This is a genomic window from Haladaptatus sp. AB618 (assembly GCF_024136965.1).
Lineage (GTDB): Archaea > Halobacteriota > Halobacteria > Halobacteriales > Haladaptataceae > Haladaptatus.
In genome coordinates this window covers 501,935-677,063 of sequence record NZ_JAMYJX010000002.1, presented here as the reverse complement: position 1 = coordinate 677,063, position 175,129 = coordinate 501,935, and the positions used below count along the sequence as shown (strand labels likewise).

Sequence of the window (175,129 nt, the reverse complement as noted above, 5' to 3'; positions counted from 1 at the left end):
GTTATCTCCCCGGCGCGAGCGCGTTGGAGTTGTGTTTTCGGCATCGATTACTAGGCCTCGGGTTCGGGTTCGGGTTCGACGGTCTCCGGCTCTTCCTCGGGTTCGGGTTCGGGTTCGGACTCCGATTCGTCCGCCGTTTCTTCGACTGTTTCGTCAAGTTCTGGTTCTTCAACCGTTTCCGGTTCTTCGTCAGCTTCCGATTCTTCGTCCGCTTCCGGTTCACCGACTTCCTCCTCGTCCGAAACAGCGTCGGGCTCCGGTTCCGGTTCGGTTGCTTCGGTCTGTGCCGGTTGCCCAGCTTCGGCGGACGGTCCGGTCGCCTCCGCCGGTTCCGCGGCCGTGTCTGGTTCCGCAGTCGTCTCGGATTCAGCGGTTGTGTCTGGTTCAGTGGCTGTGTCTGGCTCTGCCTCCTCGATATGGTCGGTCGGTTCCCCCGTATCGACCGGCTCCTCGGTCGAAACGGTCGTGTCTTCCGCGGGGGACTCCTCGGACATTTTCACTGCTTTCTCTGATTCCACGTCGGGCTGTGCTCTCGTCTCGGTCGGTTCACGCTCGATTGTCACACCGTTGTCACGGTTGCGCGTTTTCGACCGCTCATCGCCAAGACCGAGCAGCGATTTCAGCCGTGTGATAAGCCCCATTACAGGACTGTACAAAGTCCCTTCACTTAAAGCCGTCTTCGCAGGGCGGCGTCCATCCGCTCGACCGGTGCATCTCGACCGGTCCATAGTTCAAATGCGACGACCCCTTGAAACAGAAGCATCCACGCGCCGTCGATGGTCGTCGCCCCCCGCGCGGACGCCTCGCGGAGCAGGCGCGTTTCGAGCGGGCTGTACACGGCGTCCATTACCGCGAGGTCGGCGTGGAGCGCGTCGGCGGGAACGGGCGTCTCGTCCGAGTCCATCCCGACGCTCGTCGCGTTGACCAGCACGTCCGCGTCCGCAACGAGTTCCGGGAGTTCGTCCAACCCGTGTGCCGTCGCGGTTTCCTCGCCACCGACGCCGTTCACCGCATCGGCCAACGACGTCGCGCGCGCTACGGTCCGATTGGCGATAGCGACGGTCGAACCCTCGTCGGCGAGCATGAACGCGACCGCTCGCGCCGCGCCACCCGCACCGACGAGGACCGCGGATTTCCCGTCGAGTGAAACGTCGTGCCGTTCGAACGCTCGCCGCGCACCCGCCGCGTCCGTGTTGTGACCCGTCGGTGGGGATGTTGAGAAATCGATGGTGTTCACCGCGCCGATGCGTCCGGCGAGCGAATCGGGGTCGACGTGCGCGAGGACGTCCTCTTTGAACGGGATCGTGACGTTCAGTCCGCGAATTCCGAGCGCCTTCGCGCCCTCGATTGCCGGGGCGATAGCGTCCGGTTCGAAGGTGACGTAGCGGGCGTCCATGTCGAGTTCGTCGTACGCGGCCTCGTGCATCGGCGGGGAACGGGAGTGACCCACCGGGTTGCCGAGCAGTCCGTAAACGTTCATGGCGGCAAAAGGAAGGGGAGGGACTTAATCGGACGGTCGAATGGACAAGAGGTGTACGAATCGGGGGACGGTTACGCCCCGAGCATGACGAAGTAGACCGCCAGTGCGAGGAAGACGACGTAGAAGGCGCCGCTTCCGAGGAACGGCGTCGGGTTGAAGTCTCCCTCGCCGACGCGCCGTGCACGGAAGAGGACGATGCATCCGGCGGCGATGGCGAACAGCACGGAAATCGCGTTCAGGAACCCCGGCGTCCCCCACGTGAGGTTCAGGTTCCACGGGGTGAACAGGATACCGAGAGTGACGGGCAAGGTCCCCTGAAACGCCATCGCGCCGGTGATGTTGTTGAGCGCGAGGGTGTCCTTGTCACGTGCCAACCAGAGGACGCTGTTGAACGCTTCCGGAAGTTCCGTCGCGATGGGTGCGATGATGAGCGCGACGATGGCGTACGGGATTCCGATGGAACTCGATACCCACTCCACTTGATCGACGAACAACCGAGCACCGATCACGATGAAGGTGAGCGCGATGAGCGTTTGAAGCGCCGTGAGGACGAAGTGCGGATCGGAACTGTGGTCCTTGTCGGGTCCGCTGCCGAACCGTTCGAGGATTCCTTCGACGGCCAATCCGACGTGGAGGTCGTCCATGTCGTCGTCGTCCGCGAGTTCGCCTGCCCGAAGAGAGAGATAGAGGTAGCCGAGATACAGCAGAACGAGGAAGATGGCGATGAAGTCGCGGATCGGAATCGTGGCGATTTCGGTGCTTTTGGGGATGAGCGCGGCGATGAACGCCAGCGAGTAGCCGATGAGGAAGAACGTCAAATCGCGCTTCGTCGACCCCTGGTTGAACTGAAGGTCGGTGTCGTTGGAGCGGCGGTCGGCGAAGTAGTAGACGCTGGCCCCGACGAGGAACATGGCGATGGTGGCGAGCATGAACGGCGCGCCGAGGATGGCACCGACCCCCACGTCGGAAGCCCCTTCTCCACCCTTCAGAATCGCGATGACTGGAATCGTCGTCTCAGGGAGCGCGGTTCCCATCGCGGCGAGGATGCTCCCCGTCGCGCTCTCGGAGATTCCGAGGCGATAGCCGAGCCATTCGACGCCGTTCGTGAACACCTCCGCACCCAGTAGAAGAAGACCGAAGGACGCGAGCAGTAACAGTCCTTTCGTCCACGACTCCGAAAGCGCGAGCGGCGGCATATAGCCTGTGACTGGAAGAGACATTATGGATTGTAGTTCCGATGGGGGTCAATTAAGCTATTCCATCTGACCAGACTGGTCAGTGACCTGCGATACCGCCGACGTCGAGGACCACGACGTGGTAGACGACGATGGCGATGAACAGCAGGTAGAACAACCCGCCGACGAGGAACGGTCGCGCCGTCATCTTCTTCCCGTTGATTCGGCGTGCCCGGAGGTACAGCAGGCCGCCGCTGACGATCGCCAGGATCGCGGAGAGTCCGTTCAGGAATCCCGATGTTCCCCACGAAAGACTGAGGTCCCACGAAGTGAAGAGGATGCCGAACGTGACGGGAAGCGTCCCCTGGAACGCCATCGCACCGGAGATGTTCCCGAGCGCGAGGGTGTCCTTGTCGCGGGATATCCAGATGATGCTGTTGAACTTCTCGGGGAGTTCGGTCGCCAGCGGCGCGATGAGGAGCGCGACGATGGCCGTCGGAATGCCGAGCACCTCCTCGGAGACCCACTGCGTCTGGGAGACGAACACCTGCGCGCCGCCGATGATGAGGCCGAGCGCGATGAGCGTCTGCACCGCGACCAGGATCGAGTGAGGGTTGCCGGAGTGATTTCTATCCGTGTTCCGTCCGGGGAAACGGTCGATGACTCCCTCGATCATCAATCCGAGATGCAGGTCCTCCAAGTCCTCTCCCTCGACCAGTTCGCCGCTCTTGAGCGAACGGTAGAGGTAGAACAGGTAGAGGAGGACGAGCACCGCGCCGATGCCGTGGGAAATCGTGTCGTTCGGAATCAACGCGGCGAGAAACGCGAGCGTGTAGCCGACGAGGAAAAAGGAGAGGTCTCGGCGGGTGGACTTCTCGTTGAAATGCATCTCCTGACCGTGTGTCCGGCGCGTCCCGAAGTAGAGAACGCTGCCCCCGACGAGGAACATGGCGATGGTGGCGAGCATGAACGGCGCGCCGAGGATGGCACCGACGCCGACTTCCTCGGCGGCCTTCGTCCCGCCGCCACTCCCGAAGACGGCGATGATCGGGATCATCGTCTCGGGGAGCGCGGTACCCACGGCCGCGAGGATGCTCCCCGTCGCGCTTTCGCTCACGCCGAGTCGGCGGCCGAGCCACTCGACCGCGTTGGTGAACACCTCCGCGCCGAGGAGGAGTAGGAGAAACGATGCGAGAAGCAGGAGGGAATTTTCCCACACTGGTGGTAGAATTGCCATCGAAACTGTGGATAGCGGGGTCATCGTGGTGGTATTTTCAAAATGGCTCTAATTAAGTGGTTCCCTCTGCGCCGGATGTGATTTTTTGGCCGAATTCGTCCGACGAAAGAACCACAGATAACGACATCAGGGAACGGTCGTCACGGGAATGTCACACGATTCGAGGACGGTCTTCGCGGCGCTTCCGAGGAGGAACGCCCCGATGCGTCCGGTGCCGTGGTGGCCCATGACGACGTGGTCGTAGTCGTCATCCTCGACCACGGCGATGATGTCCTTTCCGATCCGGTCCGACACCTTCAGGCTCGCGAGGTGGACGTCCACCGACACGGACGTGTCGCTCTCGACCCCGGAGTCGGCCAGTTTCTCGTCGATCCGCGTTTGCAACCGGTCGGTATCCTCCCCGCGAACGTCCGTGAAGTGGACGACGCTCAGGTCGGCATCGTATCGTCGTGCGAACTCGATGGCGAAGTCGAGCGCGCGCATGCTACATTCGGAGCCATCGACTGGAGCGAGAATCTTCATGGTCGAACACACTTTCCCCCCGGGCTTAACGCTTTCCGGGTTCGACGGACTTTTTCGCCGTGCGTTCGGAGGGTCGTTCGTGATTGCCGTCGTCGTCAGCAGGGCCGATTACGCCTCCGAACACATCGGCGAGTTCCTGCTCTCCGAAACTGAGTGGAACGTGCACGAAGACGAATCCCGCCCCGACGCCGAGGGTGGTGGCACCTACTACCGAACTGACGGGTTCGAACTGCGGGAATTCGACGCGCTCCACCTCGACATCGAGGACGCCGCCGAACCGTTTTCGGACCCTGAGATGCTCGTGTTCGCCTCGCGCCATTCGGGGGACACCGGCCCGCTGCTGACGGGCCACTTCACGGGCAACTTCGGCCCGGCGGAGTTCGGTGGAACCGACAGAACGGTGGCCGAGGCCTGTCCGAACGCCCACGCACGACTGCTCGAAGCGTTCGACGAGCACGCGCCCGAGGGGTACGACGTCGGAATGGAGTGCACCCACCACGGGCCGAGCGAAGTCGGCGTTCCCTCGATGTTCGTCGAACTGGGAAGCGACGACGAACAGTGGGGCGACCCCGATGCGGCCCGCGCCGTCGCCCGCGCCATCCTCGACCTGCGCGGTGTCGCCCCCCACCGGGAGCGCCAACTGGTCGGTTTCGGCGGGGGCCACTACGCCCCGCGATTCGAGCGAATACTCAGGGAAACGGACTGGGCGGTCGGACACATCGCGTCCGACTGGAACCTCGAAACGTTGGGATTGCCGGAGGCACATCCGAAAACGATCCGACAGGTGTTCGAGCGAAGCGGTGCGGAGTACGCCGTCTGCGAAGGGAAAACGGACGACATCGCCGAGGTCGTCGCCGACCTTGGCTACCGCGTGGTGAGCGAGACGTGGGTCCGGGAAGTGTCGGGCGTTCCGCTCGCGCTCGTCGAGGAACTGGAGTCGGAACTGTCGTCGGTGGAGTCGGGGCTACGGTTCGGCGAGAAAGCGCGTGAGATGCCCGCAACGGAGCCGTTCGAAATCGTTTCGCTCCCCGGGAAACTGCTCGACGCCGTTACGGGAATCGACAGGGACGCCGTCTCGGAACTCGTCGCGGCGCGGACGGTCGCGTTCGAAACCGACGAGGGAGGAACGCAGGTCGCCGGGCGTGCGGCGGTTCTCGATACGGCGGACTTCGAGGCCGTCATCGACGGACTGGTCGAACTGCTCGACGGAAAGTACGACGATGTGAGCCGGAACGGGGACGAAATCGTCGTGCGTGACGTGGGGTTCGATCCCGAGAAGGCTCGCAAATTGGGCGTTCCGGAGGGTCCGGCGTTCGGAAAGCTCTCGTCCGGGGTCGCGGTGGAGGTGAACGGGACGACGATTCCACCCGGCGAGGTGCAAACCGAACGGACACGCGTCTTCCCCGTTCGGTGAATCCCGGGAATGAATCAGTGCTTATAGCTTTTTTTCACGGTGGAGTGATATGAGTCAGACAACCGTCGCCCAGAGGGGAAAGATAATTAATGTGCGTTCGTAAAAGAAGCTTCAAGGATGGATTCAATCGTTGAAGACGCCATTGAGGAGGCGGAAGGGCAACAACAGGATGCCCCCCAATCGCAGGTCGGTGGTGTCTCGCAGGACACTAGTCTCTCCGGGACAATGACCGACGAGGAACTACAGGACGTACTCAAGGAACTCCAAACCAACATCACCGTCGTCGGGTGCGGCGGCGGTGGCGGGAACACGGTCAACCGAATGGCCGAAGAGGGGATTCACGGGGCGTCACTCGTCGCCGCGAACACCGACGTTCAGCATCTCGTCGAAATCGAGGCGGACACCAAGATTCTGATGGGCGAACAGAAGACGAGCGGGCGCGGTGCCGGGTCGCTCCCGCAGGTCGGCGAGGAGGCCGCCCTCGAAAGTCAGGACGAAATCTACGACTCGATTCAAGGCTCGGACATGGTGTTCGTCACCGCCGGTCTCGGCGGCGGCACCGGCACGGGGAGCGCCCCGGTCGTCGCCAAAGCCGCGCGCGAGGCTGGCGCGCTCACCATCGCCATCGTCACGACGCCGTTCACGGCGGAGGGCGAGGTCCGACGCACCAACGCGGAGGCCGGTCTGGAGCGTCTGCGCGACGTGAGCGACACCGTCATCGTCGTCCCGAACGACCGCCTGCTCGACTCGGTGGGCAAACTGCCCGTCAAACAGGCGTTCAAGGTCGCCGACGAAGTGCTCATGCGCTCGGTGAAAGGCATCACGGAGCTCATCACGAAGCCCGGCCTCGTCAACCTCGACTTCGCCGACGTTCGCACCGTCATGGAGAAAGGCGGCGTGGCGATGATCGGTCTCGGCGAGAGCGACTCCGACCAGAAGGCACAGGATTCGGTCAAGAGCGCCCTGCGCTCGCCGCTCCTCGACGTGGACATCAGCGGCGCGAAATCCGCGCTCGTCAACGTCACCGGTGGCAACGACATGTCCATCGAGGAGGCCGAAGGCGTGGTCGAGCAGATCTACGACCGCATCGACCCCGACGCCCGCATCATCTGGGGGACCTCCATCGACGAGGACCTCGACGGCACCATGCGCACCATGATCGTCGTCACCGGCGTCGAATCACCACAGATCTACGGCCGCAACGAAGCCGAACGGGCACAGGCGAAGGCCCAACAGCAGGCCGAAGACATCGACTACGTCGAATAATCTCTTCTTCGTTTTTCGGATTTGTGGCGGAGAGCCGTGGGTTTTCACAAAAATCGAGACGAGTTCGGTACGAGCTTCGATGCCGTTTCGACCGATCCCCCCTCGAACGTGTCCCAACCACGTTTCGCTCTCATCCCTCTGTAGTAAGATAGAAAAAGCCCGATGGCCAAGCACAACCAACAATGGACGTTAAGCTTGACCTCGCGTCGTACCTGCGGGTGCTCAAATTGGCGAGCACGCCGTCGTGGAACGAGTTCTCGAAGATCGCTCAGATTGCCGGTGCCGGTATTCTGCTCGTTGGACTGCTCGGGTTCGTGATCTTCGCCATCATGAGCTTCATCAACGCCGCCCCCGTATAGGAGAACAAATGCCTATCTACGCAGTAAAGACCACGGCAAGTCAGGAACGTACAGTCGCGGACATGATCATCAACCGCGAGGAGCCGGAGATTCACGCGGTCCTCGCGCCCGACGCGCTCACCAGCTACGTCATGGTCGAGGCCGACGACCACCGCGTCATCGACCGCGTGCTGGAGGAAATCCCCCACGCGCGGAGCATGGTCCCCGGCGAGAGCAACATCTCCGAAGTGGAGCACTTCCTCTCCCCGACGCCCGACGTGGAGGGTATCGCGGAAGGGGACATCGTGGAACTCATCGCCGGACCGTTCAAGGGTGAGAAGGCCCAGGTCCAGCGTATCGACGAGGGCAAGGACCAGGTAACGGTCGAGCTGTACGAGGCCACCGTCCCGATTCCCGTCACCGTGCGCGGTGACCAGATCCGCGTGCTGGACAGCGAAGAACGGTAGCGCTTCTGGCTCTCGTTCGCTCCTCCGTCGCTCACGAGAACAGCGAGGAACGGTAGTTCCTCTGGCACCCGTTCGCTACGCTCACGAGAACAGCGAAGAGCGGTAAGCACAGCGCACCGCTCCGTGACACGGAAGCGAGCTTCCCGATTCTCTCGGCTCCTCCGACCTCCTACGAGCGTGCAGTATCCGTGTTCGCCGACTATCTCGACGAATCGTCGCGGGCGTGAACCGCGAACTCCAGCGCGTTGACGAGATAGTGGGCGACCACGACCACAACCATGCTTCCCGTCAGGACGAACGCGCTGGCGAGCGCCGCACCCAGCGTTCCCGTGACGAGCACACCGGCCGGACCCTGCGCGCCGTGGCCGACAGCGAACGCGACTGACGAGGCGACGACGAGGAACCACGGCGAGATGCCGTAGCCGACGGCGAATACGCCCACGAGGGACGACCGGAACAGGAGTTCCTCGAACCCCGCGATGATCGGGAGGACGAGAACGAGCAAAACGATCCACCCGCGCACCGAATCGGGGGTGAGCATCTCCCGAAGGCTGTCCTCGTACTCGATTCCGGCCGCGTCGACCACTCGCTGGCCGAATTCGTTGGCGACGTAGAGCGCCACCCCGAGAAGTGCCCCGACGCCGAACTGGGTCGCCGTCACGCTCCCCACGCCGAGCGCGTCGGCGGGAATCGCGGTCAGCACGGCGGCGACGACGAGTATCACGCCGAACAGTCCCTGACTCAGCGCGACGTTGACCAGCAGCGTCCCCGGCGTGAAATCCTCCACTGGAGTCGGAGACTCGACGGCCGGGAACGGTTCGTCGGGAATCGGCGACGAAACGTCGGTCGGTCGGCGGCCCTGGTTCTCGAAAGTGGAAACGTTCGATTCGTTGGCATCCTGGTCGTCGTCGTCCCGTTCGTCGTCGTTCCTGCTCCGTTCGTCCTCACCCCATTCGTCCCCGCCGTTCCGTACGCGTCGGTCGGGCGTTTCGACGCTCGCCTCGGATTCCTCCCATCCGTCTTCGTCCTCCCCGACGAACATGGCCTGCGAGGCGCGAGCCAGCGCGATGAGGACGACGAGGACAATGAGGGTGACGCCTGCGAACGCGTTCCAGTTCGGCGTGACCATTCACGTTCGTGTTCGTACGCTGACGGTGAAAAACTATCTACTACGGCGACGCGGTCGCTGCTCGTGTCGGAGAACGGAAAAAACGAATTCTCGTTCGCCCGCTACTGCGGACTCGGGTTGCTACCGGGCTTGGTGCCGCCGACCTTGCGGTCGAGGGCGTGGCCGGTGATGTCCTTCAGCCGGTTGATGAGGCTGTCCTTCTCGGACTCGCCCGTGAGCGCGACTTCGAGGACTTCGCTGATGTGCGAGACGGGGACGATTTCGATCATCTCCTTGTACTCGTCCTCGATCATCACGTCCTGCTCGTTGGCCTTCGGGATGATGACCGTCTGGACGCCCGCTTTCGCGGCCGCCTCGATTTTGTGCGTGACGCCACCGACAGGGAGCACGTCGCCGCGCACCGACAGTGATCCGGTCATGGCGATGCTCTGGTCGATGGGGATGTTCTCCAGCGCGCTGATGACCGCCGTGGCCATCGTCACCGACGCGGAGTCACCCTGGACGCCTTCGTAGGATTGGACGTACTGGATGTGGATGTCCTTCTCCGAGATGTCCTCGTCACTGAACTTCTTGATGATGGCGCTGACGTTCTGCACCGCCTCCTCGGCGATGTCCTGCAGTTTCCCGGTGGCGATCACCTTGCCGGGACCCTGCGACGGCGCGACTTCGGCCATGACGGGCATGACGATACCGCTGTCCTCGCCCATGACCGCCAGACCGTTCACGCGGCCGACCACGTCGCCCGCCGAAACGGTGAGTTCGTAGTCCTTCCGGCGTTCGATGTAGTCGTCGGCGATCTGTTGCTCGATGGAGCGCGAGCGCTGTTTCGCTTGCAGCACGTGGTCGCGCGTGGTGTTCTCGGCGTCCTCCGCGCGAGCGATGTCACCGGCAACACGCACCAGTCCACCGAGGTCACGCAGTTTGAGCGTGAGGTGGTCCTTCCGCATCGCACGGCGCTGGGCTTCGAGGATGATTTCCTCGACTGCCGTGTCCGTGAAGTGCGGGAGCCGACCGTCCTTTTCGACTTCCTGTGCGACGAAGCGCGCGTATTTCCGGCGCATCTCCGGCGTGTCGTCGATGGTGTCGTCCATGTACACCTCGTATCCGTACCCCTTGATACGCGAGCGGAGTGCCGGGTGCATGTTCTCCATCGCGTCGAGGTTCCCCGCCGCGACCATCACGAAGTCGGTCGGGACGGGTTCGGTGTGAACCATCGCACCGGACGAGCGTTCGGACTGTCCGGTGATGGAGAACTCGCCCTCCTGAATCGCGGTCATCAGCTTCTGCTGTGAGCGGATGTCGAGGGTGTTGATCTCGTCCACGAACAGGACACCTTTGTTGGCCTTGTGGATGGCTCCGGGTTCCACGCGGTCGTGGCTCGGCGTTTCCATTCCGCCGGACTGGAACGGGTCGTGGCGCACGTCGCCCAGCAGCGCACCCGCGTGGGCACCCGTCGCGTCCTCGAACGGCGCGCTGGTGACGTCGCTGTTGTTGACCAGCAGGTTCGGAATCATCGCGTCGGTGCCACGCGACCCGTAGCGGAACGCGAGGTAGATGACACCCGCAGCGAGGATTCCGAGGAGCGGCTTGCCCGCGATGAGGAGCGCGTAGCCGACCACGATGGCGATGATGACCCACATCAAGAACGAGCGCATCTGGTTGCGCTTGCGGGCCTCCTCCTTGTGCGCCTCAATGATTTGTTCGCCCTTTCCGGCGGGAACGGTCCGAACCTTCGGTTCGTTCCCGTCGTCGGGGTTGTGATAGACGAGGACGTCTTGCAGATCCTCCTTGGGGAGGAGCTGACTCATCGCCTTCGCCAACATCGATTTCCCGGTCCCCGGCGACCCGATCATCATCACGTGGCGGCGCTGTTTCGCCGCCTTCAGGATGATATCTCGGGCGTGATCCTGCCCGATGACCTGGTCGACCAGTCGATCCGGAATCTCGACCTCTTCCGTACTTTCTATCTCCAACCCACCCAGCAGATCGTCCTCTGCAATATCGTCGGCGACCTGGGCGTCCACCTCACTCCCAAGGCGGTCGACTTCTTGCTCGGCTTCTTGCTCCGGTGGTGAAGCATCGGTGTCGTTACTCATAGAATTCGTTTTGTGTAGTTGAAAACATGGCTGGAGAACTGATATACTTTCTCCCTCCCTGTGTTCCGTCCCACTCCATTTCAGCCCGTCAAACGTACGAATAGAAGGAATCGGGGAAGATAAATCTCCTTCAAACCATCCGCGCCGTTAATCGAGAACGCGAACGCACGAACGAAACGAAGGGTGGTAGAACACGAACTCACGAAACGCCGCCCCACGAGCGACTCGTCACTCTTATAAAAACGCTACACGACAAATCTATCATGACTCGCGGGTTCTACATCGGGCGCTTCCAACCCTACCACAACGGCCACCACAACGTGGTCGAGACCATCGCCGAGGAAGTAGACGAACTCGTCCTCGGCATCGGGAGCGCGGGCGACTCACACAGCCGTCACGACCCATTCACGGCGGGCGAACGCATCATGATGATAACCAAATCCCTCGTGGATTCCGACCTCGTGACGTACGCCGTTCCCATCGAGGACTTGGACAGGAACTCCGTTTGGGTCAGTCATGTCCAGAGCATGAGCCCGGATTTCGACGTGGCCTACTCGAACAACCCACTCGTCATCCGCCTGTTCGAGGAAGCAGGCGTGGAGGTGCGCCAATCGCCCATGTTCAACCGCGAAGTGCTGGAGGGAACCGAGGTACGCGATCGGATGGTCGAAGGCGGCGATTGGCAGCGACTCGTTCCCGACCCCGTCGTCGAAATCGTCGAGGAAATCGGCGGCATCGACCGTATCCAACAGGTCAGCGACTCGGATTCGAACGGGATATGATAACCCTCTCGTCCGATTTCGGCACGCCGTACCCGGCGGCGATGAAGGGCGTTTTGCTCCAGCACAGCGATGCGCGTCTCGTGGACGTCGCCCACGATTTCCCGCGACAGGACGTTCGGACGACCGCGTTCTGGCTTCGGGAAGTCATTCCCTATTTTCCGCCCGCCGTCCACCTCGTCGTCGTCGACCCCGGCGTCGGTACCGACCGCGCGGCGCTCGCAGTTCGAGCAGGGGGCCACGCCCTCGTCGGCCCGGACAACGGCGTTCTGCTCCCGGTCGCCCGCGAACTCGCCGAGTCGGAACAGTCCGACGCCGACGGGTTCGAAGTCTTCCGCGTTTCCTACGGGGACGCGGACAGCGCGACCTTCCACGGACGGGACGTGTTCGCGCCCGCCGCCGCGAGGATTCACGAGGCGGGAATCGAGGACTTCGAAACCCTCGACGATATCGAACCCGCGGAAGCGTTCGAGGACCTCCGGTTCCCGGAGCCAACCGTGGAGGACGACTCGGCGGTCGGCGAACTACTCGTCGTGGACGACTTCGGAAACGCCATCACGAACGTTCCGGGCGACTTTCTCGACGGCGTTGACGAACTCTCGGTCAACGGCCAGTCCGCGCCGGTCGAACCCGCCTACGCCCACGTCGAACCCGGCGAGCGACTCGTGACCGTCGGCAGCCACGGAAACGTCGAACTCGCGGTCAACGAGGGACGCGGCGACGACGTGTTCAACATCGGAATCGGGGACGAGATTCGGTTGGAGAAATGATCGCCATCATCACACGACCGTAACGGTGAACCGACCCCGGAATTCCTTTTGCGTATGGAGACGACGCGCCACTTCACCGCGACCACGTACGTCGTGAACGACGGCGAGTGCTTGCTTCACGACCACGAACGGCTCGGGATGCTTCTCCCGCCCGGCGGTCACCTCGACCGCGACGAACTGCCGCGCGATGCGGCCCTGCGCGAAACTCGCGAGGAAACCGGCTTGGAGGTGACACTGCTCGAACCCGAAACGAGCGTGACGGCCGACTTCGGTCGGGAACTCGCGCCCGCGGAACACATCATGCTCTACGACGTGGACCAGTTCGACGGGGAAGTCGCCCACCAACACATCGACTTCGTCTACTACGGCGAGGCGGTAAACCGAGACCTTGCTCCCGACGACGACGAACGAAGGGCCGATTGCTGGCGATGGTTCTCGCCGGACGACCTGCGGACGCACGAGGCGGTGACCGAGGAGGTCGTCACGCTCGGCATCGAGGCCATCGAGCGCGTCGAATTCCAGCAGTAGAACCGATTAGGTGGTGTATAATAAGGTCTATACGGTGAATTCCACAGTTCATGAGTATCATTGATCGTCTGCTCGGCACCGACAAGGACGGCGACGACGACCCGCGACCGACGTACGTCTGTACCGGCTGTGGCAAAGCGTTCGACGGTGACCGGAAACTCTGTCCCGACTGCGGAAGCGAACAAGTGGTTTCACCCCGACACTGAGGGGAAACAAACCTGTTCGATACGCGCCATTGACATTTCCTTTGAATGAGTGGAAGTAAGGGATCTTATCCCACGAGAAACGGTGTTTCGGCGACATTATTCGCCGGATAATAATGACACTGCTAGTTGTCGAACAAATCGAGAATGGGATTTGTCAGCCGGGTCAGTCTGAAATTTGGGAGCGGTGATTCGACGCGGTTCGAATGCAAGTCGTGCGGGAAATCGTACGAACTCGACCGGCAGATGTGCCCCGATTGCGGCGGTCACTGCATCGGCTACCGTGAATCGTGGCTCCAGCAGAAACTCGGTCCGCAGTCGCGCAAGCGCTTTTACTGATCGGCCGATTCGAGACGGGAGCGGACGTACTTCGTCACGTGATCGTCCATTCGTCGTTTGTAGCCTGCCTGCCGCGCGAGGCGGTCGAGTTCACGTGCGACCAGGCTGCCGTACTGCACCGCCTTCTTGTCCCGCGTTGCGATTTCGTCCGGAACGAACGCCCGAGCGGACCGTCTGAACGTCCACTTTCGGACGTCGTCCGAAACGAGCATCGACCCAGGTAGCCGAAGCGCTTCCCGGACGACATGGTCGTCGAGAAGCGGTGCGACGGGTTCCACGCCAGCGGCACGGAGCGTGAGGATGTCCCGCGGCAACTGTTCGGCGAGCGTTCGGATCGTCTCGCGGGCCGCACCGCGTACCGTCTCCGCCTCGACGCGGTGGTCCGCACGGGCGACTTTCTCGTATCCGCCGAACAGTTCGTCCGCGCCCTGTCCCACCGCAAGTCGGTCGTAGCCGTCCGCCCGCGCTCGCTCGGCGGTCAGATAGAGGGGTAACGCGATCTGCACGTCCATCGCGTTGGTCCGCCCGATGGCGCGAGCGACTTCGGGAACCGCACGCTCGATGTCCTCGTGTGAGACCTCGACGATCCGTAGATCACGGTCCATCAGGTCGGCCGCGGTGCGCGCGGCTTCCACGTCGTGACTGTCGCGAAAGCCAGCGACGTACAGCGGGCAGTCGAACGCGCTGGCGACGACGGCGGAATCGACCCCGCCCGAGAACGCGACTGCGAGACCGTCGCCGGACACGTCGCCGAGACTTCCCTCGATGGCCTCCCGAATCGCAGAAACGGCATCCGCCTCGCCCTCGAACGGTTCCGGACTGGGGAGGTCCCACAGTCGCTCGTCGTCGTTCCCGTCGTCACCGATTTCGTCGGTTATCGTCCGGGCACAACCCGCCGGAACCGGGTTCGGCGACTCGAGGTCGGTCGGGTCGTGACTCCACGTCGTCGGGTCATCCTCCTCGGAGAACAGTGGATAGCGACCCAGCACGTCGCGGACGAGACGCCCGTCCACCTCGCCTGCAAACCCGTTACCGCCCGGAAGCGCGTCGGCCGTGTCGATAGCTCGACGAACGACGTCGGTCGATGCCCCCTGCATCAGAGATAGTGCCCGACGCGGTTGATAATCCGCCGTTTCACGCCGCCTGCGGCCTGTCGAAAGCTGATCCGCCACGGCGTTCGTTTCCCGTCGACCTCCGTCCGGCCATCGACGATGGCACCGAGGATGGCCCGCCTGTCGCGCGTGTTCACGTCGATTTCCGTCACCGCCTGCCCGACCATCTCGCTGATGTGGGCGTCGCTTCCGGCCGTCATCGGGACGCCGTGGTCGCTGGCGAACGACCGCGCTCGCCGGTTGCCACGTCCCGTCAACAGGCGCGAGTTGTACACCTCGATAGCGTCGGCCTCCGCGAGTTTCTTCCCCGTGATGTTCGCGGCGACGCCGCTCCGGGATTTCTGAAACGGGTGAGGAACGATGGCGACGCCACCCTGCTCTCGAATTCTGTCGAGCGTCTCGCCGAACGAGAGACCCGGCGGAACGAGTTCTTCGATACCTAACCCCAAGACGTGGCCCGCGCGTGACGTAATCTCCATACCGGGGATGCCGACCAGTCCGTATTCGGGTGCGAGTTTCGCGGCTTCGAGGCTCGCCTCGATTTCGTCGTGGTCGGTCACGGCGATGGCGTCCAAATCGACTGCCTTGGCTTGTTCCAAGAGCAGTTCGACCGGATCACGACCATCGTGGGAAAGTGCGGAATGACAATGCAACTCGACCGATAGCACGAGGGAACGTTCGCAGTACGTCGGGAAAAGCAACTCGGTCCGTCGTCGATGGTCGTCGATCTACGAAAAACGCCGTAGCTCCATCGTGAACTCAGTTTCTTCTAGAGAGGAATCATGAATTAACTACTCTGGCGCATGAGAGAGGGGCGATGGAGGCAGCATCGCCCATCGAGTGGTGGGTGAAAACGGTCACTCGCGCTTCATGCAATCATAGGCATCGATGTTTGTCGGCGGTACGGGTCCTATTCATCCCCTCCTTCTCCGATCGTCATTGCAGTAGATACAACGCCCCACACCATATTTAGGTATTGTGGTGAAATAGGGCTGTCGAGAGAACATCGTACTTGCAAAATGGAATACTTCCACAAGAGTTGTCCAAAATACGGGCAAAAATAAATCAATCGTCCATAATCAGTTTGTAGCCGTTGTGATCGCTCGCCGAATACGTTCCGCGTGCCCTTGTTCGCCCAGCGGCGACCGAGTTCGCGCGGAATGACATTGTAACACAAAGTATTTGCCGGGAGATTTTCTGCTCACTAGTATGATGGCAGATACACGAACGGGTCTCGAGAACCTAACGTTGAAAGCGGTGACGTACGCGACAACACCGGCCGTCGTCCTTTTCATCGGCCTGGTGATGGCCAGTCAAGGACGGGTGCGGGAAGGGTTCCAGTACGTCGGTGGCGACTGGCGTCAACCGGTCTGACTTACGCGACAACGACGCTCCGTCGTGCGTTTCAGGAGGTCAGTATCGAACACGCGGACGTGACGGTCGTATCGACGTGTATTCGTGTATGAGGACACGTCGTACTGTCGTCCCCCACGGTACGAACGTCCAACTTTTGCTCGTCGTCTTCCCCTGATTCCGAATTAGCAAGCCATCTCCTTAACCAGGAGCGTGACCAATATACATCGTTGGGGGTGGTACCGTAGGTCGAAGTACACGAATCTATCACGTCACTGTCGGGAATCGGACGGTTCCCGCTCGAACAGCAATTTCTCCCGAAGCGTGGGGTGTTGTGCTCATTCATCCCCACGTTTCCTCGAATCGTAACGCGAACCCCTGAACGTATGCCTCGTTTATGAGTAGTTCCACTGTAAGGAGCGTTGTCCACCTCCCGCTACCGCGAGCGAACGTGTGTGACAGACGCAAACTCGGTTTTGATTATACATATTTCCGGCCAAAAGAACAATGGAAGTTACGAAGGAAGAACGGTTCGTCGGGGTGCCCATGGTTATGATTGCCAAAGCCTCCCCCCGACGATCGTGAGGACGTTCACGACGACTTCACCCACCTATCCTCACGTTCGATGTAGAAGACGCTCCTGTCATTCGTCACGGCCATCCGAATCCACACACGTTCGTGCACATGGAAAGGCATTAATCCGCCCTGTTTGTACAAACCAGTGAATGAGTTTGGACGACTCCGACCGAGAGTTGGTCGTCGCGGAACTCGGCCGCGACCCGACATCGGCCGAGGAAGCGCTGTTCGAGAACCTCTGGAGTGAACACTGTGCGTATCGGTCGTCGCGGCCCCTGCTGTCGGCGTTCGAGTCCGAGAGCGACGACGTTGTCATCGGGCCGGGTGACGACGCCGCCGTGGTCGAACTTCCGTCGGCCGACGCCGACTCCACTTACATCACGATGGGTATCGAGAGCCACAACCACCCGTCCTACGTGGATCCGTACGACGGCGCGGCGACGGGCGTTGGCGGCATCGTCCGCGACACGCTGTCGATGGGTGCGTACCCCATCGCGCTCGCGGACAGCCTCTACTTCGGCGGCTTCGACCGCGAGCACTCGCGTTACCTGCTGGAGGGCGTCGTGGAGGGTATCGCCGACTACGGCAACTCCATCGGCGTGCCGACGGTGACGGGGAGCACGCAGTTCCACGAGGACTACGAGGGGAACCCGCTCGTCAACGTGGCCTGCGTCGGACTGCTTCCCGCGGAGCGTCTCATCACGGCCGAAGCGCAGGAACCGGGCAACAAACTCCTGCTCGTCGGCAACTCGACGGGGCGTGACGGACTCGGCGGCGCGAGTTTCGCCAGCGAGGACCTCGGCGAGGACGCGGAGACGGAGGACCGCCCGGCGGTGCAGGTCGGCGACCCGTACACTGAAAAACTGCTCATCGAGGCGAACGAGGAACTCGTTGACGGGAGCCTCGTCGAATCCGCACGCGACCTCGGCGCGGCGGGACTCGGTGGCGCGTCGAGCGAACTGGTGGCGAAGGGCGAACTCGGGGCCGACATCGAACTCGGCCGCGTCCACCAGCGCGAACCGAACATGAACGCGATGGAAATCCTGCTGGCCGAATCACAGGAGCGCATGGTGTACGAAGTGCGTCCCGAGAACGTCGATGCGGTCTCCGAAATCGCCGACAAGTACGACCTCGGTTGCACCGTCATCGGCGACGTGACCGACGGCAACTACGTCTGCGAGTTCGAGGGCGAGACGGTCGTGGACGTGCCCGCCGAGTTCCTCGGTGACGGCGCGCCGATGAACGACCTCCCGTCGGAAGCGCCGACGCAACCGAACCGCGACCTGCCGGACGCCGACGTGCGCGAAGCGTTCGAATCGGTCGTCGGGTCGCCCAACTGTGCGAACAAGTCGTGGGTGTACCGCCAGTACGACCACGAAGTCCAGACGCGGACCTCGGTGCTTCCGGGCGACGATTCGGCCGTCCTCGCGATTCGCCGCGCCGAACTCGGTCTCGCGTTCTCATCCGGCGCGAACCCCAACTGGACGACGACGGCACCCTACGACGGTTCCCGTGCGGTCGCGCTCGAAAACGCAACCAACCTCGCGGCCAAAGGCGCGACGCCGCTCGCCGCGGTCGATTGCCTGAACGGTGGCAATCCCGAGAAACCGGACGTGTACGGCGGATTCAAGGGCATCGTGGACGGTCTCGCCGACATGTGTTCCGAACTCGACGTGCCGGTCGTCGGCGGGAACGTCTCGCTGTACAACGACTCGCCGAGCGGCCCGATTCCGCCGACGCCAACCCTGGCGATGACGGGGACGACGGAGGGGTACGACGCACCACCGACGGAACTCGCAGGCGAGGGAACCCTGTTGCTCGTCGGCGAACCCGCCGCCGAACTCGGCGGATCCGAATACCTCGCACAGGTCGGCGGGAGCGACCGCTTCCCGACGCTTCCGGAGAACGCGAGCGAACGCCTCGCCACCCTCCGCGATGTCGTGACAGGAGACGCCACCCTCGCCGTCCACGACGTGAGCGACGGCGGTCTCGCGGTAACGCTCGCCGAGATGGTGTCGGACGACGCCGGGGCGACGGTTTCGCTCGATGACGTCGACGCCCACGAGTCGCTGTTCAGCGAACTCCCCGGTCGTGCCGTGGTCGAGACGACCGATCCGGACGCCGTCGTCGAAGCATTCGACGGGGTCGCCCCGGTCACCGAACTCGGAGAGGCGAACGACTCGGGAACCCTCCAAATCGACGCCGATGTCGAGGGTCTCCGCTACACGGCGGACGAAATCGCTGAGCTACGGAACGTCCTCGTTCGGGAACTGGAGTAAGCCCGTCTCAGCCGTAAGGAAGATCGCCACACAGAATTCTTTTCACGGATCTCTCATCGGAACTGTCGACGGGAAGCGGACAGAAACGAGTTTAGATCAAGAGCGGAACGCCGAACACGAGGATTGCGCCGATGACGAAGACGACGAGTCCGGTCGTCACCTGTCCCATCGTGAACTCCTGCATCGGGGAGGTCAATCGCGTCATTCCGTCCGAGTGCTGTACCGGGTCCGTGTCTTCCGTGCTCATGAATGAGTTTCAGTCCGTGCGGTACTTCGATGTATCGGTGTTTCAGCGCCGTCGTGCGGGACGGGTTTCAGAACAGGAACAGAAAGTTGTGAACCCCGAGGAAAGAGTACCAAGCGCCTGCTGAGAGATAGATCGTGGTTCTGAAGGCGGCCGGGTAGCCGGTCGGTACCCACGAACTCGGAAATACACGCTCGAAAAGGAGGCCGCTCTCGGCGAGGAGGGTGACGCCGATGACGGCGAACAAGAGGGTGAGGAGCGACCCGGCAACCATACCGAAATGATCCATGAGCGTCCGGGTGAGCCACACCGATTCGAAGACGTCCGTTCGGAGTTTGAGGACGGTGATGGTGCTCACGGCGTCGAGCGTCTTCCCCCCGACGAGTGCCGCCAACAACCACGCCCGATTCGGAGCGAGCGCCGGCCACACGTGGCGCGTCTCGAATCCGTCCACGGAGCGGTTTGACATACACACAGGGACACCGTTTCGACTCTTTGTTATGGCACGATTAAGTTCGAATTAGGATAGCTCTGTCAGCAAATTTTTCGATTAATAGCCCGTTAGTGGAACCGTAACTGACGGGTGGAAAGCTATTTTAGACACATCGGAGACATGTATCCCATGACTGATTTCATCCTGCCGCCCGCACTCGAATCGGGCGACGACGTGGCCATCGTCGCTCCCGGAACGAGCCTCGCAACGGTGTTCCCGGACGTCTACGAATTGGGACTGGAGCGCCTCGAATCGGTATTCGGCCTGAACCCAGTCGAATTCCCGACGGCGACGAAATCCCCCGAGTGGTTGTACGACCACCCTGAAGCGCGGGCGAAGGACGTGATGGACGCCTTCGCGGACACCGACATCGCAGGCGTCATCGCGGTCATCGGCGGGGCCGACCAAGTTCGAATCCTGCCACACCTCGACACGGATGTGCTCCACGAGAACCCGACGCGGTTCTACGGCATCAGCGACAACACGAACCTCCAGATGGCGCTTTGGAACGAGGGAATCGTCTCGTTTTACGGCGGTTGTCTCTTCGCCGAGTTCGCCATGCAGGGGTCGATGCACGAGTACACCGTGGAGTATCTGAAGCGGGCGATGTTCGAAGATTCGTTCGGCGAACTCCGCCCGTCCGAGCGATTCACCGACGAGGACCTGGACTGGGACGATCCCGAAAATCTCCACGAACGTCGAGAAATGGAACCGAATCCAGGATGGGAGTGGCGCGGCGGCGGCAGCACTGTCGATGCGGACGAAACCGTCACGGGCAGAACGTGGGGTGGCTGTCTCGCCGTCGTCGACCAGCAGTTATCCGTCAATCGCTATCTCCCCCCTGTCGGGGAACTCGACGGTGCGGTTCTCCTGCTCGAAACGTCCGAGGAACTGCCGAGCGAGTTCGACGTTCGCTGGACGCTGATGGGAATGGGCGAACGCGGACTGCTCTCGCGGTTTTCGGCCGTGCTCGTCGGACGGGCGAAAGCGCGGGCCGTCGAGGACCAGCGACCACCCGAAGAACGCGCGGCCTACCGCGAACGCCAACGTGACGCCATCACCGACCTCGTCGGCGAGTACAACCCGGATGCGCCGGTCGTTTTCGACCTCGACTTCGGTCACACCGCGCCGGTCGCCCCGATTCCAGTCGGCGGCAAAGCGACGGTCGATCCGACGGAAGAACGGATCACGTTCGAGTACTGATAATAAGATTCTAATAGCGATCCGGTGCTGAGTTAATACATGACCGTCGTGAGCGTCTCCATGCCCGACGAACTGCTCTCTAGAATCGACCAATTCGCCGACGAGCACGGCTACACCGGACGGAGCGAGGTCGTCCGCGAAGCCAGTCGAAACCTCCTCGGCGAGTTCGAGGACCGCAGGCTCGAAGACCGTGAACTGATGGGCATCGTCACGGTGATGTTCGATTACGAGACGACGAACGTCGAGGAGCGGATGATGCACTTGCGTCACGAACACGAAGGACTCGTTGCCTCGAACTTCCACAGCCACATCGGTGACCACCACTGTATGGAACTGTTCGTCCTCGAAGGCACGCTCGAAGAGATTTCGACCTTCGTCGGCAAGATTCGCGCCACGAAGGACACGCTGACCGTCGATTATTCGGTGACACCCGTGGACGGCTTCTCGCCGCTCCAGGACATCGAGTAGAGTTATTCGATCAACCGAACCGAATCGCCGACCGACACGTCGGCGGCACTACCCGCTGGCAGTTCGAATAACGTGTCCGCCTCGGCTTTTCCCAGTCCGGTCCACGCGGAGAGTCGTTTGACGTGCTGGACTTCCCCCTCCGTCGCCCACACGGCGTCGAGTGCGAACGGAACGAACACCATGTGCACGTCCCGGGCATCGACGTCGCCGAACCGGAACGCCAGCGCGTAGTCGTCCGGAATCGACCGCCGGAACATCAACCCCTTCGCCTGCGAGAGAAACGAATCCGCCGTCTCGACATCGTTCGCTAGCGTCTCCGACCGTCCGTCCGATTCGTGTACGACGCGCACGTCGCCAACTCCTCAGGCGGGAGACAAAACTTTTGTGCGAGAGCGCCGCCACCCACGACCATGGAGAAAACCCCGTCGGGGACCGCCGTCGGCGTGGACGACCCCTACGAACACGCCGGACTCTGTGATCACCTGACCGACGAGGGAAACTGCCGCTACGCGTTCGAGCATCCGGAACACGACCCCGAGTTCGCCCGCGAACGTCGAGAGGAGGAGTTTCGCTGTCCTGTCGCGGACCCGGACGGCGATTGGGAGTGGAGCGACTGTCCGCACTATCGCTGTCGCAACCGCGACCGCGAATGCATCCGCTGCGGTCTCGAAGAGCGGCGGATGGCCCACTCCGACGAACGCCCGCTGCTGGAAGAACACCACCTCTCGTACGCCGGAGGCGGCGAGACGCTTTCTCACGAAATCACGGTGTACCTCTGTCGGTGGTGTCACGCGAAGGTCCACAAATCGTGGGCGCGTATCGACGACGACGTGAATCCCGACCCGGAAGCCATCGCCGAGGCCGAAGGACGACGAAGTAAGGAACAGGTCGAAACGGCGTTCGAGACGGCGGCCGAGCGGTACGACCGCGAGAAGTAGCGGACCGATTAACTGCTCGAATCCGACGAATCGCTCGAATCCGATGAGCTATCCGATCCGGACGAACCATCCGAGTTCGTCGAACTATCCGAATCCGATTCGCTCGATCCGGACGAACCGTCCGAACTCGACCCCGAGGAACTACTTGACCCGGACGAATCGCTCGAATCAGACGTGCCAGCCGACCCAGACGAGTTGCCCGAATCCGCCCCGTTCGACCCCGACGAACTATCCGCATCCGACGAACCGCCCGCCGTTCCCGACCCCTTCTCCTTGCTTTTCTTCGCCTCGGCGCGTTCGACCGCCCGCTTCAGTAGCGACGGGGTCAACAGGACGGAGATAACGAAGACGACCAGATAGGCGACGAAGATCTGGTTGCCGACGATGTGTTGGGCCACGCCGAGCGAGACGATGGCGATGCCGGATTCGGAGCGGGGCAGCAGCGCGAATCCCAGGATGAGCGAGTGTTCTCGCTGCCCGCCCGCGATGATGTTGCCGACGTAACCCGCGATGAAGTTCGACAGGAGACCGAACACCGCGAAGACGACAATAAAGGTGTTGACGGTTAGCGCACCGAGATCCATTCGTGCGCCGATGGCGACGAAGTAGAGCGGGATGAACACCCCGTATGCGATACCGTACACGTCCGACTGGAGGCTCTTGCCTTCCAGTCGCTTGTTCGTGGAGACCACCAATCCGATGGTGAGCGCGCCGATGAAGTACGAGAGGTCCACCGCGTCGGAGGCGTAGCCGAAAATGAAGAGAAGGCCGAGGATTCCGATGAAGTCCGACATGCCGACTTCGGATTTCGACAGCAGGTCGGAGACGGGGTCGAGTAGGAAACGGTAGAAAATCGCCGCGGCGACGAAGAACAGCGCGGCCAACCCGAGCGCGGAGATGGTTCCCATGGCCCCCCCGGCGACGAAGAACAGGGGCAAGATGGAGATACCCAGCAGGCCGACCACGTCGTCCACGACCGACGCGCCGAGGATCCAGCGACCGTACTGCGTGTCGAGTTTGTTCAGCGACAGCAGGGTTCGGACGACGATGGAGACCGATGTCACCGAGAGGATGAGGCCGAGGTAGAGGCTCGATTCCAACCCTTGGCCGAAGTAGCTCCCGATGATGTAGCCGACGATGAACGGGAGAAAGACGCCCGACAATCCGATTATCAGCACGGGACGAAACGCGGCCAGCAGGTCGCTCAGGTCGATCTGCTGATAGCCGACGTCGAAAAAGAGCAACAGGCCGCCGATGGTTGCGATGAGGATGAACGGGCTGTTCTCGGCCGTGCTGCTGATGAGCATGGCGACTGACGGTCCGAGAATGACGCCCGCGAGAATTTCACCGAGAAATCCCGGTTCGCCGAGTCGTTCGATGGCCTCGCTGAGAACGAGCGAGAGCAACAGACTCACCCCGATGACGAGGAAGATTTCGAGCGACGCCATTATCGACTCCTCCCGCCCCCCGAACGATTCATGTGAGAATACTGGTCGGTTGGGATTCGCATAAGTATGGGGCGCGTATGGACGGAAACGGACGATTGTTCGACGGTACCATCATCGAAATGGAACTAGACCACCCTTTCTTCCCAGTACCATCGGCTTGCGTGGGCCGCCACAGCGTACATGCCCATGGACGATGTCGCGTCATCCATGGAGAGTCTCAATCCCGCAACGGGCGAGGTAGTGGGGACGTACGACGACGACGACGGGAGTTCGGTGGACGAGAAACTGCAGCGCGCAACCGAAACCTACGACGAGTGGCGACACACGCCGATAGAGGAACGCCAGCGACTCATCGGGGAGGCGGGGGACGTCCTCCGCGACAACAAGGAGGAGTACGGCGAGTTGATGACGAAGGAGATGGGAAAACCCCTCGACGCCGCGATTTCGGAGGTCGAGAAATGCGCGTGGGTGTGTGACTACTACGCCGAGCACGCCGCGGAGTTCCTGCAGGACGAACACATCGGCACGGAGGCCGAGGTGGAATCGTACGTCTCGTACGAACCGCTCGGGCCGGTGCTCGCCGTGATGCCGTGGAACTTCCCGTTCTGGCAGGTGTTCCGGTTCATCGGACCGAACATCACGGCGGGGAACGTCGGCCTGCTCAAACACGCCTCGAACGTTCCGGGGTGTGCCATGGCGATTCAGGAAGTGTTGGAGGAAGCCGGTTTCCCGGAGGGCGTGTTCACTACCCTGCTCGTCGGGTCTGACACGGTCGAGAGCATCATCGAGGACGAACGACTCGAAGCCGTGACGCTGACGGGGAGCGAAGGGGCCGGACGCGCCGTCGCCGAAACGGCCGGGAAGAACCTCAAGAAGACAGTCCTCGAACTCGGCGGGAGCGACCCGTTCGTCGTCCTCCCCGACGCCGACGTCGAGGACGCGGCCACGACGGGCGCGCAGGCCCGCTGTATCAACAACGGCCAGTCCTGTATCGCCGCGAAGCGGTTCGTCGTCCACGAGGACGTGTACGACGAGTTCCTCGAAACGTTCACGGACGAGATGGAGTCGCTGACCATCGGCGACCCGATGGACGACGACACCGACATCGGCCCGCAGGCCCGCGAGGACCTGATGGAGGACCTCCACGAACAGGTCGAGGTGAGCGCGGACGCGGGCGCGACCGTCGAACTCGGCGGCGAACCGCTCGACAGGGACGGGCCGTACTACCCGCCGACAGTGCTCACCGACATTCCAGAGGGCAGTCCCGCCGCGGACGAGGAACTGTTCGGTCCCGTAGCCTCGGTTTTCAACGTTTCCAGCACCGAGGAAGCGATTCGACGCGCCAATGACACCACCTACGGACTCGGCGCGAGCGTCTGGACGCAGGACAAACGGCAGGCGAAGGAGGTCGCCAGCGAAATCGAGTCGGGCATGGTGTTCGTCAACGAACTCGTCAAATCCGACCCCCGTCTGCCGTTCGGCGGCGTGAAGGATTCGGGCTACGGCCGCGAACTCTCGAAACACGGCATCCACGAGTTCGTCAACAAGAAGACGATGTGGCTGTCGGACGTGTCCCACTCCGAGGGCGGCGTGGAGTAGAGAATCGGACGATTTTCGCTATCGGTAGGGGTAGCTAGTTTTTACTCGTCAACAAATATATGCACGCATGAATGTATAGCATACAAACAAACCCATGATTAGAGATCTGCGTGAATTCGTGACGGCTCATCCGTGGGCGTACGCGCTGCCCGCGGGAGTCATTTCGGCCGCTTACGTCCTAATCAACGCACCATACCCCGGAACGCTCGACTTCGGCATCGTATTCTGGACGGGACTGCTCGGCGGAGTAGTAACCCTCGGCGGAAAGAAAGAAGCGCAGGGAATCGGGTTTCGAACCGGATTGGTCGGGTCACTTCCGATCTTGTGGGATATGGTCCCCACGGTCGGTGAGATTTTACAGTTCGACCAGCCCGTATTTTTCGGAGCCTTGGAGGTACTCATCGTATTGGTACTGATCGCGTTCGTTGCCGTGATGGTCGGTGTGTCCGGGGCAATCGCCGCGATGATCGGGAGATGGCTGTCACGTAAATTCGGTTCGGAGAAACCCGAACCAGTCAGTAGCTAAAACCCAGTTTCACCGTCCCGATTCCGCCGGGTCGACGACCGTACCGTTTTCCACGTCCACCCCGACCTGCTCGCACAGATCCGCCATCGGGCATTCCTCCTCGCCGTCCAGACACGAGGGCTTCCGGGCGGAGCAGTACTCACGCCCGAACTGAATGCTCGCCGTGTGTCCGAACCCGCATTTCTCGGCCGGAACCTCGTCCTCCAGCACCTCTCGAACTTCCTCGTGGTCGGCGTCCGGCGGCGCGATGCCCATCCTGCGATAGATCCGGTGGACGTGCGTGTCCACGGGGAACACGCTCGATTGCCCGCCGGAAAAGAGAAGCACGCAGTCGGCCGTCTTCGGCCCGACGCCGTTCATCTCCAGTAGGGCGTTTCGAACCTCGCTCGGTTCCTCCTCCCTGACGAACTCGTCGAACGCCGCCGCGCTCCCGTACTCCGCGAGGACGTTCTCGGCCGATTCGATGATCACGTCCGCCTTCTGGTTGTACAGTCCGGCGGAGTGAATCGTGTCCGCGAGTTCGCCGTGCTCGGCCTTGGCGAGGTTTTCGGCGAGGTCGTCGCCGCCGTACTCGACCACGAGGTCGTCGTGGGCCGGTTGGCTGGCCACGTCGCTGGTGTTCTGGCTGAGGATGGTGCGGACGAGGCAGGTGAAGGCGTCCTGCCCGCCATACGATTTCTGCCAGTACAGTTCGCCGAGTCGGTCCACGACCTCCTCGGCGCGGGTCTCGGCGTCCGCGGGTGTGAACTCGGCGGCCATACCGCCGCCGTCCTCCCCGCCGCTGATGTTCTCGGCGGGTTCCGGGTCGTCGCTCATACACCACTCTCGGGTCGCTATCGGATAAAAACCATCGGGCGGTGGACCGTCGCGTTCGGTCGGTTTCGGACTACTCCACTTCGACGGTGACGACGGTTTCCAATCCGTTCTCCAGCGCGGTCACGAGGTCCCGGTTGAACCCCTCGGCGGCGAACTCACAGCAGAGGACGAACGTTCGCTCGTCCACGTAGTCGCTGGTGCGGCCGACCATGCTTCGGTCGCTGTCGAATTCGAGGTCGGGATGGCCGTGGCCGGTGACGGTCTCGGAGTGGTCGCCCGCCTCGACGGTCACGGTTATCGTGGCGTCCTCGTCCCGGCAGGCCTCCACGAAGTCGGGGTCGAAGTCGGCGGGTGCGCGGTCGGCCTCGATGGCGAGGATGCAGTCACCCGCGGGCGTGAGAAAGTCATCGGTCGTGATTTCGAACGTGCTCGCGTGGCGAGCGGATACGTTCTCGTGGCCGCGTGCGTGGATCGTTTCCTTCATGCGTCGGCTTTCCACGGGGGCCACTTCAGCGTCGTCATTTCCGGTTCGTGTTTGGGTGTCGCGGTTGGGGTTCGCGTTCCCGGTCAGCGTGTGACCGTCACCGTAACTGCGCCACAATCACACTCGTATGCGCGGCGCGTACCCGCGCTGGTCTGCATCGACAACATCAGATGTCGCTCGGCCAGTTCGCGGTCGCAATCCGTCGCTTCACACGTACATCGGAGCGCTTCTATCATACCTCGATTTCCGTCCGCCACCCACGTTAAATCGACCCGTATCCGGAGTGAAAGTGAAAATCCGACGTAGCGTGCCTCTCTCGGGCATTTTCCCCAAATAGGAACGATGTTGCTTCAATTCGTCCGCCTCTACCGCTTGCATGTGCCAACCATTCTTTATAAACTCCATTGGAGGTGTGTGTCAACCGTTTCCACGGGGTACGGAGCGTGTGCTAGGCGTTTCCACATAATTTGAGGGCACAACTTTTAAATAGCTATGCCGAATACTTCGTAATACCTGAACGCTTCCGGCGTCACGGTAGCACCGCGCGTCAACCAATGATATGGGAATATTGTCATCGGATGGTTGGAACTCGTAGAAGAGTAGCGATGCTATCATTTGCCGGAGTGGAAGGAACCGAGGTTTAACTAAGAATGGTAAGCGTAACAGAAGAGGATCTTCAGAACAAGTCGAAAGGTGAACTCATTAAACTCGCAGGACAGCTCCGAGACCGACGAAACGAGCTGAATCAGCAGGCGAGCAAACGCGCGTCCAAGCGTGATGACTTGAACGCGAGCACACGGGAAAAGGTGGATGAGGCCCAAGAACACCGAGAAAAGCGTGACGAACTGAACGAGCAAGTTCAGGAACACAAAAAGAAGCGCAACGAACTCAACGCCGAGGCGAACAAACTGTTCGACCGCGTTGAGGACCGCAAATCCGACCTCGAACTCGACGAGGGAAAGGATTTGGAGCAACTCAAGAAGGAAATCGAAGAGCTTGAGTTCAAACAGCAGACGGAAGTCCTCTCCACCGAGGACGAGCGCGAACTCATCGAGAAAATCGAGGCCAAGCGCGACGAGTACACGAGCCGCAAGGAAAAGCTCGATCAGAGCGACGACCTCGAAGAACTCGTCGAAGAGGCAGAGGAGGTTCGTGCCGAAGCGAGCACGCACCACGAGAAAGTGACGGAACTCGCGGACCAGGCCCAGCAGCATCACAACAAGATGATCGAGGCCTACCGCGAAGCCGACGACATCCGTGACGACGCCGACGCGATGCACGAGAACTTCGTGGAAGCCCAGGAAGCCGCCGACCAGCACCACGAGGACTTCGTCCGCGTCCAGAAGCGCCTGCGCGAACTCGACAAGAAAGAGGAAAAGGAGCGCAAATCCGAGAAGGCCAAGGAGCGCGAAGAGGCCAAGGCCGAGGCCGAGGAAATCTACCAGCAGTTCAAGGAAGGGGAGACCCTCGACACCGAGGACCTCATGAAGCTCCAGAAGACCGGTCTGCTATAATCTGCTGACCCTTTGCTAGCGAACTTTTAACGCCGTCGCCCACCCATCTATCGATATGGCAAGCGGACGCTCGTCGAACGGGGGTGGTCGTGGGCAACGGCTCGCGATCGTTTTTGGCGGAACAGTGCTGACAGTTGTCGTCGCGTGGTGGCTGTTTCTCGATTATGCCTACGACCTCGCGGACGTGGTAGGAATCGTGTTCGTACTGCTCGCGGGAGTCATGGGAGCGCGAGCAGCCGCCCGGTTCGCGGCCCAGCGGTTTCCGTCGTACGACGTGGCAGAAGTCGCCGTGGAAGGGCCGATACGTCGGGACGGTGGCGGTGGCGGGCTCCCCTCCAGAGGTGGAACGCCAGCCGACGACATCGTGGAACAAATCGACCGGGCGAACGACGACACGAACGCGAACGGACTGTTGTTGCGGTTGAACACGCCCGGCGGCGAGGTCGTCCCCAGCGAGGATATCCGCCTCGCGGCCGAGCGATTCGACGGCCCCACGATAGCGTACGCGACGGACGTGTGTGCCAGCGGCGGCTACTGGATTGCAAGCGGGTGTGACGAACTGTTCGCCCGCGACGCCAGCATCGTCGGCAGCATCGGCGTCATCGGGTCGCGGGTAAACGCGTCCGAACTGGCCGACAAGGTCGGCCTCTCGTACGAACGACTGGCGGCGGGCAAGTACAAGGACGCTGGTGTCCCCCTGAAGGAGTTGGACGGGGACGAACGCAACTACTTGCAGGGAATCATCGACGGCCTGTACGACGACTTCGTGGAGCGCGTGGTCGCCGGACGCGACCTCGATCCCGAGACGGTTCGGGAGACTGAAGCCCGCGTATACCTCGGCGAGGAAGCGCGCGAACTGGGTCTCGTGGACGAGATCGGGACGCGGGAGGACGTCGAAGCACGACTGGCCGAGCAACTCGACGTGAGCGAGGTGTCGGTGCAGGAGTTCGAACCGACGCCGCCGCTCCGACGTCGGTTGAACCTCGGCGCGCGGGACATCGCCTACTCGTTCGGCGCAGGCGTAGCGAGCGTGCTTGGCGGCGAAACGGGGGACGCGAACGGATTCGAGTTCCGCGTTCGATAACGGGATTCACTCGACGAGCGCGTCGAGCACGGCTTCCTCTTTCTCGCGATCCGGTCCGACATCCTCGCCGATCCGTCCGGATTCGAGGTGTTCCTCGACGGTTCGAGCGATGGTTTCGGAAAGCGGCGTGGACTCCCATCCGAGGGACCCGAGTTTTTCGGTCGATGCCAGAAACGGCGTCGGCGTGTACAGCGGGAAGTCGGCGGACGAGAGGCCGTGTGTTTCCAATTCCCGCTCGCTGGCGTGGACGAGTTCGACCGCCGTGTCCATGGCGTCGGCCGCGAGTTCCAGCGAGCCATCGAGCGACATCGTCTCGCGGTCGGCGAGGTTGTACGCTTCACCGGGCGTTCCGCGCTCGGCGACGATTCGCAGGGCGCGAGCACCGTCGATGGCGTAGGCCCGGTGAAGCAGGCTCCCGCCGTCGCCCGGTACGAGAACGCGGTCGAACGTCGAGACGCGATGGAGCCAGTAGTCGAATCGCTCCGTGTAGTCGTACGGACCGTAGATGAGCATGGGTCGGACGACCATCGCGTTCACGTCCGCCTCGGCGGCGGCGAAACAGACGCGGTCACACTCGGCCTTTCGCGGGCCGTAGCTCTCCATCGACTCGTCGTCGGCCTGTTCGTCGGTGCAGTCGTGCAGCGTAGCGTCCTCCCGGATGGGTATCGGATACTCCGCGTACGCGCTTCCGCTGGAGACGTAGACGTACGCGTCCACGTCGGCGAACAGGTCGGTTGCCGTCTCGATTTGCCGGGGATGCATCACGCAAAAATCGATGACGATGTCGGGGTCGACGTCGTCCCGTGCGACTTCGAGCGCCTCGCGGTCGTTTCGATCCCCACGGATGTGTGAGACGTCCGCTCGGTCAGCGAACGGGTTGCCGGATTCGCCGCGTGTGAACGTCGTCACCTCGTACTCGTGATCGAGCAGTTCCTCGACCGTGTGTCGTCCCATGAACCGTGTGCCGCCGACGAGCAGTGCGCGAGCCATACGACTGGTGCGAGTGACTGGCCGATAAACCTACAGGAACCAGCGAATTCGACAGTCTCGGGGACGACACGTCGGACGACGTATCGCCACGCGAGCACCGCACGTGACGAGCGCTTCGGAGAGAATAATATATTTACAATACTTTCCACTTGCTACCACAATCAGGACACAATCGAACCGAGTAGACCTCGGATGGATCGTTTCTTGTTTTCAAGGATTCTCGGCAGTCCGAGCACGAGAGTCTCCCGTACGTGTCTTTCTCGACCTCGCCCTTCCGTAGACCACTTCGAACCGATTGCATTGAACCGTCATACATCAGCTGTTGACATATAGGCATCGACGGAACTGGTTTTCAGTTTACACGCTCGGCTCGGTGACGAACGACGACGTTCAGGTGTGTCGAGTGGGAACGAACACCGCGGTCAAACGTATTCTCTTGCCCGTTTCGGAAGGTTTGACTACCCCCTCTCGAAATCCACGCCCGTGTCTCGGGGTCGTCTGTTCGCGTCGCTTAGCTCGATGGTCTTCCTGGTCAATTTCGCCCGCGTCGTGTTCGCGCCGTTGCTCGAACCGCTCAAGGCCCACTTCGTGGTTAGCGACACGACCATCGGACTCATCGCCACGCTCGTCTGGCTCGGAAGTGCTCTCCCGCGCATTCCGACGGGCTATCTCCTCACCCGCGTCGCACGTCATCGCGTCGTGCTCGGTGCGGGTATCGTCCTGACCGTTTCCACTGGACTCACCGCGTACGCGTCATCGATCACCACGCTGGCCATCGGCGCGTTCGCCATGGGGATGGCGAGCGCGATCTACTTCATCGCCGCGAACCCTCTCGTGAGCGAACTGTACCCCGACCGGGTGGGGCGAGCCATCGGCATCCACGGGATGGCCAGCCAACTCGCCGCCGCCATCGCACCGATCCTCGTCGGCCTGCTGTTGACGATGGTCGGGTGGCGCGACGTGCTGAAACTGTTCATGATCGTCGCCGCCGCCGTCACCGTCGTGTACTTCGTGGTCGTCGGGAGAACCGAACTCCCCGACGCGGGGGCCACCGATAGAGATCTGTTGACGGCGTTCCTCCGCCAGTGGCCCATCATCCTCAGCGGCGTCGCCATCATCGGCGCGACGGGATTCGTCTGGAACGGGCTGTTCAACTGGTTTCCGAGCTACATCCACCAGACGAAGGGGCTTTCACTGACGACCGGACGGACGCTCCTGACGGTCGTCTTCGCTGCGGGCGTTCCGGCGTTCTTCCTCACCGGGCGACTGGCGGACCGGGTCCCACACGTCCCGCTCATGCTGTCCATCCTCGGCGGGTTCATCGTCTGTCTGCTCGCGTTGACGGCGGCACAGGGACTCGCCGCCATCATCGGGGTCTCGCTCGTCCTCGGCTACGTCATCCACAGCCTGTTTCCGGCGCTCGACACCTACCTGCTCGACTCCTTGCCGGACGAGAACAGGGCCAGCGCGTACGCGGTGTACAGCGGCCTCGCCATGATCGGACAGGCGGCAGGCAGTTCGATAGTCGGCGCGCTGTTGGACGCCGGATTCCTGTTCGATACCGTGTTCCGGACGTTTTCCATCGGCTTGATCGCCATCCTGTTCGTCCTCGTCGCGCTCCACCGCGCCGACCGACTGCCGACGGCGGCCGCGACCAGCTAATTCGAACTTCGAAGACCCCGGTAACCGAGACGGTTCTGCCGACTCCACGCCCTTTTTCATCCTCCTGACCGAAGCCATCTCCAATGGAGTACGTGCAGGAGCGGGTGACGACGCTCCACGACCTGAGCGGGCGGGTTCCCGACGCGCCGACCGACCGGACGTCGGTCGTCGTCCCACTGACCGACCGGGAGTACGGGTCCCGGACGGCCGAACGCGTCTTCGCGGCGCTCGAAACGGTCGCCCCGAATCGCGTCGTCGTTCCGCTTCGCGCCCCCGCTGATTCCGTCGGCCGAATTCACGACTGGCTCTCGTCGTTCGACCTGTCGCTCACGCTGCTCTGGTGTTCCAATCCACGGGTCGAGACGTTGTTGGACGAGCACGGGCTTGCAGGCTCCGCCGGAAAAGGCCGGGACGTCTGGTTGGCGCTCGGCGTCGCGGCGGCCGATTCCGCGTTCGTCGTCTGCCACGACGCGGACACCGAAACGTACGACCCGTCCATCGTCCCCCGTCTGCTCGCCCCGCTCGATACCGGATTCTCGTTCACGAAGGGCTACTACGCTCGCGTCGAGGAGAACCGCCTCTACGGTCGGTTGTTCCGACTGTTCTACGCGCCGCTCGTTCGTACGCTACTGGGAGCGAACGACGGAGAGATTCTCGACTACCTCGGCGCGTTCCGCTACGCGCTGGCCGGGGAGTTCGGCATGACCGCCGACCTCGCCACCGGAATGCGCGTCGAGCGCGACTGGGGACTGGAGGTCGGCACCCTCGGGAGCGCCTTCGAGCACGCCGGATTCGAGGGAAGCGCACAGGTGGACTTGGGTCGCTACGAACACGCCCATCGCGGCGTGGCCGGCCCGGGCGGCCTCTCCACCATGAGCGAGGGCGTCGGAAACGCCCTCTTCCGGGTCTGTGAGAACCACGGCGTCGCCCCCGAGTACGACACGCTCCCCGCCCGCTACCGCGAAACCGGCCGCGAGTTCGTCCGGCAGTACGCCGCCGACGCCGCGTTCAACGGACTGGAGTACGACCCGGTGGCCGAGCGCGAACAGGTCGAAACCTACGCCGACGCCATCCGGCCGCCGGAACGTTCCGGTGGAAGTGGGGTCCTTCCGGCCTGGGACGATGTTGCGATTTCCCCTGCGGACGTTCTGGACGCCGCGCGTGCGGAACTTTCGGGCCAGCGCCACTGAGGAATAGATGCGTTTGATTCCGGTTTTGCGAATACAGCGACTACGAGAAAGACCTCGAAGTTCGTCGTTCGCTACGAAAAAAGGTGTATGATGGGGTTGTGATTACAGTAACTGAGAAGATCACCTCGAAAGCCCCCGTCCGTTCGCGGTCCTCCGGAAGACGTTCCGGCTCACATTCGTTCGCGGGCTGCGACTTCCGTGGCCACCCTCACTACGTTCGCGTGACGCTCGAACGACATCTCACTTCGACTCGCTCCGCTCGTCTTCAGCGAGAGGGGTCGGCGAGACGACCACGCTGTACGCGAACGGGCGGCCCCTTTCATCCCCACCCGACCGCCTCCGCACCGCACCACGAGCCTCCCCAGCCGATTCGCTTCACTCCCTACGGTCGTTCCGCTCATCCCTCGCGCGATAGCCAGTCAGGTCCTCGGACGAACTGTCCTTGGACCTGCTGGCCCGCGCGCCACCCAGCTGGACGGGGTGGCCGATACTCGTCAACCGCACGTCGCGCGAGGTTTTCGTGAGTGACGCAGGAGCGAGCGAACAGCTCGTCAGAGCTGTGCTCACATCTGTTCGTAGCGGACGGTAGCTCTCCAAACGAAAAACCCCAGCCGAATCCGTCACTCGAAGCCGAGCGAGCGGTTCGAGGAGAGGTCGTGCGTGATCGAGGAGCCCTGTTCGACGAACTCGTAATCGTCGTCGGTCAGGTAGACATCCCCGTCCTCGACGGTGATCTCGACTTCGTCCAGCACGGCGTCTTCGCAGGGGCCGTAGGTGCAGACCCCGGTGTCGGCTTCGAACAGCGCGCCGTGTTTGCCGCAGACGAGTTCGCCGTCGCGCATGCTCGCGCCGTCGCCCTTGTCGAGGCGCACGTCGGTCCAGTGCTGACAGTAGTTTCGCCACGCTCGGACGTCGCCGTCGTCGTCGGCGACCAGGATGGCTTCCTCCTCGTCGAAGCCCTCCCGAATCGTGAACAGGAAGGTGGTGTCGTCCGGGAGCTCCTCGACAGCGGCGATTCGGCTGTGCTCGTCCATCGACCGGGATTTGCGACCGAGGGAGTTTGAGCCTTTTCAAACGGGCGCTCTACGCGTCCGGATCGTAGTGGCGCGCTTCGACCAGCGCGTCGAACGCGGCGGCGAGTTCGTCGGTCACGGGTCCGCCGCCGATTTCGACACCGTCGAGGGAAGCGAGCGAGCGGAGTTCCCACGTCGTGTTCGTCAGGAACGCCTCGTCGGCCCGTCGAACCGCCGCGGGGTCGTAGCGCCCCGTCTCGCTCGGGATTCCGGCGTCGTCGGCGAGCGAGCGGACGACGTCTCGCGTGATTCCGGGGAGCACGGGACTCGAGAGCGACGGCGTGTAGAGAACCCCGTCGCGGACGAAGAACAGGTTGCTCGTCGCGCCTTCCGTCACCGCGCCCGTCGAATCGAGCATGACGGCTTCGTCCGTGTCCGCATCGAGTTCCAGACGGGCGAGAATCCCGTTCAGGTAGTTGTGCGTCTTCGCGTGGGCGGGGAGCGCCGCGTCGGGCACACGCTGCGTCTTCACGACTTCGGCGGTCGCCGGGGCGTCCCAAACCGGGGTCCCCTCGCTTCCGCCGCGGGGGAGTTCCGAGACCATCACGACGACCGTCGGATTTTCCGTCGGGCCGGGCGAGAGTTTGCCGGGTTGAGGGCCTCGGGAGACGGAGAGTTTGACGTAGGCGTCACGGAGGTCGTTCGCGTCGAGCGTGTCGCGGATACGTTCCAGAAAGTCCTCGTCGGAAATCCCGTGGTCGAGCGCGAGCACATCGCAGGTCGCTTCCAGACGCTCGGCGTGTGCCTCCCATTCGAACACGGTTCCGCCATAAGCGCGCAGGGTTTCGAAGGCCGCATCACCGTACATGAAGCCGCGGTCGCGGACGCTCACGGTCGCCTCGTCGGCCGGAACGATGTCGCCGTTCACGTGGTAGTACATGGTCCTCCCGATTCACGCTCCCGTTCGTCTTCGCACAGTTCACAGAAGTTCCGCACGAGGCGTTTCCCCTCGTCGGTGAGGATGCTCTCGGGATGGAACTGCACGCCGACGTGCGGGAGGGTCGCGTGCCGAACCCCCATCACGATGCCGCGCTCGTCCGTCGTCCGCGCCGTCTCGACGAGCACGTCCGGAATGTCACCGTGTTCGACCGCCAACGAGTGGTATCGTCCGACGTCGAACTCCGTGGGCAACCCGTCGAAGATTCCCTCGCCGTCGTGTGTCACCGTCGATGGCTTCCCGTGGACGACGTCCGGCGCGTGGCCGACCCGCGCGCCGTGGGCCGCACAGAGCGCCTGATGGCCCAGACAGACGCCGAGCGCGGGATAGGTGGTTTCGGAAAAGACGGCCATCGAAACCCCCGCGTCGTCCGGGGTTCCGGGACCCGGCGAGACGACGATTCCGTCGGGGTCGAGGGCGCGGATACCGGCCACGTCGATGGCGTCGTTCCGCCGGACGACGACCTCGTCGGCGAACTCGCCGAGATACTGGACGAGGTTGTAGGCGAACGAGTCGTAGTTGTCGATGACGAGAATCATTGTGGGATGGGCGACGGTGATGGTCTCTATGTCGTCGGTTGGCGGACCGGCACGTAAAAGCTGACCTTTCGGGGGCGATTCGAAATTGAACGATGACCGCCCGAACTCAATCGTCGCCGTTCTCGAACCGCACCACGTCGATGTCGGTGCCGGTGTCGGGGTCGCGTTGGGCGACGATGGAGAGCGTCTCGCGGGCGAGGGCTTCCACGTCGTCCAACCCGCGGTCCGTGTCGACCTGTTCGAGGGGGCCGAAGGCGACGGACGCGCCGCTGCCGAGCGCGGTCACGTCGGACGCGAGCACGAGGCCGTCGCTCCCGACTTCGCGGAGGCCGACGTCGCCGTTCGAATCCAGCCCTACGACCAACCCGTCGAGACCGAGTTCACCCGTCAACTCGCTCGCAACCTGCGCGATTCGGTCGATGTGGACGTCGTCGCTCTCCTCCCGACTACGGTCGAGTTCGATTCCGAATCGGCGGTCGAACTCCTCGATAGCCCCGACGTCACCGACGACGGCGGCACCGGCGTCGTCGTACTCGAACACTCGCCGTACCCCGTCCGAAGTGACGGCGTCGTCGCTCGTGACTCGGCGGTCGCCGGCGAGAACGGTACCTTCGGCACACCGAATTCCGATAACGGTCGCCATGAATGGTGGTCGGGACGGAGCCAAAAGAGGATTGTTGCCGCCGGGTCGCCGTGGTACCGCGCGCCTCGACGAACCTACGCCTCGGCGACGGGCCGACGGCGGGTTCGGTAGACGCTCATCGAGGCTATCGAGAGCGCGATGACGAGCGCGACGACGGCGCTGCCGACGAAGAGCGGATAGTAGCCCGTAATCTCGGCGAGCCCGGCGAACAGGATCGGCCCCGCGGCGCGCCCGAGAAACGTCGTGCTGTTGCGCAGGCTCAGCGCCCCGCCGCGCAGTCCCGCGGAGACGAGGTCGCTGATGGCGGCGTCCACGGCGGGCATGGAGAGGCCGAGACCCGCACCGAGGACGAGCATCGTCACGCCGATGAAAACCGGCGAGGGTGCCAACCACGCGCCGAACAGGCCGACGGAATAGCAGGCGAACCCGGCGGCGATGAGGCCGTAGTTCGACGTGTACCGCGCGAACCAGCCGTTCTTCGCGGAGACGATGACCGACGAGAGTTCCGCGACCGAGAGCAGGAGTCCGATGGCCAACGCCGACATGCCGAAGTCCCCGGCCAGCAGGAACGGCAGAATCGTGAGCACCGTGCCGAACAACAGCAGTTCGGTCATGCACGCCGCGCCGTAGCAGACGAGCGCGTCGGGTCCGCTGAGGACGCTGGCGGCGCGGCGCAGATAGGCGAGCCCCTTCGAGTCGCGTTCGTGAGCGGGTTCCTCCAGATGCCGAACCGCGTACAGCGCGAGCGGCAGGCCGAGCAGGTAGGCGAGGTACGGCACGTTCCACGCGACGGTGGCGAGCGCGCCGCCGACGATGGGGAAGAGCGCGGCCCCCGCGGACAGCACCGCGTTGTTCATCCCGAGTACGGAGTTCCGTTGGGTGCCCTCGAACGAATCCCCGATGAGCGTGACGGTGGTGATGAAGATACCGGCGGCGGCGGTCCCGCCGATGGTTCGCAACAACAGGATGGCCTCGTAACTCGGCGCGACGGCGATCGCACCGCCCGAGATGCTGAACGCGATCAGCCCCCAGATGAGGACGGCCCGCCTGCCGATTCGGTCGGCGAGCATGCCGATGAACGGCGACAGGACGATTCCGGTCAGGAAGTAGGTGCTGATGAGCAGGCTCGCCTGTGCGTCGGTGATGCCGAACGCGTCCCGAAATACGGGTAGCGTCGGACTGATGAGCGGGACGCCGAGCGGCGCGAGGAGCGTCGCCGCGAGGACGATCTGGACCGTGGACGACCGCCACGGGGACGTCTCCTCGTCGGTATTCGTGTTGCTATCCCCGGAAGCGGACGGCTGTGGCGGCGTCATGGTTCCCCCCGTTCTCCGGCAATCCGTGCCTGCTAGAACTGACGCTGGGGAGGTAATTAATCTCAGCCCTACCGGCGCGTCGTAACCGTCCCGAAACGGAATTTTCGCCGATCAGTTGACGTACGCGCCGACCAACCTCGACTCGATTCGCTGGAGTCGCTCGCTGACGGTCCCCGTCGAGAGGCCGAGTTCCTCGGCGAGTTCCCGGTGGGTCGTCTCCCGGGGAACCTCGTAGTAGCCCTCGCGGACGGCGAGGTCGAAGAGCGTCTCCTGCCGCTCGGTGAGTATCGACGAGAGCTTTCCCATGTCGGGTTCGTACTCGCCCATCCGTTCGAGTTTCAGGGAGATACCGTTGGGAACGTCACCCGCGGCCTGTCGAATCGCATCGCTGGTTCCGATCACGGTGAGTTGCAGGCCGTGTTCGCTCCCCGTGTCGATGTACCCAATCGGCCAGTCGAGGACGATTTCGTGTTCGCGCAGGATGGTGAGCAGGTCATCGACCAGACCGCCGGTTCGACACTGCAAGTAGAGGACGCCGTAGCCGTCCTCACCGACGATGTCGTATTCGATGGTTTCGGGCGAACCGGCCAACAGTTCCCGTGCGACGTCGAGGTCACCGCGGAGTTCCACGAGTTCCACGTATCGCCCCTCGTACACCGGTCCGACGTACCGAATCGTCTCGACCGTCACGTCGTCGGTCTCGGAGAGCAGGTCGTCGATGGGATGAACGGCCGTGTCGTCCTCCCACGTCATGACTATCGTCGCGTACCGCATGGGGAACGATACCGCACGAGAGTATTTAAACACACCTAGGATGCTCGGATATAGAGATAGACCGCCGGGGGCAGTACTAGGTAGCAACCATGAGTAGCGACACACCCCCCACGGGGGACACGCCACCGGGACCGGATGGCCTCCCTATCGTCGGAACGCGATGGGATTTCATCCGCGACCCGTTCGGCTTCATGACGGAAAACGCCCGCGAGTACGGGGACATCGTTCACTGGGAAGAACTGTCGGGACCGATGTATCAGCTCAACCACCCCGACTACATCGAGCAGGTGCTCGTCCAGAACAATCAGAACTACATCAAGGGCGAGGGGTTCCAGAACATCCTCGGGCCGGTGCTGGGGAAGGGTATCCTGAACAGCGAAGGCGCGGTCTGGCGGCGCAACCGCCACCTCATCCAACCCGCCTTCCACCCCCAGGAAATCCAGCGATACTCCACCATGATGACGGAGTTCACCGAGGAGGAACTCGCCACGTGGGAGGACGGCGAGACGCGACTCGTCCACGAGGACATGATGGAGGTGACGCTCAAAATCGTCGCACGGGCGCTGTTCGGCGTCGATATCGACGACGAGGTCCACACCGTCGGGTCGGCGCTGGAGGAGTTCATGCTCGGTACCGAAAGCCTGGCCAACTTCATCCTCCCGCCGGGGATTCCGACGCCGTCGAGGATGCAGATCAAGGACGCGCGGAAGCAACTCGACGACGTCGTCTACCAACTGATCCGGGAGCGGCGCGAGGACCCGACCGGCGAGGGCGTCATCTCGACGCTCCTCGACGCGACGGACGAGCACGGCAACCACATGAGCGACGAGCAGATACGGGACGAAGTCGTCACGCTCCTGCTCGCCGGGCACGAGACGACGGCGCTCTCGCTGACGCTCACAATGTACGCCCTCGCGCAGTATCCCGAGGTGGAGGAGAAACTCGTCGCCGAACTTGACGAGGTGCTCGACGGCGAGACGCCGACGATGGCCGACCTGGACGACTTGACGTACACCGAAAAAGTCGTCAAGGAATCGATGCGACTCTACCCGCCCGTGCCGGGCATCGTCCGCGAGGCGACCAAACCGGACATCATCGGCGGCTACGAGATTCCGGCGGGTGCGACGGTGCAGATGAACCAGTGGGTCGTCCACCGCGACCCGCGCTGGTACGACGACCCGCTCGCGTTCCGACCCGAGCGCTGGACCAAGGAGTTCGAGAAGTCGCTCCCGAAACTCGCGTACTTCCCGTTCGCGGCCGGACCACGGCGCTGTATCGGCGACCGCTTCGCCATGTTGGAGGCGCGTCTCCTGCTCGCCACCATCTACCAGCAGTTCCACATCGAACTCACGCCCGAGGCCGAACTGGACCTGATGGCGACGATTACGGCCCGCCCGAAGAAGGAAATCCCGATGACCGTCCACCGGCGCTCCGACTGAGCGAATTTCGCGGACGACCCCGGTTACGACTCGAATTTTCGTCATCGTCGAAAAATTTCATCATCGCTGAGAACATACGCCATCGTATGGAGTGGAAACCGGATCGAGGGTTGCAGGTTCGGATGGTCGCCACGTTGTGTCTCGTCGTCCTCTTCGCGATTGCGATTCCGGCGACGCTCTGGCTTATCGTTACGGCGGGAGCACGTCTCGTCGCGCTCTTTACTGGAACGACGATGACCGCCGTCCTCATCATGGCGGGGTTGGCTGGCGGATCGAGCGTACTCGGCTTCTACGTCATCGAACGCTACGCGGGGAGTGATTTGACGGGGTTCCCGAAGGACGGAGACGACGAACCCGTCGTCGTCGAAGTCCCCCCGGAAGTCGAGGCGCGCGCGACGAAAATCGCCAGCCATCTGTCGGTCCCTCGACCGGACATCGAGTGTCGGACCTCGAACGTTCCGACGGCGTTCACGACCGGGTATTCGCCCGAGAGCGCGACCATCGTCGTGACGACGGCGCTCGTGGAGACGCTCTCGGCCGACGAACTCGAAGCCGTGCTCGCACACGAGTTCACCCACGTTCGCCACCGGGATTTCCTCGTCGTCACCCTCGCGTCGCTTCCCCTCCGTCTCGCCTTACGGGTTCGAAAGTACGCGGACAGACATTGGGCGTTGGACGCCGAGCGAGGTGCCCATCCGCTCGTCGGCCTGTTCTTCGCCTTCTCGTATGCGCTCTCGGCCGTCTTCAGTTTCGTCGGACGAGTCCTGCTCGCGCTCCTCTCGCGCTATCGGGAACTCGCCGCCGACCGCGGCGCGGTGCGAATCACCGGGAACGCGGGCGAACTCGCCTCGGCGCTCCGGAAACTGTACGACGCGACGGCGACGCGCCCGCCGGCGGACATGCGGGACGCCTACGAAATCCCGCCGGAACGCGCCATCGTCCCGCTCTCGATGGCGACGGACGTGGACGGAACGGATTCGGCGGACGCGGACACGCCGTGGCTCGAAACCCACCCGTCGCTCGAAACGCGGCTGGAACGACTCCGCGAGGCCGAAGAGCAGTTCGAACGGGCATCGTGATCCGTCGGTAGCCCGGAGAACTGATGTACCGAGCGGTACGACAGGTACTGACGATGGACGACGCGACGCCACGGGCGACGTTCGACGCACAACTCGTCTCCGGCGATGTCACGTTCGACGCACGGGACGTGCAATTGCTTCGGGCGATAGACGAACACGGCTCGCTCAACGCGGCGGCGACCGCCCTCGGACGGTCGTACGCCCACGCACAGCGCCGAGTCGTGACGCTGGAGGACGGCTTCGGACCGCTCGTCCGCCGCGAACGCGGCGGGACGAGCGGCGGGGGGAGCACGTTGACCGACGAGGCGCGGCGACTCATCCAGCGATTCCGCCGACTCACGGCGGAATCGTCCGGGCTCGCCGACGTGGACGAGACGGTTCTCGTCGGCACCGTCGCCGAACTCGACGGCGAGTTCGGTCTCGTCGAGACGGACGTCGGCGTCGTTCGCGCGCTCGTCCCGGCCGACGCCGACGCCGTGGAGGTGCCCATCCGCTCCGACGTGATCACCCTCTACAGTCCCGACGCCGCGCCGCAGGGGGACGACACGAGCGCCAGAAACCAGTTTTCCGGAACGGTTGCGGCTGTCGAGGAGGGAGAACGAATCGCCCGTATCACCGTCAATGTCGGGGGCGAAACGCCGCTTCTCGCGCTCGTCACGATGAACAGCGTCGAGCGATTGGGCCTGGAACCCGGTCGACCGGTCGTCGCCTCGTTCAAGGCGACGACGACGCGGGCGGTTCCGGTGGAGTTGGGGTCCGAATAATCGGTCCGCATCGAGAACATCGCGGTCGGTTCGTTCGAAAATTTCCCGGTCAATCCGCGTTGAGAACTTCGCGGTCGGTTCGTTCGAGGGTATTTCTGTCGGTTCGTCCGAGGATTTCGGCACACACGTCCACGAGACGCTTCGCCGACTGGTTCCACGAGTAGCGTTCCGCGACGGCCCGTCCTTGCTCCGAGAGTCGCGCCCGTAGCTCCGGCGACGAGACCGCCGTCGCTATCGCCGTCGCCAACTCCTCGGGGTTTTCCGGCGGGACGAGCAACGCGGTCTCGCGGTCGATGGCGTACTCCGTGACGCCGTCGACCGACGTGGTGACGACGGGGGTGCCACAGGCCAGCGCCTCCATGTTGACCATGCCGAAACTCTCGTAGTGGGACGGCAGACAGGCCACGTCCGCGGCGGTGTAGTAGCCCGGGAGTTCGTCGTGTGGAACCGCTCCGAGGACGGACACTGACGACGCCAGTTCGTGCTCCTCGATTCGCCGCTCCACTGCGTCTTCGTCCCCGCGACCGACGATAGAGAGGTGAACGTCGGTTCCGGCGTCGCGGGCCGCCGCGACCGCATCGATGAGGTCGAAGACGCCTTTCGATTCCACGAACCGACCGACGAACAGCACCGTCGGTTCCTCGCGCTCGAAGGCGGGCGGCGCGTCGGGGTGAAACAGGTCGGTATCGACGCCCGGGTAGACGATACCGTCGGGTTCGTGGCCGTGTTGCTCGACGAACTCCGCGTTCGTCTGCACCGAGTTGACGACAGAGTGGCTGTCCGACAGCATCCCGTGGGCCGTCGTCCCGAGTCCCGTCCGCTCGAAGCCGTGGTACACGCGAATTACGGGGATGTCGAGGAGGTTCGAGAGGACGATGTCCTCCAAGTAGTGGTGTGTCACGAGCACGTCGAGGGTTTCGTTCATCCGCGCAATCGTCCCGTCGCGCATCGCGCCGAGCAGGGGAACGAGTTTCTCCGAGATGCCGGGAAACACGCGAGTTGCGGCGTCGAACGCGGGGTCGGACAGTTGGACGATTTCCGCGTCCGTCGTGCGCATCTTCGGCGTCAGTTCTCCGGATTCCGTGTAGAGGTAGGCCGACTGGTGTTCCGACAGCGCGTCGAGGAGTTCCTGCACGTACATCACGACACCGCCCGCGTCCCGCGTTCCCGCCTTCCGATAGTACATACCGATGGTCAACTCCGCCGCTCGCGCATCGCCCCGACGACGCGCGTCGCCGTGTTCCGCCGTCGTCCCCGTACTCCCGACGACACGCTGGGACGGTCGATTACCACTGCTCATTTCCCGATACCACAAGGGTATTACACTTTGTTATGCGTCGTCGGAACCAATCGGGCGACGCCGTTCACGCAATCAATTGAAACCACAAAATCGAGACGGCGACCGCTACGGCTTCGACAGGACCGTCGTGTAACCGTGGTACGGAATCCCTACCGGAAAAATACGTGTTCGACTTCGTTTTCAGTATCCACCCAGCAACGTCCGAAGCTGACCGAAATCGACGCAGTAGCGTTTGCCGTTGTAGGTGAAACAGAAGTCACGCGAACCGGAGGCGGCCGCGTTCTTCGTCCCCTTCTTCATCGCCGGATCGGTCGGTTTTTTCGCCTTCTTGCTCTTTTTCGCTTTCTTGGCCTTCTTGCTCTTCTTGCTCTTCTTTTTCGACTTCTTTGCCTTCTTACTCTTTTTCGCTTTCTTGGCCTTCTTCTTTGACTTGCCGCCGGTCTTCGAACTTCCGCCGGACGACGTCGAACCGGTTGCGGCCTGCTTCGCGGTCGTGGGTGCGGCCTTCGGCGCTTCGTGCGACGGGTTGCTGCCGACATTCGTCGTCTCGACGTTGCCGATGAGACCGCCTTTGATCTGCGAGTCTGTGACCTTGAACGTCGTGTGCGCCGCGACGAGCGCGGAGGCCCCGCCGTTGGTGTCCGCGTCGGTGCAGTCGATGTCGCAGTTCTCGAACGTGACGACGTCGCTCGTCGTCCCGTAGCCGTCGTAGACGCCGCGGGAGTTCACGACGCCGCCGTTGATCGGGTGGAGCGGAACGTCGTTCGTGTTGTAGATGACGGTGTTCTTCACCGTCGTGCCGTCCGTCGCCACGCGGAGGTGGCTGATGTTGTTGTTCTTCAGGAGACAGCCGTCGAACGCCAGTGTCCCGCCGCCGCCGCTGGATTTGGCCGCGCCGCCCGCGTAAATCGCGTTGCCCGTCCAACCGTTCATCGTGACGCCGGTGAGGTCGATGTGACCCGCGAAGGACGCCGGAATTCCGATCGCGCCCTTGCGAATCATGTCACCGGAGACGCCGTCACCCATGTAGACGTGCTCGATGGTCCCGGTTCCCGACGCCGTGATGAGGTTCGGGTAGCCACCGAGGTTCTTTCCCGGCGGGTGGGGACCGCTCACGTCGGACGCGCCGCTGAAACCGACGTTGCGGATCGTCCAGTCGGATCCGCTCGCGATGATGCGAACGTCAGCGCCCGACGCGCTGATGTCGATGAGTTTGTTTTCGAACGTCTCGCCGCTCCCGACGGTGAACTGCTTCGCCGTGTTCGCGGGAATCGTGATCGTCTCGTACTCCTTCGCCGCGCCGAGACCGGTCGCAGCGCCAGCACCGGCGGCCGCAACCGCGGCCGTGCCGGTCAGTTTCAGATACGAACGGCGGTCGAACGAACTGCCGTCCGCTCCGCTATCGTTTTTTGTCGTACTGCAATCGCGTGCCATGCGGTCTTCAATGCAAAGAGGTCGATTAATATTCTTTCGGTGTCGTTCTACACATATCAACCAATCTGAAGGTCACAACGAAACCGATGACCTACTGAAAATATCATGATTGTTGTTCACATGGCTCTGTCGGTGTGGGAGCGGGTGAGGCGGATGAGAGCGATTACTCCGCCGTACGGCGTCCATAACAAAGCCACTCGGCCGGTTTGATTGTCCCACCGTGAATCCGAGAACGCAACGAGGCCACGAGCACCACGCTTATCCACGGAACTTCCGGAATGGCGACGAGTGAGAACCACCTCTCGAAACTGCTGTCGAGTTCGGTCCTCATCGTCGTCGGCGTCATCGTCGCGTCCGTCGGTCGACTGATCGAGCGCATCATCGTTGCCCATTGGTTCTCGCCGCAACTCTACGGCGAGATGACCATCGCACTCGCCATCATGACCATCGGGGCAACGGTCTCGCTCGTCGGATTGAACGACGGGATTCCGCGATTCGTCTCCCGCTACGACGACGACCGGGACGTGCGCGGTGTGTGGCTGTTCGGACTGGGCTTCTCGCTCTCCGTTAGCATCCTCGTCTCGCTCGTCCTGTACCTGAACATCGGCCGTATCACGGCCGCGCTGTTCGAGACGAGCGCCGCGACCGACCTGCTCCGCCTGTTCATCTGCACGATTCCGATCACGACGGGGCTAACCGTCGGCGTGAGCGCGCTCCGCGGCATGGAAAACACGCGCTACAAACTGTACACGAAGGACTTTCTCTACCCTTGTCTCCGCATCCTCCTGCTCGTCGCGCTCGTCGCGGGTGGGTTGGACCTCGCGTCCATCGGCTACGCCTACCTCGTCGCCACGCTCTGCACGGTGGTCGTGGTCTACTTCCTCTCGAACCGCCTCGTCCGCCTCGTCGGCCCCGTGCGAACGCACACCCGCGAACTGCTGGCGTATTCGGCCCCGCTCATCGTGACGATGGTGCTCTCGATCCTGCTCACGCGGATGGACACCATCATGCTCGCCCAGTTTCGCACCTCGAACGAAGTCGGGATATACAACGCCGCCTACCCGCTGGCGAACAGCCTCCTCATGGTCATCTCCTCGTTCGGGTATCTCTACCTGCCGCTCACGTCCAGACTCGACGCCGACGGCGAGCGCGACGAGGTGACGAGCATCTACCGCATCACGACGAAGTGGATTTACGTCCTCACCTTCCCCGCGTTTCTAGTGTTCACCGTCTTCCCGGACGACACCCTCTCGATCTTCTTCGGGTCGGGGTACACGGGCGGCGGTATCGCGCTCGCAATCCTCTCGATCGGGTTTTTCACCAGCGCGGCGGCGGGACGAAACCGGACGACGCTCGCCGCGCTCGGCCACACGAAAGCGATTCTGGGGGTCGATATTCTGACGCTCGCGCTCAACTTCGTCGCCAACCTCCTCCTCATTCCGACGTACGGCATCGTCGGTGCCGCCGTCGCCTCGTCCGGAGCGTACGTCGTCCGAAACCTCGCACTCAATCTCGTACTCTGGTCGAAATGCGACATCACGCCGTTCGCCTCGTCCACGAACCGGACGTACGTCGCCCTCCCGCTCGTCCTCTTCCCGGTCGCCCTCGGCGCGTCCCACTGGCTGACGTTGACGCTCGTGACACTGCCCGTCTTTCTGGTCTGCACCGGCCTCCTCGGACTCGTCGCCGTCGTCCTCGCCGGGGGACTCCAACCGGAGGATGGCGCACTCATCGAGTTCGTCGAGGGAGCGCTCGGCATCGAGATGCCTACCATCGAACGCTACGTTCCCTGACTCGAATCGTTGCCGTTGCCGACAGCCTTTTTATCCCCGTGACGTTACGGAGACCATGGTCGCACAGACGATTGATCGCGTTCCGCGAGAACAGTAGCCAACTCGTTCTGATTACCGGAGGTATCGATGCTAACCAGTAGCCACGCCCTCGCCCGCACGGGACTCGACGCCGCCGCACTGAAACCCGCAGAGTGTGACGTGCGGCGAGCGCACGACTTGCCGTTCGAGACGATCACCATCGACTACGAAGGGCGCGAGCATCTCCCCGACGAGGCGGTGCTCCGCGAACTGGCGGCGGCGAAGAACGTCCTGATGACGGTGCCGATCCGGGCCGACGGGTTCGACCCCCTCGGCGACGATTCGCTGTTCGACCGACTCCCGGAGGCGGTTGGAACGGTGTTCGTCGCTGGACATTCGGCGTATCTCGACGACGAGGAGAAACGACGTGCGGTCGCGCCGCGCCTCGGCGCGGCGCTGGAGCGCTCGCCCGACGCGTGGGTCGGCACCGAAGGGATCGAGCGAATCGCCACCGCCACGGGCGCGACGCAGTTCGAACTGCTGTCGCGCTCGACCGACCGGGACGTCCGAGCGCTTCGCTCGGCCGGATTCGAGGGAACGGTCGCGGTGTACGCCCCAACCGTCCTCACGGACGACGAGGACACGATTCTCGATTCGGTCGGGGCGTACGTCTCCCGACGACGGCCCGTGGCACGGGCGCTCCCGGACGATGCACCGACGGATGCCAGCGCCGACGGCCGCGCACGGCGCGTCCTGTCGGCGGCGAGCCGTGATTTCGCGCTCGTCGGAACCGAACGGGAAATCGGCGAACGGGTCGAGGAACTGAAGACGGCCGGGGCCGACCTCGTGGTCGGCTATCCCGCCCGCGGACTCGACTCGTTCCTCGGTTGATAACGGCCGAACTCGTCCCGTACGTCCGTTTTTTCGCCCATCGCCGCGACACCCAGTTTCAAATACCACGGCTGCAATACAAACCGTCATGAGCCGACTTGCAGAACACACGACGACCACCGCGGACGACGCGCTCGCCGACGTGGACGTCGCATTACTCCCGACGGGAAGCGTCGAACAACACGGGCCAGCCCTCCCATTAGGAACCGATTTCATGGCGGCACAGGCGGTCGCGGGGGAACTCGCCGAACGCGACGACGTCGTCGTCCTCCCGACGATTCCGGTCGGGGTCAGCGAACACCACCGCCAGTTCGACGGGACCCTGTGGACCGACCCGACGACGTTCGAGAACTACATCTCGGACATCGTCTCCAGCATCGCCAGCCACGGCGTTCGGAAGGTCGTCATCGTGAACGGGCACGGAGGCAACGACGGCGCGCTCCGCCGGGTCGCGCGCCGCGTCCGACGCGAGGAGGTCGCCTACGCCGTCCCGTGGAACTGGTGGAGCGGTATCGGCGACGTGCTCGAAGACGAGTTCGGGATGGGGATTACGCACGCCGACGAGATCGAGACGAGCATGCTCCTCGAAGTCGCCGAGGAACTCGTCCGCGAGGCCGCACTCGAAGCGGCAGAGGCGGGCGCGAACGACGCGTGGGGCGAGGACGTTCACGGAGCCAACGTCGGGTTCGACACGGCCGACTTCTCCGAAAGCGGCGTCGTCGGGCACCCGACGCGCGGATCGCGCGAGGCGGGCGAACGGTTGCTCTCGACGTCCAGCGACGAACTCGCCGCGCTGGTCGAGTGGCTCGCCGAACGGGATATCGCGGATCTGTGGCCACAGGAGCACCGATGAAGGTCGGCATCGTCGGCGGCGGCGCTGTGGGCCTGACGGCCGCTCACGACCTCGCAGCACGCGGTGCCGACGTGACGCTGTTCGAGGCGGGCGAGATCCCGAACGAAGGTGAAAGCACCTCGCGAGCGGCGGGCGTGCTCTACGACGCCTTCGCCGCGCCGGAGGACGCCCGGATCGGGAGCCGGGCGATAGAGCGCTTCCGTGAGTTTTCCGGAACGGGAGGGTTCGAGTTCGTGGAGACGCCGTACGTCTGGTTCGCCCGCACCGGCGACGAGAAGCCCGCCGCCGCGATTCGCGAGCAGGTGCCTCGAATGCGCGAACAGGGGCGAGACGTCGCGTTCATCCACGCATCGGAACTAAAAGAGCGGTTTCCGACGGTGAACGTCGAGGACGTCGGCGTCGCCGCAATCGCCCGCAACACAGGCTGTACCGACCCCGGAAGCTACGCCGGGATGATGGCGGCGGAAGCGGAGACGGAGGGCGCTGAGATTCGAACCGAGACGCCGGTTCGTGTTCGACTGGGGGACGAGGGGTCGGACGACCCTCGAATCGTTCCGCTGGTCGACGGCGACGCTTCCGGCGAATCGTTCGACGCCATCGTCGTCGCGGCCGGGTCGCATACGAAACGCGTGTTCGCGGAGGTGGGAATCCCCGTCGCGCTCAAACCGTACCGCGTGCAGGCGCTCACCTGCGAGTTCGACGCCGACACGCCGATGCTGTACGACGCCACCGAAGGCTACTACCTCCGGCCACACCCCGAGGGACTTCTGGCCGGGGACGGCACCGAGGATGTCGAGAGCGACCCCACCGATTGGAAACACGAAAGCGACGACGCGTTCGTCGCCGCCATGGAGGAACGGCTCTCCCACCGGCTCGATTTCGGATCGGATACGGAACTCGAATCGGCGTCGGAACCGACCGTCGAACGCGCGTGGGCGGGGCTCTGCACCGCGACGCCGGACTACGACCCGTTGCTCGGCGAATTCAGACCGAACTGCTACGTCGCCGCTGGCTGGCAGGGCCACGGGTTCATGCGCTCCCCGGCGCTCGGCGAAGCCATCGCGAAGGACGTGCTCGGCGAGGGCGGCATCCCGGAGTTCGACCCGACACGCTTCGCTGGCGACGAGGAGTTCGAAATCGTGGAAGGAATGGCCGTCGAGTAGGTTATTCGGACTTCGGAACGGTCACGCGGAGCGTCCCCGAGTCGGTCAGCGTCGCCGTCGCTTCGTTCGCATCGACCTTCGCATCGGACGGGAGTTCGACCTCCCCGTCGAGCGACATTCCGCGACCGGGGAACACCATGTCGAACCCCTCGTGGAAGTCGCGGAAGCGGTCGATCCGAACGAGGACGGAGTCCTCGACGAATCGGACTTGCACGTCGCTACCGGTCGCACCCGCCGCATCGAACACGACGAGGTAGGCGTCCTCGCTTTCGAGCAGGTCGGCCGGGATGGGACGTGATTCCTGTACCTTGCTCGCGGCACGGCCGACCTTGGATGCGACGGCCGTTACGGTCGAGCGCCCGAGGTCGCGGAGCGTCATAGCTCGATGGCTTCGAGGCAATCGGTTTCGCCGCAGTACGGGCACTGGAAGTCGTCCACACCCACATCGTCCGGCATATCGTAGGTGTAGTGCAGTTCGAACATGTCCATCTCGCAGTCGTCGTCCGTACACTTGACCTCAAGCGTCGCAGGCATACGCATGGATACGTACCGAACGAAAATAAACGCGTGGACTTCGGCTAGGATTGGTGGTTCGGGGAGTACGAGTTGTGGTTGGTTTTGATTGTGTGATTGGAGTTACTGAGAGGCAGTCCTCGAAAGCCCCACCCCGTCCAGCCGAGTGGCGCACGCTGACGAGACGGCGAAGATAGTGGTCATCCTCGCCGTCTCGTCAGAATCGTGCGAGGGATGAGTGAGCGAGTGTAACGAGCGAAGGAATCGGGTGGTGCGGAGAGGCCAGAATATCCTGCACAGCGACCGCGAGCGGGCGGGGGCTTTCTGGGCCTTTTTTGTCACTCTTGAGTTCGCATCAGAGTTGGAGCCATTTCCTAGCGAACGACTTCCACACTTGCGTGTTCCCCGTCGTCGTCGCGTTCGACGTAGTCACCGTTTTATCCGCCCAGTCACAAAGGCGGGTAATGACTGACCCCGCGACTCTCGACGTGACGCTCGTGGACGGCTACGTCGACGAACCGGCTCACTTCGGCGTGCCGCCGTACATCTCGACGTACCCGCGCTACACTGCCGGGGCGCTGGTGGACGCGGGGGTTCCCGAGGAACGGATCACCTACCACACCATCGACGAACTGCGGGACGATACTTCGAAGTGGGCCGACGTGGCCGACGCCGACCTGTTCGTCTACATCGGCGGGATGACGGTGCCCGGCAAGTACGTCGGCGGGACGCCCGCCGAACCGGACGAGGTGCGGAAGATGGCGTGGACGGCCGACGGCACGAGCCTGATGGGCGGCCCCGTCAAGTTCGGCGTCGGAGACGAAAACGCGGGCGGAACCCAAACCGAGCGCGACGACCTCGACTTCGACTTCGTGGCGAAGGGCGACGTGGAAGCCGCCGCCGCGGACCTCGTGGAAAGCGGTCTGGAGGGTTTCAACAACCGGATGCGCGACAACGAGGAGATAGACCGCTGGGCGGCGGCGGGCGCGTTCGTCGTCGAACAGCATCCGAACCATCCGGAGTACCTCATCTGCGAGATGGAGACCTCGCGGGGCTGTCCCTACAGATGCTCGTTCTGCACGGAACCGCTGTACGGCAACCCGGCGTTCCGCGAACCCGAGTCCGTGATCGCGGAGGTGGACGGCCTCTCGAACCGCGGCGTCCGCCACTTCCGACTGGGCCGACAGGCCGACATCCTCGCCTACGGCGGCAACGGCGAGAAACCGAACCCGGACGCGCTCCGGGAGTTGTACGGCGGGATTCGGGAAGCCGTCCCCGACCTCGGCACGCTCCACCTCGACAACATGAACCCCATCACCATCGTGGAGTGGCCCGAACTGTCCCGCGAGGGCATTCGGGTCATCGCCGAGCACAACACGCCGGGCGACACCGCCGCGTTCGGATTGGAATCGGCCGACCCCGTGGTGCAGGAGCAGAACAACCTGAACGTCTCCGCCGAGGAGTGTTTCCAGGCGGTGGAAATCGTCAACGAGGAGGCGGGATGGCGACCCGGCGAGAGTTCGGAAGCGGCCCCGACGCACGGTCCCGACGCGACGAACCGCCTTCCGAAGCTCCTGCCGGGAATCAACCTGCTCCACGGGTTGAAAGGCGAGCGGAAGGAGACGTTCGACCACAACCGCGAGTTCCTCCAGCGGGTGTACGACGAGGGGCTGATGCTCCGCCGGGTGAACATCCGGCAGGTGATGGCGTTCTCGGGGACCGAGATGAACTCCGTGGGGACACAAATCGCGGACGATCACAAGCGACTGTTCAAGCAGTACAAGAGCGAGGTCAGGGAGGAGATAGACAATCCGATGCTCCAGCGGGTCACCCCGCCGGGAACAGTCCTGCCCAACGTCCACCTCGAATACCATCAGGACGGTCGGACCTTCGGGCGACAACTCGGCACCTACCCGCTCCTCGTCGGGATTCCGGGGGAACGCGAACTCGGACGGACGATGGATGTCGCCGTCGTGGACCACGGCTATCGCTCCGTCACGGGCGTTCCGTATCCGCTCGACGTGAACAGCGCGTCGATGGACGAACTCACCGCGATTCCCGGCCTCGGAAAACAGCGCGCCGGAAACGTCATCGTCAACCGCCCGTACGAGACGCCGGACGACCTCGCCGAGACGGTGGACGTGGACTTGAGCAAGTTCGCCGGGGGACCGGTCTCCAGAAACGCGGACTGAAAAAGGATTTTTCAGCGACGACGATTTTTCGGCGAGTGAGCGGCGCTCGCGCCGCTCACGAGCGAGAGGGCGGAAACAGGACCGCCAGAAGAAACATCGAACTAACCCCCGCTCACTGGCAACGCTGCCGGAAAATCGAAGATTTTCCGGGCCGACGACTGAACGAGAGCATGGAAGACGCTTCGCGTCTTCCAAAGCGAAGTGAAGAAGGAGTGCTTTTGGTCGAGCTTTTACAGGGAGACGGTTCGTCGCGGGTCGATTCGACCCGCGACGAACTCACGACCGTCGTAAAAGGTCGTTTTAGAACTCTTCCTCGATGATTTCGCCGACGGCGAAGTTCGATTTCACTTCCGTGATTTCGACCTTCACGCGTTCGCCGATCTCCGCACCGGGAACGATAATGACGTAACCGCGTTCGACGCGGGCAATGCCATCTCCCTGTTTGCCGATGTCTTCGACCTCGACGTAGCGGATTTCACCGGCTTCGACGGGTGGCTGTGGTTCCGACGAGACGGAACTGCCCGTACTCGGTTGCGTCGAAGTCGCGGTCGTTTCTTGTTCTTCGTCCGATTCCTCTTCCGTTTCTCGCGAGATTAGCGCGACACGGTAGGTTTCTCCCGGTTCGACCGAACCCGTATCGATTTCACGGCGTGGTATCGAGACAACGTATTCGTCGCCGTTGAGAGTAACATCACCGCTGAACAGACACAGGAGTTTATCAGAGATTTCCAAGGCTCGTAGACCTCCACGTGAAACCAAGTAGTCAACCATTAAAGAATTATCGAACGCCACCGTTTGCTGCCGTTAGAAGCCGAAATCCACACGATTGGCGCGGGTTTGGGCCTACTTTCGTGAAAACGTCCGAACCAGTAGCTTGCATCATCTCCCTTCCGAAAAACCGGAGGTCCTTCGATAGAAGCGCCAGGGACAGGTAATCGTCCGGTTCGTTGATTTCGGCGGCCGTGTCACCGACCTCTCGCTCGTGGGCGGCGCTCGCGCCGTCCACTCGCCGTGAGAAGATCACTTGCCGTACGTCGTCCCGTCGGGGTTTTTCGCGCCTTCGGAGTCGTGGACAACGATCTCTCCGGGGGCGGGGTCCGCGGGTTCGTAGTTGTCGCGCACACCGATTGCCTCTTCGAGTTCGCGGATGGCACGGGTTTTGAGCGCCGCCGCGAGTTCCTCCGCGTGTTCCCTGTCGATGTCCCGGCCGAGACCTTCGCATTCGTGGGCGCGAACCATTCCCGATTCGTCCACGGGGTCGCCCATCGGTTGGCTCGTTCCGCCGAGCGCCACGCTGAAGGGGTACGTTTGACAGATGAGCGGGCGGTCGGGATGCACCGAACACGCGCCGATACCGTCCTCGTAGAATTGGCAGTCGCCGCAGTCATCGGTTTGAAGCGCCCATTCGAACGTCTCGCCGTCGCCGTCCGCCGTCAGCCCGAACGGCATGGGCCGGGCCACGTCCCGGAAGTCGTACTCCGTCGCCGCCTGTAGCTCGCGCACTTCGTCGGGGAAGACGGTGGCGGTGTGGGGGTCGTCCGCTTCGCTCGTACAGCAGGCACCACAGCGCGTACACTCGAATCCGATGTCCTCGATTGCATCGGCGAGGTCGGCCGTGTCGAGCGAGTTCGCTCGTTCCAATTCGGCTTCGAGAGTTTCCACGGGGAACGGTTCGTTTGTGGAATGAAAATCGTTGTGGGTGTCGGCCGACTCAGTTCGGCACCGCGCGTTCGCCATCCCACGCCACTTTCCCCTCGACCGCCAGCTTTTCCAGATGGGCGGCCACGGTTCGCTCCGCGAACTCCCGGACGCCGGAGATGTCCTTGTCGTAGGCCGCGTCCGTGACCTCCGAGAGCGTTCGGGCACCGCCACGGACCGCGTCGAGAACGCGTCCTTCACGGTGCAGTCGGTGGTCGATGAGTCGCCAAATCGTCGCTCGTGGTTCCTCGATGACCGGCCCGTGGCCCGGATACAGCGCCGCCGGATTCTTTGCGTACAGTCTCCGGAGCGACGTGAGGTAGGCACGAAGGTCTCCTTCCCCGGCCGCGACGACGACGCTTCCCTCCGCGACGGCGAGATCGCCCGAAATGATCCCCTCGTCGGTGGCGAACGCGACGTGGTCCGGGGCGTGACCCGGCGTTTCGATGACGGTCAGCGGGCCGACTTTCGTTCCTTCCCGAAACGTCCGGTCGGGGTCGGTTCCAGTCGCGTCAGCGAACTGTTCTTCATGTCCGTACCGTGCCCATACCGTCGCGTCACAAACTTCGGCGTAGTGGGCGACCCCACCGACGTGGTCGGGGTGGGTGTGGGTGAGAACGATATCGGTGATATTCGTCCCGTTCACGGCCCGGTCGAGTTCCTCGGTTCGCCCTGCCGGGTCGATGAGGACGCCACCGACGACGTATGCGTTCGTCGCCCCATGAGGTGCCAGCGTCTCGGTCGGCACGGGAATCGGGTTCATGCGAGGGAGGTAGGACGCGACCGGGAAAGGCTTCCCGTTCGTGGGCGTCGCTCGTCAGGAAGAAGAGGGCCGAATATCGGCGAGAAAACCCAGGGAAGCGTAGTTTTAGTTGTTGAGGAGGTAGACCTGCTTTCGCGCGTCGCGGAAACTGTGGCGCGAGACGATGAGATCCTGCTCTTCGAGACGGGTCAGGGCGTAGCGGACGGTTCGGTCCGGAAGCAGCGATTCCTCCGCGAGTTCGCCCTGCGTCAGCGGTTCTTCGGTTTCCAGTACCTTGGCGACGAGTTTGGCGCTGGGGGGTAGTTCACGGAGTCGTTCACGAAATTCACCTGCTGGTTCTGGTACAGTCGTGCTCATATATAGCATGCGACCGGGGCAAGATGGTAAACGTTGGCTATAGGTGTGTACATACAATATCGACACCTTAAACGTCATTATATCACATTTAAATGCCATGATAGGTTGGGGGGAAACTACACCGTTCTTCACGGCGTGAGATAGGTATGGAATCGATACCCGAGGAGTTTCGAGACCTGTTCGAGAGGAAAGCGTTCGCCAACTTCGCCACCGTCATGCCGGACGGAACGCCGCAGGTGACGCCCGTTTGGGTGGGATACGACGGCGATTACCTCCTCGTGAACACCGCGGAAGGCCGACAGAAGGAACGAAACGTCAGGCGGAATCCGAAGGTCGGACTCTCCATCCTCGATCCGGACGACCCGTACCGATTCGTTTCGGTTCGCGGCGAAGTCGAGGCGGTCACGGAGGACGGCGCGGTCGAACACGCCAACGAACTCACCAAGCGGTACATGGGCCAAGACGAGTATCCGAACCTCGGTCAGGAGGAGGGTGCCCGCGTCATCATCCGGATTCGTCCCGATCGAGTCGTAACCGGCGGATGATCGGCCCACCCACTCTACCTACCGCTGGCGGTCGGTCTTCGGCGGTCCGCTGTGACGGTTGTACTGGCCGAGGACACAGCCACAGTCCGGACAGTGGACGATGATCATGGTTTCGTATTCGTGGCGCACGAGGTCCGCCGCGGTGAAGTCGCCACCACAGTGATTACAGGTCGTCATCGGAAACCCCGAAGGAGGTACGCGACCGACGTCTAAAATCGTTCCTCTACGGGTGTTGTCAGGTCGTCCGCCACGGGAAACGGATCCCGTGAGTGTGAACCCCGCCCCGCTATCTACATCCAGTACCGTTTTATCCCTCGGGTGAGGTTGTTCGGACGAAGAAAGTGTGAAGGGACAGGAGTGGTATCAGGCTACGGAGGTGGCCGAGGAATACGAAGAGAAGCGATTCTCCCGTGGCGGCCGACTCATCGACCGCCGCGAGAAGCAAGCAGTTCTCGACGCTATCGGCCCGGTCGAGGGGAAGCGCGTCCTCGAAATAGCCTGCGGTACCGGCCGGTTTACCGTCATGCTCGCCGAACGGGGCGCGGACATCGTCGGACTCGACATCTCGGCGGCGATGCTCCAACAGGGGCGTCACAAAGCGCGGAACACGGGGGTCGCCGATCACCTGGAGTTCATGCGCGGCGACGCCGCCCGGCTCCCGTTCCCGGACGACCACTTCGACACCGTGTTCGCCATGCGGTTTTTCCATCTCGCGAACACGCCAGCCTCGTTCCTGAGCGAGATGTGCCGTGTCTCGAAGGATCAGGTCTTTTTCGACACGTTCGCCGGACCGAGCACCCGAAGTCTCTACAACTGGCTGTTGCCGATGGGTTCGCGGTTGTACTCGCTGGACGACGTGCAGAAACTCCTCGGGGAGACCGGCCTCTCGTTGGTCGACTCCGAGCACGATTGGATCCTGCCCTACGGTTTCTACCGTAAGATTCCCGACGCCATCGCGACGCGCATTCGGGACATGGACACCACAATCGGGGAAACGGCTATCGGGGACCACCTCGCGTCCGTTTCCTACTGGAACACGAGCGTCGAGTAGTCGGAAACTGGTCCGTTTTTCCCGCGAGAGTTGACAACGACGTGCCGAATTGCTTTTACGTACTCGGTATCTGAAAAGCGGATATGGACTTGTCCGTGGTCGTTCCGACGCTCAACGGTCGTGAACCGCTGAGCGACGCCCTCGACGCGGTCGCCCGATACGTCCCCGACGCCGAGGTCGTCGTGGTAAACGGTCCCTCCACGGACGGAACCACGGGAATGGTGTGCGAGCGCGACGACGTGAGCGCGCTCGTCGAGATTTCCGACCGAAACCTGAACGTCGCGCGCAACGCGGGCCTCGCCGAAGCCACCGGCGAAGTTATCGCGTTCCTCGGCCAGGAGGTCGCCGTCGAGGAGTCGTGGTACGACGGCATCCGGAACGCCCTCGCGGACGGCGCGGACGTGGTCACGGGTCCCGTCCATCGGATGGTTCGGGCGGGGATGACGACCGAGACGATCGAAACGCGAACGATAGCGGGCCGGGACGTGACCTACTTTTCGAGCGTTAACGTCGCGTTTACCCGTGACGGCATCGAGGCCGTGGATGGCTTCGACGAAACGCTCGAAACCGGCGGCGCGCGCGACTGTGCCCATCGCCTCGCGGGACTGGAACGCTCCATCACGTGGGCTCCGGAAGTGGCCGTGCGCCGCGAGGATTCCGACGAGAAGGGTGTCGAACGCGATTGGGCGACGAAATACCGCTCGCTCTCCTACCGCATGGTCAAAAACTACGGGCCACGACTGACCGTGTTCAGACGGACCATCCACGACGCCGTCCGCGACGCGCGAACGGCCGGAGGGAACGTCGCCTCCGGCGATACCCGTCCGTCCCTCTGGGCCAGTTGCGGCAAGGAAGTCGCCAAGGGAATCGCCAAGGGTTCCAAAGACGGCCTCGTCGCACGCTTCCGGGACCGAGACGATACGCGAAACCCGAACGGACTGTCCGACCGCGCCGACCGCGCCGTCGAACGCTACGATTGGCGCGAGGTTGAACCCGAGATGGAATAGCAGTTCGACGACGAGAAAGAACGAACGTCGGGACCTATTTTACCCCGTCGCCGAACGATCATTCGTCCGGCGCGAGCGCCTCGACGACGCGACAGGGATTGTTGGTGAACACTTTTCGCATGGCATCTTCGGGCACGTCGAGGGTGAGTATCTCCATGACGGCGACGTTCGGATGGGCGTGGGGGGCACCGCTGCCGAAGAGGACGCGGTCGGGGTGCTCCATGACGGCGCGTTCCATCTGCTCGCGGTAGCGGACGAAACTCGTGTCCAGATAACAGTCGTCGTGCGAGTCGAGCAGGTCGATGGCGTCCTCCATCAGATCACGGTTCAGCGGAAAGCCGCCGAAGTGCGAGAGAACCACGGGGAACGAGCGGTCGAGGAGTGTCGTTGCGGCGGTTTCCGGGGAGAATCCGTCGCCCGCGGTGACGAGGACTGGAAGGTTCACGTCTTCGAGTCGGTCGAGAACCTCGTCGTCCGGAAGGCCGTCGTGGGTCGGGTCGAGTTTGAACCCGTGGAACCGGTCGTCGTAGGCGTACTGCTCGACGTCTTCGGGGGAGGTGTGCCAGTCCTTCCGGTGCGTGCGGAAGTTTCGGAAGCGCGCCGTGGCGCTCCCGTCGGGGTCGCGGGGACCGTTGATCCTGGCGAACGCAAAAAACGGGCGTTCAACGCTTCGCCGAGCGACGGCGTTGTTCGCTCGGAGATAGCTCGAACCCTCCTGGACGGGACCGGGGAAGACGATGGCGTTCACGACACCCGCCTGGTGGAACTCGCGCTCCAACTTGTCGGGCGAGATGGCCCGACCGCGCGCCGTAACCGACTCCTCGACGGGGAGTCGGGCGTGAACGTCCACCACACGAAACCGGTGCTCCAGTTCTAGCATCTGAAAATTCCTCGATGGCAATCGGGTTTGTATCTATCGGTCGATGCGTGTAACCTGCTCTCGTTCGGCAAACCGAGTAAAAAGATTTATATAGAACATCAATCATTCGTTATACGTATGTCAGAATCAGGATTCGGACAGCGACGCATGGGCGGACGACCGATGTTCATCCTCAGCGAGGGCACGGAACGGACACAAGGTCGGGACGCTCAATCCTCCAACATCACGGCCGGGAAAGCGGTCAGCGAGGCCGTACGCACCACGCTCGGCCCGCGCGGAATGGACAAAATGCTCGTCTCCGACGACGGCGACGTCGTCATCACGAACGACGGGGTCACGATTCTCGACTCGATGGACATCGAGCACCCCGCCGCACAGATGATCGTCGAAGTCTCCCAGACACAGGAGGACGAAGTCGGCGACGGGACGACCACGGCGGCGGTCCTCGCCGGGGAACTCCTCGCGAAGGCCGAGAACCTCCTCGAACAGGACGTCCACGCCACGACCATCGTGGAGGGCTACGCCCGCGCTCGTGACATCGCCATCGAGGCCGTCGAGGACCTCTCGCTCGACGTCGACATCGACGACGACCTCCTGAAGCAGGTCGCCGAATCCAGCATGACCGGCAAGGGCACCGGTGACATCACGACCCAGCGACTCGCCGATGTCGTCGTGAACGCGGTCCGCGGCGTCGAAACCGACGACGGACTCGACCGCGACGAGATCCGCGTTCTGACGCAGGTCGGCGGCAGTTCCAGCGGGACGGAACTCGTCGAGGGAATCGTCGCCGACGCCGAACCCGCACACAAGAACATGCCGCGCTCGGTCGAGGACGCGACCATCCTCGCCACCGACGGCACCTTCGGCGTTCGCGAGACGGAACTCGACGCCGAGTACTCCGTCGACAACGTCGAGCAGCTCACCGCCGCGATGGACGCCGAGGACAACCAGCTCCGCGACCTCGCCGATTCCATCGCCGACGCCGGAGTCGACGTCGTCTTCTCGCACTCCTCCATCGACGACCGCACGGCCTCGTACCTCGCCGAGCACGGCATCCTCGCCTTCGAGGACGTCGACGACGACATGACGAGCGCCATCGCCCAGTCCACGGGCGGCAAGCGCACGGGTAAACCGGACGACATCGACGACGACGACCTCGGCCACGCCGACTCCATCCGCGTCGAGAAGTACGGCGACGAGGACCTCGTCTTCGTCGAAGGTGCCGACGAGGCACAGTCCGTCACCGTCTTCGTCCGCGGCGGAACGGAACACGTCGTCGACGAAGTCGAGCGCGCCATCGAGGACGCCCTCGACGTCGTCGCCAACGCCGTCGAAACCGAGAGCGTCGTCCCCGGTGCCGGTGCGACCGAGATCAACATCGCGGGCCGCGTCCGCGACGACGCCGCGGGGATCGAAGGCCGCCAGCAGCTCGCCGTCGAGGCGTTCGCCGACGCCATCGAAATGCTCCCGCGAACCCTCGCGGAGAACACCGGCATGGATCCCATCGACGCCCTCGTCGACCTCCGTGCGGCGAACGACGCCGAGGAAGGCCGCGCAGGCATCATCTCCTCCGGCGAGACCGGCGAAATCGCCGACCCCGTCGAGAAGGGCGTCATCGACCCCGCCGCCGTCAAGAGCGAAGCCGTCGAGAGCGCCACCGAATCCGCGACGATGATCGTCCGCATCGACGACGTCATCGCCGCCGAGTAAGCGATCATCGAATAAGCGACAGCTGACCCCTCGACTTTTCGTCTCCGTGAACGGATGAGAGTGCCCACAACCGCGCTTCGAACGGTTGTGGAAGCGCTTGACCGTTCGAAGTAGCAAGCCCTAACCCGACTGGGTGTCAATCTCCGTCGATGAGCGAGCGTACCCTTTCGAGCCGTCGCATCTTTCTCGTCACTGCCGTAACGATCGTTCTCGTCTCGGGTGGTATCGGACTCACGGTCGGCGCGACCGGTCAAAACCGACACAAGATACTGCGGTTGTTCGGCGTCTCGCTGTTCGAGATGAGTCCCACCTCGATGGCGCTGTTCGGCATGGCACTCACGGCGACGGTTCTCATCGTACTGTTCGCGCTGGTCTCGTACGTCTCGCAGTACGACACCGACCGCGTAACGTGAGAGGAAAAAGATTATTCCAGTCGGCCGACTTGCACCCGATATGGCAACCGAAACACGTTCGCGCTCGTCCTCAGACGGGGCGACCGGCGAACTGCTGGCCGTTGCGGCAACGATTCTGCTGGCGAGCGCTCCAGCCCTCTTCGCGCTCTACGTCATCTTCGACACGTTTTCACCGACGGGTCAGACGGCGTCGCTCTTCGACTACGCCACGACGACGATGAGCGGTGCTATCATCTTCGCCGTCCTCTGGTTCGGACTCGTCCTCTTCGCCTACTGGCCGTCGCTGGCCGAAGCGTGGAACGACCGATAATAACGTAGTCGGTAGCTGCGAATAACGTAGTCGGTAGCCGCGGTCGGCGGTCAGCCAAAAGTCGTCCTTTTTCGCCCGTTCAGGGTGCGATCGTTCCTTCCTCGGCGTCGAGTAGTTCGTGGTAGCGGTTTCGGATGGTGACTTCGCTGATGTTCGCGACGTCGCTGACCTCGCTCTGTGTCACCTTCTCGTTCGTCAAGAGTGCGGCGGCGTACACGGCGGCGGCCGCGAGGCCGACGGGTGATTTCCCGCTGTGGAGACCCTTCTTCGTCGCCGTGTCGAGCAACGAGCGGGCACGTCGTTCGGTCTCGTCCGAGAGATCGAGTTCGGACGCGAACCGTGGGACGTAGCTCTTCGGGTCGGCGGGTTCGATTTCGAGGCCGAGTTCGCGGGCGATATAGCGATACGTTCGGGCGATTTCGTCCTTCTCGACGCGTGAGACGGCCGTCAACTCGTCCAAACTGCGCGGGGTACGCGCCTGTCGAGCGGCGGCGTACAACGCGCCGGTCGCGACGCCTTCGATGGAACGGCCCGGCAGGAGGTCTTCGTCCAGCGCACGGCGGTAGATGACGCTCGCGGTCTCCCGAACGGTGTCCGGGAGGCCGAGCGAACTCGCCATCCGGTCGATTTCGCCGAGCGCTTGCTTGAGGTTGCGTTCCTTGCTGTCGCGGGTGCGGAAGCGCTCGTTCCACTTGCGGAGGCGCTGCATCTTCTCGCGCTGGCGGGAACCGAGCGAGTTGCCGTAGGCGTCCCGGTCGCGCCAGTCGATGTTGGTCGAGAGTCCCTTGTCGTGCATCATGTTCGTCGTCGGTGCGCCGACGCGGGATTTCTGCTCGCGCTCGCTCGCGTCGAAGGCGCGCCACTCCGGCCCGCGGTCCACGGCGTCTTCCTCGACGACGAGACCGCAATCGTCACACACCCGCTCACCGCGCTCCTCGTCGGTGACGAGCGGGCCACCACACTCGGGACATCGTTGTTGCTCGTCGGCTCGCGTTTTGGTTTGCTCACCGGTGGTTTCGGTTTCGTCGGTCGGTCGGGTACGTGTATCAGTCATGGCGTACTATCAGGAGAGGGAGAGGGTCGATGGTGCACTACGAGAGTGAGAGAATCGATAGACATATCTTATAGGACCTACACCGTCTTAACTCCAGTGGCAAAAACACCCATTTTCCCGGTGCGTAAACTGGTGTTTTATCGGATATGGCACGGGAAGAATGCAGTATTCGATTTTCTCGCACGACTCCGCTGATGGCCTTCTTTATCAGCCATTCGGCAGTGAGTATCGAAACCCTTACCGCTCGTCCGAGGGTTCATGAACACATGAGCGACACGCCTCCCGGACCGGACGAGGTTCGGTACGTCGCACGGTTGGCCCGCGTCGGGGTTTCCGACGAGGAAGCCGAGCGATTTGCCGAACAGTTCGCGGATATTCTGGGTTACTTCGAAACGCTGGACGAGGTACCCGAGGTCGAACGCGAGGACGACCTCGTCAACGTCATGCGCGAGGACGAGGTACGGACCAGCCTCGACCAGGCCGATGCGCTGGAAAACGCACCGGAGACCGAAGACGGCTACTTCAAAGGACCCAACGTCTCATGAGCGATATATTCATCACCGAGGAAACTATCGACGGTGCGGACGACGGCCCGCTCGCCGGAAAAACCGTCGCCGTCAAGGACAACATAAGTACGAAAGGAATCCGGACGACCTGCGGGTCGGCCATGCTGGAGGAGTACGTCCCGCCCTACGACGCGACCGTCGTCACGCGGTTGAAGGACGCCGGGGCTACCATCGTCGGCAAGGCCAACATGGACGAGTTCGGGATGGGAACCACGACCGAAACGTCGGCCTTCGGCCCGACGGAAAACCCGGTCGCGGAGGGTCACGTCGCAGGTGGTTCCTCCGGTGGAAGCGCGGCCGCCGTCGCGGCCGGTGAGGCCGACCTCTCGCTCGGGACGGACACGGGTGGCTCGATCCGTTGTCCCGCCGCGTTCTGTGGCGTGGTCGGCATCAAACCCACCTACGGACTCGTCTCGCGGTACGGACTCGTCGCCTACGCGAATAGCTTGGAGCAGGTCGGTCCAATCGCACCGACGGTCGAGGAGGCCGCTTCCCTGCTCGACGTCATCGCCGGGCCGGACGACCACGACGCGACGACCCGCGAGGAAGGCGCGGACGCCGACTACGCGAGCGCCGCGGACGGCGACGTGGACGGCCTCGACATCGGCGTCCCGACCGAACTCGTGGAGGGTGCGGACGAGGGCGTCGTTTCCCGCTTCTGGGACGCCATGGACGAACTCGAATCGCAGGGCGCGACGGTCCACGAAGTGTCCCTCCCGTCGATCGAACACGCCGTCGAAGCCTACTACGTCATCGCCATGTCCGAAGCCTCCTCGAACCTCGCCCGGTACGACGGGGTTCGGTACGGCGAGTCCGGCGGCTACGACGGCAACTGGAACGAAACCTTCGCCGAGACGCGCGAGGAGTCGTTCGGCGACGAGGTGAAACGACGCATCCTGCTCGGCACCTACGCCCTCTCGGCCGGGTATCACGACAAGTACTACAAGAAGGCACAGGACGCCCGCTCGTGGCTCAAGGGTGATTTCGACGACGCCTTCGAGGACGTGGACGTGCTCGCCAGTCCGACGATGCCGACGCCGCCGTTCGAACTCGGCGAGAGTCTGGACGACCCGCTCCAGATGTACCTCGCGGACGCGAACACCGTCCCCGTCAACCTCGCCAACCTTCCCGCGATCTCCGTCCCGGCGGGCGAAACCGACGGGCTTCCCGTCGGCGTACAGTTCATCGGGCCGAAGTTCGGCGAGAAGCGCGTCGTCCGGGTCGGAAGCGCGCTGGAGTAAACGAACCGTTTCGGGTTTTTTCGGGGGACAGTCACGCCGGTTCGGAAGACGATAATCGAGGAGAGATTTCGTTTATAAATCGGTTGATACGTGTCCAGTTTTACCGGGCCATCAGTTGTACCGCTATCGAACCACACTGTTTGACGGTAGAATAAAACGGATGATAAACTAGGAATCATATTATATTATAAACGACATATTATTCGATGCGATTCCGATGATAGTCAAAGCAGAAGACGCGGATACGAACGAATTTCAGGGCGTGCAGTTCGACGTGCTCGCGGTCGGCGACGAATCGATGGTGACGAAGATGCACTTCGAAGAGGGCAACGACGTTCCGCCGCACAGCCACGAAAGCGAACAGAGCGGATACGTGATGTCGGGGACGTATCGGCTCCACATCGGAGACGACGAGGAAACGATAGAGAGCGGAGACAGTTATTCGATACCGGGTGGCGTCGAGCACAGCTACGAGATAATCGATTCCGGGGAAATCATCGACGTCTTCTCGCCACCGCGAGAGAAGTATCTGTGAGGATGTAACGACAGTAGTCGAGGGTGGAACGGACGACGTGAAACCTCTGCCAACGCTTATTTCTTTCCGGCAGTTCGATTGTCCGTATGGTAGGTACCGTCGTCGAAGTCGAGATTCCAGCCGACGAATTTGCGCTCTGGGAAACGTTGATGGAGCACGAAAACATCGAATTCGAGATCGAGCGCGTCGTTGCACACGAGAGCAAAAGGGTGATGCCGTTCGTCTGGGCGAGCGGCGGGGAGGGAGACATGGAATCGATCTTGGAGGAGGACACGAGCGTCGAGAACCTGCAGTTGCTCGCGGACCTGGACGAAGAACAGTTGTACCAGATGGAGTGGACCGACCGCATCCAGACGCTCATTCACATCCTCGTGGACGAGGAGGCAACCGTCCTCTCCGCGTCCGGGAACAGCAACCACTGGCATCTCCGTATTCTCTTTCCGGACCGGGACGCGTTGTCGGACACCTACGACTACTGCCGTGAAAACGACCTCACGCTCGACATTCGGAACATCTACGAGTTAGAACAGGGTCGGAAGGGACGGTTCGGCCTCACCGACGAACAACAGGACACGCTCACGCTCGCGTTCGAACGTGGCTACTACGACATTCCACGGGAGGCGTCGGCCGAAAACCTCGCCGGCGACCTCGACGTGTCACACCAAGCCATCTCCGAGCGACTGCGGCGTGGTCACCGCAGCCTCGTGAAAAACACGCTCATAATCGGACGAAACGCCGACGAACCGCAGTAGAATCGATTATTCCTCGTACGCGAGGTTCATGATCCACTGCGAGAAGGCGTCACTCTCGGGATCGATCTCTTCCTCCCCGATGAACGGCGAGAGCATGTCGCCCGCCATCAACAGCGAGAAATCGAGGTCCTTCGCGGCGGGCGTGATGAAGTAGGTGTTGTGCCCTTCGTAGACGGTCTCCTGTCGCTGAACGAACCCCTGTCGCTCCAACGACTCCACGATTCGACTACCCTTGCGCGACGAGACATCGAGGTTTTTCCAGAAGTCGCTCTGATGGATGCCGCCCGTCTCGCGGACGAGTTCGAGGCCGTTGTACTCGTCCTCGGTGAGGTCCTCCTCGGACGTTGCCGTGCTCATGTTCAATACAGGGAGGGGCGGGCGTTTAAATGTGACCTTCCACGTTATCGTAGGGGGTTTCACAAGGGGGGCCGTCGGCGAACTCGTAACTCCCGGTACCGTCCTCGAACACGGTCACGATGGACGACGAGCGGGTTCCGTATCCGTCGCCGTGGACACAGACGCCGATGTCGTGATTTCGGAGGATGTCCTTCGCCGATGCTCGCCATTCGGGGAGCGACGGCGGGTCGTCCACGGTCACGTCGACGTGCGGCAGAATCCGTTCGGATTTCGAGGCGTTCGCGTCGAAGCCACGGTTGACGACGACGTGGACGCCGGGATCGAATCGCGTCGTTTCGAGCGTGCCGTCCCACTCCAGGAGGGTCGCCTCGTTAGCGTCCGCGAGCAGGAGGTTGAATCCGGCGTATCGGTGTTCGTCGAGTTCACCGGTGACGAACTCGCGGGCGGATGCGGCCGACTCGTGGGCCAGCGCGTCGCGTACCAGCAGGCCACGGGAGCGCTCGCCCTCCAGTTCGACCCAGCGGTTCGTCACGCCGACGAACAACCCCGAATCGTTGTACCCGATCCACGTGCCGCCCGCCTCCTCGTCCTGCGGGGCGACGACCGTCGGATCCCGGTCGAGCACCCTTGGCAGGCGGGAAGGCCGACCGAACGCTTCGTCACGGTTCGCGGCCGCGACGACGGGTGCGTCCTCGAAAACCTGCCACGCGACGATGAGTGTACACACGTGGAGAGGTTAGTCTCGATTCGATAAAAGGCTTCGTCGGCCCCGCCGTTTATGCGAATCCTCGTCGTGACTACCCTGGGGAGTTTCGAACATGACACACAGACGCGATGTACTGAAGACCGGCGCGACGCTGGGGGTCGGGATGGGAGCGCTCGGAACCGGCGTCGGGTCCGCACAGATGAGCGGCAGTCCGTCGTTCAGCACGGGCGAGATAACGGGCGAAAATCAACCGAAGAACGTCAAAACGGACGCCAACGGGGTAGCAATGTTCACCCAGGCCGGGGAGAACGTCCGGTACGTCCTGCTCGTCTCCAAACTGGAGGACGTCACGGAAGCACACATCCACATGGGCCGGAAGGGACAGAGCGGGGCCGTCGTCGTCTGGCTGTATCCGAGTCCGAAAGCGACCAACGGACAGCAGTTCTCCGGCGAGTTCAACGGCGTGCTCGCGTCGGGAACGTTCGATTCGAGCGACCTCGTTGGGCCACTGAAGAACGAACCGCTAACACAGCTAGCGAGCGTCATCGAGACCGGGGAGGCGTACGTCAACGTCCACACGAAGCAGTATCCCGAGGGGGAAATTCGGGGTCAGATTTCGCCAGTTTCGAACGCCGAAGCGAAATTCAAGGAAAACCTCGACGTGAGCACGGGCAACGGGTTGGGAATCCAGCGCTCCGTGAGTCTGCAGATACAACAATCGTAAAATCGCCGATCACCGGAACCGCTCGCGAACCGCCTCGCGGTCGATGGTTCCGGAGGTCGTCCTGGGGAGTTCGACGGCGGTGTCGAGAAGCCGCGGGTGTTTGTACCCGGCGAGGCGACCATCGCAGAACTCGCGCACCGAGTCCAGCGTCACGGACGTCTCGGCGGCGGGCACGACCAGCGCCGCGATTCGCTCGCCCCACTCGTCATCCTCGACGCCGACGACCGCGACTTCCGACACGTCGGGGTGGTCGCGGAGTACGTCCACGACTTCGCCGGGATGGACGTTCTCGCCGCCGGTGACGATGCGGTCGGCGCGGCGGTTCAACACCCAGAGACGGCCACCCTCGTCGCGGTAGCCGACATCACCCGTCCGAAGGCCGTGCTCGCCGAACGCCTCGTCAGTCGCGTCGGGATTGCCGTAGTAGCCAGCCATCACGGTCGGTCCGGAGACGACGAGTTCGCCGGGTTCCCCGGTCGGTGCGAGCGTCCCGTCGTCGCGGACGACGGAGACGTCCGTGAACACGAGTGGTCGACCGACCGTTCCGAGGTGTGAAACCGCTTCGTCGGGGGTCGCGGTGGCGATCTGTGAGGCGGTTTCGGTCATGCCGTAGGTCGGACAGACCGGCACGTCGCGCTCCGAACACTCCGCGATGAGGTCGTCGCGGGCGGGTGCCCCGCCGAGGAGGACGAAACGAAGCGAGTCCGAGAGGTTTCCCTCGTCCAGCAACCGCCGGAGCATCGTCGGAACGAGCGAAACCCCGGTCGCCCTGTACGTCCGGAGGAACGAACGGGTGTCCTCGGCGTCGAAGCCTTCCTGCACGACGACCGTCGTTCCGTACAGCGCGGAGCGCAGGAGCGGTGCGAGGCCGCCCATGTGGTACGTCGAGAGACAGAGGTGCCAGCGGTCGCCCGGGAGGACGCCGAGGCGGAACGCCGAGGCGGTCGCGCTGGCGTACAGGTTACCCATCGTGAGCGTGACGGCTTCCGGGTTGCCGGTGGTCCCCGACGTGAACAGGAGGACCTGCGGGTCCGCACGCGACCACTCCGCACGTTCGAACTCCGCCCCCTCACACGCCGAAAGCGTGGTGTCCGTCGATACATCGACGGACACCACGGGGACGTTTCGAGTGTTTTCACCATCCATCCCCTCCGCAGCGATTTCGTGAGCCACCGTTTCGGTGTCGGCCTCGCAGACGAGGACTGATAGATCCGTCACCGCGACCTGTCGGCGGAGTTCCGGGGTGGCCAGACGGACGTTCAGTCCGACGAGCACACAGCCCAACCGCATCGCGGCGTGGACGAGCAGCACGCCCTCCATCCGGGTCTCCATCAGCATGCCGAGGTGATCCCCTTTCCCGAGTCCCAATCCGGCCAGCTTTTCGGCAATCCGCTCGACCGCCGAATCGAGTTCCGCGTACGTCCACTCGGTGCCGTCCGCCGCTTCGACGATGGCGGTTCGGTCGGGCGACACGTCCGCCCGATGCGAGAGCCAATCGTTCATCGGCGGTTCGTTCATCGGTCGCTCGTTTACTCCCCGTTCGTTCATCCCTCGCTCGTTCGCTTCTCGCTTGTTCATTCCTCGGTCGTTTACTCCTCGTTCGTTCATGACTCACCCCACGTATCCGCCACGCCGTTTCCGGGTTCCTGCGGAACGCTGACCGACCCGTCCACGAGTCGCGTCCGGTCGGGACCCAGATCCCGACCCAGCAGCGTCCCGGTCGCCACCCCGCAGGCGAGACGGTCGGGAATCGCGGCCGCCGCGTGAATCGCCGCCGTCCGGGCGACGACGCCGTCGATGGTGGTCGTGACGACCGGCGTGACGCCCTCCTCTCGGGCGCGTTTCGCTACCTCCACGACCCGGTCCGGCCCGCCGATCACCATCGGTTTGCAGATCAACACGTCGGCGGCACCCGCGTCGAGGACCGCCTCGGCCGACATTTCTGCGATGGACTCGTCCACGGCGACGCCGACCGACCGGCCGCGCAGGTCGGCGAGACCGTCGATGTCGTCGGCCGGAAGCGGTTGTTCGACGTAGGCGATTCGAAGCGAGTCGAACTTGTGAAACGCTTCGCGTGCCTCCGCGCGTGACCACCCGCCGTTCGCATCGACGCGGAGTTCGACGTCCGATCCGACCGCATCCCGAACCGCCCGGAGGCGGGACACGTCGTCCGTAAGCGAACGTGCGCCGACTTTCACCTTCACGGACTCGAACCCGGAATCGACCGCGTCCGTCACCGCCGCCACGGTCTCGGTACGCGAGCAGTCGCCGACGGTGGCGTTGGCCGGAACCGACTCGACGTGGTCCGGCCCGCCGAGAAACCGATACAGCGGTTGGTCCTCCCGCTTCGCCCACAGGTCCGCCAGCGCGAGCGCGAAGCCGTGTCTGGCCGCCGGTGTCGATTCAAGGGACGACAGTGCGCTCTCGGGGTCATCGACGTGCGCGATGGCCGCGCGACACGCCGGAAGGGATTCGGTCCACCCCGGAAGGGGCGTCGCCTCGCCGATGCCGACGTAGTCGCCGTCATCGATGCGGATGAGGATGCCTTTTCGGTGCTCGATGGGGCCGTGTGCCGTGTCGAGCGGCGACTCCAGCGGAAGCGAGAACTCGTGCGTTTCGACGATCATACCGTCATACCGATGGCGAAACAGACCGCGTGGGCGGCCAGCAGTTTTCCGGTCTGTTCGAGCGCGGGATTGAGTGCCTCGCCCGACGTCTTCGTGAGCATCGTCCGGGTGATCATCGCGGCGTACGGAACCGTGATGAGCGGCAGGAGGACGGCGAGACCGAACGCCGACGTGGTCGCGAAGTAGATGGGGACGAGGTAGGAAAGGGCGAGCATACCGATGAACTCGCCGCGACTCGCACGGTAGCCGATGAGCACCGCCAGCGTCTTTTTGCCCGCTTTCCTGTCGTTCTCCAAATCACGGACGTTGTTGACGACGAGGATGTTCGTCGAGATGGCCGCGACCGGGAGGCTCGCCAGGAACGCGGTCATCGTGACGGTTCCCCCCGGAATTCCGAGCGGGAACGGCGTGGCGACGAGGCTCGCGGCCTGCACGTAGAACGTCCCCATCACGGCGATGACGCCGAAGAAGACGAAGACGAACAGGTCGCCCAGTCCGTGTGAGCCGAGCGGAAACGGCCCGCCAGCGTAGGCGATGCCGCTGATGACGCTCGCGAGGCCGATGACGAGGATCGGTAATCCCCCGACATAGACGAGGTAGACCCCGACGACGATGGCGAGCAGGAAGGTGCCGTACATCGCCCGTTTGACCTCGTTCGGCGCGATGAGCCCCGACTGTGTCACGCGAGTGAATCCCGTCCGTTCGTCGGTATCGACGCCCTTCACGGCGTCGTAGTAGTCGTTGGCGAAGTTCGTCCCGATCTGGATCAGCGCCGCGCCGATGAAAGCCGCGAGCGCCGGAAGCGGCGCGAACTGCTTCTCGTGAAGCGCGAGCCCGATGCCCACGATGACGGGCGCGGCGGCCGCCGGAAGGGTGTGTGGCCGCGCCGCCATCAGCCACGCCTGCTTCCGAGAGACGTCTGTGGCCGTATCGTTCATTATCGAGATAGTTCCGGCGAGAGGTGTATAGCATCTACGGTTTCACAGGACCCTTACCGGATTTTCTCTCCGGAGAAACGGATTCGACGGCGTGACTGGGGGATTTCGTTTAAGTGCTTCTCGTCACAAGGTGGAGATATGGACGGAAGACGGCTCGTTCTGCAGGAGTAGATCGACTCGTTTCGAGTGACGACGCTCGTCACGAATTGGGGTTGATTGTAGTTCTCGTGTGATGTTTCGCGCCGATGAGAGGCTTCGAAAGCCCCTGTCCGGTCACGACGAACGTGGGGCGAGAGCGCCGATCAGTCCGTCTCCGGAATCGCGTAGGACCCGGCGAGGAAGAACAACACGGCGAGGGCGGCGAGGACGACCAAGTCACCGCCGACGGCCCCGTGGGAGTACGTCAGGGTTCGGACGCCGCGTGCGAAGTAGGTCAGCGGCGAGATGTTCATGATGGGACGGAACCACGACGGCAGGAGGTCCGGCGTGACGAACGTGTCCGAGAGGAACAACAACGGCAGGGCGATGGCGTTGCTGGCGGCGATGACGCCGTCCGAGGACCCGGCGTAACTCCCCAGCAGCGAACCGAGACCGCAGAACAGCGCGACCGCCAGCGCGATGAAGACCGCGACGGCGGGCAACGTGGCGAGGGAGACGCCCGTGCTCGTCACAAGGGTCATTAGCACGAGGATGATGACGCCCGCGAGGCCGATGATGACGACGTTGACGAGGGTGTGTGCGAGCAGCCATTCGGCTCTGGTGAGCGGCGTGGTCGCCAACTTCTCGAAGCGGTTCGACTCGCGGTGCCGGGAGACCGAACTCCCGACGCGCGAGAGGGGCGTGAACAGCACGACGACGGCGAGGTAGCCCGGCAGGTAGTACGCCGGGGGTTTCGAGAACAGGCCGCCCGAGCCACCCGAACCCGGATTCGTCTGCACCAGCACCGCGAAGATGAGGATGAGGATGACCGGGAAGAAGAACGTGAAGAACACGGCGGTGCGACGGCGGAGGAACGACCGCCACGCCGCACCGGCCTCCGACCGGACGCGACCGAACGACGTCATTGGTCACCTCCGACGATGGCGGCCTCACCGGCACGACGCGTGGTTTCCGGCCCGAGCGGTGCGCCTGTCAGTCTGAGGTACACGTCCTCCAAGTCCGGTTCGGTCCACGTCAGGGCCTCGTACTCGACACCGCGGCTGTTCAAGTCCGTGACGACCTCCCCGATGTCGGCGGGAGTGACGCCGTCGAACACCAGTCCGGATTCGGTCTCCTCGACGGTGTATCCCATCTCGACGGAGGACCGCGGGGTCGCGGTTTCCACGACGAGTCGGCTCTCGCCGCCGTACTCGCCGATGAGCGAGTCGGGCGTTCCGACGGCGACGATTTCGCCGTCCGCGAGGAGTCCGACCCGGTCGGCCAGTTGTTCCGCTTCGGCCATGTAGTGGGTCGTCAGAAAGACCGTCGTTCCGCCGTCCGCGAGGTCCTCGACGAGTCCCCAGAGCGCGCGGCGTCCGGCCGGGTCGATTCCGGTCGTTGGCTCGTCCAGAAAGAGGATGTCGGGGTCGTTGACCAGCGTCGCGGCCACACAGACCCGGCGTTGCTGTCCCCCGGAGAGGTTCTCGTACCACGTGTCACCCGTGTCGGTGAGACCGACGTCGGCGAGGGCATCGTCGGGGTCACGGGCACCGTCGTACAGGCCCGCGTAGTACGCGACGAGTTCGCGGGCCGAAAGCCGGGCCGGAGGGTCGAACGACTGCGGAAGCAGTCCCACCCGTGACTTGTCCACGTTACCGGGTGGTGCACCGAGGATGGAAACGCTCCCGCCGTCGGGAGTCATCGTCCCGGTCAATGACCGGATGAGTGTTGTCTTGCCCGCCCCGTTCGGCCCGATGAGCGCGAACACTTCGCCCGCGCCGACCGAGAGGGAGACACCGTTCAGTGCGACGGTGTCGCCGTATTCCTTCCGAACGTTCTCGGCGACGAGTGCGTCGGACATGCCCGGAACTTCTCGCCGTTGCTAAGTAAGGAGTTCGATTCGACCACCAAGCGGTCCGTCGACCGACATCACATCGAAAGCGGAACTGACTGAGCCAAGATAGTTTTGCCCGAATAATTATTCAGCATCGTCCACGTTCAGCCCATCAATCCGACCGATACCCGCTCCATCGACCTCCCCCAGTTCTCTCTCCATCGCCCGCCGCAGTCGCTCGATTCGTTTTTCGACGGCGGGTGGGATGCTATGAACTTTGTCGTCCCCACCGAATCGTCGGCCGCCAGTACAGCAACAGGACGGTGACGACGAACACGACCGTCGAGATGTCGTAGGAACCGGACGAAACCGTCGCGGCGAGTCCCGATCCCGCGCCAGCGACCCCCGTGATGAGCGACGCGACGATGGGCCACGAACAACTCACGCAGGAGAACAGACCGAGGAGCCCAGAAACCGCGGATCCCGCCGCGTCGAGGACGGTGGCGTAGACGAGATACGCGAGCGAGAGGTAGCCGATCAGTTTGAACGGCAGAATCTCGACGCGAAACACGCTGTTGTGATACAGCAGTGCGGGTCCCCATCCCGGCGGGAGCCACGAGATTCGAAACCCGTTCGCCAGCGAACCGGGGAGCGCACCGGTGCGGCCGAACAGGCCGCCGAAGTACGCGACGACGACGAAATACCCGATACCGATGGCGAGCGCGACCCACCGGTCGCGCTCGTTCGTTCGAACCGGGTTCGTCTTCCACACCGCGTACAGCCCGACGTTTATCCAGATGAAGGGGTAGAGCAGGTAACGGAAGCCATAGCCGTGGGACAGTCCCTTGACGGCGAGAAAGGCCAGCAGCGCGAACAACTCCGCGTTCAGCACGACCGCTCCCAACAGCAGCGATTCGTGGGACGGCCGATAGCGTGTGAATGCGGTGCTCATAGTACGAGTGAATCGACGACGATGGCGAGCAACAGCGCCCCGAGGTAGGCGTTCGACGCGTGGAACGAGCGGAACGCCGCCTTGTCGTCGCGTTCGCGGTGGAGTTGAACGACCGCGACCAGGAAGACCACCCCGAACACGATGGTCGTGAGCGCGTACAACCAACCGAGGGTCGTCACCGTGGCGAGGACCCCCGACGCGAGCAGCGTCGCACCCAACCACAGCAGGATGTGTTTTCGGGTTTCGGCCTCGCCGCGAACCACGGGCATCATCGGGAATCCACCGCGCGCATAGTCGTCCTTGTACGCCAGCGCGAGGTTGTAGAAGTGGGCGGGCGTCCACAGGAAGATGACGCCGGCCAGCACCAGCGCAGGCAGACCGACATCGTCGGAGACGGCGGCCCAGCCGATGAGCGCCGGAAGTGACCCGGCTAACCCGCCGATGACGGTGTTCTGCACCGTGTTCGGCTTCAGGATGAGCGTGTAGATCACGCTGTAGAACACGATGGCGAACAGGCCGAAGATGGCGACGAGCAGGTTCACCGAGAGGAAGACGGCCAGTGACGCGGCGGCCAGTAGGAAGCCGAAGGCGATGGCGTTCCGAAGCGGAATCTGTGCCGTCGCGGCGGGACGGTCAGCGGTGCGGTTCATCCGCTTGTCCACGTCGCGTTCGAGGACGTGGTTGAACGTCCCGCTCGCGCCGATGGAGAGGACACCACCGGTGAGCGTGGCGACGATGGTACTCACCTGCAACGTATCGGATCCGGCCGCGAGCGCCATCCCCGCCGAGGCGACGAGACAGAGCAACCACATCAAACGCGGTTTCATCAGGCGGAAGTAGGCGTACGCGGTCGCCGTGATGCCGACGAGGTCGCCGGTTTCGGTCGGTTCGTCGATGGGTTCCGGGTCGGTGAACGTCATACCGACCGCCCCGTCCGACTCTTCGGGTTCGAGCGTCCACGCGAGCGCGAGGACGACACCGGTGAAGATCGCCATGCCGACGACGAGGTGGATGTCGGCGAACGAGGTCGTCGTCGCGGAGGTGGCCGCATACGCGCCGAGGACGACCTGTATCGGGTAGAGTATCGCGGCGAATCCGATTCCCGCTTTCACGCGCGGTCTGGAGTTACGACGGAACGCCAGCACGGTCGTGGCGAACAACAGCAGGCCGACGACGAGCGCGACCACGCGATGGGTCCACGCGATGATGAGTTTCGGATCGTGGAACGGAACGATCCAATGGCCGTTGCAGGCGGGCCACGTCGGGCACGCGGAGACGGCGTTGACGAGCGAGGTCGTCGCACCGACGACGACCAGGAGATAGACGCCGACAACGGTCGCTGTCAGTGCACGTTCGAACCGTCCGGATGAGGAATCCTGCAATGGCACCGTTGTCTGACGAATTGTATCCCCGCGTACTTAGACCATCCGACTTTCGACGGCAGTGAAGTCAGCACATATTTATGGATCACTTCCGAAGGCTAGGCCAATATGGATTCCAAGCGGATGGGACTCATCGCGGCCCTCGGCGCGATGTTCCTCGCGGTCGCTGTCGACCCTGTAGCGGCCTACAATTCGACGACAGACTCCCTGATTCGGACGCTCAACAGCCAGTTGTTGTACGCGGCGATCCCCATCTCGATCCTCGTCGAGGGGATTCTCTTCTACACCGTCTGGAAGTTCCGCAACAACGACGACCCGAAACCGACGAAGGAGAACCGACGGCTCGAAATCACGTGGACGGTCGCAACCGCAATCGTCCTCCTCTTCGTCGGTGTCGCATCCTACGGTGTCATGGCGAACCAGTACGTCACGGTGACGCCGAAGGACACGATGAACAAGGAACCGAACGCGGTCACCGTCGACGTCATCGGTCAGCGTTACTTCTGGACCTACAACTACCCCGAGCACAACATCACGGGGTCGACGGACCTCTACATCCCGAAGGACAGACCGGTGTACTTCAACGTCACGTCGACCGACTGGATACACTCGTTCCACGTTCCCAAACTCGGATTGAAACAGGACGCGATACCGGGCGAGAACAACACCATCAAGACGAAAGTCACGAAGGAAGGCACGTATCAGGTGTACTGTGCTGAGTACTGTGGCTCCGGTCACTCGGTCATGCTGAGCAAGGTGCACGTCGTCTCGAACGCCAAGTACGAAAAGTGGCTGAAACAGCAGGAGAAGAAGAACTCCGGCGGAAGTTCGAGCGGCAACGGCGGGAACAACAGTTCGAGCAGCGGCGGTAACAACAGTACTGCGGGTGGCAACAACAGTTCGAGCGGTAACAGTACTGCAGGCGGCAACAACTCGTCGGCGTAATACCGATTTTTTCCGTTTCGATGATGATTCCGTAGTGATGACTCAGGCATACTGAAACCATCGCCGACAGTTCGTCCGACGAGCGCCTTTGGGTGCATTTTTAGTAGTCGGGCCGCAACCGTCTCTGTATGACGGTAACGGACGATTCGACAGAGGAGCACGGCCATCACCTCCCGGCCGTCGAAGACTGGCCGAAAGGCTTCGGCGAGGCGTCGTGGTGGCCGATCATCACGGTACTCGGCGCATCAGGGTTCTACGTCGGTGCCGCACTGTACATTCTGGGACACGGCGGGGACACCATGGTCGGGCCGAACGTCGGCCCCATCGTGTTCATCTGTGCCGCCGCGGTCTTCCTCAGCGGACTGTACGGGTGGGTGTATCACGCCTTCGTCAAGCACTTCTGGAGCAAGGAGTCATCCGGCTCGCCGAAGCTACGCTTCGGGATGATAATGTTCCTCTGCACCGAAATCGCGACGTTCGGTGCCGGGTTCGTCTACTACTTCTTCATCCGGGTCGGGACGTGGCCCCCGTCAATCGGAGAGGTTCCCGACGTCGTCAGTTCGATCGTGTTCATCAACACGATACTGCTACTGGCCAGCAGTGTCACGATTCACTGGGCGCACATCCAACTCAGAAAGAACAACAGGAGTGGATTCATCGCCGGTCTCGCAACGACGCTCGTGCTGGGTGTCATATTCCTTGGCGGGCAGGTGTACGAGTACTACGACTTCATCATCGAAAAGGGATTCACCTTCACCGGTGGCGTGTTCAACAGCGCGTTCTTCGGTCTGACCGGACTGCACGGGCTGCACGTGACGATGGGTGCGGTGCTCCTGGGCATCGTGTTGGTTCGTTCGCTGTACGGGCAGTACTCCGCGGATCGTCACGTCTCCGTGACGACCGTCTCGATGTACTGGCACTTCGTGGACGCGGTGTGGATCTTCCTCGTCGTCGTGATCTACTTCGGTTCGCAGATCGACTTCTGACCGCGAACTCGTTTTCCCGTTTTCCCCGCTCCCGAGCGCTCGCTGTCGAGCAGGTGCTCTCCAAGCGCCAGTTCGAACGCTCCCACCTCGATGCGGCGATCCGTGAACACGGAAACACGCGTTCGCAAGATTGAAACGCGAGAATGGAGAATTCAGTGGTATGGAACTGCGGGTTATCGAGAAGAGCGATACGGAACTCCGGATCGAAATCGGGGGCGAGGACCACACCTTCATGAACGTGTTGAAGGGTGCACTCCTCGAAACCGAGGGCGTCGCGGCGGCGACCTACGACCTGAACCCCGAGCAGTCGGGTGGACAGACTGACCCCCTCCTCACCGTCAAAACCGAGGACGGGGTCGATCCCATCGACGCCTTGGAGGCGGGTGCACAGAACGTCAAAGACAAAACGGGCGCGTTCCACGAAGCGTTCACGAGCGCCTGAGTTTTCGGGTTCGTATTTCGTTTCGGTCTTCGTGATGCACGACGAGTGACCGGAAAGTCACATCCGAACCGGCACGTCACGGTCCGCGAGGTACTCCTTTACCTCCCGAATCGAGTACTCGCCGAAGTGGAAGATGGACGCCGCGAGCGCCGCATCCGCGTTCGCGTCGGTGAACACCTCGTACGCGTCCTCCGGGCCGCCACACCCCGACGAAGCGATGACGGGCGTCGAAACCGAATCGCAGACGGCCTTCGTCAGCGGGACGTCGTAACCGTCCTTCGTCCCGTCCGCGTCGATGGAGTTGACGAACAACTCGCCCGCGCCGCGCGATTCGGCTTCCTTCGCCCATTCGACCACGTCGATACCGGTCCCCTCGCGGCCGCCCTTGACCGTGCACTCGAACCAGCAGGACTCGCCGTCCACCTGTTCGTAGTGTTCACCCTCCTCGTCGAACCGCCTGCGGGCGTCGACGCTGATGACGATACACTGACTGCCGAACGCCGTCGCCCCCTCCGTCACGAGTTCCGGGCGCTCCAGCGCGGCGGTGTTGATGGACACCTTGTCCGCTCCGGCGCGCAGCGTCTCCTTGATGTCCTCGCGGGTTCGGATGCCGCCGCCGACGGTCAGCGGGATGAACACCTCGTCGGCGACAGAGGAGACCACGTTCAACATCGTCTCGCGGCCGTCCGCGCTGGCCGTGATGTCGAGGAAGACGAACTCGTCCGCGCCCGCCTCGTTGTACTGGCGCGCCATCTCGACGGGGTCGCCCGTGTACTGTAAGTCCTCGAAGTTGACGCCGGTGTACACCGCCGGGTTCCCGTCGTCGTCCAAGTCCACGTCGATACACGGGATGATCCGCTTGGTGAGAGTCATTGGGAGTGGGTTGGGAACCGGACGGCAAAAGGAGACGGGTTACGGGAAAGGTTGCGAATAGGGTGGTGAGAAAACAGAGTGTCGAGTGGAGTGGATTCCAACTACATTCGCTTCGCCTTCGTGATGCCGACAACAGAAGGTACGTAAACTTCGGCCCGATAGCACCGGTATGGCCGAAATCGACGTGGAACCCGTCGAGCAAATCGACGAGGACGTCGTCCCCGCGGGGATCGATGCACCTGAGTACGTGCTGTACGGCGGCAAAGGCGGCGTCGGAAAGACGACGATGGCCGCCGCGACGGCGCTGGCGAGCGCGCGCGATGGAACGCGAACGCTCGTCGTCTCGACCGACCCGGCACACTCCCTGTCGGACACGTTCGAGTACGACATTCCGGCGGAAGCGACGCGCATTCGGGAGGATATTCCCCTCTACGCGGCGGAGATCGATCCGGACGCCGCGCTGGAGGAACAGGCCGGAATGATGGGCGAAGGGAGTCCGCTCGGCGGCATGCTCGGCGACGAGGAGGATGGCCCGATGGCGTCGCTCCTCGGCGGGGCGATGCCCGGCGCGGACGAGGCCGCCGCGATGCAGAAGCTAATCGAGTTTCTGGACGACGAGCGGTTCGACCGCGTCGTCGTGGACACCGCGCCGACGGGCCACACCCTCCGGTTGCTGGAACTGCCCGAACTGATGGACACGATGGTGGGCCGGATGATGAGCCTGCGCCAGCGATTGAGCGGGATGATGGACGGCGTGAAGGACGTGTTCGGCGGCGGTGCGGACCCCGAGGAAGGAATGGAGAATCTCGACGTGCTCAAGGAACGGATTCAGGAACTCCGGACGACGCTGCGGGACCCGTCGCGGACCGACTTCCGCGTCGTCATGATTCCCGAGGAGATGAGCGTCTTCGAATCCAAGCGCCTGCTCGCGCGACTGGAGGAGTTCGGAATCCCGGTCGGAACCGTCGTCGTCAACCGCGTGATGGAGAACCTCGCGGACGTGACCGATTCGGTCGATTCGGATCGGTTCGCCACCCCGAACCTCGACGACTGTGAGTTCTGCCAACAGCGCTGGGAGGTCCAACAGGGCGCGCTTCGGGAAGCACAGGACGTGTTCCGCGGGCACACCATCAAACGCGTCCCGCTGTTCGCCGACGAGGTTCGCGGCGAGGAGATGTTGCGCGTCGTCGCCGCCTGTTTGGACTGATTCGACGGGAACGCCAACATTTTACTGAGAACATAACTACCGCGACGACGACGTAGAAAGCCCCCGCTTGCTACGAGGTGTCTGTATTTTGAGACTGCAAGTACCGAGCCGCATGAATTACCGCATCCGCCCCGCAACCGCCCACACGCCTCCCCAGCCGATTCGCTCCGACGCTCCTTCCGTCGCGCGCCGTGCGGTTGAACCGTATCGTGCAGCCTATCCAACCGAGTGGCGCGCGGGCCAGCAGGCCCGAGGATAGCGGTCATCCGAGGGTCTGATTGGCTATCGCGCAAGGGATGACTGAGCGACTAAAAGGAGCGAAGGAATCGGCTGGGGAGGATTGTGGTGCGGGGCGGTGCGGTGGTGTGGGTGGGTTGAAAGGGGCCGCCCGCTCGCGTGTATCGTGGGCGTCTCGGCGACCTCTCTTGGTGAAGACGAGCGAAGCGAGTCGAACCAAGATGTCGGTCGAGCGGCCGCGAGCGGGCGGGGGCTTTCGAGGCGGTCTACGTCCCAGCAACTGCACTCGTAAAACAATCGAAAACAGCACAACGAAGCGAGCGGGGACTTTCGAGGTAATTATCTCCGGAACTGCAATCACAAAAGAATCAAACACGCCCACTCGTCGCGCTTCCCGAATCAGTCGAAGAACTTCTTGACCCAGTCATTGGTCGAGAGGTCGGAGAACGTCCCGTACAGTTTGTCGAGCCACGCGGCGGGAAGGATGCGCGCGTACTCGGTTATCCGCGCCATCGTCCCGACCTGATAGCGGACGTTCGGGTGCTGAACGTTCGCCGCGTCGAGGATGGTGTCGGCGACTTCCTTGGGGTGGACCGCGCCGGGCATGCCGCCGTCGATGGCCTGCCGGTCGCCGTACATCTTGTAGAAACTTTCGTATCCACCGGAGCGCTCGACGCCTTCGACCTCGTCGCTCGCGCGGTCGTAGAACTCGGTGTCGACCGGGCCGGGTTCGACCAACACGACGTCCACGTCGTACTCGGAGACTTCGCCGCGAAGGGAGTCCGAGATACCTTCCAGCGCGAACTTCGACCCGCTGTAGATTCCCATGCCGGGCACCGCCACGCGGCCGACCGCGCTGGAGACGTTGATGATGGTCCCTTTTCCGCGCTCGCGCATGTGCTCCAATGCGGCGCGGGCCAGTCGAAGCGGCCCGTAGACGTTCACGTCGAACTGCGCGTGAACCTGTTCGATCGGCACGTCCTCGACGGGACCGGGCTGAGCGTAGCCCGCGTTGTTGACGAGGCAGTCGAGGTGGCCGTGCTCGTCGATGATCCTCCCGATGACGCGCTCCACATCCTCGTCCTCGGTGACGTCGAGCGTCGAAATGGTACAGCCCTTCTCCCCGAGCGTCTCGATATCGGCGGGGTTTCGAGCGGTCGCATACACTTCCCAGCCGTCCGCGAGAAACGAGAGCGCAGCCTCCCGACCGATTCCCGACGAACAGCCAGTTATCAGCACAGTCTCAGCCATGGGGTTTCCTTCGGACGGGGGTGGCTAAGTATCAACGGTTTCCTTCACGTCATCAGCGTAGGCATCCGCCCGCCGCGTCGGTTCGGGAAGTTTGTAACCCGCACAGAGCTGCCAGACCAAATCCGCGGTCGTCTCGGCGCTCACGCGATGGCCCGAACTAACGTACAACGGGTTGATGTGGCGCTTCTCGGGGTTCGGATACTGACGCGACTGGAGCGCGTACCCGATGACCGTTCCGTCGGGCGCGCTGACCCGCGAGTTCGCAACGACCGGCACGCGCTCGCCTGCGTCCATGTGCCCCTGCGGCGGGTCGCGCAACTCGCCACAGAGCAGGTTCTTGGCGACGCCGACGGTCGGCAGGTCCAGCATCACGCCGATGTGCGTGGCGATTCCGGCCTGCCGGAAGTGAATCCGTCCGCTTCCGTCCACCACGGCGAGGTCGGGCGAGACGGTCAACTTCTCGAAGGCGCGCAAAATTGCGGTTCCCTCCCGGAACGACAGCAGTCCGGGGATGTACGGAATCTCCGTCTCGACGGCGGCGTGGACGCGCTCCACGACCTCCCCGTCCCGCGACGCGACGAGCGCGCTCACGGCGAGGTCGTCGATGAAGGCTTGGTCCACACCGACGACGACGGGGGATTCATCGGTTGTGGGCGTCTCGTCACCGGTCGGCAGGTGCGTCTGCTCCTCGTCGGTCGCTTCCGCACGAACGCTCTCCGCGTCGAAGTCGAACGCGTCCTCGAAAATAGCCGTCTCCGCCACCTCGTACTGGAGCGCTTCCATCTCCTCGCGCGAGAGCGACGCGTCCGGAACGAATTCGGGGTGGGCGAGGTCGGTCATTTCATCAGAACCGGCGGCGGCCTCCGCCACCCATCCCGCCACGTCCACCGCCCCCGCCGATATCGAGTTCGGAGGGACCACCCGTACCGCGGTTTTTCAACCAAGCGCCGTACAGCAGGCCGATTCCCAGCCCGGTCAGGTGGGCCAGTTGGGCGACGCCGTTCGCGCCTGGTCCGGCGGAGACGCTCACGAATCCGGAGTAGATGGCGAAGCCGATGGTCGCCACCCAGAGCGGCACCGGGAGGATGAAGTAGATGTAAATCTTCATGTTCGGGTTCAGAACCGTGAGGACCCCCATGACGGCCATGATAGCGCCGCTCGCGCCGAGAACTGCGGCGTTTCCGCCCATCAATCCGACGACGCCGACCTGTGCCAGTCCGGCGAGGATACCGCTCCCGAGGAACAACGCGGTGAACTTCTTGCTCCCGATGTACCGCTCCAGCACCTGTCCGAAGAAGTACAGCACGATACCGTTGAAGAGGATGTGGAAGAAACTGTATGGGTCGTGTGCGAAGATGGACGTGACCCACGTCCAGACGCGGGCGATGTGATTCGTCTGGAGGACGAACAGTTTGTCGAACAGCGCCACATCCCCCATCACGTTGAGGACGACGATTTCCGCGATAAACGTCCCAACCATCAGCGCGAGGAACACGAACGTCATATTCCCGCGGAAGTAGCTCAGCGGGCCGCCAGTGCGGGCGGCGGCGCTGAATCGACCGCCGCTGTTGTTCGCACTGTCATCGAAGCCACTGTCGAACACTCCCTCCGGGTCGTTCCACTTGTCCAACCCCGGACAGGAGTGATTCTCCGGGAGTCGGTGCTCGGCACAGAACGTCCCGCCGCACATCCGGCACTGGTACGGCATATTCTCGTTCTGCCCACACACGTCGCATTGCGCCATTGTTCCATGGTTTGAACCGACCGGTCAAATGGGTTTGGGTGCGTGGCGGACGTGGAAAATAGGGGACAAAATCGAGCGCCGAGAAACCGTCGAACGAGTCGGATTTCCGCGCACAGTAGACAGGGAAATTGTAGAACTGTCGGATGGTTGTCACCGGCCGAAGCCGGATTCCAGAAGCCACAGCAGTTGGTCGGTCAGCGTGTCCGGGTCGTCGTGGTCGTCGGCCGACCCCGAAAGTTCGGTCGGGTGATGTCCCGAGTACAGAGGGCAGGAAGCTTTTGACTGCTGGCCGAGGAGTATGGGATGTGAAGGAGTACGAACGAAAAGGACTGCTGGAGCGGGTCGAACGTGAAAGCGCGACCCTGGGCGCGTCGATTCCCGAGTCGATTTCGGTGCAGGGAGAGGAGATCGACCTCCGCGAGTTCGTCTTCGAAATCAAACGTCGGGAAACGATCCCGGAGGGCGAACGCGACCGCGTGGAGCGGGCGAAACGGAACCTGCGCCGCGAGCGCCTCCAGCGCAAGGAACGGCTGGAAGAAGCGGACATCACCAAGGAGGAGGGCGAACAGTTGGTCGAAAGCATCATCGGCATCGACCGCGCGCTGAACGCGCTCGAAAACCTCGGGCCGACGAATCTGGAAGCCGAAGGGAGTGCCAAGGAGGCCGCCGACCAGAAACGGTGGATGTCGTTCCTCCAGCAGGCGCTCGGCAACGAAAGCAGCGGGAAACGATCACGATTATGAGCCGAAACGAGGAAGTCGCGGCGTTGTTCGAGGAGTACGCCGACTTGGTCGAAGCGCAAGACGTCCAGTACAAACCGCAGGCCTACCGTCGGGCGGCGGACAATATCCGCGACTACCCGGAGGACATCGCGGAGTTGGCCGAGCAGGGACCCGACGCAGTCGGGGAAATCCCGCAGGTCGGCGACTCGATTGCGAGCAAAGTCATCGAATACTTCGAGACCGGCGAAATCGAGGAACTGGAGGAGGAACGCGAGAACCTCCCCGTCGAGATGGTTGAACTGACGCGCGTCGAGGGCGTCGGCCCGAAGACGGTCGGGAGCCTCTACGAGGAACTCGGTATCCGAACGCTGGACGACTTGGAGGACGCGGCCCGCGAGGGGGAGATTCAGGAGATCAAGGGCTACGGTCCCAAGACGGAGGAGAACATCCTCGACGGGATCGAGTTCGCCCGGACGGTACGGGGGCGGGAACTGCTCGGCGACGCTCGGCCGGTCGGGGACCAAGTGCTCGCCTTCTTCGACGGGATTCCGTCCGTCGGGCGGCACGAACTCGCCGGGTCGCTTCGGCGCTGGCGCGAGACCATCGGAGATATCGACGTGCTCGCAGAGAGCGAGGAAGACGAGAAGGAGGCGGTCATCGAAGCGTTCACAGATTGGGAGCGGGCGACGGAGGTCATCGAGTCGGGGACCGACAAGGCCGCTATCCGCGTCTCGGACATGCGCATCGACCTCCGCGTCGTCGTCCCCGAGGAGTTCGGCAGCGCGCTCCAGTACTTCACCGGAAGCAAGAACCACAACATCACCCTGCGGAACTACGCCATCGAACAGGGGTACAAGGTGAACGAGTACGGCGTGTTCGACGTGAGTGATGTCGAGAACCCCGACGCAGGCCAGCGCGTCGGCGAGAAGGTCGCGAGCGAGACGGAAGCCAGCATGTACGAGGCGCTCGGCCTGCCGCTCATCGCACCGGAGATGCGCGAGGACAACGGAGAAATCGACGCCGCGTTGAACGACGACCTCCCCGACCTCATCGAGGAGGGCGACGTGCGCGGCGACCTCCACCTGCACACGAACTGGTCGGACGGGAACAACACCATCGCGGAGATGATCGAGGGTGCGGCCGAGTTCGGCCACGACTACATCGTCATCTCCGACCACGCGACGGGGTCCGGGATGGTCGGCGGCGTCGGATTGGACGACGAGGAACTCGAAGAACAGATAGCCGAGGTACGTGCGGCCGCCGAGGACGCCCCCATCGACGTGTTCACCGGCGTCGAGGCGAACATCGATCCGGACGGCGGAATCAGCGTCGGTGACGACGTGCTCGCCGAACTGGACATCGTCGTCGCCTCGCCGCACAGCAGCCTGGACGGTGACGCCACCGACCGGCTGATTCGGGCGATCGAACATCCGAGCGTCGATATTCTCGGCCACCCGAGCGGCCGACTCATCAATCGACGACCGGGCCACGATTTCGACGTGCGCGAAGTGGCGAGCGCCGCCGCGGACAACGGCGTCGCACTGGAAATCAACAGCAACACGCACCGTCTCGACCTCTGGGGTGCGGCGGTGCAGGTCGCGGTCGAGGAGGGCGCGACCATCGCCATCGACACCGACGCTCACAGCCCCGGTGAGTACGGGAACATCAGGTACGGGATTCACACCGCGCGGCGCGGTTGGGCCGAGGCGCGCGACGTGCTCAACACCCGCGACGCCGCGGGCGTCCGCGAGTTCCTGCACTGATGGACCGCCTCTTTCTTGACGTGATGTTGGGAAAGCTCGCGACGTATCTACGGATGTGTGGCTACGACGCCGCGTACGCGCTGGACAGGGGTGTCGAGGACGACGACGTGATTCTCGAACTGGCCGAATCGGAGGACAGGACGCTCCTCACGCGGGACGTGGAACTCGCGGGGCGTTCCGAGGACGCGATTTGCATCGAGTCGCTCGACGTGGAGGACCAATTGGGAGAACTGCGGGAGCACGGATTTTCACTCTCGCTCTCCGAACCCGCTCGTTGTTCGGACTGTAACGGGCGACTGGTTCGGGAGCGTGAGGGAAAGGAGATACCGGAACACGTCCCCGACGGAAAGAGGGTATGGCGGTGTCGGGACTGTGGAAAGCTATTCTGGAAGGGAAGCCACTGGGAGTCGGTCGAAGAGACGCTATCGAAACTCTAGCGGTTGGACTGCCAGCGGTCGCAGGCGTCCATGTCGGTCATTCGCCGGTCGTGGAGTCCGCAGTACGGTGTCATCCCGGTGTCAGTACGGACGTAATCGAAGTGGACGCAGTTGCCGCAGTACGCGTCCGTCGGGCCCACCGGGGACGAAGCGGACGGCCGGTCGGTATCCATCGGCGAGGTAATGTCGTCGCTCGCCGCGCCGCCGTCACTAACGGGGGCGGTGGGGGTCGCTTTCGCGCTGGGCGATTCCATGCCGGTCGGATCGTCGCCGAAGACGCCGATGCCGCCAAACCCGCGCGGTTTCTCGACTTCGACGATTTTCGTCTCGCCCTTTCCCGTGACTTCCATCGTGACGGTCCCGCCGGGGTCGTTCCGCGTCTTGAAGTTGACGACGGCGGTGAACAGACACCAAAACGTCGTCATGAGGCCGACGAAGTAGACGGCGACGACGGGCAGCGTGAGGTGTTGGCCGTGTCCGGCCCAGTGATGCGGGTAGGCGTACCAGAACATGGCGACGCCGAGAACCGTGATGCTGGACCCGATGGCCGCCGCCGCGCGCACGCGGTCGCTCGTCGCCGGGAGGACGACGAACACACCGACGAAAACGGCGGGGACGCCCAGTCCGGCGGAGATACCCGCGAACTTCCGTGCGCCGTACATGTCCAACCCGACGGCCGAGAACAGGTTCGTCGTCGCCGCGAGGATTCCCACGACGACGAGCAACGACCCGACGAGAAACAGGCCGACGCCGAGATAGAGACGCCGGGGGCGCTTTTTCACGCCGCCGTGCCCTTCGTACGTTTCCCCGAGGCTTGTCATGTGTCTGCCATTGGAGTCCTCCTACTAAACTACTACGTCAGACAGCCATCAGAATTATTGTACATGGATTCGATAGTGCGTCGGAAATCGGATACTGAGACGACTATCTCTCTTTCTACTTTACCGACTGTTCTACGACCTCCCGGAAACAACTACGATCTGATTGGTCCAGAAGACGACGAGTCTCGAGCGACCGAAGGGAGCGGTAGGCTGGTGACGCAACCGCCCAGAAATCTCGCATTGACACAACCGCCAGAGTCAGCAACCGACACAGCCGCCAATCGCCAGAAATTCCATCGAAAGACCGCAGGTCTTTCGAGCCATCAAAATCGCACCACGATTTTGAGACTCCGGAAAATCGAAGATTTTCCGGGCCGACGACCGACCACCGGGAGGGAGGAGTGCTTTTGGTCCAGCTTTTACAGGGAAGCGACGGCGGTTTCGTGTCGTTTACGAAACCGCCGTCAACTTCCCGTCGTAAAAGGTGGGTTCGAAAAGCATAATCCGCGCCCTCGCAAACCCCACGGTATGGCCGACGATAACGAAGACGAGGGACCCGCCGTCGAACTCGGCGACGGTGAACCCGTCGATGGCGCACCTATCGCGCGAATCTCTTCGCGGCTGTTCTGGCCCATTCAGAAGAGCGAAATCGCGCGCCGGGAAGGAAGCGAGACGATTCGAACGCCGGACGGACCACAGCAACTCGACGCCATTCTGGAGGAAGTCGAGATGACGTACTTCCAGACCGAACAGGCGTTTACCGGCGCAGTTCGCGACGTTATCGGCACGGGTCCGGTCCCGACCGCCGACGATTCGTGAACTTCTCCCGAAACGTCGAGGACGGGTCGTTCGGCCTCTCGTGGGTACAGTTAACGTTCCTCGTCGGCGGGATCATCACGGTTTCGTGGTCGTACCTACCGAGCACGGGAGGCAGCCTGAACCTACGCGTCATCCGCGACACGACGCTGTACATCCTGATTCCCGGCGTACTGGCGATAACGCACGGCCGTCACCTTGGCTATCGGGTGGATCGAAAGGCGATACGCAACACGTTGATTCTCGCGGCGTTCGTGATTCCGATTTACGTCGTCGGGTCGTCGCTGCCGACCATTCGGACGTACTACCCGATGTGGGAGACGAGCGCGGCGCTCGGGAGCTTTCTCCCGCACTCGGTAAAGCAGTTCATCGTCGTGCTCGCGGCTGAGACCTACTACCGCGGGTTTCTCTGCGTCGGCCTGCGAAAGATCGGATACAAGAGCGCCTTCGTGAGTCCGGTGATCTATGCGTTCCATCACCTCGGAAAACCGCCCATCGAAGTCGTGCTGTCGGCACCGACGGACGTGCTGTTCGGCGTGGTGGATTTCAACTGCGATTCGTTGCTTCCGTCCGTCGTGGCCCACGGCGTCGGACTGATGCTTCTTGACTGGTTGGTGCTTCACAAGCCGCTCATTCCGCCCGAGAGGGTCGTCCACTGGCTCTCGTGGATTCCGGTGCACATGTGATGGTGGTCGATTTCCCGCAGTTCGTCGCTTTCCTCGTTCGGAACGTTCAACCGGCCCGCGGCGGAACCCCCACGTAATGTTCGGGATGGTCGAGCGCGTGGAGGACGAGGTGTCCCCGATGGCGGCCCTCGCGGTCGCCATCGTCGCGGTCAGCACGAGCGCCATCCTCATCGAACTCAGTCACGCGCCGAGTATCATCAAGGCGTTTTATCGGTCGCTGTTCACGACGCTCCTTCTCGCGCCGCTCGCGGTCACGCGGTATCGGGACGACCTGCGAACCTTCTCGGGGCGGGATCTGTTCATCGCCGTCGTCACGGGGTGTGCCCTCGCCGCACACTTCATCGCGTGGTTCGCGAGTCTGGACTGGACGACTGTCGCGGCGTCCGTGACGCTGGTCCAATCCCAACCCCTGTTCGTCATGGTCGGCGCGTGGGCGCTGCTCGACGAACGCGTCACCCGACGAACGATGATCGGAATTTTCGTCGCACTGCTCGGGATGGTGGCGATGTCGCTGAGCGGCCTGCTCTCGAACGCCGTCGTCGCCAGGGCGCGGCCGCTGTACGGAAACGGACTCGCAATCGTCGGGGCGATAGCGGCGGCGGGATACGTCCTCGCCGGGCGGTCGCTCCGCCAGCGCGTGTCGCTGATTCCGTACGTGACGGTCGTGTACAGCGTGACCACCGTCGTCCTGTTCGGTGCCGCACTGACCAGCGACGCGACGGTCGCCCTTACGGCCTACCGACCGACGGAGTGGTTCCTCTTTCTCGGGATGGCCGTCGGGCCGGGAATCTTCGGCCACACGATAATCAACTGGGCGCTGAAGTACGTCGAATCGAGCGTCGTGAGCGTCACACTCCTCGGCGAACCCGTGGGGAGCACGATCCTCGCGTTACTCATCCTCGGGCAGACGCCGGGGCTCGCGACCATCATCGGCGGAACCGTCGTGCTCGCCGGGATCTACGTCGCTTCGACCGGGGGAAAAAGCGCGGCGTCCCAGTAGTCAGTACTCGGTAATCAGTACTCGGTACTCGGTAGTCGGTACTCAGTACTCCGGTCGTTCCTCGTACTCGATCGGGTCGCGCACGCCGACGTTTCGGAACGCCTGCAAGCGAAGCGCACACGAGTCACAGGTTCCGCAGGCCGGTTCCTCCGCGCGGTAGCAACTCCACGTCAGTTCGTACGGAACGTCGAGTTCGACGCCGCGCTCCGCGATGTCCGTTTTGCGGAACTCGACGAACGGCGCGACGAGTTCGATGTTCGTCTCGTCCTTCGTGCCGGTGTCCACCACGGCCTGGAACGCCTCGAAGAACTGTGGGCGGCAGTCGGGATACCCCGAAAAGTCCTCGCTGTGTGCGCCGATGAAGACGGCATCGCAGTCGTTCGCTTCCGCACAGGAGACCGCCATCGAGAGCAGGTTCGCGTTCCGGAACGGGACGTAGGTGTCCGGCACTTCGTCGCTCTCCAAATCGGCGTCCTCGACGTCCATCTCGTCGTCGGTCAGGCTCGATCCACCGATCGTGGCGAGGTGGCTCGTCTCGACGTGCAGGAATCCGGCGTCGAGTTCCTCGGCCTGTCGCTTCGCGCAGTCGAACTCCTTCATCTCGGTTCGTTGACCGTAGGACGTGTGCAGGAAGTACGGTTCGTACCCGCGTTCGCGTGCTTCGTAGGCCACGGTCGCGCTGTCCATCCCGCCGGAGGCGAGGATGACGGCGCGTTTTTCGGTCTGTTCGTCCGTCGCAGTCGAGTCGTCCGATGAATCGTTCGATGTCATGAATATCGTGTTTCGTCTTTCGCGTTCAGGTTCCGGGGGCGTCGTTCCACAGGTCCACGTGCAGGCGCGGCGTATATCGATAGCCGTACTCCATCGCCAGTTCGGCGACCCGTTCACGGTTCTCGTCCAACCCGTCGCGGGTCGCTCCCTCAGGCATCAGGAGAACGTCCGTGTCGGCTAGCGGTTCGTCGGCGGCATCACGAACGGCCGAAACCAGGTCCTCTATCTCTTCCAGGTCGGCGTCGTCGGTGACGACGAACTTCAGTTGGGTTTCGTACGCGTCCACGAGCCCCGCGAGCGTCCCGACATCGATCCGTCGTTCCTCGTGTCGTTCCGCCCACTCGCCGTCGCCCTTCGGGTCGTTCTCCGGCGTCGGCGTCGAGGAGGCGAGTTTCGGGCTGACGCTCGCCAGATCGATCGGTGCATCGGGGAGGAACGTCCCGTTCGTCTCGACGGTCGTGTGATACCCCAGTTCCGAAAGCCGGTTGAGCAGGGTGACGGACTCCCCGTGAACCAGCGGTTCGCCGCCCGTGAGGACGACGTGGTTCGCGTCGTAGGACTCGACCTCCGCGACGATGTCGTCCAGCGTCATCCGGGCGTGTGTCGGTTCCCACGAGGTGTGATACGAATCGCAGAACCAGCACCGAAGGTTACAGCCGCTCGTCCGGACGAACACGCTCGGAACGCCCGCAAGCTTACCCTCGCCCTGCAACGAGTAGAACAACTCGTTGATGGGAAGCGACGGTTCGTCCGAGCCAGTTTCCTCATCGCGTTCGGTTTCTTCCGGACCGGTTGCGTTCACTGGCATGATCAGACCGGTGCACCACAGAGTTCGGACGTCTCGTTCACCTGTACCCCGACTTTGGAGACGTTGTCGGGCAACTCCTCCATGAACCGGCGTTCCAGTTCGAGGCTCATCACCTCGGCGGTCGGCGGGTCCTCGAAGAGGACGACGGCCGCCCCGTCACCGCTCTCCTCGAACGCCTCCACTAGCGGGTCGCCGTCCTCCAGCAGGAACATGTGATCCCATTCCGAGATTATCGACGTGATATCCCCCTTGTCCACGACCCACCCTTCCTCGGTGAGTTCGCCGACCACGGTCACCTCGATTTCGTAGTTGTGGCCGTGCGGTCGGCTACATTTCCCGTCGTGATGCAGCAGTCGATGTCCGGCGCTGATGCGAATCGGACGGTCGCGTCCGATATGCAGCGTTCGTTCCGGGGATGATTCGAGTAGCGAGTCAGTCATATCCGAAGATTATCGAGAGAATACTTAAACGCCACTACTCCGAGCCGTGGTACAAATGGTGACCGTCGATTACCCGCTGCTGAACGATATCGGCGAGGAGGAGTCACCTGTTATTCATCGCAACCGTAATATCTATATTAATTATCTTCATCTCCACCAACATGAAAAGCCCTCTCGAAACGTTGCAGAACTTCGGCGAATTGGAAGACCACGAGAAAGTTCGATTCCTCATCAGGGGAAGCGGGGTGATGATCGTCCTCCTCGGTGTCCTGCTGTTTTTCACGCTCGACGGGATGTTCGTCCCGGCGATTTTCATCGTGGTCGGTCTCCTCGACGTCACCGTCATCTCGACGTTCATCGCGAACCAACAGAAGAAATCGAACGAGAGCGTCTGAGACGGGATATCTCGACACCAGTTGTTGACCACATTATACACTTTGATCGAATTATATTTTTCTGAGGAGGTGGGATTATTAGCATAGTAGAGATGTACGTGTAATGCATGGGAAGTACCACGGAGTGGACCAACCCACTCAGCATCCTGGGTTTTGCTACGATCACAACTGCAATTATTGCATTTATACTTGCGTTTCAACATCCCTTGTGCCTCGATCAAGCAGGTCAAGCGGGTGGGTCCTGTGCCCCAAATATCAACTATTGGGGTCCGGGTTTACTAGCGGTGATTGCAGGGGCTGCTCTCGCAGTACTTGGGAAACGACTGGCAGAACCGACCTCTTAACCGTATACGATTCGAAAAGCGATGGACAGCGCTCCCATCAGTGACTTGTAAATCCAGCGAGTCCGAGTGCCGGACAATTTGATGGAATCGCTATACTACGGCGTGATACGGTCGTCCGCGTTTCGTGATTGACCTTGAGAGGCATGATACATCACTGGCCACCGCTCAAAACTGGGAGACGGGAAGAATTTGGATGCTCCGTCAGGGATTCGAACTCGCCGAGACGGTCCGGGCATGCGGCGCTCCGCGCCGTTCCGGGCGTGCGACTCGTCTGCTCGAATTCCTTCTGTGTGCGCTCTTTCTCGTCACATGGGAAGACAAATCGCGTCTTCCCTGCTCTCGTTCCTCAAAAGAGTGCTCCGTCAGGGATTCGAACCCTGGTCCTTGCCGTGAGAGGGCAAGATGATTGGCCGGACTACACCAACGGAGCGTGTGTACTCAATCGTAATCGCACGGACTGTTTAACAGTTGCGTTTCGGAAGCGCCGTGGCGCGGTATGACACATTCTGAAGCGGGAACACGCATCGCTCCCGATACAGTTCGCACCGAAAAAACCGATGGTCCTCAACGGTCGAGCGGCGACCCGGCGGCGTCCGGTTCGTGCCCGTCGAGGCTGATGATGTTCTCACGACCGACGCGGAGCTTACTGATATCGCCCTCTTCCTCCATCTCCGAGAGGAGCATGCTGACCTTGGATTTCGACCAGCCGGTCTCGTCCACGATGTTGACCTGCTTCATCCGGCCGCCGTTCTCGCGGAGGAGTTTCTTCACCCGTGCCTCGTCGGTCAGCAGTTCCTCGTCGCTGACTGCGGGTTCGGCAGGCGGAGTGTTCGACTCGCGAGCGACCGTGCCGCCGCCAGCACCACCACCGCCACCACCAGGTGTACTTCGACCGGACGATAGGGAGCCGAGGCTTCCCTGCCGCCACATGAACACCGCGACCAGTCCGATGAGGACCAGGACGGCGGCGATGAACAACATCATCGGTGACCGTGAATCGGAACCTTGGTTCCCACCGCCGGGTGGAACGCTGCTGTTGTTCGTGGTCGTCGTGGTCATCGTGCTGCTCGACTGGGGTGGTGAGGAGAACTTCACCATCGGATGCTGGTCGGTGAACTCCCGCGGACCGGTCCAGGACACGGAACTGCTTTCCGCTAACGTGTCTCCGGACATGTTCACTCCCTTCGTCGGGCGAACTTTCTCGAAGGTCATCCCGTCCGCGTGGTTGATGACGAGCGTCTGGTCTTTCCCGAGATAGAGGCCGCCCTTGAACACGTCGCCGATGTTCGTGACGTTGCCGCTACCGTACGCGAACGAGGACCACGTAAACGACATCTCGACGACGCCTCGGGTCGTATCTCCGTCGATCCCTTCCTGATTGATGTAGGCGTTCTTCGAGAAGTTGCTGGCGGCCATCTTCCGTTTCGTTCGGTTGTTCGCCGTCCTCGTGAGGTTGACGGCGTTTTCCCTGAAGCTCTTGTACATCTCGGTGTCAGAAGAGTTGAACCGGTTTGAAAATTCCTTGAACTGTTCGCGTTCCTGTTTGTTATTCAACGTTTTCTCGTAGCGAAATGTCCAGAGAGCGTCGGCACTGTTCTTATAGACGAAAATATGAAATTCGACATCATCGAACTCCTGGGAAGTGGTAATCTTTTGCGGAGTCGTCGGAGCATTGCTCTGTGCTGTCCCGGAAGCGGGAATCAGCGCGACGAGCAGCACCGTGATGAGGCCGACAGCCAGGAGCCGTCTCATGTACCTTATCGTCCATGGCCGGATATAAAAGACCTTGTGACGTGAGGACGTCACCGAACTATGCTACCATTGCTCATGATTTTTGCCGGGGATTGCCACGTTCGTTCGTCCTCACGGGGGTCGGAATCGAGGATGACGAGGTCCGCACGATAACCCTCCTCGACCAGTCCGACGTCCGACAACCCGAGGAGGTCGGCCGCGTTGACAGTCGCCGCCTCCAGCGCCGCTTCGGGTGACATCCCGTACTCGACCATCAGTTCGAGTTCCTCGGGAATATCGGCGTGGAAGTTGAACGGCGTTCCGGCGTCGGTTCCCATCGCGATGGGGACCTCGGCGTCCATCGCATACTCGAAGGCGTCCGCGACCGAGTCGATGGCGTCTTCGGCCTTCTCGACCGCGTATTCGGGGATACCCGCTTCCGTCCCGTGTTCGACGATACCGGCGGACGCCTTCGCGGTCGGCACCCAGTACGTTCCCCGCTCGGCCATCATCTTCGCCGCTTCGCGGTCCATGAACGTCCCGTGTTCGATGCTCGAAATTCCGGCACGAACCGCGTTCTTGATGCCTTCCGTCCCGTGTGCGTGGGCCGCCGTCGGCACGTGTTTCGCGGCGGCCGTCTCCACCAGCGTCGTCAACTCGGCTTCGTCCAGTTCGGGAGAACCGGTGATCGCACCGTCGGTCAGAACGCCGCCGGTCGCCATGCACTTGACGACGTCCGCACCGCGCTTGAGTTGCTCGCGGACCGCCTTTTTCACCTCCGCTTCACCGTCCGCCTCGCGCCCGTGCCAGTGGCCGTGTCCGCCGGTCATGACGACGTTTTGGCCGCAGGCGACGATTCGGGGTCCCTCGATGAGTCCGGCGTCGATCGCGTCCGCGGCGTCGAGCGCGAGCGTCGTCGGCGAACCGAGGTCGCGAACCGTCGTCACACCCGCACGAAGGGCGTCGCGGAGGTTCGATACCGCACGATAGGAGAGCATCATGTCGCTGTCGCCGAACACCGACGTGACGTCCGGCCGACCGTCCATCGACGAGTGGATGTGTGCATCGATGAGGCCCGGGGCGACGAACTTCCCGCTCACGTCGAGTTCCTCGTCGGCATCCGATACGTCCCCCACCGAGACTATCTCGCCGTCCTCGATGGCGACATCCGCCTCCCTGATCCCGTTTGCATCTACGACATCCGCACCGCGAAGTACGAGCATGAGCGGTGTGAGACGCGGTGACGAGATAACCGTCAGGGTCCCGGCAGGGTGGGTGGAAGTTCTCAGTTCGTTGGGGAAAGAGCGAATTCGTTCGACGTGAAACGGAGGAGTATGACGGAGACGACAACGACGAGAACGGCGCTGATAACCGGTGCGAGTTCAGGAATCGGGCAGGCGACGGCTCACGCCCTCGCCAGCGACGGAATGAACGTCGCGCTCGCGGCGAGGCGCGAGTCGGAACTGGCCGACATCGCGGAAGGAGTAGAATCCGAGTACGGCGTCGAGACGACGGTCTGCCCGACCGACGTGCGCGACGAGGAAGCCGTCGCGTCGATGGTCGAGGGGACGGTTTCGGCCTTCGGCGGTCTCGACGTGCTCGTGAACAACGCCGGACTGGCACGGGGCCAGCAGGTCGAGAATCTCTCGACCGAGGAGTTTCGAACCATGCAGGACACGAACGTGGATGGCGTCTTCTTCGCCACACGGGCCGCACTCCCGTACCTCCGCGAGTCGTCCGGCAACCTGATCTTCGTCGGGAGTTTCGCGGGGCGGTTCCCCCGACCGTTCAATCCGGTCTACGCCGCGACGAAGTGGTGGGTGCGCGGGTTCGCACACAGCCTCGAAGGACAAGTCGGCGAGGACGGTGTGGCCGTTACGGTGGTCAATCCCTCGGAAGTCCGGACGGAGTTCGGGTCCGAAGAGGGCGAGTCGTTCGAAGAACGGTTCGAACCCGGCAGCGTCACCGAACCGGAAGAGATAGCCGACGCTATCGCGTTCGCGGCGGGAATGAGAAATTCGACCGTCAGCGAAATCGACGTCTACCGCCGGGACAAGTTCTCGAACTTCTGACTATCCGTACCCTTCGTACTGGAGATGGTCCTCGGGGACTCCGAGGTCCTTCGCCGCGCTGGCGAGCATCGACACCATCGCGTTGACGCCGCAGGCGTACACTTCGAGGTTGTCGGGATCGATTTCGGCGTCGATGTCATTGGCCGGTTCGGTCACGTACTCCGCGAGGTCCTCCGAGAGGTTCTCCTCTGCGCCATCGACGAGGTACTTGACGAGCGTCTGCTGGACGTAGTCGGTTTCGCCGTCCCAGTCCGTGAGGTACTCCTCGCGCGAACAGGTCGGGATGAAGTGGAAGTTCTCGTGTTCCTCGTCCAGTCGCCGGAACTCCTCGAAGTGCGCCAAGTCGTCCTTCCACGACGCGCCGAGGAACAACCAGAGGTCCCGTTGTTCGCCCTCGTACTCGTCGCGCCCCTCCTCGAACGTGTACTGTATCATGCTCCGAAGCGGCGCGACGCCGGTTCCGGTGGCGAGGAAGGCCATGTCCCGACCGGACGGCTCTTCGAGGACGAAATCACCGTTCGGGCCGCGAATCGTCACCGTCTCGCCTTCCTCGATGTCCTCGAACAGTTTCGACGTGAGATGCCCGTGCGGGACCCGCCGAATACAGAGCTCGATACCGTCGTCGTTCGGCGAACTGGCGATGGAATAGACGCGGGGCGTATGTTCGTATCGCATCGTGGTGTACTGGCCGGGGACGAAATCGAACTCCTCGTCCATCTCGATGCGAAGGCTCATCAACGACGGGTAGGGTCGCTGATACCGGTCCTTCAGCGACGAGAGCTCCGTCAGCAAGTTCTCGTGCTGGTGCTCGTCCTCCTCCAACGTCGAAATCATCTCGTCCCAGTCCGGGTCGCCCGATTCGACCTCGTCCGCCCAGTCGTCGTGTCCGTCCACCCGAAGCAACTCGGCGGTCCGCTCGACGACACGGTCGGTGCGGTCCTCGTCGAGGTGATTCCGTTCGGCTATCGTCGCCGAGTCCGTCACCAGCGGAAGCTCCTCGGCTCGTCTGTGTTGTGAATGCTGTGATGGTATCTCCATAGCCGCGCTGGTTACGAAGATGTGTGCGAGCGACAAAACGCTTCTCGCTATTTCCCGACCCGCTAATCCTATCCGACGATTTTCCGGACGTTAGTCGAGCGCGTCGGCGACCTTCTGGATCGGGTGTGGCGGTTCCTCACCCTGCCAGTCGCCGAGTTGTGTCCGACAGGACGCGCCCGGCGCGACGACCTCGTTTCCGTCGCTCTCCTCGACCTGTTCGAACAGGATCGATCCGACCGCCTTGCTCATCGAGTAGTGTTCGGCTTCGTAGCCGAAACTGCCCGCCATGCCACAGCAACCGCTGTCGAGCGCGTCGACTTCGTAGCCCGCGTTGCGGAGGACGGCCACGGCGTGGCCGTCCTTCTTCGTCGCCTTCTGATGGCAGTGGCCGTGGTAGGTCAACGACCCGTCGCCCGACGCCGGGAGGTCGAACTCGAACGCGTCGAGGTACTCGCAGACGCCGTAGGAGTTCGCGGCGAGTCGCTCGGCCTCTGTTCGGAGGCCACCGGCCTCGGGGTCGGCGGAACGGGGTTCGGTGTACTGGCCGCTCGACGATCCGGATTCCTCGGTTGCCGGTAGCAGGTCGAGGTAGTCCGACTGGAACATCACCGCGTCGGACGGTTCGACCACGACCACGTCCCAACCGTCGCGCACGAACGGACTGAGTGCCTCGACGTTCGTCTCGGCCTGCTTCCGCGCCGTATCGAGCATGCCTTTCGAATGGGCCGGTCTGCCGCTCCCGGCGACGTCGGACGGAATTCGGACGTGGACGCCCGCCGCTTCGAGCACCCGAACCGCCGCCTTCCCGGCCTCCGGGTGGTTGTAGTTCGTGTAGGTGTCCGGGAAGAGCAGGACGCGGCGGGTAGCGTCGTCCTCCGAGACGCGCGTCCCCCGCTCGGCGAACCAGTCTTCGAGCGTCTCGCGGTGGAACGTCGGGAGGGTTCGGTCGCTGGCGATACCGAACAGTTCCTCGGCGACGAACCGAGCGCCCGGCAGTTCCGTCGCCCAGTTCGAGAGCGGCGCGAACGCGCTTCCCAGCGCCGAGAGCCGACCGATGTTGCCGAAGAGACGGTCCCGAACGCTCGTCCCGTGTCGCTGGTGGTACTCGTGTTCGACTTCGGCTTTCAGCTTCGCCATGTCCACGCCGGACGGACAGTCACGGGCACAGCCCTTACAGCCGATACAGAGGTCCATCACCTCGTGCATGAACTCCACGTCGAACTGCTCCTCGTCGGAAAGGGAACCGCTCATCGCCTGCCTGAGCATGTTCGCCCGTCCACGGGTGCTCGTGATCTCCTCGTCGGCCGCCCGGTAGGTCGGGCACATCACACCGCCGGTGACCTCCTGCCCACCGCGACAACCGCCACAGCCGTGACAGAGTTCGACCATCCCCTCGAAGCCGTTCTCGTTCTCCCAGTCGAGCACTGGGTCGAACCCGGCGTCGAACTCGTAGCTGGAGTCGAATCGCAGGTTTTCAGTCATGTCCACGTCGCCACAGACCTGCCCGGGGTTGAGCAACCAGTCCGGGTCGAAGGCGGATTTCAGGTCGCGGAAGACGCCCCAGACGTGGTCGCCGTACAGTTTCCGGTTCCACTGCGTGCGGGCGCGGCCGTCGCCGTGTTCGCCCGAGACGCTGCCGCCGTACTCGACCACGAGGTCGGTGACGGCGTCCGCGATGGATTCCATCTGATTCACCCCGGCCGGACTCTTCGTGTTGACGAGCGGCCGGATGTGCAGACAACCCGGCCCGGCGTGGGCGTAGATGCTGGCGAACGTGTCGTTGTCCTCCAGCACCTGTTGGAAGTCGGCGACGTATTCGGGCAGGTTCTCCGGCGGAACGGCCGCGTCCTCGATGAACGAGATGTGCTTCGCGTCCGTCGTGCGCGAGAGCAGGATCGGCAGGCCGGACTTCCGTAGTTTCCAGAAGCGGGCGCGTTCCTTCTCTTCGTGTGCCTCCAGCAGGGAGAACGCACGTTCCCCTTCGCGGGCCTCCCGCAGCGCCGCGACTTTCTCCCGGCCGTCCTCGTCGTCGGTCGCGTAGAACTCCACGAGCAGGACCGAGTCGGTTCCCTCCGGCAACATCTCCACCACGTCGTGGAACTCTTCGGTGTCGCTGGCGAGATCGATGAGCACGTCGTCCAGCACTTCGACGGCCGCCGGGCCGTGGTCGAGGATCGGCGACACGTCCTCCATGGCGTCGTTCAGGCTGTCGTAGGTCAACAGCGCCATCGCCTTCGTCTCGGGCACGGGTTCGAGACTCACCGTCGCCTCCGTCACGATGGCCAGCGTCCCCTCGCTTCCGGCGAGCAAGCGCGCGAGGTTGACGTGTCCCTCCTCGGCTTCCTCCGCCAGCCTGTCGAGGTTGTATCCCGACACGTTACGTTTGAGTTGCGGGAACACCTCCTCGATGGCGTCCGATTCCTCCTCCACAATTCGGAGCACCTCGGCGTAGATCTGGCCTTCGAGGGAATCCGCTTTCGCACCCTCTCGAAGCTCCTCCAGCGTCACGTCGCCGAAGCGCGTCACGGTGCCGTCGGCGAGGACGACCTCACACTCCTCGATATAGGCGTCCGTCTTCCCGTACTTCAGCGAGTGGGCACCCGTCGAGTTGTTGCCGATCGCACCGCCGATTGCGCTCTTGTCCCGCCACGCCGGGTCGGGCGCGAACTTCAAGTCGTACTCGGCGAGTTCCGCGTTCAACTCCCCGAGGATGGTGCCGGGTTGTGCGCGGGCGGTCCGTTCCTCCACGTCGAACTCCAGCAGGTCGCCCATGTGCCGGGTGAAGTCCAGCACGACGGCCTCGTTGACCGACTGTCCGGCGAGGCTCGTGCCGCCGCCGCGCGGGAGGACCGGGATTTCGCGTTCGGCGCAGTACTCCATCACCGCCGCCACGTCGTCCGTCGACGTCGGGAAGACGACGCCGATGGGTGTCACCTCGTAGGCGCTCGCGTCCGTGGCGTACAACTGCCGGGAGTACTCGTCGAACCGAACCTCCCCGTCCACCAGTTTCACGAGGTCAGAGACCAATCCATTGCGCGCGGTAGAATCCGAATGATAATCGTAATTCGCGTGTTCGTCGCGGGCCGGGTCTCCCGCGTCACGTGTTGCCATAGTAGGCCGTATGGAAGGGGGACCGAAAAGTCATGTGGGCCACGGCAACGACGGCGGGGAACACGGCGAAGACGGAAGAGGGTCAAATTTGGTTTCGAGAGTGCGGCTTCGGTTACAGAGAAGCAGACTGCCTCGAAAGCCCCACCCGCTCACTACGAGAAGTCTCTGCACCTACTTCGACTGAAACTACTGAGAAGACTACCTCGAAAGCCCCCGCCCGCTCGCGGTCCTCCGGAAGACGTTCCGGCTCACATTCGTTCGCGGGCTGCGACTTCCGTGGTCACCCTCACTGCATTCACGTGACGCTCGACCGACATCTCTCCGTCGGCACTTCGTGCCTTGGCAAGAGCAAAGCTCTTGCCTGCTCTCGTGCGCTCCTCTGTCGCTCACGAGAACTCCTCCGAGAGGGGTCACTGAGACAACCATGTAAACGCGAGCGCGCGGCCCCTTTCAACCCGCCGTCGGAGACAAGCTCCGACGAGCTCCCGTTCGCTTCACTCACGGGAACACCCAGACCACCGCAACAGCCCCACTTCCGCACCGCGCCACACCCACCCCAGCCGACTGCGTTTCTCGTTCGCGTTGCTCACTGCGATACTCATCCCTCGCACGAGCCTTCCGAGGCGGTTCGACCATCGCTCGGTCGAACCGCCTCTCCAGCGCGCGCCACTTGGTTGAATAGGTTGCGAGATACGAAACCAACAACACGGCGCGCGAAGGCGCACAGCAGTGCGTCCGCGCGAGGGACGACGAGCGTTCGCGCTTGCTTTAGTCGCCTGCACGGGCTACTATTTTGGTCGGGCGGTGTCGCCGTGAGTGAAGCGAGGGGCGGCTCGGGAGAGCTTCGCTCTCCCGTGCTGAGAGACCAAAATATCCCGTGCAGCGACCGCGAACGGTCGGGGGCTTTCTGGGACTTCTTCGGAACGACGGTTGTAGAAAGACCAGAGCAGGAGTCGTCTCGGGGCAAATTCAGTCAGAACCAGGATCCGTCAATGTCACGCACTCGTCGTCGCCCTCATCGTGCTAGCGGATGATGTTGGATTCCAGATCACGCGGGAAGTAGGTCAGCATCTCCGTCCCGTTCTCGGTAATGGCAACCGTGTCCGAATGCCGATAGCCGTACGTGTCGGTGTACAGGCCGGGTTCGATGGTGTAAACGTGACCGGGTTCCATCTCGGCGTCGTCCGCCTCGACGTGGTCGGTCCACCCGTGGTCGATATACGGCGGTTCGTGACCGCCCATGCCGATGTTGTGGCCGACGTGGTGGCGCGCGAGGTCGGAGACGCCCTGCTCCTCGAAGTAGTCGGACACCTGCTCGTCCACGGACGCCAGCGGGACGCCGGGGCCGAGGGCGTCGATGGCGATGGTCTGGGCTTCGAGCATCAACTCGAAGTAGTGGACCTGCTCGTCGTTCGGTTCGCCGACGAACATCGTGCGCTCCAGTTCGGAGTGGTAGCCATCGACGTTGGCCGCGGCACCCGTGATGAGCACGTCCCCCTCCTCGATTCGGCGGTTGGCGGTGTGGCCGTGGGGCAGGGCGGTCTGTGGACCGGTGATGTAGCCCGCGTGGGCCGGGCCGCTCCCGCGTGTGCGTGCGACGTACGTGTCCCCGAGTGTGTCGAGCATGGCGCGGGAGGCGTCCGTGGACGCGCGCTGGCTGACGGTCGCGGGATGAGCGCCCGGTTCGGTGTAGTCCGCGAGGTACTGGTGGGCGAGATTACCCCACTTCGCCGATTCCCGGATCAGGTCGATTTCGGCGTCCGACTTCGCCCAGCGCATGCGGTCCACCCACGCCTGTGACTCGACTTCGACGTGTTGTGAGAGCGCGGGACCGGTGTAGCCCATCACACCCGGCGCGCCGTCGGCGTCCGCCACGACGGATTCGGCTCCGAGTTCCGACAACATCTCGGCGGCCACCTCGATCGGTTTCCCACCGGGATAGTCGAAGTAGTGGTGGACCGCGTCGATATGGGGATTGGGCTGGACACGCTCGACTTCGAGGCGCGGCACCGTGATCTCCACGCGGTCGTCGGTGACCGCGAGGACGACCGGGCGCTCGGTCTGGATGTGGTCGAAGCCGGTGAGGTATTCGATGCTCGTCGCGCCGAACCAGACGCCAGCATCTGCACCACGGTCGCGTATTCGTTCGCGCACGTCCGAGAGACGCGCTTCGAACTCGGAATCGGGAAGCCGTGTCGACATGCGATGTCGTTCACAGGAACGGCCTAAAAGCGTTGACGTGCCGGAAACCGAGGAAAATCCGAAAGGAGCCGTTTCCAGTCGGTTAGTGGCTACTTAACTCGATTTCGAGTGAGAATTTTTCACTATCCAGTAGGCGTGAGTATGTCGAACGACGCCGCTCTGCCCGGTCGAATTTTGAGAGAAGTCCACCCTCACCGATTTTGTAAAACAAATCCGCCCTCCCCGATTTGAACAGCACGAGACGTTCCTGCTCGCTACGCTCGCGGGCATGCGACTCGTTGGCCCAAATCGATCGGTTGGACGTTCCACTGTTTACGTTGTTCGCAGGAAAAGTCCGCCCTCCCCGATTTGAACGGGGGACAAGTCGATCTACAGTCGACTGCTCTACCAATCTGAGCTAAGGGCGGGCACGCACTTTCACCTATCCGCGTTGCGGACTTAAGAATTATTATTCGGCTTGGCGCGTCCGACGGACGGAAGGTTCAAGTATGATAGACACAGTGTATCCGGAAACGGATCTATACGAGTGATCGAGATGAGTAAAATTACATTTCGCGCGGACGACGACCTCGTCAAGCAGATCGAATCGCTCGACGCTTCGAAGAGCGAAGTGATGCGCGAGGCGCTCCGCGAGTATCTCGACGGTTCCGGAAGCGAGGGCGAGGAGCCGACGCTCGATGCAGTAGTCGCCGACCGCGTGGACGAACTCGTCGACCAGCGACTCGCCACGGACAGAACACCTCGTGGCGACGGACGGGACATCAACGTCAACGTCACGCTCGAAGGCGCGGGCGCGGGAACGGCAAGCGCGCACCAGGAAGAAGAATCGTCGACGGTCAAGACGGAAGAACACGTCCGTTCGACGCCCACCGACGCGGCCCACGCCGAAAACACGTGCCAGCAATGTGGCGAATCGCTGGACACGAACCACGTATACTGCCCGAACTGTGGCGAGAAAGCCACACATCGCGTGTTCTGTGACTGCGGTGACGAGCTGCGCTCCGATTGGGCGTTCTGCCCCGGTTGTGGCCGACGAACGCCGTCCGCGGACGTTTTAGACTCGTCGTAAAACGATTGTTTTACAAACGCCGTTAATTATATATGCCGTGGCTATGTGGATACTTCTACGTAAGACGATTGTCTTACGCCATCTGAATACGGTCGAAGCCGGGTGTCTCGACCGCTAAAACGGCGTAAGACGGACGAAACAAAACCACCGCGTGTCGTCTTACCAAACAAGGGGAACCAACTATGGAGCGCGTGACACTACGAATCCCAAAGCAACAAATCGAAGAAGTCGAACAGATGGTCGAAACCGGCGAATTCCCGAACCGCAGTGAAGCGATTCGGGCAGCAGTGCGGGATATGCTCAACGAGCATGAGAACGCCGGGACCGAGACCACGAACAAGCGCACGTGGGCCAAGGTATAATCGATGCAGGATATCGTTCAAGAAGCGCTGGAAAACGCCGAAAGCGAGCAGCGTGAGATGGAAGCAGTGGACACGGGCGACGAGTTCGGCGACCCACGAATCGTCATCGTCGGCTGTGGTGGTGCGGGCAACAACACCATCAACCGACTGTATAACATCGGCGTCGATGGCGCTGACACGGTTGCCATCAACACCGACAAACAGCACTTGAAGATGATCGAAGCCGACACGAAAATCCTCGTCGGCAAATCCCTCACGTCCGGTCTCGGCGCGGGTGGCGACCCTTCGATGGGCGAGCGTGCGACCGAGATGGCACAGGGAACGGTCAAGGAAGTGCTCGGTGACGCCGACCTCGTCTTTGTGACCGCAGGTATGGGTGGCGGCACCGGTACTGGCGCCGCGCCAGTCGTCGCAAAGATCGCCAAAGAACAGGGCGCAATCGTCGTGGGGATGGTCTCCACGCCGTTCAACGTCGAGCGTGCCCGCACGGTGAAAGCCGAGGAAGGGCTGGAGAAGCTCCGCAACGAAGCGGACTCCATCATCGTCCTCGACAACAACCGACTGCTCGATTACGTCCCGAACCTCCCGATCGGCAAGGCGTTCTCGGTCATGGACCAGATCATCGCCGAAACCGTCAAGGGGATTTCGGAGACGATCACACAGCCGTCGCTCATCAACCTCGACTACGCGGACATGTCCACCATCATGAATCAGGGTGGCGTCGCCGTGATGCTCGTCGGTGAGACACAGGACAAGAACAAGAGCGACGAAGTGGTGCGCGACGCGATGAACCACCCGCTCCTCGACGTGGACTACCGCGGCGCGTCCGGCGGTCTCGTCCACATCACGGGCGGTCCCGACCTGACGCTCAAAGAGGCGGAGGGCATCGCGGCCAACATCACCGAACGGCTCGAAGCGGACGCCAACGTCATCTGGGGCGCTCGCATTCAGGAGAACTACAAGAACAAGGTTCGTGTCATGGCCATCATGACCGGCGTCCAGAGCGCACAGGTGCTCGGCCCGACGACACAGAAACAGGCCGACCGCTCCCGACAGAAGATGCGCGACGTCGACGCACAGTCGTACGACAGCGGTAACGAACAGTCCGAAGGGCGCAAAACGTTCGGCGCTCAGAGCGACGGCGGCCGGAGCGAATTGGAGAAGAACAACGGCCTCGACGTTATCCGATAACTGCTTCGCCTCATTTATTCTCGTTTTCTTCTGTTCTCAGTGCAACGCCAGCAAGTGGTACGATTCTTCCCCCGTCTGCGCGACGACGTACAACACGCCGTCATCGAGCACGGGACCGGGACCCACACGACCATGGAACGATTTCTCGAACCTGAGTGCGGGGCCGCCCGAGAGAGGCCCCGTCGATGGCGTCGGGTCGAAAGCGAACAGTTTGTCGCCGCCGACGAAGAGCGTATCACGACCGAGAACGGGCGCAGTGTAGCGCCAGTTACCCGTATCGCGTTTCCAGAGTTGGTCGCCGGATTCGAGGTCGATGGCACGTAATCCGCCAGTTCCCGACGCGTAGAGATGTTTCCCGACTGCGAGTCCGCCGTTCGCCCACCCGGTCTCGACATGCCAATCGACGTTCAACCGTGGCGTGCGCTCGGTTCGGATTCCGTACGTCTTACTATCGAGACAGTTGACGTAGATGCCGTCCGTATCGGCCGTTGGCGGTGCCTGTGGTTCCGAAGGCAGTTTCCACTCCGCGTACCCGGTTCCGTCTCTGTCGAGCGAGTACAGTTTCCCGGCCTCGGTCGTGACCGTCAAGCCCGTCATACTGCACAGTGGCGACCCGAGAATGGTACCGAACAGGCGACGGGACCACGCGATATCACCCGTCTTCGCATCTACTCGGTAGACGGTTTCACCGACCGGGACGTAGAGATGTTCACCGCCAGCGGTCGCCGGTGACAGAACCACTCCGCGGGCGTCGAACGTCCGTTTCCATTTCGCCTCCCCGGTTTTCGCGTCGAGTGCGAGAAGACGGTCACTGTCTCCCACATACACCGTTCCGTCCCGGACGAGTGGCGTCGAATACGGTTCGATTTTCTTCGTCCACAGTTCGCTGCCGTCTCGAACGTCGTACACGTCGAGTCGGTCCGGAATCGAAAGGAAGAGCCGACCGTTCGAAACGATCGGTTCGTCGTACATCGACTGCGGCACTTCGACACGCCACCGCTCGGAGACACCATCGACGGGGGCCTTTCCGTCGCTGATGCTTCGGGTATTACTGGCATTACAGCCGAAACTCGACCACTCGCCGTTCGCTCCGTAAATGTGTCTCGTGGGGTCTGGTTGTTCGTCCACACCCGCTTTCGGCGGGTCGTCGGCTTTCGTCATACATCCGGTAAACATCGTGGTTACACCGAGGGCAAGAAACGTCCGTCGGGAGGGCATATCCTCCGTGTTGATCGGTGACATAATAAGTTTTCTCTGGCGTCACGACGGATCGAAACTGAATATCGTCGGTCGCCTCTCGATCGTCAACTTCCACCGCATCCAATGACAATAGGTTGGTATGAGATCCCGTAACATCGTTCACCGACGGTCACCGAAGCGTGTACGACACACGGGAGACGGAGTGAAAACATGGAACTGAGAACCGGACTCGCCCCGTGTCAACCACCCTGTTTGGGAAGGGAGGTCGAGATGAGGTCGAATTACGCCGCGTGAATCGCATCCACGAGTGCACATTTCCGACAGACGTCCCGCGTCGTGGCCGCACCACAGCGTTCACACTCGTTGAGTTCGCGCTTTCCTTCACCCGCACCGAACTCGTCCGCCGCGAGTTTGGCGAGTTCCTCGTAGCCAGCCATGATGGAATGGCGCGTCCCCGGGTGATTCTCCTCAAGTGAGAGCATCAATTTCTGAATCTCGCCGCGGTACGCCTCGCTGGAGTGGGGACATTCGGTGATGTGTGCCGGGAGGTTTTCGAGGTGTGCGTACAGGGCGACTTCCTTTTCCGGCACGTCACGCAGCGGTTTCGCTCGGGGGACGAACTCGTCCTGTTCGCTTCGCTCGTCGAACCCCGCCAGACTCGCGTCGAAATGCTTTGCGACCTGTGCGACGTCCCCTTCGAGGAAGTTCATCAGTGCGGTTTCGGCTTCGTCGTCGAGGTTGTGCCCGGTGAGGAGTTTGTCCGCACCGTACTCCTCGGCGTACTTCGAGAGCAGGTCGCGGCGGAAGACGCCACAGTACGCACAGGCGGCCATGCTTTCCGGGTCCTTTTGAACCACGTCGTCCATCCGGAGGTCGAACTCCTCCTCGTAGGAGACGACCTCGTGGCGGATGTCGAGGTCGTCGGTGAGTTCGAGACAGGCATCCAAGCTCTTGTCCCGATATCCCTCGATCCCCTCGTGAATCGTCAGCGCCAGGAGTTCGATCCGCGGGTCCTCGGCGAACGTGTCGTGGAGAATCTTCGTGAGGACGACGCTGTCCTTGCCACCCGACAATCCGATGAGCCACACTTGGGGGTCGTCCGGTGTCGCCGAAGCGGGCAAGAGGTCGTCGTCACGGATGCGTCGGCGGAGTCGTTTCTCGACCGACCGACAGAAGTGGTCGTCACAGAGGTGAAGCCCCGAATACGCGGCGTGCATCACCGCCTCTCGGTCGCACTTATCGCAGTCCATTACGTGTCGCTTTCGTCGCGGGCCGTTTCACGGTTTCGCTCCGGTATAAATCGAATACTGCGATAGTAAATCGGCTTGTTCGTCGTCGATCTACGACGAAATCGGAGAGGCGGACGCTACTCGCAGCCCAAAGGCAAGTTCCCCCAGTGATCATCCACCACGCCGTTTTCAGTGGTATCAATGCGGAATTAAGTAGTGAGGTGCCAATTTATTTCTAGCGAATAAATATAAATTTATATTCTGTATAGCTGTATCTGGGTCAAAATACCGATGACGGATACCAACCGTACTGACCGACGATCGAGTTTCAATCGACGTTCGTACCTGAAGGCGGTCGGAGCGACGGGCGCTCTGTCGTTCGGAAGTGGAGTGGCCGGCGCCATGTCGTCACCGACGGACTATGTGTACGTCCCGCACGGGAAGAGAGTGCGGACGGAGAAGGTAGTCGCGCACGAGGACACGAATCGAATGGTGTCTCCGGCCGACGTTGCAACGATGCAATCGAAGCCGGAAGTGACGTCACAGCAAAATCCCGAAGTTCCCGACGTTCACGAGTGGCTCGCGTACACGCTCGGAACGTACGACTCCAACGATGGAAACGGGTTCAAGCGATACCAGGGATACCTCGTCGTTCCCACATCGCCGCCCACCTCGGGCGACGTCGACTTCCTCTTCCCGGCGTTCGAGGACGCCGATTACACGACCATCGTGCAACCGGTCCTTCAGTGGGACTGGGGTTCCTACACCGACCAGTGGACGTACTCGGCGTGGTGGGGTCCGGACAGCAGCGGCGCGTACCACCACGGACCGGTCAAGGCGGCCGACCCCGGAGATACACTGTACGGTTACATGAACGTCGACAGTTCGAGCGGCGGTCAGTGGTACATCGAGATGCAGAACATGGACAAAGGCACCTCGTCCAGCGTTTACTCGGACTACCTCACGCTCGACTTCACGCACGCGTTCACAACACTGGAAGTCGCAGCCTACAACTGGGGGCGCTGTGACCAGCTTCCGGGATACACGACGTTCTACAACCAGGCCTTCGAGAACTTCGCGGGACAGAGCGTGGGCGTCAATTGGAGCGGGATCGTCAACTCGAACGCGCAGTGTGACGTCAATGCGACGGCGAGTTCGTCGAGCGAGACGACGATCCACACACCGAACTGATCTGCGAAGGATACAGTTCGAACTGCGAACGTATTTTTGTGGTCCAAAGACATCTGGGACAAGTATTTTTCGATACGATTCCAGCTCCATGGCAAAACAGGCAAGTAAATGCGACCAATACGCTTAGATAACGTCACAGAACCGGCACTGAGAAGGGGCTCGAATGGCACCGTTCCGGTACGTGTCACTCGATAGCCGTTTGCTGATAGTAAACCATGAAAATTGAACGCGAAACAATAATCATCCTGCTGCTAATAGCCCTGGTGCTTGCACCGGTTTGGTATTTCTCGCTCGCAGCTGGCGAGGAGAAATCCCCGGTCGTCCTTAGCAGCAACAAGGGAAGTATTGCACCAAACGAAACGTTCCTGCCGACACCAGTAGAGGTCGGCGAGTTCGCTGCCGGTGTGGTCTCTTGGGCCGCACTGTTCGTCCTCGTCGGGATGTTATATTACACGAATCAATTCATCCGAGTTATCGGTCGGTCGAGCGGTTCGATAGCGACGGATGGGGGAATAAATCTCAACCTCCCATCGTACTTGACCAGCGATGGCCGATGGATAGCGGACTTCTGGCCCGCGGAGTATAGCACTCCCGGCATCATCGGGATAGCACTCACGGCGTGGTCCACGGTCGTGTTTGCCGCTCTCTTCGGACTGGAAACGTTCGGCTATGCGCGGACACAGTTCCTCGGCATCTACGCTGGTATGATGTTTCTCTCGATCGGCGCGATGACTGCTATCTACACGACGTGGTTCATTCCGGATATGGTCGTGGTCGAGGACCGCAGTCACTGAATGGAACAAAACAGGAAATCTGAACAATGACCAACGACGATTCCAACAAACCAACGGATGGATCGAACGAAGAAAACGAGGTGCCCGACGAGCGGAAAGGAAAGCTCGTCGAGCGAGAGGAGGGCGGATACGAATACCAACCTCCGGAAATGTCCCGACGAGCCGTCGCGACGTGGCTCGCAGGTATCGGTGGTGCTGCCGCAGTCGGCAGCATCGCCGTGAGCGCCGTCGCAGCGCTGTCGGATGCCGGTGTCGGTGCTTCGCGTGAGAACGTCTACGTAAAGGGAACCCACCTCGTGGACGAAAACGGCAAACGAATCGGCATCGATACCCTCAAGGAAGGATCCGGGGACGAAAAAGTCGTACTTCCGGAAGCCGAGAAGGGTAAGCCGCTCGAAACGGGTGACGCACCGACCCTACTGGTCCGGTTCTCCGAGTCGAAGTACAAAAAACCGACCAATATCGACGGAACGGTCAAGGGATACGTCGCGTATTCCATGGTCTGTACCCACGAGGGATGTCTCGTCTCGCAACGGGAAGGGGACGGTTTCAAATGTCCGTGCCACAACAGCGTGTACGACCCGCTCAAGGGTGCGGAAGTCACTGGCGGTCCCGCACCGCGAGCGCTACCACAACTTCCGCTCGGAGTCAGTAAAGACGGAAAGCTACTCGTCGCCACCGGGCCGTTCGACGGCCCAATCGGACCACAGTAACGGAGAAAGCAATGTTAGATCCATGGAAAAAACGAGACCGGAAATCGGCTAACGATCAATACGCGGGTAGTCGCGTCTACACCTGGTTGGACGACCGACTCGACCTGCAGGACGGCATGTTGGGTAAGGCCTTCCCCGAGGACAAGTACGGGTCGTTCCTCCTCGGAGAGGTCGCGTTGTTTTCGTTCGTTCTCCTCTCGCTGACCGGGACGTTCCTCGGACTTCTGTACGCGCCCGTGGCAACTAAGGGAATGGAGTACTCGGGACAGGTACAGTCCTATACCGGAAAAACCCTCCCCGGTGCGTTCGCATCCGTCCTCCGAATCAGCTACGACATCCGTCTCGGGATGTACTTCCGGATGATGCACCACTGGGCCGCGTACCTGTTCATCGCGGCCATCGCGCTCCACATGTTCCGGGTCTTCTTCAGCGGCGTCTACCGCAACCCGCGCGAACTGAACTGGATGGTCGGTAGCGTCCTGCTCCTGTTGGCGTTGGGTGAAGGGTTCCTCGGTTACTCGCTCCCGTACGACAACTTCAGCAAGACGGCGACTTCGATCGGGTTCGAAATCACTAACACTATACCGGTCATCGGTGGACAGTTAGTGAAGTTGCTCTTCGGTGGGGGCTTCCCCAGCAACGCGGACGTCGTGTTACCGCGGATATTCTTCCTCCACGTGTTCCTGCTTCCGGCGGCCATCGCCGCGCTCATCGCGGTGCACATGGGACTGCTGATCCGCCAGAAGCACACGGAACAACGTAGCGCGAGGGACGAAGTCGACGAGATCGAGGACAAGGACGACAAGAGCATCGTCGCCGGCGTCCCGCTCGTTCCGAATCAGGCCGCGATGACGGTGATCGTCTTCTCGTTCACCACGGCGGTCATCTCGTTCATGGCGGCATTGTTCCCCATCCAGCGGATCGCCATCACCGGTCCGGCGGACCCGCTCTCCACCCCGCCCGGTGTGGTTCCGGCGTGGTTCCTGATGTGGGTGTACGGTATCCTCAAGGTCGTCCCGAGCGGCTTGGGGTCGCTCGGCCGGTTCCTCGGCGGGGTCATCATCCCGACTATCGTCATCGGCGTCCTGGTGATCTGGCCGTTCATCGACCGGAGCGATGAACCCATCACCTTCGCAGTGAACCCACTCGACCGTCCGGCACCGACAGCGGTCGGCGTCGCGGCGATCACCTTCATCAACCTGACGTCGCTGGCCGGGATGAACTCGCAGATCGCGGAGACGTTCGATACCACGATCGGCGCGCTCGGAACGCCGCTCCTCGTCCTCGTCGTCGTGGTGCCGATCCTGTACGGACTCATCGTCTACTTCATGCTCCGTCGCCGACTGGAGCGAAAGGGTAAGACGACGGCAGCACAGATACAGCCCGGAGATTAACCGATGGCAGTCGCTCTCCCACCACGGCAGTATCGCGTGGTCGATTGGGGGTCGAAACTGGTCGGTATCATCGCCCTCGCGGCGGGGTTAGAACATCTCTTCGGGTCGCTCTCGATACCGGTTGCGGTACTGGGTCTCATCATCGGCATCGCAACCGTTTTCATCGACGTCGACGGAACCGACGCGTAACTATTCAGCTGTTTTCGGAAACGGACAACACTTGTCGAATACGAACGCCCACGAGCCACAGCACACAGCAGCCGAGAATGAGGATACCGACGATTCCGGTGAGGCTCGACACGAAGAACAACTGTGCGCTGAGGATCGCTTTCCCGGTGTATTCGATAGCGACGCCCGATGCCGCGATGAGAAACGAGACTCCCCAAAGCGCGATACCGGCGATAGCTATCGCCGCGATTCGTGGATGGACGAACCGATCCAGAAACGAGTCCGGATTCGATTCCGCGGAGTCGTCATCAGCAGACATTTGCAGTCGACTACGAATGGAATCGATAACACGATTGCGGTCGTGCGATGAACGGAAACGAGTAAATGCCCCCAGTCCAAGGGTTTTACTGAGAGATGGGTCGAGAACGGACGGTCACCGTCTACACGCGCGAGGGATGTCATCTCTGCGGGGATGCCATCGAAACCGTTCGCCGCGTCTCCGACTCGGTGAACCACGACGTCAGCCTCGACATCGTTGACGTGGATACGGACCCGGAACTACAGGAGCGCTACGGCGAACGTGTTCCGTACGTTCTGGTCGACGGTCGTCCACGGTTCAAATACCGTGTCGACGAGGACGAGTTCAGAGACCACCTAACAGGAGAGTAATACAAATGGTTGAACCGATGTCGGAAAGTACAGTACCCCGGACCACAAAGACCGAACCAACTAGCTAGATTGAGGGAAATTCGATGCATAGGAGATCATTTCTGACAGGAGTAGCGGCCACCACGGTGGGTAGTACTGCTATCGTTAGCGGTCAGAAGGGCGGTGGAAAAACACACACCGTCAAGATGGCCAACAAAGCAGGAGAGTACGTTTTCGACCCAATCGGCTTGTACGTCGAGCCGGGAGATACGGTGAAATGGGTCATCGACAGTGGCAAGCACTCGACGACATCCTACAGCAAAGGGAACCCGAGCGCCAACAACACGCTCATCCCGAAAGGGGCGAAGTCGTGGGACAGCGGCACGATCGGTAGTGGTAAGTCCTTCTCGTACACGTTCGAGAAGAAGGGGACCTACGACTACTACTGTATCCCGCACAAGACGCTCGGGATGGTCGGTCGAATCGTCTGTGGAGAACCGGGCGGACCGGCGGAAAAATCGGAAATCCCCGACAAGCCGGGCAGCGGAGTGATACCGCCGTCGGACGAAATCGTGAAGGAGAAATCCCTCTCGTACCCGTACATCCCGAACACGGGTCACGGCGGGCCACCGGCCCTCTTCTGGGGTGGGTTTAGCATCTTCTCCCTGACGAGCGTGTATCTGTTTTCGGTCTACGACCGAAAAACGGGGCGGTACGACCAGGCTTCGAACGCGGAAACCATCCTCAACGACGAGCACGACCGACCAGCGAACGACTGATCCGATTCGAGGATTCCGTTCGCGGTAAATGAGCCTTATTTGATAAAACCAGTCATAGACGCCTGCAACTGTTGTTCAGAAGGCCACAGCGGTCAGTTACAGGTGATTTAATTGCTGAATAATAATCTTAGTGGTACTCCTATATTCTTTTCATGGTCGACCCCTCCGACGAGACACGACGGACTTTTCTCAAACTGACCGGTGCTGCTATCGGGACGACAGGATTTGTGGGGATTGCAGCGTCCGACACGGCAACGACCACGAATCATGCGTGGTCGTCGTTCCAAAACGATACGGGGAACACGGGGAGTAGTTCCGATGGGAATGATCCCGGTCCAGGAGCATGGGTCGATTGGAGCGAACAGGTGAGTGATCGGGGTCTCTATTCCCCGACCGTAGTTGACGGAATCGCCTACGTTTCCGATTCGTCCGGAGGAATAACGGCGTTCGACGTCGACTCGCGGAACGCGTGCTGGACGACGCATATCCGAGGACTGGACTACGCACCGACCGTCGTCGGGGATATCGTTTACGTGGCCGGAACCGACCTCGTCGCCCTCTCCGCCGAGGACGGGAGCGAACGGTGGCGGTTCGAAATCGGCATCATCGAGTCGTCCCCCGTGACCGTTGCCGATGGCATCGCCTTCTTCAAGACCAGCGACGTGAACGGGCAGGGTGCCTGCTGGGCGATCGATACCGAGACCGGAACGAAACAGTGGCAGGTCCGTCTCCCGTCCGGAAAGGACGGCGAGACACCGAGCGCCGAGAACGTGCCACCGGCAGTCGTCGACGGAACGGCGTACTTCGCCGACAAGAAAACGGTGTATGCCCTCGATGCGACCGACGGACAGCCACAGTGGCAGGCCAGCACCGACGGGATGATCGACCACGCGCCGACCGTCGCAAACGACACCGTCTACGTCTCCGGACGGAAGACGTTCGCACTCTCGACGGAGGACGGAGCGGCACGGTGGACGACGGACCTCGGCGATTCGACGCGACTCAGCCAATCACCCGCAGTCACCGACGACACGGTCGTCGTGACCGACGGCGCTCGGGCACGGATTTGGGCACTCGCTGCCGACGATGGAACCGTACGGTGGACGGTCGGAACTCTCGATGGATCGGCCGGAACCCCATCGATCGCCGACGGAACGACCTACGTCCCCATCACACGGGATAGCGGCGATGGACTCGGCGCGTTCGACCTTCGGAGCGGCGACCAGAAGTGGTGGGTTCCGGTACGTAATCTCGATACCTCGTCGTTGCCGCCCGCTATCGACGACGGGATATACATCGCTGACCGGGAGGGCTTTCTCTACTCCGTCGCGGACCCCGAATGGCTCGACTGGCGAGCGAACGGGATCGGTTCGATGGACGTTGGAGAAAACGTCTACCTTCAGAACGACGCACTGCGCGCGCTCGACACTGAAACCGGAAAGAAACGATGGCGCGAAGAAGGCGATACGCCACCGGTTTCCGCGAACGGTATGGTGTACGAGACGGATTGGTCGGCGGTCGTCGCGTACTCACCGGACGGAACCCAACAGTGGCGTTCCGAATGTGACGGCGGAGTCACGACCGTTCCGGCCGTCACCGATGACCGCGTCGTCGTTGGCGGCGACGGATGGGTGACCGCGTTCGACGCAACGACCGGCGTGCACGCATGGACGAGTACCGGCGACTGTGGCGGACTCGGGTCGGTCGATACGGTTGCTACCCACGACAAAACGGCATTTGCACTCGTGAACGGTCGGGTCGTGGCGCTCGATGCCGAGGGAGAGCGGTGGTCCGCCGGGGATGGTGTGCGAGCCGTCGCAGTCGATGATGCGGTGTACACCGGTACCGATTGTAACGAAGTCGTCGCCTACGATTTCGACGGAACCGAACTGTGGCGTGTAACCCTCGAAGACGGAGACACAGTGACGAGTCTCGTCCCGGATGACGGTCTCTACGCCGTGACGAGTGACGTGACGAGCACCGGAACCGATAGTCGCGACTGGCTGGTTTCGCTCGACGACGGGAGTGTTTCGTGGACGTTCCACCCGAAATTCCTCCCGTTCGGGTCGCTCTGTGAACCGGTCGTCGCCGACGAAACGGTGTACGTCGGCGCCAGCGACCGCCGAGTGTACGCGCTCTCGGCGAGCGACGGAGCGGAACGACGACGGTTCGAAACCGGTGGCGAAGTCGAGTCCGTCGCGGTGGACGACGAACGCACCTACGCGACGAGCGACGGTACCTACGCGTTTAGATAGCGGGCGTCTTACGGTGCGGAACAGCGGTTCGGCCCCAGTTCGAGTTCCGTCGCCTCGTCTTCGTCTTCGGGTTCGTCCTTGCCACGGTTGATGGCGATGACCGTTTCGTAGTTCGGCGGTTTTTCGGGCACGTCGTCCGAAAGACGGGAAACGAATTCGTCCTCGTCCAACTGGAGTACGTCGAGATTACGGCGGAGGTCACCGACCGTCGACCGAATCGGTTCGCCGGGATTGCCGTGAGCGAACCGTCCGTCTTCGGTGACGGTAACGTGTCCCGGCAGGACGACGACGCTGTCCGGGTCGCTCATCAACACCTTGTGAAGGGAATCGTACTGCATCTTTGCTCCCTCTGCTGCGCCTTCGTCACCGAACTCCAGTTCCGTGCGACCGATGGAGTCCACGAACAGGGTGTCCCCGGTGATGACGGCTTCGTCGTTGACGAGATAGCTGGTGATCTCGGAGGTGTGACCGGGCGTGGGAACGGCCTTGATATCGGCGTTTCCGACGCGAACTACCTCGTTTCTGTCGAGGGCATCGTACTCGTATTCGACGCCGCGTTTGCGGGCGCGTTCGCTGAGGTGGTACGGGACACCGAGTTCGTCGGCGAGCGTGCGCCCGCCGGAGATGTGGTCGGCGTGGACGTGGGTGTCGAACACGTGAGTGATTTCGTATCCACGGTCGTCGGCCGCTTCGCGGAACTCGTCGGTGTGTCGGCTCACGTCGATAGCCGCCGCCTTCCCCTCGCTTCCGACGAGGTAACCGAGACATCCCTTCGCACGTCGCTGTATTTGTACGATTTCTACATCACCGTCCATTTCGATGGGGACGTGATCGTACACCTCACTCCACTCCTCCATGCCGCCGGTGACGACTTTCACGTTTTCGAACCCGCGTGCTTCGAGTTCGTCGACGAAGTGTGCCGACGAGATTCCCTTCGCACAGATGGTGAGGATCTCGTCGTTTCCGTCGAGCATCGATTCGACTTCCGAAGCGCCGTCCTCCGACAGCGACTCGTCGGGACCGAACGGGAAGTTCCGTGCCCCAGTGATATGCCACGATTCGAAGCTTTCCTCCGGTCGTGTGTCGATGAGGGCGAAGTCCTCGTCAGCATCCTGCCTGTCCGCCAACTCCGCGGTGGATATCGATTCGACCATGTTCGACGGTTGAACCTCCTCGGGGAAATGTCGTTTGGCCTTGTGCCGACAATACAATATTAGTTCGACGGCCGATTGTATCCTATCCTATCGGCTTCATCGTTCGTTCCATCGGACTTATCCACGGCACTCCCCAACCGAACACCGATGGAGCGAAGCGCGGCGATAGAGCGCGTCGAGGAAATCGTCGAGATGGTCGAGAACGATACCATGCCCGTTCCCGTGCGGGAGATTTGGGTCTACGGGGATATCGCCCTCGGTCTCGACCCCATCGACCGACTGGACGTGTACGTAACGAAGGACATTCTGCTACGAGGCGACGATGCCGACCGGGAGGATGAGTTCGTCGAATCACACGGCGTGAAGGGTGTCGGGAAGACGGTCCGTGCGTCGTGGGCAGACGAGCATCCCGATCTGATTCGGGCGAGCGAGAACGGCTACACCGCGCCCGAGAAGTGTCTCGCGGCCCATCTGCTTCCCGAGAACGATCCCGTCCACCTCGAAGTCTGCAATTCGGGATTCGAGGACAACGTCACCCAACGCTTACGTGGGGCGATGGCACGGGACGCCTACGAGCAAATCCTCGATCCACGCGGGGTCTGTCTCTGGGTCGATGGGCAACGAAGCGAAGAAGCGTTCCGGAAGTTGCGAGCGGGGGAGTTCGCGTTCCCGACGCTCCCGGCCGCGTTGGAGATGCTCGGCATGGATGAAGAGGAGACGAAGAAAGCCGCACAAGCCGTCGAATCCTATCGCCGTCGGCAGGACGGAACGACGGTTCGCGGCGATGTCGTCTAATACAGGTACGAACAGGCGGCACGCAGGTTCTCACGCGAGGGAGCGCCACACACCCGCCTCGACCACTCGCGCGATACGGATTTCAGGTCACGCCGGTCTTGGTCCCGGCATCGTATATGAACCCTCGCAGCATTATCCCTCGAACCCGTCCTCGAATCGGAAGACGCCGTTTCGCTGAACGACTTCGCCATCCACTTCGATGTACGAGTCTTCGCTCATATCGACGATCATGTCGAAGTGCGTTGCGCTCTCGTTGAGCGGTTGTCCCTCGGGAACCGTCTCGCCGATGGCTTGCCCGATGGCGAGGTGAATCGTGTCGCCCATCTTCTCGTCGAAGAGCATGTTGTAGGTGAACTGGTCGATATCGCGGTTCATCCCGATACCGAGTTCGCCGAGTCGGCGCGCGCCCTCGTCGGTGTCGAGGGTCCCTTCGAGGACCTCTTCGTTCTTGTCGGCGCTGAAATCGACGACTTCGCCGTTTTCGAAGCGGAGCCACGCACCTTCGATTTCCCGTCCCTGTCGGACGAGGGGTTTGTCGAACAGTACTTCGCCCTCGACCGAGTCGGGAATCGGCGCGGTGAACACCTCGCCGCCGGGGAGGTTCTTCTCGGCGAAGTCGTTGATGGTTTTCATACCCTTCACCGACATCGTGAGGTCGGTCGTCTCGCCGGAGACGATGCGTACTTCGTCGGCAGGGTCGATGATTTCGACCATCTGCTCCTGGAACTCGCGCTGTTCGTCCCAATCCTTGTTTATCGCGTTGTACACGAACGCCTCGTAGGCTTCCGTACTCATCTCGGCCAACTGGGCTTCCCCAGGCGCGGGGAACTGCGTGCCGACCCAGCGTTTGCCCATTCGTTCCTGTTGGATGGGCGCGTTGGCGCGGGCCTTGGCGGCGGATTTCTCCGCCGGGACGTCGCTGGTCTCCGCCGTGTTCTCCGCTCCTTTGATGATGATGACGGCGTCCGTCTCCTCTATCGCCGCCAACGTGTGGTCGAGTAGACCGAAATCGTCCACGTCGCAGGAACGGAGGAACGCCCGGTCCGCCCGTTTGCTTCGCATCGATAGCGACGGTTTCGCGCCACGCTCCCCGAGTTTTTCGTACAGCGCGACGACGAGGTCCTCGGCGACCGTCGGTGCCATTACCTCGACGGTGTCACCTTCCTCGATACTCACGGAATGATCGACGATGACTTCCGCATGCTCCCGAATTCGTGGGTCCATACGATGGGATGAACCGTCAACCAGAAAACTGTTTCAATGTAAACAGGCGGTTCAGACACGGGCGGTCGTCACGTAGAAAGGAACGACTTCCGCACGCCGGTATTCCTCCGCTCCCATCTGTCTGATGGTCTCTCTCCCCATCTCCCGCCAGTCGGCGCGCAGGTCGTCGTACTCGTCGGTCGAAAGCGGCCCGACCAGCGTGTCCCGTCGGTCCGTCAGCGCGCTTGCGGTCGCCTTCCGCTTTGCCGCTTCGATGTCGCGTTCCGAGTACGGCGGTTCGACCGTCTTCGCGTGGTGATACGGGTGGGTCGAAGGGTCGTGGAGACCGGCCGTTCGGAACAGTTCGCGTGTCCCCTCCCCGCCGAGGGTGATGTCGGTGGCCGTTCCCGCGACGTACGCCTCGCGAGCAGTTCGGGACAGGGAACGCTCCTCCGGAACCGTCGATTCGACGGAAACGGCGGCGTTGTCGGGTTCTATCGCCGCCACGAGGTCCGAGGAGACGCGGGCGAATTCGCGGACCGCACGAACCGGTTCGGGGAGGTTGATGAGCAACGCCTGGCAGACCACGAGGTCGAAGCTGTCGTCGGGAAACGGCAACCGGTAGGCGTCGCCCGCGACGCAGGGAACGAACTCCCGTGCGACCGAGAGGAGGCGCGGGTCGGCGTCCGTCCCGAAGACGTCGCCAGGTGTCTCGTCCGCGAGGACGCGGGCCAGTTCGCCGGTCCCACAGCCGACGTCCAGCACCCGTTCCCGGGAGTCGAGTTCGAGACCGGCGAGCGCGTCGCGGGACTCCCACATCCCTTCCCGTGTTCGACGGAGATAGTCGGCGGAGAACTCGCGCATGTGTTGTGGTGGATTTTCGTGGGCGGCGTCAAAAACGGGATGGTTCGTTGGCGGGTTGCCGAACGGCAGTGGGAACGAATCACACAAGAGATTCACCGCGATACCAACGTTGATACCACCCCCATCACCTACGAGTAACCAGTGTCAACCCGTGATGATTTTCTCTCCGGTGTTCGCGTTTCCTTACCGATCATGCTCGGGATCATCCCGTTCGGGATGGTCACGGGTGTCGCAGCGGTCGGTGTCGGTATTCCGGCGATTCACGCGATCGCGATGTCGGTCATCATCTTCGCCGGGGCGTCACAACTCGCGGCGACGGAACTCATCGGTCGGGACGCACCCATCGCTGTCATCGTCCTGACCGTCCTCGTCGTCAACCTGCGGATGATGATGTATAGCGCCTCGATCGCGCCGTACTTCGAGCGCGAATCGGCGCGCTGGAAGGCGGCGCTCGCCTATCCACTGACCGACCAGGCCTACGCCGTCTCCCTGCTGAAGTTCCGGAACGACGAGCACACCAGCAGACGATGGTACTACCTCGGCGTCGCGCTGTCGCTGTGGACCGTGTGGCAGATTTCGACGGTCGCCGGTATCCTGCTCGGCGCGAGCATTCCCGAGGGATGGCATCTGGAGTTCGCCGTCCCGCTGGTGTTTCTCGCAGTGTTGGTTCCGGCCGTCACCGACCGGCCGACGCTGGTGGCCGCCATCGTCGGCGGCATCGCCGCAATCGCGGCCAACGGCCTCCCGTTCGATCTCGGACTCGTCGTCGGCGCGCTCGTCGGTATCGGTGCCGGACTGCTGACCGAGGAGGTGGCCTGAATGGCGACGACGGGGTTGGGTGATGCGAGCCTCTGGCTCATCATCCTCGTCGGCGGTCTCGGAACGTACCTGATCCGCGTGTCGTTCATCGCGCTGTTCGGCCGACTGGACGACGTGCCCGACGGCGTCGAGCGCGCGCTCCGCTTGGTCCCCGCCGCCGTCCTCTCGGCGCTCGTCCTGCCCAAGTTCGTCTACATGGACGGATCGCTCGCGCTCTCGCCGGACAACCTGCGCCTGTTCGCGGGTGCACTGGCCGTCGCCGTCGCGTGGTACACCGAAGACATCCTCGCCACCATCGTCGCCGGGATGGGCGCGCTGTGGCTCCTGAGCTACGTATTTGGGTGAATGGAAAACGTGAGTAACCCCTCATCCCGACCGCGAAAAATCTAGAGAATTTATCGGCAAGATACTATCGTTGACTGAAAAACACTGAATAGTACTGGTAGCGGGCAGTCATCCGAAGCAATAATTTTGGTCATTTTACGGTTACAGTTGCCGAGAAGACGACCTCGAAAGCCCCCGCCTGCTCGCGGTCGCTCGCCGACATCTTTCCTTCACTCGCTACGCTCGTTTCGTCAAGAGTGGTCGGCGAGACGACCACGCAAGCGCGAGCGGGCGACCCCTTTCAGTCCCACCCCGCACCGCGACAGCCACACCCTCCCCAGCCGATTCGCTCCACTCACTTCGCTCGTTCCGCTCATCCCTCGTACGATTCTTCCGAGGCGGTTCGGCCGGGGCGCTGGCCGAACCGCCTCGTCAGCGCGCGCCATCCAGCCGGATGGGGTGGGCGCTACGGGCCAACCGTACGGCGCGCGACGTCCTCGTGAGCACAGCGAACGAGTGGCTTGTCAGAGCTGTGCTCTGACGGTGGGTGAAAGGGGCCGACCGCGAACGGTCGGGGGATTTCTAGGCATTCATCGTAGTCGTTGCAGTCGCGCCAGAACAAGAATCACCTCGGAGCGAACGGGCGAGGGCTTTCGGGGTCTGCTTCTCAGTAACTCCAATCACAAACCCACCAAACACGTCTCGTAACCAGCGACCTACCAAAAATAGACACGCAAGAAAAACGGACTACCCTCCCTTCACTCGTCGCGCAGTTCTTTCACGCGAGCGATGTTCCACGAGAAGCCTTTCCCGTCTTCAGTCGGCGTCTCCAGCACCAGCGGCACGTCCTCCAGTTCGGGGTGGTTGATGATGGCGGACATGCCCTCCTCGCCGATGTAGCCCTCGCCGATGAGGGCGTGTTCGTCCTTGTTGGTGCCACACTCGTGTTTCGAATCGTTGAGGTGGATGCATTTCAGGTGTTCGAGGCCGACGACCTCGTCGAACTCCTCGACCGTTTCCTCGACGCCCTCCTTCGTGGAGAGGTCGTAACCCGCGGCGAAGGCGTGGGCGGTGTCAACACAAACGTCCAAATCCTGCTCCGACTTGTCGAGCACTGCGGCGAGGTGTTCGAAGTCGCCGCCGAGTTTGGTGCCGCTTCCGGCGTCGCTCTCGATGAGGACGGTGACGCCGTCTGGGATGTCGAGTTCGTCCAGCGCGCTGGCGGCGTTGTTCAGGCCGCCTTCGACGCCCGCGCCGGTGTGTGCGCCGAGGTGGACGTTGACGTATTCGATGCCGAGTTCGTCCGCGGCGTCCACTTCGGTCTGCATGCTGGCGATGGATTTCGCCCGGAGGTCGTCCTTCGGCGTGCAGAGGTTGACGAGGTACGACGAGTGGATGACCCACGGGCCGTCGAGTTTCTCGTCGGTTTCGTTCACGAACAGTTCGACCTCCTCGTCGCTGAGGTCCGGGTCCTGCCAGACCTGCGGGGACGTGGTGAAAATCTGTCCGCAGTTGCCGCCGAACGTGACCTGGCGGCAGACGGCGTTCGCGATGTTGCCGTGGGGTGGTTTCGTCTCGTCGCTCGTCACCTTCGAACTGGACATGGAAACGTGTGCGCCGACTCGCATACTCACAGCCTCCCGTTCGGGGGTCAAAGGCACTTCGAAGCGTCGGCGAGGAACCGTACCGAAACCGACATTTCCGCGAACCGAACCGTTAACTCGGTCGGATGGAAGGAATCCGTATGCCCGGATCAGGTGTCCTGTCGGTTGGGGACGACGCACCCGAGTTCAGCGCACCACTCGTGACAGCGAACGGGGAGGTATTGGAGCGCGAGTTATCGTCACTTCTCTCGGACGGGCCGGTGCTCCTCTCGTTTTACCCGAACGACTTCACGCCCGACTGCATCGAGGAGTGGTGTTCGTTCCGCGATTACGACTGGTTCGCGAGCGGCGGCGAGGTACAGGTCGTCGGCGTGAGCAAATCCCGTCCCGCGGCACACCGCCGGTTCATCGACTACCTCGGCATCCAGTTCCCGCTGTACACCGACAGCGACCTCGACGTCGCAAGCAAATACGGCGTGAAGTATCGCGTTTTCAAAACCGTCCACCGGGCGAAGCGCTCGTGCTTCCTCATCGACCAATCCGGCGTCGTCCGGTACGCGTGGGTAAGCGACCACCCCATCGACCCGACGCTGGGACAACCGCCGCTCGGCGAGATTCACGAGGCCATCGTCGATTCGTTCGGGTCGGAACCCGAGACGTTCGGGTTCTGAGCCCGCTGGTTGCCGTTTTCAGGCAGATGTCCGTATACGTGGGCCTCGTTCACGAGATGGCACGTTACGTTTCTGATGCGGACCCACGAATTCATCATCCATTCTTATCAACACTTGGTTATGCCGACTGACGCAGCGGACTCCGAACATGATCGGTCCATTCAGATCCCATTCGAAGCACAAGTTGGGGTTGCACTGGTCTCCCTGGGATACGGTGTGGCAGTCCTCTCCAATACTATCCAAAACCAAATCCCGGCAGTCGTGTGGTTCGCGGCCGCTGCTGGCCTGTTGGGATATGCTGTGCATCAGGTTCGATTTTCCTGAGACACTCGTAGAGAATTCACCTCACACGGTCGGGTCCTCGTGGCGCTGTGTCCAGGGTTCGCTCTCGAACTTCGCTTTCGCGTGCTCGCGTGCGCGGGCCACCTCGTCGTCCGTCCACTCGCCGTCGGGTGCATCCGCCCAGTCGTGAAGCGCCTCCTCGACGGCGGTCACGGCGTCGGCGCGGTCGATACTGACTTCCTCGTTGATGGTCGTCACGCGCTCGTGGAACTGCGCCGCCGTCGTCTCGGGGTTCGCAAACGTCGAGAGGTGGCGCTTCGCGTCGAGTGCGAACTTCAGGGAGCCGTGCTGGATGACGGCGTCCTTGCGCCGATACTGGGCGTTACCGCTGATCTTCCGTCCGTTCGCCACGATATCGTGGGCGGGGTGGAGTTCCCGGAGGTAACACGCGGGTTGGTGGATGACCGGAAGTTTCTCCTCGGTAAACCCCGCGTCGACGCCCATCCGCTCGAACGCGTCGAAAATCGGCTCACAGAGCAGTTCGTAGGTCTCCATCAGGTTTCCCGGCAGTTCGTCGGCGGGCGCGATGATGGAGTAGGAGATGTCGCCGTAGTTGTCGTGATAAATGCCGCCGCCGCCGGTCGGCCGCCGCGTGACGGTGATCCCTTCGTCCTCGCAGAACTCCCAATCGACCGTCTCCGGTTCCTGACGGTAGCCGAGCGACAGGGTGCTCGGGTCCCAACGATACACACGAAGGGTTCGCGGGCCGCCGTTCGCGGCGGTCTCGGCTGCGATTTCGTCAAGTGCCATGTTCAGCGGTCCGTCCCACGATTCTTCTCGAACGAGTCGCCACTCCCTATCCGCCAGCGTCATGCTACGACGTTCGCATGGCTGGACGAAATCGGTTACGGACGACCGGCGGCGAACGGTGCGAAAGTCGGTTCCGACGCGACGCTACTCGCTCACTCCCTGCCACAGCAGGAACAACACGACGATGAGCAGGAGTTGAACCAGTTTGTCCGCGAGTCCGAGCGGATCGTAGACGTTCGGCCATCGCAGACCGAAGTAAGCGGCGAACTGAATGCCCGTGTAGGCGATGCCGACCGGATACAGGACTTCCCGATCGAACCCCAGCCAGAGGAGGACTATCGCCCCGAAAAAGCCGAGTCCGGCGAGGATGAACAACACCCCGATGAAACCCTCGCCGAGGTCCTCTATTCCCTCGTAGATGTGAATCACACCGGTAATCGCCGCCAGCAGGATACCGACGTAATCGAGCGACACCAACGCGGTGGAACGGTCGAACCACGAACGGGTTTCGGTCGCCATACGAGCGTCCCAACCGGGAATCGGTTAGCGATGACGGCCACCGGTTTTCAGCCCGACCAATGGAATCGTTGGTTTACGGTCGGTCGATTCGAAACGGAACGGCATGACCGACCACGGACAGAAGGTCACCGGTTCGTTCGTCAACGGCGTCGCCGTCACGGTGTCGTCGGGGCGTGAGAACTACACAACCAACTAAATATTTCGCCATCGTAACAGGTTCATGCGCCTTGTACAGGTGCTCGTTCCGCGCGGTAAGCGAGACGCGGTTCTCGATGCGTTGGACGAGGAGGGGGTGGACTACGCGGTGTTCGACGAAACCGGGCGGACGGAGTTCTCCGCGCTGGTCACGTTTCCGGTACCGCCGAGCGCCGTCGAGCCGATTCTCGAAAAGCTACGCAAAGCGGGGGTAGAGGAGGACGCGTTCACCATCGTTCTGCAACCCGAAACCGTGGTGTCGAAGCGAATCGCCGAACTCAAGCAGCGCTACTCGGGGTTCAACATCGCCCGCGAGGAACTCCGCGAACGGGCGGCCGAGATGGCCCCCGAGAGTTCGACGTTCTTCTCGATGACGTTCATCAGCACCATCATCGCCGCGACCGGCCTGCTCCTCGATTCGTCGGCCGTCATCATCGGCGCGATGGTCATCGCGCCACTGATGGGTCCGGCGATGGCGGCCAGCGTGGGGACGGTCGTGGACGAACCGAAACTGGCGGAGCGGGGCGTCCAGTACCAGATAACAGGCCTGCTGGTCGCCATCGCGAGCGCCGCCCTGTTCGGTTTTCTCGTCCAAGGGACGGTACTCATCCCGCCCGGTCTCGACATCCGGACGGTTCCGGCCATCACGGAGCGGTTCACGCCGAACTTCCTCTCACTACTGCTGGCCCTCGGCGCGGGTGCGGCGGGCGTCATCAGCCTCATGCGCGGTGCCGGATCGGTCATCGTCGGCGTGATGATCGCCGTCGCGCTCGTTCCTCCGGCGGCGACGGTCGGTCTCGGCATCGCGTGGCTCGATTTCGGTGTCGCACTGGGCGCGACCGTGAACGTCCTCGTAAACCTGCTGTCGATAAACCTCACCGCGCTGGCGTTGCTGTGGGTGTCGGGCTATCGTCCCGAACGGGTGCGGTCCGTCGGCGAAGCGCGTTCGAGAACCCTCTGGCGGATAGCGATCATCGTCGTCGCCATCGCCGTGCTCTCGCTCGGCTTGGGTCTCGTCACCTACGGGACGAACCGAACCACGGTGTACCAGGAGCAAGCGAACGGGGAAATCAACAAACTGTTCGTCGGACCGAACGCGGAGTACTCGGACTACCAACTCGTGGATACCACGGTGACGTATCGTCCGCTGGATTTCTATCAGGGGAAACCCGCTCACGTTCGCATCGTGACCGATCCGGAAGGGGAACCGCCGAACGACCTCGCACAGCAAATCGACCGCAAAATAACGCAGCGCACGGGACAGAAGACGACCGTCGAGGTCGTCTTCGTCCGATCACAGAAGTCGTCCTAGTCGGTTCGGCGGAATCGGCGTATCCCGATAGTCGGTAGGGATTTCGTGATCGGGACGCGACGTGAGTTCGTGACGGAGACCCCGAAAGCCGGACTGTTACACCACGTCGAACTGTACGCCAGCGATTTCCGCTCGTCGAGATCGTTCTGGGGATGGTTGCTCACCGAACTCGGCTACGACGTGTGTCAGGACTGGGACGGCGGACGGTCGTGGAAACGGGGCGGGACGTACATCGTTCTCGTGCAAGCGGACGAGAAGTTTCGGGACGAACCGTACCACCGCCGTCGGCCGGGGTTGAACCACCTCGCATTTCACGCCGAATCGCGCGACCACGTGGACGAGTTCACCGAGATGTTGCGGGCGCGGGACGTACCGATCCTGTACGAGGACGACCACCCTTACGCGGGCGGCGACGACCACTACGCGGTGTACTTCGAGGACCCCGAACGGATCAAGGTCGAACTCGTCGCGCCGGGGTGATGTACTACGGCGCTTTGATGTAGCCGTAGCCCTCGGCCTGCAATTTGGCGAGTTCGCCGGATCCGGACGGGACCCCCTCCACGCCGGGAAGCAAATCGTCGTCCGTCGCGCCCATACCCCGGAGTGCGTTCCGGCAAGCACGGAGGGCGACGTCCCGATTTTTCATCTCTTCGACCAACTCCGACAGGGCGCTCGTCGCTTCGACGAACATCCGGATACCCGCACCGTTGGCGAGGACGACGACGTCGTCGTCCGGCGCGGAGACGCTTTCGTCCATCACGAGGTTCAGCGTGTTCGCGACGGCTTCCCGCTGGTCGTTCGGGTCGGGGCTAGAAACGTGGATGACGGTCTTCATCATAGGGCGGGCAACGCGGAGGGACATAACCGGAGTACGAATTCGTCGGACCGTTTCGGAGCGGGATGATACTGCTAACTGTTAACACGGTTGGTGGCTACCTCCCAATGGGGGGAACAGATATGAGCGATTCATCGGCACCGGAGTACAGTCCGTTCGTCACGCCGGAGAGCCCGGGCGAACGAATGGGGTTCGACGGGTGTGACGTCCACGTCGTCCACCACGACCCCGGCACCGAGCGGGAGGAGCATACACACGGCGAAGAACACATCATCTTCATCCGAGCGGGGCGGATGGAGTGGAGCGTGGACGGCGAAGCACGCGAAACCGGACCGGGCGACACCGTCGTCACGCCAACGGACGTGCCGCACGGGTGGAAGGTGCTCGGCGACGAACCGTCACAAGTCGTCTGCGTCACCGCGCCGCCGGAACCCGAGAGCGAACCCGGCGAGCGGTAAAAAGTGCTGTTCGTTCGCGTTTCGCGCGCTATCGCCCGCGAACGAACGTTTCGATTCGATTCATGGCCTCGCGCAGGTCGGCCATGCCGGTCGCGTAGGAGGCGCGGAAGTGGCCCGCGCCACCGTCCCCAAACACGCTTCCGGGGACGACGGCCACGCCCTGTTCCGTGAGGAGTTCCTCGGCGAACGTCTCGTCGTCGCCGCCGCAAGCGGGGAACGCGTAGAACGCGCCGCTGGCCTCGAAGCACTCCAAGCCCATCTCCTCGAACCGCGAGAGGACGAACCGACGACGGCGGTTGTACTCGTCGTGCATCTCGACCACGCTGTCCTCGCAACTCCGGAGCGCCTCCAGCGCGGCGTACTGTGCGGTGACGGGGGCCGAAAGCATCGAATACTGGTGAATCCGGTTCATCGCCGTGATGGTTTCTGGCGGGGCGAGCGCGTAGCCCAACCGAAGCCCGGTCATCGCATACGCTTTCGAGAAGCCGTTGAAGACGACCGTTCGTTCGCGCATACCGGGGAACGTGGCGATGGAGGTGTGGTCGCCGTCGTAGGTGAGCGCGGCGTAAATCTCGTCCGAGAGGACGAACAGGTCGTGCTCGCGGGCGAACTCCGCGACCTCCGCGAGTTGGTCGCGACTCATCGTCGCCCCGGTCGGGTTGTTCGGATAGCACAGCATCAGCGCCTCGGCGTCGGCCGCCCCGGCACGTTCGAGGTCGTCGTACGTCAGGGCGAACCCGTTCTCCGCCCGCGTCGGGACCGACAGCGGTTCGCCGCCCGCGAAGACGACGCCGGGGACGTAGGAGATGTACGACGGTTGGTGGACCGCCACGGTGTCGCCGGGGTTCACCAGCGCGCGCATTGCCACGTCGATGGCTTCGCTCGCGCCCGCCGTCACCAGAATCTCATCGTCCGGGTCGTACTCGTGATCGTAACGCCGGACGTGGTCGGCGATGGCTCGCCGAAGGTCCCGGCGGCCGCGGTTCGCGGTGTAGGACGTTTTTCCGCGCTCCAGCGCGTCGATGGCGGCGGTTCGGGCGGCCCACGGCGCGGAGAAGTCCGGTTCGCCGACACCCAAGGAGATCACGTCGTCGCGCTCCTCGGCGAGTTCGAAGAACCGACGGATGCCGGACGGCGGAACCTGTTGAACTCGGTCGGCCGGTTTCATGGCGAGATCGAGAGGCGGTCGTCCTCGTCGCGGTCCTCGAACTCGATGCCGCGTTCCTTGTACGTCTCCATCACGAAGTGGGTGACCGTCTGGGTCACCTCCGGGATGGGTGCGATCTGCTCGGAGACGAAGTTCGACACGTCGTGCATCGAATCGCCCTCGACGTCGATCGCGAAGTCGTAATCGCCGCTGACCAGTCTGAGCGAGACGACCTGCGGGAACTTGGCGATTCGGCGGGCAATCTCCTCGTAGCCGGTTTCCCGGTCGAGTTCGACGTTGAGTTCGACCTCCCCTTGGACGTGTTCGTCGTCCACGTTGTGCCAGTCCACGACCGCTTGATAGCCGCGAACGACGCCGTCCGCTTCGAGTTTTTCGATCCCTGATTCGACTTCCGTCTCCGACAGCCCGGTCTGTCGTGCGAGGTCCGTGGGGCTTTCGCGGGCGTTCGACAGCAGCAGTTCGAGCAGTTCCCGTTTCGGTTCCATAGAATCCCGTTCTAGACGCGAGCACAAGTAGTTTGGTCGTGTGTGACAAGAATTGCCATTGTAAGCCGGAGAGACAGTCGTCTCTGCATGATCAAGTCGTTGATGCCAGTGGTCGGGGAACAGAAACTGGATGACGCGGGTTCGAGAAGCGACGCGGGAGGACGCGGATGACATTCTGACGCTTCACGTCGCGGCGATCCGTGCGTTCGGCGCGGACGCGTACGACGAAGAGCAGGTCGCGGCGTGGGCCGAGAAGGCCGATGGAACCGCGGGATATCCCATCGACGAACCGGGTCACTACCTCGTGGTTGCAGAAGCTGACGGGGTTGTCGGATACGGTCATCTCGTCCCGGAAAACGAGGAAGTGCGGGCGGTGTACGTGCATCCGGACGCCGCTCGACGAGGTGTCGGGTCGGCGGTTCTCTCCCATCTGGAGGGGTACGCTCGCGGTGCCGGATTGTCCCGACTCGAACTGTGGTCGTCACGCAACGCTGTCGCGTTCTACGAGCGGACGGGCTACCGTCCCGTGACCGAAGAGGCGATCACGAAGAGGTACGACGGACGCGACGTCGTGCTCCCGGTGGTCGTGATGGAAAAGCGGTTGGAATAACGGTCCACGAGACTGTTCGGGTTAGCTACGTGACGGGATGTCAGGAAAACCAAAAAGGATAAACAGCGTTTAGGCCTGCCTAAACACGTATGTCTGGAACACCACCGAACCCGTCCCGACGCGACTATCTCCGGGGCGGCGGTGCGCTCGTCGTCGGCGGGTTGCTCGCCGGATGCAGTGACAATGGCTCGAAATCGGCGAATGGACAGACGGATACCTCGGACACCGGAAATACGTCCTCGAACGACGGTGGCCCGTACTCGGTTTCGATGTCGCCGATGGGGAACGTCGAGTTCGATGGTGTCCCGAAAAGCGCCTTCGTGATTTTCCCGCAGTACGCCGACATGGCCGTCGCGCTCGGCCACGGCGACGCGGTCAACGCCATCTACGTGCCGGAGATGTCCGGCAAGACGATGAACACGTACTACGACCGACTCGACGGCGTCTCCTTCGAGTGGAAGGACTTGCCGAACGCCTTGGGGAGCAGTCTGAGCGAGGAGCAACTCTACCAACTCGACAGCGACGTGCACTTCGCCGATCCCGCCTACGTCTCCACCCAGAAGAACTGGTCGAAGTCGGACGTCGAAAAAGTCGGGAAGAACGTCGGGCCGTGGTTCGGCAACTTCTACAGCGGAACGAACGGCGAACCGCCGAAAGGGTACCGCGACGGCTACCAGTACTACGGCCTCTGGGACATGTTCGGCAAGGTGGCGGACGTGTTCCAGGAGAAGGAGCGCTACGACGCGATCAAAGGGATTCACGACGACGTGATCTCGACCATTAAAGAGAAGCTCCCGCCTAAAACGGAGCGACCGACGGCCGTCCGCGTCACCTACAGCGACGGGAAGTTCTACACGTATCACCTCAACAAACCCGGCTACTGGCTGGCCGACACCCGCCCGCTCGCGGCGAAGGATGCCTTCGCGGAGAAGGACTGGGGCAGCCTCTGGGGCACCGTCGATTACGAGACGATGCTCGAAGTGGACCCGGACGTCATCCTCCACCTCTGGGGCGTCTCGCCGGGCTACTACGTTCAGGACATGAAGAAGAAGATCCAAAACCACCCCGCCGGAGGGAAGCTCTCGGCCATCGAGAACGACCGCTTCTACGCGTCCGGAATGCGGTATCAGGGGCCGCTCATGAACCTCTTCCAGTTGGAGATGACCGCGAAGCAACTGTACCCGGACCAGTTCGGCGAGTGGCCGGGCTACGAGAAGAAGAAGCCGTACCCCGAGATTCCCGAGGACGAACGGCTGTTCGACCGCACGAAGCTAGCCGACATCGTCACCGGAAAATAGCTACCACCAGGTCGCTTTCACCGACTCGCCTCTTTCCGTCTCCGGTTTCGTCCCGTACAACGCGGCCGAGTGGACCTCGACCGGACTCCACGGCTCGAACTCCCCTTGGCCGCACATGTTCCACCACTTCTCCTCCGCCCGATTCCAGTAGACGCCGTCGAAGTTGAGTTCGGGACAGTACCACGTCCCCGTCGTGTCCATGATGAAATCGACGCCCCACGGCTCCGAGAACGCGTCCGCGATTCGCTCGGCGTACCGGCGCGGGGCCGACAGGTCCACGTCCGCGATTACGGGTTCGAGGTAGTCGTAGGTGTCGTCACAGACGTTCGTCGCCCGCTCGGCGGTCATCGGCGTGTGGCCGAGAACCTCACTGTCTTCCACGAAGAACCGAACCGACGGGTGGCAGTTGTGCTTCGGATGGATGCAGAAGTCGAAGTCGAGCCACTCGCGCACGACCAACCCGTCCCCGTGCGGCCACCCCTGTTCGAGGTTCTGGGTGAGCAACGACTCGACGACGTCGTCGATGACTTCCGGGTCGCGGCGATAGATGAACGACCCGTCGCGCAACCGCACCGTCGCGGCCTTGACCTGCGTCCGGACGAACGCGCGGTCGTACTCGTTTTTCTCCATGAACGCGAGGATATCGTCCGTCTCCCAGTGAATCCCGTCCTCGTCCGTTTCGAGGGCGACGAACGTCGTCTTCGGAACCGGCACGTCCAACTCGCGAAGCCGGGACCAGTAGCTGTCGAACCGACACCGTTCGTCGGCGAAGTTCGTGATGTGGAGTGACGGGGAGGGCATTGAGAACAGTTCAGCCGGGAGTCACATCACTGTATCGCCGGAACACCCCCCGAGACGGGGGAGTTCGGGCGATGACCGTCGAGAACACGGGAGACTCTCGACTCATTTCATATCGTGCCATACGATTTATTGGTGAATTCGACCGCAACCGTTCGCGCTGTCATCGAGAAGCGGGAACCGTATTCTACGGGAGCAACTCGACCACAATCAAATATTCTGAGAGAATATCCGTCATTCTATCGTATTCTGCAAACCATCATGGCGTGACCGTATCAATATAAGGGACTGCCGGACGTTGGCATGGGCGTACCCATGTCAGATGCTAGCGCACGGACAGTACGTGAGCAGTGGGGGAGTCGGTTCGGCTTCCTCATGGCGATGCTCGGGGCGATGGTCGGCGCGGGAAACATATGGCGAATGCCGTTCACGACCGGCGAGAACGGGGGTGGAGCGTTTCTCGTGGCGTACATCATCCTCCTGTTCCTCATCGCCGTCCCCGGCCTGATGGCCGAGACGGTGTTCGGGTCGTACACGGACCGGGGCGTCATCGGGGCGTTCAAATCCGCCTTCGGCGAGGGTCGGGCGGAAGGACTCGGGTTGGTCGTCGTCCTCGTGAACATCGCGTTGATGTCGTACTACGCGCCCATCATCGGGTGGACGCTGTACTACGCGGCGCACTCGCTCCTGTTGACCTTCTCGCAATCGGGATTCCAATCGCAGGCGTTCTGGGACTCGTTTTCCGGATCGCCGATGCTCACCGTCGGGATGGACACGCTCGCGATGGCGGCGACGGCGGGCGTTCTCCTGTTCGGCATCAAGGACGGCATCGAGCGCGTCGTCAAATGGATGATCCCGTTCCTCGTCCTCGCGCTCATCGCGATCGGAATCAAGGGACTCACGCTCCCCGGCGCGATGGACGGACTCGCGTTCGCGTTCACCCCGAAATGGGAGTACCTCAGTAAATCGTCCACCTGGATCGCCGCGCTCGGACAGGCGCTGTTCTCGACCGGTCTGGGTTGGGGGATCGCACTCACCTTCGGGAGTTACCTCAGCAAGAACGACGACGTGCCACTCGGCGGTGGCGTCTTCACCGCCATCGGCAACACGAGCGTCGGACTGCTCGCCATCTTCGCCACCTTCCCGGCGGTGTTCGCGTTCGGTTTCGAACCGAGCGACGGTTCCAAACTGGCGTTCGTCGTGCTCCCCAAAGTGTTCGGAGGCATGGCGGGCGGGCAGATATGGGCCATCCTGTTCTTCGTCGGCTTCCTGTTCGCGACGTTCTCGTCCGGACTCGCCATCACGGAAGTCGCGGTGACGACGATTTCCGAGGAGACGAGATTGAGCCGGAAGAGCACCGTGCTCGCCGTCGTCGGGGGCATCTGGCTGCTCAGCCTACCGAGCGCGTACTCCGGGGACTTCCTCAACACGATGGACTTCATGTTCGGGAACTGGGGCCTGCCGCTCGCGACCCTGCTCATCATCCTGACCGTCGGGTGGAAACTCGAAGCCGAACCCATACGCGTCGTCGCGCTCAACCGCAATTCGGACATCCACGTCGGCAGATGGTGGGTCGGCATCATCAAGTACCTCATCCCGATAGTGATGGTGTTGATAATGGCCATATACGTCGTGACAAACGTGAGCAAATCGCTAGCCCAGACGGTAGGTGGCGTCGTGCTGATGGCCGTCCTGCTCGTCGGTTCCGTCCTCATCATGGGTGCGCTTCGCGGCCGCGGAGGCTCGCGTGATGCACCGGAAACCGCGACGGGAGGAGGTGATTGAGATGGCACTCTCGCTAATCACGTGGATCGTCATGTTCGGTGCGATCATCGTCCTCTGGGGAACCGCGGTGTGGGCGCTCGTTCGCTCCCTCCGTGACGAGGACGAGAAACTCGAACTGCTGGACGAACAGGGCGAAATCGACACCTACTCGCCGCGCTCGCTGACCGAACTCCGGGAGTGGATACGGGCGAATCCCGGCGACAAGCACGCGGACGAGGCCCGTGACCGATACAACGAGTGTGTCGAGACGCTCAGACGAATCGACACGACGTTCTACGACTGGGATCGGAGCGAGATAGACTCGCTCGAAAAGCTGTAGTGCGGTAATTCCGCCTTTTATTCCACGCGGCACGGAAGGCTTTCGAGTCCGTACAGAACCTGACTCGGAACCGGTTTTTTCGCCGCATCTGTCGGCTCGATGGTGTCGAACTGCTCCAACAGCGCCTTGAGGGCGACGTCGGCCTCGACGCGAGCGAGCGGTGCGCCCAGACAGTAGTGGATTCCCTTGCCGAACGCGATGTGTCGGTTGGGACTCCGCTCGGGACGGAACTCGGTGGGGTCGTCGAACACGTCGGGGTCGCGGTTCGCCGAGGCGATCCACGCCGAGATCACGTCGCCCTTCTCGATGGATCTACCGCCGACTTCGATGTCGCGGGCGGCGACGCGGCGAAGCGACTGGACGGGCGAGCGGTAGCGAAGAACTTCCTCGATGGCCTTTTTGCGGTCGATCTCGCCGGACCGAACGGCTTCCATGATTCCCTGTTCGTGGAAACACCAAATCGCGTTCGTGATGAGGTTCGTCGTCGTGATGTTACCCGCGATGAGGAGCAGCATGCAGAAGCCGACCTTCTCCTCCCGGTCGAGTTCGTCGCTCGTCGCGGCGAGCGTCACGAGGTCGTCGCCGTCCCCGTCGGATCGTTCGTCCAGCAGGTCGCCGAAATACTCGCCCATCTCCCGACGAGCGCGTTGGCGCTCCTGCTGATTTTTTTCGACCGCCGCTTTCGTCTCCTCGCGCGGACTGGCGACGAGCGCATCCGACCACGCCTTGAACTCGTCCCGGCGGTCGGCGGGGATGCCGAGCAGTTCCGCGATGACCGTCACGGGGAACGGGTACGCGAAATCGCCGACGACGTCGATTCGGTCTTCGTCCGCGATTCCGTCCAAGAACTCGTCGGTTAACGCTTCGAGTCGGGGTTGCAGTTCGCGTATCGTTCCGGGCCTGAATCGCTCGTTCACGAAGCCGCGAAGTCGGTCGTGTTCGGGCGGTTCCGTGTTGATCATCGTCCGGTTGAACCCTTGCTGGTCGTCGTCGAACGGCGACTCCGTGGCGTCGCGTACGTTGGACGTGAACGTCTCGTAATCGGAGAGAACGTGGTCGACGTCCTCGTACCGGAACACGTCCCACATGTTCCGGTCGTCGTCGTACCGGACGGGCGATTCGAGACGCATCTTCTCGTACCAGTCGAACGGTGCCACTTGTCGTTCCCTGTCGCGCAGCGCTTTCGGAGGGCGGAGGACCGCCGCGGGTTGATCGGGCGCCATTGATTGAACGATCATTCAGTCAGTTGTAGGCTTTTTGGTGGTGACGAGTGGTCCGGAAAAAGGGACCGTGGAGTGGTTTTTCGACAAATCAACAGTCATTCAGCCGTCATAGAATAAATTTGTTAACATTATTTAATACCGTGAGTGTTGTACGCCCGTTCGGGGGGATTACTAATGGACACGAGTGACCGGAAACGTGAGCGACGGCAGTTCGGAATCGCTCACCTCGGAGGGGTCGATGGCGACTGAAACCACGGAAACGGGGACGGAGGCGGAAGGTGAAACCGGGTCGTTCCTCGACACGTGGGGGACGCTCGTCGTCGTGACCATCGTCATGTTCGTCGTCAGCCTCGACGGGGCGATGATTCCCGTGGCCATCGAACCGATCAGCACCGACCTGCGGACGGGTGCGAGCGGCGTGCAGGCCGCGCTGGCCATCTACTCGGTGGTGGATGCACCGCTGTTGCTGACCGGCGCTGCACTCGGCGTCCTCTACGGGAACAAACGGATCTTCAGGTACGGAATCGTGCTCTTCTCGATCGGGACGCTCATCGGTGCGTTGAGCCCGTCTCTCGGGATATTCATCGTCGGTTGGTCGGTCATCAAGGCGTTCGCCGACACCATGGTGACACCCATCTCGCTCGCGTTGCTTCTCGCCACCTACGACGGGAAACGGCGGGCGACCGCGTTCGGCGTGTGGGGTGCGGTCACCGCGTCGGCACAGGCCGTGGGACCGTTGCTGATGGGATTTCTGGCCACGGTCGCGACGTGGCGGTTGGCCATCGGCCTCGAAAGCGTCGGCCTGCTCGCGGCGTTCCTGCTGTTGTTTACGGTTCGTGAGACCGAGACGCAGGAGGAGGCCGTGTTCGACTGGGGTGGAACCGTCCTCTCGTTTCTCAGCGTCGGGGCCATCATCGTCGGCTTCCTGTTGGCGGGGCAGTACGGGTGGGTAACGCCGATTCGCCCGTTCGTGGTCGGTGGCGTGACGATCGCGCCGTTCGGGCTTTCCATCGTCCCGTTCGTCTTCGGGTTCGGGCTGACGGTGCTGTGGGGTCTCGTCGAGTGGGAGCGACGACGGTTGTCCCGGGGGGAAGCCGCGCTGTTCCGCCCGAAACTGTTCACGAACCGCGTGTACGTGACGGGGCTTTCGATTTACGCCATCTACAGCATCGTCACGACCGGGTTCGGTTTCGTCCTGCCGACGTTTCTGGCGATGGCCGTCGGGTTCGACCCGTTGACCATCGGCATCGCGTTCCTGCCGTTCGCCGTCGCCGCGATTCTCGTCTCGCTGGGGTCCGGAACGGTGGAGAAGTACCTCTCACCGAAGCGCATGATTCAGGTCAGCGTCGTCCTGTTCGTCGTGGGACTGCTCCTGCTCGGAACCGTGCTGTCACCGACCGTGTCGGTCGTATCGATGGTGGCACCGTTGGCCGTATTCGGGGCGGGTGCCGGTCTCATGCGAGCGCCTGTCTCGAACGTGTCGCTGTCCGCGGCGGGCAACGAGAAGGGTGGTGAAGCATCCGGGATCCTCGAAACCGGGAAGGAGTTCGGACGGGGGTTCGGTAACGCCGTCGTCGGGAGCATATTCCTGGCGAGTCTGTACGGCGGCATCGTGGATCAGGTCCTGAACTCCACGGGCATCAAGGTGTCACAAACCGAGCGAAGCCGACTCATCGTGTCGCTCGAAGATGCGGCTCAAAACTTCAATTCGCCGGGGAACAGCGCCGCCGCCGGGGGGCTTCCGAAAGCGGTGCAAGGGTTGTTGAATCGAATCGTCGAGACCGCGGCCGTCGATGCGGTACAGATCGCGCTGGTTCTCGTCGTCGGGTTCGTCCTCCTGCAGTTGATACTCTCCGGGTTCCTGCCGAACACGCATCGCTCGGAGGAAGACGAAGAGTGAAGGGATGTATCGACTGTGTGTCTTTTGACGAATTCGCGGTCGAAAGCAGGGACAGGGATTGAAGACGGCGATAACGGTCGAAAACGGTACCGGAGGTCGGTCGATCAGTGACGCGCGGTGCCGGGGGACGGCACCGGCGTTCGTTCGCGCGCCGCCCTCCGTCGTCCCATCGCGACGATGGCGAAGGAGACGCCACTAACGAAGAGGTTGACGCCGAAAACGACGCTCAACGGTTCGAGCGACCCGACGGGAGGGACGAGCAGGACGACGACAGCGGCCAGCAATGCGACGACGCCGCTGAGAACGACCCACACCCAACCCGTCTCCGGGCGAGTTTGAACCCCAATTCCGATTTCGAGGAGTCCATCGAGCAGGAAGAATCCGAACAACAGGGCCGTCAGCGAGGCGACCCCCGCCAGCGGGTTGACGAGGAGCACGAGTCCGAAAACCGTGTAGACGACGGCGAGCAGAACCGCTCCTCGACTGCCCGACCACTCCCTCGCGCCGAATCCCGACGCGGTGAGCACTGTCCCGCCGAGCAGCAGGAGAACGCCGAACAGCGACGAGATGGCGACCGGCGTGGCGAACGAAACGAGAAGCGGGATGCCCCCCAGTCCGGCGCGTATCCGTGCCGCACCGACGACCGCGACGATACTCAACAGGATCAGTAACACCCCGACGCCCAGAAGCAGACGCCACCGACTCTCGGCGGAACTCGCTGGTCGGTCTTGCGATGGCTCTTGATTTCGGATTTCGACACCCATTGTTCCCCCTCCATCCGGCCGTACGCCGGGCAGCGGCATAAACGAGTAGTCCCGTAGATGAACTCGTCGGCCGGTGACGAACGAGAGAGACTCAACGACTGGTGACGAACAAGTAGAGACCGCCGAGGACGAACAGGACGCCGACGACGAGAAAGGTGATTCCGACGTAGTCGATCAGCCGTCCGGCGAACAGGCGGATGAGGGCGATACCGAAGATGAACGAGGCGAAGCCGGTTCTGACGTACGAGAGTATCGTCCGAGTCCACGCAAGTCGCGTTCGTTCATCCGCGACGCCGCTCTTGGGACCCTCGTCAGTCGAGTCGATCGAGTCGGTTGCATCGGTTGCGTCGGTCGGCATGAACCCGAACACGACTCGGCCGAGCAAATCACTGTTCCCGGGGCGGTCGTTACGACATCCTCATCGGTTCGTTACCGTATTACGGGTACTGTCACGCCGGAGAGGGGCGATTCGGCTATATCTTCAGCTAGCCTACACCAATCCATGGCAACGAATTGGAGAGCGGTGATACTCGGGTTCATCGTCATGGTCATCATCGGCACGTTCGGCGGGGTTGTCATACCAGTCGTCGGGACCATCGGTGGCGGGGTTATCGGGGGATTCATCGCGGGCTACATGGCGGGGGAGGGAATCGGAAACGGAACGTGGAACGGACTGCTGGCCGGTGCGTTCGGCGGTATCGTCGGCGCGATACTGCTCGCGGTCGGTGGCGCGCTCATCGGGAGCGTCGCGGGACCCGTCGGAAGCGTGCTCGCCGGGACCGGCGTCCTGCTCACCGGCATCGTCGTCGCGCTCCTGTTCGCCATTCCGAGCGGAATCGCGGGTGCACTCGGCGGGTGGCTAAAGGGCTCTCGGCAGAAACGGGGCGTCAAACCGGCCGAACCCGCGACACGCTGACTCGGCTCCCGAATGTCGCTTTTTCGACCACCGGCACGGACTCGCCCGGTTACGGGACCGGGACGACGACACGTCATTCTTCGACATCGGATACGGCGACCCGGCTAGATTGAACAACGTCTCGTCGGCGTCCTCCGGTTACGCACCCCTGCTACAGCCGGGTACGACACAGTTTACGGGTGAAGGGTCGGGGGTCGCTCGTGAGCACCCGACGACGAGTGATAGATCGCTGTTCCGGTGTCGGAATGGAATAGGTGGAGGCGTTCGGGGTCGGCGGTGAGACCGACCGTTTCACCGACTGTTACCTCCCGACGCGGATCCGCTTTGACCGAGAGTTCGTTCCCGCCGACGGTCCCGCGGAGCAACAGCGACTCCCCGAGCGGTTCCGTAACGTTCACCGAGAGGTCGATGGTTCCCACCCCCTCACCGACCGTGAGGTCTTCGGGGCGGATACCGACCTGCGCGTGGTCGATCTCGGAGCCGATGTTCCCGTTCGCTCGGGGAAGTCGGATGCGGAAGCCGTCGCCTTCGGCAAACCGGCGTCCGTCGTCCTCCGAGATGCGAGCGGGAAGGACGTTCATCGATGGACTGCCGACGAACTCCGCGACGAACCGGTTGACGGGATAATCGTAGAGCGTCTGTGGCTCGTCGACCTGTTGGATTTGACCGTCGTTCATGACCGCGACGCGGTCGCCGAGCGTCATCGCCTCCGTCTGGTCGTGGGTGACGTAGATGGTGGTACGTTCGAGTTCGGCGTGGAGTTCGGCGAGTTCCGCCCGCATCTCGACGCGAAGTTTGGCGTCGAGGTTCGACAGGGGTTCGTCCATGAGCAGGATTTCGGGGTCTCGAACGAGCGTGCGACCGATGGCGACTCGCTGTCGCTCACCACCGGAGAGTTCGCCCGGCTTCCGGTCGAGCAGGTCGGTGATGTCGAGGGTGTTGGCCGCGTCGGCGACCGCTCGCTCGATTTCGTCGTCCGTGTACGATCCCGACGAATTCATCCCGAAGGTCATGTTACGCTCCGCGGTCATGTGCGGGTAGAGCGCGTAGTTCTGGAACACCATCGCCACGTTCCGATCCTTGGGGGGAATTCCGTTGATCACGTCGTCGCCGAACCGAATCGCTCCGTCGGATATCGTTTCGAGTCCGGCGAGCATGCGGAGTGTCGTGGACTTTCCACACCCGCTCGGCCCGACGACGACGAGGAACTCGCCGTCGTTCACTTCGAGGTCGATGCCGTTGACTGCCGTTACGTCGTCGTCGTACCGTTTGACGACGTCATTTAGTGAGATGGTTGTCATTATTGATCACTTTTGTTGAAGACCGAACGTCTGGAGGAGCGGTCGGTGCAGGACGAGGAGGACCAAGAGCGGTGGAATGAGCGCGATTACGGCACCCGCCATAATGAGACCCCATTGGGTCTGTCCCGCGGCGCTGGCCGACTGCAGGAGTTTGACGCCGACCTGCGCGACCTGCTTTCGCTGCGTGCTCATGATGGTGAGTGGCCAGAGGTACTGATTCCAGGCGTAGATGAACTCGATGACCGCCACCCCGGCGATCATGCCCTTCGACATCGGCACGAGGACGCGAAACAGGAAGGTGAGCGGTCCGATCCCATCGAGGCGGGCGGTTTCGACCAGTGAATCCGGGATGGACCGGAAGTGCTGCCGAAGCAGGAAGACGGTCGTCGCACTGGCGAGGTACGGCGCGGTCAACGCGAGCAACGAATCGGACCACCCGATGTTCGCCACGAACTGGAATAACGAAAGGATACGCACCGGGACCGGGAGCATCAGCGTGAACAGGATGAACATGAACACCAACCGCTTGAACCGAAACCGGTAGTAGACGATGGCCAGCGCTGCGAACAGCGAGATAGTCACCTTGCCCACGACGATGACGAGGGACATGACGAGCGAGTTGAGCAGATACCGACCCATCCCGTACTCGGTCATGGCGGCGACGTAGTTGTGGACGGCCTGCCCACCGGGGGCGAGGTTCAACGTCTGGTATATTTGGTTCGTCGTCTGTGTGCTCATCAGGAGCGCGAGCAACAGGGGCAGCGCCATGACGAGCGTCGAAGAGACGAGGGCGACGTGCACGAGGAGGTTGTCCGGAAGCACATCCTGCCACGACTGCCGTCGTACTCGCCCGTCCGTGGCGAGCGAGTCCGTACTCATGAGCTACCTCCATACTGGACGTAGCGATCGGAGAGTCGCAACTGGGCGTAGGTCAGCACGCCGACGATGGCGAACAGGATGACCGACTCGGCGGACGCGAGTCCGGGGTTCGAGAACTCGAAAGCGTCGCGGTAGAGTTTGAAGATGAGGAAGTTAGTCGCTCCGTTCGGGCCGCCGTGGGTCATCAGGTCCACCAGCGAGAACGTGCTGAAGAAGGCATAGATGGTGTCCATGACGACGAGGAACAGAAGCGTTGGCGAGATAAGCGGGACGTAGACGCGGGTGACGAGTTGGAACCGTCCAACACCGTCGAGGCGCGCGGCCTCGTTGAGCGTCTCCGGAACGTTGTTCAACGCGGCCAGGATGAAGATGATGTTGTAGCCGAGTTGCTTCCAGATGGCCGCGATTGCGACGACTATCAGCGCGAGCGAGCCGTTCGTGAACCAATCGAGAGAGATGCCGAACAGGTCGTCGAGAAAGTACGTGATGACGCCCAACGAGGGGTGTAACAGGAAGAGCAGAACGGTCCCTGCAACCGCTGGCGGAAGCGCGTACGGCCAGATGGCCGCCACGAGATACGCCGCCTGTCCGGTCGTCACCTCGTAGAGGAGCGTCGAGACGAACAACGAAATAGAGAGGGTCCCGACCACGACGACGACGGCGAAGAGGGCCGTCATCTCCATGCTGTGTCGATACTCGGGCGAGGTGAGGAGGGTGACGAAGTTACCCAATCCGACGAACGTCTTGTGAATACCCAGCACACCGGTGTTGTAGAGACTCAGACGGATCGTGTCGATCGACGGATAGTACAGAAACGCGACGAGGACGACGATCGTCGGCAGCAACAACAAGAAGGCCTGCCAGGTGCTCGAATACGTGGATTCCTTGGTGGACATAGAATACTGAGTTCGAGAGTTACTTCCCGTTCGAGCGGGCCAGTTCCGATTCGACGTCCTTCTTCGCACTGGCGAGTGCGCTATCGACGCCGGTACCCTGGATCATACTCACGTAGCTCTTCTCGACGATCGTTCGGGTTTTTGCGAACGGTGCCATCTGTGCACCACGGGTCGCCGTCGTGTCCTTCGTGGCCTGAAGCTGGTTGAACGCGGTTTTGAAGTTGGGATTTTGGTCGAACCAACCGTTGTCTTGGAGTTGGCTGACGGCTTCCTTTCGAACCGGGAAGTAACCGGTGTTCTTGTGCCATCGAACCTGCTGTTCGGGCTTCGTGAGCCACACGAGGAAGTCCGCCGCCGCCTTCTGTTTGGCGTCCGAGAGGCCCTTCGGGACCCAGAGCGAACCACCGCCGATGACGACGCCCTTTCGCTTCCCCTTCGGGACGGGCAAGTAGCCGGTTCCCATCTCGAACCCGTTCTCTTTCGCGCCCGCCGTGGTGGAGGAGATACCCGAAGTGGAGGTGATGAGCATCCCGACTTTTCCAGCGATGAACGCCTGTTTCGCGGCGCTCCATGCCTCGATACCGGGATTGAGGTATGCACCCTGATCGTACAAGTCGGTCCACCAGTTGAAGATGCGCTTTGCCGCGTCGCTTTCGAGATAGATTTCGGTCGGATTACCCGCACGGCCGTTCTTCTCGTCGACGAGTAGTTGGTTTTGCTCCGCCATCCACTGCTCGACGAACCAGCTGTGGTTCGGCCACGTGATTCCCTTTTTCGTCGCACCCGAGTCCATCAACTTCGCGGAGGCATCCGTGATCCCTTGGAAGGTTCTCGGGGGATTCTCGGGGTCGAGACCGGCCTTCTCGAAGGCGTCTTTGTTGTAGTACAGCACCGGATTCGAGGAGTTGAACGGCATCGAATTGAGCGTGTCGCCGATACGGTAGTAATTGAGAACCGGGTTCAGAAAGTTGTCGTAGTCGATATTATCCGACGGAATGATGTCTTGGACGGAGACGAACGCATCACTGGTTCGTGCCAGTCCGGTCCCGATGTCGAAGATCTGTGCGACCGCCGGGGGTTTTTTCGCTTTGACCGCCGAGAGGGTCGAATTCAGCGTCTCGCGGTAGCTTCCCTTCGAGGTCACCTCGACGGAGACATCCTCGTGGTCGGATTCGAAATCCGATCCCATCTGTTTCAACAGCTTCGCGGTATCGCCACCCATCGCGTGCCAGAACTTGATGGTGGTCGTGGAGCTTCCACCGGTCAATTGACCGGCACAACCGGCGAGTGTCACTGCACCGGTCGCAGCGCTCGTGGCGAGAAACGTTCGACGAGTGGAATCGTTCGTCATTACCTGCCGATTCGAACAACCGTACTTAAGGCGTTGTAATAGCTCTATGTGGAGAGTACATAATCATACGTAGTCGTCTATTTCGATAGGATGCATGGGATAGTCACGGTTCCGTTCTCGAACATCTCGAGAAAAACGGAGCGTCGAACCGTCCGAACCAGCGACCTGCCGATCGATCATCCGACATTTTTCGAGACGTGATACAACGACCCGGTGAGACTGAAGAACGTCCGTCCAGCGCGCTCCCGGCTTCGAACGGCGCGTTCCCATGTGTCCGCCACGTCCCGCGAACGTTCCGTCCAACGTCGTGTTGCAGACGGTGTACTGTTCGACGGGCAACTTACAGGTTGTTTTCGACCGACCGTTCCCGTCGAGCCGTGGCGCAACGCCCTTACGCGCCGGACGAGTAGGCGAACGCGATGGTTCGGAACGTCGCACCCGAGATGGCGGAGTTGGAGCCGGAGGATTTCTATCTCCTCTCCGGCGTCGAGCAGGGGATGCGCTTCAGCGAATGGGTGCAAAAGGAGAAGATTCCAAACTTTTCACGGCTGACCGCAGAGGAGGTCGAGTACCGAATCGACCGCTGTCTCGACCGCGAACTGCTCCAGCGCAAGACCATTCAGTACGAGGGCTACACCCTGACGTTCGAGGGATACGACGCGCTCGCGCTCCGGACGTTTTCCGAACGCGAGACGATTCAGGGCGTCGGCTCGCCGCTCGGCGTCGGGAAGGAAAGCGACGTGTACGAGGTACAGTCGTTCCGGCCGCTCGCATTGAAGTACCACCGCGAGGGGTACACGAACTTCCGCGAGGTGATGAAGGAGCGCGATTACACCTCCGACAACGAGCACGTCTCGTGGCTCTACACGGCCCGGAAGGCCGCCGAGCGGGAGTACGGCATCCTCGAAACGCTGTACCCCGACGTGAGCGTCCCGCGCCCCATCGACCACAACCGCCACGCGATCATCATGGAGAAGATCGACGGCGTCGAACTCGCGCGCTCGAAGTTCGAGGACGCGCAGGTCGTCCCCGTACTGGACCTCGTGCTCCGTGAAGTGAGCGACGCCTACCAAGCAGGCTACGTGCACGCGGATATGAGCGAGTACAACGTGTTCGTCAACAGCGAGGGAATCACCATCTTCGACTGGCCCCAGGGCATCCCGACCGACCACCAGAACGCGGCGGAGTTCCTCGAACGCGACGTTCGGAACGTGGTCGGGTTCTTCGAGCGGAAGTACCCGCGGCTAGTCAGTGACGTGGACGTATCGGCGGTCGCGGACGCCATCCAAAAAAACGAGTTCGAATCGGTTCGCGCGTACTCAGAAGACGTACGATAGCACCGCCAGTACGAGGAACACGATTACCAGCCACTTGGCGATATTCATCGACATACCAGCGATACCACCCGCGCCGAGCACGGCAGCGATGATGGCGAGAATGACGAACGCAACCGCGAGTGCCAGAAGCGCCATCAGTGGCTCACCCCGCTGACGTATCTGTGTGCAAGATACATGGGTATCCATTGGACAGCTAATTATATGGTATGTTGGGCTGAATTAGCAAGGTAGGGATGTTATTTGTGGCCGAAATCGGATTTTATCACAGGAGATGAGGTTTCCAATAATTATTTTCTTGTTAAAATAGATTGAATAAATTGATAATATGTGGGAAATATTGTGTGTATATGGCACGACAAGATGTCGCCAAATACCTCGAACAGCACCCACGAATGATCGGCGTTTTGTTCATGATGACGTTGTTGATGATGCAGACTGTGCCTGTGTTGGCCGCTGGTCACGAAGCGAGAGGAGGACCATAGAGTCTTATTCAAAATATTCTTCAGTCTTCCAGTAAAATTGGCCATCAATTAAAACTGGCAGCGATTCTACAGTAAGGTACTCTGTGACTTCATCAGATGTTACGTCTTCAAAATATTCGCTATTCGAAACAAGATTTCGTGACCGAGTACCAAAAACATTAATAGAATACGTGGAACCAAGTCGACATAAACTGTTAGGGTACACTTCCAGTTTAACATGGTAGGTGTTTTTATTGGTTGTAGTAATCGATGTCAAACCAGGAACACCTCCACTCGGTTGTGCTAACGAACTACCCCCATTACCTAGCGTGATATACCGATAGCCAGAGACAGTTTCCCGACGAGCAATCGACAACGCCGTCCGAAGGGAAAATCCAGCGTTGAGCAAACCGGCGAATGCTTGACCGACTCGGGTGGCAGTTGTATTTGGAACATCGGTCAGCGTTACCACGCCACCCACACTCCCCTTTTCGATCAGCGACATACCCTGCTCGTACGAGGAACAGGCATTCAAAAAAAAACACCTTGGTGGCAACAGTATCAAGCGTACGCGCATCGAGACTGCCATCAACACAGATGAATCCATTCTCATCTACATGACCGATATAATGAAATAGATCAACGGGCGTTTCGAGTATATCACGAAGTTCCGAAACGGTCTGATTGTGACATACCTTTACGTCATATTCGACCAACTCACGAAAGTCGTACAATTTCTCAATTATCTCATCAGACATCTTCGTATCGTTGCAGACAACACAGATACTGATGCTGGATTTGTTAGGTGCTGCGTAGTTGAATCGACGTTTGAGTGTATCGACCGTCAGTTTATTCGCCCCCAAAGGGAACCCGTCACCGACCCACGCATGTTCGATTGACTCTACAGGGTCGGGGTGAACGATTGTCTCGGAGCGGGTTTGGCTGCTCGTCCCTCTGAAAAGCTCAACCGCGGTATCCCTTCGTTCCTCCCTCGTAAATCCCGCTCGATAGAAGTTGTCGAGTATCTGGGGCTGTGACACCACCTGCTCCGAGGACCGAACCGGCGCGCTCCGAATTTGGGACAGGTCGAAAGCAAGAAATGGAAGCACTTCTGCGTATTTTTCGACCGGCGTCACGTCCGTCGTAACCCCCCACGTTGGAACGTATTCGGAGATCGTCTCGTACGAAACCGAAAGGTACGTCTCCAACTGCTCGGGAAGCGAACGCTCGTATACGTCTCCGAAGTCGAAATCAAGCAGCGGCTCGACCCGATTTCGCTCATACAGATCGGATTTCACGATCCCCTCTGTGTTGACCAAACAGTCGAAGAACACGATCTGCCGGAGGAGTCGGTGAATCGTGTCCTCGTAGGTACAGTCGGCCAGTAGCGAGTACTCAAAGTTCCCGGCGACCAATGTCGGCTCGCCGCCCGTCGGGATGATCTCCGCGCCGAGGTAGTACGCCAGCGATGCCGCTGGGTAGACTTTCTCGTGTGTCAGCGGGAGTTCGAGCTGCACATCTGTATTCGGCCGCTGAATGGAATCCGGAACGTGGAATTCGTTGCCAAGTTCTAGAAGCGGCGGATGCCCTCGAAGTGTCGGATGAGCACGGTCAGGGGTCGTCATCTTGAGCGCGGACCCGAACGTCGAGAGTGCACGCATCGTGTCTTGAACTGATCCAGTTACGGTAACGGTCCCTTGTGGCGACTCGTGGAACGACCGTGCACCGACCTTGACAACCGTCGTTTCGTCGAACGAGAGACGAATCGAATTCTTTCCTTTTCTGATCGTAACCAGAGAGGAGATAGACAAGTAGACGACTATTGACAGACCATTGATTTGCAAGTACCGCGGCCTCCCATCAAGTGAAAGCTCCGTATCACTGTTGGGCGTGAAATCTTGCTCGAACTCACCATTCCCAGAATACACAGTAACGCTCGCCAACACCGGTGAGACTATTTCGTCCGTCTCGATGGTCACCGCCGAGTCGATAGGATAGTAAAACGAGTCAGTGTCCGCTGGCGTCGGTTCGACCGGGCGCGGCGTGCGCAGTTCGAACCGAACTTTCTCGATTGGGTCGTAAATCTCGATGCCGGGGTCTCCCAGCAATGGGGTGAACTGTGGTTCCACGGTTGTTGAGTGAACTGCGGTCAGAGGTCTACCCACGCGGTCGTCGTGCCGAGTTCCGGGACGTGCCAGCGGTGGTCAGGGTCGTCGCCGTTCTGCTGGCGGAGTTCGATACGGGCGTCGAACAGCGGCGACAGTTTCGCGACGAGGTCGGCGTCGTCCGGCATGGGGAGGTGGTAGTGGGCCATCCCGCGAACGCCCTTGGTGACGGCACCGACGGAGCGCAGGAATCGCTTGACTGCCGGGAGACGATGCTCGTCCACGAGGTAGTTCAGCGAATCGACACAGAGCCGCAATTCCGCGGGGGAGACACCACCGGCGTCGTCGTCGTAGAACCCAATTGCGGTCACGATCTCCTCGCGGAGTTCGTGCAGTCCGTTGTGGCCGTCGAGCGGCGGGAGTTCGTCACCGAAACTCGACGCGGCCTCTGGCATGGCGCGGCGTCGGTTGCCACGGTCGATGAGCCACACTGAGGAATCGTCGTACGAGACGGTCTTCGGGAAATGTTCGTCCGCGGTCGCGATGCCAGCGTCGGTGAGCGCGAGGACTCGCTTCCGGTCGTTCATATCGTCGCCGAAGAGGGTTCGTGACGCCCGGTTGGTCACGCATTGAGATACTTCACCCGTGACGAGGAGGTTACTGCCGCTCTGCCGAAGCGCTTCGAGGTGTTCTCGAAACGCATACACGTCCTCCTTGTCCCGGAATAACGGCAGATCTCCTTTCATCTTACATAGTTTTCCACGTAATTTGATAAAACTGCTCTGGTTGCGACCGACGAGACGAAGCCCTTAAACCCGCCAACCGGGAACAATCGATAACTCGCTGGAAGACGGGCACCAGTGGGCACCTGCGACCGCAGGACGGAATGTGGCGTGGCCGGTTCGATGTCGAATCGTCGTCACGCTGAACCACTCAACGCCCGTGGTGATAGACCATGGCAAAAAGTTTCTACTCCCACATTCGAGACGCGTGGAAGGACCCGGACGACGGCAAACTCGCCGAACTCCAGTGGCAACGAAAACAGGACTGGCGCAAACAGGGTGCCATCGAGCGAGTCGACCGCCCGACCCGCCTCGACCGCGCCCGCTCGCTCGGCTACAAGGCCAAGCAGGGCATCGTCGTCGCACGCGCAAGTGTCCGCAAGGGTGGCGCGCGCAAACAGCGCCACAAGGCCGGACGCCGTTCCAAGCGCCAGGGTGTCAACCGCCTCGGTCGGCGGAAGAACATCCAGCGCATCGCAGAGGAGCGAGTCAGCAAGAAGTACCCGAACCTCCGCGTCCTCAACTCCTACTGGGTCGGCGAGGACGGAAGCCAGAAGTGGCACGAAGTGATCCTCGTGGATCCCGAGCACCCCGCCATCCAGAACGACAAGGACCTGAACTGGATCTGTGACGACTCCCACCGTGGCCGTGCCCACCGGGGTCTCACGAGTGCAGGACAGCGCAACCGCGGTCTCCAACAGCGCGGTAAGGGTACCGAACACACCCGACCGAGCAACAACAGCGGCAAAGGCCGCGGCAAGTAACGCGTTCGACGTTTCCACACACCTTTTCGATTTTTCACCGACCGAAGAGCACCTGCCATCCTGTTCCGCGAGGACCCTTAGGGACGGCTTACCGCCGAAACCATCTCAAGGACTATCATGTCGGCAGTCGTCCGTCGTACGCAATGGGGGATTCGGAGGGAGAATCGGATTTGGAAGAGGAGACTGAGTTGCAGAAGCGGACGGAAGGGATGGCCCGGCTCATGGGATTCAGCGACGGCGTCTTCGCCATCGCCATCACACTGTTGATACTGAACATCGAGGTGCCGAAATCGACCGAGGCGACGGCAGTAGCGGTGAGCCAACTGTCGAACGAGTGGCCGGACATTTTGAGCTACGTCATCAGCTTTCTCGTCATCGGGAACTACTGGATCGTCCATCACGACATCTTCGAGGACGTCGAAAGTTACGACAGGAAGCTCCTCTGGCTGAACATCATCTATCTCATGTTCATCGCGTTCATCCCCTTCTCCACCTCGTTGATCGGCGATTTTTCGGGAGGTGTTCCCGTCATCGTTTACGCCGGAACCATCACGCTGACGAGCATCGCCCTCACCGTCCTCTGGCGATACGCGTGGACGTCGGACCTGCTCGATACGACTATCGACAGAGACAAAGTGCGCGAAGTGACGTACGACATCCTCACCCCCGCCTCCGTCTTCGCTGGGTCGATGCTGATAGCGCTCGTAAACGCACAGTGGGCGATGTACTCGTGGTTCCTCCTCTTTTTCGCCGATTCGATTCGGGAGCGATTGATCGGGTAGAAACGCGGATTTCGAGCGCCTCACAGAGGTTGGGTTGGCGTTCGCTGATGACGACGAGAGGGAGGATAAATCAGATATCGCGATATCGAATCGTCATGAACGAACTCGTAGGAGGCGTTCGGACTGATCGAACGGCTTTCGTCCGCGGACCACCCGCAACCGGACCGGTATCTGTACCATTCATAGTGCACGGCTCGGTTGTAATGGGAAATGAAGGACGGTCAACCGAGCAAGACGGCCCAGTACGTCGCCGCCAATGTCGTCTTTTCCAGCGTGCATCCGGTGTTGGGGGGAGTACTGCCGCCGGATGCCGGGAGGGAAACGTCCCGCTATTTCCGCAGCCTCGATACTTGGACGGGGACCGGTGCTCGGCTGTTTCATCGGCTGCCGAAGTTCGTCCTCAGACGGCTCATCGCCCGGATTCCACCGGGAGTAATCGCCCAGACGGTCCTTCGAAAGCGGTGGATCCAAGACGCGGTTCGGGCGAACCTCTCCGACTGTTCTCAGGTAGTCGTCCTCGGTGCCGGGCTTGATACGCTCGCCCCGCGTCTTCGACGGGAGTACCCGGACGTCCGATTTTGGGAGATAGACCACCCGGCGACGCAGGGAGTAAAGCGGCGCGTCGTCGAACAGGGGTCGAATCTCACCCTTTGCTCGGAGGATTTCACCGAACGAGCGCCGATGAGTTCCCTGGACGCCGACACGGATTACGATCCGGACGAGCCCACGGTGGTCGTCACGGAAGGGTTGTTGATGTATCTCTCAGAAGCGGAAGTGAGGGAGTTGTTCGATGCCGTCCGTGAGCACACCGGCGAGGGAAGTCACTTGGTCGGGACGGCGATCAATCCGAACGCGATGGCCGACGGACCCGACTGGCTGGAGAGCGCGAACTCCAGCCGGAGCCCGACGTTCCTCGATCGACTCGGTGAGCCGTGGCACTGGGTGGTCGAGTCCGGCAAACTTTCGGACGAACTCGACGATCACGGCTTCGAACTCACCGCACTCAGCCAGATGCGCCATCTCCGAGCACAGTACCTTCCCGACCGGCCGAACCTGTCGGTGTATCCCATCGAGTACTGTTTCGAAGCCACGCGCGAGGAGTGAATCGAGAGGGACTATTCGGTCGTTACAGGCCATCCATTCCCTCAGTATCGCCCGCAACGTTATGCGCCCGTGCGTCCTGTTATACCGAGTGGTTCGGGGGGAGCTATGAAAATCGAATTCGACGACTCCATGTTCGAGGAATGGACCGAACGAGCGCTGTTGCACGCCGTGTACGGCGGCGCTGATTTCGGCGAGTGTCTGACGACCGCCGAACGAATCACCGACGGGGACCGGACGAGTTGGTACGACGAATGGACCGAAACCGCCGACCGCGTCGCCGCTATCGCCCGAGAAAGTGAGGACGGTGGCCACGCGGTCAGCGCGCGGGAGGCGTATCTCCGAGCCTCCAACTACTATCGAACGGCCTACCCGTTTCTGTACGGCGCGCCCACCGACGAGCGACTCGTCGAAGCGTTCGAGAAGGAAACGGACGCGTTTCGAAGCGCCGCCGCGCTGTTCGACCCGCCAGTCGAACCGGTCGAAATCCCGTACGAGGGAACGACGCTTCCCGGCTACTTCTACCGCGTCGATGACTCCGACAACCCTCGGCCGACCGTCATCGCCACCAACGGATACGATTCGACGATTCAGGAGATGCACTTCGCCCACGCCGTCGCGGCCGTCCGTCGAGGGTACAACTGTCTTACCTTCGATGGACCCGGACAGGGAGGGCCGCTCATCGAGGAGGGGCTCACCATGCGCCCGGATTGGGAACAGGTGGTCACACCCGTCGTCGATTACGCGGTTGCCCGTCCGGAAGTCGATTCGGAGCGAATCGCACTCACCGGTTGGAGTTTCGGCGGGTATCTCGCCCCGCGAGCGGCCGCGAGCGAGCATCGGCTGGCGGCGTGTATCGCCGACCCGGGGCTGTGGGACCTGCTCGAAATGATGAAGGGGATGGCCGTCGGCGTCGGGGTACCGCAGGACGTGGCCGACCGACTGCCCGACGTCGATTCGGACGAGTTGGAGCCGATGTTCGACGCCATCGAGGCGTCGCCGGAACTCACGTGGACCATCGAGCAGCGCGGTCTGTGGGTACACGGGGTCGATTCCGTTATGGACTACCTTCGAGCGACGGCGGAGTACACGCTCGAAGACCGCGTCGACCGAATCGAATGTCCAACCCTCGTTACCCAAGCTGAAAACGATCAGCTGTCAGCCGCCGCTGGAGAACTGTACGACGCCCTCAACTGCCCGAAGGAACTGCAACGGTTCACGGCCGCCGAAGGTGCTGGCGACCACTGTGAAATGCACGGGCGCAAACTCTATCACCAACGCACGTTCGACTGGCTTGACAGCGTCGTGGGACACAAAGGGTGATTGCGAACGGTGAGATCAGGAAGACGGAAGATTTTCTACTGGCGTTGGGGGACTGCTTCGGCATGTTTAACCGCCGATTCGTCGATGTGCGCGTAGTAGTTGAACAGGTCCGTCCACGACGGTTCGGCGATGGAAACGTCGTCAGGCAGCGTCGCTTCGTCCATCTCGCCGTCGATGAAGCCGCGTCGCCCCTCGTGGCTCTGGAACATCTGATCTTCGACGACGTATTCGCGGAGTGATTCGGCCACCGTGCGCGTTCGCGCGAGAGCGACGCGTGGCACCGTTTCCAGGAGGTCTTCGGGGGAACCAGTCGCCGCTATTTTACCATCCCGGACGAACGCGATTCGGTCGGCGATTTGGATGTCGGCCGGCGTGTGACTCGACAGAACAATCGTGTGCCCGTCGCGCCGCCGTTCCTCGATGAGTGCGTGAACGAGGTCGATGGCTGAGAGGTCGAGTTCCGCCGTCGGTTCGTCGAGGAGATACAACGGAACGTCCACACCAAACGTGATGGCGAGTTCTAGTTTGCGAACCATCCCACCCGAGTAGTCGTTGACCGGGTCGTCGAGACTGTCCGCGATGTCGAATCGCTCGGCGATTTTCTCCCAGTCGTCGGTGCCGTGCGGGTGAAGGTCCGCGTAGAACTCACCGTTCGATCGCCCCGAGAGCTCCGAGAACAGGAGCCCACCCTGAAGCATAAAACTCATGTTCGAGCGGGTGTCGTCCGCGGACGATCCGAAAACTGAAATCGACCCACTCGTCGGGTGGAGACCGTCGGCGAGACACGAAAGCAGGATGGTTTTTCCGGACCCGTTTTCGCCCATCAGGAGCGTCACCTCACCGGCGGGAATATCGAGGTCGATGCCGTCGAGCACGGTAGCCCCGTCGAACGACTTCTTCAGGTCCCGAACCGAAATGGCGGCTTCGGTCATCACTCACCGACCTCCCCGGCGTAGATGAAGCGACCAACGAGCACCGTGGCAACCGCCGCGCCGATAACGGTGTACAGGACGAGCAGTCCCACGTATTCGATACCCTTTGGAAGCGGCGTCGAGGACATTCTCGCCGCGTCGCCGACGAGATACGCCATCTGGAAGCGTGCGGCGAGCGAGTTCGGGACGTAGTTGACGATACCCTGGAGGTTCGATGGTAGCAACGAGACGCTCATCCCATTGAATCCGGTAATGAAGAACACGATAATCATCACAAAGCTCGAAATCTGCGGGACGCTGTCGCCCGTGAGGAGGATTGCGATGAGCGTTGCGACCGCCATCGCCACTAGACAGAACGAGAATAAGGTAGTGAGGATGACGAGCACCGAAACGGGACCGAACGCGTCGAACCGAGCGCCGTCGAGTGCGGCGATGACGAGAATGACTGCGTCGGTAAAGACGGCGCCGACGAAACATCCCAGAAACCGCCCGACGAAGTCCGCGGAGGGCGAAATCGGGAGCGAACGGAGCTTGCGATAGCGTTTGGTCGAAATATCCTCGCTCAACTGCCGTGCGAAACCGATCAGCGCAACCGAGAACGCGCCGAATATCCCGAATGCGATAGCCATGACAGCTTTTCCGACAGCGAGCGACCCGGGACCCGTATCGGTAAGGAACATCCGTGATTCGAGCAGATAGAGGATCACCGGAAAGCCGAGCGCGAACAGCAACGTGCGTCGGTTCTGTAGCTGACTTCGTATCGTGAGTTTGGCGAACGTGAGCGTCTGCTTCCCCCACGGAACGGCGGTCGGTCCACCCGATGGGGGCACGGCAGGGGAACTGGAATTCACCGACGCCATCAGCGACACGCTCCTGACCGTACCGGGAACGAACGACTAGCAGGGAGGATATCGAATCGAGAAATCAAATCCGAGTTCATCGTAGGTAGCTACTAAGAGAACGAGCAAATACCTTTTTCCGATATCTCCCCACCTTCATAAGTGGTATGCGTGTCCCATTCCGAGGTCGGGTATGCCGACCGTGCACACGAAAGTGGAGCCTCAAATCGGAGCCGTCGCCTGCCTCTCACGGGACCATCCGAACACGACGTTTCGAATGCTGGGCAATCATCCGGTCGATGACGGGACCGTTTTCGTCCTCCTCGAAGCGCCGGACCTGCCAGGGGAGGACGTAACCACGTACTTCGAAGGCGACGACGACGTCATCGAGTACGAGATAATCCACGACGCCGAAACGGCGGTCTTCGTCAGGATCAGAATCCCATTGCCAGCCCCCCACCGTGCAGGAATCTCGTCCGGAAGCGTCCCCCACGCGGCGCTAACCGTCCGCAACGGCTGGATACACGGGGAGATGACCACCTCGATGGAGCGCATACAGGAGTTCGTCTCGGCGCTTCGGGAGGCGGACGTTCGGTACGAAGTCGCCTCGCTTACCCAGTCCGACGAGACAGGGGCCATCCTGACCGAGCGCCAGCAAACCGTGGTCGAGACGGCGGTCGAACACGGTTACTACGAGACGCCACGGAGTTGCACGCTGGACGACCTCGCGGATGTGCTCGACGTGCATCGCTCGACCGCAGGGGACGTGTTGAACCGCGCCGAGGGGAGAATCATCACGTCGTTCGTCCGCGACTCCTCGTGAGAAATTTTGGGTCCGGTAGACGGTCTCGATGGAGTTCTTGACGTGACCGAGGGCAGACACTTTAAGTTGTAAGCAAGAAGACCCAGTATCGAATGAATCCGTCCTCCCGTCGGACGTTCCTCGCGACAGTCGGTGTGAGCGCGCTCGCTGGCTGTAGCGCGCTCCGAGGAAGCAGTTCCGACGACGCGCCACCCGACTATCTCTCCGGACACGTCGTTTCGCTCGCTGATGGTGTCGAACTGCCGGATGTCAGCGGATTGGACGAGCAGGACGACCCGGCCGACGCCGACATCGCCCTCTTCCCGGCGAAAGAAGTGAGCGAAGACGATGCTGCCCGAGCACTGGCTATCGGAACGCCAGTCGCCTTCGTCGGAGACGGCGCTCCGTTGCAGTCACAGCGGACCTGCACAGCGACGGGAAAGCGGTACGGAATCCCCGGTGACGGGTGGGGAAGTGGCGAACTCATCTCGGCCATCGTTCCCGCGGACGGGAGACTCGACACCCAACGGTTCATGAACATCGAACTCCCCGACGATGTACCGTGGGCGGTCAACGAGATACTGACCGGCCATCCCCCTGATTCCGACGTTTCGGTAAACGGCATTTCACACGCCGATTCGGCAACCGAGTTGGGAAGGACACGGATCAGAGGACGAACTCAGGTCGGCGCGTTCGACCGCTGGAAGCGTGCTACCGCCGTTCTCGATGGCTCGCCGCCGCACGCCATCGTGGACACCGTGGCGACCATCGAGTCGGGAAGGGAAGTCGCAGGACACAACATCGAAGCGGGCTACCACGCCGACCGAGTCAAAGTCGTGTCCGAATTCGACGAGGAACTCGAATCGACGGTACCGGACACAGGGGAAACCGATTCGCTCACCATCAGCGAGACAGAGCGACCGAAAAGGGGGTCGGTAACGCACAGTTTCGAGCCGAGGACCGACGACGCCCGGAAGTCGTTCACCGTCGCCACCCGGTCACGGATCCACCTCGATTCGTTCTCGTACCCCTTCGACATCCACCAGAACGTCCGTTTCAACTGGCGCAAACCGGGACTGCTCCACGACGAAACGTGGACACAGCACACGCCCGGGCGGTCGCTGTGGGACCGGGGAAAATAGATCGTCGAAAATAGACCGTCCAAAACGGCGTGACCGTCCCTTATTCCTCTCGCTCGCCGACCTTCACCAACTGCTTGCCGATGTTCTCGCCCTCGAAGAGGCCGAGGAAAGCGTCGGGGGCGTTCTCCAAGCCCTCGGTGACCGTCTCGCGGTACTCGATCTTGCCCTCGGAAATCCACTGACCGAGTTGTTTCGCACCTTCCGCAAAGCGCGGCGCGAAGTCGCCGACGAGGAGGCCCTCGACGGTCGCACGTGTCTCGATGAGTTTGCCGAGTTTGCGCGGGCCGGTCGGCATGGAGGTGGCGTTGTACAGCGCGATCTGGCCGCAGACGGCGACGCGTGCATCGACGTTGAGTCGGGCGAAGACGGAATCCGTGATCTCGCCGCCGACGTTGTCGAAGTAGCGGTCCACACCTTCGGGTGCGGCCTCGTCCAGCGCTTCGCCGTAGTCGTCCACGTCCTTGTAGTTGATTCCCACGTCGAAGCCGAGGTCGTCTTCGAGGAAGGAGACCTTCTCGTCGGATCCGGCAAAACCGACGACCTTCGCGCCGGAGAGTTTGGAGATTTGGCCGACGACGGAACCGACCGCTCCGGCCGCACCCGTCACGACGACCGTATCGCCCGCTCTGGGTTGGAGCACTTCTCTGGTCCCGAAGTAACCCGTCAGACCGGGCATGCCGAGGACGCCGAGCGAAGTGGAGATGGGTGCGAGGTCGGGATTGACCTGCTGGAGTTCCGGCCCGAGGGCGGTGACGTAGTCGGCCCATTCGAGGTTGCCGGTGACGATGTCGCCCTCTTCGAACTCCGTGCCGTTGGATTCGACGACTTCGCCGACGACGCCGCCCTCCAGTGGCTCGCCGACTTCCCACGGTTCGGCGTAGGACTCCCCGGCGTCCATCCGGCCGCGCATGTAGGGGTCCACGGAGAGATACAGCGTCCGGACGAGCGCCTCGCCGGGGCCGGGTTCCGGTACGTCCTCTTCGACCAGTTCGAACGTGTCATCGTCGGGCGTTCCCGTCGGTCGCTGCGACAGCAGGAATTTTCGATTAGTCGCCATACAGGAGAATACAAGATACACGGATAAGGGGCCTGTGGCGGAAGCCGCCCTTGCCGGTATGAGAGTGGTGCTCAAAATCAAATACGGCTCGGCGTTTCATACGGGTGACTAAACACTGATGATCGAGCGTATGGAGGTGTGAAACGACGGTTTTACAGGGAGAGGAGGAGCGAGACGACCATAACGACGACGCCGAACGAGATGTGGCCGACCATCGCCGATTCGAGGCTCTCGCCCCAGTAGAGCCACCCCAAGCCGACGCCGATGACCGCATTGGTGAGAACGATCTGCACGAGAAGGGCGGGGGCCACCGACGAGAACGCGACCATCGCGAGGAGATGACCCAGACCGAACACGAGCGCCGAAATGCCGATCGCCGTCCACATGACGCGGGACGACGGCCGTTTTCCGCCCGCGAGCTTCCAGCAGCCCCACACGACGAGCGTCATGAACCCGTATCGAAGGAACAGTTCCTCCGTGATCCCGCCATAGAGAAACCGGTTGGAAACGGTTTCCAGGACCGAGAAGACGGTCGGATCACCCATCGGTCTCACGACGAGGGGCGAGAGACCGGGTACGAGGACCGTGAACAGTCCGTCGAGGGCAATGGCGATGACGGCGACACCGACGCCGACGCCGATGGCAGCGGGGAGTTCCTCGCCGAACAGAACCGGCGGTTGGGTTCTCCCGACGATTCGGTAGAGAACGTGCGAGTTGAGCCTCGTGCGCGGCGCGAGAGCCGTCCCGACGAGGCAGGAGAGCGCGAGCAGCAGGAGGGGCTGGGTGACGATGAGGAGGAACAGAGCAGGGGTCGATGCTCCCGCGAACTGTGGGAGGGAACGCAGTGACCCGAGCAACGACACGCCGACGACGACGACGCCGGGCAGTCCGAGTACGAACATCGTCACGACCCCTTTGACGAACGAACTCTGCCGCGCCCGTTCCGCTGTCGAGGGGGTTTGCATACCGGCCGCCGCGCACCCGAGTGGCAAAAAAGATTCGAGTGACGACGGACGGACTCGGTAGGCTGAGATATCGAATATCAGTCATCCGTGGCCGAAAAGGGATGCCCGATGCGGGTTCGTGATTCCGTCGAACCACGGATTTATAGCTCGATGCGACTACGTGGAACCATGAGCGGCCTCTCGCTTGACGCGACACAACTCGACCGCTACTCCCGGCACATCATCATGGACGAGGTTGGGTCGAAGGGACAGCAGGCGCTCCTCGACGCACGGGTTCTGGTGATCGGTGCTGGTGGTCTCGGCGCACCGGCCATCGAATATCTCGCGGCGGCCGGTGTCGGCACCATTGGCATCGCGGACGACGACACCGTGGAACGGAGCAACCTCCAGCGACAGGTGATCCACGGGGACGACGACGTCGGTCGGCCGAAAGTCGAGAGCGCGGCCGACTTCGTGCGCGGTCTGAACCCCGACATCGCCATCGAAACGCACGAGGTTCGCGTCGACCCCGACAACGCCCCCGCGCTCATCGCGGAGTACGACTTCGTCGTGGACGCCAGCGACAACTTCCGGACGCGCTACCTCGTCAACGACGTGTGCACCCTCACGGACACCCCGTTCTCCCACGGCGCGATTTACAAGTTCGAGGGACAGGTGACGACGTTCACGACAGACGGGCCGTGTTATCGCTGTCTCTTCCCGGAATCCCCCCCCGGAAGACGCGGTCGCCGACTGTGCGACGACGGGTGTCCTCGGCGTCCTCCCCGGAACGGTCGGCTGTATTCAGGCGACCGAGACGGTGAAAGCCATCACGGGTACCGGCGAACTCCTCGACGGCCGGATGCTGTTTTACGACGCGATGGACATGAGTTTCGAGGAGGTCGAGTTCCGACGAAACCCTGATTGCCCGGTTTGCGGCGACGACCCCATCGACTCCATCGACGAGGTCGAGTACACCGAATCGTCGTGTGCAGTGCGGGCGAGCTGACAGCACGTATCAAATTGCTAAACGCCGCCATACGCGGCTCTCATGCCACGAGAACCGCAATATTACTTTATATCCTTAGCGGTCGTTTCTATATTCGTAGGTGACTGCAATGGCAACTAAACAACTGAACACCGGAGTAAACACGTTCGAGAGCAAAATCGGTGGCGTAACCGTTCACGGCCAGGCACACAGTCTGAGCGCGTGGTTCGTGTTGGCGCTCCGTCTCATGATGGGAGCAGCGTTCCTCGCCGCTGGCTGGGCGAAACTCACGGCGGCGGAGTCGTTCAGCGCGGCGGGGTACCTGACGAACGCGGTTCCGAAGGCCAGCCCCATGCTCGGCGTGTTCCACTGGATGGGCACCACGCCGTGGTTCGTGGACTTCGTGAACGTCGCCGTCCCGTGGGGTGAACTGTTCATCGGTCTCGCCCTCATCGTCGGCGCGTTCGTCCGCCTCGCGGCGTTCTTCGGCGCGTTCATGATGCTGATGTTCTACTTCGGCAACTGGACCGTCGAACACGGAATCATCAACGGCGACTTCGCGTACATGCTCGTCTTCCTCGCCGTCGCGGCGTTCGGGGCGGGCCACATCCTCGGACTGGACGCACGCATCGAGCGCTACGAAGTGGACGGCAAACCGCTGGTCGAGAAGTACCCCGCCCTCCAGTACATCCTCGGCTGAGCTATTTTTCTTGGACTCAGATTTCGTACACGAAATAAATACAACCGAGGCGACACAAGGGTGGCGTATGGAACACAGCTTATCTCCGTACGAAGTGGTCCTCTTCGTAGGAATTCTCGCGGCAGTTGTCGTGAGCGGCAACCTCCTCCTCGGAATCGTAGCCGCCGTCTTGCTTCGTATTCTGAGCGTCCTGCTCGATATCCGAAACTCCCTTTCGACGCTCTCGGAACGGGAAGTCCTCGAAAGCTGATTTTCCGCACCTGTCGGTTCTCGCCTTCCCGATTTTCACGGCACTGTTTTCCCGAATGGCGATGATACAACAACTATGGAATCAGGGGACGAAGACTCGGACGACGCAGACCCGGGCAACGTGGACCTGGACGACGTCGAACGCTGGCGTGCCAACTGGCAGGACGAGGTGGACGGGGCGGCGCTGTACCGGGCGATGGCCGAGGGGGAATCGAACCCCGAACTCGCCGAACTGTACGAGAATTTGGCGAAGACGGAAGGAGAGCACGCGGATTTCTGGGCGGCGAAGCTGGACGAAGCGGGCAAGCCCGTCGGTCTGCCCGCACCGAGTCGCCGCGCACGGACCCTCTCGTGGTTGGCGCGGCGGTTCGGCGCGAACGTCGTCCTCCCGGCGGTTCGCGGGAGCGAAATCGGCGGGGGCGTAGAGTATCACTTACAACCCGACGCGGATCCATCGCTCGCGGAGGACGAACGCTCGCACGCCCGTCTCCTCGCGAACCTGGATACGTCGGGTGGCGTGGAGGGCGGAACCTTGGCGCGACTCGAAGGCAGACATCGGGCGACCAGCGGGAACGCACTGCGCGCCGCCGTGCTCGGCGCGAACGACGGACTCGTCTCGAACTTGAGTCTGGTGATGGGCGTCGCCGGAGCGGCGCTGTCGGCGAACTCGATCCTCATCACGGGGCTCGCGGGGCTGCTGGCGGGTGCCGGGTCGATGGCGATGGGCGAGTGGCTCTCGGTGACGAGTTCGCGCGAACTGTACCAGCGCCAGATTTCGGTCGAGGCGGACGAACTCGCGGAAGTACCGGAGGAGGAGGAAGCCGAGCTCGCGCTGATCTATCGGGCGAAAGGGCTGTCGCAGGAACAGGCGGACGAACTCGCCGCACAGATCATCGCCGACCGCGAGACGGCGCTCGACACGCTCGCACGGGAGGAACTCGGCATCGACCCCGAAGGACTCGGCGGGTCCGCGTGGGAGGCCGCGGGGTCGTCGTTCGTCCTGTTCGCGCTCGGTGCAATCGTTCCGGTCGCACCGTTCGCCCTCTTCACCGGACTCACGGCAGTCGGAGCCAGCCTGCTCGCCAGCGCGGTTGCGCTGTTCGCCATCGGGGCAGGGATCACGCTCCTGACCGGCCGAAGTATCTGGCACTCGGGCGGGCGACAGGTGCTCATCGGGCTCGCGGCGGCCCTCCTGACCTTCGGCGTGGGGCGGCTCATCGGGGTGACGATCGCGGGGTGAGCGGACGAAACGCGTCGTCGTACTCCCACTCGTCGCGAAGCGCTCGCCACACCGACCGCCGTGCGGCGGGAATCGACAGCAACCGAGCCGCCAGCGACGGATGCGAGAGCAGGCGGGCCAGCGCCCGCGACGGGTGTCGGTCGATGTCTTCGATGTCGATACCCGAAGCGGCCGAGAGCAGGTCGGCCAGTAGGTCGGGTCGTCCTTCGGCCAACACGGTCGTGGCGAGCGACGCGAGCAGGTATTCGGCCCGCATTCCGCGGTGGAGTCGGTCGGGATACTCGGCCAGTTCCCCTTCGGCGACACACTCCGCGAGCAGGGTGGCCGAGTGGATCGCCTGCGAGATTCCCTTTCCGGTGAAGCGGTTCGCGATTCCGGCGGCGTCACCGACGCGGACCACGTTCGCTCGGGGGTGAATCCGTTCCGGGTCGAGACTCGGCCCGCGCGGGATGATCGCGACGTTCGTTTCGTCTCGCGTGGGTTTCGGCCAGCCGTTTCGGTCACAGGCGTCGTGAAGCGCCGCAAAGTAGTCGTCCGGCACGTCGCGTTCGTGCCACCCGACGCCGACGTTGGCCCGCGTTTCGGTCTTCGGAAACAGCCATCCGTAGCCGAGGTACCCCTCGAAGACGATGCGCGAACGGGGATACACGGCCGAGAAATCGCCCGTCACGTCGGCGTTGAGCGCGACCATCCGTCCCGAATACTCGTCGGTCGTGCCGTCGGCTTTGCTCGCGAGTGAGGGCTGACCCGTGGCGTCCACCACCAAGTAGTACTCGTCCGCCAACTCACGAAATTCCGCCTTGCTGACGCCGTGATTCGCTCTCAGTTCGACGCCGTGGTCTTCCACCCACTCCGCCCACCGACGCTCGACCGTATTTCGGTCGGTGATGTAGGCATCACGGGCGGAAAACCGACCGCCACCGACGGTTTCAGTTCCGCTACGAACCGCGACCTCGAACGAGGGAACGCGATTCAGAAAGCCGTTTTCGGCCGTCTTCTCAAGCGGGATTTTCGACGCCGCGGTCATCGCCTCGCCGCAATTGACCCGTTTTTCGTCGTAGCACTGGCGCTCGAAGAGGGTCACGTCGTGGCCGAGGCGTCGGAAGGCGGTGGCGGCCGCGAGGCCGCCGACCGCACCGCCGACGACGGCGATATCGCGCCGGTATCGCATACCGTGGCGAATACGACGACCGGGAGCAAAAACCTACTCGACGAGCAAACCGTCCACGAGTCGGGTGAATCGGTCCACCATCCGCTCGGGAACCGACGGCGTGACGGCCGTCAACAGGCGGGCCGTCTCCTCCGGGCGGGTCGGCGCGAGCGTCACGCGATTTCGAACGTCGTGGCGCTTCTCGACGAGGTCCTGTTCTTCGAGGTGGGACACGTGCCATTCGAGCGTGCTGCGCGCGATTCCGAGGTCGTCGGCGAGCGTCGCGGGACGGGCAGTACCCCGCTCCAGCAACGTGACGAGCACGTCACGGGCCGTTTCCCGGCGGAGCAGTGCGAGCGCCGCTCGCTCCCACTCGTCGTACTCCGGTTCGTAATAGTGGGTCTTCCCGTAGAGCTGTTCGCTGACGAGTCTGTCGTCGGTCAGCAACCCCCGAAGGTGGTACTGGACCTGTCCGGGGGCGATGTCGGCCTTCCGGACGAGGTCGTTGAAGTGAATTCCCGGACGGGATTCGACGCATCGGCGTATCCGCGTTCGTGTTTCAGTCATCGTATTTCCTTTTTTCCACAGTTCTGGCGTAGTACACCGCTCCGATGAGCAGGAGCATCATCACGATGTCCAACCCGTGTTCGAACAGGTGATGAGCGTTCGCGGTGAGATAGTTCGCCATCGTCAGTCCACCGACGAGTTCGCGGCCTGCGAGGGCCGCGAACGCGAGCGCGATCAGCAGATACGGAAGCGAACGTCGTTGGCGAAATGCCGCGAGCGCCAGCAGAAAGATGGCCGCCGACCCGAGTCCCGCGACTGCGAGCACGACGTGGAGCGCGACGCTCCCCCCTTGGGTAACGACGTGAAGCGGGTACAGCGGCACCATCTGGCGTCGAGTTCGTTCCCGAGACACCTGAGGGATTCGATTCACGGACGAAGGGGCAACCGCTTCCGGGGCCATCCGCTTTTAACGGTTCACCGCACAACGTACGGCCATGAGCGAAGCACACGCGAGCGAGGAACTCGTCGTCTACTCCGATTACGTCTGTCCGTTCTGCTATCTGGGCCGACGATCGCTGGAGCGGTATCGGGAGACGCGGGAGGAACCGCTCCCGTTCGACTGGCATCCGTTCGACCTCCGAAGCGGGAAGCGAAATCCCGACGGAACCATCGACACGGCCGCGGACGACGGGAAGGGCGACGAGTACTACGAACAGGCGCGGGAGAACGTGCGACGGTTGCAGGAGAAATACGGGGTCGAGATGGCACAGGAGATAGCGGCCGACGTCGATTCGCTCCCCGCGCAGGTCGCCTCCTACTACGTCAAAACCGAGCACCCCGACCGATGGCTCGACTTCGACGAAGCCATCTTCGCCGCACTCTGGCAGGACGGTCTCGACATCGGGGATACGACCGTTCTCACCGATCTCGCCACGGATGTCGGACTCGATGGCGACGAGATTCGGGACGCGATCGGCGACGACGAACTCCGCGCGGAACTCGACGAACTGTTCACGGACGCACAGCAGCAGGGCATCACGGGCGTTCCGACGTTCATCTACGACGGATACGTGGCCCGCGGCGCGGTTCCGCCGGAGCAACTGGAACGACTCGTTGACGGCGTCGAATAAATCAACCACCTCACGTCGCGATTACAGCAGTTTTACCTGTCCCGCCCGGCCTCGTGAACGGTAGATGGCAGGACGGTTCGCACTCGACATCGAGACGGTGAGTCCGACGCTCGAACGGTACGAGACACCGCCGGAGTTCGACGATCCAAGATATTTCGAGCTACTCGCGGTCGCCCTCGGTCACGAATCACCGGACGGCGACCGTGAAGCGGCGGTGCTGTTTCGGGAGGGAGAAACGCCCGCCAGCGAACTGGATCTGGTGGCGCGAACGCTCGACTGGTTCGCCAGACGGGACGGAACCGAAGTGGTCACCTACGGCGGGGAGACGTTCGACGTGCCGCAGTTGGTGGGACGGGCGAAGGCCGCGGAATCGGCGGACGCGGGGAGAGCAGAAACGGGGGTCGTCGAGCGGTTGCGTTCCCTGCTCGAATCCGAACTGACGCACGTCGACCTGCGCCGTCCGGCGTGGGACGCCTTCGGCGACTACACGCGACTGGAAGACGCCTGTCGAAACGTCGATGTGGACCCCGACGACACGTACTGGCAGGAGTACGACCACGGGGTAGACCTCGACGAACTGCGACCCGAGAAGTTCCGGGGCTTCGGGAAGGTCATCAACAAGGACGTCCCGGTGTTCGGCGAGCGGTACCTCGCGCTCGCGGAGGTCGGCGCGACGGAGACCCTGACGTTCCGCTCGCTTCACGAACTGCTGGATCACTACAGTCGGGAGGACGTGCTCCATCTGTTCGACCTCGCCGACGCCCGTCCGTTTCGGGACGTGTGATTCTATCTGCGGCCGTTCGCTGTCCTCAAAGATCGACGGACGCCACTATCTCGTGTTCTTCCCCCGCGGCCGGTGGCCGAGTAATCGTGATATCGTCCACCGTGAATTCCCACTCGAAGTCGTACTCCAGCAGGAACCCGACGACGTCACGAGTTCGCTCGTCGTCGAGACCGAGTGCAAAGCCCACGTGTGGGAACCATCTCTGTGGTTCGTAAAACGGCACCGGTGCGGTTCCCAACCCCTCCACCGCCCGAACGATGTCGGCGTGGAGTGCCGTGATCTGGGGGGATTTCGCGACCGGGAGCCAGACGTGATTCCCGGGAAAGATGCCGATACCGTCCGTATGAACCGATAACGGGGAATATTCCTCCGCGGCCTCCGCAACGGCGGCTTCGACGGTTGCGATATCGACCTCGTCGTCCAGGGCGTACAGGGTAAAGTGCGGAAACGGGTTGGGATACCGGTCGATTCCGAATTCGGCTATCAACTCGTCCCAAATCGATTCGACGGTGCTGAAATACAGGTCAGGGAGCGTTGGTCCGATTATTGTAGTCACGATTCGTACTTTTCAGATAGCGATAAGAATATTCCCACGATAGTCCGAGCGACAACTCACGCACCGACCATCGCTTGCACCAATGGGAGGTTCCGTCCCCTCGTTTCCCGTTCGACCTCGAACGTTCCGCCTACCGAGGCGTATAGGATAGTGGGACAACGCGACGGAAGCCCTCGACTGAGCGTCGTTATCCGCCTTCCATCCCGACCGTCTTCGGGTGGGGTTCGTTTTCGTCCTCGGCCATGCCGAGGTACAGCGCGGAGTTGACCAGTCCGACGTGGCTGAACGCCTGTGGGTAGTTGCCCAACTGCTGACCCGTCTCGGGGTCGATTTCCTCCGCGAGCAGACCGAGCGGACTCGCGTACGAGCAGACCGACTCGAACACCTCACGGGCCTCCTCGACGCGTCCCGACTGGGCCAACGCGGACACCAACCAGAACGAACAGATGACGAACGCACCCTCATCACCCGGGAGGCCGTCCTCGGCGTCGTAGCGCTTCACGAGACCGTCGGTTTCGAGGCGGTCGCGGATGGCGTCGATGGTGTTCTGTACTTTCTCGTCGTCGAACGGGAGGAACCCGACGACGGGAATCAGCAACGCCGTCGCGTCGAGCGCGTCCGTGTCGTAGGCTTGGGTGAAGCTCCCGACCTCGTCGTCGTAGCCGTGTTCGAGCACGTCGCCACGGATCATATCACGCGTCTCCTGCCACTTCTCGGTAGGCGCGTCGAATCCCCACTCGTCGGCGATTCGCAGGCCGCGGTCGAGCGCGACCCAACACATCACCTTGGAGTGGACGAACTGGTCCGGGCCGCCACGAACCTCCCAGATTCCGGCGTCCGGTTTGTCCCACACGTCACAGACGTGCTCGACGATACGGCGAATCGCCTCCCAGTCGTCCGGGTCGAAATCACCGCCGTCCGAGGTTTCGAATATCGCCAGGAGGAGTTCGCCGAAGACGTCGAGTTGTCGCTGGTCCTTGGCCCCGTTACCGACGCGAACCGGCGTCGAACCGCGATACCCCGCGAGATAATCGAGCGTCTTCTCCGATAGGTCTGGGTCGCCGTGAAGTCCGTACAGTGGCTGTATTTTGGTCGGATGCTCGGACTGACTGAGGCCGAGGAACCAATCGAAGTACGCTTCGGCCTCGTCGGTGTGTCCGAGGTTGGCCAGCGCCTGAATCGTGAACGCCGCATCACGGATCCAGTTGTAGCGATAATCCCAGTTTCGGACGCCGCCGACGTTCTCCGGAAGCGAGGTCGTCGGCGCGGCACAAATCGCCCCCGTCTTGCGGTGGGTGAGCAGTTTGAGTACCAATCCGGACCGGACGGCGAGGTCGTGGGAGTCCTCGCCGAACACACAGCCATCCGGGCAGTCGTGTGCCCAGTCGCGCCAGAACTCGGACGTTCGGTTCAGTTCCGCTTCACAGTCCTCGGTGTTCGCAATGCTCTTCTCGTTGAACGCCAGGACGAACCACGTCGATTCGTCCTCGCCGACGGACCAGACCGCGCTACCGCCTCCACCATCCACTTCGACATCGATTCCCCCGCTGAGGAACGCGAAGTGGTCGTCGTCGTGGCCGGGAAGATCCCCATCGTCGCCATCGTCGTCCCCGCTCGTGATTCGAATACCGTCGTCCTCGGGCGTCAGATTCGTCTCACCGTGCGCGTAGTCGAGTTGGGGGCTGAACGTCAGTTCGAGTTCGACATCGCCCTCGATGCCTTCGACCTTCCGGTACACCGCCCGCTCCATACCGTCGTTACGGACGGGCATGAAGTCCGTGACCCGAACACGGCCGGATTCGGTCTCGAACGTCGTCCGTAACACGTTCGTCGAATCGAGATACGACTGCTCCGACTCGAACGCGAGCATGGGCTGTATTCGCCAGTGCCCGCCCTTCTGTGCGTCGAGTATGCTGGCGAACACGCTGGGGGATTCGACGTGCGGCATGGGAAGCCACTCGATACCTCCTTCGTCGTTGACCAGCGCACAGGTTTCCAGATTTCCAATAATTCCATACCGCTCGATAGGAAAATATCCCGTCATGGGTGCCTCCCTGCGGAAAACCGCTTCATATCTATAACTCTACGTAGAAGGGAATTGAACCTTTGGGCAGGGAAACATCGATTCGACCGGGAGACGACTAGATTTTTATTCGATGACGGGAGCACACCAGCCCAGTGGGACACCGAGCACTCGTCGCCTACGAGCGACCGGACGGCCGCTACGACCGAGGATACGCACAGTGGGGCGCAACGGACCTCTCGCTACGGCATCGAATCACCGCTGAAACGCCGTTCGCAGGCGGTGGACGAAACGGACGCGCGAACGGAAGGGATGAGCGATGGACGCCAGCCATCGATCCGACGCCGCAAGCGACCGCGCTGACGTTCGAGGACGCCGTTCGGTTCGACTATCGAGCCATCGAGGCGTTCTTCGTCGTTTCGCTTTCGTGGCGCGTCATCGCCTACCTCCCGCTGTGGTTCGGCACCACCATCGACGCGAAATCCGAAGCGGGCGCGCTCATCGAAGTTCACGGCGAAGCCGACGCGAGGGACGCTCGCCGGTGGTTTCGCGCGACCCGAGCCGTCGTCCGGGACATGGTTGGAGGGGACGTGCTCGACGCCGACGACGCCATCGACTACCTCGATTCGCGCGTCACCGAATGGGCGGGTGACCGCCGGGAGGTGGTTTTCACGCGTTGATGGCAATCGGTTTTTATCCGCCTACCGTCTACCATCCGCCAGTGACGCAGACGAACGAGGAGAACGCACCCGATACGCTCCTGACACCGACGCACGAAGCGGCGCTGGCCCGCATCGAAGCGGCCATCGGGAACGGGGACCTCCTCACCCTGTTCGGCCGCTGTACCGTGGAGTACGACGGTCGCGCCGAGAGCTATCTCGGCCCCGGCGACCGCCTCGTCGTGCTCAAACCCGACGGGACGACGCTGGTCCACACCGAGGAAGGACAGAAACCCGTCAACTGGCAACCGCCGGGCGGAACCGTCTCCGCCGAACTCGCGGATGGCCACCTCCGCGTCGGCAGTCGCAGGGACAGCCCCTCCGAATCGTTGGACGTTCACTTCGAGGAGCTCAGGCAGGTTTCGTCGTTCGACGTTACCGACGCCAAGGAGCTATCGCTCGCCGGAACCGAGGAGGACCTCCGCCAGCGGATTCTGGACGACCCGAACCTCGTGGAGAAAGGGTTCACCCCACTGGCGACCGAGCGCCAGACTGCGGCGGGAGCCATCGACATCTACGGCAAGGACGCGGACGGAATCACGATGGTGGTCGAACTCAAGCGCAAGCGCGTCGGTCCGGACGCGGTCGGCCAACTCCGACGCTACGTGGACGCACTCCATCGGGACCTCCACGCCGGAGCGGAGGTTCGCGGCGTGCTGGTCGCTCCCTCGGTCACCGAACGTGCCCGTAGCATGCTCGCCGAGAGCGGACTCGAATTCGTCTCGTTGGCACCCTGAAAATCAGTCCAACTGCGATTTCAGCCTGTCGAGTAGTTGCAACGCTTCGAGCGGCGTCGTCGCCGCGACGTTGGTTCGTCGGAGTTCGTCCACTACGTCGTTCGAGTCGGACGGCATGGAATCGGCGGCGTTCGTTTCCTCCGTCGTCGGGTCTTCCATCCCGCCGTTCCCCTCCGCCAGTAGCTCCTTCGACCGCTGGATGACCGACTCCGGCACGCCCGCGAGTCCGGCGACTTCGACACCATACGAAGCCATCGTCGCGCCCTCAGAGATGTGGTGTTCGAAGACCACCTCGCCGTCGCGTTCCGTGGCAGCAAAGTGGAGGTTGATGGCGTTCGGCAGGTCGTCGGCGACGTAGGTCAGGTCGTGGTGATGCGTGGCGAACAGCGTCTTCGCCCCGATTTCGTCGTGGACGTGCTCGGTCACCGAGCGGGCGATGGCGAAGCCGTCAGTCGTGCTGGTTCCGCGGCCGACTTCGTCCAGCAGAATCAGCGAGCGGTCGGTGGCGTTCTGCAGGATGTCCGCGAGTTCGGTCATCTCGACCATGAACGTCGAGCGGCCGCCCGCGATGTCGTCGCTCGCGCCGACGCGGGTGAACACGCGGTCCACCAGTTCGAGTCGTGCCTCGTCGGCGGGAACGAAGCTCCCGACCTGTGCGAGAATCGTGATGAGCGCGACCTGCCGCATGTAGGTGGATTTTCCGGCCATATTCGGGCCGGTGATGACCGCCAGCGTGTCGCCCTCGAAACGGGTGTCGTTCGGCACGAACGAGGACTGGGTTCGCTCCACGACGGGGTGGCGACCGTTTCGGATCTCGATGCCGTCCGAAACGATTTCGGGGCGCGAGTAGCCGTGTTTGGCGGCGACCTCCGCCAACCCGACGAGCACGTCGAGTTCGGCCAGCGTCTCGGCGAGCGACTGCACCCGCTCGGACTCCTCGGCGACGGCGTCGCGCACCTCGCGGAAGAGGTCGTACTCCAACTCGTCGGCACGCCCTTCGGCGCGGATGATTTCGTCCTCGCGTTCCTTCAGTTCCGGCGTGTAGAAGCGCTCGGAGTTCTTCAGGGTCTGTCGTCGGGTGTAGTCGTCGGGCACCTTGTCGAGGTTCGGGTCCGTGACTTCGATGTAGTAGCCGTGAACCTGATTGTAGCCGACCTTCAGGGAGCCGATACCCGTTCGCTCGCGTTCGCTCGCTTCGAGGTCGTCGATCCACGCCTTTCCGGAGCGTTCGGTCTCGCGGAGGTCGTCCAGTTCGTCGTCGTAGCCCGACTTGATGACGCCGCCCTCCGTGATTTCGATGGGCGGTTCCTCGGGAATAGCGCGGTCGATTCGGTCGCGCACGTCGGCCATCTCGTCCAGATTCCCGTGGAGGGTACGGAGCTTCGCGGATTCGACGCCCTCCATCGCTGCCGCGATGTCGGGCACCACGTCGAGCGTGGCCTTCAGCGAGCGAAGGTCACGGGCGTTTGCCCGGCCGCGCGAGACGCGGGAGATGAGCCGTTCGATGTCGTAGACGTTCCGGAGGAGTTCGTGGACTTCCTCGCGCGCCTGCACCGTCGTGGTCCACTCCTCGACCGCGTCGAGTCGGTCCTCGATTCGGTCGCGTTCCAGCAAGGGTCGCCGGAGCCAGTCGGTGAGCTTTCGGCTGCCGAGCGCACACGCGGTCTCGTCCAGCACGCCGACGAGCGTGGCTTCGTCCTGTCCGTGAACGGCACGGGGAGAGAACAGTTCGAGGCTCGTGAGTGCAACCGCGTCGAGGAGCATGTACGACCGCGGGTCGTAGCGCGTGAGGTGGTTGAGGTAGTCGAGACGGGACGATCCGTCGTCCGCGTCATCGCCCATTCCCTCGCCGCCGCGGACGTACTCGGCGTACGAGAGCAGCGCGCCGCAGGCGCGAATTTCGGCGTCGGTGGCGAGGAGTCGCTCCGGCGGGCCGAAGTAGTCCGCCACGAGGTCCGTCGCACCGTCGATGTCGAACGTGGCCTCCTCGTAGGTCGTGACCATGCAGTCGGCGTCGAAGACGTCGGATTCGGTAGTTTCGTCCGCGATCGAGGGGGCGACGATTGCCTCCGTCGGGGCGAATCGCTCCACCTCGCTTCGGACCTCGCTCTCGGTTTCGACGGTCGTCGCGTAGAAGTCACCCGTCGAGACGTCGAGGATGGCGAGCCCATAGCCTTCGTCGCGGGAGAGACAGGCGACGAAGTTGTTGTCGTCGCCGTGGAGCAGTTCGTCCTCAGTCAGCGTTCCGGGCGTGACGACGCGGGTGACGGCGCGTTCGACCACGCCGGAGGCGTCCGCCGGGTCCTGTACTTGGTCCGCGACCGCCACGCGATACCCCGCGTCGAGGAGCGCTTCGATGTACGATTCGGCGTTGTCGATGGGAATCCCGGCCATCGGGTACGTCCCCGTGTTGTCCTCGCGTTGCGTGAGCGTGATTTCGAGGATTCTGGAACACTGCTCGGCCGCCTCGCAGAACGTCTCGTAGAAGTCGCCGACCTGAAACAGTACCATCGAATCGTCGTACTGCCGACACAACTCGAAGTACTGACGCATCATCGGCGTCAACTCGTCGCTGTGTTCGGCCATCTTCTCGGGTGCCCCCAGCGCCGCGTCCATGCGAGAAACCCAGTGCCCGCGCGGCAATAAGCTGCCGGAATCTCGGCAAATCCTGGGCTATCGCTCGTCTACGAACGCCACGTCGTACAGGTGGTAGTCCGCCGTGGCGAGTTCGAGCGCCCCGTCCATGTGTTCGCGCACGTCGGGGCGCTCGAAGATGGCTTCGTAGTCGGCTTCGCTCTCCCACTGGGCGTAGTTGACGACGCGTTCGCCGTCCCGACTCCGGTGGAGGTTCGCCGAGACGAAACCGGGGAGGTGGCGCATGGTTTTCTCTGTTGCGTCCGCGAGGAGTTCTACGAGTTCGTCCTGCTTTTCGGGAGACACGGTGAACACGTTGATGAGCGTCGTCAGGTCCGTCGTTTCGTCGATGGTCGTCATGTCGCCGTCCGCTACGCTCACCGTATATTTAAATATTGGCCACATGGCCAACAGCGCGTTCGACGGAGTTCGAGTATCGGTACGGCCTCGAATCACTCGTTCGGCAGGAGGAGGACGGCGACCGCGTCCAGCGTCCGGTCGAGCATGTCGTCGGTGCCGAGCACGTAGTCGGTGGTTCGCGCGTTGTCGATAGCGGTGAGGACGAGGATGGCGGTCCGTTCCGGATCCCGTGGCGGCAACGTGCCGTTCGCTACCGCGTCCGCGATCGCCGTTTCGAGCGCGCTCCGAATTCCTCGGACGTTCGCCTCCAACCGCGTCGCGAACTCGGGATTGTGCGGGGCCTGTGCTCGGAGTTCGAACAGGACACGGTGATACTCCGGTCGCTCTTCCGGCCCGTAGGCGATCCAGTCGATGAGCGCATCGAGGCGCTCTCGGGGCGATGCGTCGTCGTCGATCGTACCCTCGAACTCGTCGAGGAGGGAGTCGAGAAACGCCGAGAGCAGATCGTCTTTCGACTCGTAGTAATAGTGGATGAGGGACCGACTCCCGTCGAACTCCGCGGCGATGCTTCGGAGCGTGAGATCGGCGTACCCGTCCTTGGCCAGTGCACGATACGTGGCATCCATCAGGCTCTCGTACGTGTCGCATGGCGGCGTCCTGTCCGTCGCTGGCATCGGAGTCGAGTTCTCGTTCCGTCGGAAATACCCTTCCGGTCGGTGTCGTCCATCGTCCGTCGTTCGCGTCGTTGCAGAGGAGTTAAGTGGAGTCGGCGATTCGGAGGTGAAGGTTACCGATGAACGTTCGGACAGGTCTTTCGTATGGTGACGTACTGCTGGTGCCGCAACGCTCCCCGGTCGATAGCCGGAGCGACGTCTTGCTGACGACGAATCTCACCGCGAATCTCGAACTCGACACGCCGCTGTTGAGCGCGCCGATGGATACCGTCACCGAGACGGACGCTGCGATCGCACTCTCGGAGATGGGCGGCTTCGGCACGATTCACCGGTTTTTGAGCATCGAGGAACAGGCCGAGCAGGTTCGGGCCGTGAAGGACGCGGGCGGCCTCGTCGGTGCCGCCGTCGGCATCAACGAGGAATTCCTCGACAGGACGGAAGCGACGCTGGAGGCGGGCGTGGACTGCATCATGGTCGACGTCGCACACGGACACATGGAACGCTGTCTCGACGCCGTGGCGGAGATTAACGCCGAATTCCCGGACGCGGAACTCGTCGCCGGGAACGTCGTGACGCCCGAGGCCGTCTCGGACCTCTACTCCGCGGGCGCGGACGGCGTGAAAGTCGGCGTCGGTCCCGGTTCCCACTGCACGACCCGAAAGGTCGCCGGGGCTGGCGTTCCGCAACTCACCGCCGTGGACGACTGTTCGGAGCGAGCCGAAGCGTTGGGAATCCCGATCGTCGCGGACGGCGGTATCCGAACGTCCGGCGACGCCGTGAAGGCGCTCATGGCCGGGGCGGACACCGTCATGATGGGGAGCTTCTTCGCCGGAACCGACGAGGCACCCGGCGAGACGGTCACCGTCGAGGGGAAGACGTTCAAGCGGTCGCGCGGCATGGCCTCCACCGCCGCGAACGAGAACCGCACCGACAAGAGCCTCACCCCGGACGCGGACGAGGGCATCGCGGGGCTGACCGAGTACAAAGGCCCGCTCGCCGACGAAACCGCGACCTTCCTGGCCGGAATCCGGTCGGGGTTGAGCTACTGCGGCGGCCACGACATCCCCGCCGCCCGCGAGAACGCCGAGTTCATTCAGGTCGCCCCGAGTGCCCGGGAGCGTGAGGGTTCCCATTCCGTCTTCGCAAACGTGGAACCCGAGATGGAGAAGGAACTCGCGCCGCTACAGTAATCGGAATCGGAGTTTTCGCGTCTCCGAGACCGTCCTCGAAAAAATACCGCTCCCGTCTCCCGTCTCGTTTCCCGTCTATATCGCGCCACCCATGCCGCCCATTCCTCCCATACCGCCCGGCTCCGGAGATTCCGCTTCGTCGCTGCCGCCGAGGTCGCCCGCGGAAATCACGTCGTCGATACGGAGGAGGAGTTCGGCCACGTCGGTCGCGCTCCCGATGGCTCGGGATTTGACGCGGCGGGGTTCGACCACGCCAGCGTCGAGCATGTCCACGACCTCGCCGGTTTCGGCATCGAGGCCGACGTTTTCCTCGCCCGCGTCGTGACGGCTTCGAAGGTCGGTCACGCCGTCGATGGGACTGATCCCCGCGTTCTCCGCGAGGGTGCGCGGCACCGTCTCCATTGCGTCGGCGAACGCCTCGACGGCGAGTTGTTCCCGACCGCCGACGCCGTCGGCGAACTCCCGCAATCCGAGTGCGAGCGTCGTTTCCGGTGCACCTCCGCCGGGGAGAACCTGCCCGTCCAGCAGGGTGACCCGCACGACGCCCAGACTGTCGTGGACCGCCCGCTCGACCTCCTCGACGACGTGTTCGGTCCCGCCGCGCAGGAGGAGGGTGACGCTTCGCGGGTTGTCACACTCCTCCACGAAGATTCGGGTGTCGCCCGCGACGTTGCGTTCCTCGACGATTCCGGCGTGGCCGAGGTCGTCGGGATCGATGTCGCCGAGGCTGGAGACGACGCGCGCCCCCGTCGCCCGCGCGAGGTGTTGCACGTCGCTCTTCTTGGCCCGGCGGACGGCGAGAACCCCTTCCTGTGCCAACAGGTGCTGGGCCATGTCGTCGATTCCCTTCTGACAGAAGACGACGTTCGCGCCACTGTCGGTGATGCGTTCGACCATCTCCCGCAGTTGGGCCTCCTCGCGGTCCAAAAAGCCCTGTAACTGGTCGGGGTCGGTGATGCTGACCGCCGTGTCCGTCTCTGTCTCCTGCACCTCGATGGGCGTGTCCACGAGTGCGATGGTGGCGTCCTCGACGCGCCACGGCATGTCGTCGTTCACGCGCTCCTTGTCCACGACGACGCCCTCCACGAGTTCCGAATCCGAGATGCCGCCCCCGACGACCGTCTCCACGGTGACGTTCGAGAGGTCGATGTCCCCGCCGTCACCGTCCTCGTCGTAGACGGCTCGAACCGCCCGCACGACGAGTTCCGAGAGCGCCTCTTTGGCCGCCTCCGCACCCTTCCCGGTCATCGCGGTCTGTGCAATCTCCGTGAGGAGGTCCCGCTCCTCGACCGGATGGGATGCCGTTTCGAGCAGCCGATACGCCTCCTCGCTGGCGAGGCGGTAGCCGCGTGCGACCGTCGTCGGATGGACGCCTTGTTCGAGTAAGTCCTCCGCCTGTCGGAGGAGGTCGCCAGCGAGGATGACCGCCGTTGTCGTCCCGTCGCCGGTCTCGTCCTCCTGTGTTTCGGCGACTTCGACCATCATCGTCGCCGCCGGATGCTCGATGTCCATCTCCTTGAGGATGGTCACCCCGTCGTTCGTCACGACCACGTCGCCCATCGAATCGACGAGCATCTTGTCCATCCCGCGCGGCCCGAGCGTGGTTCGTACCGCCTCGGCGACCGCCCGCCCGGCGGTGACGTTCATCTCGCGGGCGTCCCGCCCGCTGGTTCGCTGTGCCTCCTCCCCCAGTATCAGAATCGGTCCGGTCTGCATTCTGTCTGCCATGATACCCCCGAACAGGGTACGACGGCATCCGGCAAAAAAGACTGGTGCGGAATGGAATCGGTACGAAGCGGAACCGGTGCGGAGCGGGACCGGTGCGGACGACGACGAAACGCACATTGGGGCTCCCTCGAAAGTTCGTGCCATGATCGGCAAACTCGACCCGGACGACCTCGCGCTCGTCGTCTCGCGCACGGGTGCGCGGGACGACGACGTGCTGGTCGGTCCCGGCTACGGTGAGGACGCCGCCGCCATCGAAATCGGCGACGAGACCCTCGTCGTCAGCTCCGACCCGCTCTCGCTGGCCCGCGAACGACTCGGCACGCTAGCCGTCAACGTCGCCTGCAACGACGTGGCCTGCTCCGGTGCCGACCCGCGCTGGCTGACGAACGTGGTGTTTCTCCCTGACGACGACCGGGAGACGCTGGATATCGTGACCGAACAGATAGACGAAGCGGCGAAAAATCTCGATGTCGCCATCGTCGGCGGTCACTCCGAGTACGCCCCCGACCTCCCACGGCCGACGGTGACGATGACCGCGATGGGATTGGCGGACGAGTACGTCCCGACCGGCGGGGTGGAACCCGGCGACCGACTCGTGTTGACGAAAGGGGCCGGAATCGAGGGGACGGCCATCCTCGCCACGGATTTCCGCGACGAAGTCGGATCGGATACGACGGTAGATGGGAAATCGGCGGCGGAAGCGGGTGAATCGTTCTTCGAGGAGATCAGCGTGGCCGAGGACGCCCGCGTCCTCCGGGAGTACGCCCACGCCATGCACGACCCGACGGAAGGCGGCGTGGTCACCGGCCTACTGGAGATGGCGGAGGCGTCCGAAATACGGTTGGAAGTCGAGCGCGACGACGTTCCGGTTCGGGACGTGACGCGGACGCTCTGTGAGACGATGTCCGTGGACCCGCTCCGGATCTTCGGTTCGGGGGCGCTCCTCGCGGCAATTCCAGAGGAGGGGGTCGAGGATGCATTCGACGTGCTTCGTGACGGCGGAATTTCGGCCGCCGTCATCGGTCACGCCGTC

Annotated in this window: 185 protein-coding genes, 2 tRNA genes and 1 pseudogene (1 of these 188 only partly in view); 92 read left to right on the top strand and 96 right to left on the bottom strand. The window is 62.3% G+C overall.

Annotated elements, in window-relative coordinates; translation table 11 throughout:
- Positions 1 to 50: 50 nt before the first annotated feature.
- From NKF26_RS10330 to NKF26_RS10310, 5 genes are all read right to left on the bottom strand, one after another.
- Positions 51 to 641 (bottom strand): hypothetical protein, encoded by a 591-nt coding sequence (locus NKF26_RS10330; protein ID WP_253234269.1) that lies wholly within the window; start codon positions 639 to 641, stop codon positions 51 to 53.
- Positions 642 to 667: 26 nt separating this feature from the next.
- Complete coding sequence (locus tag NKF26_RS10325) at positions 668 to 1,480, bottom strand: shikimate dehydrogenase (protein ID WP_253228239.1); 813 nt, start codon at positions 1,478 to 1,480, stop codon at positions 668 to 670.
- Between the two features lie 71 nt (positions 1,481 to 1,551).
- On the bottom strand, positions 1,552 to 2,700 hold the full coding sequence (locus NKF26_RS10320; protein ID WP_253228240.1) for a sodium:calcium antiporter: 1,149 nt from the start codon (positions 2,698 to 2,700) through the stop codon (positions 1,552 to 1,554).
- Between the two features lie 55 nt (positions 2,701 to 2,755).
- The gene (locus NKF26_RS10315; RefSeq protein WP_253228241.1) at positions 2,756 to 3,892 is read right to left on the bottom strand and encodes a sodium:calcium antiporter; all 1,137 of its coding nucleotides are present in this window, start codon (positions 3,890 to 3,892) and stop codon (positions 2,756 to 2,758) included.
- A 126-nt stretch (positions 3,893 to 4,018) separates the two neighbouring features.
- Positions 4,019 to 4,414, bottom strand: coding sequence for a universal stress protein (locus NKF26_RS10310; RefSeq protein ID WP_253234268.1), 396 nt, complete (start codon positions 4,412 to 4,414; stop codon positions 4,019 to 4,021).
- 79 nt (positions 4,415 to 4,493) lie between these two features.
- On the opposite strand from NKF26_RS10310, the gene NKF26_RS10305 reads away from it, so the two are divergent.
- The 4 genes from NKF26_RS10305 to NKF26_RS10290 all read left to right on the top strand — a co-directional run bounded on the left by NKF26_RS10305 (position 4,494) and on the right by NKF26_RS10290 (position 7,899).
- On the top strand, positions 4,494 to 5,828 hold the full coding sequence (locus NKF26_RS10305) for a D-aminoacyl-tRNA deacylase (RefSeq protein WP_253234267.1): 1,335 nt from the start codon (positions 4,494 to 4,496) through the stop codon (positions 5,826 to 5,828).
- A gap of 117 nt (positions 5,829 to 5,945) precedes the next feature.
- The gene (gene ftsZ / locus NKF26_RS10300; protein WP_253228244.1) at positions 5,946 to 7,094 is read left to right on the top strand and encodes a cell division protein FtsZ; all 1,149 of its coding nucleotides are present in this window, start codon (positions 5,946 to 5,948) and stop codon (positions 7,092 to 7,094) included.
- Between the two features lie 182 nt (positions 7,095 to 7,276).
- The gene (locus NKF26_RS10295) at positions 7,277 to 7,453 is read left to right on the top strand and encodes a protein translocase SEC61 complex subunit gamma (protein WP_253228245.1); all 177 of its coding nucleotides are present in this window, start codon (positions 7,277 to 7,279) and stop codon (positions 7,451 to 7,453) included.
- An 8-nt stretch (positions 7,454 to 7,461) separates the two neighbouring features.
- Positions 7,462 to 7,899: a transcription elongation factor Spt5 gene (locus NKF26_RS10290; RefSeq protein WP_066143443.1), complete on the top strand. Its 438-nt coding sequence runs from the start codon at positions 7,462 to 7,464 to the stop codon at positions 7,897 to 7,899.
- A gap of 199 nt (positions 7,900 to 8,098) precedes the next feature.
- Here the strand turns inward: NKF26_RS10290 and NKF26_RS10285 are convergent, their stop codons facing one another.
- Positions 8,099 to 9,028, bottom strand: coding sequence for a CPBP family intramembrane glutamic endopeptidase (locus tag NKF26_RS10285; protein ID WP_253228246.1), 930 nt, complete (start codon positions 9,026 to 9,028; stop codon positions 8,099 to 8,101).
- Positions 9,029 to 9,129: 101 nt separating this feature from the next.
- Positions 9,130 to 11,124 carry an ATP-dependent protease LonB gene (gene lonB, locus NKF26_RS10280; RefSeq protein WP_253228247.1) on the bottom strand — a complete coding sequence of 665 codons (1,995 nt, stop codon included), beginning with the start codon at positions 11,122 to 11,124 and terminating at the stop codon, positions 9,130 to 9,132.
- Positions 11,125 to 11,387: 263 nt separating this feature from the next.
- On the opposite strand from lonB, the gene NKF26_RS10275 reads away from it, so the two are divergent.
- The 5 genes from NKF26_RS10275 to NKF26_RS10255 all read left to right on the top strand — a co-directional run bounded on the left by NKF26_RS10275 (position 11,388) and on the right by NKF26_RS10255 (position 13,743).
- Positions 11,388 to 11,906: a nicotinamide-nucleotide adenylyltransferase gene (locus NKF26_RS10275; RefSeq protein ID WP_066145149.1), complete on the top strand. Its 519-nt coding sequence runs from the start codon at positions 11,388 to 11,390 to the stop codon at positions 11,904 to 11,906.
- Positions 11,903 to 12,673, top strand: a complete 771-nt coding sequence (locus NKF26_RS10270) for an S-adenosyl-l-methionine hydroxide adenosyltransferase family protein (protein ID WP_253234266.1) — start codon at positions 11,903 to 11,905, stop codon at positions 12,671 to 12,673. The genes NKF26_RS10275 and NKF26_RS10270 overlap by 4 nt, the downstream gene beginning before the upstream one ends.
- Before the next feature lie 54 nt (positions 12,674 to 12,727).
- Positions 12,728 to 13,201, top strand: coding sequence for an NUDIX hydrolase (locus NKF26_RS10265; RefSeq protein WP_253228249.1), 474 nt, complete (start codon positions 12,728 to 12,730; stop codon positions 13,199 to 13,201).
- A 50-nt stretch (positions 13,202 to 13,251) separates the two neighbouring features.
- On the top strand, positions 13,252 to 13,407 hold the full coding sequence (locus tag NKF26_RS10260; protein ID WP_253228250.1) for a hypothetical protein: 156 nt from the start codon (positions 13,252 to 13,254) through the stop codon (positions 13,405 to 13,407).
- 144 nt (positions 13,408 to 13,551) lie between these two features.
- Entirely contained in the window at positions 13,552 to 13,743 is a 192-nt protein-coding gene (locus NKF26_RS10255; protein WP_253228251.1) for a hydrogenase maturation nickel metallochaperone HypA, read from the top strand.
- Here NKF26_RS10255 and NKF26_RS10250 read toward each other — a convergent pair.
- Together NKF26_RS10250 and NKF26_RS10245 are read right to left on the bottom strand one after the other, a co-directional pair.
- Positions 13,737 to 14,840, bottom strand: coding sequence for an asparagine synthase C-terminal domain-containing protein (locus NKF26_RS10250; protein WP_253234265.1), 1,104 nt, complete (start codon positions 14,838 to 14,840; stop codon positions 13,737 to 13,739). The genes NKF26_RS10255 and NKF26_RS10250 overlap by 7 nt on opposite strands.
- Positions 14,840 to 15,523, bottom strand: coding sequence for a CehA/McbA family metallohydrolase (locus NKF26_RS10245; protein WP_253228253.1), 684 nt, complete (start codon positions 15,521 to 15,523; stop codon positions 14,840 to 14,842). The genes NKF26_RS10250 and NKF26_RS10245 overlap by 1 nt, the downstream gene beginning before the upstream one ends.
- Before the next feature lie 541 nt (positions 15,524 to 16,064).
- On the opposite strand from NKF26_RS10245, the gene NKF26_RS10240 reads away from it, so the two are divergent.
- Positions 16,065 to 16,229, top strand: a complete 165-nt coding sequence (locus tag NKF26_RS10240; protein WP_253234264.1) for a hypothetical protein — start codon at positions 16,065 to 16,067, stop codon at positions 16,227 to 16,229.
- Positions 16,230 to 16,933: 704 nt separating this feature from the next.
- Positions 16,934 to 19,063 carry a phosphoribosylformylglycinamidine synthase subunit PurL gene (gene purL / locus NKF26_RS10235; protein WP_253228255.1) on the top strand — a complete coding sequence of 710 codons (2,130 nt, stop codon included), beginning with the start codon at positions 16,934 to 16,936 and terminating at the stop codon, positions 19,061 to 19,063.
- Between the two features lie 91 nt (positions 19,064 to 19,154).
- On the opposite strand, the gene NKF26_RS10230 is transcribed toward purL, so the two are convergent.
- Positions 19,155 to 19,310 carry a hypothetical protein gene (locus tag NKF26_RS10230; protein WP_253228256.1) on the bottom strand — a complete coding sequence of 52 codons (156 nt, stop codon included), beginning with the start codon at positions 19,308 to 19,310 and terminating at the stop codon, positions 19,155 to 19,157.
- Positions 19,311 to 19,377: 67 nt separating this feature from the next.
- Positions 19,378 to 19,776, bottom strand: a complete 399-nt coding sequence (locus NKF26_RS10225; RefSeq protein WP_253234263.1) for a hypothetical protein — start codon at positions 19,774 to 19,776, stop codon at positions 19,378 to 19,380.
- A gap of 153 nt (positions 19,777 to 19,929) precedes the next feature.
- Between NKF26_RS10225 and NKF26_RS10220 the strand changes: the two genes are divergently transcribed.
- Positions 19,930 to 21,003, top strand: a complete 1,074-nt coding sequence (locus NKF26_RS10220; protein ID WP_253234262.1) for a S66 peptidase family protein — start codon at positions 19,930 to 19,932, stop codon at positions 21,001 to 21,003.
- Between the two features lie 39 nt (positions 21,004 to 21,042).
- The gene (locus NKF26_RS10215) at positions 21,043 to 21,471 is read left to right on the top strand and encodes a CopG family ribbon-helix-helix protein (RefSeq protein ID WP_253228259.1); all 429 of its coding nucleotides are present in this window, start codon (positions 21,043 to 21,045) and stop codon (positions 21,469 to 21,471) included.
- 2 nt (positions 21,472 to 21,473) lie between these two features.
- Here NKF26_RS10215 and NKF26_RS10210 read toward each other — a convergent pair whose 3' ends face one another.
- Complete coding sequence (locus tag NKF26_RS10210; protein WP_253228260.1) at positions 21,474 to 21,821, bottom strand: DUF192 domain-containing protein; 348 nt, start codon at positions 21,819 to 21,821, stop codon at positions 21,474 to 21,476.
- 60 nt (positions 21,822 to 21,881) lie between these two features.
- Between NKF26_RS10210 and NKF26_RS10205 the strand changes: the two genes are divergently transcribed.
- Positions 21,882 to 22,409, top strand: a complete 528-nt coding sequence (locus NKF26_RS10205) for a hypothetical protein (RefSeq protein ID WP_253228261.1) — start codon at positions 21,882 to 21,884, stop codon at positions 22,407 to 22,409.
- 8 nt (positions 22,410 to 22,417) lie between these two features.
- Here NKF26_RS10205 and NKF26_RS10200 read toward each other — a convergent pair whose 3' ends face one another.
- Positions 22,418 to 23,857, bottom strand: coding sequence for a cation:proton antiporter (locus tag NKF26_RS10200; RefSeq protein WP_253234261.1), 1,440 nt, complete (start codon positions 23,855 to 23,857; stop codon positions 22,418 to 22,420).
- A gap of 207 nt (positions 23,858 to 24,064) precedes the next feature.
- Here NKF26_RS10200 and NKF26_RS10195 point away from each other — a divergent pair, with 207 nt between their 5' ends.
- Both NKF26_RS10195 and NKF26_RS10190 read left to right on the top strand, forming a co-directional pair.
- Positions 24,065 to 25,456 carry an NAD-dependent succinate-semialdehyde dehydrogenase gene (locus tag NKF26_RS10195; RefSeq protein WP_253228263.1) on the top strand — a complete coding sequence of 464 codons (1,392 nt, stop codon included), beginning with the start codon at positions 24,065 to 24,067 and terminating at the stop codon, positions 25,454 to 25,456.
- A gap of 118 nt (positions 25,457 to 25,574) precedes the next feature.
- Positions 25,575 to 25,982: a DUF5518 domain-containing protein gene (locus NKF26_RS10190; RefSeq protein WP_253234260.1), complete on the top strand. Its 408-nt coding sequence runs from the start codon at positions 25,575 to 25,577 to the stop codon at positions 25,980 to 25,982.
- Positions 25,983 to 25,991: 9 nt separating this feature from the next.
- Here the strand turns inward: NKF26_RS10190 and nth are convergent, their stop codons facing one another.
- The 3 genes from nth to NKF26_RS10175 all read right to left on the bottom strand — a co-directional run bounded on the left by nth (position 25,992) and on the right by NKF26_RS10175 (position 27,518).
- Positions 25,992 to 26,798, bottom strand: coding sequence for an endonuclease III (nth, locus tag NKF26_RS10185; RefSeq protein WP_253234259.1), 807 nt, complete (start codon positions 26,796 to 26,798; stop codon positions 25,992 to 25,994).
- A gap of 70 nt (positions 26,799 to 26,868) precedes the next feature.
- The gene (locus NKF26_RS10180; protein ID WP_253234258.1) at positions 26,869 to 27,282 is read right to left on the bottom strand and encodes a DUF371 domain-containing protein; all 414 of its coding nucleotides are present in this window, start codon (positions 27,280 to 27,282) and stop codon (positions 26,869 to 26,871) included.
- An 83-nt stretch (positions 27,283 to 27,365) separates the two neighbouring features.
- Positions 27,366 to 27,518, bottom strand: a complete 153-nt coding sequence (locus NKF26_RS10175) for a hypothetical protein (RefSeq protein WP_253228267.1) — start codon at positions 27,516 to 27,518, stop codon at positions 27,366 to 27,368.
- A gap of 414 nt (positions 27,519 to 27,932) precedes the next feature.
- On the opposite strand from NKF26_RS10175, the gene NKF26_RS10170 reads away from it, so the two are divergent.
- Both NKF26_RS10170 and sppA read left to right on the top strand, forming a co-directional pair.
- Positions 27,933 to 28,796, top strand: a complete 864-nt coding sequence (locus tag NKF26_RS10170; RefSeq protein WP_066143488.1) for a coiled-coil protein — start codon at positions 27,933 to 27,935, stop codon at positions 28,794 to 28,796.
- A gap of 55 nt (positions 28,797 to 28,851) precedes the next feature.
- On the top strand, positions 28,852 to 29,880 hold the full coding sequence (sppA, locus tag NKF26_RS10165) for a signal peptide peptidase SppA (RefSeq protein WP_253234257.1): 1,029 nt from the start codon (positions 28,852 to 28,854) through the stop codon (positions 29,878 to 29,880).
- A gap of 6 nt (positions 29,881 to 29,886) precedes the next feature.
- On the opposite strand, the gene NKF26_RS10160 is transcribed toward sppA, so the two are convergent.
- Both NKF26_RS10160 and NKF26_RS24290 read right to left on the bottom strand, forming a co-directional pair.
- On the bottom strand, positions 29,887 to 30,870 hold the full coding sequence (locus NKF26_RS10160; protein ID WP_253228269.1) for an NAD-dependent epimerase/dehydratase family protein: 984 nt from the start codon (positions 30,868 to 30,870) through the stop codon (positions 29,887 to 29,889).
- 133 nt (positions 30,871 to 31,003) lie between these two features.
- A complete protein-coding gene (locus tag NKF26_RS24290; protein ID WP_303647121.1) occupies positions 31,004 to 31,171 on the bottom strand; it encodes an HVO_0758 family zinc finger protein in 168 nt (55 codons plus the stop codon).
- Positions 31,172 to 31,389: 218 nt separating this feature from the next.
- Here NKF26_RS24290 and NKF26_RS10155 point away from each other — a divergent pair, with 218 nt between their 5' ends.
- Positions 31,390 to 32,532, top strand: a complete 1,143-nt coding sequence (locus tag NKF26_RS10155) for an MFS transporter (RefSeq protein WP_253228301.1) — start codon at positions 31,390 to 31,392, stop codon at positions 32,530 to 32,532.
- Positions 32,533 to 32,615: 83 nt separating this feature from the next.
- Complete coding sequence (locus NKF26_RS10150) at positions 32,616 to 33,722, top strand: glycosyl transferase family 2 (protein WP_253228270.1); 1,107 nt, start codon at positions 32,616 to 32,618, stop codon at positions 33,720 to 33,722.
- Between the two features lie 620 nt (positions 33,723 to 34,342).
- Here NKF26_RS10150 and NKF26_RS10145 read toward each other — a convergent pair.
- From NKF26_RS10145 to NKF26_RS10120, 6 genes are all read right to left on the bottom strand, one after another.
- Entirely contained in the window at positions 34,343 to 34,756 is a 414-nt protein-coding gene (locus tag NKF26_RS10145) for a Rieske (2Fe-2S) protein (RefSeq protein WP_253228271.1), read from the bottom strand.
- 49 nt (positions 34,757 to 34,805) lie between these two features.
- Positions 34,806 to 35,675, bottom strand: a complete 870-nt coding sequence (locus tag NKF26_RS10140; protein ID WP_253234256.1) for an aminotransferase class IV — start codon at positions 35,673 to 35,675, stop codon at positions 34,806 to 34,808.
- Complete coding sequence (locus NKF26_RS10135; protein ID WP_253234255.1) at positions 35,660 to 36,271, bottom strand: aminodeoxychorismate/anthranilate synthase component II; 612 nt, start codon at positions 36,269 to 36,271, stop codon at positions 35,660 to 35,662. Before NKF26_RS10135 ends, NKF26_RS10140 begins: the two co-directional genes overlap by 16 nt.
- A 106-nt stretch (positions 36,272 to 36,377) precedes the next feature.
- Positions 36,378 to 36,914 (bottom strand): 20S proteasome subunit A/B, encoded by a 537-nt coding sequence (locus tag NKF26_RS10130; protein WP_253228274.1) that lies wholly within the window; start codon positions 36,912 to 36,914, stop codon positions 36,378 to 36,380.
- 74 nt (positions 36,915 to 36,988) lie between these two features.
- Positions 36,989 to 38,230, bottom strand: coding sequence for an MFS transporter (locus tag NKF26_RS10125; RefSeq protein WP_253228275.1), 1,242 nt, complete (start codon positions 38,228 to 38,230; stop codon positions 36,989 to 36,991).
- A gap of 111 nt (positions 38,231 to 38,341) precedes the next feature.
- Positions 38,342 to 39,004, bottom strand: coding sequence for a helix-turn-helix domain-containing protein (locus NKF26_RS10120; protein ID WP_253228276.1), 663 nt, complete (start codon positions 39,002 to 39,004; stop codon positions 38,342 to 38,344).
- A gap of 89 nt (positions 39,005 to 39,093) precedes the next feature.
- Between NKF26_RS10120 and NKF26_RS10115 the strand changes: the two genes are divergently transcribed.
- The 3 genes from NKF26_RS10115 (at position 39,094) to NKF26_RS10105 (ending at position 42,286) form a co-directional block, all read left to right on the top strand.
- On the top strand, positions 39,094 to 40,443 hold the full coding sequence (locus NKF26_RS10115; protein WP_253234254.1) for a cytochrome P450: 1,350 nt from the start codon (positions 39,094 to 39,096) through the stop codon (positions 40,441 to 40,443).
- Positions 40,444 to 40,529: 86 nt separating this feature from the next.
- Positions 40,530 to 41,522, top strand: a complete 993-nt coding sequence (locus tag NKF26_RS10110; RefSeq protein ID WP_253234253.1) for a M48 family metalloprotease — start codon at positions 40,530 to 40,532, stop codon at positions 41,520 to 41,522.
- A gap of 53 nt (positions 41,523 to 41,575) precedes the next feature.
- Positions 41,576 to 42,286 carry a TOBE domain-containing protein gene (locus NKF26_RS10105; RefSeq protein WP_253228302.1) on the top strand — a complete coding sequence of 237 codons (711 nt, stop codon included), beginning with the start codon at positions 41,576 to 41,578 and terminating at the stop codon, positions 42,284 to 42,286.
- Positions 42,287 to 42,335: 49 nt separating this feature from the next.
- Here the strand turns inward: NKF26_RS10105 and NKF26_RS10100 are convergent, their stop codons facing one another.
- Together NKF26_RS10100 and NKF26_RS10095 are read right to left on the bottom strand one after the other, a co-directional pair.
- Positions 42,336 to 43,586, bottom strand: a complete 1,251-nt coding sequence (locus tag NKF26_RS10100) for a glycosyltransferase family 4 protein (RefSeq protein WP_253228279.1) — start codon at positions 43,584 to 43,586, stop codon at positions 42,336 to 42,338.
- 180 nt (positions 43,587 to 43,766) lie between these two features.
- A complete protein-coding gene (locus NKF26_RS10095) occupies positions 43,767 to 45,020 on the bottom strand; it encodes a hypothetical protein (protein ID WP_253228280.1) in 1,254 nt (417 codons plus the stop codon).
- Between the two features lie 278 nt (positions 45,021 to 45,298).
- Between NKF26_RS10095 and NKF26_RS10090 the strand changes: the two genes are divergently transcribed.
- The 4 genes from NKF26_RS10090 (at position 45,299) to NKF26_RS10075 (ending at position 49,738) form a co-directional block, all read left to right on the top strand.
- The gene (locus NKF26_RS10090; RefSeq protein WP_253228281.1) at positions 45,299 to 46,813 is read left to right on the top strand and encodes a flippase; all 1,515 of its coding nucleotides are present in this window, start codon (positions 45,299 to 45,301) and stop codon (positions 46,811 to 46,813) included.
- A gap of 126 nt (positions 46,814 to 46,939) precedes the next feature.
- On the top strand, positions 46,940 to 47,722 hold the full coding sequence (locus tag NKF26_RS10085) for a luciferase (RefSeq protein ID WP_253228282.1): 783 nt from the start codon (positions 46,940 to 46,942) through the stop codon (positions 47,720 to 47,722).
- Between the two features lie 88 nt (positions 47,723 to 47,810).
- Positions 47,811 to 48,575: a creatininase family protein gene (locus tag NKF26_RS10080; RefSeq protein WP_253228283.1), complete on the top strand. Its 765-nt coding sequence runs from the start codon at positions 47,811 to 47,813 to the stop codon at positions 48,573 to 48,575.
- Positions 48,572 to 49,738: an FAD-binding oxidoreductase gene (locus NKF26_RS10075; RefSeq protein ID WP_253228284.1), complete on the top strand. Its 1,167-nt coding sequence runs from the start codon at positions 48,572 to 48,574 to the stop codon at positions 49,736 to 49,738. The genes NKF26_RS10080 and NKF26_RS10075 overlap by 4 nt, the downstream gene beginning before the upstream one ends.
- A 1-nt stretch (position 49,739) precedes the next feature.
- On the opposite strand, the gene NKF26_RS10070 is transcribed toward NKF26_RS10075, so the two are convergent.
- Together NKF26_RS10070 and NKF26_RS10065 are read right to left on the bottom strand one after the other, a co-directional pair.
- Positions 49,740 to 50,117 (bottom strand): Hsp20/alpha crystallin family protein, encoded by a 378-nt coding sequence (locus NKF26_RS10070; RefSeq protein WP_066143527.1) that lies wholly within the window; start codon positions 50,115 to 50,117, stop codon positions 49,740 to 49,742.
- Entirely contained in the window at positions 50,114 to 50,272 is a 159-nt protein-coding gene (locus NKF26_RS10065; RefSeq protein ID WP_253228285.1) for a hypothetical protein, read from the bottom strand. Before NKF26_RS10065 ends, NKF26_RS10070 begins: the two co-directional genes overlap by 4 nt.
- A 443-nt stretch (positions 50,273 to 50,715) precedes the next feature.
- Here NKF26_RS10065 and NKF26_RS10060 point away from each other — a divergent pair, with 443 nt between their 5' ends.
- Positions 50,716 to 52,443, top strand: coding sequence for a radical SAM protein (locus NKF26_RS10060; protein ID WP_253228286.1), 1,728 nt, complete (start codon positions 50,716 to 50,718; stop codon positions 52,441 to 52,443).
- Between the two features lie 300 nt (positions 52,444 to 52,743).
- Here NKF26_RS10060 and NKF26_RS10055 read toward each other — a convergent pair whose 3' ends face one another.
- From NKF26_RS10055 to NKF26_RS10035, 5 genes are all read right to left on the bottom strand, one after another.
- Complete coding sequence (locus NKF26_RS10055) at positions 52,744 to 53,175, bottom strand: TRAM domain-containing protein (protein WP_066143533.1); 432 nt, start codon at positions 53,173 to 53,175, stop codon at positions 52,744 to 52,746.
- Between the two features lie 46 nt (positions 53,176 to 53,221).
- The gene (locus tag NKF26_RS10050) at positions 53,222 to 53,467 is read right to left on the bottom strand and encodes a hypothetical protein (RefSeq protein ID WP_253228287.1); all 246 of its coding nucleotides are present in this window, start codon (positions 53,465 to 53,467) and stop codon (positions 53,222 to 53,224) included.
- Positions 53,464 to 54,105, bottom strand: a complete 642-nt coding sequence (locus tag NKF26_RS10045; protein WP_253228288.1) for a YkgJ family cysteine cluster protein — start codon at positions 54,103 to 54,105, stop codon at positions 53,464 to 53,466. Before NKF26_RS10045 ends, NKF26_RS10050 begins: the two co-directional genes overlap by 4 nt.
- 49 nt (positions 54,106 to 54,154) lie before the next feature.
- Entirely contained in the window at positions 54,155 to 54,904 is a 750-nt protein-coding gene (locus NKF26_RS10040) for an MBL fold metallo-hydrolase (protein ID WP_253234252.1), read from the bottom strand.
- A 105-nt stretch (positions 54,905 to 55,009) separates the two neighbouring features.
- Positions 55,010 to 55,261 (bottom strand): helix-turn-helix domain-containing protein, encoded by a 252-nt coding sequence (locus NKF26_RS10035; protein WP_066143541.1) that lies wholly within the window; start codon positions 55,259 to 55,261, stop codon positions 55,010 to 55,012.
- Positions 55,262 to 55,407: 146 nt separating this feature from the next.
- Between NKF26_RS10035 and NKF26_RS10030 the strand changes: the two genes are divergently transcribed.
- Positions 55,408 to 55,806, top strand: coding sequence for a PPOX class F420-dependent oxidoreductase (locus NKF26_RS10030; protein WP_253228290.1), 399 nt, complete (start codon positions 55,408 to 55,410; stop codon positions 55,804 to 55,806).
- 18 nt (positions 55,807 to 55,824) lie between these two features.
- Here the strand turns inward: NKF26_RS10030 and NKF26_RS10025 are convergent, their stop codons facing one another.
- A complete protein-coding gene (locus NKF26_RS10025; protein ID WP_253228291.1) occupies positions 55,825 to 55,983 on the bottom strand; it encodes a hypothetical protein in 159 nt (52 codons plus the stop codon).
- A 166-nt stretch (positions 55,984 to 56,149) separates the two neighbouring features.
- Here NKF26_RS10025 and NKF26_RS10020 point away from each other — a divergent pair, with 166 nt between their 5' ends.
- Both NKF26_RS10020 and NKF26_RS10015 read left to right on the top strand, forming a co-directional pair.
- A complete protein-coding gene (locus tag NKF26_RS10020; protein ID WP_253228292.1) occupies positions 56,150 to 56,857 on the top strand; it encodes a methyltransferase domain-containing protein in 708 nt (235 codons plus the stop codon).
- 83 nt (positions 56,858 to 56,940) lie between these two features.
- Positions 56,941 to 57,864: a glycosyltransferase family 2 protein gene (locus tag NKF26_RS10015; protein WP_253228293.1), complete on the top strand. Its 924-nt coding sequence runs from the start codon at positions 56,941 to 56,943 to the stop codon at positions 57,862 to 57,864.
- A gap of 58 nt (positions 57,865 to 57,922) precedes the next feature.
- Here the strand turns inward: NKF26_RS10015 and NKF26_RS10010 are convergent, their stop codons facing one another.
- Positions 57,923 to 58,744 (bottom strand): amidohydrolase family protein, encoded by an 822-nt coding sequence (locus tag NKF26_RS10010; RefSeq protein ID WP_253228294.1) that lies wholly within the window; start codon positions 58,742 to 58,744, stop codon positions 57,923 to 57,925.
- Between the two features lie 147 nt (positions 58,745 to 58,891).
- Between NKF26_RS10010 and thsA (NKF26_RS10005) the strand changes: the two genes are divergently transcribed.
- The 3 genes from thsA (NKF26_RS10005) to NKF26_RS09995 all read left to right on the top strand — a co-directional run bounded on the left by thsA (NKF26_RS10005) (position 58,892) and on the right by NKF26_RS09995 (position 61,177).
- Entirely contained in the window at positions 58,892 to 60,454 is a 1,563-nt protein-coding gene (thsA, locus tag NKF26_RS10005; protein ID WP_253228303.1) for a thermosome subunit alpha, read from the top strand.
- A gap of 149 nt (positions 60,455 to 60,603) precedes the next feature.
- Positions 60,604 to 60,867 (top strand): hypothetical protein, encoded by a 264-nt coding sequence (locus tag NKF26_RS10000; protein ID WP_253228295.1) that lies wholly within the window; start codon positions 60,604 to 60,606, stop codon positions 60,865 to 60,867.
- A 40-nt stretch (positions 60,868 to 60,907) separates the two neighbouring features.
- Positions 60,908 to 61,177 (top strand): hypothetical protein, encoded by a 270-nt coding sequence (locus NKF26_RS09995; protein ID WP_253228296.1) that lies wholly within the window; start codon positions 60,908 to 60,910, stop codon positions 61,175 to 61,177.
- Between the two features lie 79 nt (positions 61,178 to 61,256).
- Here the strand turns inward: NKF26_RS09995 and NKF26_RS09990 are convergent, their stop codons facing one another.
- Positions 61,257 to 62,231 (bottom strand): transcription initiation factor IIB family protein, encoded by a 975-nt coding sequence (locus tag NKF26_RS09990; protein WP_253234251.1) that lies wholly within the window; start codon positions 62,229 to 62,231, stop codon positions 61,257 to 61,259.
- A 266-nt stretch (positions 62,232 to 62,497) separates the two neighbouring features.
- Here NKF26_RS09990 and gatC point away from each other — a divergent pair, with 266 nt between their 5' ends.
- The 4 genes from gatC (at position 62,498) to NKF26_RS09970 (ending at position 65,325) form a co-directional block, all read left to right on the top strand.
- Complete coding sequence (gene gatC, locus NKF26_RS09985; RefSeq protein ID WP_066143567.1) at positions 62,498 to 62,776, top strand: Asp-tRNA(Asn)/Glu-tRNA(Gln) amidotransferase subunit GatC; 279 nt, start codon at positions 62,498 to 62,500, stop codon at positions 62,774 to 62,776.
- Positions 62,773 to 64,038, top strand: coding sequence for an Asp-tRNA(Asn)/Glu-tRNA(Gln) amidotransferase subunit GatA (gene gatA, locus NKF26_RS09980; RefSeq protein WP_253226404.1), 1,266 nt, complete (start codon positions 62,773 to 62,775; stop codon positions 64,036 to 64,038). Before gatC ends, gatA begins: the two co-directional genes overlap by 4 nt.
- Positions 64,039 to 64,255: 217 nt before the next feature.
- The gene (locus tag NKF26_RS09975) at positions 64,256 to 64,573 is read left to right on the top strand and encodes a cupin domain-containing protein (protein ID WP_253226405.1); all 318 of its coding nucleotides are present in this window, start codon (positions 64,256 to 64,258) and stop codon (positions 64,571 to 64,573) included.
- A gap of 86 nt (positions 64,574 to 64,659) precedes the next feature.
- A complete protein-coding gene (locus NKF26_RS09970; RefSeq protein WP_253226406.1) occupies positions 64,660 to 65,325 on the top strand; it encodes a bacterio-opsin activator domain-containing protein in 666 nt (221 codons plus the stop codon).
- A 6-nt stretch (positions 65,326 to 65,331) separates the two neighbouring features.
- Here the strand turns inward: NKF26_RS09970 and NKF26_RS09965 are convergent, their stop codons facing one another.
- Together NKF26_RS09965 and NKF26_RS09960 are read right to left on the bottom strand one after the other, a co-directional pair.
- Complete coding sequence (locus NKF26_RS09965; protein ID WP_253226407.1) at positions 65,332 to 65,682, bottom strand: MarR family transcriptional regulator; 351 nt, start codon at positions 65,680 to 65,682, stop codon at positions 65,332 to 65,334.
- 25 nt (positions 65,683 to 65,707) lie between these two features.
- Entirely contained in the window at positions 65,708 to 66,409 is a 702-nt protein-coding gene (locus NKF26_RS09960) for an NRDE family protein (RefSeq protein ID WP_253226408.1), read from the bottom strand.
- Between the two features lie 91 nt (positions 66,410 to 66,500).
- Between NKF26_RS09960 and NKF26_RS09955 the strand changes: the two genes are divergently transcribed.
- A complete protein-coding gene (locus NKF26_RS09955) occupies positions 66,501 to 67,112 on the top strand; it encodes a CHRD domain-containing protein (protein WP_253226409.1) in 612 nt (203 codons plus the stop codon).
- Positions 67,113 to 67,121: 9 nt separating this feature from the next.
- Here the strand turns inward: NKF26_RS09955 and menE are convergent, their stop codons facing one another.
- The 7 genes from menE to cyoE form a co-directional block, all read right to left on the bottom strand.
- A complete protein-coding gene (gene menE / locus NKF26_RS09950) occupies positions 67,122 to 68,690 on the bottom strand; it encodes an o-succinylbenzoate--CoA ligase (RefSeq protein ID WP_369682131.1) in 1,569 nt (522 codons plus the stop codon).
- Between the two features lie 26 nt (positions 68,691 to 68,716).
- Positions 68,717 to 69,739: a mandelate racemase/muconate lactonizing enzyme family protein gene (locus tag NKF26_RS09945; protein ID WP_253234250.1), complete on the bottom strand. Its 1,023-nt coding sequence runs from the start codon at positions 69,737 to 69,739 to the stop codon at positions 68,717 to 68,719.
- Positions 69,736 to 70,677 (bottom strand): 1,4-dihydroxy-2-naphthoate polyprenyltransferase, encoded by a 942-nt coding sequence (locus NKF26_RS09940; protein WP_253226411.1) that lies wholly within the window; start codon positions 70,675 to 70,677, stop codon positions 69,736 to 69,738. Before NKF26_RS09940 ends, NKF26_RS09945 begins: the two co-directional genes overlap by 4 nt.
- Before the next feature lie 302 nt (positions 70,678 to 70,979).
- Complete coding sequence (locus NKF26_RS09935) at positions 70,980 to 71,741, bottom strand: ABC transporter permease (protein WP_253226412.1); 762 nt, start codon at positions 71,739 to 71,741, stop codon at positions 70,980 to 70,982.
- A complete protein-coding gene (locus NKF26_RS09930; protein WP_253226413.1) occupies positions 71,738 to 72,676 on the bottom strand; it encodes an ABC transporter ATP-binding protein in 939 nt (312 codons plus the stop codon). Before NKF26_RS09930 ends, NKF26_RS09935 begins: the two co-directional genes overlap by 4 nt.
- Positions 72,677 to 72,917: 241 nt before the next feature.
- Entirely contained in the window at positions 72,918 to 73,601 is a 684-nt protein-coding gene (locus NKF26_RS09925; RefSeq protein ID WP_253226414.1) for a hypothetical protein, read from the bottom strand.
- Entirely contained in the window at positions 73,598 to 74,983 is a 1,386-nt protein-coding gene (gene cyoE, locus NKF26_RS09920; RefSeq protein WP_253226792.1) for a heme o synthase, read from the bottom strand. The genes NKF26_RS09925 and cyoE overlap by 4 nt, the downstream gene beginning before the upstream one ends.
- 108 nt (positions 74,984 to 75,091) lie before the next feature.
- On the opposite strand from cyoE, the gene coxB reads away from it, so the two are divergent.
- The 3 genes from coxB to NKF26_RS09905 all read left to right on the top strand — a co-directional run bounded on the left by coxB (position 75,092) and on the right by NKF26_RS09905 (position 77,356).
- On the top strand, positions 75,092 to 75,928 hold the full coding sequence (gene coxB / locus NKF26_RS09915) for a cytochrome c oxidase subunit II (RefSeq protein ID WP_253226415.1): 837 nt from the start codon (positions 75,092 to 75,094) through the stop codon (positions 75,926 to 75,928).
- Positions 75,929 to 76,056: 128 nt separating this feature from the next.
- Entirely contained in the window at positions 76,057 to 76,914 is an 858-nt protein-coding gene (locus tag NKF26_RS09910; RefSeq protein ID WP_253226416.1) for a heme-copper oxidase subunit III, read from the top strand.
- Between the two features lie 160 nt (positions 76,915 to 77,074).
- Positions 77,075 to 77,356, top strand: a complete 282-nt coding sequence (locus NKF26_RS09905; protein ID WP_253226417.1) for a DNA-directed RNA polymerase subunit L — start codon at positions 77,075 to 77,077, stop codon at positions 77,354 to 77,356.
- A 57-nt stretch (positions 77,357 to 77,413) separates the two neighbouring features.
- Here the strand turns inward: NKF26_RS09905 and hisF are convergent, their stop codons facing one another.
- On the bottom strand, positions 77,414 to 78,229 hold the full coding sequence (hisF, locus tag NKF26_RS09900; protein ID WP_253226418.1) for an imidazole glycerol phosphate synthase subunit HisF: 816 nt from the start codon (positions 78,227 to 78,229) through the stop codon (positions 77,414 to 77,416).
- 169 nt (positions 78,230 to 78,398) lie between these two features.
- Between hisF and NKF26_RS09895 the strand changes: the two genes are divergently transcribed.
- Positions 78,399 to 79,436, top strand: a complete 1,038-nt coding sequence (locus NKF26_RS09895; protein WP_253234249.1) for a TRC40/GET3/ArsA family transport-energizing ATPase — start codon at positions 78,399 to 78,401, stop codon at positions 79,434 to 79,436.
- 636 nt (positions 79,437 to 80,072) lie between these two features.
- On the opposite strand, the gene NKF26_RS09890 is transcribed toward NKF26_RS09895, so the two are convergent.
- From NKF26_RS09890 to NKF26_RS09880, 3 genes are read right to left on the bottom strand one after another with little or no spacing between them, the layout of a single operon-like run.
- Positions 80,073 to 80,924 (bottom strand): SDR family oxidoreductase, encoded by an 852-nt coding sequence (locus tag NKF26_RS09890; RefSeq protein WP_253234248.1) that lies wholly within the window; start codon positions 80,922 to 80,924, stop codon positions 80,073 to 80,075.
- Between the two features lie 24 nt (positions 80,925 to 80,948).
- On the bottom strand, positions 80,949 to 81,764 hold the full coding sequence (locus tag NKF26_RS09885) for an endonuclease V (protein ID WP_253234275.1): 816 nt from the start codon (positions 81,762 to 81,764) through the stop codon (positions 80,949 to 80,951).
- Between the two features lie 4 nt (positions 81,765 to 81,768).
- Positions 81,769 to 82,668, bottom strand: a complete 900-nt coding sequence (locus NKF26_RS09880; protein ID WP_253226421.1) for a rhomboid family intramembrane serine protease — start codon at positions 82,666 to 82,668, stop codon at positions 81,769 to 81,771.
- A 305-nt stretch (positions 82,669 to 82,973) separates the two neighbouring features.
- Between NKF26_RS09880 and NKF26_RS09875 the strand changes: the two genes are divergently transcribed.
- The 3 genes from NKF26_RS09875 to NKF26_RS09865 are packed head-to-tail and all read left to right on the top strand — an operon-like array spanning position 82,974 to position 85,590.
- A complete protein-coding gene (locus NKF26_RS09875) occupies positions 82,974 to 83,411 on the top strand; it encodes a DUF5788 family protein (protein WP_066143621.1) in 438 nt (145 codons plus the stop codon).
- Positions 83,408 to 85,153 carry a DNA polymerase/3'-5' exonuclease PolX gene (gene polX / locus NKF26_RS09870; RefSeq protein WP_253234247.1) on the top strand — a complete coding sequence of 582 codons (1,746 nt, stop codon included), beginning with the start codon at positions 83,408 to 83,410 and terminating at the stop codon, positions 85,151 to 85,153. The genes NKF26_RS09875 and polX overlap by 4 nt, the downstream gene beginning before the upstream one ends.
- Positions 85,150 to 85,590: a Mut7-C RNAse domain-containing protein gene (locus tag NKF26_RS09865; protein ID WP_253234274.1), complete on the top strand. Its 441-nt coding sequence runs from the start codon at positions 85,150 to 85,152 to the stop codon at positions 85,588 to 85,590. Before polX ends, NKF26_RS09865 begins: the two co-directional genes overlap by 4 nt.
- On the opposite strand, the gene NKF26_RS09860 is transcribed toward NKF26_RS09865, so the two are convergent.
- Positions 85,587 to 86,411, bottom strand: a complete 825-nt coding sequence (locus NKF26_RS09860; protein WP_253234246.1) for a hypothetical protein — start codon at positions 86,409 to 86,411, stop codon at positions 85,587 to 85,589. The genes NKF26_RS09865 and NKF26_RS09860 overlap by 4 nt on opposite strands.
- Positions 86,412 to 86,939: 528 nt before the next feature.
- Between NKF26_RS09860 and NKF26_RS09855 the strand changes: the two genes are divergently transcribed.
- The 3 genes from NKF26_RS09855 (at position 86,940) to NKF26_RS09845 (ending at position 88,913) form a co-directional block, all read left to right on the top strand.
- The gene (locus NKF26_RS09855) at positions 86,940 to 87,230 is read left to right on the top strand and encodes a DUF5789 family protein (RefSeq protein ID WP_253226424.1); all 291 of its coding nucleotides are present in this window, start codon (positions 86,940 to 86,942) and stop codon (positions 87,228 to 87,230) included.
- A 71-nt stretch (positions 87,231 to 87,301) separates the two neighbouring features.
- Complete coding sequence (locus NKF26_RS24370; RefSeq protein WP_369682136.1) at positions 87,302 to 87,913, top strand: CPBP family glutamic-type intramembrane protease; 612 nt, start codon at positions 87,302 to 87,304, stop codon at positions 87,911 to 87,913.
- Positions 87,914 to 87,989: 76 nt separating this feature from the next.
- Positions 87,990 to 88,913 (top strand): DMT family transporter, encoded by a 924-nt coding sequence (locus NKF26_RS09845; protein ID WP_253234245.1) that lies wholly within the window; start codon positions 87,990 to 87,992, stop codon positions 88,911 to 88,913.
- A 42-nt stretch (positions 88,914 to 88,955) separates the two neighbouring features.
- Here NKF26_RS09845 and queC read toward each other — a convergent pair whose 3' ends face one another.
- The 3 genes from queC to NKF26_RS09830 are packed head-to-tail and all read right to left on the bottom strand — an operon-like array spanning position 88,956 to position 90,932.
- Positions 88,956 to 89,684: a 7-cyano-7-deazaguanine synthase QueC gene (queC, locus tag NKF26_RS09840; RefSeq protein WP_253226427.1), complete on the bottom strand. Its 729-nt coding sequence runs from the start codon at positions 89,682 to 89,684 to the stop codon at positions 88,956 to 88,958.
- Positions 89,685 to 89,709: 25 nt separating this feature from the next.
- Positions 89,710 to 90,492, bottom strand: a complete 783-nt coding sequence (locus NKF26_RS09835) for a 7-carboxy-7-deazaguanine synthase QueE (protein ID WP_253226428.1) — start codon at positions 90,490 to 90,492, stop codon at positions 89,710 to 89,712.
- A gap of 2 nt (positions 90,493 to 90,494) precedes the next feature.
- Positions 90,495 to 90,932, bottom strand: coding sequence for a 6-pyruvoyl tetrahydropterin synthase family protein (locus NKF26_RS09830; RefSeq protein WP_253234244.1), 438 nt, complete (start codon positions 90,930 to 90,932; stop codon positions 90,495 to 90,497).
- A 161-nt stretch (positions 90,933 to 91,093) separates the two neighbouring features.
- Between NKF26_RS09830 and NKF26_RS09825 the strand changes: the two genes are divergently transcribed.
- On the top strand, positions 91,094 to 91,327 hold the full coding sequence (locus tag NKF26_RS09825; protein WP_253234243.1) for a hypothetical protein: 234 nt from the start codon (positions 91,094 to 91,096) through the stop codon (positions 91,325 to 91,327).
- A 699-nt stretch (positions 91,328 to 92,026) separates the two neighbouring features.
- Here NKF26_RS09825 and NKF26_RS09820 read toward each other — a convergent pair.
- The 3 genes from NKF26_RS09820 to NKF26_RS09810 form a co-directional block, all read right to left on the bottom strand.
- A tRNA-Glu gene (locus tag NKF26_RS09820) sits at positions 92,027 to 92,101 on the bottom strand.
- A gap of 134 nt (positions 92,102 to 92,235) precedes the next feature.
- Positions 92,236 to 93,423 carry a hypothetical protein gene (locus tag NKF26_RS09815; protein ID WP_253226433.1) on the bottom strand — a complete coding sequence of 396 codons (1,188 nt, stop codon included), beginning with the start codon at positions 93,421 to 93,423 and terminating at the stop codon, positions 92,236 to 92,238.
- Between the two features lie 50 nt (positions 93,424 to 93,473).
- Positions 93,474 to 94,625 (bottom strand): amidohydrolase family protein, encoded by a 1,152-nt coding sequence (locus tag NKF26_RS09810; protein WP_253226434.1) that lies wholly within the window; start codon positions 94,623 to 94,625, stop codon positions 93,474 to 93,476.
- 111 nt (positions 94,626 to 94,736) lie between these two features.
- Between NKF26_RS09810 and NKF26_RS09805 the strand changes: the two genes are divergently transcribed.
- Positions 94,737 to 95,474 (top strand): SDR family oxidoreductase, encoded by a 738-nt coding sequence (locus NKF26_RS09805; protein ID WP_253226435.1) that lies wholly within the window; start codon positions 94,737 to 94,739, stop codon positions 95,472 to 95,474.
- Here the strand turns inward: NKF26_RS09805 and NKF26_RS09800 are convergent, their stop codons facing one another.
- The 4 genes from NKF26_RS09800 to NKF26_RS09785 all read right to left on the bottom strand — a co-directional run bounded on the left by NKF26_RS09800 (position 95,475) and on the right by NKF26_RS09785 (position 102,232).
- Positions 95,475 to 96,458 (bottom strand): FAD-binding oxidoreductase, encoded by a 984-nt coding sequence (locus tag NKF26_RS09800; RefSeq protein ID WP_253226436.1) that lies wholly within the window; start codon positions 96,456 to 96,458, stop codon positions 95,475 to 95,477.
- Between the two features lie 144 nt (positions 96,459 to 96,602).
- Entirely contained in the window at positions 96,603 to 99,623 is a 3,021-nt protein-coding gene (locus NKF26_RS09795) for an FAD-binding and (Fe-S)-binding domain-containing protein (RefSeq protein WP_253226437.1), read from the bottom strand.
- 1,023 nt (positions 99,624 to 100,646) lie between these two features.
- Positions 100,647 to 101,825, bottom strand: coding sequence for a Xaa-Pro peptidase family protein (locus NKF26_RS09790; protein WP_253234242.1), 1,179 nt, complete (start codon positions 101,823 to 101,825; stop codon positions 100,647 to 100,649).
- 333 nt (positions 101,826 to 102,158) lie between these two features.
- Positions 102,159 to 102,232, bottom strand: a tRNA-Tyr gene (locus NKF26_RS09785).
- Positions 102,233 to 102,360: 128 nt separating this feature from the next.
- On the opposite strand from NKF26_RS09785, the gene NKF26_RS09780 reads away from it, so the two are divergent.
- The 3 genes from NKF26_RS09780 (at position 102,361) to ftsZ (NKF26_RS09770) (ending at position 104,447) form a co-directional block, all read left to right on the top strand.
- Positions 102,361 to 102,894, top strand: coding sequence for a zinc ribbon domain-containing protein (locus NKF26_RS09780; protein WP_253226439.1), 534 nt, complete (start codon positions 102,361 to 102,363; stop codon positions 102,892 to 102,894).
- 182 nt (positions 102,895 to 103,076) lie between these two features.
- The gene (locus NKF26_RS09775) at positions 103,077 to 103,256 is read left to right on the top strand and encodes a ribbon-helix-helix domain-containing protein (protein WP_066143663.1); all 180 of its coding nucleotides are present in this window, start codon (positions 103,077 to 103,079) and stop codon (positions 103,254 to 103,256) included.
- Between the two features lie 3 nt (positions 103,257 to 103,259).
- On the top strand, positions 103,260 to 104,447 hold the full coding sequence (gene ftsZ / locus NKF26_RS09770; RefSeq protein ID WP_253226440.1) for a cell division protein FtsZ: 1,188 nt from the start codon (positions 103,260 to 103,262) through the stop codon (positions 104,445 to 104,447).
- Positions 104,448 to 104,483: 36 nt separating this feature from the next.
- Here ftsZ (NKF26_RS09770) and NKF26_RS09765 read toward each other — a convergent pair whose 3' ends face one another.
- Positions 104,484 to 105,665 carry a PQQ-binding-like beta-propeller repeat protein gene (locus tag NKF26_RS09765; protein ID WP_253234241.1) on the bottom strand — a complete coding sequence of 394 codons (1,182 nt, stop codon included), beginning with the start codon at positions 105,663 to 105,665 and terminating at the stop codon, positions 104,484 to 104,486.
- Between the two features lie 263 nt (positions 105,666 to 105,928).
- On the bottom strand, positions 105,929 to 106,897 hold the full coding sequence (locus NKF26_RS09760; RefSeq protein ID WP_253234240.1) for a TIGR00269 family protein: 969 nt from the start codon (positions 106,895 to 106,897) through the stop codon (positions 105,929 to 105,931).
- Positions 106,898 to 107,278: 381 nt separating this feature from the next.
- Between NKF26_RS09760 and NKF26_RS09755 the strand changes: the two genes are divergently transcribed.
- From NKF26_RS09755 to NKF26_RS09735, 5 genes are all read left to right on the top strand, one after another.
- Positions 107,279 to 108,067, top strand: a complete 789-nt coding sequence (locus NKF26_RS09755; protein ID WP_253226443.1) for a hypothetical protein — start codon at positions 107,279 to 107,281, stop codon at positions 108,065 to 108,067.
- 263 nt (positions 108,068 to 108,330) lie between these two features.
- Positions 108,331 to 108,861, top strand: coding sequence for a hypothetical protein (locus NKF26_RS09750; protein WP_253234239.1), 531 nt, complete (start codon positions 108,331 to 108,333; stop codon positions 108,859 to 108,861).
- Positions 108,862 to 108,887: 26 nt separating this feature from the next.
- Positions 108,888 to 109,574: a ubiquinol-cytochrome c reductase iron-sulfur subunit gene (locus tag NKF26_RS09745; protein WP_253226445.1), complete on the top strand. Its 687-nt coding sequence runs from the start codon at positions 108,888 to 108,890 to the stop codon at positions 109,572 to 109,574.
- Between the two features lie 86 nt (positions 109,575 to 109,660).
- On the top strand, positions 109,661 to 110,968 hold the full coding sequence (locus tag NKF26_RS09740) for a cytochrome bc complex cytochrome b subunit (protein WP_253226446.1): 1,308 nt from the start codon (positions 109,661 to 109,663) through the stop codon (positions 110,966 to 110,968).
- 3 nt (positions 110,969 to 110,971) lie between these two features.
- Positions 110,972 to 111,157, top strand: coding sequence for a hypothetical protein (locus NKF26_RS09735; RefSeq protein ID WP_253226447.1), 186 nt, complete (start codon positions 110,972 to 110,974; stop codon positions 111,155 to 111,157).
- Between the two features lie 4 nt (positions 111,158 to 111,161).
- On the opposite strand, the gene NKF26_RS09730 is transcribed toward NKF26_RS09735, so the two are convergent.
- Positions 111,162 to 111,455 (bottom strand): hypothetical protein, encoded by a 294-nt coding sequence (locus NKF26_RS09730; protein ID WP_253226448.1) that lies wholly within the window; start codon positions 111,453 to 111,455, stop codon positions 111,162 to 111,164.
- Positions 111,456 to 111,550: 95 nt separating this feature from the next.
- Here NKF26_RS09730 and NKF26_RS09725 point away from each other — a divergent pair, with 95 nt between their 5' ends.
- The 3 genes from NKF26_RS09725 (at position 111,551) to NKF26_RS09715 (ending at position 114,818) form a co-directional block, all read left to right on the top strand.
- Entirely contained in the window at positions 111,551 to 111,805 is a 255-nt protein-coding gene (locus NKF26_RS09725; RefSeq protein WP_253226449.1) for a glutaredoxin family protein, read from the top strand.
- Positions 111,806 to 111,930: 125 nt separating this feature from the next.
- Positions 111,931 to 112,563, top strand: coding sequence for a plastocyanin/azurin family copper-binding protein (locus NKF26_RS09720; RefSeq protein WP_253226450.1), 633 nt, complete (start codon positions 111,931 to 111,933; stop codon positions 112,561 to 112,563).
- Positions 112,564 to 112,715: 152 nt separating this feature from the next.
- Positions 112,716 to 114,818, top strand: coding sequence for a PQQ-binding-like beta-propeller repeat protein (locus NKF26_RS09715; RefSeq protein WP_253234238.1), 2,103 nt, complete (start codon positions 112,716 to 112,718; stop codon positions 114,816 to 114,818).
- An 8-nt stretch (positions 114,819 to 114,826) separates the two neighbouring features.
- Here NKF26_RS09715 and NKF26_RS09710 read toward each other — a convergent pair whose 3' ends face one another.
- Complete coding sequence (locus tag NKF26_RS09710) at positions 114,827 to 115,972, bottom strand: rhodanese-like domain-containing protein (RefSeq protein ID WP_253226452.1); 1,146 nt, start codon at positions 115,970 to 115,972, stop codon at positions 114,827 to 114,829.
- A 147-nt stretch (positions 115,973 to 116,119) separates the two neighbouring features.
- On the opposite strand from NKF26_RS09710, the gene NKF26_RS09705 reads away from it, so the two are divergent.
- A complete protein-coding gene (locus NKF26_RS09705; protein ID WP_253226453.1) occupies positions 116,120 to 116,767 on the top strand; it encodes a hypothetical protein in 648 nt (215 codons plus the stop codon).
- Between the two features lie 132 nt (positions 116,768 to 116,899).
- Here the strand turns inward: NKF26_RS09705 and NKF26_RS09700 are convergent, their stop codons facing one another.
- Both NKF26_RS09700 and NKF26_RS09695 read right to left on the bottom strand, forming a co-directional pair.
- Positions 116,900 to 117,991: an aminopeptidase gene (locus NKF26_RS09700; protein ID WP_253226454.1), complete on the bottom strand. Its 1,092-nt coding sequence runs from the start codon at positions 117,989 to 117,991 to the stop codon at positions 116,900 to 116,902.
- Positions 117,992 to 118,042: 51 nt separating this feature from the next.
- Entirely contained in the window at positions 118,043 to 118,834 is a 792-nt protein-coding gene (locus NKF26_RS09695) for a class I SAM-dependent methyltransferase (RefSeq protein ID WP_253226455.1), read from the bottom strand.
- 192 nt (positions 118,835 to 119,026) lie between these two features.
- Between NKF26_RS09695 and NKF26_RS09690 the strand changes: the two genes are divergently transcribed.
- Positions 119,027 to 119,653 carry an AzlC family ABC transporter permease gene (locus NKF26_RS09690; protein WP_253226456.1) on the top strand — a complete coding sequence of 209 codons (627 nt, stop codon included), beginning with the start codon at positions 119,027 to 119,029 and terminating at the stop codon, positions 119,651 to 119,653.
- Positions 119,654 to 119,998 carry an AzlD domain-containing protein gene (locus tag NKF26_RS09685; protein ID WP_253226457.1) on the top strand — a complete coding sequence of 115 codons (345 nt, stop codon included), beginning with the start codon at positions 119,654 to 119,656 and terminating at the stop codon, positions 119,996 to 119,998.
- A gap of 737 nt (positions 119,999 to 120,735) precedes the next feature.
- On the opposite strand, the gene NKF26_RS09680 is transcribed toward NKF26_RS09685, so the two are convergent.
- The gene (locus NKF26_RS09680; RefSeq protein WP_066143715.1) at positions 120,736 to 121,605 is read right to left on the bottom strand and encodes a deoxyribonuclease IV; all 870 of its coding nucleotides are present in this window, start codon (positions 121,603 to 121,605) and stop codon (positions 120,736 to 120,738) included.
- Between the two features lie 116 nt (positions 121,606 to 121,721).
- Between NKF26_RS09680 and NKF26_RS09675 the strand changes: the two genes are divergently transcribed.
- The gene (locus NKF26_RS09675) at positions 121,722 to 122,252 is read left to right on the top strand and encodes a redoxin domain-containing protein (protein ID WP_253234237.1); all 531 of its coding nucleotides are present in this window, start codon (positions 121,722 to 121,724) and stop codon (positions 122,250 to 122,252) included.
- Positions 122,253 to 122,597: 345 nt separating this feature from the next.
- Here the strand turns inward: NKF26_RS09675 and NKF26_RS09670 are convergent, their stop codons facing one another.
- A complete protein-coding gene (locus tag NKF26_RS09670) occupies positions 122,598 to 123,407 on the bottom strand; it encodes a biotin/lipoate A/B protein ligase family protein (RefSeq protein WP_253234236.1) in 810 nt (269 codons plus the stop codon).
- 81 nt (positions 123,408 to 123,488) lie between these two features.
- Entirely contained in the window at positions 123,489 to 123,863 is a 375-nt protein-coding gene (locus tag NKF26_RS09665; RefSeq protein WP_253226460.1) for a hypothetical protein, read from the bottom strand.
- A 220-nt stretch (positions 123,864 to 124,083) separates the two neighbouring features.
- On the opposite strand from NKF26_RS09665, the gene NKF26_RS09660 reads away from it, so the two are divergent.
- Complete coding sequence (locus NKF26_RS09660) at positions 124,084 to 125,370, top strand: TIGR00341 family protein (protein ID WP_253226461.1); 1,287 nt, start codon at positions 124,084 to 124,086, stop codon at positions 125,368 to 125,370.
- A gap of 69 nt (positions 125,371 to 125,439) precedes the next feature.
- Positions 125,440 to 125,850, top strand: a complete 411-nt coding sequence (locus tag NKF26_RS09655) for a VOC family protein (RefSeq protein ID WP_253234235.1) — start codon at positions 125,440 to 125,442, stop codon at positions 125,848 to 125,850.
- Positions 125,851 to 125,854: 4 nt separating this feature from the next.
- Here the strand turns inward: NKF26_RS09655 and NKF26_RS09650 are convergent, their stop codons facing one another.
- Entirely contained in the window at positions 125,855 to 126,205 is a 351-nt protein-coding gene (locus NKF26_RS09650) for a DsrE family protein (RefSeq protein WP_253234234.1), read from the bottom strand.
- A gap of 122 nt (positions 126,206 to 126,327) precedes the next feature.
- Between NKF26_RS09650 and NKF26_RS09645 the strand changes: the two genes are divergently transcribed.
- Positions 126,328 to 126,663 carry a cupin domain-containing protein gene (locus NKF26_RS09645; protein WP_253226464.1) on the top strand — a complete coding sequence of 112 codons (336 nt, stop codon included), beginning with the start codon at positions 126,328 to 126,330 and terminating at the stop codon, positions 126,661 to 126,663.
- Between the two features lie 28 nt (positions 126,664 to 126,691).
- On the opposite strand, the gene NKF26_RS09640 is transcribed toward NKF26_RS09645, so the two are convergent.
- Complete coding sequence (locus NKF26_RS09640) at positions 126,692 to 127,831, bottom strand: pyridoxal phosphate-dependent aminotransferase (protein WP_253234233.1); 1,140 nt, start codon at positions 127,829 to 127,831, stop codon at positions 126,692 to 126,694.
- Positions 127,828 to 128,316 carry an Lrp/AsnC family transcriptional regulator gene (locus NKF26_RS09635; RefSeq protein WP_253234232.1) on the bottom strand — a complete coding sequence of 163 codons (489 nt, stop codon included), beginning with the start codon at positions 128,314 to 128,316 and terminating at the stop codon, positions 127,828 to 127,830. Before NKF26_RS09635 ends, NKF26_RS09640 begins: the two co-directional genes overlap by 4 nt.
- A gap of 130 nt (positions 128,317 to 128,446) precedes the next feature.
- Here NKF26_RS09635 and NKF26_RS09630 point away from each other — a divergent pair, with 130 nt between their 5' ends.
- Both NKF26_RS09630 and NKF26_RS09625 read left to right on the top strand, forming a co-directional pair.
- Positions 128,447 to 128,926, top strand: a complete 480-nt coding sequence (locus NKF26_RS09630) for a GNAT family N-acetyltransferase (RefSeq protein WP_253234231.1) — start codon at positions 128,447 to 128,449, stop codon at positions 128,924 to 128,926.
- 89 nt (positions 128,927 to 129,015) lie between these two features.
- Positions 129,016 to 130,224, top strand: a complete 1,209-nt coding sequence (locus NKF26_RS09625; RefSeq protein ID WP_253234230.1) for an ABC transporter substrate-binding protein — start codon at positions 129,016 to 129,018, stop codon at positions 130,222 to 130,224.
- On the opposite strand, the gene NKF26_RS09620 is transcribed toward NKF26_RS09625, so the two are convergent.
- Entirely contained in the window at positions 130,225 to 131,025 is an 801-nt protein-coding gene (locus tag NKF26_RS09620) for an ATP-grasp domain-containing protein (RefSeq protein ID WP_253226469.1), read from the bottom strand.
- A 312-nt stretch (positions 131,026 to 131,337) separates the two neighbouring features.
- Here NKF26_RS09620 and NKF26_RS09615 point away from each other — a divergent pair, with 312 nt between their 5' ends.
- Positions 131,338 to 132,807 (top strand): sodium-dependent transporter, encoded by a 1,470-nt coding sequence (locus NKF26_RS09615; protein WP_253234229.1) that lies wholly within the window; start codon positions 131,338 to 131,340, stop codon positions 132,805 to 132,807.
- 1 nt (position 132,808) lies between these two features.
- Positions 132,809 to 133,126 carry a hypothetical protein gene (locus NKF26_RS09610; protein ID WP_253234228.1) on the top strand — a complete coding sequence of 106 codons (318 nt, stop codon included), beginning with the start codon at positions 132,809 to 132,811 and terminating at the stop codon, positions 133,124 to 133,126.
- A gap of 17 nt (positions 133,127 to 133,143) precedes the next feature.
- On the opposite strand, the gene NKF26_RS09605 is transcribed toward NKF26_RS09610, so the two are convergent.
- Positions 133,144 to 134,349: a cytochrome P450 gene (locus NKF26_RS09605; protein ID WP_253234227.1), complete on the bottom strand. Its 1,206-nt coding sequence runs from the start codon at positions 134,347 to 134,349 to the stop codon at positions 133,144 to 133,146.
- 196 nt (positions 134,350 to 134,545) lie between these two features.
- Here NKF26_RS09605 and NKF26_RS09600 point away from each other — a divergent pair, with 196 nt between their 5' ends.
- Positions 134,546 to 136,249, top strand: coding sequence for an MFS transporter (locus NKF26_RS09600; RefSeq protein ID WP_253234226.1), 1,704 nt, complete (start codon positions 134,546 to 134,548; stop codon positions 136,247 to 136,249).
- A 104-nt stretch (positions 136,250 to 136,353) separates the two neighbouring features.
- Here the strand turns inward: NKF26_RS09600 and NKF26_RS09595 are convergent, their stop codons facing one another.
- Positions 136,354 to 137,013, bottom strand: a complete 660-nt coding sequence (locus NKF26_RS09595; RefSeq protein ID WP_253226474.1) for an HdeD family acid-resistance protein — start codon at positions 137,011 to 137,013, stop codon at positions 136,354 to 136,356.
- A gap of 91 nt (positions 137,014 to 137,104) precedes the next feature.
- A complete protein-coding gene (locus NKF26_RS09590; RefSeq protein WP_253226475.1) occupies positions 137,105 to 137,371 on the bottom strand; it encodes a DUF202 domain-containing protein in 267 nt (88 codons plus the stop codon).
- A gap of 144 nt (positions 137,372 to 137,515) precedes the next feature.
- On the opposite strand from NKF26_RS09590, the gene NKF26_RS09585 reads away from it, so the two are divergent.
- On the top strand, positions 137,516 to 137,929 hold the full coding sequence (locus NKF26_RS09585; RefSeq protein ID WP_253226476.1) for a DUF5518 domain-containing protein: 414 nt from the start codon (positions 137,516 to 137,518) through the stop codon (positions 137,927 to 137,929).
- Between the two features lie 173 nt (positions 137,930 to 138,102).
- Here NKF26_RS09585 and NKF26_RS09580 read toward each other — a convergent pair whose 3' ends face one another.
- The 4 genes from NKF26_RS09580 to NKF26_RS09565 are packed head-to-tail and all read right to left on the bottom strand — an operon-like array spanning position 138,103 to position 142,356.
- A complete protein-coding gene (locus NKF26_RS09580) occupies positions 138,103 to 139,230 on the bottom strand; it encodes an ABC transporter ATP-binding protein (protein ID WP_253226477.1) in 1,128 nt (375 codons plus the stop codon).
- Between the two features lie 6 nt (positions 139,231 to 139,236).
- Positions 139,237 to 140,109, bottom strand: a complete 873-nt coding sequence (locus tag NKF26_RS09575) for a carbohydrate ABC transporter permease (RefSeq protein WP_253234225.1) — start codon at positions 140,107 to 140,109, stop codon at positions 139,237 to 139,239.
- Positions 140,106 to 141,005 carry a carbohydrate ABC transporter permease gene (locus tag NKF26_RS09570; RefSeq protein ID WP_253226479.1) on the bottom strand — a complete coding sequence of 300 codons (900 nt, stop codon included), beginning with the start codon at positions 141,003 to 141,005 and terminating at the stop codon, positions 140,106 to 140,108. Before NKF26_RS09570 ends, NKF26_RS09575 begins: the two co-directional genes overlap by 4 nt.
- A gap of 19 nt (positions 141,006 to 141,024) precedes the next feature.
- Positions 141,025 to 142,356: an ABC transporter substrate-binding protein gene (locus NKF26_RS09565; protein WP_253226480.1), complete on the bottom strand. Its 1,332-nt coding sequence runs from the start codon at positions 142,354 to 142,356 to the stop codon at positions 141,025 to 141,027.
- 419 nt (positions 142,357 to 142,775) lie between these two features.
- Between NKF26_RS09565 and NKF26_RS09560 the strand changes: the two genes are divergently transcribed.
- A complete protein-coding gene (locus NKF26_RS09560) occupies positions 142,776 to 143,693 on the top strand; it encodes a serine/threonine-protein kinase RIO2 (RefSeq protein WP_253226481.1) in 918 nt (305 codons plus the stop codon).
- Here the strand turns inward: NKF26_RS09560 and NKF26_RS09555 are convergent.
- The 3 genes from NKF26_RS09555 to NKF26_RS09545 form a co-directional block, all read right to left on the bottom strand.
- Positions 143,676 to 143,828, bottom strand: coding sequence for a DUF1328 domain-containing protein (locus tag NKF26_RS09555; protein ID WP_082837798.1), 153 nt, complete (start codon positions 143,826 to 143,828; stop codon positions 143,676 to 143,678). The two genes, NKF26_RS09560 and NKF26_RS09555, sit on opposite strands and share 18 nt — an antisense overlap.
- Before the next feature lie 646 nt (positions 143,829 to 144,474).
- On the bottom strand, positions 144,475 to 146,319 hold the full coding sequence (locus NKF26_RS09550) for a hypothetical protein (RefSeq protein ID WP_253234224.1): 1,845 nt from the start codon (positions 146,317 to 146,319) through the stop codon (positions 144,475 to 144,477).
- Entirely contained in the window at positions 146,304 to 147,005 is a 702-nt protein-coding gene (locus NKF26_RS09545; RefSeq protein ID WP_253226483.1) for a hypothetical protein, read from the bottom strand. The genes NKF26_RS09550 and NKF26_RS09545 overlap by 16 nt, the downstream gene beginning before the upstream one ends.
- A gap of 209 nt (positions 147,006 to 147,214) precedes the next feature.
- On the opposite strand from NKF26_RS09545, the gene NKF26_RS09540 reads away from it, so the two are divergent.
- The 4 genes from NKF26_RS09540 to NKF26_RS09525 all read left to right on the top strand — a co-directional run bounded on the left by NKF26_RS09540 (position 147,215) and on the right by NKF26_RS09525 (position 151,011).
- On the top strand, positions 147,215 to 147,805 hold the full coding sequence (locus NKF26_RS09540) for a 50S ribosomal protein L15e (RefSeq protein ID WP_066143802.1): 591 nt from the start codon (positions 147,215 to 147,217) through the stop codon (positions 147,803 to 147,805).
- 143 nt (positions 147,806 to 147,948) lie between these two features.
- Positions 147,949 to 148,587: a TMEM175 family protein gene (locus NKF26_RS09535; RefSeq protein ID WP_253234223.1), complete on the top strand. Its 639-nt coding sequence runs from the start codon at positions 147,949 to 147,951 to the stop codon at positions 148,585 to 148,587.
- A gap of 210 nt (positions 148,588 to 148,797) precedes the next feature.
- Positions 148,798 to 149,691 (top strand): SAM-dependent methyltransferase, encoded by an 894-nt coding sequence (locus NKF26_RS09530; protein WP_253234222.1) that lies wholly within the window; start codon positions 148,798 to 148,800, stop codon positions 149,689 to 149,691.
- Positions 149,692 to 149,796: 105 nt separating this feature from the next.
- Entirely contained in the window at positions 149,797 to 151,011 is a 1,215-nt protein-coding gene (locus NKF26_RS09525) for a S9 family peptidase (protein ID WP_253226486.1), read from the top strand.
- 35 nt (positions 151,012 to 151,046) lie between these two features.
- Here the strand turns inward: NKF26_RS09525 and NKF26_RS09520 are convergent, their stop codons facing one another.
- Together NKF26_RS09520 and NKF26_RS09515 are read right to left on the bottom strand one after the other, a co-directional pair.
- Positions 151,047 to 151,943, bottom strand: a complete 897-nt coding sequence (locus NKF26_RS09520) for an ABC transporter ATP-binding protein (RefSeq protein ID WP_253226487.1) — start codon at positions 151,941 to 151,943, stop codon at positions 151,047 to 151,049.
- Positions 151,943 to 152,803 (bottom strand): ABC transporter permease, encoded by an 861-nt coding sequence (locus NKF26_RS09515; protein WP_253226488.1) that lies wholly within the window; start codon positions 152,801 to 152,803, stop codon positions 151,943 to 151,945. Before NKF26_RS09515 ends, NKF26_RS09520 begins: the two co-directional genes overlap by 1 nt.
- A 172-nt stretch (positions 152,804 to 152,975) precedes the next feature.
- Here NKF26_RS09515 and NKF26_RS09510 point away from each other — a divergent pair, with 172 nt between their 5' ends.
- Both NKF26_RS09510 and NKF26_RS09505 read left to right on the top strand, forming a co-directional pair.
- Entirely contained in the window at positions 152,976 to 153,605 is a 630-nt protein-coding gene (locus NKF26_RS09510) for a helix-turn-helix domain-containing protein (RefSeq protein ID WP_253226489.1), read from the top strand.
- 92 nt (positions 153,606 to 153,697) lie between these two features.
- Complete coding sequence (locus tag NKF26_RS09505; protein WP_253226490.1) at positions 153,698 to 154,726, top strand: hypothetical protein; 1,029 nt, start codon at positions 153,698 to 153,700, stop codon at positions 154,724 to 154,726.
- Positions 154,727 to 154,766: 40 nt separating this feature from the next.
- Here the strand turns inward: NKF26_RS09505 and NKF26_RS09500 are convergent, their stop codons facing one another.
- Complete coding sequence (locus NKF26_RS09500; RefSeq protein WP_253226491.1) at positions 154,767 to 155,783, bottom strand: NADP-dependent oxidoreductase; 1,017 nt, start codon at positions 155,781 to 155,783, stop codon at positions 154,767 to 154,769.
- A 152-nt stretch (positions 155,784 to 155,935) separates the two neighbouring features.
- The gene (locus NKF26_RS09495) at positions 155,936 to 156,748 is read right to left on the bottom strand and encodes a CPBP family intramembrane glutamic endopeptidase (protein ID WP_253234221.1); all 813 of its coding nucleotides are present in this window, start codon (positions 156,746 to 156,748) and stop codon (positions 155,936 to 155,938) included.
- Between the two features lie 168 nt (positions 156,749 to 156,916).
- Between NKF26_RS09495 and NKF26_RS09490 the strand changes: the two are divergent.
- The 4 genes and pseudogenes from NKF26_RS09490 to NKF26_RS09475 all read left to right on the top strand — a co-directional run bounded on the left by NKF26_RS09490 (position 156,917) and on the right by NKF26_RS09475 (position 159,904).
- Positions 156,917 to 157,736 (top strand): annotated as a pseudogene (locus NKF26_RS09490) (ThiF family adenylyltransferase).
- Between the two features lie 109 nt (positions 157,737 to 157,845).
- Positions 157,846 to 158,415, top strand: coding sequence for a DoxX family protein (locus NKF26_RS09485; RefSeq protein ID WP_253226494.1), 570 nt, complete (start codon positions 157,846 to 157,848; stop codon positions 158,413 to 158,415).
- A 67-nt stretch (positions 158,416 to 158,482) separates the two neighbouring features.
- A complete protein-coding gene (locus tag NKF26_RS09480; protein WP_253226495.1) occupies positions 158,483 to 158,665 on the top strand; it encodes a hypothetical protein in 183 nt (60 codons plus the stop codon).
- Positions 158,666 to 158,740: 75 nt separating this feature from the next.
- Positions 158,741 to 159,904 (top strand): VIT1/CCC1 family protein, encoded by a 1,164-nt coding sequence (locus tag NKF26_RS09475; RefSeq protein WP_253226496.1) that lies wholly within the window; start codon positions 158,741 to 158,743, stop codon positions 159,902 to 159,904.
- On the opposite strand, the gene NKF26_RS09470 is transcribed toward NKF26_RS09475, so the two are convergent.
- From NKF26_RS09470 to NKF26_RS09460, 3 genes are read right to left on the bottom strand one after another with little or no spacing between them, the layout of a single operon-like run.
- Positions 159,879 to 161,075: an NAD(P)/FAD-dependent oxidoreductase gene (locus NKF26_RS09470; RefSeq protein WP_253226497.1), complete on the bottom strand. Its 1,197-nt coding sequence runs from the start codon at positions 161,073 to 161,075 to the stop codon at positions 159,879 to 159,881. The two genes, NKF26_RS09475 and NKF26_RS09470, sit on opposite strands and share 26 nt — an antisense overlap.
- 33 nt (positions 161,076 to 161,108) lie before the next feature.
- Complete coding sequence (locus NKF26_RS09465; RefSeq protein WP_253226498.1) at positions 161,109 to 161,621, bottom strand: winged helix-turn-helix transcriptional regulator; 513 nt, start codon at positions 161,619 to 161,621, stop codon at positions 161,109 to 161,111.
- Positions 161,614 to 161,946, bottom strand: coding sequence for a hypothetical protein (locus tag NKF26_RS09460; protein ID WP_253226499.1), 333 nt, complete (start codon positions 161,944 to 161,946; stop codon positions 161,614 to 161,616). The genes NKF26_RS09465 and NKF26_RS09460 overlap by 8 nt, the downstream gene beginning before the upstream one ends.
- A 109-nt stretch (positions 161,947 to 162,055) precedes the next feature.
- On the opposite strand from NKF26_RS09460, the gene NKF26_RS09455 reads away from it, so the two are divergent.
- Together NKF26_RS09455 and NKF26_RS09450 are read left to right on the top strand one after the other, a co-directional pair.
- A complete protein-coding gene (locus NKF26_RS09455; RefSeq protein ID WP_253226500.1) occupies positions 162,056 to 162,691 on the top strand; it encodes a DsbA family protein in 636 nt (211 codons plus the stop codon).
- 64 nt (positions 162,692 to 162,755) lie between these two features.
- On the top strand, positions 162,756 to 163,475 hold the full coding sequence (locus tag NKF26_RS09450; RefSeq protein ID WP_253226501.1) for a hypothetical protein: 720 nt from the start codon (positions 162,756 to 162,758) through the stop codon (positions 163,473 to 163,475).
- A 25-nt stretch (positions 163,476 to 163,500) separates the two neighbouring features.
- Here NKF26_RS09450 and NKF26_RS09445 read toward each other — a convergent pair whose 3' ends face one another.
- Together NKF26_RS09445 and NKF26_RS09440 are read right to left on the bottom strand one after the other, a co-directional pair.
- On the bottom strand, positions 163,501 to 164,031 hold the full coding sequence (locus tag NKF26_RS09445) for a 2'-5' RNA ligase family protein (protein ID WP_253226502.1): 531 nt from the start codon (positions 164,029 to 164,031) through the stop codon (positions 163,501 to 163,503).
- A gap of 187 nt (positions 164,032 to 164,218) precedes the next feature.
- Complete coding sequence (locus NKF26_RS09440; RefSeq protein ID WP_253234220.1) at positions 164,219 to 166,075, bottom strand: glycoside hydrolase family 15 protein; 1,857 nt, start codon at positions 166,073 to 166,075, stop codon at positions 164,219 to 164,221.
- 134 nt (positions 166,076 to 166,209) lie between these two features.
- On the opposite strand from NKF26_RS09440, the gene NKF26_RS09435 reads away from it, so the two are divergent.
- Both NKF26_RS09435 and nucS read left to right on the top strand, forming a co-directional pair.
- Positions 166,210 to 166,734 (top strand): DUF6735 family protein, encoded by a 525-nt coding sequence (locus tag NKF26_RS09435; RefSeq protein ID WP_253226504.1) that lies wholly within the window; start codon positions 166,210 to 166,212, stop codon positions 166,732 to 166,734.
- Positions 166,735 to 166,775: 41 nt separating this feature from the next.
- Positions 166,776 to 167,510 carry an endonuclease NucS gene (gene nucS / locus NKF26_RS09430; protein WP_253226795.1) on the top strand — a complete coding sequence of 245 codons (735 nt, stop codon included), beginning with the start codon at positions 166,776 to 166,778 and terminating at the stop codon, positions 167,508 to 167,510.
- Positions 167,511 to 167,513: 3 nt separating this feature from the next.
- On the opposite strand, the gene mutS is transcribed toward nucS, so the two are convergent.
- The 3 genes from mutS to NKF26_RS09415 all read right to left on the bottom strand — a co-directional run bounded on the left by mutS (position 167,514) and on the right by NKF26_RS09415 (position 171,178).
- Complete coding sequence (gene mutS / locus NKF26_RS09425; protein ID WP_253234219.1) at positions 167,514 to 170,126, bottom strand: DNA mismatch repair protein MutS; 2,613 nt, start codon at positions 170,124 to 170,126, stop codon at positions 167,514 to 167,516.
- A gap of 57 nt (positions 170,127 to 170,183) precedes the next feature.
- Complete coding sequence (locus tag NKF26_RS09420; RefSeq protein WP_253234218.1) at positions 170,184 to 170,525, bottom strand: antibiotic biosynthesis monooxygenase; 342 nt, start codon at positions 170,523 to 170,525, stop codon at positions 170,184 to 170,186.
- Between the two features lie 71 nt (positions 170,526 to 170,596).
- On the bottom strand, positions 170,597 to 171,178 hold the full coding sequence (locus NKF26_RS09415) for a TetR/AcrR family transcriptional regulator (RefSeq protein ID WP_253226507.1): 582 nt from the start codon (positions 171,176 to 171,178) through the stop codon (positions 170,597 to 170,599).
- A 119-nt stretch (positions 171,179 to 171,297) separates the two neighbouring features.
- On the opposite strand from NKF26_RS09415, the gene NKF26_RS09410 reads away from it, so the two are divergent.
- Entirely contained in the window at positions 171,298 to 172,368 is a 1,071-nt protein-coding gene (locus NKF26_RS09410; RefSeq protein ID WP_253234217.1) for a guanosine monophosphate reductase, read from the top strand.
- A 75-nt stretch (positions 172,369 to 172,443) separates the two neighbouring features.
- Here the strand turns inward: NKF26_RS09410 and thsA (NKF26_RS09405) are convergent, their stop codons facing one another.
- Positions 172,444 to 174,084, bottom strand: coding sequence for a thermosome subunit alpha (thsA, locus tag NKF26_RS09405; RefSeq protein ID WP_253234273.1), 1,641 nt, complete (start codon positions 174,082 to 174,084; stop codon positions 172,444 to 172,446).
- 154 nt (positions 174,085 to 174,238) lie between these two features.
- On the opposite strand from thsA (NKF26_RS09405), the gene NKF26_RS09400 reads away from it, so the two are divergent.
- On the top strand, positions 174,239 to 175,129 hold the 5' portion of the coding sequence (locus tag NKF26_RS09400) for an AIR synthase family protein (protein ID WP_253234216.1). 87 nt of this gene lie beyond the right edge of the window; the window shows 891 of its 978 coding nt (coding positions 1-891); the start codon lies at positions 174,239 to 174,241; its stop codon lies off the right edge, out of view.

Bases quoted from the DNA above. Each gene is read 5' to 3' on its own strand.
- NKF26_RS10330 (WP_253234269.1), bottom strand. From the start codon at position 641: ATGGGGCTTATCACACGGCTGAAATCGCTGCTCGGTCTTGGCGATGAG.
- NKF26_RS10325 (WP_253228239.1), bottom strand. From the start codon at position 1,480: ATGAACGTTTACGGACTGCTCGGCAACCCGGTGGGTCACTCCCGTTCC.
- NKF26_RS10320 (WP_253228240.1), bottom strand. From the start codon at position 2,700: ATGTCTCTTCCAGTCACAGGCTATATGCCGCCGCTCGCGCTTTCGGAG.
- NKF26_RS10315 (WP_253228241.1), bottom strand. From the start codon at position 3,892: ATGGCAATTCTACCACCAGTGTGGGAAAATTCCCTCCTGCTTCTCGCA.
- NKF26_RS10310 (WP_253234268.1), bottom strand. From the start codon at position 4,414: ATGAAGATTCTCGCTCCAGTCGATGGCTCCGAATGTAGCATGCGCGCG.
- ftsZ (WP_253228244.1), top strand. From the start codon at position 5,946: ATGGATTCAATCGTTGAAGACGCCATTGAGGAGGCGGAAGGGCAACAA.
- NKF26_RS10295 (WP_253228245.1), top strand. From the start codon at position 7,277: ATGGACGTTAAGCTTGACCTCGCGTCGTACCTGCGGGTGCTCAAATTG.
- NKF26_RS10290 (WP_066143443.1), top strand. From the start codon at position 7,462: ATGCCTATCTACGCAGTAAAGACCACGGCAAGTCAGGAACGTACAGTC.
- NKF26_RS10285 (WP_253228246.1), bottom strand. From the start codon at position 9,028: ATGGTCACGCCGAACTGGAACGCGTTCGCAGGCGTCACCCTCATTGTC.
- lonB (WP_253228247.1), bottom strand. From the start codon at position 11,124: ATGAGTAACGACACCGATGCTTCACCACCGGAGCAAGAAGCCGAGCAA.
- NKF26_RS10275 (WP_066145149.1), top strand. From the start codon at position 11,388: ATGACTCGCGGGTTCTACATCGGGCGCTTCCAACCCTACCACAACGGC.
- NKF26_RS10270 (WP_253234266.1), top strand. From the start codon at position 11,903: ATGATAACCCTCTCGTCCGATTTCGGCACGCCGTACCCGGCGGCGATG.
- NKF26_RS10265 (WP_253228249.1), top strand. From the start codon at position 12,728: ATGGAGACGACGCGCCACTTCACCGCGACCACGTACGTCGTGAACGAC.
- NKF26_RS10260 (WP_253228250.1), top strand. From the start codon at position 13,252: ATGAGTATCATTGATCGTCTGCTCGGCACCGACAAGGACGGCGACGAC.
- NKF26_RS10255 (WP_253228251.1), top strand. From the start codon at position 13,552: ATGGGATTTGTCAGCCGGGTCAGTCTGAAATTTGGGAGCGGTGATTCG.
- NKF26_RS10250 (WP_253234265.1), bottom strand. From the start codon at position 14,840: ATGCAGGGGGCATCGACCGACGTCGTTCGTCGAGCTATCGACACGGCC.
- NKF26_RS10240 (WP_253234264.1), top strand. From the start codon at position 16,065: ATGATGGCAGATACACGAACGGGTCTCGAGAACCTAACGTTGAAAGCG.
- purL (WP_253228255.1), top strand. From the start codon at position 16,934: ATGAGTTTGGACGACTCCGACCGAGAGTTGGTCGTCGCGGAACTCGGC.
- NKF26_RS10230 (WP_253228256.1), bottom strand. From the start codon at position 19,310: ATGAGCACGGAAGACACGGACCCGGTACAGCACTCGGACGGAATGACG.
- NKF26_RS10225 (WP_253234263.1), bottom strand. From the start codon at position 19,776: ATGTCAAACCGCTCCGTGGACGGATTCGAGACGCGCCACGTGTGGCCG.
- NKF26_RS10220 (WP_253234262.1), top strand. From the start codon at position 19,930: ATGACTGATTTCATCCTGCCGCCCGCACTCGAATCGGGCGACGACGTG.
- NKF26_RS10215 (WP_253228259.1), top strand. From the start codon at position 21,043: ATGACCGTCGTGAGCGTCTCCATGCCCGACGAACTGCTCTCTAGAATC.
- NKF26_RS10205 (WP_253228261.1), top strand. From the start codon at position 21,882: ATGGAGAAAACCCCGTCGGGGACCGCCGTCGGCGTGGACGACCCCTAC.
- NKF26_RS10200 (WP_253234261.1), bottom strand. From the start codon at position 23,857: ATGGCGTCGCTCGAAATCTTCCTCGTCATCGGGGTGAGTCTGTTGCTC.
- NKF26_RS10195 (WP_253228263.1), top strand. From the start codon at position 24,065: ATGGAGAGTCTCAATCCCGCAACGGGCGAGGTAGTGGGGACGTACGAC.
- nth (WP_253234259.1), bottom strand. From the start codon at position 26,798: ATGAGCGACGACCCGGAACCCGCCGAGAACATCAGCGGCGGGGAGGAC.
- NKF26_RS10180 (WP_253234258.1), bottom strand. From the start codon at position 27,282: ATGAAGGAAACGATCCACGCACGCGGCCACGAGAACGTATCCGCTCGC.
- NKF26_RS10175 (WP_253228267.1), bottom strand. From the start codon at position 27,518: ATGATAGAAGCGCTCCGATGTACGTGTGAAGCGACGGATTGCGACCGC.
- NKF26_RS10170 (WP_066143488.1), top strand. From the start codon at position 27,933: ATGGTAAGCGTAACAGAAGAGGATCTTCAGAACAAGTCGAAAGGTGAA.
- sppA (WP_253234257.1), top strand. From the start codon at position 28,852: ATGGCAAGCGGACGCTCGTCGAACGGGGGTGGTCGTGGGCAACGGCTC.
- NKF26_RS10160 (WP_253228269.1), bottom strand. From the start codon at position 30,870: ATGGCTCGCGCACTGCTCGTCGGCGGCACACGGTTCATGGGACGACAC.
- NKF26_RS24290 (WP_303647121.1), bottom strand. From the start codon at position 31,171: ATGCAATCGGTTCGAAGTGGTCTACGGAAGGGCGAGGTCGAGAAAGAC.
- NKF26_RS10155 (WP_253228301.1), top strand. From the start codon at position 31,390: ATGGTCTTCCTGGTCAATTTCGCCCGCGTCGTGTTCGCGCCGTTGCTC.
- NKF26_RS10150 (WP_253228270.1), top strand. From the start codon at position 32,616: ATGGAGTACGTGCAGGAGCGGGTGACGACGCTCCACGACCTGAGCGGG.
- NKF26_RS10145 (WP_253228271.1), bottom strand. From the start codon at position 34,756: ATGGACGAGCACAGCCGAATCGCCGCTGTCGAGGAGCTCCCGGACGAC.
- NKF26_RS10140 (WP_253234256.1), bottom strand. From the start codon at position 35,675: ATGTACTACCACGTGAACGGCGACATCGTTCCGGCCGACGAGGCGACC.
- NKF26_RS10135 (WP_253234255.1), bottom strand. From the start codon at position 36,271: ATGATTCTCGTCATCGACAACTACGACTCGTTCGCCTACAACCTCGTC.
- NKF26_RS10130 (WP_253228274.1), bottom strand. From the start codon at position 36,914: ATGGCGACCGTTATCGGAATTCGGTGTGCCGAAGGTACCGTTCTCGCC.
- NKF26_RS10125 (WP_253228275.1), bottom strand. From the start codon at position 38,230: ATGACGCCGCCACAGCCGTCCGCTTCCGGGGATAGCAACACGAATACC.
- NKF26_RS10120 (WP_253228276.1), bottom strand. From the start codon at position 39,004: ATGCGGTACGCGACGATAGTCATGACGTGGGAGGACGACACGGCCGTT.
- NKF26_RS10115 (WP_253234254.1), top strand. From the start codon at position 39,094: ATGAGTAGCGACACACCCCCCACGGGGGACACGCCACCGGGACCGGAT.
- NKF26_RS10110 (WP_253234253.1), top strand. From the start codon at position 40,530: ATGGAGTGGAAACCGGATCGAGGGTTGCAGGTTCGGATGGTCGCCACG.
- NKF26_RS10105 (WP_253228302.1), top strand. From the start codon at position 41,576: ATGGACGACGCGACGCCACGGGCGACGTTCGACGCACAACTCGTCTCC.
- NKF26_RS10100 (WP_253228279.1), bottom strand. From the start codon at position 43,586: ATGAGCAGTGGTAATCGACCGTCCCAGCGTGTCGTCGGGAGTACGGGG.
- NKF26_RS10095 (WP_253228280.1), bottom strand. From the start codon at position 45,020: ATGGCACGCGATTGCAGTACGACAAAAAACGATAGCGGAGCGGACGGC.
- NKF26_RS10090 (WP_253228281.1), top strand. From the start codon at position 45,299: ATGGCGACGAGTGAGAACCACCTCTCGAAACTGCTGTCGAGTTCGGTC.
- NKF26_RS10085 (WP_253228282.1), top strand. From the start codon at position 46,940: ATGCTAACCAGTAGCCACGCCCTCGCCCGCACGGGACTCGACGCCGCC.
- NKF26_RS10080 (WP_253228283.1), top strand. From the start codon at position 47,811: ATGAGCCGACTTGCAGAACACACGACGACCACCGCGGACGACGCGCTC.
- NKF26_RS10075 (WP_253228284.1), top strand. From the start codon at position 48,572: ATGAAGGTCGGCATCGTCGGCGGCGGCGCTGTGGGCCTGACGGCCGCT.
- NKF26_RS10070 (WP_066143527.1), bottom strand. From the start codon at position 50,117: ATGACGCTCCGCGACCTCGGGCGCTCGACCGTAACGGCCGTCGCATCC.
- NKF26_RS10065 (WP_253228285.1), bottom strand. From the start codon at position 50,272: ATGCCTGCGACGCTTGAGGTCAAGTGTACGGACGACGACTGCGAGATG.
- NKF26_RS10060 (WP_253228286.1), top strand. From the start codon at position 50,716: ATGACTGACCCCGCGACTCTCGACGTGACGCTCGTGGACGGCTACGTC.
- NKF26_RS10040 (WP_253234252.1), bottom strand. From the start codon at position 54,904: ATGAACCCGATTCCCGTGCCGACCGAGACGCTGGCACCTCATGGGGCG.
- NKF26_RS10035 (WP_066143541.1), bottom strand. From the start codon at position 55,261: ATGAGCACGACTGTACCAGAACCAGCAGGTGAATTTCGTGAACGACTC.
- NKF26_RS10030 (WP_253228290.1), top strand. From the start codon at position 55,408: ATGGAATCGATACCCGAGGAGTTTCGAGACCTGTTCGAGAGGAAAGCG.
- NKF26_RS10025 (WP_253228291.1), bottom strand. From the start codon at position 55,983: ATGACGACCTGTAATCACTGTGGTGGCGACTTCACCGCGGCGGACCTC.
- NKF26_RS10015 (WP_253228293.1), top strand. From the start codon at position 56,941: ATGGACTTGTCCGTGGTCGTTCCGACGCTCAACGGTCGTGAACCGCTG.
- NKF26_RS10010 (WP_253228294.1), bottom strand. From the start codon at position 58,744: ATGCTAGAACTGGAGCACCGGTTTCGTGTGGTGGACGTTCACGCCCGA.
- thsA (WP_253228303.1), top strand. From the start codon at position 58,892: ATGGGCGGACGACCGATGTTCATCCTCAGCGAGGGCACGGAACGGACA.
- NKF26_RS10000 (WP_253228295.1), top strand. From the start codon at position 60,604: ATGAGCGAGCGTACCCTTTCGAGCCGTCGCATCTTTCTCGTCACTGCC.
- NKF26_RS09995 (WP_253228296.1), top strand. From the start codon at position 60,908: ATGGCAACCGAAACACGTTCGCGCTCGTCCTCAGACGGGGCGACCGGC.
- NKF26_RS09990 (WP_253234251.1), bottom strand. From the start codon at position 62,231: ATGACTGATACACGTACCCGACCGACCGACGAAACCGAAACCACCGGT.
- gatC (WP_066143567.1), top strand. From the start codon at position 62,498: ATGAGCGACACGCCTCCCGGACCGGACGAGGTTCGGTACGTCGCACGG.
- gatA (WP_253226404.1), top strand. From the start codon at position 62,773: ATGAGCGATATATTCATCACCGAGGAAACTATCGACGGTGCGGACGAC.
- NKF26_RS09975 (WP_253226405.1), top strand. From the start codon at position 64,256: ATGATAGTCAAAGCAGAAGACGCGGATACGAACGAATTTCAGGGCGTG.
- NKF26_RS09970 (WP_253226406.1), top strand. From the start codon at position 64,660: ATGGTAGGTACCGTCGTCGAAGTCGAGATTCCAGCCGACGAATTTGCG.
- NKF26_RS09965 (WP_253226407.1), bottom strand. From the start codon at position 65,682: ATGAGCACGGCAACGTCCGAGGAGGACCTCACCGAGGACGAGTACAAC.
- NKF26_RS09955 (WP_253226409.1), top strand. From the start codon at position 66,501: ATGACACACAGACGCGATGTACTGAAGACCGGCGCGACGCTGGGGGTC.
- menE (WP_369682131.1), bottom strand. From the start codon at position 68,690: ATGAACAAGCGAGAAGCGAACGAGCGAGGGATGAACGAACGGGGAGTA.
- NKF26_RS09945 (WP_253234250.1), bottom strand. From the start codon at position 69,739: ATGATCGTCGAAACGCACGAGTTCTCGCTTCCGCTGGAGTCGCCGCTC.
- NKF26_RS09940 (WP_253226411.1), bottom strand. From the start codon at position 70,677: ATGAACGATACGGCCACAGACGTCTCTCGGAAGCAGGCGTGGCTGATG.
- NKF26_RS09935 (WP_253226412.1), bottom strand. From the start codon at position 71,741: ATGACGTCGTTCGGTCGCGTCCGGTCGGAGGCCGGTGCGGCGTGGCGG.
- NKF26_RS09930 (WP_253226413.1), bottom strand. From the start codon at position 72,676: ATGTCCGACGCACTCGTCGCCGAGAACGTTCGGAAGGAATACGGCGAC.
- NKF26_RS09925 (WP_253226414.1), bottom strand. From the start codon at position 73,601: ATGAGCACCGCATTCACACGCTATCGGCCGTCCCACGAATCGCTGCTG.
- coxB (WP_253226415.1), top strand. From the start codon at position 75,092: ATGGATTCCAAGCGGATGGGACTCATCGCGGCCCTCGGCGCGATGTTC.
- NKF26_RS09910 (WP_253226416.1), top strand. From the start codon at position 76,057: ATGACGGTAACGGACGATTCGACAGAGGAGCACGGCCATCACCTCCCG.
- NKF26_RS09905 (WP_253226417.1), top strand. From the start codon at position 77,075: ATGGAACTGCGGGTTATCGAGAAGAGCGATACGGAACTCCGGATCGAA.
- hisF (WP_253226418.1), bottom strand. From the start codon at position 78,229: ATGACTCTCACCAAGCGGATCATCCCGTGTATCGACGTGGACTTGGAC.
- NKF26_RS09895 (WP_253234249.1), top strand. From the start codon at position 78,399: ATGGCCGAAATCGACGTGGAACCCGTCGAGCAAATCGACGAGGACGTC.
- NKF26_RS09890 (WP_253234248.1), bottom strand. From the start codon at position 80,924: ATGGCTGAGACTGTGCTGATAACTGGCTGTTCGTCGGGAATCGGTCGG.
- NKF26_RS09885 (WP_253234275.1), bottom strand. From the start codon at position 81,764: ATGACCGACCTCGCCCACCCCGAATTCGTTCCGGACGCGTCGCTCTCG.
- NKF26_RS09880 (WP_253226421.1), bottom strand. From the start codon at position 82,668: ATGGCGCAATGCGACGTGTGTGGGCAGAACGAGAATATGCCGTACCAG.
- polX (WP_253234247.1), top strand. From the start codon at position 83,408: ATGAGCCGAAACGAGGAAGTCGCGGCGTTGTTCGAGGAGTACGCCGAC.
- NKF26_RS09860 (WP_253234246.1), bottom strand. From the start codon at position 86,411: ATGACAAGCCTCGGGGAAACGTACGAAGGGCACGGCGGCGTGAAAAAG.
- NKF26_RS09855 (WP_253226424.1), top strand. From the start codon at position 86,940: ATGGCCGACGATAACGAAGACGAGGGACCCGCCGTCGAACTCGGCGAC.
- NKF26_RS09845 (WP_253234245.1), top strand. From the start codon at position 87,990: ATGTTCGGGATGGTCGAGCGCGTGGAGGACGAGGTGTCCCCGATGGCG.
- queC (WP_253226427.1), bottom strand. From the start codon at position 89,684: ATGACATCGAACGATTCATCGGACGACTCGACTGCGACGGACGAACAG.
- NKF26_RS09835 (WP_253226428.1), bottom strand. From the start codon at position 90,492: ATGCCAGTGAACGCAACCGGTCCGGAAGAAACCGAACGCGATGAGGAA.
- NKF26_RS09830 (WP_253234244.1), bottom strand. From the start codon at position 90,932: ATGACTGACTCGCTACTCGAATCATCCCCGGAACGAACGCTGCATATC.
- NKF26_RS09825 (WP_253234243.1), top strand. From the start codon at position 91,094: ATGAAAAGCCCTCTCGAAACGTTGCAGAACTTCGGCGAATTGGAAGAC.
- NKF26_RS09815 (WP_253226433.1), bottom strand. From the start codon at position 93,423: ATGAGACGGCTCCTGGCTGTCGGCCTCATCACGGTGCTGCTCGTCGCG.
- NKF26_RS09810 (WP_253226434.1), bottom strand. From the start codon at position 94,625: ATGCTCGTACTTCGCGGTGCGGATGTCGTAGATGCAAACGGGATCAGG.
- NKF26_RS09805 (WP_253226435.1), top strand. From the start codon at position 94,737: ATGACGGAGACGACAACGACGAGAACGGCGCTGATAACCGGTGCGAGT.
- NKF26_RS09795 (WP_253226437.1), bottom strand. From the start codon at position 99,623: ATGGCAACACGTGACGCGGGAGACCCGGCCCGCGACGAACACGCGAAT.
- NKF26_RS09790 (WP_253234242.1), bottom strand. From the start codon at position 101,825: ATGTCGACACGGCTTCCCGATTCCGAGTTCGAAGCGCGTCTCTCGGAC.
- NKF26_RS09780 (WP_253226439.1), top strand. From the start codon at position 102,361: ATGAGTAAAATTACATTTCGCGCGGACGACGACCTCGTCAAGCAGATC.
- NKF26_RS09775 (WP_066143663.1), top strand. From the start codon at position 103,077: ATGGAGCGCGTGACACTACGAATCCCAAAGCAACAAATCGAAGAAGTC.
- ftsZ (WP_253226440.1), top strand. From the start codon at position 103,260: ATGCAGGATATCGTTCAAGAAGCGCTGGAAAACGCCGAAAGCGAGCAG.
- NKF26_RS09765 (WP_253234241.1), bottom strand. From the start codon at position 105,665: ATGCCCTCCCGACGGACGTTTCTTGCCCTCGGTGTAACCACGATGTTT.
- NKF26_RS09760 (WP_253234240.1), bottom strand. From the start codon at position 106,897: ATGGACTGCGATAAGTGCGACCGAGAGGCGGTGATGCACGCCGCGTAT.
- NKF26_RS09755 (WP_253226443.1), top strand. From the start codon at position 107,279: ATGTCGTCACCGACGGACTATGTGTACGTCCCGCACGGGAAGAGAGTG.
- NKF26_RS09745 (WP_253226445.1), top strand. From the start codon at position 108,888: ATGACCAACGACGATTCCAACAAACCAACGGATGGATCGAACGAAGAA.
- NKF26_RS09735 (WP_253226447.1), top strand. From the start codon at position 110,972: ATGGCAGTCGCTCTCCCACCACGGCAGTATCGCGTGGTCGATTGGGGG.
- NKF26_RS09730 (WP_253226448.1), bottom strand. From the start codon at position 111,455: ATGTCTGCTGATGACGACTCCGCGGAATCGAATCCGGACTCGTTTCTG.
- NKF26_RS09725 (WP_253226449.1), top strand. From the start codon at position 111,551: ATGGGTCGAGAACGGACGGTCACCGTCTACACGCGCGAGGGATGTCAT.
- NKF26_RS09715 (WP_253234238.1), top strand. From the start codon at position 112,716: ATGGTCGACCCCTCCGACGAGACACGACGGACTTTTCTCAAACTGACC.
- NKF26_RS09710 (WP_253226452.1), bottom strand. From the start codon at position 115,972: ATGGTCGAATCGATATCCACCGCGGAGTTGGCGGACAGGCAGGATGCT.
- NKF26_RS09705 (WP_253226453.1), top strand. From the start codon at position 116,120: ATGGAGCGAAGCGCGGCGATAGAGCGCGTCGAGGAAATCGTCGAGATG.
- NKF26_RS09700 (WP_253226454.1), bottom strand. From the start codon at position 117,991: ATGGACCCACGAATTCGGGAGCATGCGGAAGTCATCGTCGATCATTCC.
- NKF26_RS09695 (WP_253226455.1), bottom strand. From the start codon at position 118,834: ATGCGCGAGTTCTCCGCCGACTATCTCCGTCGAACACGGGAAGGGATG.
- NKF26_RS09690 (WP_253226456.1), top strand. From the start codon at position 119,027: ATGCTCGGGATCATCCCGTTCGGGATGGTCACGGGTGTCGCAGCGGTC.
- NKF26_RS09685 (WP_253226457.1), top strand. From the start codon at position 119,654: ATGGCGACGACGGGGTTGGGTGATGCGAGCCTCTGGCTCATCATCCTC.
- NKF26_RS09680 (WP_066143715.1), bottom strand. From the start codon at position 121,605: ATGCGAGTCGGCGCACACGTTTCCATGTCCAGTTCGAAGGTGACGAGC.
- NKF26_RS09675 (WP_253234237.1), top strand. From the start codon at position 121,722: ATGCCCGGATCAGGTGTCCTGTCGGTTGGGGACGACGCACCCGAGTTC.
- NKF26_RS09670 (WP_253234236.1), bottom strand. From the start codon at position 123,407: ATGACGCTGGCGGATAGGGAGTGGCGACTCGTTCGAGAAGAATCGTGG.
- NKF26_RS09665 (WP_253226460.1), bottom strand. From the start codon at position 123,863: ATGGCGACCGAAACCCGTTCGTGGTTCGACCGTTCCACCGCGTTGGTG.
- NKF26_RS09660 (WP_253226461.1), top strand. From the start codon at position 124,084: ATGCGCCTTGTACAGGTGCTCGTTCCGCGCGGTAAGCGAGACGCGGTT.
- NKF26_RS09650 (WP_253234234.1), bottom strand. From the start codon at position 126,205: ATGAAGACCGTCATCCACGTTTCTAGCCCCGACCCGAACGACCAGCGG.
- NKF26_RS09645 (WP_253226464.1), top strand. From the start codon at position 126,328: ATGAGCGATTCATCGGCACCGGAGTACAGTCCGTTCGTCACGCCGGAG.
- NKF26_RS09640 (WP_253234233.1), bottom strand. From the start codon at position 127,831: ATGAAACCGGCCGACCGAGTTCAACAGGTTCCGCCGTCCGGCATCCGT.
- NKF26_RS09635 (WP_253234232.1), bottom strand. From the start codon at position 128,316: ATGGAACCGAAACGGGAACTGCTCGAACTGCTGCTGTCGAACGCCCGC.
- NKF26_RS09630 (WP_253234231.1), top strand. From the start codon at position 128,447: ATGACGCGGGTTCGAGAAGCGACGCGGGAGGACGCGGATGACATTCTG.
- NKF26_RS09625 (WP_253234230.1), top strand. From the start codon at position 129,016: ATGTCTGGAACACCACCGAACCCGTCCCGACGCGACTATCTCCGGGGC.
- NKF26_RS09620 (WP_253226469.1), bottom strand. From the start codon at position 131,025: ATGCCCTCCCCGTCACTCCACATCACGAACTTCGCCGACGAACGGTGT.
- NKF26_RS09615 (WP_253234229.1), top strand. From the start codon at position 131,338: ATGTCAGATGCTAGCGCACGGACAGTACGTGAGCAGTGGGGGAGTCGG.
- NKF26_RS09610 (WP_253234228.1), top strand. From the start codon at position 132,809: ATGGCACTCTCGCTAATCACGTGGATCGTCATGTTCGGTGCGATCATC.
- NKF26_RS09605 (WP_253234227.1), bottom strand. From the start codon at position 134,349: ATGGCGCCCGATCAACCCGCGGCGGTCCTCCGCCCTCCGAAAGCGCTG.
- NKF26_RS09595 (WP_253226474.1), bottom strand. From the start codon at position 137,013: ATGGGTGTCGAAATCCGAAATCAAGAGCCATCGCAAGACCGACCAGCG.
- NKF26_RS09590 (WP_253226475.1), bottom strand. From the start codon at position 137,371: ATGCCGACCGACGCAACCGATGCAACCGACTCGATCGACTCGACTGAC.
- NKF26_RS09585 (WP_253226476.1), top strand. From the start codon at position 137,516: ATGGCAACGAATTGGAGAGCGGTGATACTCGGGTTCATCGTCATGGTC.
- NKF26_RS09580 (WP_253226477.1), bottom strand. From the start codon at position 139,230: ATGACAACCATCTCACTAAATGACGTCGTCAAACGGTACGACGACGAC.
- NKF26_RS09575 (WP_253234225.1), bottom strand. From the start codon at position 140,109: ATGAGTACGGACTCGCTCGCCACGGACGGGCGAGTACGACGGCAGTCG.
- NKF26_RS09570 (WP_253226479.1), bottom strand. From the start codon at position 141,005: ATGTCCACCAAGGAATCCACGTATTCGAGCACCTGGCAGGCCTTCTTG.
- NKF26_RS09565 (WP_253226480.1), bottom strand. From the start codon at position 142,356: ATGACGAACGATTCCACTCGTCGAACGTTTCTCGCCACGAGCGCTGCG.
- NKF26_RS09560 (WP_253226481.1), top strand. From the start codon at position 142,776: ATGGTTCGGAACGTCGCACCCGAGATGGCGGAGTTGGAGCCGGAGGAT.
- NKF26_RS09555 (WP_082837798.1), bottom strand. From the start codon at position 143,828: ATGGCGCTTCTGGCACTCGCGGTTGCGTTCGTCATTCTCGCCATCATC.
- NKF26_RS09545 (WP_253226483.1), bottom strand. From the start codon at position 147,005: ATGAAAGGAGATCTGCCGTTATTCCGGGACAAGGAGGACGTGTATGCG.
- NKF26_RS09540 (WP_066143802.1), top strand. From the start codon at position 147,215: ATGGCAAAAAGTTTCTACTCCCACATTCGAGACGCGTGGAAGGACCCG.
- NKF26_RS09535 (WP_253234223.1), top strand. From the start codon at position 147,949: ATGGGGGATTCGGAGGGAGAATCGGATTTGGAAGAGGAGACTGAGTTG.
- NKF26_RS09530 (WP_253234222.1), top strand. From the start codon at position 148,798: ATGAAGGACGGTCAACCGAGCAAGACGGCCCAGTACGTCGCCGCCAAT.
- NKF26_RS09525 (WP_253226486.1), top strand. From the start codon at position 149,797: ATGAAAATCGAATTCGACGACTCCATGTTCGAGGAATGGACCGAACGA.
- NKF26_RS09520 (WP_253226487.1), bottom strand. From the start codon at position 151,943: ATGACCGAAGCCGCCATTTCGGTTCGGGACCTGAAGAAGTCGTTCGAC.
- NKF26_RS09515 (WP_253226488.1), bottom strand. From the start codon at position 152,803: ATGGCGTCGGTGAATTCCAGTTCCCCTGCCGTGCCCCCATCGGGTGGA.
- NKF26_RS09510 (WP_253226489.1), top strand. From the start codon at position 152,976: ATGCCGACCGTGCACACGAAAGTGGAGCCTCAAATCGGAGCCGTCGCC.
- NKF26_RS09505 (WP_253226490.1), top strand. From the start codon at position 153,698: ATGAATCCGTCCTCCCGTCGGACGTTCCTCGCGACAGTCGGTGTGAGC.
- NKF26_RS09500 (WP_253226491.1), bottom strand. From the start codon at position 155,783: ATGGCGACTAATCGAAAATTCCTGCTGTCGCAGCGACCGACGGGAACG.
- NKF26_RS09495 (WP_253234221.1), bottom strand. From the start codon at position 156,748: ATGCAAACCCCCTCGACAGCGGAACGGGCGCGGCAGAGTTCGTTCGTC.
- NKF26_RS09485 (WP_253226494.1), top strand. From the start codon at position 157,846: ATGGCAACTAAACAACTGAACACCGGAGTAAACACGTTCGAGAGCAAA.
- NKF26_RS09480 (WP_253226495.1), top strand. From the start codon at position 158,483: ATGGAACACAGCTTATCTCCGTACGAAGTGGTCCTCTTCGTAGGAATT.
- NKF26_RS09475 (WP_253226496.1), top strand. From the start codon at position 158,741: ATGGAATCAGGGGACGAAGACTCGGACGACGCAGACCCGGGCAACGTG.
- NKF26_RS09470 (WP_253226497.1), bottom strand. From the start codon at position 161,075: ATGCGATACCGGCGCGATATCGCCGTCGTCGGCGGTGCGGTCGGCGGC.
- NKF26_RS09465 (WP_253226498.1), bottom strand. From the start codon at position 161,621: ATGACTGAAACACGAACGCGGATACGCCGATGCGTCGAATCCCGTCCG.
- NKF26_RS09460 (WP_253226499.1), bottom strand. From the start codon at position 161,946: ATGGTGCCGCTGTACCCGCTTCACGTCGTTACCCAAGGGGGGAGCGTC.
- NKF26_RS09455 (WP_253226500.1), top strand. From the start codon at position 162,056: ATGAGCGAAGCACACGCGAGCGAGGAACTCGTCGTCTACTCCGATTAC.
- NKF26_RS09450 (WP_253226501.1), top strand. From the start codon at position 162,756: ATGGCAGGACGGTTCGCACTCGACATCGAGACGGTGAGTCCGACGCTC.
- NKF26_RS09440 (WP_253234220.1), bottom strand. From the start codon at position 166,075: ATGACGGGATATTTTCCTATCGAGCGGTATGGAATTATTGGAAATCTG.
- mutS (WP_253234219.1), bottom strand. From the start codon at position 170,126: ATGGACGCGGCGCTGGGGGCACCCGAGAAGATGGCCGAACACAGCGAC.
- NKF26_RS09415 (WP_253226507.1), bottom strand. From the start codon at position 171,178: ATGCCAGCGACGGACAGGACGCCGCCATGCGACACGTACGAGAGCCTG.
- NKF26_RS09410 (WP_253234217.1), top strand. From the start codon at position 171,298: ATGAACGTTCGGACAGGTCTTTCGTATGGTGACGTACTGCTGGTGCCG.
- thsA (WP_253234273.1), bottom strand. From the start codon at position 174,084: ATGCAGACCGGACCGATTCTGATACTGGGGGAGGAGGCACAGCGAACC.